Source organism: Neisseria basseii (assembly GCF_962707005.1).
GTDB lineage: Bacteria > Pseudomonadota > Gammaproteobacteria > Burkholderiales > Neisseriaceae > Neisseria > Neisseria bergeri.
The window spans coordinates 1-221,307 of sequence record NZ_CAUIXH010000001.1 but is presented as its reverse complement, the minus strand read 5'-3'; the positions used below and the strand labels follow the sequence as shown (position 1 = coordinate 221,307).

The window sequence follows — 221,307 nt, the reverse complement described above, 5'->3', positions numbered from 1 at the left end:
GATTTTCCCCCCCCCCCCCCGAATATGGCAAGCAAAAAAATGCTAGCATAATGAAAATGCCGTCTGAAACAGGTTCAGACGGCATTAGCTTTCAGACGGCATTTAATGCTTGGAGGTCAGGCAACTTGGGTTTGATGCTCGTTCCCTTGACGCTCTCGGATGCAACCCAAACGGTACACTGTCTCGCCCTGCCCGCTCAGGAATGACTGAACCGCATCGGCATCTTCGGCAGCAACGATGACAACCATACCGATGCCGCAGTTAAAGGTTCGGTACATTTCTTGGGTTTCCACATTGCCCGCCTTTTGAAGCCATTGGAAGAGCTTGGGCAATTCCCACGATTCGGCATCGATTTGTGCAACCGTGTTTTCAGGCAACACGCGCGGCACGTTTTCGGTAATGCCGCCGCCGGTAATGTGCGCCATACCTTTAATGGTAAATTTTTCCAAAGCGGCAAGAATCGGTTTCACATACAGGCGGGTCGGCGCAATAACGGCCTCACGCAAGGTTTTGCCATTATCAAACTCGGCATCCAAATCGGGATTGTCGCGTTCGATGATTTTACGGATAAGGGAATAGCCGTTTGAATGTGCGCCGTTGGAAGCCAAACCCAATACCACATCGCCCGCACCGATGCTGCGGCCGGTAATGACATTCTCTTTTTCCACCACGCCGACGGCAAAACCCGCCAAATCGTATTCACCGACGGGATACATGCCCGGCATTTCGGCAGTTTCCCCGCCAATCAGGGCGCAGCCTGATTCTTCGCAACCTTGGGCAATGCCTTTGATGACATCGGTCGCGCGCGGAACATCCAATTTGCCGCAGGCAAAATAATCCAAGAAAAACAAGGGCTCTGCACCTTGAACCAAAATATCGTTGACACTCATTGCAACAAGGTCGATGCCCACCGTATCGTGTTTGTCCCAATCAAAGGCAAGTTTGAGCTTGGTACCCACGCCGTCCGTACCGCTGACCAATATGGGGTTTTTATATTTCTTGCCGATTTCGACCAATGCGCCAAAACCGCCCAAATCCCCCAATACTTCCGGGCGCATCGTGCGTTTGGCAAAAGGTTTGATGTTTTCGACCAGTTGGTCGCCTGCGTCGATATCGACACCTGCATCGCGGTAACTCAATGAAGTACTCATCATTTTTCCTTGGTAAATGGGGATTGGACGGTAAAATAACGGGGCGTATTCTACCTTATTTCGCGTTTGCAGGTTTGGATTTTTAGACAATATTGTAAACAATATTCTTTGTATGACAGATTTTTTGACAAACCGTGCAAGGATGTTGATGACCCAAGCAAGATCAGGTTCGGTATTTGAAAAATTGTCCGGAAAAACAAGCCCACCGGATTTTGACGGATTGCCCCGTAAAATTAAAAATGCGGCTTTCCCGAAACGGCAACCGTTCCGAGACCGGAAGTACTGGCATCACCCGTCCGCAGATAATCCGGTACAAACTTTTTTATTGTTCATACAATGATTTTATTCAAGAAAATATATGAGCTATCGGACAACCCGTTTCCCGATACCGACCAATAAAATGCCGTCTGAAATTTTTCAGACGGCATCGCGTATCATTTAAACATTAATCCAGTAAACATCAATCCAGCTTTTTAAAGTGGCGGCGGCGTTCCAATTCGCTCAAGTAACGCTTACGCAGACGGATGGATTGCGGTGTGATTTCTACCAGCTCATCATCGTCGATAAACTCGACCGCGCCTTCCAGCGTCAGCTTGATCGGCGTAGTCAGGCGCACGGCTTCGTCAGTGCCGCTGGCGCGGATGTTGGTGAGTTTTTTGCCTTTGAGCGGGTTGACCACCAAATCGTTGTCGCGGCTGTGAATGCCGATAATCATACCTTCGTAGATTTTGTCGTTGGGCGATACGAACATACGGCCGCGGTCTTCCAGATTCCACAAGGCATAAGCAACCGCCTCGCCCTGCTCTTGGGACACCAGCACGCCGTTGTGGCGGCCGGGCATATCGGGTTTGACGGGCGCGTAGTCGTCGAACACGTGGCTCATCAAGCCGACACCGCGCGTCAGGGTCATAAATTCGCCTTGAAAACCGATTAAGCCGCGCGCGGGAATATGGTACTCGAGGCGGGTGCGGCCGTTGCCGTCACTTTCCATATTGGTCAGCTCGCCACGGCGGCGGCCGAGTTCTTCCATTACCGCACCTTGGTTGTCGTCGGGTACGTCTACGGTCAGGTTTTCATAAGGTTCGCATTTTTGACCGTCGATGTCGCGGTACACGACGCGCGGTTTGCCGACGGCGAGTTCGTAGCCTTCGCGGCGCATATTTTCCAACAAAATGGTCAGGTGCAGCTCGCCGCGTCCGGATACGCGGAACACGTCGGCATCGGCGGTATCTTCCACGCGCAGGGCGACGTTGGTCAGCAATTCTTTTTGCAGGCGGTCGCGGATTTGGCGGCTGGTTACGAATTTGCCTTCGGTACCCGCCAACGGGCTGGTGTTGACCATAAAGTCCATCGTCAGCGTCGGTTCGTCCACGCTCAACATCGGCAGGCCTTTGGGGTTGTCTTTGTCGGTGATGGTTACGCCGATACCGATATCTTCGATACCAGAAATAATCACGATGTCGCCGGCTTCGGCTTCTTCAAGCGGCACGCGTTCCAAACCTTTGAAACCTAAAAGCTGGTTGATGCGGCCTTGGGCGATTTGCTGCTCGTGGTTCATCACGGCAACAACTTGACCGGGCTTGATACGTCCGTTCAGGATGCGTCCGATGCCGAGGCGGCCGGTGTAGTTGTCGTAGTCGAGTTGGGAAATTTGCAGTTGCAGAGGCTCGTCCGCGCTGCCGCTCGGTGCAGGCGTGTGTTTTAAGATAGTATCGAACAGCGGACGCATGTCGCTGCTCTCGTCGGTTTCTTCCAATTTGGCGAAACCGCTCAACCCTGAAGCGTAAACAATCGGGAAATCCAACTGCTCGTCGGTCGCGCCCAAGTTGTCGAACAGCTCGAAAGTTTGGTCGATAACCCAGCTCGGACGGGCGGACGGTTTGTCGATTTTATTGATGACTACAATCGGTTTCAGCCCCAAAGCCAAGGCTTTTTTGGTCACGAAACGGGTTTGCGGCATCGGGCCTTCCTGTGCGTCCACCAACAAGACGACGCAGTCCACCATCCCCAAAACGCGCTCCACTTCGCCGCCGAAGTCGGCGTGTCCCGGCGTGTCGACGATATTGATGTGGTAGCCTTCGTAATCGATGGCGGTGTTTTTGGCGAGGATGGTAATGCCGCGTTCTTTTTCAAGGTCGTTGCTGTCCATCACGCGCTCGTCAACCTGCTGGTTGGCGCGGAATGTGCCGGATTGGCGCAGCAGTTGGTCGACCAATGTGGTTTTGCCGTGGTCGACGTGGGCGATAATGGCGATGTTGCGAATTTGTTTCATGGTTAATATTTTTCAAAATCTAGAAAAGATAACTGCACATTGTACCATGATTTATTGAATGCCATTCAGAAAATGGCAGTGCTGTCACCTTTCAGACGGCATTCTCATGCAGACTGGCCGTTATATCGTTTCTCAGCCACCTTGCTGCCGGGGCGATTTCCCCTGCCAACAATCCGGCCTTGATGCCCGCCGATTCCATCATGACATCTGCCGCCACACCGTGCAGCCAAACGCCGGCACACGCTGCTTCAAACAGTTTCAAGCCTTGCGCAAGCAAACTTCCGACCATACCGCCCAACACATCTCCGCTTCCCGCCGTAGCCAGCCCGGCATTACCGCTATGGTTGACATAGATTTCCGTATCCGGTGCGGCAACCAGTGTTTTGTGCCCCTTTAAAACCACGGTTGCGCCAAAAATTTCCCCTATCTTCCTTACTGCCGCCGTCCGATCCGCTTGAACCTGTACAACTGTCGTTCCAAGCAGGCGAGCCGCTTCGGCAGGGTGAGGCGTTAAAATCAGGTTTCTACACGCCCGCGCCATGCTTCGGATTTCAGCATTGACTGATAATATATTCAACGCATCCGCATCCAAAAGCATCTGGCTGTCCACATGTTCCGTCAGAATTCTGGCAAGCGTTCCGACCGCCGCCCTACCTGTACCCAATCCACAACCGACAACCCAGGCGTTTATATCTTGACGTTTGGCCAAACCGTCTGCCGTGTCCAACATAATTTCGGGAAAACCGGCAATGACGGCGAAAGGCAGCGTTTCCTGATTGAAACCCGCCCACACTTTTCCGCAGCCGAGATACATTGCCGCCGATGCCGCCAAAATGGGCGCGCCGCTCATCCCTGCCGCGCCGCCGACTACGGCGAGCGTACCGAAAGTCCCTTTGTGCGAATCTTCCGCACGGGCTTTGAAAACATGGGGAAAACGCAATGCCGTCTGAAGCATCCGGCGGCGGCTTTCGCCTGAAAGATGAAAAACGGGAAACATTGCCCCTCCAATCGGTTAAAATTAAGGCTCGAAAACAAACCGATTCTACTGCCGGAAACCGATTATGAAAAACAAAACCAAAGTCTGGGACTTCCCCACCCGCCTTTTCCACTGGCTGCTTGCCACGTCCCTGCCCTTTATGTGGTATAGCGCGAAAGCCGGCGGCGATATGCTGCAATGGCACACGCGCGTCGGGCTGCTCGTCCTTTTCCTGCTCGTCTTCCGCCTCTGCTGGGGCATTTGGGGCAGCGATACCGCCCGTTTTTCCCGTTTCGTCCAAGGCTGGGCAGGCATACGCGGCTATCTGAAAAACGGTATTCCCGAACACATCCAGCCCGGACACAACCCCTTGGGCGCACTGATGGTCGTCGCGCTTCTGGCCGCCGTGTCGTTCCAAGTCGGCACCGGGCTTTTTGCCGCCGATGAAAACACCTTCAGCACCAACGGCTACCTCAACCATTTGGTTTCCGAACATACGGGCAGCCTTATGCGGAAAATCCACCTCAACTTTTTCAAGCTGCTCGCCGTTTTTTCCGCAGTCCACATCGCTGCTGTCGCCGCATACCGCGTGTTCAAAAAGAAAAACCTCGTCCTCCCGATGATAACCGGCTTCAAATACATCGAAGGCAAAACCTCAATCCGCTTTGCCGGCAAAGCCGCGCTTGCCGCCGCATTATCGGTTGCCGCGCTTGCCGCAGCCGCCATCCTGCTCCTGTCCTGAAACCCGACATCAATGCCGTCTGAAGCCCTTTTCTGCCTTTCAGACGGCATTCCGAACATTGCCGCTTCAAAAATACCATTGCACAGAATATCCCACCATTCCGCAACTTCCACACAATACCGATACTTGGTATAAAATACTTTCTTTTTTCCAGCTCTCTAACACAGTACAAAATGTCATCTGAAACCCTTCGCTTTTCAGACGGCATGAAAACAAGGAAACACACCATGCCAGAATACCGCTCCAAAACCTCCACCCACGGCCGCAATATGGCAGGCGCACGCGCATTGTGGCGTGCGACCGGCGTAATGGAAACCGACTTCGGCAAACCGATCATCGCCGTTGCCAACTCCTTCACCCAATTCGTTCCCGGCCATGTCCACTTGCACAATATGGGTCAACTGGTTGCCCGCGAAATTGAAAAAGCCGGCGCAATCGCCAAAGAATTCAACACCATCGCCATCGACGACGGCATCGCCATGGGACACAGCGGCATGCTGTACTCCCTGCCCAGCCGCGATTTGATTGCCGACTCCATCGAATACATGGTCAACGCCCACTGCGCCGACGCGCTGGTGTGCATTTCCAACTGCGACAAAATCACCCCCGGGATGCTGATTGCCGCCATGCGATTGAACATCCCGACTATCTTCGTTTCCGGCGGCCCGATGGAAGCAGGCAAAGTCATCGGCGTGGCCAACATCCAGCCCGAACGCCGCTTGGACTTGATTGACGCCATGATTGAATCGGCGGACGACAATGTCAGCAACCAGCAAGTCGAAGAAGTCGAGCAAAATGCCTGTCCGACCTGCGGCTCATGTTCGGGTATGTTTACGGCAAACTCGATGAACTGCCTGACCGAAGCACTCGGCCTTTCCCTGCCGGGCAACGGTTCTTATCTGGCTACCCACGCAGGTCGTAAAGAATTGTTTCTCGAAGCAGGACGTATGATTGTCGAAATCACCAAACGCTATTACGAGCAAGACGACGAAACCGTGCTGCCGCGCAGCATTGCCACCAAAAAAGCGTTTGAAAACGCCATGACCATGGACATCGCCATGGGCGGCTCTACCAATACCATTTTGCACCTGTTGGCTGTTGCCAACGAAGCCGGTGTCGATTTCAAAATGGCCGACATCGACCGCCTGAGCCGCGTTGTACCTTGCATCTGCAAAACCGCGCCAAACAATCACGACTACTACATGGAAGACGTACACCGCGCAGGCGGCATTTTCGCCATCCTGAAAGAACTGGACAAAGCAGGCAAACTGCACACCGACGTGTACACCATCCACGCGCCGACGCTGAAAGACGCGATTGAAAAATGGGACGTGACCAACCCTGAAAACACCCATGCCATCGAGCGTTTCAAAGCCGCGCCCGGCGGCGTACGCACTACCCAAGCATTCTCGCAAAACCGTATGTGGAAAACCCTCGACCTCGACCGCGAAAAAGGCTGCATCCGCGACGTGGCACACGCCTACTCGCAAGACGGCGGCTTGGCGGTCTTGTTCGGCAACATCGCCGAACGCGGCTGCGTGGTAAAAACCGCAGGCGTGGACGAGAGCATCCTCAAATTTACCGGCCGCGCCCGCGTGTTTGAAAGCCAAGAAGACGCAGTAGAAGGCATTTTGGGCAACCAAATCGTCGCCGGCGACATCGTCATCATCCGCTACGAAGGCCCTAAAGGCGGTCCGGGCATGCAAGAAATGCTGTACCCGACTTCTTACCTGAAATCCAAAGGTTTGGGCAAAGCCTGCGCCCTTCTGACCGACGGACGCTTCTCCGGCGGCACATCAGGTCTGTCCATCGGCCACGCGTCGCCCGAGGCGGCGGAAGGCGGCGCCATCGGCTTGGTACATGAAGGCGATACGATTGAAATCGACATCCCTAACCGCAGCATCAACCTGAAAGTGTCCGACGAGGAACTCGCAAAACGCCGCGCCGAAATGGAAGCACGCGGCAGCAAAGCGTGGAAGCCGGAAAACCGCGACCGCTACGTCTCCGCCGCATTAAGGGCTTACGGCGCGATGGCGACTTCCGCCGACAAAGGTGCGGTGCGCGACGTATCGCAAATCGAAAGATAAGCCCTTCCGAAATGCGCGGCAAATGCCGTCTGAACAGTAAAGGTCTGATGATGGACAAATTTATCTGGGCAATGGCGGTATTTTCCGCAATTTTGGCCCTCGTTATCGGCAGCGGCTTTACCGCGCTCGAATATGTGAAAGAGCCGCCGCCCGCCCCTTATGCCGCTTCCGCGCCGCAAACCGCCGGGGTCAAGCCCTCGGCGCATCCTGCCGGAACGGAATCCCCCGTACTGCCGGTTGACGGTTCAAACCCCGCGCCCGTTTCAAACACCGGCAATGCGGACGGACAGGATACGCCTGACGGAAAGGCAGCCGATACCGTTTCCATCATCGGGGTCGGCGACATTATGCTCGGCAGCAATTATCCGGTCGATTACCTGCCCAACACCAATATTCTGAAAAACGTCGAATCCGTCTTGCAAGACGCGGACATTACCGTCGGCAACCTTGAAGGCACGCTGTTTGACGAAGGCGGTACGCCGAAGAAATGTACAAATCCGAACATCTGCTACGTTTTCCGCACGCCCTCCGCCTACGGGCAATACCTTGCCGACGCGGGATTCGACTACCTCAGCCTCGCCAACAACCACAGCAACGACTTCGGCACGCAAGGCATCACGGCAACGGCAGGCAACCTTGACGAATTGAACATCAAATATTCGGGCATCGAAAACAGGTTTGAAACCGCCATCCTGAAGAAAAACGGCGTGAGATACGGCTTCGTCTCCTTCGCCCCCAACCTTGCCGCCGTCAAACTGAACGATTATGCCAAAGTCAGAAAACTGATTCGGAAAACCAAGCAAAAAGCCGACATCGTCATTGTGATGTTTCATGGCGGCGTGGAAGGGAAACAGGCGGAACACCTGCCGTTCGATACCGAAATATTCTATGGAGAAAACAGGGGCAACGTCGTTGAGTTTGCAAGGCTGGCCGTTGATTCCGGCGCGGATGTCGTATTCGGGCAGGGTCCGCATGTCACACGTGCCATCGAACTTTACCGCGACCGCTTCATCTCCTACAGCGGCGGCAACTTTGCCACCTACGGCGCAATCAACACCTCCGGCATCAGCGGCATCGCCCCCATTTTCAAAATCATCACCGACAAACAGGGGCGGTTCGTTTCCGGCAACATTATCCCCATCACTCAAGCTGGCGACAAAATTCCCAAAATCGACCCTGAAAAAACCGTTATTGAGCGGATTATTTATCTGAACCACAGCGACTTCCCCAACGGGAACGGACTGGATGTCTCGCCCGACGGCAGCATCACGCGTCGGTAAAAGATATTCAAAATAATGTCTGAAAGAAAATGCCGTCTGAACAAATACCGTCCGAACCTTTCTGGGTTTCAGACGGCATTTAAGTTTCAGACGGCATTTTTGCAACCATCAATAATCCACTTTAATCCGTGGGGCTTTTTCCGCTCCGCCCGCCCCGCTACAAGAATGAAACAACAATTTTAGCAATACAGATATACGGTAAAAACCTCAACCAACGGTCTGTCCGACAGAAAAACCATATAAATGCCAATACGAAGCATACAGCCCATACGCCCCAAGATGTTTCCGACAGCAGCATATGGATAGTTTTACCGTCGGTAATCAGCAGCAGGAGCGTAAACGGCAACGACATCAATAAAGTCCCCCATCGGTTTTTGACAAAGGGGAGGCGTTCGTCAAGAAACATCAGAAAGTCGATAATTTTTTCCGGCATAACCTGTCAAATTCCCATAAGCTCCATCTCTAAAGCCGACCGCCAATCCAATGCGGCGGCAGCGATACAAACACGATAGTGCCTGTCTTTTACTATCGTTTCAATCCATTTTTCGATCTTCCGGCTCGAACTGCAAGGGATACAGGTCGGGCTTTTCCAAATGCCGTCTGAAGCTCGTCAGGATTCTTTGGAAATACCGTGAACAAATGCCGTCTGAAAGCCTTTTTTCAGGTTTCAGACGGCATTCAAGTTTCAGACGGCATTTTTCAATCGTCAATAATCCACTTTAATCCCAGAGGCTTTTTCCACTTCGGCGACCTCGCCTTCCAGCTCAAACTGTAAGGGATACAGGTTAAGCTTTTCCATCAGGATTCTATCGCCGTCCTCATCAGGATTGCCTGTGGTCAACAGCTTGTCGCCGTAAAAAATCGAGTTTGCGCCCGCCATAAAGCACATCGCCTGCATTGCTTCAGGCATATTGCTGCGCCCTGCCGAGAGGCGGACATAACTTTGCGGCATGGTAATCCGCGCTACGGCAATCGTACGGACAAATTCCGTCCAGTCCAAATCTTCGGCATCAGCCAGCGGCGTGCCTTCCACTTTAACCAACTGATTAATCGGCACGCTTTCGGGCTGCGGGTCGAGATTGGCTAGACTAGCAATCAGTCCTGCACGCTCGGCACGAGTTTCGTTCATACCGACGATGCCGCCGCAGCAGATTTTCAAACCGGCGTTGCGGACTTTGCCCAAGGTATCCATACGGTCTTCGTGTTTACGGGTATGGATGATGTCGTTATAGCGTTCCGGATCGGTATCAAGGTTATGGTTGTAATAATCCAAGCCTGCCTCTTTAAAGTCTTCCGCCATGCCGTCTTCGAGCATACCGAAGGTACCGCAGGTTTCCATGCCCAATCCCTTGACGGCTTTGATGATTGCGGAAACCGTTTCCACGTCTTTAGGTTTGGGGCCGCGCCATGCCGCACCCATGCAGAAACGGCTGGCACCGCGCGATTTGGCAATTTTGGCTTTTTCGACGATTTCATCCACATCCATCATCTGCTCTTTGCCCAGATTGGTATTGTGGTGCGCCGATTGCGGACAGTAGGCGCAATCTTCGGGACAGCCGCCGGTTTTGATCGACAACAGCGTGGAAAGCTGGATTTCGCGCGGGTTGAAATTTTGGCGGTGGACTTCTGCCGCCTGATAGACGAGTTCTAAAAACGGCAGTCCGAAAAGTGCCTCGACATCGCATTTTTTCCAATAGCGCGCGGTGGGATGAGGCTTTCGCTCGGTCTTACGGCGCAAGGCGACGGGGGATACGGTCATAATGTGTTCTTTCGTATTTACAGCGGCGCAATGACGCTGACAGGCAAACCGCCGGCGCAATGACGGCGGTTGCGGGTAATCAAATGGCTGAAAACAGCGGCGGCAAGTGTAACGCGTTTGAAAATACGGGGCAAACGGTTTTTCCGCCTTTGTGCCGCCGCAGCCGGGCAATGCCGTCTGAAGGGCTTTCAGACGGCATTGCCCGGGCTATCTCAAAGCGTCCAGCAGTTTGGTGTGTATTCCGCCGAAACCGCCGTTGCTCATCACCAAAATATGGTCGCCGGTTCGGGCGTTTTTCACAATTTCGGCAACGAAGGCATCGAAATCCTTGCCGACGTGCAGCCTGCCGCCCAAAGGCTCGAGGGCTTCGGCAACGTCCCAGTTCACGCCGCCGGAGTAGCAGAACACTTGGTCGGCACCTTTGAGACTTTCGGGTAAGGCGGCTTTCATGGTACCGAGTTTCATGGTGTTGGAACGCGGCTCGAGGACGGCAAGGATGCGGGCGTTCCCGACGCGCTGACGCAGGCCTTCGATGGTGGTTTCGATGGCAGTCGGATGGTGGGCGAAGTCGTCGTAAACAGTGATGCCGTTTACCGTGCCTTTGATTTCCATACGGCGTTTGACGTTTTTAAACGCGCCCAAGGCTTCGCAGGCCGTCTGAACGCCGACTCCGGCATGACGTGCGGCGGCAATGACGGCGAGCGCGTTCATGCGATTGTGTCCGCCCATCAGTTCCCAAGCGACATGTCCGACCGTTTCGCTGTGATGGCATACGTCAAACGAGCCGTCGACATTGACCTCGCCGACCTGCCAGCCGTGTTCGGTGCCGAATTTTTCCACCGGTGTCCAGCAGCCTTTGTCTAAAGTGTCTTGCAGGCTTTGCTGCTGTCCGTTGCAGACGATTAAGCCTTCAGACGGCACGGTGCGCACGAGGTGGTGGAACTGGGTCTGTATCGCGCCCAAGTCGGCAAAAATGTCGGCGTGGTCGAATTCCAAATTGTTCAACACGGCGGTACGCGGACGGTAATGCACGAATTTGGAGCGTTTGTCGAAAAAGGCGGTGTCGTATTCGTCGGCTTCGATAACGAAAAACGGCGATTGGCTGCCCGGGTCTTGGCGCGGCGTTTGCGGCAGGCGGGCGGAAACGCCGAAATTTTCCGGGATGCCGCCGATGAGGAAGCCCGGCGCGAGTCCGGCATATTCCAAAACCCACGCGAGCATAGACGCAGTGGTCGTTTTGCCGTGCGTCCCGGCAACGGCAAGCACCCAGCGGCTGTGCAGCACGTTTTCAGCCAGCCATTGCGGGCCGGAAATATAAGGCAGACCTCGGTTCAAAATGGCTTCGACCACATCCGTCCCGCGCTTGGCAACATTGCCGATAACGTAAATATCGGCTTGAAATTCGTCCAACTGCGCCGCATCGAAGCCTTCGTGTACGCCTATGCCCAAGGCTTCGAGCTGGGTGCTCATCGGCGGATACATCTTCGCGTCGCAACCACTGACTTTGAACCCCGCTTCTTTGGCAATAGCGGCAATCCCGCCCATAAACGTGCCGCCGATACCGATAATGTGGATGTGTTTCATCAGAGTTCCCTAATCGTTCAAATTCTATTGTTCAACACCGTCATGGCTGATTCGGTTTCAATCAATGCGTCTTTGCACCGGTATTCGAAGCATCCTTATGCGTATTCTCTTTCGGATTTTGGACGTGTTCGTCCTTCCTCATATCCAAATTGTCATCAGCCCCTGTGTTTTCCGCCCTGTCTTTTACTGCCGGCCTAACCGAACTGTATACCTGATCACGCCCCAAACCCCTATTGGTACAATGTTTTCCCGGAGTTTGGCTGTAACTGGTTTTACCATTATGGCGACACTCGTAAACATTTGCCGAAAATACGGTCTGAACCGCTGCAACAAGCAAGATACTTCCAATCATTTTAGATACGCGCATATTAAACTCCTTTATTGTTCTTCTTCAAAAAAAGGAATGTATTTCAATAGAACTTCATCTAATTCTTTCATTCCCTGCTCATAATTGAATGGGTATTCCCAATCATCTCCTACTTTGATTTCAGAAATGTCTTTAAACTTCCGCTTAAGAGCGGATACTTTGTCCATATCGTCATCAATTTCCTGTTTGCCAAATGGTATTTTTCGCTTTTCTAATATCTCATCATAATAACAAGATAAATTAAGCAATAGCCCCCAAGCACTATTTGCGATTACGACTAATCTATGTTTTTCTCTGGTTAAGTAATCTGCGCCACTATCATAGATTACTCTTGTCGGATCATAAAAAAATTCGCAATTTTTCATAGTGTCCTCACACTTTAACCAATTCACAAATTTATACCCACCGCTCATAAAACTAGCATTACATATTACAGATACCCAATAACGCCGTAAATCTTCCGTATTTACCAACAAACAATCTATTTGGTTAATAGCTGTTTTGTTTTCTAGTAAACTTTAACCCGTGGATTTCACAAACTTTTTTACCAAATTCTTTATTTGTTAAGATTCCATTAACCCAATTTTGAGCAATATCTATCAAAACCATTTCCACCATATCCAAAACAAAACCGCCGCCGCCACGGCATTAGACAATAAGATGAGTTTCCACTGCCCATCCTTCCGCAATGCCGCCTTCTTGGGCTTCAAAACGCCGCCATAAAAAAACGGCGATAGCAGCATAGAAGCGATACATAAGAAAATCAATACGCCGTAATAAATTTTTTCAGACGGCATTTCTTTTCCTTAATACGCCGCCCGTTGGCGCATCTGTTCAAACAGGCAAACTGTCGCCGCCATCGCGACATTTAAAGACTCGGTTGCATCGTGCATCGGAATCCTGACACACTTGTCCGCCCTGTCTAAAACTGCTTTACCGACCCCCGCGCCTTCGTTGCCAAACACCCAGGCTGTCGGTTCGCACAAATCTTCGCCATACAGAACCGCCTGCTTTTCCTCACGCAACGCGGTGGCAAACACACGGCCTTTATAGCGCGCCAACCATATTTCCAAATCCGCCTGCGAATAAATGTCCAACAAGAAATGCGCGCCCATACCCGCACGTAATACCTTGGGCGACCAAACATCCGCAGAACCCTTGCCCAAAACGACCGCGCCGATTCCTGCCGCCGCCGCGCTCCGCAACACCGTGCCGACATTGCCCGGGTCTTGCACGCCGTCCAAAACCACACAGTCGCCTTTGTCCGGCAAGATTCCGCCCAATGGGATATCAATCAGCGCAAGCACATCATCCGCACAAGTCAAGCTGCTGATTTTTTTCAATATGCCGTCTGAAACGGAAAAAATCCTGTCTTCCGGCAAAACCGCCGTCAATTTACGGACTTCTTCAGACGGCATTTTAGCTTCGGGAATATATACCCCGACCGGCTTTCTGCCGGATTGCAGGAAAACCTGAAGCAGGTGGACGCCCTCCAAAACGGTTTGGGCATACTGCCGCCTGAACTTTCCTTGCGACAACAGGCGGTGCAGGTGTCTGATGTGTTCATTATTGGTCGAACTGATGTGTTTCACTTCACAAGCCTTTTAGAAATATGCAACCGGACAATACCCGACTGAACGCCGCCGAAATCTGTTTGCGATATTATCAAAATAAAATGGGAAAGTCAGGATGGACGGGCAAAATGCCGTCTGAAACCGAGATTTGAAAATCCGCACAACAGTTTGCCAACGCCAATGGACGGTTTCCGCTGTCGGCAACAAGCGGCCAGATTGGGCGCAGGGCAGGCAAAACCCGTTTCCCCTGAAGGATTTTTTTCACATTTTTATGGATGCCGCCCACGGTCAACGTATCCGATGCCGCTACCGTCCTCAAAATCCCGTCCTGTTCCAAAAGATGCCCGGGAAGCCCGAACGGATGGCGTTTTAAAACAAATCCCTGATCCGTCAATATTTCCCTTAAATTTCCGCTTACCTGCCTGTCTTTCAAAAACCGCAATTTATCCGTTTTTTCCAATCGGAACACAAACAGCCTGTCCGCATAATGATGCAGCTCAAAACCGGACAGCGTCCATCGGCCTGTCTTCGCCTCCGTCAAAACGCGGGCAATGTCGGCAAGGGCATTCTGATTCGGCACGGTGATGCCGTTTTCCTTCAGAAAATGCCGCAAAATATGGGTTTTCCGGCGCGGGGAAAATGCCTGCCAACGCACCGTATCGAAACTGCCTTCCTCACAGACCCAACGGCAGTCCTGAACGACGACCTCGTCCAGCAAAGCCAAATCTTCCTGCAAAGCGCGGACATTGTTCAGCACATGCCGCCCGAAATGGGGAATCTGCGCCGAGAGTTCGGGCAAAATACGGTGTCGGAAGCGGTTTCGCAAATAAGCCGTATCGCTATTGCTTTCGTCCTCGATATTCGGCAAACAGTGTTTTTTTGCATAATCCTGCACATCTTGCCGTGAAAAAGGCAGCAAAGGCCGCCAGATGATGCCGTTTTCCCCAAAAGGACGGACGGCGGGCATAGCCGCCAAAGCGCGCAAACCGCCGCCGCGCGCGACCGCCAGCATAAAGGTTTCGATTTGATCGTCCCTGTGGTGCGCCAACGCCAAAACGTCAAAGCCTTTTTCGGCAAACGCGGCATACCGCTTTTGCCGCGCCGCCGCCTCGATGCCCAAACCGTTTTTTTCCACGCAGACTTTAACCGTTTCCAGCCCCACCCCGAGCATATCGCAATAGTTTTGGCAGAAATCCGCCCAATCGTCGGCACGGGGGCTCAAGCCGTGATGGATGTGCAATGCCTCCGGCACAAATCCTGCCCGTTTCCCGGCGCGGACAAGCAGATGCAGCAAAACGACGGAATCCAATCCGCCGCTTAATGCCACTGCTGTTTTTTTTCCATTCAGACCTTGAGGAAAACAATCCCTCAAGCATTGCTCAAACGCATCTAAAGTCAGCACGGCTCCGTCCCGATAAAGAAAAAGCAAGCAGTTTCAGACAAACTGCTTGCTGCTTGTTCTACCCGAATTATTGTTCCGAAAATTTGCCGTAAGCCATAATGCGGTCGAAACGGCGTGAAAGCAGATCGGCGAGCGGCATACTTTGCGCTTCGTGCAGTTGTTTTTCCAAAACGGTTTTCACGTTTTTCATGGTTTGCCCGAAATCCCGATGCGCGCCGCCCAATGGTTCTTTGATGACGGTATCGACCAAGTCCAGCTTTTGCAGGCGGTCGGCAGTAATACCCAAAGCCTGTGCCGCATCAGCCGCCTTTTCGGCGGTTTTCCACAAAATAGACGCGCAGCCTTCGGGGGAAATAACGGAATAGGTCGAATATTGCAGCATATTGACGTAATCGCCTACAGCAACCGCCAATGCGCCGCCCGAACCGCCTTCGCCGATGACGGTACACAAAACGGGAACGCGCAGGCGTGTCAGTTCGTACAGGTTTTTGCCGATGGCTTCCGACTGCCCGCGTTCTTCCGCGCCGATGCCCGGATACGCGCCCGGCGTATCGATAAAGGTCATGACGGGCAAGCCGAATTTTTCTGCCGTCTTCATCAGGCGCAGGGCTTTGCGGTAGCCTTCAGGACGGGGCATACCGAAGTTGCGGCGGATTTTTTCTTTGGTGTCGCGCCCTTTCTGATGCCCGACGACCATCACGCTTTGTCCGTTGAAACGTGCCAATCCGCCGACAATCGCATGATCGTCGGCAAAATGGCGGTCGCCGTGCAGCTCTTCAAAATCGGTAAACAGCGCATCAATGTAATCCAAAGTATAGGGACGCTGCGGATGCCGGGAAACCTGTGAAACCTGGGCGGGCGTAAGTTTGCTGAAAATCGATTTGGTCAGGTCGTTGCTTTTTTTCTGCAAACGGTGTATTTCGTCCGAAATATCGACGGCAGACTCGTCTTGGACGAAACGCAGCTCATCGATTTTGTTGGTCAGTTCGGCTATGGGTTGTTCAAAATCCAAAAAAACAGGTTTCATAAAATGAAGCTCTCATCAACAGATTCTGCCGCTATCATACGCTATTTGTGCATATTCCGCAGTTAATTTATTGTCCAAAACGGCTTTTCCACACCCTCTTTTTGTGTTCGGACAGCATGGGAAACAGGAGGATTAGTGTATATATACTAGTTATAAGGCGGCGTATCTTATGCTAAACTCGAAACAAATTCAATTATTTCAAACAAAATCGTATGAAAGACAAGCACGATTCTTCCGCCATGCGGCTGGACAAATGGCTTTGGGCAGCACGTTTTTTCAAGACCCGTTCCCTTGCGCAAAAGCACATCGAACTGGGTAGGATTCAAGTAAACGGCTCGAAGGTCAAAAACAGTAAAACCATAGACATCGGCGATACTATCGACCTGACGCTTAATTCCCTTCCCTATAAAATCAAGGTTAAAGGTTTGAACCACCAACGCCGCCCGGCATCCGAGGCGCGGCTTCTGTATGAAGAAGACGCGAAAACGGCAGCATTGAGGGAAGAGCGCAAACAGCTCGACCAATTCAGCCGCATCACTTCCGCCCATCCCGACGGCAGACCGACCAAGCGCGACCGCCGCCAACTGGACAAGATGAAAAAAGGAGACTGGTAAAACCGTTCCCGCTGCAAACAGAAGCACGAACCGCGTACCGCCGCATTTCAGACGGCATTCCCGAAACTTATTCTGCCTCGTCTATCCATGCCTGCTGCACGGCCTCGAGGATGCGTTCGCCGCAACGGGCGGGGTCGTCGTCAAATTCGGGCAATGCCATAATCAGGTCGCGCAGTTGGGTAAAGCGCACGGTTTTGGGATCGATGGTTTCGCCGTGCAGGTCGTAGAGTTCTTCGGCGATACGCCGGGTATCGGTCCATTTCATATGAATTTCCTTTTATCGTCCGGCATTGAAGCCGTGTAGAATATGTTTCTGCAAAACTGCCGCCCTTTGAGGATGGCTGAATGTTTCAACTCGCCGGACAACACATCAAGCACCAGCCTATGTGCCGTCCCAATCTGGGAGGAGTTGTCCCTCCCAAACAAATCTGATTCTACCGCCCTGAAGGGCGGGGTTTCAACCGACAAGGAAGATTGATGAACAATATGTTTGCCGCAAAATTGTCCAAACTGGTTTATACCGCTTCCGACCATCCCGACCCCCTGTCGGAGATGGAGGAGTTTGACCGCCTGATTTTGCTGATACGCAAACTGTATCAAATATTGGACGGGCAGCATATCCTCTCCAGAGTAACAGTTTGCCTTCACTACCGGAGCAGGCGCGGCCTGATTGCCTTGGATAAAGCGGCTGCCGGTTGCGATGCGGCAATGTTGCGCGCCCAACGTTGGCGCATCTACACGCAGATTGCGGAACGCCTTGCCGGGTCGGGCGGCGGCTTCACGGTTACGGCAGAAAGCGTGTCCGCCGCCTGCCCTGAGCTTGAAGGACGCTATCTCGAGCTTGTCCGCCGCGCCGCCACCTCTTTCGGTTTCGTGCAAGTACAGGAATATCCGGCAGGCGGGCAGGAAGAAACACAAGCCGTCCCGGATGCCGCATCGGGTCGTTCCGTCAGAAAACCAATCAAAATCAATATAGAAGCGAAAGTGGAACGCTATCCGGCATACCGCCCGACCGCCGCCCTGAAAGTAACCCGCCGGCGGTTTTTCCGGCTGCAAAACCGATAAATACCCGTGCATCGCGTCTGAGTAATCCGTCTCGGAATTCCGTCAGAAAACCGATAAAAATCAATATATAGTGAATTAAATTTAAACCGGTACAGCGTTGGCTCGCCTTACCGTACTATTTGTACTGTCTGCGGCTCGCCGCCTTGTCCTGATTTAAATTTAATTCACTATAGAATCGAAAGTTCCGCCTGTACGAACGCCTGTTTTCGGGCGATTGCGCCTTATCCGCGCAACAATGCCGTCTGAAGCGCGCCGGCTTCAGACGGCCTGTTTTCAGTGTTCTTCTCGCGCGTGGTTGATGGTGTATTTGGGGATTTCCACAATCAAATCCTCGCCGGCGACAACCGCCTGACAACTCAGGCGCGAATCGGCTTCCAAACCCCATGCTTGGTCGAGCAGGTCTTCTTCCAATTCGGTCGGTTCTTCCAAACTGTCGAAACCTTTGCGGATGATGACGTGGCAGGTGGTGCAGGCGCAGGATTTTTCGCAGGCGTGATCGACTTCGATGTCGTGGTCGAGCAGTACGTCGAGGACGGTTTTGCCTTCCGGCGCGTCGTCGATAACCGCGCCTTCGGGGCATAATGTCGTGTGTGGAAGTACGGTGATTTTGGGCATTTTTATTGTCTTTCTGTAAAAAGTGTTTGTGTCCGTTTTTCGGAAAACTGTCTGCCTAATGTCGCGGTTCGAGCAGGTCGGCAACATTTTGCCAGCCCGTCAGGCGGGCAAAATCAAGGGCGGTATAGCCTTCCGATGTCGTTGAGGCAGGATTTGCGCCGTATTCAAGCATGGCTTGAACCATAAGTGCATTTCCTGCGATGGCTTCATGATGAAGCGGCGTATAGCCGTCTTCGTCCTGCTCATGCAGAAAATCCGGATTTTGGGACAACTGTTGCCGAAAATCGTCAATACAGTTCCGGCACATCGGATGCTCTTCCAGATTTTCGGGATGTTCTTTTTCTTCATACACCAGCAATATCTGCCCGGGATCGCCGAAATCGATTCCCCAAGCGGCATCGTGTTCGGCGCGCTCCTCTTCCGTCATCTGTCCGCGCATTGCCTGTACGGTAAAGCCGCCGTAGGGGATGCCGTTGCACACGAACATCCAGTCGCTGATGTCGTCAACCGGAACGCAAACGCTTTCGCCTTGTTCGACATTGGTCAGTTCGCCGGGTTCATTGTTCAGCACACCATAAATGTAAAGACCGTCAAAATAAATATCGTCGATCCACATATGTTCGCAAATTTCGCCGTCTTCGCCGTCTTGGAAAAAAGGGACTTTGACCATGGCAAAATCCAAGGCGGGAATAATGCGGCGGCGTTCCCAAAAAAGCTCGCGCCAGAAATATTTGAATGTTTTACGGGCGCGTTCGCCGGCACGGTTTACCGGTTCGTCTGCTTGTTCTACATAATAAATGACTGGATCGCCCATCATACTGCTCCTCAACGTGTACGGTATCTGTTTGCGCCTTACCGCGGTTTTCTGCCTTCGGCATCCGATTCGGATTTGAAAAGTTCCAAATATTCGAAATAGGCTTTTTCCAAATCCGCCCGCGAAAAACAGGTGTAAATATGGATGCCGTCTGCAATTTCGTCCGTCAGCCTCCTGCCGTTTTTGCGGAAATATGCTTCTTTAAAAAGGCAGATTTTCGATTTTTTCGGCTTGTAGGATGCCGCACCCGCCAAAAGCCGGGGCAGCGCGTAAGGATATGCACGGTGTCCGCGCCGTACCAAATCAAGCAGTTGTTTGCGGCCGGACCCGGCATTCCCTTCCTGCCTGCGTTCGTGGACGCTTTTTTCAAATTCCGATTCCGCCGTTTCGTTTTTCGGAAACACGATTTCGCCGCGAAGCGATAAAAACAAACGTTTCACAAGGTTTTCGTCCACGGCGAACAATTCGGTATCGCCGATCCTGCTTTTGCTGAAAATTTCATGGAGCAGGTTTTCTTTTTCTTTGTAATTGTCGGTTTTGACGGCGAGGATGCGTTCCAATCCGGCAACGTTCGCATAGCCGTTGTTTTCCAAATGGCGCATCCTGCCTTCAAAATTGCTTACGTCCGAAATGCCGATTTTATATAGTGAATTAACAAAAATCAGGACAAGGCGGCGAGCCGCAGACAGTACAAATAGTACGGCAAGGCAAGCCAACGCTGTACCGGTTTAAATTTAATTCACTATACACGCCCTTGATGACGGTTTTCATCGAATAGACAATGCCTGACTTTTCCATATCGATGTTTTTCAAGTGTTTTCGAGCATTCAGACGGCATCAGGTTATATCTATGCCGTCTGAAACCGTTTAAGTATCAAATATTATCGACACTCTGGCCTGTCAGCGCGCGTTGGATGTTGCGGTTCATGCGTTTGGCGGCGAAGTTGTCGGTGCTGCGGCTGAGTTTGGCGACGGCGGTGCGGATGTCTTCGGCTTTACCGTCTTTCAGACGGCCTCGCAAATCGGCGATGTCTTGCCGAATCTGTTGCAATTCTTCGGCTTCCAGCAAATCGCTGTCCAACTCGAGGGCGGCGTTGACGGCATCGGTCAGGCTTTCGGCTTCGACCACGGCTTCGGCTCGGGCACGTGCCGCCATGTCTTCGGCGGCGTTGCTCATGCTGTCTTTGAGCATTTGGGTGATGGTGTCGTCGTCCAAGCCGTAGGAAGGTTTGACTTCGATTTGCGCCTGTACGCCGGTGCTTTGTTCTTGGGCGGAAACGGACAGCAAACCGTCGGCATCGATTTGGAAGGTTACGCGGATACGCGCCGCACCCGCCGCCATAGGCGGAATGCCGCGCAGGGTAAATTTGGCAAGGCTGCGGCAGTCGGAAACGAGCTCGCGCTCGCCTTGTACGACGTGTATCGTCATTGCGGTCTGACCGTCTTTGAAGGTGGTAAAGTCCTGCGCGCGCGCGGTGGGGATGGTGGAATTGCGCGGGATGATTTTTTCCGCCAAGCCGCCGTAGGTTTCCAAACCGAGCGACAAGGGCGTAACATCCAGCAGCAGCCATTCGCCGTCGGCTTTGTTGCCTGCGAGGACGTTTGCCTGTATGGCGGCACCGAGTGCGACGACTTCGTCGGGGTTGAGGTTGTTCAACGGGGTTTGTCCGAAGAAGGTGGCGACCGCTTGTTGGACGTGCAGCATACGGGTCGAACCGCCGACCATAATCACGCCTTTGACATCCGCCTTGGTTACGCCCGCGTCTTTCAACGCCTGTTTGACCGGTTCGAGCGTTTTCATCACCAAATGCTGCGTCAGGTTGTGGAACTCGGCGCGACTGATGCTTGTGTCGATTGCCATGCCGTCTGAAAGCGTCGCCTGAATGCGCGCTTCAGTTTGCGTGGTCAATTGTTCTTTGGCGGCGCGGACGAGCGAGAGCAGGAGTTGGCTGTCTTGTTCGTTGAGTTGGGAGAGTCCGTTTTGTTCGAGCAGATAGCAGAACAAACGATGGTCGAAATCGTCGCCGCCCAACGCGCTGTTGCCGCCGGTGGCTTTGACTTCAAACAGCCCTTTGGTCAGTTGCAATACGGATACGTCGAATGTGCCGCCGCCCAAGTCGTACACGACAAACGTGCCTTCCGAGGCGTTGTCCAGCCCGTAGGCGATTGCGGCGGCGGTAGGTTCGTTGAGCAGGCGCAATACGTTCAAACCCGCCAGACGCGCGGCATCTTTGGTGGCTTGGCGTTGCGCGTCGTCGAAATAGGCGGGGACGGTAATCACCACGCCGACCAAATCGCCGCCCAAGGTTTCTTCGGCGCGCGATTTAAGGGTTTTGAGGATTTCCGCCGACACTTCGACAGGCGTTTTTACCCCCTGCCGCGTATGCAGTTCTATAACGCGTTGATTGTCGCCGAAACGGTAAGGTAGGTAATGCGTGTTTTGATGCAGATCGGCAAGCGTCCGCCCGATAAGGCGTTTGGCGGAGCTGACGGTGTTCAGCGGGTCGGTTTTTTGGGCGGACAGGGCGGTTTTGCCGACTTCAATGCCGCCGTTTTCCAGATAGCGGACGACGGAAGGCAGGGTAACGCGCCCTTCGGCATCGGGCAGGCAGGCGGCACTGCCGCTGCGGACGGTGGCGACCAGGCTGTTGGTCGTACCCAAATCGATGCCTGCCGCCAAACGGTGCCGGTGCGGGGCGGCGGACATACCCGGTTCTGAAATCTGCAAAAGAGCCATAAATTCTGCCTGTCGGTGCGGTGTGTAAAGGAAGGAAAACGGCATTTTAACAGAATTTGCGCCGATAGTTGAGCAAACCGCTAAGGATTGGGCCGTGCCGCCGAAATTGCCCTCTACCGCCAAATGCCGATAAAATCCGCCTTTCCCGCCCATCATTAGGAATATAAATCGTGAAAGGACTCGACTATTGCCGTCAAAAAGCAGAAGAAAGCCGCTCCAGTTTTTTGTCGGGCTTCCGTTTCCTGACTCAGGAAAAACGGGATGCGGTAACGGTTTTATATGCTTTTTGCCGCGAATTGGACGATGTGGTTGACGAATGTTCCAACCCCGATGTTGCACAGGCGACATTGAACTGGTGGCGCGGCGATTTGGACAAGGTATTCGGCGGCGCGATGCCGGAACACCCCGTCAATCAGGCCTTGCGGCAGGTTAAGGAAACCTTCAAGCTGCCGAAATATGAACTGGAAGCCTTAATCGACGGGATGCAGATGGATTTGGTTCGGGCGCGTTACGGCAGTTTTGAAGAATTGAAACTGTACTGCCGCCGTGTTGCAGGTGTAGTCGGCTGCCTGATTGCGCGGATTTTGGGGTTTTCAGACGGCAAAACACTGGAATACGCCGACAAGATGGGACTTGCGCTGCAACTGACCAACATCATCCGCGATGTCGGCGAAGACGCGCGCAGGGGACGGATTTACCTGCCGATGGAGGAAATGCGGCGGTTTGACGTACCCGCAAGCGTGATTTTGCAATGCAGCCCGACGGGCAATTTTGCCGAATTGATGGCGTTCCAAATCAAACGCGCCCGTGAAACCTACTGCGAAGCCGTATCGCTGCTGCCGGCTGCCGATAAAAAAGCCCAAAAAGTCGGACTGGTTATGGCGGCGGTTTATTACGCGCTGTTGAACGAAATCGACCGGGACGGCGCGCAAAACGTCCTCAAATACAAAATCGCCCTCCCTTCGCCGCGCAAAAAACGCATTGCCCTGAAAACCTGGTTATTCGGATTCAAACCGCGCCCCGGCACGCCGGAACGGGCATAAGGCGCATACCGCCCTTCAGGAAAACCCAACCCCCGCCGCCCCGAAAAACGGGGTTTCAACCATTGGAGGAATAAATGATGAACACGCCGCATCCGCGCCCGAAAATCGCCGTCATCGGCGCAGGCTGGGCCGGCTTGTCCGCCGCCGTTACCTTGGCGCGGCACGCCGACATTACCCTGTTTGAAGCCGGCCGGCAGGCGGGCGGCAGGGCGCGCACACTGACCGGAAATACCGACGGTTTCGGTTTTTTGGACAACGGGCAGCACATTTTACTCGGCGCATACCGGGGCGTGTTGCGCCTGATGAAAACCATCGGTTCAGACCCCCGTGCCGCCTTTTTGCGCGTACCGCTGCACTGGCATATGCACGGCGGTTTGCAGTTCCGCGCCCTCCCCCTGCCCGCACCGCTGCATATTTTGGGCGGCGTGCTGCTTGCCCGGCGCGTACCGTCCGCATTCAAAGCCAAACTGCTTGCCGATATGTCCGATTTGCAGAAGTCCGCACACCTCGGACAGCCCGACACGACAGTGGCGCAATGGCTGAAACAGCGGAACGTGCCGCGTGCCGCCGTGATGCAGTTTTGGCAGCCCTTGGTTTGGGGCGCGCTCAACACGCCTTTGGAAACCGCAAGCCTGCGCGTGTTGTGCAACGTTTTGTCCGACGGCGTGCTGACGAAAAAATCCGGCAGCGACTATCTCCTACCCAAACAGGATTTGGGTGCAATCGTCGCCGAACCCGCCTTGGCGGAGCTTCAACGGCTCGGCGCGGACATCCGCCTCGAAACGCGCGTATGCCGTCTGAACACCCTCCCGAACGGGAAAGTGCTCGTCAACGGCGAAGCCTTCGATGCCGCCATACTTGCCACCGCGCCCTACCACGCTGCCGCGCTCCTGCCCGAAGGCACGCCCGAACACGTTCAGACGGCATATCAGAACCTTCGCTATCACGCCATCACCACCGTCTATCTGCGCTATACCGAACCCGTCCGCCTGCCCGCCCCGCTGACCGGACTTGCCGACGGCACGGCACAATGGCTGCTTTGCCGGGGCAGGCTCGGCTTGCCGGAAAACGAAGTCTCCGCCGTCATCAGCGTTTCCGACCGCGTCGGCGCGTTTGCAAACCGGGCGTGGGCGGACAAAGTCCACGCCGACCTCAAACGCATCCTTCCGCATTTGGGCGAACCCGAAGCCGTGCGCGTCATTACCGAAAAACGTGCCACAACCGCAGCCGATGCCCCGCCGCCGGATTTGTCGTGGCTGCACTGGCACCGCATCTTCCCCGCCGGCGACTACCTCCACCCGCACTACCCCGCCACACTCGAAGCCGCCGTACAATCAGGTTTCGCATCGGCGGAAGCCTGCCTGCAAAGCCTGAGCGATGCCGTCTGAAAACACCGGCCGGCATCGGGACGCTTTACAAGGTGCGGCAAAACGCTAAAATACCCCCGACCGACCACCAAAAAGGAAAAAGTATGGCGACACTGACCGACAAAACCATCTTAGTTACCGGCGCATCACAAGGGCTGGGCGAACAGGTCTCCAAAGCCTACGCCGCCGAGGGGGCGACCGTGATTCTGGTGGCACGCCATCAGAAAAAACTGGAAAAAGTGTATGACGCGATTGTCGAAGCCGGATACCCCGAACCATTCGCCATCTGCTTTGACCTTATTAGCGCGGAAGAAAAAGAATTTGAACATTTCGCCGCCACTATTGCCGAAGCCACGCAAGGCAAACTGGACGGCATCGTCCACTGCGCCGGCTATTTTTACGCCCTCTCGCCGCTAGATTTCCAAACCGTCGCCGAATGGGTCAACCAATACCGCATCAACACCGTCGCCCCGATGGGACTGACCCGCGCCCTGTTCCCGCTGCTGAAGCAGTCGCCCGACGCGTCCGTCATCTTCGTCGGCGAAAGCCACGGCGAAACACCCAAAGCCTACTGGGGCGGCTTCGGCGCGTCCAAAGCCGCATTGAACTACCTGTGCAAAGTCGCCGCCGACGAATGGGAACGCTTCGGCAACCTGCGCGCCAACGTCCTCGTCCCCGGCCCCATCAATTCCCCGCAACGCATCAAATCCCATCCGGGCGAAGCCAGAAGCGAACGCAAAAGCTACGGGGACGTACTCCCGCAATTTGTCTGGTGGGCAAGTTCCGAAAGCAAAGGGCGGAGCGGCGAAATCGTTTACCTCTAAATCTCCTTTTTGTTTTGCCATTTGGGTTCTCCAATAAAAAAGCAGCCTGAAAGATTTCAGGCTGCTTATATGCAGGTTACTATTTCTTTTCGGGCGGATCGGGCGGAATGAAAAGAAAAACCGCACCGAGAATAAGGGGAAGCAGAAATCGGGTATAGGGATACAACGGATGATCGACATGCCAATGGCTGTATCTCCCTTCAGGAATAATGTCGTATTCGTAAGTAGCGGGGAAGAAGTTGATCCATACTGTCACAATTACCCAGATAGTGAGCTTTCTATGGTTGGCTACCCACCGCGCCGGCTTGCTGTTGCGGATGCTTTCCGGTACCACTTTTTCCCATATCCAATGCAAAAACAGCAGAGTCCACTTACCCCTCATACCTGCCCCCCCTGCGGTTACAAGCCCAGCAGTTCGATTTCGACTTTTGAACGCCAACGGGCTTGTGCCGTAACAATACACATTCTTAATTTTCGGTCTGCCGCGCTGTATTTAATCCAGCTTTTAATAAAAGCCTTCAATACTTTGAGCGCGTTGTTAAGGCCGACTGCTTTATTAAACCCCAATCGTTTGATTTCCTTAGCGGTTACATCTATGCCTTTGCCGAGCAGGTATTCATCAAACGGCACGTTGCCGAAAAGCAGGGCCAGCTCGTCCGGAAGCTGTTCCATAACGCTGCCGGCAATGCCTTCAGCCAGTACGGCCAGCGGTTTCAAACGCTCATGGCATGCGCCGATTTCGGAGAACATCTGATCGGCCATACCGACTACTTCTTCTGTAATTTGATCCGGCCGGGCGCGGACTGCGCCTTCAAACAGTACATTTAGGATTTTAACATAAGATTCTTGTATGGCTCTATCCATTTTAAATGCTCCAAGTAAAAAAACCCGCAGATGCGGGTAGGTGGGGAGGCCGTCTGAAAACAGACAGCCTTGTTTTTAGCTTCGCAGAAACTTTAAGCAGCCTGCACTTTTTGTTTTGCCATAGGGCTTCCTTTCTAAGGGATAAAGTAAAAGCAGCCTGAAAGCCGGTTTGGACGGTTTCAGGCTGCCTTAAAAGGTTTTGCAAGTAATGACGAACAAGGGACGCATTTACCAATTCTTGTCCCTGTAATGCTCGGACAGGGCAATCAGTATTATCCACAGGCGGCAGACAAATCCGCTGACGCCGGCTGCCATAAACAGGAATTTTTCCCAAGCGTTCATAGGGGGCATAGGCGTTCGGCTGCCCTCAGTGGTCGGCCCGTCAAGCAAAATATAGATGATGACGGTAACAACATACAAAAGCACCGGTTTGCGATACAGCATCCAAATATGTTTCAGCCTGTCCAACATACCCCCTCCCGGACGAATCAAAGATCGAGAAAAGCCAGCTCCAAACGCGAGCGGTAGTTGAGTGCGGCGGTATTCACGCAGGCGGCATACTGCCGCCGGCCGCGCAGCACCCTGATCCAACCGATATAGGTGGCAAGCGGATTGCGCTTATCATCATAGCATAGGTTTGCAATCATATCGGCAGCCATACCCTCAATCACTTCCCAAATCGTACCGGGAGCAGTATAGAGAAAGTTATAGGTAATATCTACTGCCAACAGACGCTTGGAGCAGGTTTTGATTTGGTTTACCGCATCGCTTACTACGGCAGCCACTTCCGGAGTAATGTTCTCGGGGCGGTTTGATGCGACACCGCCACCCCAAATCTCCTTGATGATGCCGCTAATTGTTACCCGAATATCGTGATCGGTAAAGGTTTTATTCTTCATAGAACAAAAAAACCGCCTGCCGGCGGCAGAAACACGCCTTTTCAGGTGCAGGGAAAGCCGCCTGTTTCAGACGGCCTTGTTTTTCAGGCAACCTAGCTAACCGTCATGGAAGCAATGCAGAACGGGCGGTAGATAATCGCGCCCCATGTGCCCTGCAATCAAAGGGCAGGTTCCACACCCGCCCTCCTTTTCAGACGGCATCAAAAAACACGCCATATCCGCCAATATGCCGACACAGGAAAATCTTTCGACACCCCGGCAGACAAAAAACACCTTGACTAAAAATTACATGCAAATAATAATAACAACCTCTTTATTCCTCTAACAATTTTGGAGTAGGTTTCATGAAGAAAATTTCCACCGCCATCGCTTTTGCCGCCGCTGCCGTTTCACTGACCGGCTGTGCGACCGAATCCTCACGCAGTCTCGAAGTAGCAAAAGTCGCCTCCTACAATACGCAATATCACGGTATTCGCACCCCGATTTCCGTTGGAACATTCGACAACCGCTCCAGCTTCCAAAAAGGTATTTTCTCCGACGGTGAAGACCGTTTGGGCAGCCAGGCAAAAACCATCCTGGTAACGCATCTGCAACAAACCAACCGCTTCAACGTACTGAACCGCACCAACCTTAGCGCGCTGAAACAGGAATCCGGCATTTCCGGCAAAGCGCAGAACCTGAAAGGCGCAGATTATGTCGTTACCGGCGATGTAACCGAATTCGGACGCAAAGATGTCGGCGATCATCAGCTCTTCGGCATTTTGGGTCGCGGCAAATCGCAAATCGCCTACGCAAAAGTGGCTCTGAATATCGTCAACGTCAATACTTCCGAAATCGTCTATTCCACACAGGGCGCGGGCGAATACGCACTTTCCAACCGTGAAATCATCGGTTTCGGCGGTACTTCCGGCTACGATGCGACTTTGAACGGCAAAGTTTTGGACTTGGCAATCCGCGAAGCCGTCAACAATCTGGTTCAGGCTGTCGACAACGGCGCATGGCAACCCAACCGTTAAGGACAAATGATGAATCTGAAAACCTTGAGCCGTTTGTCGCTGTGTGCGGCGGTCTTGGCTCTGACCGCCTGCGGCGGCAACGGGCAAAAATCCCTGTATTATTACGGCGGTTATCCCGACACCGTCTATGAAGGTTTGAAAAACGACGACACTTCGTTGGGCAAGCAGACCGAAAAGATGGAAAAATACTTTGTGGAAGCCGGCAACAAAAAAATGAATGCCGCCCCGGGTGCGCACGCCCATCTGGGACTGCTGCTTTCCCGTTCGGGAGACAAAGAGGGCGCGTTCCGCCAGTTTGAAGAAGAGAAAAGGCTGTTTCCCGAATCGGGCGTATTTATGGACTTCCTGATGAAAACCGGTAAAGGAGGCAAGCGATGAAACCTTTGATTTTAGGGCTTGCCGCCGTGTTGGCGCTGTCTGCCTGCCAAGTTCAAAAAGCGCCCGATTTCGACTACACGTCATTCAAGGAAAGCAAACCGGCTTCAATTTTGGTGGTTCCGCCGCTGAACGAATCGCCCGATGTCAACGGAACATGGGGTGTACTGGCTTCAAGCACCGAGCCGCTTTCTGAAGCCGGCTATTACGTCTTCCCCGCCGCAGTCGTGGAGGAAACCTTCAAACAAAACGGCTTGACCAATGCCGCCGATATTCACGCCGTCCGTCCGGAAAAACTGCATCAGATTTTCGGCAATGATGCGGTTTTGTACATTACGGTTACCGAATATGGCACTTCTTACCAAATTTTAGACAGCGTAACCAGCGTATCCGCCAAAGCAAGGCTGGTCGATTCCCGCAACGGAAAAGAGTTGTGGTCGGGTTCGGTCAACATCCGCGAAGGCAGCAACAACAGCAACAGCGGCCTATTGGGGGCTTTGGTCGGCGCTGTGGTCAATCAGATTGCCAACAGTCTGACCGACCGCGGTTATCAGGTTTCCAAAACCGCCGCATACAACCTGCTGTCGCCCTATTCCCACAACGGCATCCTGAAAGGTCCGAGATTCGTCGAAGAGCAGCCCAAATAAGCATATGCCGTCTGAACCTCTCCGAACTTCAGACGGCATCTGCGAATCTTGATACTTGCAAGCCGCACCGCCCAAAATCGGGCGGCCGGTTTCAATATCCGAACAAGGTTCGGGTTCTGTATTTTGCAGAACCCGAACCTTTTATTCAAATTTAAACTTAATTCCGGAGTGGTTGTATGGTAAATTAACACGCAATGTACCCTGACCGGCAAAACTTCCCCAAACTTCATCAAAAAATCGACTGTACCCGTCTTTTTCAGACGGCATTGATACCGTAAGAGATTTCCCATGCAGAAATGGCAGACCGAGCTTTATTCCACACCGCTTTGGCTTTTACAGACTCTCTTGATAGTTTCCGCCGCTTCGGCGGTGATTCTGTTTTTGACACGGAAAACGCGTTTCGGGCGCGAGTTTGCCTATATCCTGCGCCTTTGCCTGACACCGAAAAGCGCGGTCAAAGTCTTACTGCTGATTACGGCGATGATTACGCTGCTGTTAACCGAAGTACGGCTGAATGTATTGAGTACCTTTATGTCCAAAGGGCTTTACGACTCGATGCAGGATTTGAATGCTTCGGCATTTTGGATGTTTGCCGCAATGAACGCGGGCGTGGTGCTGATACGGGCGTTTAACAACGTCGTCAACGACTTTCTCGATCAAGGCTTGGCGATTAAATGGTCGGAGCGGCTCAATGAAGTTTTGACTTCGCGCTGGCTTGCCGACAAAAACTACTACCGCCTGCAAATGCGCCGCCACGCGCCGGACAATATCGACCAGCGTATCCAGCAGGACGCGCAGGAATTTATCGCTTCGACCATCGAATTTGTGCGCGGCATGGTCAATTCGGTCGTTACCTCTTTAGAATTTGCCGTTGTTTTGTGGGGCTTGGCGGGCATCCTGACCGTGTTCGGCTTCGACATTCCGCACGGCATCGTTTGGTTTGTCTATATATTTGTGATTTTGGCGACCTTTATCGCCATGTGGATAGGCAACCCCTTGATTCGTTACAACTATGAAAACGAAAAACTCAACGGTGACTACCGTTATTCCCTTGTCCGCGTGCGCGACCATGCCGAAAGCGTCGCGTTTTACAGCGGCGAAAAACACGAACACAGCCGGCTTTCCGACCGCTTTAAAGCCATCATCCGCAACCGTTGGCGCATCGCGCGGCAAAGCGTCTGCTTAAGCGGCTTTAACGACATGTTTACCAACGGCATCAAGCTTTTTCCCATTATTTTGCAAGCCCCGCGCCTGTTTGCCGGACAAATTAAAATCGGCGACATCCAGCAAACCGTCCAAGCTTTCGCACGACTGCAAAACGCACTGTCTTTCTTCCGGATGTTCTACAACAAATTCACCGCCTACCGCGCCCGACTGGAGCGTCTGTACGGATTCTTGCTGAGTACCGAAGAACAACACAGCGCACAGCAGCCCGAGATTAGCGAAGTTTCAGACGGCATTGCACTGGAAAACGTCGCCCTGTTCCGCCACAACGGCGAAGTTTTATTGGACGGCATCAACATCAAGCTCAAAAGCGGCGATTCCCTGCTGATACGCGGCCCGAGCGGTTGCGGCAAAACCTCGCTGTTGCGCGCGCTGGCGGGGCTTTGGCCGTTCGGCAGCAGCGGCAAAGTCAGCCGTCCGCCGCATCAAGACATCCTCTTCCTGCCGCAACGCCCGTACACGGCGCAAGGCAGCCTGCGCGATGCGGTTTGTTACCCCAACATCGACAAACAGCATCCCGAGTTAGCCGAAGCCATGAACACCTGCCGTTTGGGTTATCTGATTGACAAATTGGATAAAACAGACGACTGGCAGCACAAGCTCTCCCCGGGCGAACTGCAACGCGTCGCCTTCGTCCGCGCCCTGCTTTCCAAGCCCAAAATCGTCCTGCTCGACGAAGCCACCGCCGCCTTGGACGAACCGGCCGAAGCCGCGCTCTACCGCGCCTTAAAGCAAAAACTGCCCGACAGCATCATCATCAGCATCGGACACCGCAGCACGCTCAACGCGTTCCACAATATGCACCTCGATGTCGGCAACGTTGCCTGCGGCTGAACGATGCCGTCTGAAGCCGTTTTCAGACGGCATTTTTCAAATTGATAAAGCACGCGAAAACAACGTACAATAAACCCGTTTACCACCCCTCGGAATGCCGAACCGTGAACCAGCTTATTTTCGACTTTGCCGCACACGACTATCCAAGTTTCGACAAATTCCTCGGCACGGAAAACGCGGAACTGGTCTATGTCCTCCGACACAAACACGGACAGTTTATCTATGTTTGGGGCGAGGAAGGCGCGGGCAAAAGCCATCTGTTGCAGGCGTGGGTCGCACAGGCGCTCGAAGCCGGCAAAAACGCCGCCTATATCGATGCCGCCTCCATGCCGCTGACCGATGCCGCGTTCGAGGCAGAATACCTCGCCGTCGATCAAGTCGAAAAGCTGGGCAACGAAGAACAAGCCCTGCTTTTTTCCATCTTCAACCGCTTCCGCAACAGCGGCAAAGGCTTTTTGCTGCTCGGTTCGGAATACACGCCCCAGCAGCTCGTCATCCGCGAGGATTTGCGGACGCGTATGGCGTACTGCCTCGTTTACGAAGTCAAGCCCCTAACCGACCAAGAAAAAATCGACGCGCTCGCCAGTATGGCGGCGGCACGCCAAGTAACCGTCGATTCCGAAATTTTCGAATACCTGCTCAAACACTGGCGGCGCGATATGGACAGCCTGATGATGATGCTCGACACGCTGGACAACTACGCCGTAACCATGGGCAAACGCATCACCCTGCCGCTGCTTCGCCAGCTTTTGAAACAACAGGAAACCCAATGTTCCAACACACAGGACGACACATAAAGCGTCTCCCTATATGTTGCCCTGATTTCACCCTTCCCAAACAAAGTCTGCTCCCGCCGCCACGAAGGACGGATGTCCGAGTGTCAGGGTTTCAACCATTAAGGAAATACGATGAACAACCTCGCCATCTTCGACCTCGACAACACCCTCATCAACACCGATTCCGACCACGCCTGGCCGCAATACCTCATCAAAAAAGGGTTGGTTGACGCTGCCGAAACCGAAGCGCAAAACGAAAAATTCTACCGCGACTACCAAAACGGCTGTCTCGACATCGACGCATTCCTCAAATTCCACCTCGCCCCGCTTGCCCGTTACAGCAAAGAAGAGCTGGCAGAGTTTCACCGCGAATTTATGGCGGAATACATCATCCCCCACATCTCGCCTATGCAGCGTATGCTGGTACAGAGCCACCAAATGGCAGGTGACGAAACCCTCGTGATTTCCTCGACCAACGAGTTTATCATCACCCCCGTCTGCCGCCTTTTCGGCATCACCAACATCATCGGCACGCAACTCGAAACCGGTGCCGACGGCCGCTACACCGGCAACTACATCGGCACGCCCAGCCTCAAAGAAGGCAAAATTACCCGCCTGAACCAATGGCTTGCCGAACGCGGCGAAACGCTCCAAAGCTACGGCAAAACCTATTTTTACAGCGACTCCAAAAACGACCTGCCGCTGCTGCGCCTCGTCAGCGAACCCGTCGCCGTCAACCCCGATGCCGAGCTGGAAAAAGAAGCCAAAGAAAAAGGCTGGCCGGTTTTGAATTTCAAATGACGCAATGCCGTCTGAAGCCCGATTCGGCGTTCAGACGGCATTGAGGCTGAAATCCTAAAAACTCAAAGCCACAGGAATTTATCCGGAAAAACAAAAAACACAGGAATTCATCGGGAAAAACAACAATCTTTCCACCGTCATTCCCACGAAAGTGGGAATCTAGGACGTAAAATCTAAAGAAACCTTTTTTCCCGATAAGTTTCCGTGCCGACAGGTCTGGATTCCCGCCTGCGCGGGAATGACGAAATTTCAAAGTTATGGCGTTATCGGAAAAACAGAAAATCAAAGCCGGAGAATTTATCCCAAACAACCGGATTTCAAAAAAACAGATTCCCGGCGGGAATGACGGATTTTAGGTTTCTGTTTTGGTTTCTGTTTTCCCGGGAATAACAACTTAGAAATTGCCCGAAACCCAAAAAACAAAAACCGGACAAACGGGTTTTCCGCCAAAGCCGGCATTTTCCGCCTTTGCTTCAGGCATCTTCCCCTCTGCCCAAAATCATCGACCCGATACCGGCATCGGTAAAGATTTCCAGCAAAAGCGCGTTGGGCAACCTGCCGTCGATGATGTGCGTGGCTTTCACACCGTTGACGGCGGCTTCGACCGCAGAAGCGATTTTCGGCAGCATACCGCCATACAGCGTGCCGTCGGCAATCAGTTCGTCAATCCGTTTCGGCGTGAGTTTGGTCAGCAGATTGCCCGTTTTGTCCATCACACCGGCGATATTCGTCATCATCAAGAGTTTTTCGGCGTTCAATTCTTCCGCCAATTTGCCTGCCACCAAATCGGCGTTGATGTTGAACGCTTCGCCTTTTTCACCTACGCCGACGGGGGCGACGACGGGAATGCAGCCGCGTTCTATCAGCCCTTTAACCAAACCGGTATCGATGCTTTCCACCGTACCGACCTGTCCGATGTCCACGCCATTCTGTTCGGGCGTATCAACCAAAAGTTTCTTCGCCTTAATGAAATGGTCGTCGCGCCCGCTCACACCGACCGCGTGCCCGCCATATGTGTTAATCATCGACACGATTTCCTTGTTGACGTGCCCGCCCAACACCATTTCGACAATATCCATCGTCTCTTTGTCGGTAACGCGCATTCCTTGGACAAACTCGCCCTTTTTGCCGACTTTTTCAAGCATCGCATTGATTTGCGGCCCGCCGCCGTGAACGATGACGGGATGAATGCCCACCAGCTTCAGCAGCACGACATCGCGGGCAAACCCTTCTTTCAAAGCAGGTTCGGTCATCGCGTTGCCGCCGTACTTGATGACGACGACCGAACCGGAAAACCGGCGGATGTAAGGCAGCGCTTCGGCAAGGATGCGCGCTTTGTCGGCGGCGGAAATAATGTTTTCAGACTCCATAACGGCTCCATATTGTTAACAATTTCGGCTTATGTTAACGCCAAACGCCGTCTGAAACAATCTTCAGACGGCATCCGGCAGACCTTCGGGCAGGTTGAAGCCTTGCGATACGGGCGGTAAAATCGCGGTTTATCCGGTTCGAGAAACCGGCGACAGCAAGGACTTTCCCATGATTAAAATCAGCACCCGCTTCGATGCCGGCTCGGTCGTCGTCAAAGACCTGACCGACCCTTCCGACATCCGCCTCGCCCTGCGTCCCGACAACGCCTCCGATTTCGCACAATGGTTCTACTTCCGGCTGCAAGGCGCGGCCTATCAAAACTGCATCATGCATTTTGAAAACGCGGCAGAAGCCGCCTACCCGAAAGGCTGGGAAGGCTATCAGGCGTGTGCCTCATACGACCGCCGCAACTGGTTCCGCGTGCCGACGAGCTATGAAAACGGCGTACTGACCATCAACCATACCCCACTGTCCAACAGCGTGTATTACGCCTATTTCGAACCCTATTCCGAAGAGCAGCACCTCAACCTCCTCGGTGACGCGCAAGGCAGCGGCCTGTGCCGCATCGATGACTTGGGCAGCACCGTGCAAGGGCGCGACATCAATCTGCTGACCATCGGCAACCAGGTCGAAAGCGATTTGAAAATCTGGATTACCGCCCGCCAGCATCCGGGCGAAACCATGGCGGAATGGTTTGTCGAAGGGCTGCTCAGCAGGCTGCTCGACCCTCAGGATGCAACCGCGCGCACCCTGCTCGACCGCGCCACGTTCTACATCGTGCCAAACATGAACCCCGACGGTTCGGCACTGGGCAACCTTCGTACCAACGCCGCCGGTGCGAACCTCAACCGCGAATGGGAAAACCCGACTTTGGAAAAAAGCCCCGAAGTGTTCTTCGTGCGCGAAAAAATGCTGGAAACCGGCGTGGATTTGTTTTTGGACATCCACGGCGATGAAGGTTTGCCCTTTGTCTTTGTTGCAGGAACTGAAGGTGTGCCGAACTACAATCCGCGCATTTCCGCGTTGGAAGCGCAGTTCAAAACCGCTCTTTTGAACGCCAGCCCCGATTTCCAAGACGAATACGGTTACGAAAAAGACGCGCCGAGCAAAGCGAATATGACCTTGGCGACCAACTGGATCGGCAACCGTTTCAATTGCCTTGCCTATACGTTGGAAATGCCCTTTAAAGACAACGCCAACCTGCCCGACGACGACTTCGGATGGAACGGCCAACGTTCGTTGCGCCTGGGCGAAGCCGCATTGTCCGCCATTCTCAACGTCATCGGCGATTTGCGCTAAAACCCTTATTGCAGAAATGCCGTCTGAAGCATCATGCCTTTCAGACGGCATTTGAAATTGAAATCAAGGAACATCATGATTACCCATCCCCAATTCGACCCCGTCCTTATCAGTATCGGCCCGCTTGCCGTCCGCTGGTATGCCCTAAGCTACATCCTCGGCTTTATCCTTTTCAGCTTTTTGGGCAAGCGCCGCATCGCGCAGGGGAATTCTGTTTTTACTAAAGAATCGCTTGACGACTTCCTGACATGGGGCATATTGGGCGTTATCCTCGGCGGCCGTTTGGGTTATGTCCTGTTTTACAAATTCTCCGACTACCTCGCCCATCCGCTTGATATTTTCAAGGTATGGGAAGGCGGCATGTCGTTTCACGGCGGATTTTTAGGCGTGGTTGCCGCAATGTGGTTGTTCAGCCGCAAACAAAACATCAGCTTCCTCAAACTGATGGATACGGTCGCACCGCTTGTTCCGTTGGGTCTCGCTTCGGGACGTATCGGTAACTTCATCAACGGCGAACTTTGGGGGCGCATTACCGACATTAACACATTTTGGGCAATGGGCTTCCCGCAGGCGCATTACGAAGACCTCGAAGCCGCCGCGCACAATCCCCTTTGGGCAGATTGGCTGCAACAATACGGTATGCTGCCGCGTCATCCCTCGCAGCTTTATCAGTTTGCCCTTGAAGGCATCTGCCTGTTTATCGCCGTTTGGCTGTTTTCCAAAAAACCGCGTCCGGCCGGTCAGACCGCCGCGCTTTTCCTCGGCGGCTACGGCGTGTTCCGCTTTATCGCCGAATTTGCGCGCCAACCCGACGACTATCTCGGGCTGCTGACCTTGGGGCTGTCGATGGGGCAATGGCTGAGCGTCCCCATGATTGTTTTGGGTATAGCCGGCTTCATCTTCTTCGGCAGCAGGAAAAATTGAACCTTCTTGATAAAATGCCGTCTGAAACTTAAATTTTAAGTTTCAGACGGCATTTTATTCCGCTCGAACCATCAATTTTTACCGCAACACGCCTTGTATTTTCTGCCGCTGCCGCACGGACAGGGATCATTCCTGCCTGTTTTTTCTCCCTCCCTGCGAACGGTTTGCGGTTTATTGATGACCGCCTGCCAGTAGCGGTAGATATCCGCCAATGCATAAGGCAACTCGGATTCCAGCTCCGCCAGCTCGCCTTCTGTGAATTGCAGACGGATAGAGCCGTTGTCCTCTTCATCGTAAATACCGCCCAATGCCATGATGGGATAAAACAACTCTTCAAACTCTTCATCATCGACGGCTTCAAACCAATCGGTCGGCACAATATCCAAACCGTAAAGATAAGCATTGCACCATGTGTAAAAATCGCTGCTGCCGTCTTCGTTTTCATACAGCCACAAATCGGGCAGCTTTTTATCCGCCATCTCGGCGGCCGTGTCCATCGCCATTGCCAAAACCAGCCGTTCGATTTCGGAACGTTCGGCGGCGGTAAACAGCGATTCGTCGCCCAACACTTCCGGCAGCCAGTCGAACGGTGTCAGTTTGTCCGGCCCGCTCAACAGCGCCATCATAAAGCCCTGCACTTCATCGCAGCGCATGGTATTGCCCTGTTCGCTTTTGGCATCCAACAATTCGCTCAACCGCTGTTTGGACGCTTCGGTAAATTTTTGGGAATCCATCATTTGGCCTTTTAAAATGGGTTTAATACCTAATTATAATCGCAATATGCCGTCTGAAGCGTTTTCTACTTCAGACGGCATAACTTTCGCCCAACCGTTAAATCGTACCGCTGCCTTGCGCCTTCGGTTTGGCGGCACTAAATTCCAGTTTGCTCAAGGCGGAAAGGTAAGCTTTGGCGGTGGCGACCAAAACGTCGGTATCCGCGCCCTGACCGTTGACGACGCGGTTGCCGCGCGCCAGACGGACGCTGGTTTCACCCTGGCTTTCCGTGCCTTGCGTGACAGCGTTGACGGAATAAATCTGCAAAGTCGCGCCGCTTTGCGCCACGCTCTCAATCGCTTTGAAAATCGCATCGACGGGGCCGGAACCGCTGGCCGAAGCGCGTTTTTCTTCACCTTTGATGCTGAACACGATGTCGGCACGCGGTTCTTCGCCGGTTTCGGTGCTGATTTTTTGGGAAATGAATTTGTAGCTTTCGGTATTCATATTGCCCATTTCGTCCGACACCAGCGCGTGCAGGTCTTCATCGAAGATTTCGCGTTTTTTGTCGGCGAGTTCTTTGAAGCGGGCAAACGCGGCGTTCAATGCCTCTTCGCTTTCCAACTCGATGCCCAAATCCGCCAGTTTGCTGCGGAACGCGCTGCGGCCGGACAATTTACCCAAGGTCAGGCGGTTGGTTGACCAACCGACCGATTCGGCAGTCATGATTTCATAGGTTTCAGGGTGTTTCAACACACCGTCTTGGTGGATGCCTGATTCGTGTGCAAAGGCGTTTGCTCCGACCACCGCCTTGTTGGGCTGAATCGGATAACCGGTAATGGTGGACACCAATTTGGATACCGGCACGATTTGCGTGGTATCAATGCCGGTTTCCAAGCCGAAAAGGTCATGGCGCACTTTCAACGCCATCACAATTTCTTCAAGGCTGGCATTGCCGGCGCGTTCGCCTAAGCCGTTGATGGTGCACTCCACTTGGCGCACGCCTGCCTGAACAGCGGCCAGCGAGTTGGCAACCGCCATACCCAAGTCGTTGTGGCAGTGGGTCGACCAGACTACTTTGTCGCCGTTGGGCACACTTTTGATGATGTTGCTGATACGTTCGTACCACACGGAAGGGATGGAGTAGCCGACAGTATCGGGAATGTTGATAGTAGTCGCACCTGCTTCGATAACCGCCGTAAAGATTTTGGCGAGGAAGTCCAAATCCGAACGCACGGCGTCTTCGGCGGAAAATTCCACATCGTCGGTGTATTCTTTGGCGATTTTCACTGCTTTGACCGCCGCATCGATGACCTGCTGCGGCTTCATTTTCAGTTTGTGCTCCATGTGGATGGGGCTGGTGGCGATGAAAGTATGGATGCGTTTTTTCGGAGCGGGGGAAACGGCTTCGCCTGCTTTACGCACATCGTTTTCAACGGCACGCGCCAACGAGCAGACCGTGGATTTGGTGATGATTTTGGCAATCGCATTGACCGATTCGAAATCGCCCGGGCTGGCGGCGGCGAAACCCGCCTCAATCACATCCACGCCCATTTTCTCCAACTGGCGGGCAATGCGGATTTTTTCCTCTTTGGTCATGGATGCACCGGGCGACTGCTCGCCGTCGCGCATGGTGGTGTCGAAAATAATTACGCGGTTGGTCTGTGTCATTTCTGTTCTCTCCAGAGATTCGTTTTTTTGTAAAAAAGCATTCAAATCCAGCGGCCTGCCTTGCGCTTCCGCCAGCGCGGTCAGCTTTTGCAGTTGCGCCAAAGGCAGCGACCCGCGCGTGCGCCATTTATAGATGGCAGCAGTTGTTGCGGCATTTTCGGGGTCGTGCTGTTTCAACGCTTCGGCAAGTGCATTCACGCCGCCGAAATAAGCGACCAGACGGTCTATATCTAATTGCATGGTAGTCCTTGTCTAAAATCAATCTGCCCGCAGCAGAAATATGGACAGGATTATACGCATTTTGGACAAAACGGCAATATCAATTTGAAAAAATCTCAATAACCCATCATAGATTTTATTAATTTTATACATTTTGTCTATTTTATTGCAGGCGCAGCGCAATTGTTGACAATTTCGGCAGAACAGGGCAAATTCGACAGCAACAAACCAAACGCTACAAACGCAAAGAACAGAAACAATGAAATACAAAAGAATCGTATTTAAAGTCGGCACATCTTCGATTACCCATTCGGACGGCAGCCTCTCGCGCGGCAAAATCCAAACCATCGCCCGCCAGCTTGCCGCATTGCATCATGCGGGACACGAGCTGGTCTTGGTGTCTTCCGGCGCGGTTGCGGCAGGGTTCGGTGTGCTGGGTTTCAAAAAACGTCCGGTCAAAATCGCCGACAAACAGGCTTCCGCCGCCGTCGGGCAGGGGCTTCTGATGGAAGAATATACGGCAAACCTGTCTTCAGACGGCATCGTGTCCGCGCAAATCCTGCTCAACCGTACCGACTTTGCCGACAAACGCCGCTACCAAAATGCCGGCGGCGCGCTTTCCGTGCTGCTGCAACGCCGCGCGATTCCCATTATCAATGAAAACGACACGGTTTCGGTTGAGGAGTTGAAAATCGGCGACAACGACACATTGAGTGCGCAAGTGGCGGCGATGATACAGGCAGACCTCTTGGTGCTGCTGACCGACATAGACGGGCTTTACACCGGCAACCCGGACAGCAATCCCGATGCCGTACGGCTGGACAGAATCGAACACATCAACCATGAAATCATCGAAATGGCAGGCGGCGCGGGCTCGTCAAACGGCACGGGCGGAATGCTGACCAAAATCAAAGCGGCGACGATTGCGACCGAGTCCGGCGTACCGGTGTATATCTTTCCTCGCTCAAACCCGATGCACTTGCCGAAGCGGCAGATAATCAGGCGGAAGGCTCGTTTTTCGTCCCCCGTACCAAAGGTTTGCGGACGCAGAAGCAATGGCTGGCGTTCTATTCCGAAAGCCTGGGCGACGTTTATGTGGACGAAGGTGCGGAACACGCTTTGTCCGAACAGGGAAAAAGCCTGCTGATGTCGGGCATTGCCGGAATCGAAGGGCATTTCTCCCGTATGGACACCGTAACCGTGTACAGCAGCGCAAGCAAACAGCCTTTGGGCAAAGGGCGCGTCCTGTTCGGCTCTGCCGCCGCCGAAGACCTGCTCAAATCGCGCAAAGTGAAAGGCGTGTTCATCCATCGGGACGATTGGATTTCCATCACGCCCGAAATACGCCTGCTTCTGACCGAATTTTAGAAAAGGAAACCCATGTCAAACACACAAAAACAGCTTGCCCTTGCCAAAGCGGCAAAAAAATCCGCCAACACGGCGGATACGGCAGAAAAAAACCGCGCGCTGCTTGCGATGGCGGACAGCCTGGAAGCGGCGGCGGAAAATATTTTGGCGGCAAACCGCCAAGATTTGGAAGCGGCGGCAGGCAACATTCCCGAAAGCATGACCGACCGCCTTTTGTTGGACGAAAAACGCATTGGCACGATGGCGGACGGCATCAGGGCGGTTGCCGAGCTGCCTGATCCCGTGGGCGAAATACTGGAAACCTCGACTTTGCCCAACGGCTTGGAAATCATCAAAAAGCGCGTGGCGATGGGCGTTATCGGCATTATTTACGAAAGCCGCCCGAACGTTACTTCCGATGCGGCGGCTTTGGCACTGAAAAGCGGCAGCGCGGTCGTACTCCGCAGCGGCAAAGATGCATTCCAATCCGCACGCGCCATCGTTGCCGCCCTGAAAACGGGGTTGGCACAAACCCGCATCGACCCCGACGCGCTCCAGTTGATTGAAGACACCGGGCGCGAAAGCAGTTACGAAATGATGAGGGCGAAAGATTATCTAGACCTGCTGATTCCGCGCGGCGGGGCGGGGCTGATACGGGCGGTGGTTGAGAATGCCGTCGTGCCGGTCATTGAAACGGGGACGGGCATTGTCCACATCTACGTCGATAAAGATGCGGACTTAGAAAAGGCAATCCGCATTGTCCGCAACGCCAAAACCAGCCGCCCGTCCGTGTGCAACTCGATGGAAGTGCTGCTGGTGCATCAAGACATTGCTGCCGACTTCCTGCCCAAGCTCGAACGGCTGTTGGTGCGCGACCGTATAGAAGCCGGACTGCCGCCCGTCCGCTTCCGTTTGGATCCGCAGGCGGCGCGGCATATCGGCGGCGAAGCGGCGGGTGCAGACGATTTCGATACCGAGTTTTTAGACTACATCCTCGCCGTGAAAACCGTCGCTTCGGTCGAAGAGGCGGTCGGACACATCGAAGTCCACAGCACGCACCATTCAGACGGCATCGTTACCGAAAACCGCCACACTGCGGACTATTTCACGACCCATATCGATTCTGCCGCCGTTTATGTCAACGCGTCCACGCGCTTTACCGACGGCGGCGAATTCGGCTTGGGTTGCGAAATGGGCATCTCCACGCAAAAACTCCACGCCCGGGGTCCGATGGGTTTGAAAGAGCTGACGAGTTACAAATACATCGTACAAGGCACGGGACAGGTCAGGGAATAATCCGAATTCAAACATCCGATAAAAATGCCGTCTGAAACAGTCTTCAGACGGCATTTCCATTTGCAAAAAATCAAGCATTGTCCAAGGGGACGAGAATCGTACGGTTGCCGTTGTGTTCCGGTGCGGACACAATGCCTTCCGCCTCCATCTGGTCAATCAGACGCGCGGCGCGGTTGTAGCCGATACGCAAGGAGCGCTGCACGCCCGAAATGCTGGCTTTGCGCGTTTTCAAAACGACAGATACAGCCTCGTCGTACATCGGATCGGTTTCGCCGTCGCCGCTCCGGCCGATTCCCGGCAAATCGTCGGACATACCGCCGCTCAAAATATCGTCAACATAGTCCGGCTCGCCGAACTGCTTCAGATATTCGACCACGCGGTGCACCTCTTCATCCGAAGCAAACGCGCCGTGTACGCGCTGCGGATAGGCCGTACCCGGCGGCAGGAACAGCATATCGCCCTGCCCGAGCAGGTTTTCCGCACCCATTTGGTCAAGAATCGTGCGGCTGTCGATTTTGCTGGACACTTGGAACGCGATACGCGTCGGGATGTTCGCCTTAATCAACCCTGTAATCACATCGACGCTGGGGCGTTGCGTGGCAAGGATAAGATGGATGCCTGCCGCGCGGGCTTTTTGGGCGAGGCGCGCAATCAGTTCTTCGATTTTCTTGCCTGCGGTCATCATCAAATCGGCAAACTCATCGACCACGACCACGATAAACGGCAGTTTTTCCAAAGGTTCGGGATCGTCGGGCGTGAGGCTGAACGGGTTGCCGATTTTTTCTCCCCTTGCTGCGGCTTCGGCGATTTTTTGGTTGAAGCCCGCAAGATTACGTACGCCCATAAAGCTCATCAGGCGGTAGCGTTTTTCCATTTCGTTAACACACCAGTTCAGCGCGTTTGCCGCCAGCTTCATATCGGTAACAACCGGCGCAAGCAGGTGGGGGATGCCCTCGTAAATGCTCAATTCCAGCATTTTCGGATCGATCATAATCATACGCACGTCTTCCGGCGCGGCTTTGAAAAGCATAGACAGAATCATCGCGTTGACACCCACCGATTTGCCCGAACCGGTCGTGCCGGCAACCAACAAATGCGGTGCTTTGCCCAAGTCGGTTACGACGGGCTGTCCGGTGATGTCCTGACCGAGCGCGAGCGTCAGCTTGGATTTGGATTCGGCAAACTCGGGCGAATTGAAGATTTCGCTCAGGCGTATCATTTGGCGTTTCGGGTTCGGAAGTTCCAAACCCATACAGGTTTTGCCGGGGATGGTTTCGACAACGCGGATGGAAGCCACGCCGAGCGAACGCGCCAAATCTTTTTCCAGATTCAGAACGGAATTACCGCGCACGCCGACATCGGGTTCGATTTCATAACGCGTAATCACAGGGCCGGAATAAGAATCGACAACCTTGACCTTGACTTTGAACTCCGCCAATTTTTCTTCGATGGTGATGCTGTTTTCCAACAGTTCTTCTTCGGTTTGCGTCGCCTCGGGATTGAACAGCGGAGGCAGAAGCAGGTCGGTTGTCGGCAGGTGTTCGAATACCGCACCGGTCTCTTCCGATTGGAACGCCCCTTCATCCGCTTCCGTATCCGATGCCCGGCAGGACGGGCGTTCAGACGGCACATTTTCAAACGGACAAACCGCCTGACTGTCATGCCCGAACGCTTCGGTTTCCGACAAATATTGCCCGCTTGACCGCTCTGCCACACCTTCACTGCCGTCATCCGCAATAGCGTCGGTTTCCTCCTGCCAACCTCCATTCAAAACATCATCGGCAAGATGGTCGGTTTCGGCAATGCGGCTGCGTTGCGCCTGCTCGAATCCTGACGGCGGTTCATAGGTACGGTTGTAGATTTCCGATACGGGAGGCGGCGGCAGAATATCGATTTCGGGCGTGAAAACTTTCGGCATTTCGGGTGGTTCGACCACCCACGCATCCGGCGCGGCAGGCTCTTCAATATAGATATCGGCAGCTTCATCATAAACCGGTCCCCCGTATCCCACAGACGAAACAGTTTCCGTGAAAACATTTTCGGTTTCAGACGGCATTTCGACATCCCGTTTCCCGACAACCGTCCGACTTTCTGGAATCAGGCGTGAAATCCGCGCCTCCGCAGAAACCGTTGCCTTGTTCGGTTCTTTCAAATTGACGGAAACGCGGCGGCAGGCATCGCGGACGGATGTGCCGTCTGAAACGGACTGCCCTTGGGAAACATCCGGGGATTTTGCCTCCGCCTGCCCTGCATGACGGCGGAACGGCGCATTCCGTGCATTTTCGGCTTTGACTGCAGAAAAGGCAGACGGATGCTGCTTCTCAAAATACGGCTCAAATCCGTAATCCGCAGACTCGGAAAACGCTTCTTTATCCGCATCGAACATACGGGAATACGTGCGTTGAAGCACAGGGTCGTCCAAACCGATAATCTGCAGCCCTTCCATCGGGGTATCGGACACGCGGACTTTGGGGACCGCTGTTTCGTTTTTCTCAAATGCATCGATATAGCGTTTTTTCGTTTCCCTTAAAGCCGCGCTGTTTAAAGCACGCGTTGCTTCTTCCAAAGTGATTTCCTTAAAAACCGGACGGACGGGCGAAATTTCGCTTTCAGACGGCATCAACCCTTCAGCAATACTCCGGTCGAATGGGATGCGGCGGTTGTCGATTACGGCAGTTGCAATGTCTTCCGTATCGGCAGCCTCTTCCTCCGCAGCTTCTGCTTCTTCCGTTTCCGCTTCTTCCGTCCCGTTTCCACTGTCTGAATATCCGTCGGATGCGGTCGGAACATCCGCACGGTTTGCAGAAGCAGGCGGAACGGGCCTGTCCGGTTCGGATTCGTGCGCCAGATAGTTTCGGCAGAAACGGACGACACCGACAAACAGCCAATACACTGCCGTTTTGACGGCATGGAAAAGCATCAGGGCAAGTTCGGGAAAATCGGGCATACCGTCTTTGATTTCAGGCAGCTCCGCCTGTTTTTCCCCTTTCTTTTCCTGCCACGCAGAAACCTCGCGCATCCACTCGCGTTCGGATTGTGCGCGGACAAAAAACAAGCCGGCAAGCGCAAGCAACAAAATAACGATCAAAACTATCCAAAACATATGCCGTTTCCCGCAAGACAAACGATTAAATGGGTTTATTTTAACGTGTTTCCATCCCAAAAAAAACAACCGGTCGGTAATTCTGCCGAAACCGATTCGGCTTTCGGTTTGCCCCCGCCGACAGTATAATAGCCGTCCCTTCCCTTAATCTTTGCGGCATTGCCATGATTTTCCAAACAGTCTGGTTTTTAGATATGGTACTGTCGGTTTCGTGGATTGTCCTTATCCTGATACTGGCAGCTTCCGCGCCGTCCGCATTCCGCTCGCTTGCCCGCTACCGTTCTGCCCTTCCCCTGTGTACCGTAATTTTTTCCGCAGCATGGTGTCTGAACGCCTCTGCCGGCGGCGGACAGCTTGCACAGATGAACTACCACCTGCTCGCCGTCAATCTGGTTGCACTGATGGTGGGCACTTCCGCCGCCCTTTGGCTTGCCGCACTGCTGATGCTGCCCTACTGCCTGCTGTTTGCCGGTTCTGTCGGCGCATATCCGCCGAACGCTTTGGTGCTGATTCTGCCCGCGCTTGTCGTCAACCGCCTGTCGCGTATGCTGGTCAACCGCCTGCCGCCCAATATTTTCATCTTTATTTTCGTCAACGGCTTTCTCGCTTCCGCCGCCGGCATTCTGCTGACCGGGCTGGTGCTGACCGGTATTTTGGATGCCGCAAACGCTTTTCCGTCCGAAATATTGTGGACGACCGCCCTGCCCGTCTTTATTCTGCTGGCGTGGGCGGAAGCCTTCCTCAGCGGCATTTCAACTGCCATATTTGTTGCACTGAAGCCCCATTGGATCAACACTTTCGACGACAACCGCTATCTGAAGTCCGACCGCGGCATATGGCGGTAGCCTTCAGACGGCATAGGCAGACAAAACCATGCTTTCCAACATCATCCCCCTTTCCATCGGTGCGGCACTCGGTGCAACGGCGCGTTGGCTGCTCAACCTCGCCGTTCCTGCCGCCATGTCTCCCGCCACGGGCAACCTGTTTGCCAACTGGACGGGCGCGCTGCTCATCGGCATCTTTGCCGAAACCATCAATCACCCGCAATGGAAGCTGCTGCTGATCACCGGTTTTCTCGGCAGCCTGACCACGCTTTCCGGATTTTCTCTGGAAACCGTAACCCTGCTCCAATCGAATCGTCCCGCTTCAGCACTTGCCAATATTTTCCTACATACGGTGGGTTCGCTGCTGCTGACTTGGCTCGGGCTGAAGATAGGGACGGCAGTCAAATAATCAAAAAAATTGCTTCCTTTGGTTTTGACACAAACTATACAAGTCCTAACATCTTAATCATGGCGCAGCATATAAGCGTGGATTTGCAGCCCAATCTATACTTTCTGATTCTATTCATTAAGCCATTATGCTTATTCCTCAATCACGGTTTCCACCACTGAATGAATACTTTTAGGCAATTGCAAAAAAGCATTCCAAGCAATTAAAGTAGTTTTAAAAGTATGCAGCGAACAGCTTAAATCAGGCCAGCCGTCTTCTTCATCAAATTCGTTGTTATAGAAAACTACTTTTTCAGCAGAAATATCCCAGCAAAAACCTTGTCCACCTCCTGAATAAACTTCATTGGGATTATTTTCTGCTTGATGGATAAATTCTAAATTTTCATCTATGTCTTTTTGTAGATAAAGGTCTCCTGTTAAAACATAAATTAAGTATTCATATATTCTATCTTTAATTATTTCATTATTTTCTTCATTTTCTTCATCTAAAAATATACATCTTTTTAATAGTTCCCCATTAAATTCATAAACATCGTAATAAGCTTTAAAAATAGATATCATATCATTTCCTTATCTTCCATAAATCGGCTTCGGTTGTTTAAATACCGCCCGTGCCAATTACCGTTCTCAAATTCAAATTGGGCTTTTAGGTCTATAACAAAGAAAAAGCCTTGGCAGGATAAACCTACCAAGGCTTTTTATTAAAAAAAACGCTCTATTACTGTGTCTAAAAATGCAAAAAAAGTAACCATCATAACCCTTTTGCCAAAATCAATATCATCATCCGATGAATGAATTGACGGTATATAAGAAAGAATTAATAAGCTCATAAACCGGTAAGAAAAATCAGTAACAAAGATATTCATTATTAACTATTCTTAAAAATGATCACGTTCGTTTGGGTAATTATCAGCCCATACCATACCATACCCTACTCCTATTACTAAAGCACGAATGACTTTAAAGGGCGCGCCCGACGGCAATCCAAACCCTTGTTTCCCCGAAGCCGGAACCGGAAAGATCGTGCCACATCCGCCAAACAAAATGCCCGCCGACTTACTCCGGCGGGCAGCTCCAACACCCTGTCAATCCTTCATCAGCCAGTATTGCAAACCGATTAATGTCTTGCCGTCTTTAATTTCATCGTTTGCCAATGCCTGACGGACTTCTTCTTTCGACATCAATACGGTTTCCGTAATCTCGTCTTCGTCATTGGCAAGCGTACTGCCCAAGCGTACGCCTTCCGCCTCAAACAAATACATTTTTTCGTTGCAAAAACCGACCGCCGTATAAAAACTGTACAACAGGCGTACACTATCGGCAACATAAGGCGTTTCCTCCGCCAATTCTCGCAGCGCACACGCTGCCATATCCTCGCCCGCCACATCCAGCTTGCCCGCAGGAAGTTCCAATGTCGCCTGATTTGCCGCATACCGCCACTGCCGCACCAAAACGACCTTTTCATCATCCGTTACCGCCAACACGCACGCCGCGCCCGGATGCCGGATGACGATACGCTGCCCTTCGTTGCCGTTGGGCAACCTGACCTTATCCCTGCTGATGCTGACGAAACCGCTCTCGTAAATGGTTTCGCCGCCTAATTTTACTTCCCTCAAATCCACTTCATATCTCCTTTCCGTTTCCTATTCTGCCGTTCAATCTTCACGCTTACCGCGCTCGATTTCCACGCCAACCTCGCGCACGCCTTCCAAAATACCCGGCTTGACGATTTTCACACGCACCCACACCGCGCCGAAATATCCCAAAACCAAATCGGCAATGTATTCCGCCAACGCTTCCAAAAGCAGGAAATCCTGTTCTTTCAGATGTCGGCGCAGCGTTTCGCATACCTCGGCATAATGCACCGTATTGGCAATATCGTCGTCCGAACCCGCTTTCTCGGGAACGCCGATGTCCAAATCGACAATCAGGGTCTGCAACCGTTCGCGCTCCCAGCCGTACACGCCGATAAGCGTATCCGCCTTGATGCCGTGCAAAAAGATTTTATCCATAATCCGCCCCGTTTTTTGCTAAAATAACCGCACCATTCTAAGTAAAGTACCGCAAATGTTCAACATACCGGCCGTCGCCGTTTCCTATCTGATCGGCTCACTTTCTTTCGCCGTCATCGTGTCCAAATATTACGGCATGGACGACCCGCGCACCTACGGATCGGGCAATCCGGGGGCAACCAATGTTTTACGCAGCGGCAAAAAAAAGGCGGCCGCGCTGACGCTCTTGGGCGATGCCGCCAAAGGTTTGGTTGCCGTTTTGCTTGCACGCGTGCTTCAAGAACCGCTCGGTTTATCCGACAGCGCAATCGCGGCCGTCGCACTCGCCGCGCTGGTCGGGCATATGTGGCCGGTGTTTTTCGGATTTAAGGGCGGCAAAGGCGTGGCAACGGCATTGGGCGTGCTTCTGGCACTCTCTCCTGCAACTGCCTTGGTCTGCGCGTTGATTTGGCTTGTGATGGCATTCGGCTTCAAGGTGTCCTCCCTTGCCGCGCTGGTCGCCACAACCGCCGCACCGGTCGCCGCATCCTTCTTTATGCCGCACGTCTCGTGGGTTTGGGCGACCGTCGCCATTGCTTTGCTGGTGCTGTTGCGGCACAAAAGCAATATCGGCAACCTGCTTAAAGGCAAAGAAGGCAAAATCGGCGAAAAACGCTGATTCGGCATTTGTTTTCCATTACGTCATGCCGTCTGAAACCATATTTCCGCGTTCAGACGGCATTTCCGCACAAACGGCTTTCATACCATGCTCAGTTACAGACACGCATTCCACGCCGGCAACCACGCCGATATGCTCAAACACTTCACCTTGTTTTTAGTGTTGCAATATTTCAACCGCAAAGACAAGCCCTACTGGTACATCGACACGCACGGCGGCGCGGGTTTGTACAATCTCGAAGACGGCGAGGCACAAAAAGTCGGCGAATACCGGCAAGGCATCGCCCTGCTCCGACAGGCGCAAAACCTGCCTGCCGAACTCTCTGACTTTGCCGCGCACATACAAAAAATCCTGCCCTCGCCCGAACTTTACTGCGGTTCTCCGTGGCTGGCGCAATCGCTGACCCGCGTCGGCGACAAATTGCGCCTGTTTGAGCTGCACCCTACCGACTTTATCCATCTGCAAAACAATATGGGCGAAGCAGGATTGGGCAAACGCGGACAAGTGTTGCGCGAAGACGGTTACAAAGGGCTGATTTCCCTGCTGCCGCCCCCGCCTCGCCGCGCCGCCGTCCTCATCGACCCGCCCTATGAGGAAAAACAGGACTACCGGCGTGTAACGGAAACGCTGAAAGCCGCTTTAAAACGTTTTGAGTCCGGCTGTTATCTCATCTGGTATCCCTGCCTCAGCCGGGAAGAAAGCCGCAAGCTGCCCGAAGAATTGAAAAAACTCCTGCCCGACAACTACCTTCACGCCGAACTGCACGTCCACGCGCCGAAAACCGACGGCTTCGGTATGCACGGCAGCGGAATGTTCGTCATCAATCCGCCCTATCTGTTGGCGGAACAATTGGCGGCAAACCTCCCCGCCCTCACACGGCTGCTGGCGCAAGACAAAGGCGCGCGCTACCTGTTGGACAGCAAAATCCGCTGACCCCAATGCCGTCTGAAACCCTTCAGACGGCATCTCCCGTCAAATAAACAAAACCGGACGATATACCGGCAGTCGGCACTTTTAAGAATAAATATCCCCTCATCCGCCTGCCGCGTTCCGACTTGCCCCATGCCGTTTTTTTACACTACAATCCCCTAGACTATCCTGCAAAACTCACCAAAGGAATACGCCACAATAACCTGCCGCCTTTCAGACGGCACAAACCTTTCCGAAACGAGCAAACTATGGACACACTGACCCGATTCCTCCCCGAACACCTGCAACAAAACCAGCTGCCCGAAGCACTCGGCGGCGTTTTACTGTCCGTTGTTTCCGCCTGCACCGAAATCAACGCCAAAGTCCGCCTCGGCGCACTGGCCGGCGTATTGGGTATGGCGGGCACAGGCAATATTCAGGGCGAAGACCAGAAAAAACTGGATGTTATCGCCAACAACATTATGATTGACACACTCAAAGCCAACCCTGCCGTTGCCGGTTTGGCAAGCGAGGAAGAAGACACTTTCGTAAGTGCCGGTGAAAACGGACGCTATCTCGTCCTATTCGACCCTTTAGACGGATCGTCCAATATTGATGTCAACATTTCCGTCGGTACGATTTTCTCCATCCTTGAAAAACCCGATGGCGAATTAAAAACCGAGTCCTTCTTGCAAGCCGGCCGGCACCAGCTTGCCGCAGGCTATGTCCTCTACGGGCCTCAAACCCAGCTCGTATTCACATTCGGACACGGCGTATATATGTTCACGCTCAATGCCGAAAACGAATTTGTGCTGACCAAAGAAAAACCGAAAGTACCCGAAAGTACCAAAGAATTTGCCATCAATATGTCCAACCGCCGCCACTGGCTGCCCCCCGTCCAACAATACATCGACGAACTCTTGGCAGGCGAAACCGGCACGCGCGGCAAAAACTACAATATGCGCTGGGTAGCCAGCATGGTTGCCGAAATCCACCGCATCCTGATGCGCGGCGGCGTGTTCATGTATCCGCAAGACAAACGCGACCCCGCCAAGCCCGGCAAACTGCGCCTGATGTACGAAGCCAACCCTATGAGCCTGATACTCGAACAGGCGGGCGCATCGGCAAGCAACGCCCATCAGGACATACTCGGCATCCGTCCCGAAAGCCTGCACCAGCGCGTCGCCGTCATTATGGGCAGCCGCGAAGAAGTGGATTACCTCAACCGCCTACATTCAAAATAAACAGGCTGCCTAACCGATAAAGAAAGGCGGCAGCGCGCATCCGACGCTGCCGCCGATATTTCGTACACAGCCTTAAAAAGATAGAAAACCGCCTTTCCGAACGGCAAAAATGCCGTCTGAAAACTTTTCAGACGGCATTTCAAAAACTCAAACCCGAATTATTTACCCGCCGCTTTTTGCAGAATGGCGTACAACTCGTCTTTCAGTTTCAATTTGGCTTTTTTCAGCTCATCGATGTTTTCCGCGCCGCTGGTAACCGGATTGTTGACCAGACCGGCGATTTTATCGTCCAGCTCGTTGTGTTCGTCGAACAGACGGGCAAAGTGGGAATCTTCCTGTTTCAATTTGGAAATCAAATCACGGTATTCTGGGAACATATCGTTTTCCTCTCTTGGTTTACGGTTAAAAAGTCAAACTGAATCTTTACATTAATTATAACAAATATAATATTTTTATCCAGTGTTTTATTACACACGGCAACACCGCCCGCAGAAAACCGCCCCACCGTCCGACAAAATCGTTGACAATCTTCCGCTTTACGCATAAATTTTCAATACTTAACCCTGACCACACAAAGGAATCAAGAGATGTTTTCAAAAAGCGTAACCATCACCCAATATGATCCCGAACTGGCGGCCGCCATTGCCCAAGAAGACCGCCGGCAGCAAGACCACGTCGAACTGATTGCATCCGAAAACTACGTCAGTTGCGCCGTGATGGAAGCGCAAGGTTCGCAATTGACCAACAAATACGCCGAAGGCTATCCCGGCAAACGCTACTACGGCGGCTGCGAATACGTCGATATTGTCGAACAATTGGCAATCGACCGCGTAAAAGAACTGTTTGGCGCAGCCTATGCCAACGTCCAACCCCACTCCGGTTCCCAAGCCAACCAAGCCGTATATGCTTCCGTTTTAAAACCGGGCGACACCATTTTGGGTATGTCTCTGGCGCACGGCGGACACCTGACCCACGGCGCGAGCGTCAATATTTCCGGCAAACTCTACAATGCCGTTACTTACGGCTTGGATGAAAACGAAGTCCTCGATTATGCCGAAGTCGAACGCCTCGCGCTCGAACACAAACCCAAAATGATTGTGGCGGGCGCGTCTGCCTACGCTTTGCAAATCGACTGGGCGAAATTCCGCGAAATCGCCGACAAAGTCGGCGCATACCTCTTCGTCGATATGGCGCACTACGCCGGACTGGTTGCCGGTGGCGAATATCCCAACCCTGTGCCGTTCTGCGACTTCGTAACCACCACCACCCACAAAACCCTGCGCGGTCCGCGCGGCGGCGTGATTTTGTGTCGTGACAATACCCACGAAAAAGCACTGAACTCTTCCATCTTCCCAAGCCTGCAAGGCGGCCCGCTGATGCACGTTATCGCCGCCAAAGCCGTAGCGTTTAAAGAAGCATTGCAACCCGAGTTCAAACAATACGCGAAACAAGTGAAAACCAACGCAGCCGCGATGGCGGAAGAACTGGTCAAACGCGGTTTGCGCATCGTTTCCGGCCGCACCGAAAGCCACGTTTTCCTCGTCGACCTACAACCGATGAAAATCACCGGTAAAGCCGCCGAAGCCGCTTTGGGCAAAGCGCACATCACCGTCAACAAAAACGCCATTCCGAACGATCCGGAAAAACCATTCGTTACCTCCGGCATCCGCATCGGCTCCGCTGCCATGACCACACGCGGTTTTAACGAAGCCGACGCGCGCGTATTGGCGAACTTGGTTGCCGACGTATTGGCAAATCCCGACGACGAAGCGAATCTGGAAAACGTCCGCAAACAGATTACCGCCCTCTGCGACAAATACCCCGTTTACGGCGCGTAAGCCTTTTTAAAAACCGATGCCGTCTGAAACCTTTTCAGACGGCATTTACTTAAAATCCAAGCTATTAAAAGGAAGTGTCCGACAGTTTGGACGATTTCGTTTTTGTTTTCACCGTGTCCAAATGTCCTGCCTATGGCTTCGGAGGCATAGTGCGCAGCGGCATTGACCGCGCTTTGTAACCCGCTGACTAGGTGTGTTAAACAAGACTATCTGAAACGGGTTTACGGTTTTCAGACGGCCTCTTAGCTCAAACCTTGAGAACCGCATGCGTGCGTTCCTCACACATGCTACTTGTTGAGTTTAGGTTTCATATGGGCGATGGTTTGCTGATTGGACTGAAATAAATTTGAATAACTCAACTATTATATTTCTATAATATTGCAAAGAAATTTCCTTCAACTTAAAAGACCCTTCATGCAGAGAATAAAACAGCCTAAATTTATCCTCTACAATCTCACACATCATTCTTAAACCATAATCCCCCAGCTCCGAAAGATAACAATACATGATATTTTCTTCACTTTCCTCTTCTTTTTCAAAATCAATATAATGCAATGAAAAATTACTTCCAGGAAACTTTTTACGTAACGCCTTATCTAAATTATCTTTTAAAGTCATTATTTCACTGTTTAACGTTAATACGGCCCCTTCCCCTGGATATGCTTTATCATCAATCCAGAATACAAGGGGACCCATGCAATAATCTCCATCTCTAATTAATATGTCTGTTTGTACGAAAAAATCTAGTTTATTTCCAAAAATCATTTTAAAACCTTTTCTTTCCAACCTAAATTTCTTAAATCAAATTTAACCTTATTTTTTAATTTTAATGGATTATTGACATCGCCTGTACTTCCATTCCAGTGTCATTGATTATTATGATCCCCTGAAAATCGATGAATATTTCCATATTCGTCTTTTGAAAATCGAACTGTCGAAGATGATGGTATTGGTTTAGACTTTATAAATAAGTCAAGTGAATTCTTCGGTCCTTTGCCAGCTTTTGGATTCCAACCTGAACCGCCTGGAGTGTGTTTTGAGTTCGATTTATAAGTAACAACTTCATTATCAAACTTAATTTTTACAGTTTCAGGTACAGAAGACCTACCCGCCTGCCCTTTAGATGCTCCCAAATCATTCTTTTGATGACTCTTCGACGCCAACGCCGTATCCGGAATCCTGCCCCCTTCGCAACATTGCCGTTTACAGGGATACGGATATTCCCAGCACCCGCCAATAAGGGATCGCTGCCGGTAACGGTCGGCTTGATGTTTTTCAGGTTGCGGATGCCTGCAAGAATCGGGACTTTTATCCTCGGATTGGGGTTGACAAGGCTCGTCAGTCCTTCGGCAACGTTCAGTGCAAGCTCTTCGTTTTTCCGCTCTTCTGCCTGATTTTGGTGTCTTTTGTCCCGCTGTGCAGCCAGCTCAGGTTGCGGTATTCGGGTTTGTCCTGTCGGCGGTATTCCTCAAACAGTTTCGGATCATTATAGGCTTGCGGATTTCTTGCGCCGTAGTTGCGCTAGTCACAAGTATAACCCGAGGCTTTGTCTTCGCCTTTCATTCCGATAAGGGATATGACGCTTTGGTCGGTATAGCCGTCTTGGGAATCTTTGTCCACCCAACGCAGTATCTGCCTGCGGATTCTCATTGCCGCTTCTTAACTGCTGATTTTTCTGCCTTCGCGTTTTTCAACTTCACGCTTGAGGGCTTCGGCATATTTGCCGAACTACGGTTGATTGGACAGTTTTAATTTATAAGGTGATGTAGGTTGCTTTTGTCTGATTGCTGTGGCTACTTGTTGAAAGAAAGGTCGTCTGAAAACGTATTTTTGTTGTTTCAGACGACCTCTTGGCTCAAACCTTGAGAACCGCATGCGTGCATTCCTCACACATGCTACTTATTGAGTTTAGGTTTCATATGGGCCACGGCTTGCTTTCCAAATATGCTTTTATTTCATACATTAGATTATTTATATTAGGGGAAACTACATTTCCTGTTTTTCCTATTACAAGTAGACAATTATATTTTATTGCCCAATCAATGGTTTTCTGAATAAATTTAGTATAATCAAATCTTAAATCAAGTTCACACTCTATATCATCTGGCCAAACGGTAAGACTATTACCAAAATTATCACAAAACATGATTGCGTCTTTATCCCAAGACTCTTTCAATTTAAGCTGTTTTTTTGCTTCATTTATTATTGATAATAATATAACATCATTATTGATAAAGTAATTTTCAAAACTTTTATTCTCATTAAAATTCTGAAAATTATTAGATCGATACTCATCAAGTATGATATCTTTATTTGCATTAAATTTATTTCTGATAGCGGCTGATGGGATAAGGTAGTACCGATAATTCCAAATTGCCATTTTTATTTACTCCTATATTTATTATCTAATGAACCCAATTCCCAGCTTTCAGACGACCTTTTGTCAAATATTATCGGCAGCGGCTCGATGCCAACTTTAAACCTGCTCCGATTTCTTCAGGGCTGTTATCCAATGATAAAATCACATCGTCTGCATCAATGGCATCCCACGCTTCCAGCTTGACATGGCGGCTCGGGCTGATTTTCAGGCAGCCGTTGTGCAGCCAAATATCCCCGCTCATCATGTTTTTAAATAGGGCGCGTCTGGTTTTATAGCCCAAGTTCCCGCATAGCTTGGCAACCCAATCCTCATAGCGTGGTTTAAAATTTTCCTGTTTTAAAAAATCAATACGTTCAGCTTCGTTGTCTAACGTCCTGCTGTTTGCCAACGCTTGCAAGACCGTCGTGCCTAAAGTTTCATTGTCGGTATCCAATGGCAGGATATGGGGGGGATATAGGTGGTCTGGAGCATATCGCCCAAATCCTGACCATGTTTGAATAATCAAGGCTCTTTCATTTGCCTTATAGCCAGCCCAATAATCTTGTTCTTGATTGAAAGTCATTTATTCGATCTCCGTAATTTTGACTGTAATGTTTCAATTTTTGGCATACTCTACCACACGTTGCAACTGCAATCTTTGCTCCTTTACAGCCCCAAAAGTTTTTATATAAATAAATTGCCCTCTCCATTCTTTTAACCCTGAAACACAAATGCCGTCTGAAGCCTTTCAGACGGCATTTGTTGCTTTATATTCTATTCTGCCTGCTTAGGCAAATTGCCGTGTAAAACCGACAAACTCCTCTTTTTTCGATTTTGCCCTACCTGAATCGATGGCTTCCCGTGCGGCAGATATGCCGTCTGAAAGCGAAGCAGCGATATTTCCGGCATATAGGGCGGCGGCGGTATTAAGCAATACGATATCGCGTGCCGCCCCTTCTCTTCCTTCCAGCACCTCGTTCATTTTCAACAAAGATTCCTGAGTATTGGCAACTTTGATTTCATCTAAATTGCGGCGGGTTTCGATACCGAAATCTTCTGGGCGGATGTCGTATTCGCTGATTTTTCCGTCTTTGAGTTCGGCAACGCGCGTTTTGCCCGTCAGTGTAATTTCATCCAAGCCGCCCTCCCCGCAAACAACCAAAACGTGTTTAGAACCGAGTTGTTGCAAGACCCGCGACAAAATGCCGCACAAATCGGTATGGAACACGCCCAAAAGCTGGTTCGGCGCGCCCGCAGGATTGGTTAACGGACCCAATATGTTGAAAATACTTCGGAAACCGAGCGAACGTCGTACCGGGGCGACATAGCGCATGGCACTGTGGTGATTGGGTGCGAACATAAACCCGATGCCGGTCTGGCTGATACTTTGGGCAATCTGTTCGGGAGTCAGGTTGAGGTTTGCACCCATTTGCTCCACCACATCCGCCGCGCCGCTGGAAGATGAAACGGAACGCCCGCCGTGTTTGGCAACCTTCGCGCCTGCTGCTGCGGCAACAAACATCGAAGTTGTCGAAATATTGAAGGTTTTCGCGCCATCCCCGCCCGTACCGACGATATCGACCAGCCCCTCTACATTCTCCAGCGGCACTTTTGTCGCAAACTCGCACATCACAGCTGCAGCCGCGGTAATTTCGGAAACGGTTTCAACCTTGATACGCAATCCTGTCAAAATGGCCGCTATCTGCTCCGGCGGAACCTGTCCGCTCATAATCTGACGCATCAAGTCGGTCATTTCATCGTAAAACAACTCATTATTGCTGATTAATCGTTCGATAGCCTGTTGCGGTGTAATCATTTTTTGTCCTCCGTTCAATATTCGGACGAAAATGCCGTCTGAAGGGCTTCAGACGGCATCATGTCAGATTTTTTGCGGTTTGAAGTTTTGAAATTCGATTAAAAAATTGTTCAACATATCATGTCCGTGTTCGGTCAAGAGGGCTTCGGGGTGGAACTGCACGCCCTCGACGGCATATTCCTTATGGCGCACGCCCATAATCTCTCCGTCTTCCGTCCAAGCCGTGATTTCCAAGCAATCCGGCAACGTGCCGCGTTCGATAACGAGGCTGTGATAACGCGTACAGGTAACCGGATTGGGCAAACCCTTAAACATCCCCTTGCCCGAATGGTACACGGGCGACACCTTACCGTGCATCAGCGTTTTGGCACGGACTATCCTGCCGCCGAACGCCTCGCCTATCGTCTGATGCCCGAGGCACACGCCCATAATCGGCAGCCTGCCGGCAAAATGGCGCATCGCCGCCACGGAAATCCCCGCTTCTTTGGGAGAACACGGGCCGGGTCCGATAACGAGATATTGCGGATTCAATGCCTCGATTTCCTCCAACGTAATATCATCGTTGCGGCGCACGGCAACTTCCTGCCCCAATTCTGCGAAATACTGGACGATGTTGTAAGTAAAACTGTCGTAATTGTCGATAAACAAAAGCATTTTGTGATTAACCTATTGATTTATAATTTGTTTATTATTAACTGCATTTCCGATACCCCTATCCATACCCCCTTATATCTTAGCGTGCCCGATGCGCCCTCGTGAATCTGGCGCAGAGCCTCGCGTTCTGACGAGTACGCCATTTTGCCACCTTTTCGACCGTTCGGGAACGTACCGTTTTTATGCCCTTATAAATTTTGGTTATCCGATAGCCAAATATAGCGGCGTTCGTGTTCACATCATTCACTTCCCTAAAATTAGGGTTAATACAAATTAACGCCATTAAATATCACAACCGTGTCATTTGAAAAACTTTTGCCTATGCCCTCTGAGTGTTCTCAAAATCTTATGATATAAAAAATGTAATGTTATATAATAACAAACTTTTGAAATGCGAAGAGAAGTCAAAATGACACAAACCACACTCAAACCCATTGTTTTATCTATTCTTTTAATCAGCACCCCTATCCTCTCCCAAGCGCATGAAACCGAGCAGTCGGTTGACTTGGACGAGGTTACCGTCGTCGGTAAAAGCCGTCCGCGCGCCACTTCGGGGCTGCTGCACGCTTCGACCGCCTCCGACAAAATCATCTCCGGCGATACCTTGCGCCAAAAAGCCGTCAACTTGGGCGATGCTTTGGACGGCGTACCGGGCATTCATGCCTCGCAATACGGCGGCGGCGCGTCTGCTCCCGTTATTCGCGGTCAAACAGGCAGACGGATTAAAGTGCTGAACCATCACGGCGAAACGGGCGACATGGCGGACTTCTCGCCCGACCATGCCCTGATGGTGGACAGCGCCTTGTCGCAACAGGTCGAAATCCTGCGCGGCCCGGTTACGCTCTTGTACAGCTCGGGCAATGTAGCCGGTTTGGTCGATGTTGCCGATGGAAAAATCCCCGAAAAAATGCCTGAAAACGGCGTATCGGGCGAAGCCGGATTGCGTTTGAGCAGCGGCAATTTGGAAAAACTGACGTCCGCAGGCATCAATATCGGCTTGGGCAACCACTTCGTGCTGCATACCGAAGGCTTGTACCGCAAATCAGGCGATTACGCCGTACCGCGCTATCAAAAAGAAGAAGGCCGTCTGAAACGCCTGCCCGACAGCCATGCCGATTCAAAAACAGGCAGCATCGGGCTGTCTTGGGTAGGCGAAAAAGGCTTTATCGGCGTGGCGTACAGCGACCGCCGAGACCAATACGGCCTGCCTGCCCACAGCCACGAATACGATGGTTGCAGCGCCGACATCATCTGGCAAAGTAGTTTGATTAACAAAGGCTATTTGCGGCCTTATCCGCACTTGTTGACCGAAGAAGACGTCGATTACGACAATCCGGGCTTGAGCTGCGGTTCTCACGACGGTGACGGTGCACACGCACACACCCACAGCGGCAGACCGTGGATAGACCTGCGCAACAAACGCTACGAACTCCGCGCCGAATGGAAGCAGCCGCTCCCCGGTTTTGAAGCCCTGCGCGTGCACCTGAACCGCAACGACTACCACCATGACGAAAAAGCAGGCGATGCAGTAGAAAACTTCTTCAACAACAAAACACACAACGCCCGTATCGAGTTGCGCCACCAACCCATAGGCCGTCTGAAAGGCAGCTGGGGCGTTCAATATTTACAACAAAAATCCAGTGCTTTATCTGCCACATCCGAAGCAGTCAAACAACCGATGCTGCTTGACAATAAAGTGCAACATTACAGCTTTTTCGGTGTAGAACAGGCAAACTGGGACAACTTCACGCTAGAAGGCGGCGTACGCATGGAAAAACAAAAAGCCTCCATCCAGTACGACAAAGCATTGATTGATCGGGAAAACTACTACAACCACCCCCTGCCCGACCTCGGCGCGCACCGCCAAACCGCCCGCTCATTCGCACTTTCCGGCAATTGGTATTTCACGCCACAACACAAACTCAGCCTGACCGCCTCCCATCAGGAACGCCTGCCGTCAACGCAAGAACTGTACGCGCACGGCAAACACGTCGCCACCAATACCTTTGAAGTCGGCAACAAACACCTCAACAAAGAGCGTTCCAACAACATCGAACTCGCGCTGGGCTACGAAGGCGACCGCTGGCAATACAATCTGGCACTCTACCGCAACCGCTTCGGCAACTACATTTACGCCCAAACCTTAAACGACGGACGCGGCCGCAAATCCATCGAAGACGACAGCGAAATGAAGCTCGTGCGCTACAACCAATCCGGCGCCGACTTCTACGGCGCGGAAGGAGAAATCTACTTCAAACCGACACCGCACTACCGCATCGGCGTTTCCGGCGACTATGTACGAGGCCGTCTGAAAAACCTGCCATCCCTGCCCAGCAGGGGGGATGGCAACGACAAGCGTCCCTTCATCGCACAAGCCGACCAGAACGCGCCCCGCGTTCCGGCTGCGCGTCTCGGCGTTCACCTGAAAGCCGCGCTGACCGACCGCATCGATGCCAATTTGGACTACTACCGCGTGTTCGCCCAAAACAAACTCGCCCGCTACGAAACGCGCACGCCCGGACACCATATGCTCAACCTCGGCGCAAACTACCGCCGCAATACGCGCTATGGCGAGTGGAATTGGTACGTCAAAGCCGACAACCTGCTCAACCAATCCGTTTACGCCCACAGCAGCTTCCTCTCTGATACGCCGCAAATGGGCCGCAGCTTTACCGGCGGTGTAAATGTGAAGTTTTAAAATCGGACAGGCAAACAAAAAAGGTTTTCAGACGGCAGTCTGAAAACCTTTTTTTAATCAATTTTTTAGGAAATATGGCAAAGACAAAGAACAAACCACTATGCCATCATTCCCATTTTTTTTGTTTCATCATTCTTACTTTCACGCCGTCATTCTCGCAAAAGCAGAAAAATCAAAAGCAGAAACCCAAGATCCCGTCATTCCCGCGCAGGCGGGAATCCAATTCGTTCGGTTTCAGCCGTTTCCGATAAATCACTGTAACGTTAAGTTTCCAGATTCCCACTTTCGTGGGAATGACGGCGTAAAGGTTTCTGTTTTTTAAGTTTTAGGTAACTAATGAGTCGTCATTCCCGCGCAGGCGGGAATCCAATTCGTTCGGTTTCAGCCGTTTCCGATAAATCACTGTAACGTTAAGTTTCCAGATTCCCATTTTCGTGAACATAACGGTGTAAACATTAGCAAAAATTCAAAAAACCAAACTTCCTCATTCGTGTGAATGATGGTACTGATATTTTCTATTTCAGTTCGCAAAATTAATCTTTCAACACATCTTGCACAGCCGCTTGAATCTTGGCAGCAGCAGCTTCAATTTGCTGCTGTTCGGCAGATGGGTTTGCCGCTGTTTCAACCGGAGCAGTTTGTAAAGCAGGCTCAGATTCAGTTTGCGGCGCAGTCAGCGGTAAACGCGCCAATACAGTGCTGACGCCGTTTACTTTATCGCCAATCGCCACTTGCGCCTGCGCGTCAACCGGCAGATACATATCCACGCGCGAACCGAAGCGGATAAAGCCGTAGCGTTCGCCACGGGACAGTTTCGCACCTGCCTGGGTGTAGCACAAAATACGGCGCGCCACCAAACCGGCCACTTGAACAAACGTAATTTCACGACCTGAAGCCGTAGTCGCCAAAACCGCGTTGCGTTCGTTTTCCGTGCTGGCTTTGTCCAAATCCGCATTCACGAATTTGCCTTTGTTATAGACCACTTTCGTTACCGTACAATCAGCAGGCGATTTTTGAGAATGCACGTTGAACACGTTCATAAAAATACTGATTTTCAAAGCATCGACATCACGATACGGATCGCGTGCGCGCTCAACCACCACGATACGGCCGTCAACCGGACTCAACACCGCTTCAGGGTTTTGCGGAATCTCACGCGCAGGATCGCGGAAAAACTGCAATGCAAATACGGTAAACACCCAAAACGGCAAAGACCACCAGCCGCAGCACATCAACACCAGCAGGCTCAAAGCCAAACCGCCGCCGATAATCGGCCAGCCCTCACGGGCGATAATCGGGTGGGGGTAAAGACGGTTCATTTGTCATCCTTTTATTCAAGCGGGTTAAAATTGCCGCCATTATAACGGAATCCGCCGCATTCCGCCGACAAATGCCGTCTGAACGCGGCTTCAGACGGCATCCGAGAAAGTGCTACAATATCGGTTTTCCTTTATTTTTCAGGCGGCATCCATTATGTGCAACCATCATCCCCAACATTCGCACGACAACGACACCATCCGCATCCGCGGCGCGCGCACGCATAATTTGAAAAACATCGATTTGGACATTCCGCGCCACAAGCTCGTGGTGGTAACAGGATTGTCGGGCAGTGGCAAGTCGTCGCTGGCGTTTGACACGCTGTATGCCGAAGGGCAGCGGCGTTATGTCGAGAGCCTGTCCGCCTATGCGCGGCAGTTTTTGCAGATGATGGACAAACCTGATGTCGATTTGATCGAAGGCCTGTCGCCCGCGATTTCCATCGAGCAGAAATCCACCAGCCACAATCCGCGTTCCACCGTCGGTACGGTTACGGAAATCCACGATTACTTACGCCTTTTGTACGCCCGCGTCGGCACGCCGTATTGCCCCGAACACAATCTGCCGTTGTCGAGCCAGACCGTATCGCAGATGGTCGATGCCGTCTTAAAACTGCCGGAAGACACGCGCGTGATGATTCTGGCACCGTCGGTGCGCGAGCGTAAGGGCGAGTTTGTCGATTTCTTTGCCGACTTGCAGGCGCAGGGTTTTGCGCGGGTACGCGTGGACGGCGAAGTCTATCAGCTTGACGAAGTTCCGAAGCTGGAAAAAAACATCAAGCACAATATCGACGTGGTCATCGACCGCGTGAAAGTGAAGGCGGACATCAAGCAGCGGCTGGCGGAAAGTTTTGAAACCGCGCTGCGCCACGGCAACGAGCGCGCACTGGCGATGGAAATGGACAGCGGCGAAGAACATTGGTTTTCCGCACGTTTCGCCTGCCCCGTATGTTCGTACAGCCTGCCCGAACTGGAGCCGCGCCTTTTTTCGTTCAACAACCCGATGGGTTCCTGCCCGACTTGCGACGGCTTGGGCAACACCAATTTCTTCGACCCCGAAAAAGTGGTCGCCCACCCCGAATTGTCGCTGGCCTCGGGCGCGATTGACGGCTGGGACAAGCGCAACCAGTTCTATTTCCAAATGATTCAATCATTGGCGCGGTATTACGGTTTCGATGTGCAGGCTGCTTGGGAAACGCTGCCTGAAAAAGTGAAAAAAGTCGTGTTGCACGGATCAGGCAAAGAAGTCATTGATTTCACTTACCTATCCGAACGCGGCACCACCTTCAACCGCAGCCACGCCTTCGAAGGCATCATCCCCAATCTCGAACGCCGCTACCGCGAAACCGACAGCGAAACCGTGCGCGAAAAACTGCGCGAATACCAAAACCACCGCGCCTGCCCAAGCTGCGGCGGCGCACGTTTGCGCAAAGAAGCGCGCTACGTTTACGTCAGCGGCGAACCCTTGCACGAAGTCTCCGCCTGGCCGCTGACCAAAACCCACCAATTCTTCGAAACGCTGGATTTGGACGGCAACAAAAAACAAATCGCCGAAAAAATCCTCAAAGAAATCACCGAGCGGCTCGGCTTCCTGATTAACGTCGGGCTGGATTACCTGAATTTAAGCCGCTCCGCCGAAACCCTTTCCGGCGGCGAAGCCCAGCGCATCCGCCTCGCCAGCCAAATCGGCAGCGGCCTGACCGGCGTGATGTACGTTTTAGACGAACCTTCCATCGGCCTGCACCAGCGCGACAACGACCGCCTGCTCGCCACACTCAAACGCCTGCGCGATTTAGGCAACAGCGTGATTGTGGTCGAACACGACGAAGACGCCATCCGCGAAGCCGATTTCGTCGTCGATATGGGTCCCGGCGCGGGCGAACACGGCGGCAACGTACTGATTGCCGACACGCCCGAAAACGTCGCCAAATGCGAAAAATCCGTTACCGGACAATACCTCAGCGGCAAAAAATCCATTGCCGTGCCGTCTGAACGCACGCCCGTCAATCTCGACCGAATGCTCGTCCTCAAAGGCGCGCGCGGCAACAACCTCAAAAACGTTACCCTCGAATTGCCGCTCGGTTTGATTACCTGCATCACCGGCGTATCCGGCAGCGGCAAATCCACCCTGATTAACGACACCCTCGCCAAAATTACCGCCCGCGAACTCAACCGCGCCCAAGAAGAGCCCGCCCCATACGACGACATCCACGGCCTCGAACACCTCGACAAAGTCATCAACGTTGACCAATCCCCCATCGGCCGCACCCCGCGCTCCAACCCCGCCACCTACACCGGCCTGTTCACCCCCATCCGCGAACTCTTCGCCGGCGTACCCCTCTCGCGCGAACGCGGCTACAACGTCGGCAGATTCTCCTTCAACGTCAAAGGCGGCCGCTGCGAAGCCTGCCAAGGCGACGGTGTGATCAAAGTTGAAATGCACTTCCTGCCCGACGTGTACGTCCCCTGCGAAGTCTGCCACGGCAAACGCTACAATCGCGAAACCCTCGAAATCCAATACAAAGGCAAAAACATCAGCCAAGTCCTTGACATGACCGTTGAAGAAGCCCGCGAATTCTTCGACGCCGTCCCCACCGTATCGCGCAAACTGCAAACCCTGATAGACGTAGGCCTAGGCTACATCCGCCTCGGCCAGTCCGCCACCACCCTCTCCGGCGGCGAAGCCCAACGCGTCAAACTCGCCCTCGAACTCTCCAAACGCGACACCGGCAGAACGCTCTACATCCTCGACGAACCCACCACCGGCCTGCACTTCGCCGACATCGCCCTGCTGCTAGAAGTGATAGGCCGTCTGAAAGGCAAAGGCAACTCGATTGTGATTATCGAGCATAATCTGGACGTGATTAAAACTGCAGATTGGATTGTGGACTTAGGGCCGGAGGGCGGCGATGGGGGGGGCAGGATTATTGCTTCAGGTAGCCCTGAGCAGGTGGCGAAGGTTAAGGGGAGTTATACTGGAAAATACCTGAAACCCATGTTGAAATAGTCAAATTTTGGAGAACGGAAATGACTTTGTATCAGAGTCTGCAAAACGCAAAAAGTGAAGAAGATGTCAAAGATGCCTACATTGCCGCGCTGAAGCTCAAAAAAGTAACCAAAGGTCTGATTGACATTCAAACTGAAGAAATATGGTTTGAAGCCAAACATAAGCCCACCGATGTGTACACAATGTTTACACAACTGTTATATTACGTCTGCCATGCCTACAATAAAGGTAATCATCTAAAATCCCTATTTTTGCCTCCTTTGCTTTGCGTCATCGACAACGAAAAAGCCGCACTGATGTCCACTGAAAGCATCACACCGATTTTCAAAGACAAAAAAATCGCATGGGGTAAATCCGCTAGCCAAGTCAGCCGAGAACTCATCGCCCAAGTCTCGCCGTATATCAACGACCACTTTATCGTTTACCACATTGCTGAGAGTGAAGCCGAATTTATCCAAGCCGTCAAAGACAGCATCAAAAACGGCGGCATTGTCCGAACACAAATCACTCCCGACAATTTGAAAAAAGTTTTCGACAGTTGGGTAGAAATGGTCGGAAGGGAATTGAAAGACCTATCCAACCCAGCCGATTATGCCCTTCTGTTTTACGCCGACATCATGCACGATGGCAAGAAAGCCGTTATTGGCAGGGAATTGGATACCAGACTGGTCATTATCGATGAAAAGCCTGCCTTTTATTTGCGTGGAGAACTGTTGGAGCTTGCCAGCATCAAAGGCTACCGCGAGTTTTGGAATATTTACCACCGTCCGCCCGCTGAAGAACACCGCAACTATCTGATGGAACGGCGCGACCAGCTTATCCCATTGGACGAGCGACAATTCAAAGGCGCGTATTACACACCGCTCAAAGTAGTTGAAAAAGCATATGAATTATTAAGCGATACACTGGGTAAAAACTGGCAGAAAAACTACATCGTATGGGATATGTGCTGCGGCGTAGGCAACCTCGAAACCAAACACGGCAACCGGCGCAACGTGTTCATGTCCACACTCGACCAAGCCGACATTAACGTCATGCAGACAAGTGGACAGTTTCCCGCCGCTACCCGCTTCCAATACGACTATCTCAACGACGATATTGCCGAAGATGGCAGCATTGATTACAGCCTGACAGGCAAAATTCCGTCTGAACTGCGCGAAATCATCCAAACGGCAAAAGCTGACAAGAAGAAAAAGATTCTGGTACTGATTAATCCGCCTTATGGTGAAGCGGCAAGTGCGGATACAGTAAGCGGATCGTCAAAAAATAAAACCGGTATTTCTCACAACAAAATTGCTAAAACCTTACCTGATCTGGGCTACGCCACACGCGAACTGTTCGTACAGTTTTTATTGCGTATCCAATGTGAACTGCCGAATGCCGTCATCGCCATATTCAGCACATTGAAATATATTTCCGCACCGAATTTTGAGCCGTTCCACGAAATTTGGCAGCCGAAATTCCTAAACGGGTTTGTAGTCCACAGCAAAAGTTTTGACGGACTGAAAGGCGATTTCCCCATCGGTTTTTTGATTTGGGACTTGTCCAAAAAAGGTAAGGAAACCGTTTTCAAGCTACCTGCATTTGATAAAAAATGCGAAGCCTTCGGCGAAAAAAAATTTTATATTGAAACAGAACAGCCGTCTTTAAACGAATGGATAGAACGCGCTAAACCTAATGATATGGACGCATTGCCGCTGAAAAATGCTTTGTCCCCGCCCGAAAAAAACACAGGCGATATTCGTGGCAGAAAATGGGCGGATAATGCAATCGGCGGCATGATGTGCAAGGGTAATGATTTTCAAAATGCAGGAAAATCAACTGCCTTGTTTTCATCCGGTTATTGCAGCGCAGGTGGTTTTTTAGTAACAAAGGACAATTTGAAAAAAGCTGCTGTTGTATTTACCGCCCGCCGTATCATCAAACCCACATGGCTCAACGACCGTGACCAATTCTTGCAGCCGTCTGAAAAACTGCCCGAAAGTTTCTACACCGATTGTTTGCTGTATATGCTCTTTTCCAACAGTAACCTCACCGCCGGCACAGCAAAAGACACACTGGAATGGAACGGTAAGAAATGGCAGCTGACCAACCATTTTATCCCCTATACCGAAGAACAGGTAGGTGCAAAAAACAAATTCTACTCCCACTTTATGTCCGACTATTTGGAAAACAAAAAACTTTCCAAAGAAGCTAAAGCCGTTTACAACGAAGGGCTGAAACTGTGGGAAGCATTTTACACCGCAGATATTGAGCGCAAAATCCGCGATGAATATCTACTGGACAATGCCGATGCAGGTTGGTATCAGATCCGAAACGCATTGAAAAAAGCTTCTCCTCAAACAGATTTCTCTAAATTCGAAGAAGCATATACCAAGCTTGCCAACAAACTCGAACCGCTGGTTTACAAATATGGTTTTTTGAAAGAATAGCAAGTCGTGGCCTGCATACCCGACCCACCGCGTGCGTGGCTGTGCCACACGCCCTACCTGTGAATTACACGGAACTTCAAAGCCAACGTGTAGGGTGTGTGCGGTACGCACGCAGTTGCTTGATTGACGGTTTGCCATTTCAACTTTTAACTTCGTTGAAGCTAGCCCTTTCAGACGACCTCCAATGTTGTCTGAAAAACATCAGCTTCAACAAAGTCAAAACCTTAAACAACAAACCCTTCTTTCTCGAACACCCAAACCACAAACAAAATCCTATGGCGCGTTATCGCAGAAACTTCATTACCGGCGGCACATTCTTTTTCACTGTCAAACCCTCCGCCCCGAAATCGCGCCTGCTTGTCGGATATATCGACTTCGCGGGCAGCCTATATGGATGTGCAAAAACAATATCCCTTTGAAACCGTCGCCGTATGCGTACTGCCGAACCACATTCACACCATTTGGACGCTGCCGCCCGACGATGCAGATTATTCCCTATCCCGGCGGCTGATTAAAACCAAATTCTCCGCATATTCCCCTCATACTAAAAACTTATCCGCCGGCAAACAGCGGCGGCACGAACGCGGTATCTGGCAACGGCGTTTTTACGGACACACCGTGCGCGACGAAACGGATTTGCAGCGTTGCGCGGACTACATCCATTCCAATCCTATCAAACAAAAAATATCGCGTGCTAAAATAGAATCCTGCAAAAAATAATATCAGTCTTTTCAAATGCGATACTTATCATTCCCCGACTCCAAACAAGGCGTGTGCAACCTGACTTACAGGTTTGCTCCTGTTTGACCGATAAATATTCTGACTGCCTCAAAGGGGAAAAAATAATGTGGGTATGTTGAGGCTGCCTCTTTTTGAAATAACAAACAAAATGCCGTCTGAAACCCGATTTCCGGTTTCAGACGGCATTTGATGTTCAATCAGTTGTCAAACCTGATTATGCCAAACCTTTTGCTTTCAACACTTCCAGCATCGTCGTGCCCAACTCGGCAGGGCTGCGGGTGTAAGCGATACCGGCTTTTTCAAACGCGGCGAATTTTTCTTCGGCAGTACCTTTACCGCCGGAGATAATCGCACCGGCGTGGCCCATACGTTTGCCTTTAGGAGCGGTAACACCGGCAATGTAACCGACAACAGGTTTGGTTACATTGGATTGGATGTATTCGGCTGCTTCTTCTTCCGCAGTACCGCCGATTTCACCAATCATGATGATGGCGTCGGTATCGGGGTCTTCTTGAAAGAGTTTCAGCGCGTCGATTTGGTTCATACCCGGAATCGGGTCGCCGCCGATACCGATACAGGTTGATTGACCCAAGCCCAGTTTGGTGGTTTGTGCTACGGCTTCGTAAGTCAATGTACCGGAACGGGAAATAATACCGATTCGGCCCGGAGTGTGGATGTGGCCCGGCATAATACCGATTTTGCACTCACCCGGAGTAATCACGCCTGGGCAGTTAGGGCCGACCAAGCGGGTACCGTTGCCGTTGGTTTCCAAATAACGTTTGGCTTTGAGCATGTCCAGAGTCGGCACGCCTTCGGTAATCACAACGACCAAGCCTACGCCAGAATCAACCGCTTCAACGATAGAATCCAAAACAAACGGAGCGGGAACGTAAATTACAGATGCATCCGCGCCGGTTTCTTTAACGGCTTCTTTCATGGTGTTGAATACAGGCAGGTTCAGGTGGGTTTGACCGCCTTTGCCCGGGGTAACGCCGCCGACAACTTTAGTGCCGTAAGCCAGAGCTTGTTCGGAGTGGAAAGTACCGTTTTTACCGGTGAAACCTTGAACCAATACTTTGGTGTCTTTATTAATCAATACGCTCATTCTTTTCTCCTTAGGCGTTTACGGCTGCGACAATTTTTTCGGCTGCGTCATTCAGGCCGTCTGCAGAAGTCAGTTTCAGACCTGATTCGTTCAGGATTTTCGCGCCGAGTTCGGCGTTGTTACCTTCCAAACGAACAACGACAGGAACGTTGACGTTGATTTCTTTAACGGCTGCCACGATGGCTTCCGCAATCATGTCGCAACGTACGATACCGCCGAAGATGTTGATCAATACGCCTTTAACGGATTTGTCTTCCAAAATCAGTTTGAACGCTTCAACTACGCGGTCTTTAGTTGCGCCGCCGCCAACGTCCAAGAAGTTGGCAGGTTGGCCGCCTTTCAGTTTGATGATGTCCATAGTGGCCATCGCCAAACCGGCACCGTTAACCATACAGCCGATGTTGCCTTCCAGGGCAACATAGTTCAGGTCGAATTCGGAAGCTTTCAGCTCACGTTCGTTTTCTTGAGATTTGTCGCGCAAAGCGGCAATTTTCGGCAGGCGGTAGAGCGCGTTGCTGTCGATACCGATTTTGCCGTCCACACAGGCCAAGTCGCCATTTTCGCGAACTGCCAATGGGTTTACTTCAAACAGGGCGAAGTCGTTTTCGATAAACGCTTTGTACGCGCCGGTCATCAGTTTGACGAACTCGTTGATTTGTTTGTCTTTCAAGCCCAGTTGGAAGGCAACTTCGCGAGCTTGGCAAGGTTGCAGGCCGACCAGCGGATCAACGGTTACTTTGAAGATTTTTTCTGGAGTTTCGGCAGCAACTTTTTCGATTTCCACGCCGCCTTCGGTAGAAGCCATGAATGTAACGCGGCGGGTAGAACGGTCAACCACTGCGCCCAAGTACAGCTCGGTTTGAACCGGATACATGTCTTCGCAAACCAAAACGCTGTTGACAGGTTGGCCGTTGGCATCGGTTTGGTAAGTTACCAAGTTGGTGCCAATCAGGCTTTCAGCCACTTCTTTAGCTTCTTCGCGGCTTTTAACGACTTTTACGCCGCCCGCTTTACCGCGGCCGCCGGCGTGTACTTGTGCTTTGACAACAGCGAATTTGCCGCCCAATTTGTCGTAAGCTGCAGCGGCTTCTTCGCCGTTGTGTGCCAAAATACCGCCTTGTACGGGCAAACCGTAGCTAGCCAGCAGTTCTTTAGCCTGATACTCGTGTAAATTCATGGATTTCTCCTTAAGGTGAGTGGGTTTTAGGAATCGCCCTGCGGCCAATCCCATATTTTCAGACGGCCCTACTATTTACTGAAGGGCAACCACATCCGCGCCAGCAGATACATGGTTGCGCCGCCTCCTCCGAGAATAAAAAAGACAATGCCTTTTTTACGCGAATTCGGGCAGAGCAGATAAACGGCAAGGCTGAAACTGATAAACAACAATGCCACGCGCCAAACCAATTCTTTATCTTTGAAACGGTTGAGCGTATAAGTTTCGGTCATCATCACATACATTTGCCACAATGCAGCCATACACATGCTGATGATGCCCGCCGGTATAAAGAAAATACCGACTATTTCTTTGTTCATAATGAATGTAAATGCTGTGTGTTTGTCTGACGGAATTATAAATCAGAAAACGAAGCTATCGAAACATTCAATTTGTCGAAGGCCTTAAGGCCGTCTGAAAAGTTTCAGACGGCCTTAATGTCTATCAACCGTGCAAAGCGCGTTTGTCGGCCGCCAAGGCAGCTTCGTGAACCACTTCGGACAAGGTTGGGTGGGCATGGATAATGCGGGCGATGTCTTCGCTGCTGGCGAAGAATTCGAGCGCAGTCACGCCTTCGGTAACCAATTCGCTGACAACCGGGCCGATCATGTGTACGCCCAAGATGCGGTCGGTTTTGGCATCTGCCAATACTTTAACCGTACCTTTGGCTTTGCCCATGGCCAATGCACGACCGTTTGCACCGAAACCTGAAGTACCTTTTTTGTACTCCACGCCTTCGGCTTTGAGCTGCTCTTCGGTTTTGCCCACCCAAGCGATTTCAGGGTCGGTATAAATCACGAACGGTACGTTGTTGAAGTCGATATGCGGTTTTTGACCGGCAATGCGCTCGGCAACGGCAACGCCTTCATCGCTGGCTTTGTGTGCCAACATCGGGCCGCGGACCACGTCGCCGATTGCCCATACGTTAGGCAGGTTGGTACGGCATTCGCCGTCCACTTTGATAAAGCCGCGCTCGTCTTTTTCCAAGCCTACGGCTTCGACGTTCAGGCCTTTGGTGTTTGGAATACGGCCGATGGCAACGATCAGTTTGTCGAATACTTCGGTTTTGGCTTCGCCGGCAGCAGTTTCGTAAGCAACGGAAACGCCCTTGCCTTCAGATTTGATGTCGCCGATTTTCACGCCCAATTCGATGTTCAAACCTTGCTCTTTGGTAAAGTATTTGAAGGCTTCTTTGGCGATTTGTTGGTCAGCGGCAGCCAGGAAGGTCGGCGCAGCTTCAAGAATGGTAACTTCCGCACCCACGCGGTTCCATACGGAACCCATTTCCAAACCAATCACGCCGGAACCGATCACGCCGAGTTTGGCAGGCACTTCGGTCAGGTTCAATGCGCCTTCGTTGTCCAATACGTTCACGTTGTCGATGGCGACTTGTGGCAGCGGACGCGGTACGGAACCGGTGGCTACGATGACGTGTTTGGCTTCGATAACGGTTTTCTCACCTTTGTTATCGACTTCGATTTGGTAAGCATCGCCATTTTTACCGGCAAAGGAAGCAGTACCGAACAGGCTGGTTACTTTGTTTTTTTGGAACAGGAATTTCACGCCGCCGGTCAGTTTGGTCACGATGGCATCTTTGCGCTCAATCATTTTGGCCGCGTCGAATTTTACGTCGCCGACAGTGATGCCGTGTTCGGCAAACTCGTGTTGCGCTGCGTGGAAATGTTCGCTGGATTGCAACAGGGCTTTAGAAGGGATACAGCCTACGTTCAAGCAAGTACCGCCCAAGGCAGGGGCATCGCCAGCTTTGTTGACGCCTGCATCGACGCAAGCGGTTTTGAAACCTAGTTGCGCGGCACGGATGGCGGCAACGTATCCGCCCGGGCCTGCACCAATCACTACTACATCATATTGAGACATCGTGTCATCCTTTGCTTTTGGCAGTATCTCAAAATAAAAACGATACTTTTTTGTTTCTTTTTTATTTTGAATGACTGCGTTTTGATGGTTTTAAGAAAAGGCCGTCTGAAAGTCCATATCTGTCGATTCATTCGAATCAAATGTTTCAGACGGCCTCAATCGTTCGTTGAGCCTATTGTAGCACGATACTACATTACGCTACATCTAAATAAAATTTCAGACGGCCTTTTCATTAATAAATAAAAGGCCGTCTGAAACGATTACAGATCCAACAGCAGGCGGGCTGGGTCTTCCAACGCGTCTTTAATGGCTACCAAGGTCAATACAGCTTCGCGGCCGTCAATGATACGGTGGTCGTAAGACAGAGCCAGATACATCATTGGACGGACAACAACTTGGCCGTTTTCAACCACAGCGCGCTCTTTAGTAGCGTGCATACCCAAAATCGCAGATTGAGGCGGGTTGATGATCGGAGTGGACATCATAGAACCGAAAGTACCGCCGTTGGTAATACTGAATGTACCGCCGGTCAAATCTTCGATAGCGATTTTACCGTCTTTGGCTTTTTTCGCGTAATCAACAATTGCTTGTTCGATGTCGGCAATGCTCATTTGGTCGGCATCGCGCAGGATGGGCACAACCAAACCGCGTGGGCTGCCAATCGCGATACCGATGTCGAAGTAGCCGTGGTACACGATGTCTTTGCCGTCAACAGAAGCATTCACAACCGGGTATTTTTTCAGGGCGGCGACAGCGGCTTTGACGAAGAAGGACATAAAGCCCAATTTCACGCCGTGTTCTTTCTCGAATTTTTCTTTGTACTTCGCACGCAAGTCCATGATTGGTTTCATGTTGACTTCGTTGAATGTGGTCAGAATGGCGTTTTCCTGTTGAGAAGCCAAGAGGCGTTCTGCAACACGGGCACGCAGGCGACTCATTGGTACACGTTCTTCAGGACGTGCGCCGGCAGGAAGTGCAACAGCAGGAGCAGCGGCTGCGGCAGGTTTAGCAGCGGCATTTTGTACGTCTTCTTTCAATACGCGACCGTCACGGCCGGAACCTTGCAATGCATTTACGTCTACACCGGCCTCGGCAGCCAGTTTGGCAGCGGCAGGCATAGCGGCGTTGTTTTGTGCGGCAGCTGGGGCTGCTTCGGCAGGCGCGGCGGCTGGGGCTTCAGCGGCGGCAGTAGCAGCGGTATCGATGCGTGCCAAAACTTGGTCTGCGACAACGGTTTCACCGTCTTGCGCTACGATTTCAACCAATACGCCGGCTTGTGGAGAAGGTACTTCCAAAACCACTTTGTCAGTTTCGATATCGATCAGGATTTCGTCACGGGCAACTGCTTCGCCAACTTTTTTCTTCCATTCCAAGAGCGTACCTTCAGATACGCTTTCAGACAGCATAGGTACTTTTACATCAATAATCATTTTGTGTCTCCAATGGCCCTTTCAGACGGCCTGTTGTGTGTTTTTAATTCTGCATATGGGCATTCCGCCTGAACAATTTCAAACGGAATACCGCTAGGCTTACAACGCCAAAGCGTCTTCAACCAATTGTTTCAATTGAGCAATGTGTTTGCTTGAGTAGCCCACTGCAGGCGATGCGCTGCTTGGACGACCGGCATAAGACAGTTTTTGCTCTTCGCTGATAACGTCTTCGATGCGGTGGCGGATTTGGTAGAACGCACCTTGGTTTTTCGGCTCTTCTTGTGCCCAAACCACAGATTTTGCGTTCGGATATTTCGCCAGTTCAGCTTTAACCTCTTCGTATGGGAACGGATACAGCTGCTCAACGCGGACGATAGCAACATCATCTTCCAGTTTACGTTCGGCACGACCGGCTTCCAAGTCATAGTAAACCTGACCGGCACACAATACTACGCGTTTCACGCTGTCGTTGCTTGCGCGTTCGGCGGTATCGCCGATAACCGGACGGAAAGTCGAACCTTCTGTAAAGTTTTCCAGCGGGCTCATTGCACCTTTGAAGCGCAACAGGCGTTTGGACATGAAAATCACCAGCGGTTTGCGGTATGAACCCAAGACTTGACGTTGCAAGAGGTGGAACATTTGCGACGCTTCAGACGGCATGATAACTTGCATATTGTTTTCAGAACACAGTTGCAACCAACGTTCTACGCGTGCAGAAGAGTGCTCAGGACCTTGACCGTCGTAACCGTGCGGCAGGATGGTGGTCAGGCCGCACAAGCGACCCCACTTGGTTTCGCCTGAGGACAGGAATTGGTCAATAGTCACTTGCGCACCGTTGGCGAAGTCACCGAATTGAGCTTCCCAAATGGTCAGTTTGTCAGGTGCGGAGCAGGCAAAGCCGTACTCAAACGCCATCACGGCTTCTTCGTTCAAAATGGAGTCGATAACCAGAAACTCGCCCATTCCTTCGCCCATATGGCGCAGAGGAACATAAGTACCGTCGTCCCATTTTTCGCGTTTTTGATCGTGCAGAACGGCATGACGGTGTGAGAATGTACCGCGGCCGGAGTCCTCACCGGAGATACGCACACCATGACCTTTGGTTACAAGGCTGGCGTATGCGAGGGTTTCCGCCATACCCCAGTCGATAGGCTGTTTGCCGGATGCCATGGCTTTACGTGCTTCGATCACACGTTTTGCAGTCGGATGCAGGGCAAAGCCTTCCGGTACAGCGGTGAATTTCTCGGTAAGACGCTCAATATCCGCGGCAGGCAAACCGGTTTCGATTTTTTCGCGCCAATCTTTGCCTTGGTATTTGCTCCAGTCGATTTGTGTGCGTTGGAAGTTGCTCAACGTTGTTTGTTCAACATGTTCGCCTTTATCCAAAGCATCACGGTAGGCTTGGATGTAACCGTCAGCCTCAGCTTGGGTGACCACGCCTTCGGCAATCAGTTGTTCGGTGTACAAAGCACGCGCACCAGGGTGTTGCGATACTTTTTTGTACATCATCGGTTGGGTCAAGGTCGGATCATCGCCCTCGTTGTGGCCCCATTTACGGTAGCAAACAATGTCGATCACGATGTCTTTATGGAATTTTTTGCGGTAATCCAAAGCAGCTTGAATGGCAAAGCAAACGCGTTCGGGATCGTCGCCGTTCACATGGATAACCGGGGCGGAAACCATTTTCGCGATATCGGTACAGTGTACGGTTGAACGGGTATCGCGGATATCGGAAGTGGTAAAGCCGATTTGATTGTTGATGACGATATGAACCGTACCGCCTGTGGTATAACCGCGTGTTTTAGACAGGTTGAATGTTGCTTGGTTGACACCCAAACCGATAAATGCGGAATCGCCGTGAATCAATACCGGCAAGACTTTATCGCGGCCGTTTTCGCCCAAACGTTTTTGTTTGGCGCGTGCAGAACCTTCCACTACCGGGTTAACAATTTCCAAGTGGGACGGGTTAAATGCCAAAGAAACGTGCATCGGACCATGCGGAGTGGCGATGTCGGAGCTGAAGCCCATGTGGTATTTTACGTCGCCGCTAGGCAATTTGATTTCGGCACGACCTTCAAATTCGGCAAACAAATCACCGGGTTTTTTGCCCAAAATGTTCACCAAAACATTCAGACGGCCACGGTGTGCCATACCGATGATGACTTCTTCCACGCCGTCTTTACCGGCGTTTTGAATCAGGTAGTTCAAACCGGCAATCGCGCTTTCGCCGCCTTCGACACCAAAGCGTTTTTGACCGACATATTTGGTATGCAGATAGCGTTCCAGAGTTTCGGCAGCGGTCATCTCTTTCAAGATACGGCGTTTTTGATCGGCATTGTAATGCGGTGTGGACAATACGCTTTCAAAATAGTTGCGTACCCAACGACGCTCTTCGGTATTGGGAATATAGATATATTCCAATGCGATGTGGCCGCAGTAGGTTTGTTTGAGGTTGCTGATGATTTGGGACAAGGGCAGCTTGCCGCGATTGGCAAAATCGCCCTCTCCCATATTGAATTGAAGCGCCATATCGGCATCAGACAGACCGTGGAATTTCGGATCGAGGGCTTCAATGTCGCGCGGAGGGATACGTTTGAGCGGATCGAGCCGTGCCGCACCCACGCCTTGGATACGATAGGCGGAAATCAGCCGTAAAACGCTGACTTGCTTTTTCAGCATTGCCTCATCCGCACCGCCCGCAACGGCAGATGCAATTTTCTTTTTCGCCAAAGTAACAAATGATTCGCGTATCGGTGTGTGTGCGACATCGACAGCAACCGTCCCCGGCTGTTTGCTCAAATCGGTGAAATACTGCTTCCATTTTTCATCAACCGCATCGGGGTTTTCCAAAAAAGCCTCGTACAATTCCTCAATGTAGGGTGCGTTCGAACCGAACAGGTAAGAGAAATTGAGTTTTTCGTCCATCATGGCGTGCGCTCTTTTCTTTAAAATATAAACAAAGGGTAGAAATCCGCGTCCTGACGGCGGAACTGATGCCGTCTGAAAAGACATTTTATTCTACCCTATTTTAAACCGGATTGCTTGCATTGATTTCATCCGACTACAATCAGACGGATTCGGGAAACAATCCGGTTCTCTGATATTGCCTGTTTGACAATATATTAATGTATGTTACCTCTCGCCTGCCGGCACATAATCGCGGCGTTCCGAACCGGTATAAAGCTGGCGGGGACGGCCGATTTTCAGCGAAGGATCGCTAATCATCTCGTGCCAGTGCGAAATCCAGCCCACGCTGCGCGACAGGGCGAAGATGACGGTAAACATTTCGGTCGGGATGCCCAGCGCGGACAGGACGATGCCGGAATAGAAATCGACATTGGGATACAGTTTGCGTTCGATAAAGAACGGGTCTTTCAGCGCAATCTGTTCCAATTCCATCGCCAGTTTGAATTTCGGACTGTCTTCCAGACCCAATTCTTTCAAAACTTCATAGCAGGTTTCGCGCATAATGCTGGCACGCGGATCCATATTGCGGTATACGCGGTGTCCGAAGCCCATCAGGCGGTATTTGCGCTGTTTCACGCCTTCCATATATTCGGCAACATTGGACACATCGCCGATTTCGTCCAGCATTTTCAACACGGCTTCGTTCGCGCCGCCGTGCGAAGCACCCCACAGGCAGGCGATACCGGCAGCAATACAGGCAAACGGGTTCGCACCCGAAGACCCTGCCAGACGGACGGTCGAAGTTGAGGCGTTTTGCTCATGGTCGGCATGCAAAATAAAGATGCGGTCGAGCGCGCGCGCCAAAACAGGATTGGGTTTGTAGTCTTCACACGGCGTGGCGAACATCATATGAAGGAAGTTTTCGGAATAAGAAAGATTATTCTTCGGATAATTGAACGGCAGACCGTTTGAATAGCGGTAGCACATTGCCGCAATGGTCGGGATTTTGGAAATCAGGCGGTAAATCGCGATTTTGCGGTGTTCGGGATTGGTAATGTCCAAGCTGTCTTGGTAGAACGCAGACAGCGCGCCGACCACGCCGACCATCATCGCCATCGGATGCGCGTCGCGGCGGAAACCCCGGAAGAACCAAGTCAGCTGTTCATGCACCATCGTGTGGCGGCTGACGGTATTGTCAAATTCTGCCTTTTGCTCGGGAGTCGGCAGTTCGCCGTAAATCAACAGGTAGCAGACTTCCAAATAATCGGATTTTTCGGCCAGCTGCTCGATGGGGTATCCGCGATAATAAAGTAAGCCTTGATCGCCGTCGATATAAGTAATTTTAGACTCACAGCTTGCGGTTGAAACAAATCCGGGGTCGAAGGAAAACAAACCTGTATTTTTTGTCAGCCCCCGAATGTCAACCACATCATGCCCGATGCTGGCTTCCAATACCGGCAAATCCAAGCCTGCCTGACCCGGTACGTTGAGTTTGATTGATTTGGACATATTATCGCTCCTTTGCAAGTTGTAACCCACGTTGCTGCATCCGCAGCACGTTCTTTGCCTTCAGACGGCCTTTGCATTTTGAAATCTGCCCGCAGGCAGATTTCGGATGCCTCATGCCCGTCTGATTTTTTCAAGCATCGGGATAAGGTGCCCTTTGTCCGTTGCCGAATGCCCGTTAATCAAGGCAAGCAATTCTTGATCTTGAAATTCAAGGATTTCGGAAAACTCGGACAGCTCTTTATCGCTCAAATGCTCGAATTCTTTTTCCATAAACCTGCCGAAGATTAAATCTAATTCCAACAATCCCCGGCGGGTTTGAAAACGGATTTTCCGTTTGGCAATATCGTCAAAAACCATCATTTCTTAAACGGCCCGCTTCAACATAATCTCTTTAATCTTGCCGATGGCACGGGTCGGATTCAAGTGTTTGGGGCATACGTCCACACAGTTCATAATGGTGTGGCAGCGGAACAAACGGTACGGATCGTTCAAATTGTCCAAACGCTCATTAGTGATGGTATCTCGGCTGTCCGCAATGAAGCGGTAGGCGTTCAGCAAGCCGGACGGACCGACGAATTTGTCGGGATTCCACCAGAACGACGGGCAGGCGGTCGAACAGCAGGCGCACAAAATACATTCGTACAAGCCGTCCAACTCTTTGCGCTCTTCCTGAGTTTGCAGACGCTCTTTGTCCGCATCAATAGGATTGTCGTTAACGACATAAGGTTTGATGGAATGGTATTGTTTGAAGAACTGGGTCATATCCACAATCAGGTCGCGGATGACGGGCAGACCGGGCAACGGGCGGATTTTGACAGGCTGTTTCAGGCTGCGTAAATCGGTCAGACACGCCAAGCCGTTTTTGCCGTTGATGTTCATACCGTCAGAACCGCAAATACCTTCGCGGCAGGAACGGCGGAAAGACAGGGTATCGTCTTGCGCTTTCAGACGCACCAAAGCGTCCAAAAGTTTCACGTCGGTCGGCTCCAATTCCAACTCGTAACGTTGCATATAAGGCTTGGCATCAACGTCCGGGTTGTAACGGTAAATTTCAAAACTCATTTTTTCCATGAGAAGTGTTCCTTTCTCATCAACTGCCCAATGATTTTGTATTATGGATTCAAGCAGTTCAATGTGGGTATGGTTAGATTTCAGACGGCCTCTAAGACAGATGCCGTCTGAAAATGCATCAATAAACGCGTTTGGCCGGTTTGATATATTCCACGCTCAAAGGCTTGGTATGTACCGGTTTATAAGACAAGGTATTGGTGTCCGAATGATACAGGGTGTGTTTCATCCAGTTTTCGTCATCGCGCTCAGGATGGTCGTCTGAAGCGTGCGCGCCGCGTGATTCTTTACGTGCTTCGGCAGACACCAAAGTCGCTTTCGCCACTTCAATCAGGTTGTCCAATTCCAAAGCCTCGATACGCGCGGTATTCCACACTTTGCTCTTGTCCTTGATTTCGGTACGTTTCACGCGCTCGGCAATCTCCATCACCTGTTTCACACCTTCCGCCAAAATCGCATCGGTACGGAACACGCCGGCGTGCAATTGGACGGAGCGTTGCAGTTCGCGGCGCAGCGCATCGACGTTTTCGCCACCGGTTTGGTTATCCAAGCGTTCGATACGTTGGCGAGTCAGTTCGCCGGCATTTGCAGGCAGAGGTTTCCAGCAGTTTTGTTCTTTGATGAATTTAATCATACTGTCGCCGGCAGCTTTACCGAATACTACCAAGTCCAGCAGGGAGTTTGTACCCAAACGGTTCGCACCGTGTACGGAAGCACAAGCGCACTCACCTGCGGCATACAGACCTTTTACAGGCACTTCGTACTCGTCGCCTTGAGGAACGACAACTTCGCCATGATAATTGGTCGGAATGCCACCCATCATGTAGTGGGTAGTCGGCACGACAGGAATCGGGTCTTTAATCGGGTCGATACCGGCAAACTGGATGGAAATCTCGCGGATGCCCGGCAGTTTTTCCATAATTTTTTCGGCACCGATATGGTCGATTTTCAGCAATACATGGTCTTTGTTTTTACCGCAGCCGCGACCTTCGTAGATTTCCATCGCCATCGCACGGGAAACCACGTCGCGCGAAGCCAAGTCTTTTACGGTCGGCGCATAGCGTTCCATAAAGCGTTCGCCGTCGGCATTCAACAGAATACCGCCCTCACCGCGTACGCCTTCGGTAATCAATACGCCCGCACCCGCCACGCCGGTCGGGTGGAATTGCCAAAATTCCATATCTTCCAACGGAATGCCCGCACGGGCGCAAATGCCCAAACCGTCGCCGGTATTCATATAGGCATTGGTAGAAGAAGCATAAATACGACCGCCACCGCCGGTAGCAAACATCACGGCTTTAGCGTGGAAAATATAAACTTCGCCGGTTTCCATTTCCATGGCAGTCACACCGACGACGTCGCCGTTTTCATCACGAATCAAATCTTGCGCCGTCCATTCCACAAAGAATTGCGTATTGGCACGGACGTTTTGCTGATACAGGGTATGCAGCATCGCATGACCGGTACGGTCGGCAACTGCGCAAGCACGTTCTACCGCGCGTTTACCGTGTTCGGCAGTATGACCGCCAAAAGGACGTTGATAAATTTTGCCGCTTTCCACGCGGTCAAAAGGCATACCCATGTGTTCCAACTCAATCACCGCTTCGGGCGCTGCGCGACACATAAACTCAATCGCATCTTGGTCGCCTAGCCAGTCGGAACCTTTCACGGTATCGTACATATGCCAGTCCCAACGGTCTTCCTGCACATTACCCAGCGAAGCGGAAATACCACCCTGCGCCGCTACGGTATGCGAACGGGTCGGAAACACTTTAGATAAAACGGCACAATTCAGACCGGATTTGGATAATTGGAGGGCTGCGCGTAAACCTGCACCACCACCGCCGACAATTACGGCATCAAACTTGCGAACAGGAAAACCCATACTTACCCCCAAATTACTTTAACTGAATACACCAAGCAACCGACCAACCAAACGATGGTGGCAACCTGCAAAAACAAACGCACGCCGAAGGGTTTGATATAGTCCATCCACAAATCGCGGATACCCACCCAAGCGTGCAAAAATACGGCGATAAAGCTGACCTGAGTGAACACTTTCACCCAAACTTGATCGAAAAATGCCTGCCATGCCGAATATTCTTTAGGCAGGGTAAACAGAATCACTAAAAGTGCAACGGTATAGATCAACATGATAACCGCAGTCGCACGCTGCATCGCCCAATCGCGCAAACCGTAATGCGCACCGGTCAATTTACGCTCTACCATAACAACGCTCCCAAAACGACAGTCAGCACCAAAGCTGCGGTAAAGACAAATTTAGCGGTGTTCCGTGCAGTATTCAGCTCAAGGCCTTTGTGCGCATCCAAAAATAAAAAGCGGATACCGGCAAGGGAATGGTGCAGATAAGCCCACAATACGCCGATTAAGACCAGCTTGACCAAAGGATGAGAAACAATGGCACGGTAAGTTTCAAATGCAGACTCTTGACTTAGGGTACCGGACAGGAAATACAACAGGAAAGGCAGCATAATAAACAGCCCGACCCCGCTGATGCGGTGAAGGATGGAAACTATCCCGGGTATCGGCAGACGGATGTTCGGCAAATCCAGATAAACAGGACGCGGTTTGACAGACATAGTCAATTCCTCTGTAGTTATATATCGACTCAAAAACCGTAAACCCATTGCTACATTGGGTTACATAAACGTTAATTTACCTGTTTTATCCCATTTTGAACAGTGTATTTTAAAAACAAACTGATAGATTTTGACAAACACGCGTGAAAACAGCAGATTAAAAGAAAGATTTTTAGTTTTGCCCCATTCCCGACACGGTATCAGCATCCGACCTCCAACCCCATCCTCAAAAATAAAATGCCGTCTGAAAAAATTTCAGACGGCATTGTTTTGCCATATCGGTCAGGCTTTCAATTTCGCATCGGCATCGCGCAACGCGGTACGCAGACCTTCCTCGATAACGGGATGGTAGAACGGCATCTCCAGCATTTGAGGAACGGTCATCTTCATTTGATGCGCCCAAGCCAACAGGTGCGCCAAATGTTCGGCGGCAGGACCTACGATTTCCGCACCGATGAAGCGGCCGGTTGCTTTTTCAGCATACAGGCGCATATGGCCTTTGTTTACCAGCATCACGCGGCTGCGGCCTTGGTTTTTGAACGACACTTCGCCAATGACAAATTCGTCTGGCTGGTATTGCGCGGCAACTTGCGCGTATTTCAAACCGACAAAGCCGATTTGCGGATTGGTAAACACCACGCCGATGGTGCTGCGGCGCAAACCGCTGCCGATATTCGGGTAGCGGCCTGCATTGTCGCCGGCAATCTTGCCTTGGTCGGCGGCTTCGTGCAGCAGAGGCAGTTGATTGGACGCGTCGCCCGCGATAAAGATATGCGGAATGCTGGTTTGCATGGTCAGCGGATCGGCAACGGGTACGCCGCGCGCGTCTTTTTCGATATTGATGTTTTCCAAACCGATATTGTCAACGTTCGGACGGCGGCCTACGGCTGCCAGCATATATTCGGCAACAAATACGCCTTTTTCGCCGTCCTGCTCCCAATGGACTTCTACATTGCCGTCCGTATCGAGTTTAACCTCGGTTTTAGCATCCAGATGCAGTTTCAATTCTTCGCCGAACACGGCTTTCGCTTCGTCTGAAACGACAGGGTCGGAAATGCCGCCGATGATGCCGCCCAAGCCGAAAATTTCGACTTTCACGCCCAAACGGTGCAATGCCTGACCCAGTTCCAAACCGATAACGCCCGGCCCGAACACAGCAACGCTCTTAGGCAGCGTATCCCATGAGAAAACGTCGTCGTTGATAATCAAACGGTCGCCCAAAGACTGCCACTGCGGTAGGATGACGGGACGCGAGCCGGTAGCAATCACGAAACTTTTTGCCGTGATTTGGGTATGGTCGTCGATTTGGACGGTATTCTCGTCGATAAATTTAGCCGAACCCATAATGCGCTTGTCGGCAGGCCACTCTTCCACATCGGCAACGACAAAGCCGACAAAACGGTCGCGCTCGGATTTGACACGCTGCATAACCTCTTCGCCGTTGACGACAATGCTGTCTTTATCCAAATGCACGCCGAACGGGTCGGTATGCAATGCGTGATGACGCGCTTCTGCGGCGGCAATCAAGAGTTTGGAAGGCATACAGCCCACGCGCGCGCAGGTCGTGCCGAACACATTGTTTTCAATCAGGTAAACATTATCCGAATGTAAACGGGCATTGCGAAACGCACCCATACCGGCAGTACCGCCGCCGATTACGACGACATCCGCTTGAATTTTTTTCATAATCTTTGTCCTTCCATTTTCGTCTGAAACACTGCCGACACGGAATATATTGGCTTCAGACGGCATTTAAATATTTTCCCAATCAAAAACATTATTCAGATAAATAAAAACAAAATTTCGATTGAGTGCAACAATATCCAAATCCTCTTATAAATATAGAGTTATTCGGAGCGGCAGTATAGAACCGCCCGAATAACTCTATCCGGTACATCAGACAGTTTAATCAAACTGCCTTAAGCAAACAGCTATCAGTTTTTAGCCAAGTAAGCTTCCAAATCTTCGCTGCCGCCGATGTATTTACCGCCGATGAAGACTTGCGGGGCAGTCATCTTGCCGGTAATAGCGCGAACGGAAGTAACGGTTGCATCTTTGCCCAATACGATTTCTTCGTAAGACAAACCTTTGTCTTGCAAAGCTTGTTTGGCTTTAGCACAGAATTGGCAGCCGGGTTTGGTAAAGATGGCAACAGACTCTTGAGCCTTCCAATCGGGAGCAACAAATTTCAGCATAGTATCTGCATCGGATACTTTGAAAGGATCGCCCGGTTCTTCAGGTTCGATGAACATTTTTTCTACCACGCCGTCGTTAACCAGCATGGAGTAACGCCAAGAACGTTTACCGAAGCCCAAGTCTTCTTTGCCGACCAGCATACCCATACCTTCGGTAAATTCGCCGTTGCCGTCAGGAATCATGTAGATGTTGTCTGATTCTTCTTCGGCAGCCCAAGCGTTCATTACGAAAGTATCGTTTACAGATACGCAGTAGATTGCGTCAACGCCGTTTTCTTTGAACGCGCCGAACAATTCGTTGTAACGCGGCAAGTGTGAAGAAGAACAAGTCGGAGTAAATGCGCCGGGCAGAGAGAATACGACTACTTTTTTGCCTTTGAACAAATCGTCAGTAGACACATCTTTCCAAGTGTCGCCGACGCGGGTGCGGAATACTACGGAAGGTACTTTTTGACCGGTACGATCTTGCAAAGCCATTTTGAGCTCCTTAATAGATAGGTTTAAGAAATGATTGTGAATCGCTGGGCATTCTACCCCGAATAAGTCGATTTGTATAATTTATAGTTCAAATAATATTAATTATTCAAAACTATTAATCACCAACCTCGACCAACTTTTTACAGTATATAAAGCCATGCCTAAAAAAAACAAGTCTTATTTGAGAAAAATTCTTAGAAACTCCCCTACGCTCATTTGAAAACAGAAATGCCGTCTGAAAAGTATTCAGACGGCATCTGATCACGTTATCCCTGCTTATTTAGCCAGTTCGGCACGCAGTTTGTGGGTTACGTTCATCATCACTTGGAGTTGTTCCAGAGTTTCTTTCCAGCCACGGGTTTTCAGGCCGCAGTCAGGATTCACCCACAGACGCTCAACCGGTACAACCTCGATGGCTTTGCGCAACAGGTGTTCCACTTCAGCTTCAGTCGGTACGCGCGGGCTGTGGATGTCGTAAACACCCGGACCGATGTCGTTCGGGTATTTGAACTCGCCGAACGCAGTCAAGAGTTCCATGTCGGAACGTGAAGTCTCAATGGTGATCACGTCCGCATCCATTGCAGCAATCGCAGGCAGGATATCGTTGAACTCAGAGTAGCACATATGAGTGTGGATTTGTGTGCTGTCTTCGCAACCGGTAGAGGACAAGCGGAAGGATTCACCCGCCCAGTTCAGATAGGCATCCCAATCGGCGCGTTTCAAAGGCAGACCTTCACGGATGGCAGGTTCGTCGATTTGGATGACTTTGATGCCGGCTTTTTCCAGATCCAATACTTCGTCGTTCAGAGCCAGTGCGATTTGTTTGCACACGGTAGAGCGAGGAATATCGTTGCGGACAAAAGACCATTGCAGAATGGTTACAGGGCCGGTCAACATGCCTTTCATCGGGCGTTTGGTCAGGCTTTGTGCGTAAGTAGACCAAGCTACGGTCATGGCTTCAGGACGGCTTACGTCACCAAAGATGATAGGTGGTTTAACGCAGCGTGAGCCGTAGCTTTGTACCCAGCCGTATTGGGTGAATGCAAAACCGCTCAACAATTCGCCGAAGTATTCAACCATGTCGTTACGCTCGGCTTCGCCGTGTACCAGTACGTCCAAGTCCAGTTTTTCTTGCTCTTCAACCACCAAGGCGATTTCTTTTTTCATCGCGGCTTCGTAATCGGCAGCAGACAGTTCGCCTTTTTTGAAGGCTGCGCGTGCTTGGCGGATTTCGGTAGTTTGCGGGAAAGAACCGATGTTGGTCGTCGGCAGCAGGGGCAGGTTCAACCATGCTTGTTGCGCTTTGATACGGTCGGCAAATGGAGATTTGCGTTGGTCTGCGTTGGCAGGCAAATCAGCCAGGCGTTTGGCAACGTCTGCGCGGTGGATTTCGCTGCTGTTGGCACGGGAGTCTGCGGCAGCTTGGCTGGCGGCCAGTTCTTCGGCAACAGAATCACGGTCTTCGTTCAATGCGGCTTTCAGAACGCGCAATTCTTGGGTTTTTTGCAGGGTGAATGCCAACCAAGAGTACAGGTCGGGTTTGTTGGCTTTCAGTTTTTCTTCAACTGACAAGTCAAACGGAGTGTGCAGCAGCGAGCAAGAGCTGGAAATCCACAAACGGTCGCCCAGTTTGGCTTGCAGAGGCTCGACAGTTTCCAAAACTTTGTTCAGGTTGGCGCGCCAAATGTTGCGGCCATCAATCACGCCAGCAGACAGGACTTTGTCGTAGTCGGCGAACGCGTCCAGTTGCTCGGGAGCGCGTACCAAATCGATGTGCAGGCCGTCAACAGGCAGGGATTTCAGCAATGCGGCATGTTCGGCAACGGAACCGAAGTAAGTGCTCAACAGGATTTTGGCGTTGACTTTGCTCAAAGTGGCGTAAACGTCTTTGTAGGCTTCCACCCATTCTTTAGGCAGATCGACAGCCAAAGCAGGTTCGTCGATTTGAATCCACTCGGCACCGGCTTCAACCAAAGCAGTCAGGATTTCAACGTAAACAGGCAACAGTTTAGGCAACAGGCTCAGGCGGTTGAATTCGACTGCGCCTTTTTCTTTACCAACCCACAGGAAAGTTAATGGGCCGACGATGGTCGGTTTGGCTTTCAGGCCCAAAGCTTGGGCTTCTTGCAGTTGTTGAACGTAGTGTTTGGCGTTGGCTTTGAATTCGGTATCGGCGTGGAATTCAGGCACCAAGTAGTGGTAGTTGGTGTCGAACCATTTGGTCATTTCGATAGCGAATTGGTCTTTGTTACCACGGGCCAGTTGGAAGAATTGTTCCAAAGACAGGTTTTGGCTGTCGAAGCCGAAACGGGCAGGGATGGCACCGGTGGCAACTTGCAGGTCGAGGATGTGGTCGTAGAAAGTGAAATCGCCTACAGCAACGTAATCAGCGTTGGCAGCAGCTTGGTGTTTCCAGTTTTTCTCGCGCAAGTCTTTAGCAACAGCCAGCAATTCTTGCTCGCTGATTTCTTTGCGCCAGTATTTTTCTTGTGCGAATTTCAATTCGCGGAAGGCACCGACGCGTGGGAAGCCTGAAAAATGTAATGTTGTCATGTTGAACTCTCCAGTTGGATTTTGTAAGGACCGGTTCGATCCGAATCGGCCGGTATTGTAAATCAGAATGGCCAGGATGGGGCGGCATTTTGCTTTTCAGACGGCCTCGGATGCCGTCTGAAGCCGTTTTCAGCTTTAAGGGCGCACGCCCAAAATATGGCAGATGGCGTAAGTCAGCTCGCTGCGGTTAAGCGTGTAAAAGTGGAAATCTTTCACGCCTTCGCGGGACAGGACTTTGACCATATCGATGGCGATACTGGCGGCGACGAGGTTGCGCGTGCCTTGGTCGTCGTCCAAACCTTCATACATTTGCGACAGCCAGCTTGGGATTTTGACGTTGGTTACTTGCGCCATTTTACCGAGCTGCTTGAAGTTGGTAACAGGCAAAATACCGGGGACGATTTCCACATCGATACCCAACATCACGCAGCGGTCGCGGAAGCGCAGGTAGCGTTCCACATCAAAGAAAAATTGGGTGATGACGTGGTTTGCGCCCGCATCGATTTTTCGCTTCAGGTTAATCAGGTCGGCTTGTGCGGATTTGGCTTCGGGATGTACTTCGGGATATGCCGCTACGGAGATGTCGAAGTCGGCGACGGAGCGCAGGAGTTTGACCAAGTCTTCGGCATAAAACGGTTTTTTCTCATAACCGGGCGGCTCGTCGCCGCGCAGGGCGACAATGCGGCGGATGCCGCTGTCCCAATAATCTTTGGCGATTTGGCGCAATTCGTCGGGGGATGCATCGATGCCGGTCAGGTGCGGCGCGGCTTCCAAGCCGGTTTCCTGTTTGATGCGTTTGACGATGCCGTGCGTGCGGTCGCGTTCGCCGGAGTTTGCACCGTAGGTTACGGATACGAACTTGGGATGCAGGGTTTGCAGACGGTGGATGGAATCCCACAGCATCGTTTCCATTTGCTCGTTTTTCGGCGGGAAAAATTCAAACGAAACGTTGATGTCGCCTTTCAAATCGGAAAGGCTGTTGTTTAACGCATTGATTTCTTTTGCGTAATTCATGGCTGCGTACCTTTTATTATCTTTTATATGATATTTCAGGCAACATAATAAAGTTGCGCCAAACATGAGTCAATTTCAAAATTTTCAGATTTATCATGAAAATTTCTAATATATTACAAAAATAGTTAAATTTCCTTGTACAGCCCTTCTAAACTATGTTAGAGTTTGTTATGTTATAACACTTCAAGCAAGGCAATATATGAAACCGAATATTCATCCTGACAATTATCGAACCGTTCTTTTTTTCGACAGCAGCGCCAATGAAGGCTGGCTGATTCGTTCTTGCGCTGAAACGCACGGAAAAACGATGGTTTGGACGGACGGCAAAGAATATCCGCTGTTTTCGCTGGATACTTCTTCCGCATCCCATCCCGTCTATACCGGCAAGCAGCGCAACGTCAATACCGAAGGCCGCGCCAGCAAATTCAACCAACGTTTCCAATCCGTCATGTCATCGTTTAGAAAGGACAAATAATGCAGGTTCTGTCTTCACTCAAAACCGCCAAACAACGCCACCGCGACTGTCAGATTGTCAGACGTAAAGGCAAAGTTTACGTCATCTGCAAAAGCAATCCGCGTTTTAAAGCGCGCCAACGCTGACCCCCTGCCCTTCCTGCTTCGGTTGTAAAGCCCCTCCTGCCGCAAGCCCTTTTCAAATGTGCCGTCTGAAACAGAAAAATACGTTTCAGACGGCATTTTTTCCGTCAATACGAATCTGGAATGTGTTTGAAATACAGCATGATCAAATACCAAAACAGCGTCGCCGCGGCTGCACCAAGCAGCACCCATGCGCTGATTTTGGCGACTTCGCGCAGGGCACGTTTTTGCCTGCGACTGAAAAGGCGGTTGATAATCAGCGCGGCAAGTGCGAAAAAGAAAAAAATACGGAAAAGTCTGCCTATCATATAGGGAAGCGGTGGAGGTCGTCTGAAAAAGTATGGATCGGTTGCGGCGGCATGGGGACGGATGTTTCAGCGCGTCGGGCTGCTTGTCCGACCGTGTCAAAAAATCATGCCGTTTGCTATATAATAACGCTTTTCGCCGCATTTGTTGGAACAGGATATGAGTCAAAATGCCTCGGTGGGCATTGTAACGCCCCAAAAAATTCCGTTTGAGATGCCGCTGGTTTTGGAAAACGGTAAAACTTTGCCGCGTTTCGATCTGATGATTGAAACCTACGGCGAGCTGAATGCCGAAAAAAACAATGCGGTTTTAATCTGCCACGCGCTGTCGGGCAACCATCACGTTGCAGGCAGGTATTCGGCGGAGGATAAATATGCCGGCTGGTGGGACAATATGGTCGGACCCGGCAAACCGATTGATACGGAACGTTTTTTCGTGGTCGGTTTGAACAATCTGGGCGGCTGCGACGGCAGCAGCGGACCTTTGTCGATCAATCCTGAAACGGGTAGGGAATATGGCGCGGATTTTCCTGTGGTTACGGTGAAGGACTGGGTAAAATCCCAAGCCGCGCTTGCCGATTATCTCGGCATCGAACAATGGGCGGCGATTGTCGGCGGCAGCTTGGGCGGTATGCAGGCTTTGCAGTGGACGATTTCCTATCCCGAGCGCGTGCGCCATGCCTTAGTGATTGCCTCCGCGCCGAAACTGTCCACACAAAATATCGCGTTTAACGATGTGGCGCGTCAGGCGATTTTGACCGACCCCGATTTCAATGAAGGACATTACCGCAGCCGCAACACCGTTCCTGCGCGCGGTTTGCGGATTGCCCGCATGATGGGACACATTACGTATCTTGCCGAAGACGGTTTGGGCAAAAAATTCGGACGCGATTTGCGTTCCAACGGCTATCAATACGGCTATGGCGTTGAATTTGAAGTAGAATCCTATCTGCGCTATCAGGGCGACAAATTCGTCGGGCGGTTTGATGCCAACACCTATTTGCTGATGACCAAGGCTTTGGACTATTTCGATCCGGCGGCGGATTTCGGCAACAGCCTGACCCGCGCCGTACAGGATGTGCAGGCAAAATTCTTTGTCGCCAGCTTCAGCACCGACTGGCGTTTCGCGCCCGAACGTTCGCACGAACTGGTCAAGGCCCTGATTGCCGCACAAAAGCCGGTGCAGTATATCGAAGTAAAATCCTCACACGGGCACGATGCCTTTTTAATGGAAGACGAAGCCTATATGCGCGCGGTCGCCGCCTATATGGACAACGTTTATAAGGAATGTCAGCAATGAACCTGCGCGATGATTTGCAACTGATTTACGACCGGATACCCGAAGGCAGCCGCGTCTTGGACTTGGGCTGCGGCGACGGCGAACTGCTTGCCGCCTTGGTCGAACACAAAAAATGCAGCGGCTACGGCATCGAAATCGACACAAATAGCGTCATCGCCGCCATGTCGCGCGGCGTGAATGTTATCCAAGCCGATTTGGAAGAAGGTTTAACCGCATTCAACGATCAAAGTTTTGATGTGATTGTGTTGAGCCAGACCATCCAAGCGATGCAGAATACCGAAAAAATCCTGCGCTGCCTGATGCGCGTTGCCAAACAGGCGATTGTCAGCTTCCCGAATTTCGGCTACTGGCGCAACCGCGTCCAAATCGCACTCGGCGGCCATATGCCCGTTTCCGAACGTATGCCCTACCATTGGTACGACACGCCCAATATCCATTGGTGCACGCTCAAAGACTTTGATTTGTTGTGCGCCAAAAACAACATCCGCGTGCTTGAGCGCGCCGTGATGACGGGCAACAGACAGGTCAAACATTTCCCCAACCTTTTGGGCAGCCTTGCATTTTACCGCGTCGGGTAAGACAGGTTGAGAACCTTGTCGGCAATAACGGGTTCTTCGGTTCTATTAACAACAGGCCGTCTGAAAAATGAAACGTCAGGTTTTCAGACGGCCTCTTTAATACTGGAAACAATAGAATGAAAAACAAAACCTCATCACTTCTCTTATGGCTTGCCGCAATCATGCTGACCGCGTGCTCTCCGAACAAAGAAGATAAAACCAAAGAAACCGGCGCATCTGCCGCTTCGTCCTCCGCGTCATCAGCTTCTTCCCAAACCGATTTGCAACAGGCCGCATCCGCCCCTGATAACGTCAAGCAGGCAGAAAGCGTGCTGCCGTCAAATTGCACCGACCTGCACCCCGCCACCGGCATTGACGATCTCATGCAGCAAATCGCCGAACACATCGACTCGGACTGTCTGTTTGCCCTTTCCCATCACGAACTGGAAACCCGTTTCGGCTTACCCGACAGTGGCTATGACAACATACAGCGGCTGCTGTTTCCCGACATCCGCCCTGAAGATCCCGACTACCATCAGAAAATCATACTGGCAATTGAAGACTTGCGTTACGGAAAGCGCACGATCAGCCGGCAGGCACAAGATGCCTTGATGGAACAGGAACGCCGCCTCCGAGAAGCGACGCTGTTGCTGACACAGGGCAGCGAAGAAACCCGCGGGCAAGGCGAGGAGCCGAAACGCACGCGTTATTTTGAAGTTTCGGCAACCCCTGCCTATTCGAGCCGGCACAACAACGGACTTGGCGGCAATTTCCAACACATCAGCCAATTGCCCGGCTATCTGAAAATACACGGAGAAATGCTTGAAAACCAATCACTCTTCCGGCTGTCCAACCGTGAACGCAATCCCGACAAACCGTTTTTAGACATCCATTTTGACGAAAATGGCAAAATCACGCGTATTGTCGTTTACGAAAAAAACATCTACTTCAATCCAAACACGGGGCGAATATAAAAAAATGCCGTCTGAAAGCCTTTCAGACGGCATTTTTCGGCAGGGCATCAGGCGCGTTTGCGGAATTCGCCGGTGCGGGTGTCAATTTCGACTTTGTCGCCGTTTTCGATGTAAGACATCACTTGGATTTCAGTGCCGCCGACCAGACGCGCGGTTTTCATCACTTTGCCGGAAGTATCGCCTTTGACGGCAGGCTCGGTGTACTCGACTTCGCGCACGATGATGGTGGGCAGTTCGACAGAAATGGGGTTGCCTTCATAGAAGGTAACTTCGCATTGGTCTTCCATACCGTCAACGATGAATTTCAACGCGTCGCCGATATTGTCGGCTTCGATTTCGTATTGGTTGAATTCTTCGTCCATAAAGACGTACATCGGGTCGGCAAAGTAGCTGTACGTACAGTTTTTGCGGGACAGGATGACCACGTCGAATTTGTCGTCGGCTTTGTAAATGGTTTCAGAAGCCGCGCCGGTCAGCAGGTTTTTCAGTTTCATGCTGACTTTGGCGGAAGAGCGGCCGCCTTTGATGTATTCGGTTTTTTGAACGACCATAGGATCGTTGCCGACCATAAATACATTGCCGGCGCGCAGTTCTTGTGCTGTTTTCATTGTGATTTTCCAATCAAATCGGTTGTCGTAAAACGCGCTATTCTAGCGTATTTTTTGATGCTTTGAAACAAAGGCGGCGAGTTTTTCGGATGCGGAAGGCTGCCCGAAAAGATAACGGCTCCAATCCTCCGCGCCTTGCCGCCAGCCGTTTTGATGTTGTTGCAGGGTTTGCCAACATTCGAGGCGTTGCGTGGCGGATAAAGCCTCTCCGCCGTTGAGGTCGTCTGAAAGGCGGCGGTGTGCCGATGCGGTTTCGGGAGAGTAGAAACCGTGTGCCTTATCCCAAAAGGCGTGGAGTTTGTCGAGATGGACGTTTTCATCTTGCGGGTAGATGTGCCAAAAGAAGGGTTTGCCCGCAAGCTGGGCGCGGACGAAACTGTCTTCGCCGCGGATGACGGCGCAGTCGGCGATGTGCAGCAGTTGGTCGAAATCCTGTTGTGGCACGAACGGGATTTTGACGAGGCGGACGGATGCCGTCTGAAAAACATCGCCGTCGTTTTGTAGGGCATTTTGCGGAATAACGCCGCTTTGTTTGAGGCTGTCGATAATTTGCGCCCCCGCCAGCAGCAGGGTTAGCGGGCTGTCTGCCTGTTGCCACATGTCCAGCCACTTTGCCCAAATATCGCTCCGATAGCCGAAAAGCAGCCATTCGGGCGCGTTTTTTTCGGGAAGCATCAGCCGCTGACGCAGGGCTTCGGTATTGAAACGGACGGCATCTTGGTAATCACGTTCGCGTATCAACCCGCCGCTTTTTTCGCTGAAACCCATAAACCAAAAATATTTTTGAACGCCCTCCTGCGGCGAAGGCATCAGGTGCAGCCTTTCATTGCTTTCTTCCGCGCTCAAATATTCCCAATTCAGCCAAAGCGGTTTGTGTCGGCGGATGATGTGCAGCACATTTTCGGGCAGGTCGCAGGCAAAAGTTTCGATGACGACATCGGGAACAGGCGCGGTATCAATATCTGCCGCATCGGAATGCCAAGTGCGGACATGAATATCCTGATGAACGCAGGGAACATCGGGCAAATCAGGGCAAAGCGTACGCAAGGCGGACACGTTGTCCGTCCACAAATGCACCTGCCAACCGAGTTCACGGTGCAAAACACGGGCGAGCCGCCACGAAACGCCGATGTCGCCGAAATTGTCGATGACCTTGCAAAAAATCCAACAGACAAAAGGAGGAGTATTCATAGAAATAACGGAAACGGGCTAAAACGCGCCAAAATAGTGGAACAAATACACAACCAGCAAAACAATCGGAACAAACAGAAACATAGTTTGACGTTTCAAATCAAACTCTTGTTTCAAATGATGTTTGATGGTGTCGAAAAGGATGAATTTGAACAAAAACGTCGCTTCGCAGGCAAGAATGATGCCGTTGATTAAGTGTTGCGCCGCATCTTTAGGCGGATTGACGGCGAAAACGGCAAGCGTCGCCAAGGGTATCAGGCAGACGACGAGCCAGCGGACAAGCAGGTTTCGGAACATCGCAAGGCTTTCAAACAAAAAAAGCAAAACGCCATTATCGCCTCAAGAACGTACCTTGTCTAACGGCAGCATCGGGCATAGACTGTCGGCAATGCCGTCTGAAACGCGCATCAAAAGGAGAAATACATGAACAAAACCAAACAGGACATTTTTGAATACAACCGCCGCTGGGCAGAAGAACAGTTGCAGCACAACCCTCATTTTTTCGAGACGCTCTCCGCAAATCAAACGCCTGACTACCTCTACATCGGCTGTTCCGACAGCCGCGTTACTGCCGAAGAAATGATGGGCATGAAGCCGGGCGAGGTATTCGTCCACCGCAACATCGCCAATATGGTCAACCCTCTGGACATCAATGCTGCCAGCGTGGTCGGCTACGCGGTCGATCATTTGAAAGTCAAACACATCGTCGTCTGCGGACACTACAACTGCGGCGGCATCAAAGCCGCCATGCAACCCTGCGACTACGGCGCGTTGAACCCGTGGCTGCGCAACATCCGCGACGTGTACCGGCTGCACCGCGAAGAGCTGGACGCGATTGACGACGAAAACATACGCTACGACCGTTTGGTCGAACTGAACGTTCAGGAACAATGTATCAACATCATCAAAATGGCGGAAGTCCAAAAACGCTATCTGAACGAGCATTATCCTACCGTCCACGGCTGGGTGTTCGATATCCGCTCCGGCAGGCTGAAAGACCTGGGTATAGATTTCGAACGAATTTTGAAAGACATACAAAAAATCTACGACCTCACCGACAGACAATGGGCGGTTCCGCAAACCAAAATATAACGTCGGCGCGCTTTCCGCTATAATCCGTATTTTTCCAAACCCGAAACATTATGCCGACCCCGAAAGCCTTTGCCCTGCTCGGGCCGACCGCCTGCGGCAAAACCGCGCTCGCCCTCAAAATCGCCGAAACCCTGCCGGTCGAAATCATCAGCCTCGATTCCGCGCTGGTTTACCGCGACATGGACATCGGCACGGCGAAACCGTCCGCCTCCGAACGCGCCTTTGTCCCGCACCACCTTATCGACATCATTACGCCCGTTCAGACATACAGTGCCGCCCGTTTTGTCGAAGACTGCACGCGTCTGATCGGCGAAATCACGGCGCGGGGAAAATGTCCGCTGATTGTCGGCGGCACGATGATGTATTTCCGCGCCCTGACCCAAGGTTTAAACGATTTGCCCGAAGCCGATGCCTGCCTGCGTGCCGACTTGGACGAACAAAAACAGATGTACGGCTTGGATTTTCTCTACCGCACCCTGCAAAAAGTCGACCCTGAAACAGCATGCCGTCTGAAACCGAACGACAGCCAGCGCATCGAACGCGCTTTGGAAGTTTATTATTTAACCGGCAAACCGATGAGCGAACACCTCGGCAGCCCAACCTCCCATACGCTCCCCTTCGATTTGCATACCGCCGCCCTGATTCCCGAAAACCGCGCCCGCCTACATGAAAACATCGCCCTGCGTTTCCACCTGATGCTTGAACAGGGCTTTATCGGCGAAGTAGAAAACCTGCGCCGCCGCTATCCCAGCCTGACCGCCGACTCCCCTGCCATACGCTGCGTCGGCTACCGTCAGGCGTGGGAATATCTGGACGGGAAAACCGATTTCCCAACCTTTGTCGAAAAAGGCATTGCCGCCACGCGCCAACTTGCCAAACGCCAACTGACTTGGTTGCGCAAAACACCTTTAGACTGCGTTGCCGACCCGTTTTCAGACGGCACTTCAGGCACGCGCCTGATTGAGGCGGCAAAACGGTTTTTCGGTGCATAAACTATGCTGACCACGCCGCCGCTCGCCCCCAAAACCGTCGCCGCCCTGCACAGGATCGGTATCCGTACGCTCGAAGAACTGCGGCAAAACGGTTCGGTCAAAGCCTTTCTGCTGCTCAAAGCATCAGGTTTGACCCTCACGAAAAGCACGCTGTGGCAACTCGAGTCGCTGCTGAACGGCACACTCCCGCAAGAAATCACGCAACACGACAAAACCCGCCTGCTTGCCGAGTTGAAAAACCATCCGCCCGTCGCCGCCTTTCCGCCGCAGGAAGAAATGGAACACTTCATGCGCGAAGCACTGCGCCAAGCAGAACAATCCGCCGCCGACGGCGAAATACCCGTCGGGGCAGTCATCGTTTCAGACGGCAAAATCATCGCAGCGGCACACAACACCTGCATTGCCGACTGCAATGTCAGCCGCCATGCCGAAATCAACGCCTTGGCACAGGCAGGCAGCGAAATGCAAAACTACCGCCTTGACGGATGCGACATATATATCACCCTCGAGCCCTGCGCCATGTGCGCGTCCGCACTGATACAGGCACGAATCAGGCGCGTGATCTACGGGGCGGTAGAACCCAAAACCGGCGCGGCAGGCAGCATCGTCAACCTGTTTGCCGACAAACGCCTCAATACGCACACCGCCATACGGGGCGGAATCCTGCAAGAAGAATGCCGCTCCGTATTAAGCTGTTTTTTTCAGAACAAAAGAAAAGGTTGAACCTATGACCGCCTTGCTCGTCATCCTCGCCCTCGCCCTGATAGCCGTCGGTACGGCGGGCATCGTTTACCCCGCCCTCCCCGGATTAGCATTGATGTTTGCCGGAACATGGCTGCTTGCCTATGCCGGCGGATACCAAATCTACGGCGCAGGCATCCTGTGGCTGGTCGGACTCATCAGCCTTGCCGGCATACTGACGGACTATGTGGCAGGTATATGGGGAACAAAATATACCGGAGCGGGCAAGCTCGCCGTTCGCGGTGCATTGATCGGCAGCATCATCGGCATGTTTTTCTCCCTTCCCGGCCTTGTACTCGGCCCGCTAATCGGCGCGGCGGCAGGCGAACTGATCGATCGGCGCAATATGCTTCAGGCAGGTAAAGCGGGCTTGGGTACGCTATTGGGACTTGTCGTCGGAACGGCATTCAAAATCGGCTGCGCCGTATCCATCTTGTTTATCCTATTGGTGAAATACATCGCATACCTGTTTTAACCCCTTCAGACGGCATACCGGCAAATTGCTATAATGCCGTCTGAACCCTTTTGACAAACACCATTATGGCAAACCAAAGACCTATCTACGGCTTCCACGCCGTCAATGCCCGTTTGTGGCAAAACCCGAAATCGATTACCGAACTCTACATCCAAGAAGGCAAAAACGATGCCCGTACGCGCGAAGTGTTGGAAAAGGCGGCAAACGAAAACATCCGCGTATATTTTGTTGACACCACCCGTCTTGATGCCATCAGCAAAGGCGCGCGCCATCAGGGTGTGGCCGGATTTATCGATGCCTCCAAAAACCACGTCCATCTCGAAGACGTATTGGAAAACTTGAGCGAACCGCCGCTGCTGCTGATACTTGACGGCATCACCGATCCGCACAACCTCGGCGCGTGTCTGCGTACCGCCGACGCGATGGGCGTACACGCCGTCATCGCACCGAAAGACAAAAGCGCGGGACTGAACGCCACCGTCAGCAAAGTCGCCTGCGGTGCCGCGGAAACCGTCCCCTACATCACCGTAACCAACCTCGCCCGCACCCTGCGCGAGCTGAAAGAATACGGCATCTGGATTATCGGCACCGACATGGGCGGCGACGCCGACCTTTACCATTGCGATCTGCCCGACAGCGCGGCATGGGTGATGGGCAACGAAGGCGACGGTATGCGCCGCCTCACGCGCGAACACTGCGATATGCTGGTGTCGATACCGATGTTCGGCACGGTCGAAAGCATGAACGTCTCCGTGTCCGCCGGAATGGTATTAAGCGAAACCCGCCGACAACGCGTATTGAAAAACGAAAAAGCGTAAGCCTCAAAACAATGCCGTCTGAAACAGGGATTCCGTTTCAGACGGCATTCGTTTTCAAAATCAGTGTTCCAAGTGGTCGGTATCAAACTTGACCGCCGCCTCGGTTTTATCTTCGGGCAAGACCAAATTCAGCAAGACTGCCGTAATGCCGCCGGCGGAAATAGAGTTTTGGAACAAGACGGGCAGGTTCTTAAACACTTCCGGCTCAAACGCCACGCCCAAGCCCAAACCAACCGACGTTGCCGCAATCACCGCCTCGCGCCTGCGGATGCCGTGGCTGACCAAAATCCGCACGCCCGCAATCGCAATCAAGCCGAACATCAAAACCATCGCGCCGCCCAACACCGGACTCGGAATCGTCGTAAACGCGCGACCGACAACGGGGAACAGACCCAACAGCACCAAAATCACGGCAATATATTTGCCCACATGACGCGAAGCTACGCCGGTCATCTGAATCACGCCGTTGTTTTGCGCAAACGTCGTCAGCGGCAGCGAACCCAAAGCCGTCGCAATCACCGACACCAAGCCGTCAGCCAACACGCCGCCGCGTAGGCGTTTGGTGTATTCCTCGCCTTCAATCGGCTGGTCGGACACCATTGCCGTCGCGGTCAAATCGCCTACCGCCTCAAACACGCTCAACAGGAAAATCGCACCCGCCACAATAAATGCGTGCCAGTCAAAAGCAAAACCATATTTAAACGGTACGGGCAGCGTAACCAGCGGCAGGTTTTGCAGTGCGGAAAAATCCACCTTACCCAAAAACAGCGCGACAATGTAGCCGACAATCAGACCGACCGCGATGCCGCTCATCCGCAGCAGCGGATTTTTCATGCAGTTGAATATCAACACAATCAGCAACACCAGCGAAGCCAACCCCAAGTTTTCCATCGAGCCGAACGTGCCGTCCGCCTTCGCGCCGAAGCCGCCACCGAAATCGGTAATGCCGACGTGTACCAAACTCAGACCAATGAGCATCACGACCACGCCGCTAACCGTCGGCGTAATCACTTTTTTCAAATACGGCAGAAGCCACGCCGAGAAACACACCAAAAACGCGCCGACAAACGATACACCCAAGAGCGTCGAAATCATCGCATCCTTAGTCAAACCGCCCTCTTTCATCCCCGCGCCGAGCGCAATCATGACGGTAACGAACGAGAAATTCACCGACTGGATGGACAGCATCCCCGAACCGACCGGTCCGAAGCGGTTGACCTGCAAATAAGTGCCGACACCCGACGCAACCATCGCCATCGACACGAGATACGCCGTCATTTCCACCGGCAGTTCCAGCGCGCCGCCCACAATCAGCGCGGGCGTAATCATCGGCACAAAAATCGCCAAAAGATGGGTAACGGCACTCAAGAGCGCATTACCGAACGGCGGCCTGTCTTCCAAACCGTACACCAAATCAGGCGAATCCGCCTGTTTTTTCATTGTTTCAGCCATTGGAGTCTTTCTATCCGTTGTCAAACGTTAAAAAATTTTAAGAACGAAATTGTAACGAATCAAAGATTCCTTATCAATTCAAATCCTCATGTGCAAAAACACCACCGGTTGTCCGAATTCAAATTTCTTTGAATTTCCGCACCGGACAGTCCTTCATTTTCAGGGAGCCTTCATGCGCTTAACACATTTTAATCCTCAACCGCGCATCCACTGCTTAAACCCAATAATTTCATGATTATAAAAAATATTATTTATTAAGATATGATAGAACTTAAGCCTTAGAACCAACCGTGCGGCCGATATGTTTCACACAAACAACAAAGTAAGCTACAATCCGAAGCATAATCGACCTCACTCAATGAATAAAAGGTTTCCGTATGTTACAAGGTAGCTTGGTTGCCCTGATTACCCCGATGAATCAAGACGGCAGCATCCATTACGACCAACTCCGCCAATTAATCGACTGGCACATCGAAAACGGCACAGACAGCATCGTCGCCGTCGGCACGACAGGCGAATCCGCCACTCTCTCCGTCGAAGAACATTTAAGTGTAATCGAAGAAACGGTCAAACACGTCAACAAGCGCGTCCCCGTCATCGCAGGTACCGGCGCCAACAACACCCTCGAAGCCATCGCCCTTTCCCAAGCCGCCGAAAAAGCCGGTGCAGACTTCACCTTATCCGTCGTCCCCTATTACAACAAGCCCTCCCAAGAAGGCATTTACCAACATTTCAAAACCATCGCCGAAGCCACTTCGATTCCGATGATTATCTACAACGTGCCCGGCCGTACCGTCGTCAGCATGACTAACGACACCATCCTGCGCCTTTCAGAAATCCCCAATATCGTCGGCGTTAAAGAAGCCAGCGGCAACATCGGCAGCAACATCGAACTCATCAACCGCACCCCCGAAGGCTTCGTCGTCCTTTCCGGCGACGACCACACCGCCCTGCCGTTCATGCTCTGCGGCGGACACGGCGTTATTACCGTAGCCGCCAACGCCGCCCCGAAACTCTTTGCCGATATGTGCCGCGCCGCGCTGCAAGGCGACATTGCCCTCGCACGCGAACTCAACGACCGGCTGATTCCGATTTACGACACCATGTTCTGCGAACCCAGCCCCGCCGCGCCGAAATGGGCGGTATCCGCCTTGGGCAGATGCGAACCGCACGTCCGCCTGCCGCTCGTTCCTCTGACGGAAGGCGGACAGGCAAAAGTCCGCGCCGCCCTGAAAGCCTCAGGACAACTTTAAATATAGCCATGCCGTCTGAAGCGTTCAGACGGCATAACGCAACAAACACTTTAATATCCATCACACAGGATGACACGATGACCCATATCAAACCCGTCATTGCCGCGCTCGCACTCATCGGGCTTGCCGCCTGCTCCGGCAGCAAAACCGAACAGCCCAAGCTCGACTACCAAAGCCAGTCGCACCGCCTGATCAAACTCGAAGTTCCACCCGATTTGAACAACCCCGACCAAGGCAACCTCTACCGCCTGCCTGCCGGTTCGGGAGCCGTCCGCGCCAGCGATTTGGAAAAACGCCGCACACCCGCCGTCCAACAGCCTGCCGATGCCGAGGTATTGAAAAGCGTCAAAGGCGTCCGCCTCGAGCGCGACGGCAGCCAACGCTGGCTCGTTGTCGACGGCAAATCACCGGCGGAAATATGGCCGCTCCTGAAAGCCTTTTGGCAGGAAAACGGCTTCGACATCAAATCCGAAGAACCTGCCATCGGACAAATGGAAACCGAGTGGGCGGAAAACCGTGCCAAAATCCCCCAAGACAGCTTGCGCCGCCTCTTCGACACAGTCGGTTTGGGCGGCATCTACTCCACTGGCGAGCGCGACAAATTCATCGTCCGTATCGAACAGGGCAAAAACGGCGTTTCCGACATCTTCTTCGCGCACAAAGCCATGAAAGAAGTGTATGGCGACAAAAACAAAGATACGACCATGTGGCAGCCTTCCGCTTCCGACCCCAACCTTGAGGCCGCATTCCTGACGCGCTTTATGCAATATTTGGGCGTTGACGGACAGCAGGCGGAAAACGCATTGGCAAAAAAACCGACCCTTCCCGCCGTCAACGAAATGGCGCGTATCGAAGGCAAAAGCCTGATTGTCTTTGGCGACTACGGCAGAAACTGGCGGCGCACCGCGCTCGCCCTCGACCGCATCGGGCTGACCGTCGTCGGTCAAAACACCGAACGCCACGCCTTCCTGGTTCAAAAAGCCCCGAACGAAAGCAATGCAGTTACCGAACAAAAACCCGGCCTGTTCAAACGCCTGCTGGGCAAAGGCAAAGCGGAGAAACCTGCCGAACAGCCCGAGCTGATTGTCTATGCAGAACCCGTTGCCGACGGCTCGCGCATCGTCCTGCTCAACAAAGACGGCAGCGCATATGCCGGCAAAGACGCATCCGCACTGTTGGGCAAACTCCATTCCGAACTGCGTTAAACCGTTCAAAACAAAAGCAGCTTCCAAACAGAAGCTGCTTTTTTTATGCGGAACTTTTTACAACAAACGGGGCAAAATATCCTCAACCGCCTGAACCAACGCATCCGCCAAAGGCGGATCGAACGCACAATGCCCTGCCTGAACCACCCTCAACTCCGCTTCGGGAAAGGCTTTCGACAACTCCCACGCACTCTGCATCGGCGTACACAAATCATACCGCCCCTGTACGATAATGGTCGGGATATGCCGTATTTTGCCGATATTGTTCAAAATCGCCCTATCGCCCTGCAACCAGCCGCCGTTGACAAAATAATGGTTTTCCAAACGCGCGATTGCCAGTGAGGCATAAGCATCTTCATCCACTTCCTCCGGCTCGAAACGAATCAGATAGCTTTCCCAATCCGCCCAAGCCTTCGCGGCAGACAGGCACACTTCTTCATCTTGATGAAACAGCAACCCGTGATACGCCTCAATCAGCCGGTTCCGCCGATTTTCAGCAATCGGCGCGACAAATTTTTGCCATTGTTCCGGATAAATCCGGCTCACACCGCCCGCCTCGTTCAGCCACGCCGTTTCAGACGGCCTACACAAAAATATCCCGCGCAACACCAATCCCTTTACCCGTTCCGGATGGGTTTGGGCATAAGCCAGCGACAAAGTGCTGCCCCACGAACCGCCGAACACCAGCCATTTCCCGATACCCAGCATTTCACGGACTTTTTCAATATCCGCCACCAAATCCCAAGTCGTATTGTCTTCCGCACAAGCATACGGGCGCGAACGTCCGCAACCGCGCTGGTCGATGATGACGATGCGGAACACATCGGGATTGAAAAAACCCCGACATTCAGGCGAAGCCCCCGCCCCCGGTCCGCCGTGCAGGAAAATGACCGGCACACCGTCGGGATTACCCGACTCTTCCCAATAAATTTGATGAATTTCAGACACCTGCAAGTATCCGCTATGAAAAGGCTGTTTTATCTCATACATCATCTTCTCCCATATTGCTTCTGACAATCCGAACATTCCCACACGCAACATCACGCACGAAACACAAGCCGCCCCGAAGGGCAAATGCCGAAAAATCGCGATATAGTGGATTAACAAAAATCAGGACAAGGCGACGAAGCCGCAGACAGTACAGAACCGATTCACTTGGTGCTTCAGCACCTTAGAGAATCGTTCTCTTTGAGCTAAGGCGAGGCAACGCCGTACTGATTTTTGTTAATCCGCTATATTCCGCCATCTCTAAGATTTACAGCGATACACGGGTGATTTAAGGAATGCCCGAACCGTCATTCCCGCAACTTTTCGTCATTCCCGCAACTTTTCGTCATTCCCACCACTTTTCGTCATTCCCGCGCAGGCGGGAATCTAGAATCTCGGACTTTCAGATAATATTTGAATATTGCTGTTGTTCTAAGGTCTGGATTCCCGCCTGCGCGGGAATGACGAATCCATCCGCACGGAAACCTGCACCGCGTCATTCCTACGAACCTACATCCCGTCATTCCCACGAAAGCGGGAATCTAGAACCTCAAACTTTCAGATAATCTTTGAATATTGCTGTTGTTCTAAGGTCTGGATTCCCGCCTGCGCGGGAATAACGAATCCATCCGCACGGAAACCTGCACCGCGTCATTCCTACGAACCTACATCCCGTCATTCCCACGAAAGTGGGAATCCAGAACGTAAAATCTGAAGAAACCGTTTATCCGATAAGTTTCCGCACCGACAGACCTAGATTCCCGCCTGCGCGGGAATGACGGCAGTGCTTCCTTGGCTTAGTTTTATTTTAACCAACTACATAGCGGATTAACAAAAATCAGGACAAGGCGACGAAGCCGCAGACAGTACAGATAGTACGGAACCGATTCACTTGGTGCTTGGGCACCTTAGAGAATCGTTCTCTTTGAGCTAAGGCGGGGCAACGCCGTACTGGTTTTTGTTAATCCACTATAAAAACCATCAATCGGAAAATATTGCATAAACAGGCGGAAATATATCATTTAAAAGAAAACCCATACAATGTCTGACAGAAACAAGCCGCTTTGCCATTGTTTCCTAACAGTTAAACCCCGCCCTTCAAGGCGGCGAAGCAGGGCTTGTTTCAAAATGGCGCAAGCCCCTGCACTCAAATCCAACGCGCAGGATTAAACCATAATGGCGGCTTTCTTATTGTTTCTTATTGAAACATCGCCCCAAACCCGATACAATCCGCCCTTGAACCATCAGTGAAAATCGTTCTCTTTTAATCAGTTAAACCGAATACGGAGCCGAAAATGAATCCAGCCCCCAAAAAAACCCTTCTCTTCTCTTCTCTTCTCTTCTCTTCTCTTCTCTTCTCTTCCGCAGCGCAGGCGGCAAGTGAAGACAATGGCCGCGGCCCGTATGTGCAGGCAGATTTGAACTACGCCTACGAACACATTACCCACGATTATCCCGGCGACAACGCCAAAGTCTTCGACGACTACCGCGATGTCAAAACCCAGTCCACACACCCCCGCCTTTCCGTCGGCTACGATTTCGGCAACTGGCGCATCGCCCTCGATTACGCCCGTTACAATACCTGGAGGCATGGCAAGCATATTCACGCAGAAAATACTAAAACAATCACTCCTCCTCGAGGTAAGCCTGTTGACACAAAAACAGAAATAGACCACACCGACAAAGGCACATTCAAAGCCGAATCCAACTACGGCATCTCCGCCATCTACGATTTCGATACCGGCACCCGCTTCAAACCCTATGTTGGTGCACGGGTTGGTTTAGGCAAAATCAAACACAGCATTGCTGTAGAAGACCAATTAACTCTTACCATCGCCAATATCAAAAAAGGACCGACAGATCTCCACCCGCCCTTACACCAAAGCCACAGCATCCGCCGCGTGGGCTTCGGCGCGGTAGCAGGCGTAGGCATCGACATCACGCCCAACCTGACCTTGGACACCGGCTACCGCTACCACTACTGGGGACGCTTGGAAAACACCCGCTTAAAAACCCACGAAGCCTCATTGGGCGTGCGCTACCGCTTCTGATTCCCCGATACCGATGCCGTCTGAACCTTCAGACGGCATTTTTGATGCACCCGCCGTTTACAGGCGCGGGGCGGGCGTAGTGAAATACCCGAACCGTCATTCCCGACAACACCGTAATCTTGAAACCCGTCATTCCCACGAAAGTGGGAATCTAGGACGTAAAATCTAAAGAAACCGTTTTATCCGATAAGTTTCTGTGCGGACAGGTCTGGATTCCCGCCTGCGCGGGAATGACGGTATATCAGTGGGCTGTAGGGTGGGCTTCAGCCCACCAATCCCACCAACTCCGTCAATGTTATCCATCCCGCCCATTCCCACAAGAAACCGAAACCGCCGACCCCGCCGATTCCCTAAAACCCTTGATGCGGTGGGCTGAAGCCCACCCTACAACCCTCTCTATGCACCCTCTTTACGAACCCGACACCTACGCAATACCTTGAGAATCCACCCTATCAGAAATACCCGAATCATCAGGAATACCCGAACCGTCATTCCCGACAACACCGTAATCTTGAAATCCGTCATTCCCGCGCAGGCGGGAATCCAGACCTGTCCGCACAGAAACTTATCGGATAAAAACAGTTGCCCAAACCCCGCGTTCTAGATTCCCACTTTCGTGGGAATGACGGTTCAGTTGCATAGGGTCGGATTGTCGAAAGGGGCGGATTCGATGGATTCAATGAAAACGGTAGAAATGTTGGATTGATAGAAATGGCGGACTGAAGCCCACCCTACAGCCCCGCCCTACAATGCGCCTTGCGAATCTGTCCCGCGCCCGCCCTTGTATGTCTCAAATGGGTTAAACTACGCCCTTCCCGACTTCCCGTTTCGGGCAGGGGTGCAGGTCCGATTTATCTTTCAATAAAACAAGGAAACTTTATGCAGCACGAAGAAGGCAACCGCCAACGCCCTCAAGGCGAACTGCTCCTGCGTACCGTCGCTATGCCGCGCGATACCAATCCCAACCAAGACATTTTCGGCGGCTGGATTATGTCGCAAATGGATTTGGGCGGCGGCATATTGGCGGCGGAAATCGCGCGGGGGCGCATCGTTACCGTCGCCGTTCAGGAAATGAACTTCATCCGCCCGGTCAAGGTCGGCAACGTCGTCTGCTGCTACGGGCATTGCGTCCGCGTGGGCAATACTTCCCTCCAGCTTAAAGTCGAAGTCTGGGTGAAAACTTTGATGAACGATTGCGTTACCGAAGACCGCCACCTCGTAACCGAAGCCGTGTTCACTTATGTCGCCATCGATGCGGAAGGCAATCCGCGCCCGATTCCGAAAGAAGGCAACCCCAAATTGTCGGGCTTATTGCCTACTCCGTAAAAATACCCGTAAAAATGCCGTCTGAAACTGTCTTCAGACGGCATTCCGCATCATTTGAACCAGGACCTGATGCGGGAAAACAGCGACATACTCTGTTTTTCAAAGTCTTCCCGCACTTCGGGCACGGCTGTTTTTATGACCTTCATTCCTGCAAAAGTCTGCGCCACGGGCATAATTTCAATCGTGTTCACATTCATATGCGCCGGCCGACGGTACAGCCACAATGCGGTTTCCGCAATATCTTCGGGGCGGATAAATTCCACACCCTCATACACGCCCGCCGCCCTCTCGTCATCGCCTTTGAAGCGCACGTTGGAAAACTCCGTATCGCCGCACAAACCCGGCTCGATATTGGTAACGCGGATGTTCTTATCCGCCAACTCCGCGCGCAAATTCAGGCTGAACTGGCGTACAAACGCCTTGGTCGCCCCGTAAACGTTGCTGCCGGCATAAGCATAATTGCCTGCAATCGAACCCAAATTCATCACATAGCCGCCGCCCCGAGCCACCATTTGCGGCAAAATTTTGCGCGTCAGGAACGCCAAACCCAAAACATTGGTTTGAATCATCGTTTCCCAATCTTCAAAATCCGCCTTGTCCGCCGTGTCCAGACCCAAAGCCAGCCCGGCATTGTTGATGAGGCAGTCGATATCGGAAAATTCATCGGGGATGCCGTTTAAGGCGTTTTCCACCGACTCGCGGCGCGACACGTCCATTTCCAAAGGGTAAAACAAAGCACCCAATTCATCCGCCAAGGCCTGAAGCCTGTCCGCACGGCGCGCCGCACCGATAACGCGGTATCCCGCCCCGACAAACGCGCGGCACATCGCTTCGCCGAAGCCTGCCGAAGCACCGGTAATTAAAACAGCCATTGTTTTTCCTTTCTTTCTCGTTTCCCAAACCTGTTTCAGGTATCATAACGCCCTTCAGACGGCATCGCGCCGGCTGAAAATGACAACAACCATACCACCACGACAGGACACATTCAATATGTTTCAACACACAGGACGACACATAAAGCGTCGCCCTATGTGCCGTCCTGATTCGGAAGGGATTGCACCCTTCCCAAATAAAATCTGATTCTACCGCCCCGAAGGACGGATGTCCAAGTGGGCGGGGTTTCAACCGAAAAGGAAACACGATGAACATTCAAACCCGCCTTGCCGCAACCGCCCTCGCCCTATTCCTTTCCGCCTGCGGAAACGGCGGCGCGCCCGCACAGCCCAAAGGCGAAATTTCCGAAAACCGCACCGCCGCGTTCAAATCTATGATGCCCGACTTCTCGCGTATGGGCAAAATGGTCAAAGGCGAAGAACCTTACGATGTCGAAAAATTCAAACAGGCGGCAGCGGCGTTTGCCGACAGCAGCAAAAAACCGTTTACGCTTTTTGAGTCCGATCCGCAAGGCAACGGCCGCGCCCTGCCCGCCGTTTGGTCGGATGGTGCAAAATTTGAAGCCGAAAAAACAAAATTCGCCGCCGCCGTCGAAAAACTCAACGCCGCCGCCCAAACCGGCAAACTGGATGAAATCAAAGCCGCCTACGGCGAAACCGGTGCAAGCTGCAAATCCTGCCACGACAGTTTCCGCGCGCCCGAATAACATCCGAAACAGAACAATGCCGTCTGAAGCTTTCAGACGGCATTTTCTTTGTCATTTCAGCACACGCAAAGCAATCGGAAATTATCGTCAATTCAAAAAATACGCCATATCCTGATTTTTGCCTTACTTACTCCGCCATCTTCTATTTTGATTTGCTATGCGATTAATCTTTATCGTCAAATGTCAAAATCGGGATGCCGGATTGGGTAAACAGGGCATACACCGGCTTGAGCCAATAATCTTCCGGAAGGGAAGCCGGTTTCAATGCGTAAACGTGCACATTGGGAAAATCCTTCATCGTCAACGCCGCGCCGCTGAAAAAGGTATAAATTTCATACCTCGTATGCGGGTTTTTCTTAATTTCGCGCAAAATATAGTCTTCGATGACATAGGGCGAATTTAATGTGGTTACGCCGGAAAGCCCGTAGGTTTGGCGGGGGTGCGGTGCGACATATTGTATTTTGAAGTTTTTTGCCGCCTTTTCCGAAATTTCCTTCATCTCTTTGTCGGGCGAACCCAAAAGTATCCGCACCGTGCCGCCCGTTTCGTCCCCCGCCTTCAATTCGGACGCATCGAACAGCGGCAGGTAAGTCATCTTGCGGCGGCCGTCGTCCATAATGTTTTTCAAACCCTTGAATATCGTGTAATGCTCGTCGGAAGCATTGCGGGTTTTGGCGATGCTCCAATCTCCGATCATCATCCGGGCAAAATTCCGCTTGATCGTCCCGTTTACAGAAAACTCATCGCCCAAATAGCTGCTGCTTTGAATTAAATTGCCTGTCCCGTCGTCAAAGGTTTTGATTTCCGCATCCGGGTAAGTGCTCAAAAAGGCGGCAATGCTGACTTTTTCCAAACTTGCCAAATAAATCCGCTTGACCTTCGGCAGCAGCATCGACTTCACCTTCAGCTCCGCCATCGTCGGAATGAAATCAAACGATTTGTTCAAACCGTAGGGCAGGTAGAAAAAATACGCCCGCTCCGCCTTATCCTTTATCTGATTGAAATAATAATCGTATTTTTCATTCCTGTTCTCAGACATCAGCACCACATAAAACCGCTCCCCCGGATGCTGCGCCATAATCCTTTCCGCCACCTTCATCTGCAATATGGTATAGCAGAAAATCAGATTGACCGGTTCCCCCTCTTCATTAAAGAGTTTGTCCTTCAGCAGGGAAACCGCATTCCTTTCCCCCTGATTTACCCGGTCAAATGTATAAAATATCCCGAAGCAAAAAACAATCAGACACAACACGGTCAAACAAGCCTTTTTCAAGCCCATATCCCTAAAACTCCATTCCGACAAATTAAACATACGCCCCGAGTGTCCCGGGGCGGAAAAATGCGGAATTTTAGCAGATATTCCGACAGTTACCGAATATTAAAAATCAATTTCACCGAAAATGTGCCGCCTCATATCAGGCACAGCACCTCCGACACCGCCGCCAAACGCGGGAAAACCATTTCCCCCTTCCTTTCACGCCGCCGCGTTCAAACACGCCAAGATCGAACAAAGCGCGAACAAAGCCGCCAAAATATGCCATAATAGCCGCGCACATTCCCCGCGCAATGTGTTCCAAAAGAAAAAACCAACCTACAAGAGAATAATCCTATGACTCAAAAATCCACCATTGTTTATACCCATACCGACGAAGCCCCCGCGCTGGCGACCCAATCGCTGTTGCCGATTGTGCAGGCGTTTGCCCGCCACGCCGATATTGATGTCAAAACTGCCGACATTTCCCTGTCCGGCCGTATTTTGGCGGCATTTCCCGAATATCTGACCGAAGCGCAGCGCGTACCTGATGCGCTTGCCGAATTGGGCGAACTGGTGAAACAACCCGATGCAAACGTAATCAAACTGCCGAACATCAGCGCGTCCGTACCGCAACTGACCGCCGCGATTAAAGAATTGCAGTCTAAAGGCTTTGCCATCCCTGATTATCCCGCCGACCCACAAACCGATGAAGAAAAAGCCGTACGCGAACGCTACGACCGCATCAAAGGCAGCGCGGTAAACCCTGTCCTGCGTGAAGGCAACTCCGACCGCCGCGCGCCTAAAGCAGTGAAAAACTTTGCCAAAAAAAATCCACACAGCATGGGCGCGTGGGCGAAAGACTCCAAAACCCACGTCGCCACCATGCAAAGCGGCGACTTTTTCCATAACGAACAATCCGTTACCGTACCTGAAGCGACTTCCGTATCCATCGTGTTCACCGACAAACAAGGCAATAAAAAAGAGCTGCGCGCGCCTGTTGCCCTGAAAGCCGGCGAAATCATCGACGCGACCGTGATGAGCAAAAAAGCCCTGCTCGCCTTCCTTGCCGAACAAGTGCAAGACGCAAAAGCTAAAGGCGTATTGTTCTCGCTGCACATGAAAGCCACGATGATGAAAGTGTCCGACCCGATTATCTTCGGACACGCCGTCAAAGTATTCTTTGCTCCTGTCTTTGAAAAATTCGGCGACAAACTGGCTGCCGCAGGCGTCAACGTCAACAACGGCTTCGGCAACCTGCTTGTCAATCTGGACAAACTGGATGCGGACACCCGCGCCGCCGTCGAAGCCGAAATCGCTGCCGTTTACGCCGCCAACCCTGATTTGGCGATGGTCGATTCTGACAAAGGCATTACCAACCTGCACGTTCCCAGCGATGTCATCGTTGATGCCTCTATGCCTGCGATGATTCGTAACTCCGGCCGTATGTGGGACAAAAACGGCAAAGCGCAAGACACCAAAGCCGTCATTCCTGACAGCAGCTATGCCGGTGTTTACCAAGCAACCATCGATTTCTGCCGCGAACACGGCGCATTCGATCCGACAACAATGGGTACTGTGCCCAACGTCGGTCTGATGGCGCAAGCGGCGGAAGAATACGGCTCACACAACAAAACCTTTGAAATCGAAGCCGACGGCAAAGTCCAAGTCATTGATGCGTCAGGAAAAATCCTGATGCAGCACGACGTTGAAGCCGGCGACATCTGGCGTATGTGCCAAACCAAAGACGCTCCGGTTAAAGACTGGGTACAACTTGCCGTCAACCGCGCCCGCCTGAGCAACACGCCTGCCGTGTTCTGGCTCGATGAAAACCGTCCGCACGACAAGAGCCTGCTCGCCAAGGTTAAAGCCTACCTTGCCGAACTGGATATCAATGGCCTCGACATCCGCGTCCTCGCTCCTGAAGAAGCCGCCAAGTTCAGCTTGGGTCGTCTGAAAAACGGCGAAGACACCATCTCCGTAACCAGTAATGTCTTGCGCGACTACCTGACCGACTTGTTCCCAATTTTGGAACTGGGTACCAGCGCGAAAATGCTGTCTATCGTTCCATTGATGAACGGCGGCGGTATGTTTGAAACCGGCGCGGGCGGTTCTGCACCGAAACATGTTCAACAATTCCTCGAAGAAAACCACTTGCGTTGGGACTCTTTGGGTGAATTTCTCGCGCTTGCCGTATCGTTTGAACATCTGGCGCAAAAAACCGGAAACGCCAAAGCCCAAGTCCTCGCCGACACTTTGGATGCAGCCACCGAAAAACTGCTGTTAAACGACAAATCGCCCAAACGCAAAGCTGGCGAACTCGACAACCGGGGCAGCCATTTCTACCTCACCCTCTACTGGGCGCAAGAATTGGCGGCGCAAGACAAAGATGCCGAACTGAAAGCCGTATTTGCTCCATTGGCAGCCGCTTTGACTACCAACGAAACCAAAATCGTTGAAGAACTCTCTGCCGTACAAGGCAAAGCGGCCGACATCGGCGGCTACTACGCCGCCAATCCTGAAAAAGCCGCACAAGCGATGCGTCCGAGCGCAACCTTTAATCAGGCACTAAACGCCTTATAAGCATAAAGGCAAAAATGCCGTCTGAACATTTATCGTTCAGACGGCATTAGTTATTCCTATCTGCCTGATTATGATTAAACGCAACACTCATTGATTATAAATAATATAATCTTTAGTTTTTACCCTAGGAAAAGACAATAATATGAAAGCTATTCCAACCATCCTGATTAGCATCCTTTTGGCAACCGCCCTTCCCGCATCCGCACACGGTATGCATAAGAGCAAGCCCCTGACTATGGACGAGCTGCCGCCGATTTGCCAACAATATTTCAAACGCGCCGAAACCTGTTACAACAAAGCCGGAAACAAAGCAGATTTCGCACGCAACAACACTAAATTCCTATTCCAAGCCCTGCCTGCTGCCGACTTGAATCAGCGCAAGCAACTGTGCCAAATCGCCATGGATTCATTTGCAGAAAAAACCCGAGACCTGAATTGCGAATAAAGCCGTATCAGTAATAGCAATGCCGTCTGAAACCAAGGTTCAGACGGCATTCTCACATCAAAACGCACCGGCTTGATAAAACCCACCTTCCCCGCATCCCTGACCCGAACAGGATTAAACGGAGTAAGGGCTTTAACTATTATGGCAAGTTTCCATTCTCAAAAATTACCATAAAAACCGTAATCAAAGCATCTGCCGATTGCGGTTCGTTGCAGGGCGTTACGGAAAATCATAGTAAACCAATGATTCTTTTATGGTAATTGTGCAGATTCGCGCCAAAAAGAACCGCCCTGAATCAGGACGGTTTTGCTTTGTGGCGGAAACGGTGGGATTCGAACCCACGGAGGATTTACACCCTCAGCGGATTTCGAGTCCGCTGCATTCAGCCTCTCTGCCACGTTTCCGAAAGATAAAGTAAAACCAAATAAAAATGCCGATGCTTTATGCTACTTCATTTTTATTTGGTTTTTGACCTCAAGGATTGGCGGAAGCGGTGAGATTCGAACTCACGGAGGGCTATCAACCCTCGACGGTTTTCAAGACCGTTGCATTAAACCGCTCTGCCACGCTTCCGTCTTCTTGAAGATTAGGAATAATAATGAAGTTTATACATTTTGCCAAGCACTTTTTTCGGAAAATACTTAATTTATTGTTTTCACTTTATTTGTTCCGAACGCATAAACACCCATTCGCTTTCATTTGAAGCCGCGTCATCGAATGCGTAGCCTTCGTAATTAAAATTTTTCAGCATTTCAGGATCGGTAATATTGTGTTCTGCCGCATAGCGCACCATTAATCCGCGCGCGCGCTTGGCGTAAAAACTGATGATTTTATATTTGCCGTTTTTTTCGTCTTTAAATATCGGGGTAATCAGCCTCGCCCGAAGTTTTCTCGTGTTGACGGACTTGAAATATTCCTGTGAGGCAAGATTGACAAGCGTATTGCTGCCTGCTTGGGCAAGCGTGTCATTTAAAAGGTTGATAATGATGTCGCCCCAAAACTCATACAAATTCTTGCCGCGCAAATTGGCAAATGCCGTCCCCATTTCCAAACGGTAAGGCTGTATCAGGTCTAACGGGCGCAAAAGACCGTACAGGCCGGACAGCAGGCGGACATGGTTTTGCAGATATTGTATTTGATTGGTATCCAATGTGTTTGCATCCATACCTTCGTAAACATCGCCGTTGAACATAAAGACCGCCTGTTTGGCGTTTTCCGGCGTAAACGGCGTGTGCCACGCCGCATTTCGTTCGGTGTTTAAGAGTGCGATTTTGTCGGAAACGTGCATCAGTTCGGCGATCTGTTGCGGCGCAAGCTCGCGCAGCTGCTGCATTAGAATTTCGGACTCTGCCAGCAGGTCGGGTTGGGTAAACTCGCTGACAGGGGCAGGGTCTTTTTCGTTAAGGTTTTTCGCAGGAGAAAGGACAAAAAACATAATCTGCTCGGTATTGTGTCAAACACGGGGATTTTAAGTTTAAACGTGTTTGCGGGCAAGCCGATTAAAAGTGAAGTAAATACCGTTACAGCAAATTCAACCGTAAAATATTGAAAATGCCGTCTGAACAAAAGTTCAGACGGCATTTTTTATTCTTTACCGATATAGGGAAACAATGGTTTCCGCAGCTTTGACACAAGTTGCGACATCGGCAACCAAAGCAATACGCACATAACCTTCCCCGGGATTACCCTGTTCGGTATCCCGCGCCAAAAAACGTCCGGGCAATACTTGGATAGCGGCTTTTTGCCATAAATTGCGTGCAAATGCCAAATCGTCGCCATCGGGGACTTTCAACCAGATGTAAAACGAGGCATCCGGTAATTTGACGTCAAATACCTGTTGCAAAATGGGAATAACGCGCTCAAATTTTTCCTGATACAGACGGCGGTTGTCGATAACGTGTTGTTCGTCATCCCAAGCGGCAATGCTTGCGCGCTGCACAGGAATGCTCATTGCACTGCCGTGATAGGTTCTGTAAAGCAGAAAGTTTTTAAGCAGTTCGGCGTCGCCGGCGACAAAACCGGAACGCAGGCCCGGAACATTGGACCGCTTGGACAAACTGGTGAACATAAGCAGTTTTTGTCTGCTTCGACCCAACTGTGCAGCGGCTTGCAGACATCCTAAAGGTTTGTTGCCGTTAAAATAGATTTCTGAATAACATTCGTCTGATGCAATGATGAAGCCGTATTTATCCTGCAGATCGAAAATTTCTTTCCAATCGTCCAAATCCAGCACACTTCCGCTGGGATTGTTGGGCGAACAAACAAATACCATCTTGGTGCGGTGCCAAATTTCTTCGGGAACGCTGCCCCAGTCCGGATTGAAAGACGGTGCGGGACAGTTGGCAAAATGGATTTCACCGCCGCCCAAAACTGCCGCGCCTTCGTAAATTTGATAAAAAGGGTTCGGGCTAACGATTACGGGTTTGATGCTATCTGAAACAGGGTCCAACACGGTTTGAACAAAAGAAAACAACGCCTCCCTACTGCCTAAAACCGGCAGAATTTCATTATCCGGATTGACCGTCAGGCCGTCATAACGGCGTTTTAACCAGTTCGCACACGCCTGACGCAGTTCAGGCAAACCTGCCGTCAGCGGATATTTTTCCAACTCGTGCAATGAGGCGGTCAGCGCATCAGTAATGACTTTCGGTGTCGGGTGTTTCGGTTCGCCGATATGCAGCGGGACGGCTTCCAGACCTTCGGGAGCGGAAATGCCCTGCATCGCTTCACGCAGTCGGGCAAAGGGATAGGGTTTGAGTTGGTTGAGTAAGGTATTCATGATTTTCTCCGGTTGTCGGTATATCGGAAGATATGCCGTCTGAACCTGACGTGCTCTTCAGACGGCATTTTATATTCAATGCAAACCCGTACTGCCGAAGCCGCCCTCACCTCGGCTGCTTCCGACAAACTCCTCGACACGTTTGAAGCCCGCCTGTACGACCGGAACGATAACCATCTGCGCGATACGCTCGAACGGTTTGACAGTAAACGGCTCGCTGCTTCTGTTCCATAACGACACCTTCAATTCCCCCTGATAATCGGAGTCGATCAAGCCGACCAAATTGCCCAAAACAATACCGTGTTTATGCCCCAATCCGGAACGGGGCAGCAAAACGGCGGCGTATGCGGGATTCGCCAAATAAACCGCCAAACCTGTCGGTACAAGCAACGTTTCGCCCGGCTGCAAAACGACTTCCTCATCCAAACAGGCGCGCAAATCCAAACCTGCAGAACCCTCCGTCGCATAGGCAGGGATAAAATCCGCCATCCTCTCGTCCAACACTTTCATTTCTACTTCAATATTCATCGTCTTGCTCCTGCATACGGCCGGTTTCAAAGATGGGAGATTATACACAAGCCGTGTTTACGCTGAAACACAACAAACTGCTTTTGTTTTGAAACCATCCTCGACTGTCAAAAACATTCTGCCTGTGTATAATACCGCCCCGTCTCTTCATATATAAACATTAACATGACGCACACAGCCTCTCCACGTGATGAATTCATACGCGGCATCAAAGAAAGTTCGCCTATGCTGATTGGGCTTTTGCCTTGGGCATTGATACTCGGTATGCAGGGCGGGCAAAAAGGCATGAGCTGGCTGGAAATGTTGTTGATGACGGGGATGAACTTCGCCGGCGGCTCCGAGTTTGCCACGGTAAACCTGTGGGCGGAACCTCTGCCGATACTGCTTATCGCCACCGTAACCTTTATGATTAATTCGCGACATATCCTGATGGGGGCGGCACTTGCCCCGCACATGAAAGAAATACCGCTGAAAAAAGCCGTGCCCGCACTGTTTTTCATGTGTGATGAAAGCTGGGCGATGGCATTCTCCGAAATCCAAAAACGGAAAGCAGCCGGTTTGCCCGCATTCAATATGCCTTTTTATATGGGCGTATGCTTTATCCTCTACATTACTTGGATAGGATTTGCCGCATTCGGCGCGGCAGTAGGACCCATGTTCGGCAATGTGGACGCTTGGGGATTCGGTATGGCATTTCCTGCCGTCTTCCTAGTGCTTTTACGCGGAATGTGGAAAAGTTTTTCCGCATCAAGACCTTGGTTTGTCAGCCTGATTGTTGCAGCAGCAGTTTATCTGACCGTTGAAGGCGCGTGGTATGTTCCTGCCGGCGCACTGTCCGGTCTGTTATCGGCTTATCTCTGGGGAGAACAAAAATGAAAGACTTGCTGTCGCTCCAATCATTCCTGTTGTTTGCCTCTATGCTTGCCGTAACCTACTCCACACGTCTGATCGGATTTTTCGCACTACGCAACCGAACCCTAAGCCGCCGCGCCCAAACCGTTATGGAAGCCGCGCCGGGCTGCGTCCTGATTTCCGTCATTGCCCCCTATTTCGTATCCGACAAGCCGCACGAACTTATTGCCATCGCGTTAACCGCCTTTGCGGCCTGCCGCTTTTCTATGCTCCTTACCGTATTGATAGGAGTCGGCTCGTCAGGCATCTTGGGATGGTTGATGGCATAATTCATTTCAAAATACCCATAAAAATGCCGTCTGAAAATTGATTTTCAGACGGCATCGGCAAAACAGCCCTATTTTTTACGGTTAGAGAAAGCCTCACAACCGACATCCGCAGACAAGGTTTCCAAATGAGCCCGGGCAGAATCGGCATCACGGCATTTGTATCCGTCGCCCACGCTGTTTACCCATACCGACAAGGTATAACCCGTACCTTCCTTCGGAACGCCGACCAACCTGTATGCCCTTGATTTTGCCGCATCGACAAATTCCCCCGAAACACTATATTTTTCGGCAATTTTCGGATTCATCTTATAGGCCGGTGCAAACTTTTTCAGTTCCGCATCAAGTTTCTGATTACTTTCCCCGGGATTTTTTAAAATAATCTGTTTGAAGGCATTGTTGATACTGACCATCTCCGTATAAAGCTGGGACTGATAGCCTTTTTCAATATAACTTTGATAAGAAGGTATGGCAATGACGCTGATGATGCCGAGTATCGCGACAACTATCATTACCTCAACCAATGTAAACCCTTTTTGTTCCATTTTATTGCTCATCATTATTGCTTACATAAGATTGCAGGACGACCACGGTATTGGCATTCTTACCCCAAGCCTTGGCAGTAACCCTGTAAATATTTTGGTTATTCTTCACACCCAAATATTCGATAATATAACGCGGCATTTTGCTGACGCTTCCCGTACCTTTCCCATATACCATCCCTTTATTGTCAATACACAGGTTGGTAGAATTTGCAGGGCAAAAACGCTTCACCGCCTCAACGGTAGGCTTGCCTTGCACCACAATATTGTCAAAAGCCTCTTCATTATCATTATTTGTCCGCACATTCACTGCGGTACACAGACCGTTTTCACAGTTTTCGCTAAATGTAACCTTACTGTCCGTAGTATATTCCAAATCCAAAACCTGAAATTCGCCGTCCCGCAAAGCCGCCTCGGCTAAAGACAAAGCCAATTTCCTGTCTGATTCGTTGGCACTGATCCTCTGCTCGGTATTGTAAGACTGCGCGGCAGTTACAACCAAAAAGGCCACGACGATCATAACCATCAGCACGATAAACAGTGCGAACCCCCTCTGTTCGTCAGAAGTCGGGATTCCCGTCAAAGTGTTCTGTTTGCGCATACATTTCCCCCGCGTATTGTCGCATCGATACGGTAAGCATAAATATTATTGTCTGAAGAAGCGGCAATCTTGGTATCAGTACCGCTATTCAATAAAACTTCCACCCCGGCAGGCGTAACAGCACCTTTGGAACTGTCGAATTTATCCGTATATTTGAATTTTTCCTCTTTGCCGGCATCTTCATCTTCAGGACAGTCGGAAACATAGACATACCGCACATTCATATGGGTAATTTTTTTCACGAGCAACTGAGGATTACCCCATCCGCCATTAGCATTCAATTGGAAGCGGAACAAACCTTCCTCATCGGCAATCTTGCCGACCGCATAGGCATTAACCTCATGCCTTTGACGCGCAATATTGCCATTTTGCCTGTTATCCGTATCCGGAATATTCAATTCTTTTTTTACATTTTCTAAAGTAAGGATTTGCTTGCCCGGTTTCGATATTGCGGCACAGCTGCTGACGACGGTAGTCGCGGCGCTTGCATTAGCATCATCGATACCGTATTGGAAAATCAATGCCTTACCGGACTGGGTAAAACCCGGATATCCGATATTTGAAGATTCCGCTATGGGAATAAGTTTATCTATACCGTTCCTTTTTAAGGAAAAAGGAGAATTTTGTTGCGTCGTATCGGAAATAACATCAGTTGCAGAATGCTCGGACATATTGAAACAACCGAAGCCGCCCGCCATTCTCGCATCGCGGACAATCAATGTTGCCGCATTCCGCAAATCCTGTTGCGCGGCAAGACGCTCGTTTGCCGCATCATTTAATTTCCGGGACGTAAAGTAACTCGATCCGACCGCCATCAGGACAATCATACTGAGCAGGCCTGCAACCAGAAATTCAACAATGGTAAAACCCTTCATACCATCATAACTGCCTTTTGGTACGTTTAGCATTTTACGTTTCATTCCCGACCTCCGACCCTTGCCTGATAGGTATATACGATATTGTCGCCGTTCGCTTCAAGATTCGTACGGGCAATATCCGAATCCCCTGCCGAATCATTTACCCACAATACTTTAATTAAAGTATCTCCGTTTGCCTTATTGTCGCAATTTGAAGAAAAAACACCGCTGTCGGACAATGTCGGCGCATTACCCGACGAATCTTTGCAGACGGCGTAATGAATAGCTGCCGCATCCGGCAAGGCATTTTTCAATTCATAACCGAACCTGTCCAACTGGGCTTTTGCCAAATCCTTCTTGGTTTTCAAATTATTAAGCGTGAAATCGCCGTCGGAGGAAGAAGGGGTGTACGACCCTGTGTAAAGATTATAGTTTTTCTTGTTGCTGTCCGAATCGATGGTCGGATTCATCAACATTCCTTCCATCAGGTTTTGCGTGATTTGGCTGACGATGGTTTGTGTCTCCGCCTCCCTGACGGAAGCAACTGTCCGCAACTGCACAGACAGCAATGCCAAAATACCGATGGTCAGAACGAGCATAGCGACCAAGACTTCTATCAGCGCCATACCGGACTGGGGATCTTTCAGGCGGAAGCAATCATTATTCTTCATTTTTTATTTCCCAAACCGACTAAAACAGTCATTGATGTTGGCATACGGCACGCGTATCGTTTCTAGGACAAACTTCAACCCTGCCGCTGCTGTCAATCAAAACCACCGCCGAACGGAATTTCTTTTCATCGGCAGAAACCGCCTTCGCATCTGTCAGCACGATTTGGATATAACCGTCGGAGTAAACAAATCTGGAAGTACGCGCGAGATTCTGATCGGGAGAATAGCCGAATGCCCCGTTTTGGTTGAAAGTCCAAACAACACGGTCGGCGGTCGGCTGAGACTGACCGAAAGCGATATGGTTGAAGACATAATTAATCCGGCTGTCGTCGGCATCATTCAACACCACGCTGCGGAGGAAAACATCCGCCGCATCGCCGTCATATGCCTTATTGCCGTTTTTGTCGCCGAAAGCCAACACTCCCTGCCCCTTCTTGCCGAAGTCGCACTGGTTGTTGACCGTACCGTCTTTTTTAACTTGAACAGGACAGATATAGACAGGGAGATTGAGCCGGACGGCTTCGCCCCTGGAGAAACGCAAAAGGTTGGCAACCTGCTCCGCATGACTGGCAATGCGGCGGGATGCAATCCACCGGCTCATACTGGGGAGGGCTATCATCGCCATAATGGCTGCGATGACCATCACGATAAGCAGCTCTATTAGCGTGAAACCTTGTTGTTTTCGTGTACACATAAGCAATAGGACGTTAACTGGTAATGTATTTTCAATTATATGCCGTCTGAATGCAAAAATGCCTCAAGACCGCATTTTATTTTTTAGGGCAATCTCTAAGCATGATTTTAAACGATTTTGCCTGATTTCGCCTAATAAATTTTTATATAACCATTTAATCTTCTATCTTTGCCTCCTCGGGAACATAGGCAGCATTGTCGAATTTGGTAAACTGCCCCATCCATGTCAGGAAAACTTTTCCGACCGGACCGTTGCGGTGTTTGCCGATAATACATTCGGCAAGGCCTTTCATGGGTGAGTCTTGGTTGTAGTATTCGTCGCGGTACATGAACATAATCAGGTCGGCATCTTGCTCGATTGCGCCAGACTCGCGAAGGTCGGACATCATCGGGCGTTTGTCGGTACGCGATTCGACCGTCCTGCTCAACTGAGACAAAGCGATGATAGGAACCTGCAATTCTTTCGCCAACGCTTTAAGCGAACGTGAAATCTCTCCCAGCTCCGAAGCACGGTTGTCCGAACGCCCCGAACCCGACATCAGTTGCAGGTAGTCGATGACGATTAATCCCAGCTTATTGTTAAATTGACGGGCGAGACGGCGGGCACGGGCGCGCAGTTCGAGCGCAGTCAGACCCGGGGTCTCGTCGATGTACATGGGCGCGTCGGAGAGTTTGACGACTGCTTCGTTCAGACGACCCCAGTGTTCGTCTTCCAACCTGCCTGTTTTCAGGACGCTTTGATCCAAGCGTCCGACCGAACCGAGCATACGCATAACCAACTGCGCACCGCCCATTTCCATCGAGAAAACGGCAACGGGCAGCTTGCCTTCTACGGCAACGTGTTCGGCGATATTGATAGAAAAGGCGGTTTTACCCATAGACGGGCGGCCGGCGACGATAATCAGGTCTCCGGGCTGAAGGCCCGAGGTTTTTTTGTCGAGGTCAATGAACCCCGTCGGCACGCCGGTTACTTCATCGGGATTGTCGCGCGAGTAGAGCATATCGATGCGCTGTACGACTTCTTTCAGCAAATCGGGCATCTCCAAAAAACCCTGCTTGGATTTGGCCGTGCTTTCGGCGATTTGGAATACTTTGTTTTCCGCCTCGTCCAAAAGCTGACCCGCGTCCCTGCCTTGCGGATTGTATGCGCTGCGTGCGATTTCCGTCCCCACTTCAGCGAGCTGGCGCATGATGGAACGCTCGCGCACGATTTCGGCATAGCGGCGGATGTTGGCGGCAGACGGGGTGTTTTGCGCCAGCGTAATCAGATATTCAAATCCGCCTGCCGCTTCCAATTCTTCGTTCCGCTGCAAATCTTCCTGAACCGTAATCACATCGGCAGGACGGCTCTCATTGATCAGTTTGGCAATGGATCGGAAAATCAGGCGGTGTTCGTGGCGATAGAAATCCTCTCCCGAAACCACATCGGCAATCCTGTCCCATGCCGGATTTTCCAGCATCAACCCGCCCAAAACGGATTGTTCCGCCTCCATCGAATGTGGAGGCAGCGACAATGCGCCGACCTCACGGTCTTCAGACGGCATAGCTGCGTAATCGTTCATGGTACATCCTATCTGTCGTGCCGAAATTGCAATCTTCTATTATAGCGTAAAGCAGGTTTAATTGGTTTCCATCCCTCAAAACAGGTAAAATATGTGCGCTGCCGAGCTATTTGCAGCAACACTGCCAAAATACAACATTTAAAACAATATTAGGAGCACAAAATGGAACATAAGCTGCCGCAACTGCCTTATGAACTGGACGCATTGTCCCCGCATCTGAGCAAAGAGACTTTGGAATTCCACTACGGCAAACACCATCAAACCTACATCACCAACCTGAACAATCAAATCAAAGGCACCGAATTTGAAAACCTGCCTTTGGAAGAGATTGTGAAAAAATCTTCGGGCGGCGTGTTCAACAACGCGGCGCAAACTTGGAACCACACCTTCTACTGGCTGGGTTTCACGCCCAAAGGTCAAGGCAAGCCTGCCGGCGAACTGGCCGCCGCCATCGACGCGAAATGGGGCAGCTTCGAGAAATTCCAAGAAGCGTTCAATGCCTGCGCAGCCGGTACTTTCGGCTCCGGTTGGGCGTGGCTGGTGAAAACCCCTGCCGGCGGATTGGATTTGGTTTCCACTTCCAACGCCGCTACGCCGCTGACCACCGAAAACACGCCGCTCTTGACTTGCGACGTGTGGGAACACGCCTATTACATCGACTACCGCAACAGCCGCCCCAACTACCTGAAAGGTTTTTGGGAAATCGTCAACTGGGACGAGGTTGCCAAACGTTTTGCCGCATAAGCCGCAAACCGGCAAAATGCCGTCTGAACACATTTCAGACGGCATTTTTTACGGGAAGTCCGAATCAATGTCCGCAGGCGCAAGCATCGCCGTGGTGTCCGCAACCTTTAGCCGCTTCGAGCCACGCGTCATCATCGCCTTCAAACTCTTCCACTTCGTCAAACTCGCCGCGTTCCACCATGGCGCACAACTCTTCAAGGCTTTCCGCGCCCTCTACCCAAAAACAGGGAATGCCCGGCGGCGTATCGGGCGCAAGCAGTGCCGCCACGCCTTCATGCCACGCAATCCAATAGCCGTTGTCCGTGCGGACGAATTGTGCGTTTTCGTTGACCGACTCGCCTTCCGTGCCTTCCAGCATACGTTCCGCAATGTCCGCCTGAAAAGATAAAATCTGCATAAGTGTTCCTTTATATGATGGTTTTCCGTCAAAACAAGGCGTTATAGTGGATTAACAAAAACCAGTACGGCGTTGCCTCGCCTTGTCCTGATTTAAATTTAATCCACTATATTTTAAAACATCACGCCCGCTTGAGAAACTGCCAACCGCTTTATAACAAATTCGTCTTTGCACCAAACTTTCCATTCTTTCCGTTTTTCAGACGGCATCGTTAAAGTAATGCCTTTATTTTCCACCCTTACCGACCATGTTACTGCTCAAAACACCCGGCATCCTTCCCGGCTTCAAAATCAGCCTCGGCCTGACCGTATTGTGCCTGTCGCTTCTGGTGGTTTTACCGTTTGCGATGATGGCGGCGAAGGCGGCGGAAATCGGCTGGGGCGGCTTTTGGAACACGATTGCCGAGCCGAACGTGTTGGCGGCGGTGTGGCTGAGTTTGCGGATGTCGTTTTATGCGATGCTGACCAATGTCGTGTTCGGCACGCTGGTGGCGTGGGTGTTGGTGCGCTATGAATTTCCGGGCAAAGGGTTGGTAAACGCTTTGGTCGATTTGCCGTTTGCGCTGCCGACGGCGGTTACGGGTATCGCGTTGGCAACCCTGTATGCGCCCAACGGCTGGATAGGCCGTTTTTTCGAGCCTTTGGGTATCAAAATCGCGTTTACGCCCGTCGGTATTTGGATTGCGCTGATTGTTGTCAGCCTGCCCTTTATCGTCCGCGCCGTGCAGCCGGTATTGGAGGAATTGTCGGGCGAATATGAGGAAGCGGCGGCAACTTTGGGGGCAAACCGCTTCACGACGTTCCGCCGCGTGCTGCTGCCGGAAATCACGCCGGCACTCTTGACCGGCGCGGGCATGATGTTCGCGCGGGCAACGGGGGAATACGGCTCGGTGATTTTTATCGCGGGCAATATTCCGATGGTTTCCGAAATCCTGCCGCTGATTATTACGGGCAAGCTGGAACAGTTCGATGTGCAGGGCGCGTCGGCGGTGGCGTTGTTTATGCTGCTGGTTTCGTTTGTCATCCTGTTTGCGCTGAACGTGATGCAGTGGGCGTTAAGCAGGCGTTCGGGTGCGAAGGGTTGAGGGGTCGTCTGAAATACCTGTTACCGTCATTCCCGCGCAGGCGGGAATCCATTGGTAAATTTCAGCTGCCTTATTTATTTTCTGTTTTCCTGTTGCCCTGTGGTGGATTCCCGCCTGCGCGGGAATGACGGTAGCTAGACGTTTTTATTCCCTTAATCAATAAAAGGTTGTCTGAAAACGAATCCGCTCCACGAAAACGGTTTTTCAGACGGCATCCGAACACCTTAAACAACAAACCGGGGAACACCACCGCCATGAAACCCTATTCCGCCAATACCAACCTGACCGAACCGCGCTGGCTGCGCGTGCTGCTGACCGCCACTGCCTTGGGCTTTCTGCTGCTGATGCTGGTCGTGCCGCTCGTCGCCGTGTTTTACGAAGCCTTAAAAGGCGGTTGGGATTTGTACCTGAAATCCTTAAGCGATCCCGAAGCGTGGTCTGCCATCAAATTGACGCTGATTACCGCGCTGATTGTCGTCCCCGTCAATGCCGTCTTGGGCGTGGCGATGGCGTGGCTGCTGACCCGTTTTGATTTTCGCGGCAAGCAGTTGCTGACCACCCTGCTCGATTTGCCGTTTTCCGTATCACCCGTGGTGGCCGGTTTGATGTTCGTCTTATTGTTCGGCGCGCACACGGCATTGGGCGGCTGGCTGGAAGCGCAAGGCATACAGATTATCTTCGCCATCCCCGGCATTGTTTTGGCGACGCTGTTCGTTACCTTCCCCTTTGTCGCACGCGAAATCATCCCGCTGATGCAGGCGCAGGGCGACAGCGAAGAACAAGCCGCGCTGATTCTCGGCGCAAGCGGCTGGCAGATGTTTTGGCGCGTTACCCTGCCCAACATCAAATGGGCGTTACTCTACGGCATCATCCTTACCAACGCCCGCGCGATGGGTGAGTTCGGCGCGGTCAGCGTGGTATCGGGACACATACGCAGCGAAACCAACACCGTCCCGCTTTTGGTCGAAATCTTCTACAACGAATACAACTTCACCGGCGCATTCGCCCTCTCCGGCGTATTGGCACTTTTAGCACTGGCGACGCTGGCGGTGCAGAACATCATCACCAAATTACAAGATAAAAAACTCGCCGCCGCCGAAAGGAAAGCAGTATGAGCATCACCATTCAAAACTTAAACAAACACTTCGGCAATTTTCACGCGCTGAAAAACATCAACCTCAACGTCCCCACCGGCAAACTCGTTTCCCTGCTCGGCCCGTCCGGCTGCGGCAAAACCACGCTTTTACGCATTATCGCCGGACTGGAAAACGCCGACGGCGGCAAGATTCTGTTTGACGGGCAAGACGTAACCGCCAAACACGTCCGCGACCGCAAAGTCGGCTTCGTGTTCCAACACTACGCCCTCTTCCGCCACATGAACGTGTTTGACAACGTCGCCTTCGGTTTGACCGTATTGCCCAAGTCCGAACGCCCGTCCAAAGAACAAATCCGCACCAAAGTCGAAGAATTGCTCAAACTCGTGCAGCTCTCCCACCTCGCCAAATCCTATCCGCACCAGCTCTCCGGCGGCCAACGCCAACGCATCGCCCTCGCCCGCGCGCTTGCGGTCGAACCGAAACTCCTGCTTTTGGACGAACCCTTCGGCGCGCTGGATGCCAAAGTACGCAAAGAATTACGCACCTGGTTGCGCGACATTCATCACAACTTGGGCGTAACCAGCATTTTGGTTACGCACGACCAAGAAGAAGCCCTCGAAGTTTCCGACGAAATTGTCGTGATGAACCACGGCAAAATCGAACAAACCGGCAGTGCCGAAGCCATTTACCGCAAACCTGAAAACGCCTTCGTTACCGAGTTTTTAGGCGAAACCGACGCATTTGAGGGACGCATCGAAAAAGGCTTATGGCATTACAACGGCTTCGCGTGGAAATTGGACGCGCAATACAAATGGCAGGAGCAAACCGCCACCGGCTATATCCGTCCGCACGAATGGCAGATCGCCGCCGAACACGAAACCCCGATGATTTGTGCCGAAATTGAAAAAATCCACGCCGTCGGCGCATTGACGCACGTTTTAGTGAAACACGGCAAACAGGACGTGCACATCACGCTGGCTGGCAGCGATGCCGCGCGTTACCCAATCGCCGAAGGCAAAGAATTAAACTTAATTCCGAAACAGGTTTATGTCTTCTCTCAAAACGAGCTGATTGAATATTCGATTTAATCCTGAAAACACAATGCCATCTGAAAGGCTTTCAGACGGCATTGTGCTTTCAAGCGTCAGGCAAGAAACAGCTTGTACGCGGCATTTTGCGTTTCCTCGTGATAGCTGTATCCCAGACTTTCCAAGAAACCGTCAAATGCGGCGGCATCGTGCGGCGGCACGTCGATACCGACCAAAATCCGCCCGTAATCCGCACCGTGGTTGCGGTAATGGAAGAGCGTAATGTTCCAACCGCCCTGCATATGGTTCAAAAAGCGCGCCAACGCCCCCGGACGCTCCGGAAACTCAAAACTGACCAAACGCTCGTTTTCTACTTTGTCCGTCCGCCCTCCGACCATATAGCGGATATGGATTTTGGCAATCTCGTCATCGGTCAAATCGACATTGGGCAATCCCGCTTCATCCAACCGGCTGCCGATAACCGCCAAATCCTGCGGGCCTGCCGCTTGAAGTCCGACAAAGATATGCGCTTTTTCATCGTCCCCGTAGCGGTAGTTGAACTCGGTAATATTCCTATTTCCCAATATATTGACAAACTTAAGGAAGCTGCCGCGTTCTTCGGGGATGGTAACGGCAAAAATACCTTCGTTGCCCTCTCCCAATTCGCTGCGTTCCGAAACGTGACGCAAACGGTGAAAATTCATATTCGCGCCGCTGGTAACGGCAATCAGGGTTTGGTTTTCCGCGCCTTCTCGGGCAATATAGGCTTTTAGACCCGCCAACGCCAACGCGCCGGCCGGCTCGGTAATGCTGCGCGTGTCATCAAAAATATCCTTGACCGCACCGCAAACCGCATCGGTATCGACTGTAATGATTTCATCCAAAAGTTCTTTGCAGAGGCGGAAGGTTTCGTCTCCGACGACTTTGACCGCCGTGCCGTCTGAAAACAGCCCGACATCCTTCAAATGGACGATTTCGCCCGCTTCGACCGACTGCTTCATACAGCAGGAATCGTTGGTCTGAACGCCGATAACTTTGATTTCGGGACGGACCTGCTTGATAAATGCCGCCACGCCCGCTGCCAAACCGCCCCCCCCTATCGGTACGAATACGGCGCGGATTGGATCGGGATGCTGGCTGACAATTTCCATCCCCACCGTCCCCTGTCCCGCAATCACATCAGGATCGTCAAACGGTGCGATATAGGTCAGCCCTTCCTGTTCCGCCAGCTCCATCGCATAATCGTAGGCATCGTTGTATGAAACACCCCGCAAAACCACCTCGCCGCCACGGCTTTTAACCGCATCCACTTTAATTTTCGGCGTAGTCTCCGGCATAACGATAACGGCACGGCAGCCCAAACGCTGTGCGGACAACGCCACGCCTTGGGCATGGTTGCCCGCACTTGCCGCAATCACGCCGCAAGCGAGCGCATCTTTCGGCAACTTGGACATTTTGTTGTACGCGCCGCGTATTTTGAACGAAAAAACCGGCTGCAAATCTTCGCGTTTCAAAAGGATGTTGTTTTTCAAACGTACAGAAAGGCTGCGTGCCGTTTCCAAAGGCGTTTCGACCGCAACATCATAGACAGATGCCGTCAGGATGCGGATGAGGTAATCGGAATAAGGAAGGGGCGTGTTCATAATTCAATATGGGATAATCGGTTTATTAAAATCGCAAAACCCAAAACCATACGCCCAAGACGGCGCGAAAGCAAGAAAAATCCGCCCGATCAGACACCCTAAGCGTATAATCGGCAGGCTGAAACACTCACACAATTAGAATATTTCATGACAGCACATAAAATCCTGCCCGTCCTGCTTTCCATCATCTTAGGCGTTTCTCACGCAATAGCTGCATCGCCCGCGCCCAACAGACCGACGGTACACGCCGCCCCCACACTCCAAACACCTGAAACCCTCACAGCGGCACACATCGTTATCGACCTTCAAAGCAGGCAGACTTTATCCGCCAAAAACATCAATACCCCTGTCGAACCGGCGGCACTGGCGCAATTGATGACCGCATATCTGGTTTTCAAAAACATGAAATCGGGAAATATCCAATCTGAAGAAAACTTAAAAATACCCGAATCCGCATGGGCTTCAGAAGGCAGCAGAATGTTTGCCCGTCCCGGCGATACGGTCAGCACCGACAAACTCTTAAAAGGCATGATTGCCCTATCCGCAAACGATGCCGCCCTAACCCTTGCCGGCCGGCTGGGCAACGGCTCGATTGAAAATTTTGTGCAACAAATGAACAAAGAAGCCCGACGCCTGGGCATGAAGAACACTGTATTCAAAAACCCTACAGGCTTGAGTAGAGAAGGACAGGTTTCCACCGCCCGCGATCTCGCCCTGCTGTCTGAAGCATTGATGCGCGACTTTCCGGAATATTACCCGCTGTTTTCCATCAAATCTTTCAAATTCAAAAATATAGAACAAAACAACCGCAATATCCTTTTATATAGGGACAACAATGTAAACGGTCTGAAAACCGGACACACAAAAAGCGGCGGCTACAACCTTGCCGTGTCATACTCCGGCAACGGCAGGCACATCCTTGCCATCACATTGGGTTCGGAATCGGCGGAAACACGCGCATCAGACAACAGCAAGCTGCTGAACTGGGCATTGCAGGCCTTCGATACGCCCAAAATATATCCGAAAGGCAAAACCGTTGCCCAAATCCAAATTTCCGGAGGCAGCAAAAAAACCGTCCGCGCAGGCTTCCTCAAAGAAGCCTACATCACTCTGCCACATAAGGAAGCGAAAACAGCCGAACAAATTTTGGAAACCATACAGCCAATTCCCGCCCCGGTAAAAAAGGGGCAGATTTTAGGAAAAATCAAAATCAGGCAAAACGGATACACCATTGCCGAAAAAGAAATTGTCGCACTGGAAAATGTAAAAAAAAGAAGCCGGTGGCAAAGGCTTTGGGTGCGTCTGACAGGGCAGTAATCCGCCGTTTCAAATATCCCGCTTTTCCAACAAATAAAGAGATGCCGTCTGAAACATGGTTCAGACGGCATAAAACAACAGGGCGGTACGTATTGCATACGCGCCGCCCTGCTGCTGAAATCAATTAGCGTTTTTTACCGGTAACGGTAGCAACAGCCAGATTTTCGTTACGTTTCAGGGAAACGCTTTCTACACCTTCAGGCAGTTTGATGTCGGACAGATGCAGAATGTCGCCGGCAACCACTTCGGCACAATCCAAATCCAAGAAAGCAGGGATATTGGCAGGCAACGCAACCACTTCAACAGTCGTGTTCAGCAGAGATACGCGACCGCCTTGCAATTTAACGGCTTGAGAATTTTCAGCGTTAACAATGTGCAGGGGAACACGGATACGTACAAGTTGATCGGCTTTCACAGCTTGGAAGTCGATGTGTTGAACTTCGCGGCGGAACGGGTGCATTTGGAAATCGCGGACGATAACGTCTTTGGTTTCGCCGTTCAGAGACAATTTAATCAACGCTGTATGGAAAGATTCTTTTTCCAATGCGTAGAATACAGTTTTGTGATCCACAGCAATTGCAACGGGCTCTTGACCTTCACCGTACAGAATGCCGGGGATTTGGCCTTCGCGACGCAGGCGGCGGCTCGCACCAGTGCCTTGTGCTTCACGAACAGAGGCTTGAATTTCATAAGTCATGTTAAATACTCCAATTTAAATAAAACTACCGTCATCGGCCGCGACCAGCTTAAGACGGCATCGGGGTTACGGCAGCAGCATGCTGCCTGTCATCACTTCTTCATTGAAAAGATATGAGACGGATTCTTCATTACTGATGCGGCGGACGGTTTCAGCCAACAGACCGGCAATCGTTACCTGACGGATACGGTCGCAGTTTTTAGCCGCTTCAGACAAAGGAATGGTATCGGTTACGACCACCTGGTCGATTTCGGATGAGGCGATACGGCTGACCGCCTCTCCGGAGAACACGGCGTGGCTGGCATATGCCAAGACACGTTCTGCACCGCGCTCTTTCAGGGCGACGGCGGCTTTGCACAGCGTATTTGCAGTGTCAATCATATCGTCCACAATCAGACAGGTTCTGCCTTGAATGTCGCCGATGATGTTCATGACTTCCGCCACATTAGCTTTCGGGCGGCGTTTGTCGATGATTGCCAAGTCGGCATTCAGGGATTTTGCCACGGCACGGGCGCGGACGACACCGCCGATGTCCGGGCTGACGACGGTCAGATTTTCAATCCGCTGCTGCTTGATGTCGTTCAACAGAATCGGGGTAGCATAAATATTGTCCACCGGAATATCGAAGAAACCTTGAATCTGGTCGGCATGCAAATCGACAGTCAAAACACGGTCGATACCTGCCGAATACAGCATATTTGCCACCAGTTTGGCAGAAATCGGAACGCGGACGGAACGCGGACGGCGGTCTTGGCGCGCATAGCCGAAATACGGAATGGCTGCGGTAATACGGCCTGCCGAAGCGCGCTTGAGCGCATCCGCCATTGTCAGGATTTCCATCAGGTTGTCATTGGTCGGCGCGCAAGTAGGCTGAAGGATGAAAACATCGCGACCGCGTACGTTTTCCAACAGTTCGACGGCAACTTCACCGTCTGAAAACTTGGAAACGGAAGCATTGCCCAAAGAAATGTCCAAATGCTTGACAACACGTTGTGCCAATTCGGGATTGGCATTGCCTGTAAATACCATCAAACTGTCGTACGCAGCCATATTCTCACCTGATTTTATGTTTAACTTCCGCTCAGAAAACACAATGCTTCCCTCCGCTTGTACCAAGCCCGACATTATACCTGCAACATCCGACACAAACAAAGGCATTTCAATATTTTTATTTCTATAAAACAAAAAGCGTGTAAGCAAGCTTACACGCTTTTATCTGGCTGGGGAGGAAGGATTCGAACCTTCGCATGCTGGAATCAAAATCCAGTGTCTTAACCGCTTGACGACTCCCCAAGGAAATATGGCTGGGGAGGAAGGATTCGAACCTTCGCATGCTGGAATCAAAATCCAGTGTCTTAACCGCTTGACGACTCCCCAACTTGTTTGGCTTGGCTGGGGAGGAAGGATTCGAACCTTCGCATGCTGGAATCAAAATCCAGTGTCTTAACCGCTTGACGACTCCCCAACAATGTTTATACGGACAACAAAGGATGTTTTGAAAGACCCTCTGCCAAATATGCCTCGTACAAACCTGAAACTTGTCGGTATATATTGTATGCGCTATTCCTATCTTGACACGCCGTGAATACACACGCACCAGAACCTGTCATTAAGGCAAATCCATATCGGGACAACTCGGAATAGGCTTTCCAAACTTCAGGGTATTCTTTAAATACAACTGCCTGCATATCATTTCTAAACGGTTGCAGGTTTTGGAAAGTCGGCATTATGCTTGAGGCGGAATTTCGTGTCAAGCCTTCGTGTGTGAAAATTTTTGCGGTGGAAACGTGGACGGGCGGTTTGACGATGACATACCACTGTTTCGGAATATCCATTTCGTCCAGCCTGTCGCCTATACCCCGCGCAAACGCATTTTTGCCGAAAATAAAAAATGGTACGTCCGCCCCCAAAGCCGCGCCCGAATCAATGAGCTGCCGCTGCGTCAGACCGCACTGCCACCAACGGTTCAACACCAGCAAAACGGTTGCCGCATCCGAGCTTCCTCCGCCCAAACCGGCCCCGGTCGGAATTTTTTTGTCCAGCCATATCTCCACGCCGGTAGGGGTGCGTGCATATTTTTGCAGCAACGATGCGGCACGGTAGCTTAAATCCGCCTCCTGCGGCATTCCATCAACCGGATTGTGCAGGATGATTTTGCCGTCGTCCCTTGGTTTCAAATATACGGTATCCTGCAAATCTATCAGGCAGAATATGCTTTCGATATTGTGATAACCGTCTTCCCGCCTTCCAGTAATCCTCAAATCGAGATTCAGTTTTGCAGGTGCGGGAAACGCCTGCCGTCCGTCCGCAATATTCATCTGTCCGCCTTATCTCGTGCGCGCCGCACAACGTTCCGGGGTTTCGGTTTCAGACGGCATTCCAATTTCGGTGAAAACCAGCCTGATGTTCAATTTCCCGTTGTCCAATTGCAGGATGCGGGTTTTTCCTCCGCTGCCTGCGGTTCTGCCGATTGTCCAACCGTATTGCTCCAGCATACCGTCCGGCAGGATGCGGTAAGGTGCACCCGCCACACGCCTGCCTTCTGCCCAGATATGCAGATATTGGATTGGTAGTTTGAAACCGGCTAGCTGCCTGCTCAAGTCTTCCGCACTCTCTGCCTGATAAACATTTCCTTTAGCATCCACTACCAACGCACCGTCTTTGTCTTGACACAACTGTCCGAGCGTACTGCCCAAAGGGGTGTTGATATTGATGGTTTCCACGGGCGGTTGGTATGTCCAATCGAAATTTGCATACGAACCTTTCCCTTCCGCTTTAACTGCCAACCGCCCTTCCGCTGCAAAACTGCTGATGTGTTCGGACGGCTGCCACAGGCCTGCACTGTCCTGCGGCAACTGCGCACAGGCCGACAAAAGCAGGATTGCCGCTATTGATACAGTATGTTTCATGAAAATTTCCTTACCGATTGAAATCCTACCTGCGTGGACAACATCCTTTAAAACAGAGGCGTTGGCATTTGCCGGAGCGGAATGCGGCCGCCGTCTTTTTTCCAACCGCGCCTTCCATGTTCAGACGGCATTATTTCCGATGTTTTCGGAAAAGTTCGGGCAATGTGATTCCGTAGCGTTTGAGCGTTTCCCGCCATATTTTTTTGTCTCCCGTAAAGTGTGCCGCCTGAGTCCACACGTCAACCGCCTGATCGCGTTCACCCAATGCCCACAACACCTCGCCCAGATGGGCGGCAACTTCGGGCCCGGGGTCGTTTTCAAACGAATACCGCAGATACGGCAGCGCGCTTTCCGCGTCTCCTTTCAGGTAATACGCCCAGCCTATGCTGTCGTTGACGGCGGTATCGTCCGGGTTGATTTGGTATGCCGTCTGAAGCAGGGCGAAGCCTTCGTCCAAACGCTTGGGATCGGTCAGCAGGCTGTAGCCCAGATTATTCATAATTTGTGCATTGTCGGGCGTAAGTTTGAGCGCGGTTTCAAGGTCGGCAATCATTTTTTTCCGTTTGCCTGACTGCTCGTAAAAAATGGAACGCTGTGCCAATGCTTCTGCCAAAGGTTCCGCGCTTCCCGCCGCCGAAAGTTTGGCGACGATCTTGTTCAGCCCAATCAGGGCTTCCCGTTTGTCGGGCAGCTTCGACAGGGCGAGCATCTGTATTTTGGACAAATTGTCTGCCGTAAAATACCGTCCCTGCTGTTCCGGCAGCTTCCTGACCTTCCCGATCTGCCGCAAGGCCGCCCCGCCGCCGTCCAATTCGGCAGCCGCCGCAGCCGCCAGCACGCCTTTGTCGAACAGGTATTCAGGCGCGGACACCTTTTTCAGCCACTGCCTGACTTTGGCATAATCCCTGCGGTCGGCATACATCATCGCCGCCGTCATCGCCGCCCTGCTCCGCTGTTCCTCCGTCCCCCTGCCGTATGCCTTTTCGACATAGCCGTCGATAACGGAAATATCTTCTTTCCGGTTTGCCGCCAATATTGCCGCCTGAATATACAGATCCGCATTCGGATTGGCATCCAGCAACACTTTCAAGCGTTCATATGCATCATCGGGCCTGCGCAGGGAAACAAGGTTCATAATTTCCATTTCCTGCCAAACGGTTGAAAGGTTTTTGGTGTCTGTTTGCTCGAAAAAACCGCTGAGTATCTCGGGATAACGGCGCGCAACCAGACGCAAGGTTACCAGGGTCGGTGGTAGTATTTCTGTATCAAGTTTTGCCAAGCGTTGCAATGCCGCGATTGCTTTATCTTTTTCCCGCACTTGCACGTTAAAAACCACATCGGCAACCGCCGCTTCGGGCAGATGTTCATATTTCAACGCCGCGCGGTGGACGGCCTCCGATGCTTTTTTCGCCAATCCGTCCTGCTGCACGGCGGCTTGCGCCAGCAGCAAAAATATCCTGCGGTTTTGCCCGTCATCCGCCTGCGCCAATATCTCTTCCAGCCCGTCCAAACGTTGATTTTCTTCTCCTTTCAGCACGCTCCGCAACCATGCCATCCGTTTTTGCGCCTCACCCGGTATAGGCTCAATCTGCCGCCATTTCTGATAAATCATCTCAGCCTGTTCAAACGCATTCAGCGACACGGCCATTTCCAAGGCACGTTCGGCAACTTCGGGGGATTTTGTACGCTCCAACATCAGCATATAGGCGGCAAGTGCCGTTCCCGCCTGCCCCTTTTGCAAGGCGGTTTCCCCTCCCAGCAACGTAAATATCTGATTAACCCGTTCGCCCACTGCCGCAAGCCGTGCGCGTTCGTTTTTGATTTCTTCCTCGCTGTAACGCTGATGTTTCCTTAAAACCTTTCCGACTTCCTTCGGCTGTTTCATATCCCCCGCACCGCCTCCGGCGGCAGACACCTGTCCGGCAATCAAGGCTGCCGTCAACACAGTTAACATTTTGAAACGGTTAGGTAGCATAATCATCCTTTATCCGACATCCGTCCGAACTTTCAGACGGCATATAATCAGGCGTAACTTTATCACAAGCAGAATCGTTTGTAGATTTGCGAAACCCGCCCGAAGGCAGGGCTGCGTTTTGGGATTGCGTCGATTTGCCTGCATACGATGCAGGACAATCCTTGCCTTATCATTTGGTTTGACAGTTTAATTTATTGAACAAAAAGAAATTTATTTCATTCCGTCTATTTTTCGACATGATTCCGAAGCACAGCCGACGGCAAAATGCCGTCTGAAACGCAAATCCGCTTCAGACGGCATTCCTGGTTCCGACGGGCTAAGGCAGGACGACTTCCACATTGTCAATCAGGCGCGTCGTCCCCAGACGGGCGGCGGCCAAGACCACCAGTTTCTTATCTCCCGCCCGCGCCACTTCGAGCGTATCGGCGCGGCGGATTTCCACATAATCGACCACCCAGCCCGCAGCAGTCAAATGGTCGGCAGCCTGCCGCTCCAAACCCGCATAATCCAAACCGCCCTGCTTCAGCGATTCGGCAACCGCCTGCAGCTCGCGGTACAGGCGCGGTGCTTCGGCACGCTCCGCCGCACTCAAATACTGGTTGCGGCTGGACAGTGCCAACCCGTCTTCCGCGCGCCCTGTATCGACAGGCACTATTTCAACATCAAAATTCAAATCCTCGACAAAACCTTTAATCACAGCGAGCTGCTGGTAATCCTTCTTACCAAAACAGGCGATGTCCGGGGAAACGATATGGAACAATTTAGAAACAACCGTTGCCACCCCACGAAAATGTCCCGGACGGAACTTGCCGCACAACTCATTTTGCAGGTTGGGCGGTTCGACGTTATACCGTTGCTCCACGTTCGGATAGAGTTCTTTCTCATCGGGCGCGAAAACAACGGCAACGCCTTCGGCGGCAAGTTTGTCCGCATCCTGCTGCAAAGTACGCGGATATTTGTCGAAATCCTCGCCCTGACCGAATTGCAGGCGGTTGACGAATATGCTGACAACAACGTTGTCGGCGCGTTTTTTGGCTTCGCGAACGAGGGCAAGATGCCCTTCATGCAGATTGCCCATGGTCGGCACAAATGCCACCTTTCCCGCATTTTTACGCCACGCGCGCAGTTCTCGAATGGTATGTATGATTTGCATAACGGTAATCCTTATCCTTCGGGCTTCCTGCCCGACAAAACGCGCAGATTATACGCGCCGCGCACGGCAAAACAAAATGCCGTCTGAAACGGCATTCAGACGGCATCGGCAGCAGACCTTGTTCAGTCTGCAAAAAGCTGCCGACGTTAAAAGACAGCCTGAATATTTTTCAGACTGTCTTTTTGAAGAGATGGAAGTTATTTGTTTCTCAATATCTCAATAAGGGCGGCTTTGGACTGGTAGAAGTCCAAATCAAATAATGAAATGCCTAAATGTTTGCAATATTCTTCGATCATCTCCACAGTCAGCCTGTTTTTTTTGAGTCTTTCGGTATATTTTTCTGTCTGTTCAAACGGCAGCGGCGTGCCATATTCCATAAACTCGACACGACTGGTTTCTTTATGCAGCATAACATTTCTGGTTTCGCAGTCATGACGGGAAACCTGTTTGCTGCCCTCATATAGGGTAAATGAGACCGCACCGAATTCATCTTTGCCAAAATATGGGCGTAAGTACATAGTCAATAATCTGATTTTCCACAGCAAGGCTTCATACGGCACACTTGAAAAGTCTGTGCCGTTCCGATTATTGTCTATTAGCAATGACCAATCAGACTGCGTTTCCAACAATAAATATTTGGATGATCCGGTAATCTCAAGCGGATTCAAGAAATCCAATTTCTGACTGAGGGTATATTCCTCATCCAAATACGATAGTTTCGGTTTTAAATTCTGATAAAAGTCGCTTAAATCCATTAATCTTTTCAAATAGAGATCCAGTGCTTTTTCAAATGGCGCGCCAATAAAATAAAACTGTTTCAGGCTTGGATGGCCGTCTTTTGCAAGAAAAAAATCTTTGTTTACATTCATAATTTAAACCTATGTTCCACAGCAGGGAAGGTTTTGGCTTTGACTTCGGCAACATACGCCCGAACCGCCGCCTGAATGCTGCTTTGCCCGTGCATAAAGTTTTTGACGAATTTCGCCGTCTTGCCCGGAAAAATACCGAGCATATCGTGCATCACCAAAACCTGCCCATCGCAATCCACACCCGCGCCGATACCGATGGTAGGACAAGAAACGGATTCAGTTACCTTTTTTGCCAGTTCCGCAGGAACACACTCCATCAGCACGACCGCCGCCCCCGCATCATCATGCGCCTTGGCATCGTCAAGCAACGCCTGCGCCTTGCCGCCGCGACCCTGAACTTTATATCCGCCGAAGGCAAACACGGATTGCGGTGTCAGACCGATGTGGGCGCAGACCGGAATGCCGCGCATTTGCAGAAATTCAGTCGTTTCCGCCATCCACACGCCGCCTTCGAGCTTGACCATATGCGCTCCTGCCGCCATCAGTTCGGCGGCGGCGGCAAACGCCTGTTCCTTACTTTGCTGATATGCACCAAACGGCAAATCGCTGACAATCATCGCATTTTTTGCACCGCGTGCTACACATTCGGTGTGATAGCACATATCGCGCAGGCTGACCGGCAGCGTCGACTGCCGCCCTTGAACCGCCATACCCAAAGAGTCGCCGACCAGCAGCATTTCCACGCCGACATCGTCCATCAGCGCGGCAAAACTGGATTCGTAAGCGGTCAGCATGGCGATTTTTTCGCCCGCCGCCTTCATTTTTTGCAGTGTGTTCACAGTAATCATCAGATATTGTTACCCCGCCCTTTTCAGACGGCCTTTTCAGTTTGAAACGGGCTATTATAGTGAAATGCCCGCAGCCCTGCCACCGACCGTGCCGCAAATGCAAAACAGCCCGACTGTTTTACACAATCGGGCTGTCAAATCTGGTGCCGGCACCAAGAGTCGAACTCGGGACCCCCTGATTACAAGTCAGGTGCTCTACCAACTGAGCTATACCGGCTTACTGAAATGTTTTGCAACACCATCAGCAGAAATGGTGCCGGCACCAAGAGTCGAACTCGGGACCCCCTGATTACAAGTCAGGTGCTCTACCAACTGAGCTATACCGGCAAAGAAAGTGAATTATGCAGACAACTTCACACTTTGGCAAGAAATTTATCCGAAAGCCCCGGCAAATCCGAATAAGTAATTTATTTGAAAAGAAATTAATTTGAAGCAGGACAAGCACTGCCGTTCTGATAAAATATCCGCCTTTCAAACCGACCGTTCACACCGATGGCAAGACATCCCTACCGCCGCCTGCGTCCTGCAAAATCCGGCTTTCCCGAAGTCGGCATTTCCGAAGAAGGCAATATCCGTTCGCTTCACTTGGGCAGCGACACCGTTCAAAGCTCGATGAACCTCGACCACCCGTCCGAGCTGGTGCTCTCTTACAGCCGCGCGATGATGGGCTGGCTGCTGTTTGCGGAACGCCTGCCGCAACATATCACCCAAATCGGCTTGGGCGGCGGCTCGTTTGCACGCTGGATAGATACCTACCTGCCCGATACGCGTCAAACTGCCGTGGACATCAATCCGCAGGTCATCGCCATTGCCCGCAACCTATTTGAGTTGCCTTTCGAGGGCGAGAAATTTGAAATTATTGAAGCAGACGGTGCAGAGTACATCAAAGTCTTCCGCCACAACACCGATATCATCTTGGTGGACGGATTCGACGGCGAACAAATCATCGATACGCTGGTTGAAGAACCGTTCTTCCGAGACTGCCGAAACGCACTCTCTTCAGACGGCATATTCGTTACCAACTGGTGGAGCGGCGATAAACGCTATCAACGCTTCATTGAACGGTTGTTGAGCGTTTTTGAAGGGCGCGTATTGGAACTTCCTGCCGAAAGTCACGGCAATGTCGCGGTAATGGCTTTCCAAAGCAGCCCCAAAGAGCAAAACATAGACAAACTCAAAAAACGTGCCGACAAACTGAGTAACGCATACGGATTGGACTTCCACCGCATGCTCGCCGACCTGAAAGCATCCAACCCCAACAACGGCAAGCATTTCTACCTTTAAGCAACTATCTTCACGGCCGCATCGGAACATGCGGAAAATCAAGAGGAAATCATTATGCTGAAACCCGAAACCATACACATATCCGGTCCTGCCGGCATTTTGGAAACCATCCATATCCCGTCCGAACAAGTACCGGCACGCGGTGTTGCCGTCATCAATCATCCCAACCCCCTCCAGGGCGGGACAAACACCAACAAAGTCATCCAAACCGCTGCCAAAGCATTGAGCAAACTCGGATTCCACTGCTACCTGCCCAACCTTCGCGGCGTAGGCAACAGCGAAGGTACACACGATTACGGACGCGGAGAAACGCAAGACTGCCTCGCCGTCATCGATTATGCCCGTGCCCAACATCCCGAAGCCCCCGAATTTGCCTTATCCGGCTTCTCCTTCGGCGGTTATGTCGCCACATTTGCCGCACAAGAGCGCATACCCGACCTGTTACTGCTCATGGGCGCAGCAGTCTGCCACTATACCGACCGTCCGGAACCGTCAGCCGTTCCCGATGTTGCCAAAACGCTGATGATACACGGCGCGGAAGATGAAGTCGTCGAAATCGAAAAAGCCCTGAAATGGGCCGAACCGCAAGATTTGCCCGTCATTACCATCGCCGGTTCCACGCATTTCTTTCACGGCAAACTCATCGTCCTGCGCGACACCATCCTCCGCTTCGCTCCCGTATGCCTGAACGGATAAAACCCCTTTCAGACGGCATCAATAATATAAGGGGCTGTACTAGATTAGCCCTAAATTCCACACCAATCCCGTAGGATTTTTAGCTGCCGGGACGGTGTGCCGAATTGGGATGGATACCCAAAATATCGGCGGCAGAACGGGCGGTAACTTCCAGTACAAAAAAACGGAGCAGTTCTTTTTGTACTTTTTTCTTTAATTTGCAGTGTGTTATCTTCATACTTTGAGGGTAACATATCTGCTAATCTAGTACAGCCCCTAATATAAAACCCGTATCGGCGGCATCTGCCGATACGGGTTTGCATTCCCTCTCATTATAGGCAAAACCCGCTGCAAAACACCCTTTCCCGACCCGACAAAGGATCTGCAAACGCAATCTTTTTTGCCAATAGCTTCAAAGGTTTCCGATAATCCTCGCTTCCCGCTTCAGACGGCACGGGATAGAGCGCGTCATTCAACAGCGGCATACCCAAACCCATCATATGCACGCGCAACTGGTGCTTCTTGCCGGTATGCGGCGTAAGGCGGTAAAGGCTGAATTCCCCTCTGTTTTCAATCAGTTCGACCGTCGTATGTGCGTTTGGTTCGCCTTCCGCGTCTTGCGTCGTAAAAAATTTTTCACCCCTCACCAAACGCGAAACCACATCGATCGGATACGGCAAATCCGTCCTTGTCGGCGCAAGTGCCTCATACGTTTTCCATACCGTTTTGTTTTGAAACATCGTCTGATAAGCCCCGCGCGTGGCAGGATTGTGCGACAGCAGCATCACGCCTGCCGTATCCTTGTCCAAGCGGTGCAGCGGCGTAATGTCTTCAACATTCAAATGCTGCAATTCAGGACGCAGGCGCAGACGTGTGAGCAGCGTTTCCCTCAAAAAACGCCCGCTGGGGATGACGGGCAGAAAATGCGGCTTGTCCACCACAATCAAATGCTCATCAATATGCAAAATCTTTTCTTCAAACGGAATACGCGGCTCATCCTCACTGCTGGTTTCCCGATAATAAAACATCACCTTACCCGGCTCGAACAAAGAATGTTCGTCCAACGCCGCACCATCCGAACCGACCACAAAACCGCTGTTCAACCGCCTGCGCCAATCGTCCGCGCCCACAAAAGGAAAGCGGATGCACAGAAAATGCAGCAGCGGCAGCCCGTAAAACTGCTTTTCATGCGGCAGCACCAAATAACTGGGTTTGACACCGTTCAACAGAGGAAGAGGATTATTGCGTTTTTTCATGTGGCGGATTGTAACTGTTTTTCACAAACTTTTCAGACGGCATATCAAAACATAATTGATAAAAACAAATATATCGTTTTTTTTGATTTAAAAATTTATTTAGACAGAATTATTGGATATTCATTACTATTCTTAAATAAGAATTAATATCAATAAGAGGAAATATGAAACGTATCTTTTTGTCCGCCTTGCCCGCCATCCTGCCTTTATCCACTTATGCCGACCTGCCCTTGACGATTGAAGACATAATGACCGACAAGGGAAAATGGAAACTGGAAACTTCCCTTACCTACCTGAATAGCGAAAACAGCCGCGCCGCACTTGCCGCACCGGTTTACATTCAAACCGGCGCAACCTCGTTTATCCCCATTCCGACCGAAATCCAAGAAAACGGCAGCAATACCGATATGCTCGCCGGCACGCTCGGTTTGCGCTACGGACTGACCGGCAATACCGACATTTACGGCAGCGGCAGCTATCTGTGGCACGAAGAACGCAAACTCGACGGCAACGGCAAAACCCGCAACAAACAGATGTCCGACATATCTGCCGGCATCAGCCATACCTTCCTCAAAGACGGCAAAAACCCCGCACTCATCGCTTTTCTCGAAAGCACGGTTTACGAAAAATCGCGCAACAAAGCCTCGTCGGGAAAATCGTGGCTCATCGGCGCCACCACCTACAAAGCCATAGATCCGATTGTCCTTTCCCTCACCGCCGCCTACCGTATCAACGGCAGCAAAACCCTTTCAGACGGCATCCGCTACAAATCGGACAACTACCTGCTGCTCAACCCCAACATCTCATTTGCCGCCAACGACAGAATCAGCCTGACCGGAGGCATCCAATGGCTGGGCAGGCAGCCCGACCGGACGGACGGCAAACGGGAATCCTCCGGAAACACATCCACCTACGCCCATTTCGGCGCAGGTTTCGGTTTCACCAAAACCACGGCTTTAAACGCATCCGTACGTTTCAAGGTTTCAGGGCAAAGCAGTTCCGAACTGAAATTGGGCGTACAGCATACATTTTAAGCAGGTTTTGATTTTCCAACGTTGTAATCCAAAGGAGTTGTTATGAAAAAACAAATCACCGCAGCCGTAATGATGCTGTCTATGATTGCCCCCGCAATGGCAAACGGCTTGGACAATCAGACATTTGAAAACCAAGTGTTCCACACGCAGGCAGATGCGCCGATGCAGTTGGCGGAGCTTTCTCAAAAGGAGATGAAGGAGACTGAGGGGGCGTTTCTTCCTATTGTGGCAGGTGCTTTGATGGGAGGGGCAATTAGTGCCTGGGCTAATCACGGCATTTCTAAAATTAAAACAGGGCAATTTGCTTCAACAAGAAGTACCTTAGCTGCAACCGCTGGCGGTATGATAGGAGGCGGATATAGCAGTGCGATGTTGCGCGGCGCAGGGATTACTACTAGTGCTTTTGCTCGTTCTGCTTGGAAAGGGGGAAATGCTATTCCTAATGCAGTTATTCGTGCAAATGGTGCAGCATTAAATCAGTCTTCCAGTGCCGCAATGGGAAAACATAGAAGATAAACGAAATGGATGATCTAATACTATATTTTTTATCAGGTATATTCGGAAATCAAGTTGCTGAATATATTATAAAAAACAACCGTGAGATAAAAGTTCCCTTTATTGCGCTTTACGCAATATTTTTTACATTGATTTACACTGTGGCTTTGTTGTTTCTCAGTCTGGTCTATTGTGTCAATGGTGCGGAGATTGCATGGAAGGGGATAGGTATTTTCAGTATGTCGGTCAGTTTTTGTATAGTCTTCTGTCTTTATTTGGTTGACAAGGCAGGAAGATGTAAGGATAAGAAACAATAGGGATCAGATGCGGCAGCAAACGTAGATTGGGTCTAGGCCCAACCTGCGTTTGCTGCATCTTTGGAAGAAATAGTGGATTCGAAAAAATAGGAAGAATACTGATTAATGGTATGCGAGGTGCAGTAGTGGGGGCTGTTGCTGGTGGCATAACTGGTTATGCAGGTTCTACGGGTAAGAACACTGACATTCGCCGTTAAATAATAAATAAACCAACTTCCAACCAAACCTGCTATCGGTTTGGTTGGAAGTGAGAGGAGGTAAGGTAGTGTTTGCTGTTATTTTCTTTTCGACATTGGGCTGTATTTTAGCATGGATAAGAGATATTCCTAAAATAAAATCAAAAAAAATTTTGGCAAGATCCTTATATATTATAGGAATAATAAATGTAATAATCAGCTATGTATTAATTAAAAATATATTGGTTTCTGTTTCGGATGGAGGTGGAATAAAATATGTTGCAATATATTTATCAAATCTTTTTTTTGGACAGTATTGATGTATGTTCTTGTGAAAAGATTATCTAAAAAGCCAAGCTGAAACCCAGTACACAACTCATCAATAAAAATCCCTTTTGCACGGAACAATGACAATATTCAAATTGCTGGATTTGCAATCTGATTTACCTATTGAAATTGGGTGTGCAACATACGTTCTAAGCAGGGCTTTGATTTCCCAAAGAGGCTGAAGGGTAAGAAACGCTTATATCATAGATAAATAATGGCAAAACAGGTAATGAATTAAAGACATTACCTGTTTTTACAGAAATTTTTAAAATGGATGATTTGATTGCAGCTTTTTTAGGCTATTTATCAGGTAAATATAGCGAAGGGAAAATAAGCAGATTAGAAATATCTCTAACGGCAGGAAGCATTTTCTTTGCAGTATTCTTTATTCATGAACTGATAATTTTTATTGTTGATGGAAATAAGGAAAATCTTTGGAATTTTATTACTGGGATAATGAAAGATTTATTTTTATTTTCATGTTCTGTTTGTTTATTATTCTATTTCTTATTATTTATTGCGGAAACTATTGGAAAAACAATCAATAAGATTAAATAAGATATTTAAGCCGCTAAAAAACCATTTGAGTATTTTATCTTCTATGCGGCATTTATCTTGGAATTGAAATACTGCAATCGGGAGGCTAAGGCTTCCGTTGTAACGTTTACCATATATTTCATTATTTTAATTTCATCAAAAAAAGAAATTCAAGATTATACATACCGCCAATAGTTTCTTGATTGTTTTGTATAGTGGAGTAAATTTAAATCAGGACAAGGCGACGAAGCCGCAGACAGTACAAATAGTACGGCAAGGCGAGGCAACGCTGTACTGGTTTAAATTTAATCCACTATATATTTATCTGATATATCAACATCTCTCTATCTTATTCCGAATTTTATTGTTGAAACTTGCATTAAAAACCATACAAGATGATGAAAAACAAATATATTTTAATAAAAACAGCAATCGGCATAACCGCCATATCTATATTTTATCTTCTGACTCAAGAAAGCAGCGGCAAAACTGAAGAACCATCATATTTCTTGATGTTCATGTTTCTCAACTTGCTTTGGTTTGAAGAAAATAAAACAGTTACGGCTGCCGTTACGGCAATGATTGCCGCCCACTTTATATTTGTCTCACTATCCGATTAATAAGCAAACAAAAAGGCTGCTTGGAAATTTCAGGCAGCCTTTCAGGAGGATTTTGATGGAACAAAAAAGGCGGTTTGCCGCTTCCCTGCTCCTCGCCGCCGCCCTGCCGCTTTGTGCACATTCTTTTCCCTTTGCGGAAGAAAACCCCATAGCCTACGGCAAAGTCAAAATACAAAGCTGGAAAGCGCGGCGGGATTTCAATATTGTAAAGCAGGATTTGGATTTTTCCTGCGGGGCGGCTTCGGTGGCGACGCTTTTGAACAATTTTTACGGGCAAACGCTGACGGAAGAAGAAGTGTTGGAAAAGCTGGATAAGGAGCAGATGCGCGCGTCGTTTGAGGATATGCGGCGCATTATGCCTGATTTGGGTTTTGAAGCGAAAGGCTATGCCCTGTCTTTCGAGCAGCTTGCGCAGTTGAAAATCCCCGTCATCGTGTATCTGAAATACCGCAAGGATGATCATTTCTCGGTATTGCGCGGTATAGATGGTAATACGGTTTTGCTTGCCGACCCGTCGCTGGGTCATGTTTCGATGAGCAGGGCGCAGTTTTTGGATGCTTGGCAAACCCGTGAGGGTAATTTGGCAGGTAAGATTTTGGCTGTCGTACCGAAAAAAGCCGAGACAATTTCAAATAAATTGTTTTTCACACATCATCCCAAGCGGCAGACGGAGTTTGCAGTCGAACAAATCAGGCAAGGGCGTGCAGAGTAAGTCAAATGCCGTCTGAAAACTGTTTCAGACGGCATTTTTACCCGTCCGCAAACCACCTCCATCCTCACAAACCCTTAAAAATCCGCTATAATCGCCCGCATTTGATTTCAGCACCCCCCTTTTTGAAATGGCACAAAAAATTCAATCTGTAAAAGGTATGAACGACCTTTTACCTGTCGAACAAAAAGATTTCAAACTGACGGCTGCGTTTTGGCAGGCGTTTGAAGATACGGTAAACCGCTGGACACGCGCTTACGGTTATCGGCAAATCCGTACGCCGATTGTTGAGCAAACCGGTTTGTTTGTCCGCTCCATCGGCGAGGAAACCGATGTGGTCGGCAAGGAAATGTACACCTTCTCCGATTCAAACGACTCTTTGAGTTTAAGCCTGCGTCCTGAAGGTACGGCTTCTTGTCTGCGTGCGGTGGTCGAACACAACCTTCTGTACAACAGCCCGCAAAAGCTGTGGTATATGGGGCCAATGTTCCGCCGCGAGCGTCCGCAAAAAGGCCGTTATCGTCAGTTCCATCAAGTCGGTATCGAAGCTTTAGGTTTTGAAGGGCCGGATATCGATGCGGAAATCATCGCGATGTCTGCCGACTTGTGGGAAAAATTGGGTATTCGCGAATACCTGACTTTGGAAATCAACAGCTTGGGCAACCGTGAGGAACGCGCGGCACACCGTGCGGCATTGGTTGAATATCTAACCCGTTATGAAGACAAATTGGACGAAGACAGCAAACGCCGTCTGAAAACCAATCCTTTGCGCGTTTTGGATACGAAAAACCCTGATTTACAGGAAATCTGTAATGCCGCGCCGCGCTTGGTGGATTACTTGGGCGAGGCTTCGCAAAACCACTATGCACGCTTCAAGGCGATGTTGGATGGTTTGGGTATTCAATATATTGAAAATCCGCGCTTGGTTCGCGGTTTGGATTATTACAATCAGACGGTTTTTGAGTGGACGACCGACAAACTCGGTGCGCAGGCGACTGTGTGCGGCGGCGGCCGTTACGACGGTTTGATTGAGGAACTCGGCGGCAAACCTGCGCCGTCCATCGGTTTTGCAATGGGTATCGAGCGGCTGCTGCTTTTGGTGAGCGAATACGGTTCGCTGGAAGTGAACGCCGCGCCTGATGTGTATGCAATGCATCAAGGCGAAGGTGCGGACTTGCAAGTGATGAAATACGCCCAAGCCTTACGCGCGCAAGGTTTCAATGTAATGCAGCATTCCGGCTATCAAAGCCTGAAGGCGCAAATGAAAAAAGCAGACAACAGCGACGCACGCTTTGCCCTGATTGTCGCGCAAGACGAACTGGCGAACGGTACGGTTACGCTCAAAGACATGAACGGCGCACACGGTCAACAAACCGTCGCTGCCGAGGATTTAACCCCTACTTTACAACAATGGAAGAACGCATAAATGGCAGCCCATTTGGAAGAACAACAAGAGTTGGACAACTTTAAATATTTTTGGAAAACCACGGGCAAATGGCTGTTTGCCCTGCTGATTTTGGCGGCACTCGGCTACTTGGGATACACGGTTTACCAAAACCGTGCGGCTTCCCAAAATCAGGAAGCGGCGGCGATGCTGGCAAACATCGTGGAAAAGGCGCAAAACAAAGCCCCGCAAAGCGAAATCAATGCCGAATTGACCAAACTCCAGCAAAGCTACCCGCATTCCATTTCCGCCGCCCAAGCCACGCTGATGGCGGCGGCAACCGAATTTGACGCACAGCGTTACGATGTTGCCGAAGGGCATTTGAAATGGGTGTTGTCCAACCAAAAAGACAGCCTGATTCAAGCGTTGGCGGCGCAGCGTCTGGGCGTTGTGTTGTTGCAACAAAAAAAATACGATGCCGCGCTTGCCGCACTCGACACGCCGGTTGAGGCGGACTTCGCCCCCCTGCTGATGGAAACCAAAGGCGATGTTTATGCCGCACAGGGAAAAAGCCAAGAAGCCTTAAAAAACTACGGTCAGGCTTTGGAAAAAATGCCTCAAGATTCTGTCGGTCGCGAATTGGTTCAAATGAAACTCGATTCGCTGAAATAAATGCCGTCTGAAATGCCGCCCCCTCTTCAGACGGCATTTCAGACAACCCCATCCTACGGCAATTCCCGTAAAACCCATCCGCCGTGTCCCAACGGACACCTGCTCGTGTTCAGTTCTCCCGAACGGCACTTGACACAGAAAGACTCAATCATGAAACCAACCATCGCGCTTGTCGGCCGCCCCAACGTCGGCAAATCTACTTTATTCAACCGTTTGACGCGCACCAAAGACGCGCTCGTGCATGACCTGCCCGGCCTGACGCGTGACCGCCATTACGGACACGGCAAAATCGGCAGCAAACCTTATTTGGTCATCGATACCGGCGGTTTTGAGCCGGTTGTGGACAGCGGCATTTTGAACGAAATGGCAAAACAAACCTTGCAAGCTGTCGATGAAGCCGATGCAGTTGTGTTTTTGGTAGACGGCCGTACCGGTTTGACACCGCAAGACAAGATTATTGCTGACCGTTTGCGCCAAAGTCCGCGTCCCGTTTATTTAGCTGTGAATAAAGGCGAAGGGGGCAATAGGGCCGTACTTGCCGCCGAGTTCTACGAGCTGGCATTGGGCGAGCCGCACGTTATTTCCGGCGCGCACGGCGACGGCGTGTATTACCTGATTGAAGAAATTTTAGAAAACTTCCCCGAGCCTGAAGCCGAAGAAGCCGATGCAAAACATCCTGTTTTTGCCGTTATCGGTCGTCCGAACGTCGGAAAATCTACGCTGGTTAACGCCATTCTCGGCGAAGAGCGCGTGATTGCCTTCGATATGGCAGGCACGACGCGCGACAGTATCCATATCGATTTTGAACGTGAAGGCAAACCGTTTACCATCATCGATACCGCAGGTGTGCGCCGTCGCGGCAAAGTGGATGAAGCAGTGGAAAAATTCTCCGTTATCAAAGCCATGCAGGCGGTTGAAGCCGCAAATATTGCCGTCTTAGTATTGGACGCGCAACAAGATGTCGCTGACCAAGATGCGACGATTGCAGGTTTCGCTTTGGAAGCAGGCCGTGCTTTGGTGGTGGCGGTCAATAAATGGGACGGCATCAGCGAAGAGCGGCGCGAACAAATCAAACGTGACATTTCCCGCAAACTGTATTTCCTTGATTTTGCTAAGTTCCACTTTATTTCCGCGTTGAAAGAACGCGGCATAGACGGATTGTTCGACAGCATTCAGGCTGCCTACAACGCGGCAATGATTAAGATGCCGACACCGAAAATCACGCGCGTATTACAAAGCGCGATCGAGCGTCAGCAACCGCCGCGTGCTGGCTTGGTGCGTCCGAAAATGCGTTATGCCCACCAAGGCGGCATGAATCCGCCGGTGATTGTGGTACACGGCAATTCGCTGCACGCAATTTCCGACAGCTATACGCGCTACCTGACCCAAACATTCCGCAAAGCCTTCAATCTGCAAGGCACGCCGCTCAGAATTCAATACAATGTTTCAGAAAACCCCTATGAAAATGCGGAAGACAAGCTGAAGAAAAAACCGCTGCGCCGCGTCAGCCTGAGCAACCGTATTGAGAAACGCGAAGGCCGCAAAGAAGAGAAAAACCGCTTCAAAAAGAAAACCAAAGTCAGCGTGAAAAAACAATTCAGCAGATAATTCCCGTCATTTCAAACAACAGGAAACATTATGTGGTTCAAACAAATCAGCTTTTACCTGCTCGACAAAGAAAAGCTGCCCGAATTGGAAGTCCTTTCCGACAAATTGGCGCAATCCGGATTTGCCCGCTGCCAGGGTTTGGACTGGTTTAGCGAAGGCTTTGCCGCGCCTGTCCCTTTCTCCCCCGATCCGGTCTTCCCTGCCGACGACACTTGGCGCGTCGCCCTGAAAAAAGAAGAAAAAGTCCTGCCCTCCGGCGTTATCCGCGATATTTTGGATGAAAAAATCGCCGAAATTCAAGACAATGAGGCGCGCAATGTCGGACGCAAGGAAAAACAAGAGCTTAAAGAGCAAATTACAGACGACCTGCTGCCCCGCGCGTTTACCCGCAGCAGCCGTACCGAAGCCGTTTTCGATACCCGGCGCGGCTACCTGCTCGTCAACAACGCGGCTTCCGCCAAAGCGGAAAACATCCTGACCAAGCTGCGCGAAGCCTTGGGCGGTTTGGAAGCCTCGCTGCCGAATACCAAACAATCGCCCTCTTCCCTGATGACCGGCTGGCTGCTGCAAGGGCATTGCGAAGGCGGTTTTGAATTGGACAGCGATTGCGAACTCAAAGGCGCGGGCGATGCCGCACCTGTCGTCAAAATCTCCAAACAGGATTTGACCGACGACGAAGTCGTCCAACACGTCAAAAACGGCAAAACCGTTACCCGGCTGGGCTTGGTTTGGCGCGAACAAATCGCCTTTATCCTCACTCAAGACTTCACGCTCAAGCGCATCCAATACCTCGACGTATTGCAGGAAGAAGCCGAAAACAGCGGCGGCGATGCCGCTGGCCTTGCCTTCGCCTCGCAAATCTTAATGGCGGAAGCAGTCGGTACGATGCTCGAAGAACTGATTGCTTATTTAGGCGGCCGGCAAGATTGATTTTTCAGATGGCTTTTATACCGTCGGCCAAAATCCAATGGAATAACCCTTATGCTTAAACACCCCGCATTCCTACTGTCCGCCATTATGTTCGCCCTCCCTGCACCGGCCGCCGTCCTGACTTCCTATCAGGAAGCCGGCTGCACCTACGAGGGCGGTGTCGGCAAAGACGGCAAACCCTCCGGCAAGGGCATATGGCGCTGCCGGGACGGGCGTGGTTATGCCGGTTCGTTCAAAAACGGCAAGTTCGACGGACAAGGCGTTTATACCGTTGCCGCCGGCCGCGAAGTATTTCTCGAACCGTTCAATTCCGACAGTACCAAATTCCGCAATATGGCATTGTCGGGCACATTCAAAAAAGGCCTGGCGCACGGCAGTTTCAGCGTCTCGCAAAACGGCGAAACCCTCTTCATTATGAAATGCGAAAACGGCATGATTCAAGAAGTGAAACTGCCCAAAAACAAATAAGCCCCGTTTTCAGACGGCATTCCCGAATGCTTTGTCCGAACACCGCAAGAAACAAGGAAAACACTATGAGCATCAAGTCCGACAAATGGATACGCCGTATGAGCGAAGAGTTCGGTATGATCGACCCCTTCGAGCCGAACCAAATCAAAAAGTCCGACGGCAAACGCATCATCTCCTACGGCACGTCCAGCTACGGCTACGACATCCGCTGCGCCAACGAATTTAAAATCTTTACCAACATCAACAGCACCATCGTCGATCCCAAAAACTTCGATCCCAAAAACTTCGTTACCGTCGAAGACGACTGCTGCATCATCCCGCCCAATTCCTTCGCACTGGCGCGCACGGTCGAATATTTCCGCATCCCGCGCAACGTCCTGACCGTATGCTTGGGCAAATCGACCTACGCACGCTGCGGCATCATCGTCAACGTTACCCCGTTCGAGCCGGAATGGGAAGGCTACGTTACCCTCGAGTTTTCCAACACCACCCCCCTGCCCGCCAAAATCTACGCCGGCGAAGGCGTGGCGCAAGTCCTGTTTTTCGAGAGCGACGAAATCTGCGAAACTTCCTACAAAGACCGCAACGGCAAATACATGGGGCAAACCGGCGTAACCCTGCCCAAAGCCTGAAACAAAAAATGCCGTCTGAACCCTTATCGTCGGGTTTCAGACGGCATTGCCCTTCACCTCAAATCAGAACTGAACCGTCCCATTGACGCTGATGCTGATTTCCTCCACACCCGGCGCGGCGGAATCCTCTCCCTCCATATTGACGCTTGCCGCCATCGGCATCGCGCGCAACATTTTCGCCCGCACCGCTCCGCCGCCCGCGATATGGCTGCCGATGTGTCCCAAATTCAATTTGACGATTTTATAACCGGACGCACCCAAAACGCCCGCCAACTTTTCGGCACGCGCCTTGAAACGCAAAACGGCATCCTTGCTGACCTGATCGATGACCTCGTTGCGGCGTTCGCGCGACACATAAAAATCCGTATATTCCAACGCTGCATCTGCCTGAACATCGGCAATAAAACGGTTCAACGCATCAAAATCCCTACCCTCGACCTTAAATTCCGCACGTTCCTCCCAGCCCGTTTGGATACGCTTGCCGTTGGTATATTGATAGCGCGGCATCGCACTTCGGGAAACCAATTCGGTTTTAAAGCTGCCGTCTTTCGATTTTCTGTTAAAACTGTTGAATTTTTTAACAAACTCGGCATTGACGGCATTTTTGTCCCGTCCTTCTACCGCCACCTGGAAACGCGCGTACATTGTATCCTGCGCCACCTCGATACCCGCCGATTCGGAAAATTCGACGATGTTGTAATTCAATGCCTCAGCCGCCGCCGGAAAAGATACCGCCAGCAGGGAAGCCGCCAAAATAGAACGCAACATATCCGTCTCCTTACTTGAAAAACCGCCAATCTAGCATATCGGCGCGCCAAATTGCATTAGCGCGAGGCAATTATTTCAAACCGCGTTTTCTCCTGCCGCCAGCAAGGCAAAATAGATTAAAATCACACAATATCCAACCATTCGGATGAACATATGACCCATACCGCCCACCTGCACTTGGAAGAAACCGACAACCCGACGCTGCAACGCCTATGCGGTTCTTTCGACAGCAACCTCGATTCGCTCGCCAAAGCACTCGGCATCAGCATCAGCCGCCGTTTTGAACATTTCACCCTCAACGGCGCATTTGCACACGCCGGCAAACGCGCACTGCTCAAACTTCTAGAAACGGCGCAAACACGCGATTTGGACGACAACGACATCAGGCTTGCCGCCGTCGAAGCCCAAACCGAAGATGCCGGGCATCAGGAAAAAAACCTTGACCACGCCTATTATTTCCGCACCAAGCGCGGCAGCATCGGCGGCAGGACACCCAGACAAAACGGCTATATCCGCGCCCTGCTCAACCACGACATCGTATTCGGTCTCGGGCCGGCAGGCACGGGCAAAACCTATCTCGCCGTCGCCGCCGCCGTCGATGCGATGGAAAAACACCAAGTCGAACGCATCATTTTAGTTCGCCCCGCCGTCGAGGCCGGCGAGAAACTGGGCTTTCTGCCCGGAGACCTGACCCAAAAAGTCGACCCCTACCTCCGCCCGCTTTATGACGCGCTCTACGACCTGATGGGTTTCGACCGCGTCAGCAAACTGATTGAAAAAGGTCTGATCGAAATCGCCCCGCTCGCCTATATGCGCGGCAGGACGCTCAACGGCGCATACATCATCCTCGACGAAGCGCAAAACACCACGCCCGAACAAATGAAAATGTTCCTGACCCGCATCGGCTTCGGCGCGAAAGCCGTCATTACCGGCGACACCAGCCAAATCGACCTGCCCAAAAACATCAAATCGGGATTAAAAGACGCGCGTGAGAAACTGCACGGCGTGGAAGGGCTGTATTTCCATACCTTTACCGGCGAAGACGTTGTCCGGCACCCTCTGGTGCAAAAAATCGTCGAAGCCTACGAATCGGCAGAACACGAACGGGAATGACGGGGCAGATGCCGTCTGAAAGGAAACGCAGAGGGGGCTTTTACCGGCATGGGACAACAGGGACATGACCGCGCAAAAATCCGACGGGCAAGTTACCCCGTATTTTCGCCGGGACGGCGGTTACAGACTTCAAACGGCAGCAAGCCCTAAACGAACACCCCAAAACGAACAGGACGAAGGCGGCACAGGCGGCAAGCACCCCGCCGTCCTCCCGCATTGCCATTACCTGTGAGTCCGGTAGGAAACCTCGAACCGTCCTGCGGAACGTGCGCCCGATTTATCTTGGCAGACAGTGCTTCGGCAGCTTTCAGATTGACGCACGGCATTCCGCCCGAACAAGAATGACGTATGCCGTCTGAAGCCTGAAGCTTAGGCAAGTTAAAATCGAAAATAATTGAAATCCGACTGAAAAAGACGGCCGGCGCATCGAATGGGAAGCACAGAAAGAAGAGCGGCGCGCAGCTTCCCTGCTGTTGGCGGAGCAGTGCGAAACGCGCGGCGCATAGGCGTTAGCCTGCGCGCGGTCGCGTTGCGCCGCAAACGAAAAGGAGGAAAGTACAGATGACCACAGCCGTTTTAGATTACCGCCTGTCGGAATTTGACACCGTGCAAGAAGCGGAAGATTACGACACTTGGCTGGCGCGTAAAGTCGAAGAAGCAAGAAAAGCCGGGATTGTCAGCCATGAAAGCGCAATGGCGCATTTTGCCGCCAAGAGAAACGAGCGGCTGAAGGGATTGAAAAATACCCTTATTCCTTGAATGGACAAAACCCGCGATTGCCGATACAGACGAAATCATCGATTACATTTTTGCCGACAATCCCGCCGCCTTTGACTTTGAGCAGATTATCCACGAAAGCGCGAACAATCTGACCGTTTTGCCATATCCCGGCAGGTTGGGAAGAGTTCCGAAAACGCGCGAACTGATTTTTCATCCTAACAAAGTTTGCGAAGCAATCTCGCTCACGCGGCTTGACCTTGACAGGTTTGGAAACGACCCACGCTCAAGGTGAGAGGGACAGAGCCCCCGCAGGTTCGCCCCAAAGGACGGACTCATCACACCGCAGGTTCAGGTTCGCCGCCGCCGTCCTTTTTTGTTTTTTGCAGAAAAACGACGATTCCTCATATATAACTTATTAAAAAATAGGCTGTGTTTGAATACTCGGTTGATTCCATCCGTTTGTAAGGGGAAACGCCGGTTGCACTGTCGCCGTCGGTTTATGCGAAGGTTTTGCCATTGAACGGAATGTTGACGCAAAAGGCCGGCAAATCGGAAATGGCAAGGCGTTTGGGGATAACGCCGCAGGAGTTTCAGCGTGTAGCGGAATTGAACGTAACCAAAATCGATATGCCGGCACGGGTGCCGGCCCTGCCGGGCAGGCGGCTTGAGGTGCGCCCTGCTTGAGTCAAACCGATTTTTACAAGGAGAACGTAGGGTTCTTTTTGAAATCTTCAATTATTGATGGTAAAGATATCAGTTAAGCCAAACAACATAAAACATAAGCATATCTTACCAACATGAAACAGATGTAATAATATTATCTTCAATCCAAAATAAAGCATTCAATTTTTCTGATTGATAAAAATCTCCTTTTAAATCTAAAGTTAAGTCATTAATATTTATATTTTTCATTATATTAATAAATTTATTAATGGGTAAGCTAATAATGCTTATGTCGTTTAAATATAGATTTTTATAAATTTCAAACCCACTACAGATTAAATCATTTGTTAAAGTAATTGAAATACCAAATTCGTTAGAAATATATTCAAAATCTAACTCACCATTAGCAAGTCCTTTATCAATATATGCTAAATTGAAATTATATTTAATTAATAGATCTTTAGGGCATTCTTTATTCAAAAAGAATTCATTTACACCTATATTGGGCAACCAAATCCACTTATTTATCATAAAATAGTTTCTGTTAGTGTTTATGTTTCATAGAATGATTTTCACCTGTTTCATTCATTTTATTGCGCCAATGTCGTACTTGTCTTTCAAGAGGTTTAAGTTCTTTTTTTGAAAGTCTTTGCTGTTTCGCTTCTTTTAACGCCTTTTATGTTGAACTATGTACCGGTTTTTGACGGCACATGCCTCACTGATCCGCACGGCTTTCAAATAAGCACACAGTACGGATAGGGAATATAAGCCCGAGGTTTAAAACCTGAAGCCCGATCGGTCGCAAAAACAAAAACGGATGCGGAGGTCTGATTCCGTATCCGTCTTATCCGGCAGCCGGCGGATTTTCAGTCAAACTTCCTGTACTTGACCGCCCCGCCCGTACAGAACATCGCCACAGAACATCGCCACAGAACATCGCCGAAGTTGCCCGCATACACGCCCGCCTTGCCTTATCTCGCTCCGCACGCTTCAAATGTCTTCTGCAACGGCGTGACGCTGCATACATACAGGACCGGGCGGGTATGGGAAAGACCGGCTTCAAGGATGCCGCTTTCCAATACGGCGATGCGGTGTTCCAATTCTTCCGGCAAAGGCAGGAAACGCGGCACGCGCGCCGAAAATATATTTTTTCTTCGTTGCCCTTAATGGTTCAAACCATCCGGGGCGGGGGTTGTTTTTTTGAAGCCGCGTCCAAACGGTGCGGAACGCGGACCGCGCCTTATGCGTCGGAACGCCGTTGCCCTTTCCTGCCGGCGTTATGTCCCGGCTGCCGCCGCCGGCTTGGGTTTGCGCCTGCGACGGCGGCGTTTTTTCGCCTGTCCTTCGTTTTTTTCGTGTCGGGCGGCGGCTTCGTTTTTGGTCATCTCCGACCGCTGTTCCGCCGATGCCGTCTGAAACGCCGTCCACCACTCGGCAAGTGCGCGGTCCGCATTGCCGGTTTCGGCGCGCAAGAGCAGGAAATCATAAGCGGCACGGAAACGCGCCTGTGCAAACAGTTTGTGCGGACGTGCGCCTTTGCGGTTTTCAAACTGCGGCTGGAACATCCAAATTTCGCGCATCGTGGCGGAAAAGCGTTGCGGCACGCCCCAGCCGCGTTCGACGGTTTCGCGCATCGTATTGATTGCATCGGACAGGGCGGGCGCGGGTTTCAAACCCTGTTGCAGATTGCTTTTCCAATGGCGGTCCAACTCGGGCCACATTAACGCTGCCAACACAAAGCCGACCGAAACCGATTTGTCGGCACGCAGCCGCTCATCGGTATTTTTCAGGGCAAGCACCGTCATTTTTCCGGCGATGCCATCTGAAACGCGCAAGGCATTGAGCAGCGGATGGATGTCGTCCGGTATGTCAAATCCGTTCAAACGTTTCAGACACTCGCGCGCGTGCCCTGAAAACAGCAGTTTCATGATTTCGTCGAACAGCCTTGCCACAGGTTCGTGCTTCAGACGGCATATCGATTCGTCAATCGGTGCGGCGGTTTCTTCCGACAGTTCAAATCCCAATTTGCCCGACAGGCGGATGGCGCGCAAAATCCTGACAGGGTCTTCCTGATAGCGTTCGGCGGCATCGCCAATCATAACCAGCCTGCGGGCGGCAACATCGGCAATCCCGTTGTGGAAATCCAAAATCTCTTCTTTTTCAGGATCGTAATACAAGGCATTGCAGGTAAAATCGCGCCGCATCGCATCTTCTTCGATGCTGCCGTAGGTGTTGTCCTTCATGATTCTGCCGCGCGCGTTCTGCTGAACCTTCGCACCGCCGCGAAACGTCGTTACTTCGATAATCTCCGCACCGTTCATCACGTGGACGATTTGAAAACGCCTGCCGATGATGCGGCTGCGGCGGAAGAGTTTGTGCACCTGTTCGGGCGTGGCATCGGTTGCGACATCGAAATCCTTGGGTTCGATGCCGAGCAGCAGGTCCCTGACCGCGCCGCCGACCACATAAGCCTGAAACCCCGCCCCTTTCAGGCGGCGTATGACGTTTTCGGCGGCAAAGCTCAACATTTCGACACGGATGTTGTGTCTTTCGGCGGGAATGACCGTTTTGCTTTCCGCTTTTTTACTGCTCCGACCGGAAGGCAGCATCTTATTCAACCATTTTTTCAGCATAAGTATTCTGACCCGAAGAGCGGCATCTCCACGGGCAACCGTGTTCAGACGGCATCAGGCGGTACGATTCCGCAAGATGCCGAAAACCATAAACAAAAGGCGTAGAAACTACGCCGTCCGAATCACGCCGCCCTCGCGGCGGCAACGCGTCATTATAACAGATTGCCCTTTAAAAAATTCCGCCGACGGCAATCCAGTCGGCAAAGAAACGGCATCGGCGGACTTTGCCCGCCGGACGCGTCCGAATGAATAAGCCCTGACGGCTTCTATTTTTCTCAAAATCGGAAAGGTTTTAACCGATTGGACATTTTCAGCACATTTTTTAGCGCATTTTTATGCGTCGGATTACACGGACAGGCTGTTTTGCACAGGCTTCAACCGGTTTAAAAACTTCTCCCGTCCGCCTTAAACGCGCGTCAAAATGCCGTCTGAAGCCGTTTTACCCGTTACGCGGAATGATGCGGGCAGGCAGAATCCTACCTTTCCCTTAAGCCGCTTCCCAGTAATCGATATACAGCTGCAATTCGAGATTGTTGCGCCATTCGTTGGCCACGGGGCGGTAAACCGTGCGGATGTATTCGGGGATGTCTTCGCTGCAACGCCAGAACATCGCTTCAAATTCGCAGCCGTCTTTTTGCAGCCACGCTTTTTTGTGTTTGCCTTCCGCGCCCAAAGGCTGCTGGCGGACGACATGAAATTCGTCGGTAAAACTCGGCGGCGCGAAGCCTTGTCCCCAAACGTGGCGGGCGAGGTTTTGCGCCTGTTCCAACGTGATGTCGCGTGCAGGCAGGCTTCCGTCGGTGATGAAGGTTTGCGACAAATCGTCTTCGTACACCATCTCGCGCACGGCTTCTTCAAAGGCCGTCTGAAACGCGGGAATATTGTGTTCGAGTATGCTCAAACCCGCCGCCATCGCGTGTCCGCCGAATTTCAAAATCAAATCGGGATGGCGTTTGGACACCAAGTCCAAAGCATCGCGCAGGTGCAGATTGGGAATGGAACGCCCCGAACCGCGCACTTCGCCGTTGTCGGCAGGCGCAAACACGATGGTCGGACGATAAAAACGGTCTTTGAGGCGGCTGGCAACAATGCCGACCACGCCTTGATGGAAGTCGTCGCGATACGCCACCAAAGTCGTCTGCCCCGGAGGGAGTGTTTCGGGAAAGGCGTTCAGTGCGTCTTGCAGCATAGACTGCTCGATTTCGCGGCGTTCGATGTTGAGGTTGTTCAACTGGGCCGCCAGTTCTTGCGCCTCGGCATCATCTCGCGCCAACAGGCAGGCAATGCCGACCGACATATCGTCCAGCCGTCCGGCAGCGTTGATGCGCGGGCCCAACGCAAAGCCCATATCAAACGGCTGAGCCTTGCGCCAATCGCGCCGCGCCACTTCAAACAAGGCACGGATGCCGGGGCGCATTTTGCCGGAACGCATCCTTTTCAAACCTTGCGACACGAGGATGCGGTTGTTGTGGTCAAGGGGGACGACGTCGGCGACGGTACCAAGTGCGACCAAATCCAAAAGGTCGCCCAGATTCGGCTCTTTGATGCCGTCTGAAAAATAATTGCGGCGGCGCAGTTCGGCACGCAACGCCGTCAATACATAAAAAATCACGCCCACGCCCGCCAAGCTTTTGCTTTGAAAACCGCAGCCTTTTTGGTTCGGATTGACGATGATGCAGTCGGGCACGGTCTCGGCAGGCAGATGGTGGTCGGTCACAATCACATCCAAACCCAGAGCCTGCGCGCGCGCCACGCCTGCAATACTGGCGATACCGTTATCCACCGTAATCAGCAAATCCACACCTTGCTCTACCGCGATTTCAGCCAGTTCGGGCGTTAAGCCGTAGCCGTGCTCAAAGCGGTTGGGCACGAGGAAATCCACTTTCGCGCCCATCGCCGCCAAACCGTCCAAACCGACGGCACACGCAGTCGCGCCGTCGGCATCATAGTCGGCGACAATCAGGATTTTTTCCTTGCGCCCAACCGCATCCGCCAAACGGCGGGCGGCGGCTTCGCAGTTCGTCAGCGTTTGATAAGGCAGGAGGGAAGCGAGTTTGTCGTCCAATTCGGCAGGACTTTGCACACCGCGCGAGGCACAAAGCCGGGCGATTAAAGGATCGGCACCGGCGGTGAGCAAATGATTAAAAACGTTGGTATTGACGGATCGGGTTTGGATTTTGACGGACATAGCGCGGGGTTTTACAGTGCGGGTGTGCTTGAAATGCCGTCTGAAGGCTTTTCAGACGGCATTACCGTTCATTTGTCTGAGGAATTCGAGACTGCAATCAACGCTGCGATAGGCAAGGCCAGCACCGCGCCCACCGCATCCAGTATCAACGTGGTGGGCGTATTTGCAATATTTTCAAACAACTTGGATTTGTCGGTATGTTTTTTCGTAACCGTGTAATAAATATCGGCAGGCACACTTTGCTCAAAATGATAATCGGCGTTCAGTTTTTGCGGTGTGGCGTAGTATTTGCCTTTGGCGGAGACGCAGCGCGTGTAAATAGTCTGTTTGTCGAGTTTGACCGCTTCAAACTCAAGCTGCTTCAGCTTGGCGATGTCGGCAGGTCTGTCGGTATCGTAGCGCAGGCAAAGGTCGTCGGTACTGAAATTCTGGCTGGCGGGCGATTCGAGTTTGACCGGCAGGGCTTGGTAGGCAAAGCGCGGGTTGGGCTCAACCATTTGAAACTGCTTGTCCAACCCTGCCTTCAAAATGCCCGTCAGCTTCGCCGAATCTTCAGGATTGACGACGAACCAGTATTTCCCGCCCATCATCACCAGGCTGCCCTTTTCCAATTGGGCATTGTCTTTGGCAACCACACCGAAGGCGCGGATTTGGTCTTTGTCAACATGTTTGCGGGCGGTCGTTTCGCTGAACGGGCTGTTCATACCCCACATCATTACCGTACAGCCGTTAAGCATCAAGGTTGCCGCCAAAACGGCGGCGGTCGTTTTACGGAACAACATTTTATCCTCCAATCTAAATAACGGCGGATGCCGTCTGAAAATATGCCTAAGCTTCCCCTGTTCCGCCTTGGCTTTCCATGACCGTTTTCAATTCTTGAAACAGGGCGCGGAAATTTTTCGGCGGTTTGTTTTGCTCCTGCTCTTTTTTGGTATTGCGGATGAGCGTCCTCAGCTTGCCCGCGTCCGCATGCGGAAAATCCGACATAAACTGCGTCAACGCGCCGTCGTCTGCCAACAGCCGTACGCGCGCCTGTTCCACACGTTGCAAAAAGGCGTTGTGCGCCGCATCGTCGCCGCGCAGCTTGGCAAGAAACGCCTCAATGGGCGCGGGATCAGTATCGCGCATCAGCCTGCCGATAAATTGCGCCTGCCGCTTGAGCGCGCCGTTGGACGTAATTTTTTTATAGGTAACGACGGCTTCGTACAAATCTTCGTCCAAGCCAATTTTTTTCAGCGTATCGTTTGAGAGCTTGGTCAACGCCATACCCAAATCCTGCAAATCGTTCATCTGCTTTTTCATTTGGGTTTTGCTGACCCATTCATCTTCTTGTTCAAACATCTTGGTTCTCAAATTTTATCCGACGGGCGCATTTTAACAGAATGCCGCCGCGTTCAGACGGCATTTTGCACTGCCCGCCCTGCAAACGGCACGCTTTTGCCCCTGCCGCCCGAAACGGTTAAAATGCCGCAACGCTCCACCAAGAAAGATTGTTATGCTGTTCAACCACACCGCCTCCGAACTGCTCGACCTCTGCCGCCGCACGCTCGACTTAGCAAAAGCGACGGGCGCAACCGCCGCCGAAGCCGATTTCAGCGAATCATTGGGACAAAGCGTCAGCGTGCGGCTGGGCGAAATCGAACAAATCGAGTTCCAGCAGGACAAGTCGCTGGACATTACCGTTTACGTCGGCAAACGCAAAGGCCGCGCCAGCACTGCCGACTTCTCCGAAAAAGCCCTGCAAGACACCGTCAAAGCCGCCATCGACATCGCCCGCTACACTGCCGAAGACGATTGCGCAGGTTTGGCAGATGCTTCGCTTATGGCGCAACACGTTGGCGACCTCGACCGTTACCACGAATGGGATTTAAGCACGGAAGCCGCTGTTGAGTTGGCAAAACAATGCGAACAAGCCGCCCTGAACGAGGATGAACGCATCGAAAACTCCGAAGGGGCAGCGGTACAAACCGGACATTACCAATACGTTTACGGCAACACCCACGGTTTTGCCGCACACCAGCAAGGCACACGCCACAGCATTTCATGCAGCGTCGTTGCCGCCGACGAAAACGGCATGCAGCGCGACTACTGGTACGATTCCTCCTGCCGACATCAAGACATGGACAGCCCGACGCAAATCGGTCAAACCGCCGCCGAACGTACCTTGCGTCGTTTGAACAGCCGCAGCATTCCGACTGGAAGCTACCCCGTCCTATTCGATGCGACCGTTTCGGGAGGTCTGATCGGACACCTCGTCGGCGCACTGTCCGGCGGCTCGCTCTACCGCCAAAGCAGCTTCCTGATTAACAGCATAGGCAAACAGGTTCTGCCCGATTTCCTCAGCCTGCGCGAAGAGCCGCATATTCCCCGCGCCTTCGGCAGCACCTATTTTGATTCCGAAGGCGTCGCCACGCGGCCGCGTTTCGTTATCCGCGACGGCATTGTCGAAGGCTATTTCCTCAGCAGTTACAGTGCGAGGAAACTCGGTATGCAGACCACGGGCAACGCCGGCGGCGCGCACAACCTTTATTTGAACCATACGCACGAAACGCAATCAGACCTGCTGAAAGAAATGGGCACGGGATTGTTGGTAACCGAGCTCATGGGGCAAGGCGTAAACGCCATTACCGGCGACTACTCGCGCGGTGCGGCGGGTTTTTGGGTGGAAAACGGCATCATTGCCTACCCCGTCCATGAAATTACCGTTGCCGGCCGCCTTCAAGATATGTACCGCAACATCGTCGGCGTGTCCGATGATGCCTTACGCCGTTCGTCCAACCAAATCGGTTCTATCCTGATAGGAAGCATGACGGTTGCCGGCAACTGAAACCCCAACCGGATGCCGTCTGAAAGCAAAGGGCTGAACCTACAACGGTTCGGCCCTTTGTTGATATAGTGGATTAACAAAAACCAGTACGGCGTTGCCTCGCCTTAGCTCAAAGAGAACGATTCTCTAAGGTGCTGAAGCACCAAGTGAATCGGTTCCGTACTATTTGTACTGTCTGCGGCTTCGTCGCCTTGTCCTGATTTTTGTTAATCCACTATACATCATTTCTTTTAGATTTCCGCAAAAATCCCTGACAAACAATCTGCACATTTTTTAATCATATAGGATTTTCCCTTATTCCTCAGCATACTATCAAACATATCCACAACAGGATTCACACAGGCTAAGGATAAAGCAGATAAAAAGACACCTGTTCTTTTCAGACGGCATTCCCCCTGTTTCTGCAAACGGCAAAACAAAACGGCAGGACATCGTCTGTCCTGCCGTTTCACATATACGGTTTCCCGTACACTCGGGATTAAGCAGCCTGAATGTTAGCAGCTTGTTTGCCTTTAGGGCCGGTGGTTACGTCGAAAGAGACGCGTTGGCCTTCTTTCAGGGTTTTGAAACCTTCCATATTGATCGCTGAGAAGTGAGCGAACAAATCTTCGCCACCTTCGTCAGGAGTGATGAAACCAAAACCTTTAGCGTCGTTAAACCATTTTACGATACCGGTTGCCATTAGAAACTTCCTATACTTAAAAATTAACAAAATCAGCAAAATAAGGCATACAGCAAACTTAAACGTTCAGCGTTTCTCCCCAGCTTTATATACTTGGTCGAGTGCCAGCTTCTGCTTAACCGTCTTTTTACATTTGTTAAGCCGAAACGTCAAGCTATGTTTCCAAAAAAGTGAGAAAATAAGCGGAAAGACCGAAAATACAACAGAAATGCCGTCTGAAAACGGCTTCTTCCCGATAGAAAACAACTTATGACGACACACTGCCAATCCGATACGCTTTTAAGCAACCTTAACACCCTGCCGCCAAAACGTTACGGCGTTTTCCTATTGAACGACGATTACACCACGATGGAATTTGTCGTTGAAATCCTGACCGAAATCTTCATGCTCGGACAAGAACAGGCGGTAGCGGTAATGCTCTTGGTTCATCACGAAGGCAAAGGCCTGTGCGGCACTTACACGCGCGATATTGCCCAAACCAAACAGCAACAAGTCATGCAGCGGGCAAAAGCCGAAGGGCATCCGCTGCAATGTATTGTCGAGGAGATTTAATATGCTTGCCCCTGAATTGGAACAGATTTTGCAGCAGCTTTACCGCGAGGCGCGCAACGCCCATTATGAATTTATCAGCCTCGAGCATCTGCTTTTGGTACTCATCGAAGAAGATGCCGCCGTCCCCAACGTTCTCAAGCTCTGCGGTGCGGATTTGAAAGTGGTGTCCGAACAACTCGCCGCCAGCGTTGCCGAAAACACCCCCCTGATTCCAGACCACCTTTTAGACACGGTCGAAACCCAGCCCACGCTCGGCTTCCAACGCGTCATCCAGCGGGCGATGGTGCATACCCAATCAGCAGGCAAAGGCTTGGTTGAGCCTTTGGACGTTTTGGTCGCGCTGATGAGCGAAACCGACAGCCACGCCGTCTATTTCCTCAAGCTGCAATCGGTTACGCGTTTTGAAGTTTTGCGCTGTATTGCCCACGGCTCTCCCGATGAAGATGAAGACGATGGCAACTATTCTTCAGACGGCATGGACGACGATAATGAGAACCGCACCAAACCGAGCAAAAACCCTTTATCGGAGTACACCGTCAACCTCAACGCCGAAGTCAAAGCCGGCCGTATCGACCCTTTGATTGGTCGCAAACACGAAATGGAACGGCTGGTGCAAATCCTATGCCGCCGCCGCAAAAACAATCCGCTTTTGGTTGGCGAGGCTGGCGTGGGCAAAACTGCACTGGCGGAAGGTTTGGCACATCAAATCGTCAACGGCGACATTCCCGACGCGCTTAAGGAAGCCGAAGTGTACGCGCTGGATATGGGTTCGCTTTTGGCGGGCACAAAATACCGCGGCGACTTTGAAGCGCGGGTCAAATCCGTCTTGAAACAGCTCGAAAAAATCCCGCACGCTATTTTGTTTATCGACGAAATCCACACCATCATCGGCGCAGGCAGCACCAGCGGCGGCACAATGGACGCATCCAACCTGCTCAAACCCGCATTGGCGAAAGGTTCATTGCGCTGTATCGGCGCAACCACTTACGACGAATACCGCATCATTTTCGACAAAGACCACGCCTTAAGCCGCCGTTTCCAAAAAATCGACGTGGTCGAGCCCACCGTCGCCGAAACCGTACAAATCCTGCGCGGCTTGAAACCGATGTTTGAAGATTTCCACCAAGTGCGCTATACGCAAGGCGCACTCGAAGCTGCCGCCGAACTTTCCGCACGCTACATCAACGAGCGTTTCCTGCCCGACAAAGCCATTGACGTAATGGACGAAGCAGGCGCGGCACAACGGATTCTGCCCAAATCCAAACAGAAAAAAGTCATCGGCAAAGCGCAAATCGAAACCGTCATCGCCAAAGTCGCGCGGATTCCCGAAAAAACCGTGTCGCACGACGACAAACAAGTGCTGCAATTCCTCGGCCGCGATTTGAAAAACATGGTTTACGGTCAAGAAAATGCCATCGATGCGTTGGTTGCCGCCGTCAAAATGTCGCGCTCCGGCCTCGCCCTGCCCGACAAACCGATAGGCAGTTTCCTCTTCTCCGGTCCGACCGGCGTCGGCAAAACCGAAGTCGCCAAACAGCTTGCCTACTCGATGGGCGTACCGCTGCAACGCTTTGATATGTCCGAATACATGGAACGCCACGCCGTATCGCGCCTCATCGGCGCACCGCCGGGCTACGTCGGCTTCGACCAAGGCGGTCTTTTGACCGAAGCCGCTAACAAACATCCGCACTGCGTATTACTCTTGGACGAAATCGAAAAAGCCCACCCCGACATTTTCAACGTCCTCCTGCAAGTCATGGACGCAGGCAAACTGACCGACAACAACGGCAAGAGTGCCGATTTCCGCAATGTTATCCTGATCATGACCACCAACGCAGGCGCGGAAAGCCTCAGCCGCCCCAGTCTCGGCTTCACCGCCAAGCGCGAGCGCGGCGATGAAATGCAGGCTATCAACAAGCTCTTCACGCCCGAGTTCCGCAACCGCTTGGATGCGATTATCCCGTTTGCGCCCCTGTCCGAACCCATTATCGTCAAAGTCGTGGACAAATTCCTGCTTCAGCTCGAACACCAGCTCCTCGACAAAAAAGTTGAAGCCGAATTCACGCCGGCATTGCGCAAATATCTGGCGGAAAAAGGTTTCGACCCACAAATGGGCGCACGCCCAATGAACCGCCTGATCCAGGAAAAAATCCGCAAACCGCTCGCCGACGAACTCCTGTTCGGCAAACTATCCGACGGCGGCTTTGTGCGGATAGACTGGGATACGGCAAAAGAAGAAGCCGTGTTGAAATTTAAGAAAAGCAAGGTCAAAATGTAGTGGATTAACAAAAACCAGTACGGCGTTGCCTCGCCTTAGCTCAAAGAGAACGATTCTCTAAGGTGCTCAAGCACCAAGTGAATCGGTTCCGTACTATTTGTACTGTCTGCGGCTTCGTCGCCTTGTCCTGATTTTTGTTAATCCACTATAAAAACCGCCTCCGCATAAAATCAAAAATGCCGTCTGAAAGGTTCAGACGGCATTTTCTTTCAAACAAAATGACCAATCGTGTTTAAGCCAAATTTTCCAGCATCCATTTGACGTAGCGGTCGACGCCTGATTTGACATCGAAAAATTCTTCCTTGTATCCGGCTTCACGCAATTTGGTGATGTCGGCTTGGGTGAAGCTTTGGTATTTGCCTTTGAGCGCGTCGGGAAATGGGATGTAGCGGATAAGTTCTTCTTCTACCAGCTCTTTCAAGCTCATTTCAGGTTTGCCTTCGGCGGCGCGGCAGGCGTTGACGGTGGCAGCGGCGAGTTCGTTGAACTGTTGGCTGCGGCCGGTGCCGAGGTTGTAGATGCCGGAGAGTTCGGGATGGTCGAAGAAGTAGAGGTTGACTTTGGCAACGTCTTCGACGCTGACGAAGTCGCGGGTTTGTTCGCCATCGCCGTAACCGTCGTTGCTGCCGAACAGGTTGACGTAACCGTGTTCGCGGTATTGGTGGAAATGGTGGAAGGCGACGGATGCCATGCGGCCTTTGTGTTGTTCGTGTTGTCCGTAAACGTTGAAGTAGCGGAAGCCGACGACTTGAGCGGTGAGACCTTCTTTCATGCGGCGGCGCAATACTTGGTCAAACAGGAATTTGGAATAGCCGTACACGTTGAGCGGTTTTTCCAGTTCGCGCTCTTCGCGGAAGATTTCGCCTTTGCCGTAAACCGCCGCACTGGAGGCATAAAGGAAGGGAATGCGTTCGTCCTGACACCAGTCCAGCAAATCCAGCGTGTACTGGTAGTTGTTTTCCATCATATACAAACCGTCGTGGTTCATGGTGTCGGAACACGCGCCTTGATGGAAAACGGCTTTGATATTTTGATAAGGTAAAATGTGTTCCCTCACTTGGCGGATAAATTCGTGTTTGTCGAGATAATGGGCGATTTCGCACTCGGCAAGGTTTTTGAATTTTTCGCCTTTTGTCAGATTATCGACGGCGACAATGTCGGTGATGCCGCGTTGGTTGAGGGCTTTGACGATGTTGCTGCCGATAAAGCCGGCCGCGCCTGTTACGATGATGGTCATATTGGGTTTCCTTTGTTTTGAGGGTTTCAGACGGCATTGAATGGTCATGCCGTCTGAAAAGATTTATTGCCCGTCCAGTGCTTCAACCAACTCTGCAAACGAGCAAACCGCCGTACCAAGTTTCGCCACGACAACCCCGGCCGCAGTATTGGCAAGGTGCATGGCTTCAGGCATGGTATAACCAGCAGCCAGCCCCAAGCCCATTCCGGCAATAACGGTGTCGCCTGCGCCGGACACGTCGTAAACTTCTTGGGCGCGGGTGGGCTGGTAAATGGGTTCGCCTTCGCTGAACAAGGTCATGCCTTCTTCGCTCCGGGTCAGTAAAACGGCGGTCAGGTCGAGGTGGCGGCGCAGGTTTTGTGCTTTTTCGGTCAAATCATTTTCGTTTTTCCAACTGCCGACCACTTCTTTCAATTCGGCGCGGTTGGGCGTAATCAGGGTTGCGCCGGCGTATTTTTCGTAATCGTCGCCTTTGGGGTCGATTAATACGGTTTTGCCTTCGTGTTTCGCCCAATCAATCATATCGGAGATGTGCGACAGGCCACCTTTGCCATAGTCTGAAAAAATAATTGCGTCGTATTCGGGCAAGATTTCACGGTATTTCCGCTTGATTTGTTCCAATACTTCTCGGTTGGGATGTTCTTCAAAATCAAGGCGGATAAGCTGCTGGTTGCGGGCGACGACGCGCAGTTTGACGGTGGTGGCGATTTGTTTGTCGCGCATCAGATATGAGGCGACGCCGTCCTGCACCATCAACGCGTCAAGCGCGTCGGCGGCTTCGTCGTCGCCGGTTACGGACAACAGCCCTGCCCTGCCGCCCAACGAAGCAATATTGCGCGCAACGTTCGCCGCGCCGCCCGCGCGTTGGTCGATTCGTCCGATTTTCGCTACGGGAACAGGGGCTTCGGGCGAAATACGGGACACGTCGCCAAACCAATAGCGGTCAAGCATCACGTCGCCGACAACCAGGACTTTGGCTTGCGCGAAACGGGATTTGAGGGTTTCTTGTTGGAATTTGGTGGGCATTTTATGCACTCCAAAATAAGTTGTTTTTTGTGTGTGAAAACTTCACTGTATTCTCAGTAATTATCTGGCAAATTTACTGATTAATAATAAAATCCGACTTTTTATTATTCTTCAAAATCGAAAGGAGACCAATCGGCAACAGGAGAAAAACAATCCTCTCCTTCTTTTTTCTCAAAAACGCTACCTATATCCGCCCAAAATAGTTCTCCAACATCTACTTGATAATGAGTGAGCCGCGTCAAACTATGAAAGGAGAAGTTATCAGGATTATTCGTGTATTCATTATCTTCTGTTCCGGAAAATACCCGCCATCCGCTATCAAATGGTAAATCCCCTTGATGTTCCCGGTACATAAATTTAATAGGAAGCCCCTCTTCGACAATTTTATGCGACACAATCGCATACCACCCAACAGGGGTATCCTTTACAAGCAAATCATCTTCTGGAAATGCATCATAATCAAAAATATTGCTCACATCTGAACCACATTGAGACATCGGATAAATTCCTTTCTAAGCTGAAATTTTCTGGTTATTTATCTACCGTATCAAAGTGAGGCAGTTTCTTTGAACAGCATCAAAATTGTTGATGTTTAAGCATTCACCACGCGATTCACTTCGCGCAATACGGCGACCGGATCGGCGGCTTGGGTAACGGGGCGGCCCATCACGAGATAGGTCGAACCTGCCGCCAAGGCTTCGGCCGGTGTCATAATGCGGCGTTGGTCATCATTATTGCAGGCAACGTCCAAGCGGATGCCGGGCGTTACCAAGACAAAATCCTGTCCCAATTCGCGGCGCAGCGGCGCGGCTTCTTGGGCGGAACATACCACGCCGTCCAAGCCCGAACTTTGCGCCAGTTTCGCCAAGCGGATGACTTGTTCTTCAGGGGCGATGTTCAAACCGATTTCGGCCAAGTCGCTTTGTTCCATGCTGGTCAACACGGTTACACCAATCAAAAGCGGCTTGGTGTGATATCCGGCAACGGCTTCTACGGCGGCTTCCATCATGCGGCGGCCGCCCGATGCGTGCATATCGACCATCCAAACGCCCATATCAGCGGCCACTTTGCATGCCTGCGCAACGGTGTGGGGAATATCGTGGTATTTCAAATCGAGGAAAAGTTTGAAACCTTGATTGATTAAGCTTTCTGCCAAACTGCGGCCGGTTGCGGTAAACAGCTCTTTGCCGATTTTGATTTGACACAGTGTCGGGTCAAGGTTGCGGACAAATCCGAGTGTGTCTTTTTCGTTGGCAAAATCAAGGGCGACGATAACGGGGGTGCGTTGTTGCGGAGTTTGGAAGTCGGTGATTAAGGGATTCATAAAATACCTGCGGATAAACGGTTACAACTTCGATTTTAACAGCTTTCATACACAAAATGCCGTCTGAAAATATTTTTTCAGACGGCATTTCCGACCCGGCAAAACTTATTTGCCCAAGCCTTTCAATACTTCGGCTTTCACGGCTTCTACTGCTTGGGTACCGTCAACTTTGATGTATTTCGGCGCGTGTTCGCCTTCCAGCTTGCTGTAAAAATCAACCAAAACTTCGGTTTGCTCGTGGTAAACGGCAAGGCGTTTTTTCACAGTTTCTTCCTTATCGTCGTCGCGCTGAATCAAATCTTCGCCGGTTACGTCGTCTTTGCCTTCGACTTTAGGCGGATTGTAGGTAACGTGGTAAGTACGACCGGAAGCCAAATGCACGCGGCGGCCGCTCATGCGGTCGACAATCACGCTGTCAGGTACATCGATTTCAACCACGGCATCCAAATCCACACCGGCTTCAACCATCGCTTCGGCCTGTGCCAGCGTGCGTGGGAAGCCGTCGAACAGGAAACCGTTTTTGCAGTCGTCTTGGGCAATGCGCTCTTTAACCATGCCAATAATGATGTCGTCGCGCACCAAGCCGCCTTCATCGATGATTTTTTTCGCTTCCAAACCCAAGGGCGTGCCCGCCTTAATCGCGGCGCGGAGCATATCGCCGGTAGAGATTTGCGGAATGCCGAACGCGGCGGTGATGAATTGTGCCTGAGTGCCTTTGCCCGCGCCCGGTGCGCCTAAAAGTAATGCTTTCATGAAGTGATCCTTTTAAATGTGTTTATTGGAATCAAACAGATGGTTTACGATTCTACACGGCTTGGCACAATAGTTCAAAAACCAACTGCACAAACTGCCATTTGCAAACAAATGTTTTGCATACCTTTGCCGAGTCTGATATTCACAAGCCGGCAACTTTTTGGGACAATCCCCAAAATTTCAAAACATCACACCCTACCAAAAAGGAACATCCGTGAAACGCATTTTTCTGTTTTTGGCTACCAATATCGCTGTTTTGGTCGTAATCAACATTGTTTTGGCGGTTCTGGGCATTAACAGCCGGGGCGGTGCGGGCAGCCTGTTGGCGTATTCCGCCGTCGTCGGCTTCACTGGTTCGATTATTTCACTGCTGATGTCCAAATTCATCGCCAAACAATCGGTCGGCGCGGAAGTTATCGACACACCGCGCACCGAAGAAGAGGCCTGGCTTTTGAACACTATCGAAGCCCAAGCGCGGCAATGGAACCTGAAAACGCCCGAAGTCGCCATCTACCACTCCCCCGAACCCAATGCCTTTGCCACGGGCGCATCGAGAAACAGCTCCCTGATCGCCGTCAGCACCGGTTTGCTCGACCACATGACACGCGATGAGGTGGAAGCGGTTTTGGCGCACGAAATGGCGCACGTCGGCAACGGCGACATGGTTACGCTGACGCTGATTCAAGGCGTGGTCAATACCTTTGTCGTGTTCCTGTCGCGCATTATTGCCAACCTGATTGCCCGAAACAACGACGGCAGCCAGTCTCAGGGAACTTATTTCCTGGTCAGCACCGTATTTCAAATCCTGTTCGGCTTCCTTGCCAGCCTGATTGTCATGTGGTTCAGCCGCCAGCGCGAATACCGCGCCGATGCGGGTGCGGCAAAACTGGTCGGCGCGCCGAAAATGATTTCCGCCCTGCAAAGGCTTAAAGGCAATCCGGTCGATTTGCCCGAAGAAATGAACGCAATGGGCATCGCCGGAGATACGCGCGACTCCCTGCTCAGCACCCACCCTTCGCTGGACAACCGCATTGCCCGCCTCAAATCGCTCTGAGCCGATTTGAAACGACAAAAAAAACCGTACGCACAAGCAGTACGGTTTTTTTGTATAGGCCGTCTGAAAACATCAGGCTTCCATACCGGCACCAACCGTATCAATTTCCGTACCGGATACGCCGCATTGATATATCCCGATAAACCGTGTCCAAACAGAAAATATCAGATAAAACGGCAGCAAAAATGCCGTCTGAAACCAATTAGGGCTTCAGACGGCATTTTTATTACAAAACCTTATGCGAACGGATGATGCAGCACAATAGTTTCTTCACGGTCGGGGCCGGTGGAGACAATGGCTACCGGCGTACCGCACACTTCTTCGATACGTTTCAGATAAGCTTTAGCGTTTTCAGGCAGCTTATCGTACTCTTTCACACCAAAAGTCGATTCGCTCCAGCCGGGCATGGTTTCGTAAATCGGCTTGCAGGCTTCTACCGCATCGGAACCGCAAGGCAGGATGTCGGTTTTACTGCCGTCGGGCAATTCGTAGCCGACACAGATATTGATGTTCTCAATACCGTCCATCACGTCCAGCTTGGTGATGCACATGCCGGAAATACCGTTGACTTGGATGGAGCGTTTCAACGCGGCGGCATCAAACCATCCACAGCGACGTGCGCGACCGGTTACGGAACCGAATTCGTGTCCGCGTTCTGCCAAACCTGCGCCGACTTCGTCGAACAATTCGGTCGGGAATGGGCCTGAACCGACGCGTGTGGTATAAGCTTTGACGATGCCCAAAACATAATCCAGCATTTGAGGGCCTACGCCTGCGCCTGCGGAAGCGGCTCCCGCCAGGCAATTGGAAGAGGTAACGAAGGGGTAAGTGCCGTAGTCGATGTCCAACAGCGTGCCTTGCGCACCCTCAAACAGCAGTTTTTCGCCGTTTTTGTTTTTCTCGTTCAACACGCGGGATACGTCGGTAATCATCGGAGTAATGCGCGGCGCGACTTTTTCGATAACCGCCATCACGTCTTCCGCTTTCACCGGCTCGGCATTGTGCAGATGTTGCAATTGAACGTTGTAATAAGCGAGGATGACATCCAGTTTTTCACGCAGTTTTTCAGGATGCAGCAAATCGACGGCGCGGATGGCGCGGCGTGCCACTTTGTCTTCGTAGGCAGGGCCGATGCCGCGGCCGGTCGTGCCGATTTTGCCTTTGCCGCGGGACGCTTCGCGGGCTTGGTCAAGCGCGATGTGGTAAGGCAGGATCAGCGGACAGGTCGGCGCGATTTTCAGACGGCCTTCGACGTTTTTCACGCCTGCCGCGTTCAACTCGTCGATTTCGCCTAACAATGCTTCGGGGGAAACGACAACGCCGGAACCGATGAAGCAGTCCAGACTTTCATGCAGAATGCCGCTCGGAATCAGGCGCAAAATGGTTTTTTTGCCGCCGACGACCAAAGTATGACCCGCATTGTGGCCGCCTTGGAAACGCACGACGCCGCTGGTTTCTTCCGCCAGCCAGTCAACGATTTTACCTTTGCCTTCATCGCCCCATTGGGCGCCGATTACTACAACATTTTTAGCCATAGCCATATAACCTATCGATATTAAAAATTATTGCGGAAAATCCCCAAACCGGTGCGGCTTTGCGACCCGTCACGGTTTGCCTTTCATCCGCTATGAACGGGTATTTAGCGTTTCACGACCTGCCAAACGCCGTCCGTCTTTTTCAGACGGCCTGCAAGCTCTTCCGAAACATTGTGTCCGATACCGTAGTCAATCACGACACACTGCCCTTGTTCACGCAAGGCTTCGACTGCTTCGCGCGCCGCTTCGGCATCTTCCGCATCGACCAACACGGCGGGCTGCCGTTCGATGGCGGGCAAACGCCCGATAAAGCTGCGCAAGTCGAAACTGAATCCCGTTGCCGGGCGCGCCCTGCCGAAATATCCGCCCAATCCGTCATAACGCCCGCCGCGCGCGACCGCGTCGTGGAAATCGGCGGCATAGGCGGCATACAGCAAGCCCGTGTGGTAATTGTCGACACGCAGCTCGGACAAGTCGATATGGATTTCATTATCGGGAAATGCGTCGCACACCGCCTGCAATTCGTCCAACGCGCCGCCGACCGCCGACAAATCCGGCAACCGTCCGCGCGCGTCGGACAACACTTCCCGCCCGCCGTACAGGCGCGGCAGCAGCGAGAATGCTTTTGCCCACATACCGTCCAGCTTCCAAGCCTTGACCTGCGCTTCGACCGCCCCGGTATCTTTATCCTGCATCAGCGACAAAAGTTCTGCCGATTGCTCGGCATTGAGATGCGCCGCATCGGATAGGGCGCGGAATACGCCGATATGCCCCAGCGACAGCAAAACTTCGCCCATATCGGCAATCTTCATACTTTTGAGCATCAGGTCAATCAGTTCGATATCCGCCCGGATGTCGGCGAAACCGTACATTTCTGCCCCTGCCTGCAAGGGTTCGCGCATATTCAGCAGACCGTCGGGCTGCGCGTGCAACACGGAGCCTGCGTAACACAACCGGTTAATCCCTTGGTTGGCGGACAAAAGATGGGCATCGATACGCGCCACTTGCGGCGTAATATCGGCACGGATGCCCAACTGCCTACCGCTCAACTGATCGACCACTAAAATGGTTTTCAACGACAAGCCCGCGTCAATATGCGTCAGCAGGGAGTGGCTGTATTCCATCAACGGGGGTTGGACCAACTCGTAACCGTGTACGCGGAACAGTGCCAACAACCGCTCCCTCGCGCTTTCAAGCTGCCGCGCGTTCGTGGGCAGTACGTCGGCGATATGTTCCGGAAGCTGCCATGTCTGCATGAGAATCTGCCTTCTATTTTATTTTGCAAACACAAAAGGCTGCCCGATCCGCAATCAGACGGCATCTTTACCGCAACGCATCACGCCGCTGTCAAAACGGCGATGCTTCCTTCTGATTCAGAATCCGAACAGCCCCTGTCCGACGGCTCAATGCCGTCAAGTTGTTAAAACCAAACTTTACCATAAAATACACACAATCTGAATATACTTTTATACCCTGTATCCGCCTTCTGACGGCACGGCATTTTTTTACTATATAATGTGCACCACTATTTCTCATCACTCCCTGCTGCCGTTTTTTTGTTTCAGACGGCATTTTTGTTGATTGAACACTTATGCTGCTCGACCTCGACCGCTTTTCCTTTCCCGTCTTCCTGAAAGAAATCCGCCTGCTGACCGCCCTTGCCCTGCCCATGTTGTTGGCACAGGTTGCGCAGGTGGGCATCGGTTTTGTCGATACCGTGATGGCGGGCGGTGCGGGTAAGGAAGATTTGGCGGCGGTGGCTTTGGGCAGCAGCGCGTTTGCCACGGTTTATATTACCTTTATGGGCATTATGGCGGCACTGAACCCGATGATTGCCCAGCTTTACGGCGCGGGTAAAACCGGTGAAGTGGGCGAAACGGGGCGGCAGGGGATTTGGTTCGGGCTGTTTTTGGGCGTGTTCGGCATGGTCTTGATGTGGGCGACGATTACGCCGTTCCGCAACTGGTTGACCTTGAGCGATTATGTGGAAGGCACGATGGCGCAATACATGTTGTTCACCAGCTTGGCGATGCCGGCGGCAATGGTACACCGCGCCCTGCATGCCTACGCTTCCAGCCTGAACCGCCCGCGCCTGATTATGTTGGTCAGCTTCGCGGCGTTTGTGTTGAACGTGCCGCTGAACTATATTTTCGTTTACGGCAAATTCGGTATGCCCGCTTTGGGCGGCGCAGGCTGCGGACTGGCGACGATGGCGGTGTTTTGGTTCAGCGCGCTGGCATTGTGGATTTATATCGCCAAGGAAAAATTCTTCCGCCCGTTCGGACTGACGGCGAAATTCGGCAAACCGGATTTGGCGGTGTTCAAACAGATTTGGAAAATTGGCGCGCCCATCGGGCTGTCTTATTTTTTGGAAGCCAGCGCGTTTTCGTTTATCGTGTTCTTGATCGCGCCCTTCGGCGAAGATTATGTGGCGGCGCAGCAGGTCGGCATCAGTTTGTCGGGGATTCTCTATATGATTCCGCAAAGCGTCGGCTCGGCAGGGACGGTGCGCATCGGTTTTTCATTAGGACGGCGCGAATTTTCGCGGGCGCGTTATATTTCGGGCGTATCGCTGGTGTTGGGTTGGATGCTCGCCGTGATTACCGTGCTTTCTTTGGTATTATTCCGTTCGCCACTGGTAAGTATGTACAACAATGATCCGGCGGTTTTAAGCATCGCCGCCACCGTCTTACTGTTTGCTGGCTTGTTCCAACCGGCAGACTTTACCCAATGCATCGCGTCCTACGCCTTGCGCGGCTATAAAGTCACAAAAGTTCCGATGTTCATCCACGCCGCCGCCTTCTGGGGCTGCGGCCTACTGCCGGGCTACCTACTCGCCTACCGTTTCGATATGGGTATTTACGGCTTCTGGACGGCATTGATTGCCTCGCTCACCATCGCAGCCGTCGCCTTGGTGTGGTGCTTGGAATTGTGCAGCAGGGAGATGGTCAGATCGCATAAGGCCGTCTGAAATTTCTTTCAGACGGCCTCCATTGATGTTTTATTTATGACTTATTCACTTTTAAGGAAAAAAATGTTTTCAACTTCCATTATAGAAAAACTTGCTTACTATATTTATTGCTTGATTGCCCCTAGAGACGGCAATATTTTCTATGTAGGTAAAGGCGTGGGCAATCGCGTTTTCCATCATGCCCTAGGTTCATTACAAGAAACAGAAACGCCAAGTGATAAAATTGCTTTGATTAGGGAAATACATAAAAGCGGAAACCAACCTGTGTATTACATTCTGCGACACAACATTCAAACAGACAAACAGGCTTTTGAATATGAAGCGATGGCAATAGACCTACTCTCCCTAGTCAAGCCGAGCCAGCAGCCGCTGACTAATATTCAAGGCGGCACGCATTCTTCAGAAGTAGGATTAATGAGTTTGCCCGAATTAAAACGAAAATATGATGAGCAAGAATTAAAAACTGATAAACCTATTGTTTTAATTACGATTAATAACGAATACGAGAAACTGAAGAAAGACATTAGATCCGGGAATATTCCTGAAGCCAATAGGGATAAGGAAATTTACGAACGCACACGGAAATATTGGAAAATCGGAAGCTGACGTGAAAAAGCAAAATATGCAGTTGCAGTCTATCGCGGCTGGACATTGGCAGTATATGAAATCGAAAGATGGATTTCTGCCGACGATATTATTCAAGGCCGTTGGATGTTTGAAGGCAAGCCGTTGCCAAAAGAGTCCGACATTTATCAAGAAATCATAGACAAGCTGACCTATTCTTCCCAAGAAAACTATAAAGCCCCCCAAAACCCCATTACCTATCGTAATTGTTAAATAGTAAGTTTTCAGACGACCTGAATCCACAAAATCACAAATCATCATGCAACCCATCCAATACCAAACCGACCTCACTCCCTACAACACTTTCGGTCTTCGTGCCCAAGCCCAAGCCTTTATCGCGCTCGAACATGCCGACGAGTTGCGCGACATCGTCCGACTGCCCGAGTTCGACCGCGATACCGTTTTATGGCTTGGCGGCGGCAGCAATATCCTTTTGATGCAGGATTACGACGGCTTGGTCGTCCATATGGAAAACAAGGGCATACGCGAGATTGTGCGTTCAGACGGCATGGTTCTAATTGAAGCGCAGGCGGGCGAAATTTGGCACGATTTTGTCCTGCACACCGTCGCGCTGGGTTTGAGCGGTCTGGAAAACCTGAGCCTGATTCCGGGTACGGTCGGCGCGTCGCCCGTGCAGAACATCGGCGCATACGGCGTAGAGGTGAAAGATGTGATTCACAGCGTGCGCTGCTTCGATTTGGATACGGAAACCTTTGTAACCCTTTCCAATGCCGACTGCCGCTTCTCCTACCGCGAAAGCCTGTTCAAGCAGGAAGGTAAAGGGCGTTATGTGATTGTTTCGGTCGTATTTGCATTAAAAACGCATTTTGTGCCGAACTTGGGCTACGGCGATTTGGCGGCGAAGGTTGCCGAATTGAGTGCAGGTAGGGAGGCGACGGTAAAAGACGTTTCCGATGCGGTATCCGCCATCCGCAACAGCAAATTACCCGACCCGAAAGTTTTGGGCAATGTCGGCAGTTTCTTTAAGAACCCCGTCGTCAGCGCAGAAAAAGCCGCCACCCTGTTGCAGCAGCATCCCGATATGCCGCGCTATCCGCAGCCCGACGGTTCTGTCAAACTCGCCGCCGGCTGGCTGATCGACCAATGCCGTCTGAAAGGCTTCCAAATTGGCGGCGCGGCGGTACATGACCGGCAGGCTTTGGTTTTGGTGAACAAAAACAATGCTTCTTCAGACGACGTTTGGCAGCTGGCGCAACACGTCTGCAATACAGTATTTACTCGATTTCAGGTAGAATTACACGCCGAACCCAATTGGCTGCCTGCTTCGTTCAGCCTATAAATCCAAGGAGTATGCCCGTGACCCGCATTGCAAAAACCAATACTTACACCCGCATCATCGACGCCAGCCTTGCGCTTTTCAACGAGGAAGGCGAGCGCAACATCAGCACCAACCATATCGCGGCGCATTTGGGCATCAGTCCGGGCAATCTCTATTACCACTTCCGCAACAAAGACGAAATCATCGTCCAGCTCTTCAAACGTTACAGCGAAGCCCTGCTGGCATACCTGAATGAAGCCGTGTTACCGTCTGATGTGGAAGACTCCATCAATTATATGGCGGGCATTTACGACGTGATGTGGGAATACCGCTTCCTCTTTAGCGATGTAAACACCCTGCTTGCCCGCAGTGCCGAATTATTGGGTGAACACAACACCTTCACCCAAGCCAAAGTCTCCCCGCTCTTGGTCAACCTGCTCACCCAGCTCAACGGTCTGAACATCATCCAAGCCGACCAAACCGCCATGAACGACCTCGCCGTCAATATGTGGATGGTCACGAAATACTGGTTCGACTTCGACAGCTCACTGCGCGGGCGTACCAAGCTGACCGAAGACTCCAAAGCACGCGGCATCCGCCGCACCTTAAGCCTCCTGCGCCCCTACCTCTTACCGAAACATCGCGAGGAATACGACCGGAAAATCGGCGGTGCGCAGTCATAATTTCCATGCCGTCTGAGCCTATATATGTAGTCGGATTTGAGATAGATGATGAGATCTTATCTGGGGCATATAAGGTCAAAAACCTAGATGCAATTGGAGATGCTCTAGCAATAGATATAGATCAGCTCAACAACTCTAGCACCATTGTAACTTCTGTTAATAGTCAACGAGTAAAAATAGATTCTCACTAATGAAAAAAGTAGTTCTCATAGAATGGCTGAAAGAATATTTCATTAGAGAGTCAAAAGAATTGCCAGATACAACTCGACTACACACTCAGCTGTATGTGAATGGTGAGGTTTGGACTCTTGTTGTTGATTTTGAGACTTCTCCCAAGGAGCAAGGATTCTTATCTATTGGAGTTTGTTATTTGCTAATTACAGATGCTCCAGTTGAGTTGAAAGAGGGAAATACTTTTCCTTTTTGGGATGGTGCTACCCAAATTGGGACGTGCCTACTGATTGACTAATTTCTTAATAGAGTAACTTCGTTTTTATAGTGGATTAACTTTAAATCAGGACAAGGCGACGAAGCCGTAGACAGTACAGATAGTACGGAACCGATTCACTTGGTGCTTCAGCACCTTAGAGAATCGTTCTCTTTGAGCTAAGGCGAAGCAACGCCGTACTGGTTTAAAGTTAATCCACCATATTTTCAGACGGCATTCATCTATAAACATGATACATAACCCTCCTTCCGCCTCCCCCGACGCATCCATCTTAGGCTTAGGCTACCTCGGCCGTCCTTTGGCGCAGAAACTTTACCAACACGGCAGCCGCGTTGCCGCCGTCAAACGCAGCCTGACTTCGGACGATATCAATCTACCCATACACCTCGATACCATCGACCTCAATCAAGACAACGTGTTTCAAAGCGCGAACCTTGCCCGTGATACAAGCTTTTGGCGGCACCATGCCGACAAACCCATTTGGTTCTGCCTCTTACCGCCATCCTCGCTGACACATTACGCCGACACCGTCAAACAATGGGCAGAACTTGCCCGGTCGTGCAACGTGCAGCATCTGATTTTCACGAGCAGCACCAGCGTTTACGGCGATACAGCGCGCGAATGCGACGAAACTACCCTACCCAACCCGCAAACCGAGTCCGCCCGCCAAATCGTCGCCGCCGAACAATACCTGCTCGACAGCGGCGTGCCGAACATCGACATCCTGCGGCTGGGCGGGCTTTATTGCGCCGAACGCCATCCCGTCAACCGCCTCGTGCAAAAGCAAAACATCCAAGGCGGCAACCGCCCCGTCAACATCGCCCACCGCGACATCGCCGTCGAAAACCTGTTTCAGACTGCATTCAAACCCGGCGGCAGGCGGCTGAAAAACATTATCGAACCGCGCCACCCGACACGCCGCGAATTTTATACGGAAGAAGCCGCCAAACTCGGTCTGCCCGCGCCGGATTTCGCACCCGACGACAGCGTGGGCAAAATCATCCGTACCGTTTGCGATAACGGCTTAAGCCTGTAAAATAAGAGGCAACAGCAACAAACAGGCATTCTCCGCCCCAATCAGAAAATATGTCCGCCCTCCTCCCCATCATCAACCGCCTGATTCAGCAAAACCCCGACAGCCGCTCGGAGCTTGCCGCATTTGCCGACAAAACACTGACCCTGAACATTGCCGGGCTGAAACTGGCGGGACGCATTACAGAAGACGGTTTGCTCGTGGCGGGAAACGGCTTTGCAGACACCGAAATCATCTTCCGCAACAGCGCGATACAAAAAATCCTCCAAGGCGGCGAACCCGGGGCGGGCGACATCGGGCTCGAAGGCGACCTCATCCTCGGTATCGCGGTACTGTCCCTGCTCGGCAGCCTGCGTTCCCGCGCATCGGACGAATTGGCACGGATTTTCGGCACGCAGGCAGACATCGGCAGCCGTGCCGCCGACATCGGACACGGCATCAAACAAATCGGCAGGAACATCGCCGAACAAATCGGCGGATTTTCCCGCGAACCCGAGTCCGCAAACATCGGCAACGAAGCCCTTGCCGGCTGCCTCGACGAAATAAGCAGACTGCGCGACGGCGTGGAACGCCTCAACGAACGCCTCGACCGGCTCGAACGCGACATTTGGATAGACTAACCTTCAGACGGCATCCGACATGAACAGCCCTTTTCACAACATCGGCATCGTAACCCGCCCCAACACGCCCGACATCCAAGACACCGCACACACGCTGATTACCTTTTTGAAGCAGCACGGCTTTACCGTCTATCTCGACGAAGTCGGCATAAGGGAAGGCTGCATCTATACCCAAGACACCGACGGCTGCCACATCGTCAACAAAACCGAACTGGGACAATACTGCGACCTGGTCGCCGTTTTGGGCGGAGACGGCACTTTTCTCTCCGCCGCCCGCGAAATCGCCCCGCGCGCCGTTCCGATTATCGGCATCAACCAAGGTCATTTGGGCTTTCTTACCCAAATTCCCCGCGAATATATGACGGACAAGCTATTGCCCGTTTTAGAAGGGAAATACCTTGCCGAAGAGCGCATCCTGATTGAAGCCGCACTCATCCGCGAAGGCAAAACCGCCGAACGCGCCATCGCCCTCAACGATGCCGTCCTCTCCCGGGGCGGTGCCGGACAGATGATCGAATTTGAAGTCTTCGTCAATCGGGAATTCGTCTATACACAACGTTCGGACGGGCTGATTGTCTCCACCCCGACCGGTTCGACCGCCTATTCGCTTGCCGCCGGCGGCCCCATTATGCAGGCAGGTTTGCACGCCTTCACGCTCGTCCCCATCTGCCCGCAATCTATGACCAACCGCCCCATCGCCATTCCGGACACGTCCGAAATAGAAATCCTCGTTACCCAAGGCGGCGACGCGCGCGTCCATTTCGACGGTCAAACCCATATCGACGTGCAAAACCTCGACCGCATCACCATCCGCCGCTACCGCAACCCCTTACGCATTTTGCACCCGACCGACTACCAATATTTCAAAACCCTGCGCCAAAAACTGCACTGGGGCGAACAATTGGTCTGAACCGACCCTTACCGGAAAACACCTATGAATCCAAAAACTCCCCCCGGCCATACAGAAGATGCCGTGCGCCTGTCCAAACGTATGGCGCAACTCGGGCTTTGTTCGCGCCGCGAAGCCGACGGCTACATCGGACAGGGCTGGGTAACGGTCAACGGCAAAACCGCCGTACTCGGTCAGAAAGTTTCACCGGCAGACCGTATCGAACTGAACAAGAAAGCCCACGAACAGCAGGCGGCACGCATTACCATCCTGCTGAACAAACCCGTCGGCTATGTCAGCGCACAAGCGGAAAAAGGCTATAAATCCGCCGCCGAACTGATTACCTCTGGAAATCGCTGGGAAGGTGACACCAGCCGCATCCGTTTCGATCCGAAACACAAAATCGGTCTTGCCCCCGCCGGCAGGCTGGACATCGACTCGGTCGGATTGCTGGTATTGACGCAAGACGGCCGTATCGCCAAGCAGCTTATCGGCGAAAACAGCGGCAGTGAAAAAGAATATTTGGTGCGCGTGCGCGGCAAATTGGACGAAAAAGGACTTGCGCTGCTGAACCACGGGTTGAGCTTGGACGGCGAGAAACTGCGTCCCGCCAAAGTAGAATGGCAAAACGAAGACCAACTGCGTTTCGTATTGAAACAGGGTAAAAAGCGGCAAATCCGCCGTATGTGCGAACTGGTCGGACTGCGCGTCGTCGAGCTGAAACGCATCAGGATGGGCAAGGTCAAACTCGGCAGGCTGCCGCCCGGCAAATGGCGTTATCTTGCTCCCGGCGAATCGTTTTAAATAAGCATTAAAAAATGCCGTCTGAAAATCCTTGCGTTTTCAGACGGCATTGCCTTATGCCCAAATAACGGTTTCTTCCAAGGGCCTGCGCGCTTTCGTGGCGATTTCCTGAACCCGGTAGCCGAATGTCGCGGCGACGGACACGCCCCATTCTGCCGCATCGAACAAACCGAACTGCCCGGACAATACGCGTTCCATCTCGGCATAGTTGAAACCTTCCACCGGGCAGGAATCGATACCCGCCATCGCCGCACCCGTCATCATGTTGGCTAACGCGATATAGGTCTGGCGGCAACACCAGTCAAACAAGGCGCGCGGATCGTCCAAAATCTTGATGTCGTCGGCTTGAAACGCCCGATACCTCGCCAAAGATTTTGCCACGGCATCCGGTTCGGTAACGCCGCGCCGTTTGAGGCTTTCCAACATAAACGGGCTGTCGAAGCGGGCATTTTTCTTCGCCAAAAACACCACCAAATGACTGGCGGTATCCAAAGCATCCGCCATACCCCAAGAAAACGGCTTGATTGCCTGTCGGATTTCGGGGTTTTGAACCACAACAAACTGCCAAGGCTCCGAACCGACCGAACTGGGCGACAAACGCCCGAGTTCTAAAATAAACTGAAAATCCCCGGCACTGATTTTGCGTGCCGCATCGTAATGCCGGCATGATTTGCGGTTTTTAAATGCGGATAGAACCTGCTCTCTGTCTAATACCGTCATAGTGCATCCTTTTATTACTTGTATTGCAAATTGATTTCAAACCGATACGGCGGCAGATTAGCGAATACCTCCCCAATGCCTTTCAGACGGCATTTGGGCATCGCAAACGCGCCTACGGATACGCGATATAGGCATAAGCCGAATGGTTGTGGATAGATTCGAAATTCTCACTCTCGACAACAAAGCTCTTGATACGCTTGTCGACAATCAGTGCAGTAGCAACATCACGCACCATATCTTCCACGAATTTCGGATTTTCGTAGGCCTTTTCGGTAACGTATTTTTCATCGGGGCGTTTGAGCAGGCCGTAGAGTTGGCAGCTTGCCTGCGCCTCCACATAATCGATGACTTCCTCGATACCGACTTCGGCATCGGCAGTCAGGCTGACGGTAACGTGCGAACGCTGGTTGTGCGCGCCGTATTGGGAAATTTCTTTGGAACACGGGCAAAGCGAGGTTACGGGAATCATGACCTTCATACTGTGGCCGTATGCACCGTCTTTGATTTCGCCCGTGAGACAGACATCATAATCCAGTAAGGACCGGATACCGGATACCGGCGCGGTTTTCTTGCGGAAAAACGGGAAAGAAACGCTGATTTTGCCGGCGCGGGAATCCAAAAGCGCGACCATTTCGGCAGTCAGCCTGTGCAATTGTGCGAAATCCAAGGCTTCGGTTTGCTGCTCCATCAATGCGACAAAGCGCGACATATGCGTACCCTTCTGCTCGGCGGGCAGGTAAACCGTCATCGTCAGGCGGGCAACCGTGGATTGCGTTCCTTCGGCGGTTTTCAGGGTAATCGGGAAGCGCAGGTCTTTAATGCCGACCTGATTGATCGGCAGGTTGCGTAAATCTCTGCTGGATTGCACGTCTGCAATGGCGTTCATGCGTTGTTTGTCCTTAATATTCAGATAATTATTGAGATGTGTGTATTGTATGGCAGGAAGATGCCGTCTGAAAAAACGCTGTCGGCCGCCTGCCCGCAAATGCGAGATTATATCACTTGCTTTTGGCGGCTGCATTGATTGTTTCTATTTTCGGGATAGTGATAAAATCCCGACTTATTCATATCTTACAAGGCAGAAACAGATGAAATTCCCGACCCGCGCCATCCATTCCGGCTACGATTGCGACGAACACAACCGCGCGCTGATGCCGCCAATTTATCAAAACAGTATGTTTGCGTTGCACGAGATTGGCGAAAATGTGCCTTACCGCTATTCGCGCCTGAGCAACCCGACCCGTCAGGTCTTGGAAGATACCGTTGCCGATTTGGAACACGGTGCGGCCGGCTTTGCGTTTTCCAGCGGTATGGCGGGGATTGATGCCGTGTGGCGTACTTTCCTGCGCCCGGGCGATACCATTGTCGCCGTCGCCGATATTTACGGCGGCGCTTATGATTTATTGGTCGATGTTTATCAAAAATGGGGGGTGAACGTTGTTTTTGCCGATTTGGGCAATCCGGATAATTTGGACGAACTGCTCAAAGCGCACAATGTCAAACTGGTTTGGCTGGAAACGCCGTCCAATCCGCTTTTGCGCTTGGTAGACATCAAAGCCCTTTCAGCGAAAGCCAAAGCAGCCGGTGCGCTGGTCGGCATCGACAACACCTTTGCCACGCCGTATCTGCAACAGCCGTTGGATATGGGTTGCGATTTTGTATTCCATTCCGCTACCAAATATTTGTGCGGCCATTCCGACGTGTTGATGGGCATCGTCGTTGCCAAAACCAAAGAACTGGCGCAGCCTTTGCACGATATGATGGTGCATACCGGTGCGATTGCAGGCCCGATGGACTGCTGGCTGGTGTTGCGCGGTATCAAAACACTGGCTCTGCGCATGAACGCCCATTGCCAAAACGCACTCGAAATCGCACGCCGTTTGGAAGTCCATCCTGCCATTGAAAAAGTGTTCTATCCCGGCCTGCCGTCTCACGAACATTATGAACTTGCCCAAGCACAAATGCCTAAAGGCATCGGCGGCGTGGTTACGGTTTATCTCAAAAACGACACACGTGAAGCGGCCAATAATGTGATTAAAAACATGAAACTGGTCAAAATGGCTTCCAGCCTCGGCGGCGTGGAAAGTTTGGTCAACCATTGCTATTCCCAGTCCCACAGCGGCGTGCCGCATAATGTGAAAATGGAAATGGGCATCAGGGTCGGACTCCTGCGCTTCTCCATCGGCATTGAAGACGTAGATGATATTTGGAACGATATTTCCGCCGCACTGGATACGACTGTATAATCTACGCAAAATGCCGTCTGAAACCATGGTTTCAGACGGCATTTCAATTAACCCGGCCGAAAATCAACGCTTCAGCATCTTTGCCGCCTCAATAGCGTAATAGGTCAAAATCCCATCCGCACCCGCACGTTTAAATGCCAGCAAGCTTTCCAAAACCACTTTGCCGCCGTCCAGCCAGCCGTTGGCAATCGCTGCCTGCAACATCGCGTATTCTCCCGAAACCTGATAGGCATAAGTCGGTACGCCGAACTCGTCCTTCACACGACGGACAACGTCCAAATACGGCAAACCGGGCTTCACCATCACCATATCCGCACCTTCCTGAATATCGAGCGCCACTTCATGCAGCGCCTCATCGGTGTTTGCGGGATCCATCTGATAGGTCTTTTTATCTGCCTTGCCTAAATTGCCCGAACTACCTACCGCATCACGGAAAGGGCCGTAGAATGCAGAAGCATATTTGGCAGAATATGCCATAATCCTCGTATGGATATGCTCGGCATCCTCCAAAGCCTCGCGGATGGCACCGATACGCCCATCCATCATATCGGAAGGAGCAACGACCTGCGCGCCCGCTTCAGCGTGGCACAAAGCCTGCTTGACCAAAACCTCTACGGTTTCATCGTTCATCACGTAACCGTTTTCGTCCGTCAGCCCGTCCTGACCGTGAACCGTATAAGGATCGAGTGCGACATCCGTCATAATGCCCAGTTCGGGAAACCTCTCGCGCAGGGCGCGGACGGCTGCCGGCACGAGTCCTTCGGGATTGTACGCCTCCTGCGCACATTCTGTCTTATTTGCCGTAACGACAGGGAACAGTGCCAGCATGGGTATTCCCAAATTTGACGCTTCCTCCGCCGTAAACAGCAACCTGTCCAAACTTTGACGCTTCACACCCGGCATAGAAGGCACATCCCCCTCACGAGCCGCCCCCTCCAATACGAACACCGGATAAATCAAATCATCGGCAGTCAGCGTATGCTCGCGCATCAGGCGGCGTGAAAAATCGTCCCTGCGCATACGGCGCATACGCGAAGCCGGAACATTGCGGTAAGGAAACTGCATAATTCCTCCAATCATCCTGTCAACAATTCAAATCATACAGAAGCCGCCGCAACTTGCAGACGGCATCGGGCGGTAATCAAAATCCGTTTTCACCGGAAAGGGTTTCGGCACACCGAAATGCCACGCCGAAGGACAGCGTCCCGCCCGTTAAAGAACAAACCCCTTCCAAAATCAGGCTTCAATATTCTTACGCCACAATACCAAAAGTTTCCCGATATGCTGAACCGGTTGCGCGTCAACCGCCTCACACAAGGCATTGCAGATTTCGATACGTTCGGCACGGTCGTCGCCGAATACGCGCACTTTAATCAGCTCATGCGCCGTCAGTGCCGCATCGGTTTCCTTGATGACCGCGTCCGTCAAACCCTGCTGACCGACCATCACAACAGGATGGAGATGGTGCGCGCGCGCTTTCAGTTCCAAAATTTCTTTGGTGTTCAATTTGCTATCCGTCATTTTCCTACTGCTTGAATAAAAAGAATAATGCGGCATTGTACGCGATTTGGCACGGCAACGGCAAAATTAACGTACAATACGCGGTTTCATTCCGACCCGCGAACCACTATGGCTGTACGTTCCAAATCCTCAAAAGCGTGGCTGCACGAACACGTCAACGATCATTACGTCCATATGGCGCAAAAAGACGGCTACCGCGCCCGTGCCGCATACAAACTTTTGGAAATCAACGAAAAAGACAAGCTGATCAAACCCGGCACGGTACTTGCCGACTTGGGCAGCGCACCGGGAAGCTGGTCGCAGGTTGCCGCCAAGCTGACGGGTACTTCCGGAGCAGTTTTCGCCTTGGACATCCTGCCTATGGAAGCCATAGGGGGCGTGTCCTTCATTCAGGGCGACTTCCGCGAGAACGACGTACTGGCACAATTCGAAACCTTGTTGGACAACCGCCCGCTCGACCTTGTAATCTGCGATATGGCGCCCAATATGTCGGGCAATGCCGTAACCGACCAGGCACGCAGCTTTTATCTGTGCGAACTGGCTTTGGACTTCGCCTCGCAACACCTGAAAACCGGAGGCAGCTTTCTGGTCAAAGTCTTTCAGGGAGCAGGCTATCAGGAATACATGGCAGCCATGCGCGAAATTTTCGGCACAGTGCAGACGCGCAAACCCGAAGCCTCGCGCAATCGCTCCAGTGAGATTTATTTATTGGGCAAAAATAAACGCTGACAATACAGACGGCGTGTTTTACAATCATTTCCGTTTTTTACCTTACATCATGGAGCCTTGCTAAGTGGGGAACACCTTTAAATCAATCCTTGTCTGGGTCGCCTTAGGTATCGGTCTGATGGCGGCATTCAACGCATTAGACGGCAAAAAAGAAGACAACGGACAAATCGAATATTCTCAGTTCATCCAACAGGTCAACAACGGCGAAGTATCCGGCGTCAATATCGAAGGTTCTGTCGTCAGCGGCTACCTGATTAAGGGCGAGCGCACCGACAAAAGCACCTTCTTTACCAACGCGCCTTTGGACGACAACCTAATTAAAACACTGCTCGACAAAAACGTCCGCGTAAAAGTAACGCCGGAAGAAAAACCGAGCGCGCTGGCTGCCCTGTTTTACAGCCTGCTGCCCGTCCTTCTGCTGATTGGCGCATGGTTCTACTTTATGCGTATGCAGACGGGCGGCGGCGGCAAAGGCGGCGCATTCTCATTCGGTAAAAGCCGCGCCCGCCTGCTGGACAAAGATGCCAACAAAGTGACCTTTGCCGATGTCGCCGGCTGCGACGAAGCCAAAGAAGAAGTGCAGGAAATCGTCGATTACCTGAAAGCACCGAACCGCTATCAAAGCCTCGGCGGTCGCGTCCCCCGCGGCATCTTGTTGGCAGGCAGCCCGGGTACGGGTAAAACCCTGCTGGCAAAAGCGATTGCAGGTGAAGCCGGCGTGCCGTTCTTCAGCATTTCAGGTTCTGACTTTGTCGAAATGTTCGTCGGTGTCGGTGCGAGCCGCGTCCGCGACATGTTCGAACAGGCAAAGAAAAATGCGCCCTGCATCATCTTTATCGACGAAATTGACGCGGTAGGCCGCCAACGCGGTGCAGGTTTGGGCGGAGGCAACGACGAGCGCGAACAAACCCTGAACCAACTGCTTGTAGAGATGGACGGCTTCGAAAGCAACCAAACCGTCATCGTCATTGCGGCAACCAACCGTCCCGACGTACTCGATCCGGCATTGCAGCGGCCCGGCCGCTTCGACCGCCAAGTGGTCGTCCCCCTGCCGGACATCCGGGGGCGCGAACAAATTTTGAAAGTCCATGCCCAAAAAGTGCCTCTGGACGAATCCGTAGATTTGATGTCCCTGGCACGCGGCACACCCGGTTTTTCCGGTGCGGATTTGGCAAACCTGGTTAACGAAGCCGCCCTGTTTGCCGGCCGCCGCAACAAAGTCAAAGTCGATCAGAGCGATTTTGAAGACGCAAAAGACAAAATCTATATGGGTCCGGAACGCCGCAGTATGGTGATGCACGAAGACGAAAAACGTGCGACGGCGTATCATGAGTCCGGACACGCGATTGTTGCCGAAAGCCTGCCCTTTACCGACCCCGTCCACAAAGTAACCATTATGCCGCGCGGACGTGCGCTGGGTCTGACTTGGCAGCTTCCGGAGCGCGACCGCATCAGTATGTATAAAGATCAGTTGTTGAGCCAGCTCTCCATCCTGTTCGGCGGACGCATTGCCGAAGACATCTTTGTCGGACGCATCTCCACCGGCGCATCCAACGATTTCGAACGCGCCACCCAAATGGCCCGCGAAATGGTAACGCGCTACGGCATGAGCGACAAAATGGGCGTGATGGTCTATGCGGAAAACGAAGGCGAAGTCTTCTTGGGACGCAGCGTAACCCGTTCTCAAAACATTTCCGAGAAAACCCAGCAGGACATCGATGCGGAAATCCGCCGGATTTTGGACGAGCAGTATCAGGTTGCCTACAAAATCCTGGATGAAAACCGCGACAAGATGGAAACCATGTGCAAAGCCCTGATGGAATGGGAAACCATCGACCGCGATCAGGTATTGGAAATTATGGCGGGCAAACAACCCAGCCCGCCCAAGGATTACAGCCACAACCTGCGCGAGAATGCGGACGCGACGGAAGATAACGCGCCGCACGCTCCGGCTCGGGAAGAAACCGGAGCACCTGCTCCGGCAGATACCGCTTCGACAGAGTCCGAGCAGCAGCCCGAAAACAAGGCTTAACTCCCCGAACAAACGGCAGCCCGCAAGCTGCCGTTTTCCCATTCCGTTTCAGACGGCATTTTCCGCTCAATGCCGTCTGAAACGCCAAAGCCGTATCGGTTTTTGCGAATCTACGATATGGCGGTTTAAATTGAAATCAGACGAGGCAAGGCTGTACCGGTTTAAAATTAAACCGCTATAATACCGCCCTTCAAATACAGCCCGCATTGGTGATGCCTGTGAAAAAAGTTGAAAAAAACATCTTGGTGCTGCACGGCGCGGACAAAATGTTCGAGCTGGTCGACAAGGTTGAGGATTACCCGAACTTTCTACCGTGGTATAGCAAAACCGAGGTCATCGGGCGTAGCGGCAACGAACTGAAGGCGCGGCTGTTTATGGACTATATGCACGTTCGCCAATCGTTTGCCACGCACAACCGCAACATCCCCGGCAGGGAAATCCGTATGGAACTGCTCGAAGGCCCGTTCAAAACCTTACGCGGAACGTGGAAATTTATCGATTTGGGCGACGATATGTGCAAAATCGAATTCAACCTTGAATACGATTTTTCCAATGCCGTCTTATCCGCCTTAATTTCCCCCGTCTTCAGCCACCTTTCCTCCACATTAGTCGAAGCGTTCGTCAAAGAGGCAGACCGCCGTTATGCTTGAAATTGAGATTGTGTACGGTCTGCCCGACCGACAGGTTTTGAAAACCATGCAGCTTGCCGAGGGAACAACCGTCCGCGCCGCCGCACTGCAAAGCGGTTTGGACGGCATATTTGAAGATTTAAACCTGCATTCCGCGCCTTTGGGCATTTTCGGCAAAGCCGTCAAAGACGATACGCCGCTGCGCGACGGCGACCGCATCGAAGTGTACCGCCCGCTGTTGATCGACCCCAAAGAAGCGCGCCGCAAACGCGTTCAAAATCAGGAAGAATAACCATGCCGTCTGAAGCCTTCAGACGGCATTCGGCAGAAACACGGAAAATATCATGTCAAACACAATCAAAATGGTTGTCGGATTGGGCAACCCCGGCAAAGAATACGAGCAAACCCGGCACAATGCGGGCTTTTGGTTCCTCGACGAACTGGCTTGGAAGTGGAAGGCTTCGTTTAAAGAAGAAAAAAAATTCTTCGGCGAAGTTGCCCGCGCCGCCCTGCCCGACGGCGATATCTGGCTGCTCAAGCCGACCACGTTCATGAACCGTTCCGGACAGGCAGTTGCCGCCCTTGCGCAGTTTTATAAAATCAAACCCGAAGAAATCCTCGTCGTCCACGACGAACTCGACATTCCTTGCGGCAGGATTAAGTTCAAACTCGGCGGCGGAAACGGCGGACACAATGGGTTGAAAGACATTCAGGCACGGCTCGGCACGGCCGACTATTACCGCCTGCGCCTCGGTATCGACCACCCGGGCGACCGCAACCTCGTCGTCGGCTATGTCCTGAACAAACCCAGTGCGGAACACCGCCAACAGATTGACGATGCCATCGCCAAATCCCTGCAGGCTATGCCCGACATCATTTCCGGCAAATGGGAAGAAGCAACACGTTTCCTGCACAGCAAATGACCCGATGCCGTCTGAAGCCCTTTCAGACGGCATTTTCCCGATTTCCATATCCGAACAGTCATGACAGAACTCAAGCAGCTTATCCAAACCGAATCCGTCCCCGTCATCGAAGAAACCCTCGATTTCCTGCTGTACGAATGCAGCATCGACGACGCACCGTCCGCCGAAGAAGTGGCACAATGGCGCGACATACTTGCCGCACGCGGCGGCAAATTCCTGCGCCTGTCCGAAATCTGCCAAATGTGGCTGGACGAGGAGGCAGCATGAAGCTGCCGCGCAACCGCTTTACCCTGCTTTCCGCATTGTGGTTTGCCGGCGGCATCTATGCGCTGCTCAGACCCGCCGAAACCGCGCCGCCGCCGTTTCCGCATTTCGACAAAGCCGCACACCTCGCCCTGTTTTTCGCACAAATCTGGCTTCTGACCAAAGCATTCAGAACCGAAAGCCGCCCCATCCCCTACCGCAGCCTGATTGCGTTCGCCTTCTGTTTTGCCGTCGGCAGCGAATGCGCGCAGGCATGGTTTACCGCAACGAGAACCGGCAGTTTGGGCGATGTCCTTGCCGATATGGCGGGTACGGTTCTCGCACTCTTTGCCGCCCGCGCCGCCTGCCGCCTGGACTGAATCGGTTTATTTCTCCCAAACAGGATGAATCCCCCCTGATGCATCCTGTTTTTCTCCTTACATATCAATCCCATCTCATAAACAAAACCGACAAATCGTTTACAATATATTTACACTACATCTGATTACAAATATACTCGAACCAGTTGCAGAACCGGCGGTTCCGCAAACCGTTTCGAATTGCACGACACAAAAGAAAAACCGATTTTGTTGCCTTAAAGGAAGGAGCATTCATGAACCTGCATGCAAAGGACAAAACCCAGCATCCCGAAAACGTCGAGCTGCTCAGTGCGCAGAAGCCGATTACCGACTTTAAGGGCCTGCTGACCACCATTATTTCCGCCGTCGCCTGTTTCGGCATTTACCACATCCTGCCCTATACCCCCGATGCCAACAAAGGCATCGCGCTGCTGATTTTCGTTGCCGCACTTTGGTTCACCGAAGCCGTCCACATTACCGTAACCGCACTGATGGTGCCGATTCTCGCCGTCGTACTCGGTTTCCCCGACATGGACATCAAAAAGGCAATGGCAGGTTTCGCCGACCCGACGATTTACATCTTCTTCGGCGGTTTCGCACTCGCCACCGCCCTGCATATGCAGCGTCTCGACCGCAAAATCGCCGTCAGCCTGCTGCGCCTGTCGCGCGGCAATATGAAAGCGGCGGTTTTGATGTTGTTCCTCGTTACCGCCTTTCTGTCCATGTGGATCAGCAACACCGCCACCGCCGCGATGATGCTGCCTTTGGCAATGGGTATGATGAGCCACCTCGACCAGGAAAAAGAACGCAAAACCTATGTCTTCGTTTTGCTCGGCATTGCCTATTGCGCCAGTATCGGCGGCTTGGGAACAGTCGTCGGTTCGCCGCCGAACATGATTGCCGCCAAAGCCCTGAATCTCGATTTCGTCAGCTGGATGAAACTCGGTCTGCCCATGATGCTGCTGATTCTGCCGCTGATGCTGTTCTCCCTGTACGTCATCCTCAAACCTAATTTGAACGAGCGCGTGGAAGTTAAAGCCGAATCGATTCCGTGGACGCTGCACCGCGTCATCGCACTGTTGATTTTCCTTGCCGCCGCCGTCTCTTGGGTATTCAGTGCCAAAATCAAAGCCGCATTCGGTATTTCCAACCCCGATACCGTTATCGCCCTGATTGCCGCCGTTGCTGTCGTTGTCTTCGGCGTGGCGCAATGGAAGGAAGTCGCCCGCAACACCGACTGGGGCGTATTGATGCTCTTCGGCGGCGGTATCAGCCTGAGTGCGCTGCTGCAATCTTCCGGCGCATCTGAAGCACTGGGTCAGCAAGTTGCTTCCACGTTCTCCCATTCTCCTGCATTGCTGGTGATTTTCGTGGTTGCCGCCTTTATCATCTTCCTGACCGAGTTTACCAGTAACACGGCTTCTGCCGCCTTGCTTGTACCCATTTTCGCCAGTATCGCCGCGCAAATGGGGCTGCCCGAACAAGTCTTGGTATTCGTCATCGGTGTCGGCGCATCTTGCGCGTTTATGCTGCCGGTTGCCACACCGCCTAACGCGATTGTGTTCGGCACTGGCTTAATCAGGCAACGCGAAATGATGAATGTCGGCATACTGCTGAACATCCTCTGTATCGCGCTGGTTTCGCTGTGGGCATACTTCTTCCTGATGTAAATCCGGTTCCCTAAAACGATGCCGTCTGACATAATCCGTTCAGACGGCATTGGATTTTCCGCAAGTCTCCCAATTTTGCCTGTGATTTTCAACGAAAGGAAATATATGATTATCCTGCACACCAACAAAGGCGACATCAAAATCGAACTCGATTTCGACAAAGCCCCCGTTACTTCCGCAAACTTCGAGCAATACGTCAAAGACGGCTTCTACGACGGCGTAATCTTCCACCGCGTCATCAAAGGCTTCATGATTCAAGGCGGCGGCATGGATGAAAACATGAACGAAAAAGAAACGCGCGATCCGATTCAAAACGAAGCGTCCAACGGCCTGCCCAACGATAAATACACCATCGCCATGGCACGCACTTCCGACCCCCATTCCGCCAGTGCGCAATTCTTCATCAACACTGCCGACAATGCCTTCCTCAACCACCGCTCCAAAGAAATGTACGGCAAAACCGTTGTCCAAGACTGGGGTTATGCCGTATTCGGCAAAGTCGTTGACGGTTTTGACGTTGTCGATACCATCGAAGGCGTATCCACCAAACGCCACGGCTACCATGATGATGTTCCGACCGAACCTGTCATTATTATCAAAGCCGAAGCCGTATAAACCGATAATCCGGAAGCAGCCTGCATAAAAGGCTGCTTTTTTTGTTTCAGACGGCACGGATAAGGTACGGCGGGCAACACCGCCCGACAGCCTTCAGACGGCATCGCGCTATGCTAAAATAGCCCGTCTTTCCTGAAACCGAAACGAGGGAACCCCTATGGCAAATATTGCCCGCGACATCTTCAAAGCCTACGACATCCGAGGCATTGTCGGCAAAACCCTGACCAACGAAGCCGCCTACCTTATCGGCAAAGCCATCGCCACCAGAGCCGCCGAAAAAGACATCACCCGCATCGCACTCGGACGCGACGGCCGTTTGAGCGGCCCCGAACTGATGACACACATCCAACGCGGTCTGACCGACAGCGGCATCGATGTCCTCAATGTCGGTATGGTTGCCACTCCTATGCTCTACTTCGCAGCCATCAACGTATGCGGCGGCAGCGGCGTGATGATTACCGGCAGCCACAATCCGCCTGATTACAACGGTTTCAAAATGATGCTCGGCGGCGACACGCTTGCCGGCGAAGCCATCCAAGAACTTTTGTCCATCATTGAAAAAGACGGTTTTGTTGCCGCCGACAAACAAGGCAACGTAACCGAAAAAGACATCTCCGACGAATACCACAACCACATCGTCGGCCACATCAAACTCAAACGCCCCATGAAAATCGCCATCGACGCAGGCAACGGTGTCGGCGGCGCATTTGCAGGCAAACTCTATAAAGGTTTGGGCAATGAAGTTACCGAACTTTTCTGCGAAGTGGACGGCAATTTCCCCAACCACCATCCCGACCCATCCAAACCCAAAAACCTGCAAGATTTGATTGCCGCGCTGAAAAACGGCGATGCCGAAATCGGCTTGGCGTTTGACGGCGATGCCGACCGCTTGGGCGTGGTCACCAAAGACGGCAACATCATCTATCCGGACCGCCAATTAATGCTTTTCGCGCAAGACGTGTTGAACCGCAATCCTAAAGCCAAAGTGATTTTCGACGTCAAATCCACCCGTCTGCTTGCCCCTTGGATTAAAGAACACGGCGGCGAACCTGTGATGGAAAAAACCGGCCACAGCTTTATCAAATCCGCCATGAAAAAAACCGGCGCGCTGGTTGCCGGTGAAATGAGCGGACACGTCTTCTTCAAAGAACGCTGGTTCGGCTTCGACGACGGCATGTATGCCGGTGCACGCCTCTTGGAAATTCTGTCTGCCTTCGACAATCCGTCCGAAGTGTTGAACAGCCTGCCGCAAAGCATTTCCACTCCGGAACTTAACATCGACCTGCCGGAAGGCAGCAACGGCCACAAAGTGATTGAAGAGCTGGCTGCCAATGCCAAGTTTGAAGGTGCGACCGAAATCATCACCATCGACGGCTTGCGCGTTGAATTCCCTGACGGCTTCGGCCTGATGCGTGCTTCCAATACCACGCCGATTCTGGTGTTGCGTTTTGAAGCGGATACGCAAGAAGCGATTGAGCGTATTCAAAACCAATTCAAAGCAGTCATTGAAAGCAATCCGAATCTAATCTGGCCTCTGTAAAAATAGAAAAAATGCCGTCTGAAAGTTTCAGACGGCATTTTTCACAAATGGTTAATCAAATCTTGGCAGATTGGATTTGGCTTAAAAATCTCCGCGTCCGTTCGTGTTTGGGGTGGTCGAACAACTCTTTCGGGCTGCCCTGCTCTACGATAACGCCGCCGTCCATGACGACGACGGTCGTGGCAACTTCCAGCGCGAACTTGATTTCGTGGGTCACGACGACCATCGTCCAACCTTCCCGAGCCAATTCCTTCATGGCGTTCAACACGTCTTGCACCAATTCCGGATCCAGCGCGGAAGTCGGTTCGTCAAACAGCATCAGCTCGGGCTGAATCGCCAATGCGCGGGCAATACCGACGCGCTGTTGCTGACCGCCGGAAAGCTGATAGGGATAAAGGTCAACCTTGTCGCCTAATCCAACTTTTTCCAGCAATTTCAAAGCTTCTTCGCGCGCTTGGGCGGCAGGCTTGCCTTGTACGGCAACCGGCCCTTCCATCACGTTTTCCAACGCAGTTTTGTGCGGAAAGAGGTTGTATTGTTGGAACACCATGCCGGACTTGCGGCGCAGTGCCAAAATATCGTGTTTGCTTGGTTTTTTGGCAAAATCGATGCTTAACGGCTGCTCATTGTCAAACTCGATTTGTCCGTCTTCAGGCATTTCCAAAGCGTTTAAACAGCGCAGAAACGTCGTTTTGCCCGAGCCTGAAGGCCCGAGGATGACGACCACCTGCCCTTTACCCACATCCAAATCGATGCCGCGCAAAATGGTGTTTTCGCCGAAGGTCTTATGGATATTGCGGATTTTAATCATGACAACTCCTTATTTGGCGACATAGCGGTCGAAACGTTTTTCCAAACGCGCCTGAATCAGGAATAGCACTTTGCAGAAACACCAGTAAACCAACGCGGCTTCGATATAAACGGGCAAAAAGTCATAAGTACGGTTTGCTGTCTCCTGGGCGACACGGAAAAGCTCCGTTACCGTTACCACTGCGGCAAGCGAGGTATTTTTGAACAAGCCGATAAACTCGTTGCTCAAAGGCGGCACGGCAACGCGGAATGCCTGTGGCGCGACAATGCGGCGGAAAGTCTGCATATAGGTCATGCCGATGGAGAAACCTGCTTCCCATTGGCCTTTAGGTACGGACAAAATTGCCGCGCGTATGGTTTCGGAAGCATATGCGCCAACATTGAGCGAGAAGCCGATGATGGCGGCGGGAATCGGATCAATGAAAATACCGACGGACGGCAGCCCGTAAAACACAATCACAAGCTGCACCAACAGCGGCGTTCCCCTGATGATGGAAATATAAGTTTCCACCAGCTTCAGCAGGATTTTCCGCACGATACCGCCCGAAGGCATAATCCGCACCAAAGCCACGGCGATGGCAATCACCATCCCGATCAGGAACGACGCCACCGCCAGCGGCAGCGAGACTATAAAACCGGCCTTGACCATAGGCAAAAACGCGCTGACAATCATATCGGCGCGTGTTTCCGTCATAAACGGCAGTGAAGCAAGGAAATTATTGAACACTGATGTCTTTTCCGAAGAATTGTTCGCCCAGTTTTTTCAACGTGCCGTCGGCTTTCAGCTCGTTGATTGCCGTGCTGAATTTCGCTACGGCTTCGTCATTGCCCTTGTTGACAATCAGGCCGGAACCGACTTTTTCATCGGCAGGCGCGGACCAAACGATTTTCACGCCCGCATTCGGGTTTTTCTTCAGGTAATCCAATACTGCCAATTCGTCGTTCAGGGTTGCATCGGCACGTTTTTGTTCAATCAGGGTCAGCGATTGCGCCAAACCATCAACAGCCACCAAATCTGCGCCTGCAGCTTTGGCTTTTTCGCCGTAGTTGCTGGTCAGGGATTGTGCGGTTTTCACGCCTTTGATGTCGGCTATGGATTTGATGTTGCTGTCTTTACGGGCAACCAAAACCGCACCGCTCCAGCTGTAAGGCTCGGATTTGTCGAATGTCGCTTGACGCTCAGGGCTGGTCAGGCCGACTTGGTTTGCCACCACGTCGAAACGCCCCGCCTTCAAACCCGCCATCATCGAATCCCATTGCGTTTCTTTAAACTCGACTTTTACGCCCAGTTTTTCCGCCACGGCGCGAGTTACTTCAACATCGTAGCCGGTCAGTTTGCCGTCTTTGTCGTGGTAGGTAAACGGTGCGTAAGTGCCTTCCGTACCGACGGTAACCGTACCTTTATTGTTGATGCGTTCGATTAAAGAACCGGAAACTGCCGATTGTGCAGGCGCGGAAGATGCCCCGCTGCCGCCTTCCGAACCGCCGCAGGCCGCCAAAACCAATGCGGCAATGCCGCCGAGTACGAATTTTTCCAACATCATCCTCTCCTGTAAAAAGTGTGCAAGTGCGGCATTCTAAGTGAAATTGCGGCAAACACAAAGAATACTTTTTTATATGGCTATTCCAAACCGGAATGGGAAAGATATGCCGAAGCCGCCGGAAGCGGAAATAAAGGCGGCGGGCGGCACGAAACCGAAAAGCGGCATCAGGTACGCAAACAGCGGATTCACGCACGTTGTTCCGGCAAAAATCCGCCTGCCGATTCGGTGCTATAATCCACCCAAAACAGATGACACCAAAAAGGAACATCATGAACACGCCCCAATCCGCCATCATTCCCGACCACGCCCAAGCCGGCATCTTTATCGAAGCCGACTTCGCCGCCAACCGCCTCAACGATATTAAAGCCGCCTGCCGCGCTTCGCTCGACGCGCTATCCGCCTTGAAAACCCGTTTTCCGGACGATATTTTGGGTCTGACCATCGCCTTCGGCAGCAAAGCCTGGGCAACATTCGGACATACGGAAGAAGGTCGGGAAATCAAACCGTTTCCCGAAATGGGCAATGGGCTTGCACCATCCACGCAGCACGATATGTACATCCACATCCAATCCTTCCGGCAAAGCGCAGCCTACGCGCTTGCCCAATCCGTTTTGGGCGCATTCGGCGACAGCATATGCGTCGCGTCCGAAGAACACGGTTTGCGTCTGTATCAGGATCGCGGGCTGGACGGTTTCGTTGACGGCACGGAAAACCCGCAGGGCGATGAAAAAATCCGCGAAGTCGCCATCATCCCCGAAGGAAAACCCGATGCAGGCGGCAGCTATGTCCTGCTGCAAAAATACCTGCACGATTTGAAAAAATGGGATGCCGTCCCCGTCGCCAAACAGGAAGCCGCCGTCGGACGCAGCAAGGAAACCAACGACGAATTCAGCCGCGATGTCCGCCTGCCCGATTCGCACCTCGGCCGCGTCAACCTGAAAGAAAACGGCATCGGTCTGAAAATCGTCCGCCGCAGCCTGCCCTTCGGCAAAATCAGCGGCGAACACGGTTTGATGTTTACCGCCTACTGCCGCACGCTGCACAATATCGAAGCGCAATTATTGAGTATGTTCGGCGATACGGACGGCAAAACCGACCTGCTGCTCCAGCATCTCTCCGCCGCCGTCTCGGGCGGATACTACTACGCGCCGTCTGTCGAACGCCTGCAAAACCTCTAAGCCGGACGATGCCGTCTGAAACCCTTTTTCAGACGGCATTTCCCGTTTTACCGTCCAACCGTTTCCCGAGCGCGCACTATGTCCGCACCCATCCGAGCATTCGACCCGCTGACCGTCCCCATTTCCGGCACCAACCTGATTGAGGCCTCTGCCGGCACCGGCAAAACCTACGGCATTGCCGCCCTGTTTACGCGCCTGATCGTATTGGAACAAAAAAGCGTCGAGCGCGTATTGGTCGTAACCTTCACCAAAGCCGCCACCGCCGAGTTGAAAACACGCCTGCGCGCGCGTTTGGACGATGTGTTGCAGGTTTTGGAAAGCAAAGAAATTGCCGAAATTGGAGATGGCGCGCTTTCAGACGGCATTGCCGCCTACTGCGCCGAACACCACGAAGGCGACACCTTCCTGCCCGCACTCTTAAAACAGGCTTTGCAAAAAGAGGGCCGGACGCGTCTGATTGTCCGCCTCAAAGCCGCCATCGGGCAATTCGACAACGCCGCCATCTACACCATACACGGCTTCTGCCAACGTATCCTGCGCGACTACGCCTTCCTGTGCCAAGCCCCGTTCGATGTCGAACTGACCGAAGAAGACGGCGACCGCCTGCTTGTCCCGGCGCAAGATTTTTGGCGCGAACGCGTCAGCGGCGACCCGGTGCTTGCCGCATTGGCGTTTAAACGCAAGGCTGTGCCGCAAACCGTCCTTGCCCAAATCCGCTCCTACCTGTCCCGCCCGTACCTGAATTTCCGCCGTCCGCAAACCGATTTGCCGCAAGCCCGGGATGCCGCTTTGGCAAGCTGGCAAAACATTTGCGGAAATCTGGCTGAATTAAAAGAAACGTTTTGGCGCATCCACCCCCTTTTAAACGGCAATTCGTATCGGAAAAACAGTTTTGCCGAACTGTTTGACGCGTTGGAACAAAAAGCCCTGTCGCCGGATTTGCCCTTTTTGGAGGCGAAGCTGCACGAACGGCTCTTGAAACTTTCGTCCGACAAACTCGAAGCCGGACTGAAAAAAGGCAAAACGCCCGATGCGGCAGTATTTGCCGAATTGCAGAAACTGGCAGACTTCGGGCGCGATTTGGACGCACTCGAAGAAGCGGAAGAAGCAACAATAATCCGGCTGCAACTGGATTTAATCGGATACCTCAACCGCAGCCTTGCCGAGATGAAAAAATCGCGCCGCGAACGCGGTTTCGACGACCTGCTGCTCGATGTCCATACCGCGCTGACCGACAATCCGCACGCCGAAACCCTCGCCCGCGCCGTTGCCGAAAACTGGGAAACCGCGCTGATCGACGAGTTCCAAGACACCGACCCGCTGCAATACGAAATCTTCCAAAAAATCTTCATCACCCAAAACCGCCCGCTGTTTTTGGTCGGCGACCCCAAACAGGCGATTTACAGCTTTCGCGGTGCGGACATTTACGCCTACCTGCAAGCCGCCGGAGACGCGCAGCACCGCTACACGCTCGCCACCAACTACCGCAGCCACGCCGCGCTTATCGGCAGCATCGGCGCGCTGTTCCGCCTCAAAGAACGCCCGTTCGTTTTGGAAAACATCGGCTATTCGGAAGTCGGTGCGGCGCGTGCCGAAAGCAGGTTGTCGCCCAAACGTCCTGCCGTACAGGTTCGTTGGCTGCACGAAAACGACAATGAAAAAGCCAACAAAGACGTTTTGCGCCGCCGTGCCGCCGACTATTGCGCCGACGAAATCGCCCGCGCGCTCAACGAAGCCGCCGGATGCCGTCTGAATTTCAAAGGCCGCCCGTTGCAGTCGGGCGATATTGCCGTGCTGGTACGCACGCACAACGAGGCGGTGATGGTTTCCGCCGCCCTGAAAAAACGGCAGGTGCAAAGCGTCCTGCTTTCGCGCGAATCCGTGTTCGCCTCGCCCGAAGCCGCCGCCCTGTCCGCACTCATCGGCTTCTGGCTCGAACCGCGCCGCGCCGGAACGCTGCGCTTTGTCCTGACAAGCAGCATATTCGGTTATGACGCGCAGCAATTGCACGACTTCAACCAAAACGAAAGCGAGATTTTGCATTGGGCGGAATCTGCCCGAACCGCGCTCGACAACTGGAATAAATACGGCATTTTCGCCGCTATGCAGCAGTTTTCCCAAACACACGGCATCGAAACGCGCCTTTTAAGCCGGAACAACGGGCGCAGCCTGACCAATTATTTCCAACTGCTCGAACTGCTTGCCGCCGAAGACGCGCAAAACCGCAACCCCGCCGCACTGCACAAATGGCTGCGCGATCAAATCAGCCTGGCCGGCAACAACGGCGGCGACAACCGCGCCATCCGTTTGGAAAGCGACGAAGATTTGGTCAAAATCGTTACCATGCACGCCTCGAAAGGTTTGCAGTATCCGCTGGTGTACTGTCCGTTTGCGTGGGACGCGCAAGATACCGGGCCGTCCGACTGGCAAATCCTCCACCAAAGCGCAAACCGAACCGAACTCTTGGCAAAGGCGCAACTGTCGGAAGACGAACAGAAGCAATACGCCGACGAAGAAATGGCGGAACGCCTGCGCCTGCTTTATGTCGCGCTGACGCGTGCCGAGGAACAGCTCAACATCTACGCCGCCTATTCTTCCGATACCGCCGACAACCCCCTCGCCTACCTGATCGAAGGCTTGCCGCAAGACAGCCGCGAAACCGTCCGCCGTGCCTATGCGTGTGAAAAAGACGGCATCGCGATGCTCAAACGCAACTGGCGGCGCGTGGCGGACAACGCCCCTTCCGGCACAAATTTCGCCTTCACAGAAAATGCGCCGCCTCCTGCCGTATATTTCGGCAATGCCGGTCAAACCGCCGAATTTGCCGCAAACAATCTTCCCAAGCGCGGCTTCCGCTTCATCCGCCACACCAGCTTCACCGCCTTAAGCCGCCAAACCCAAACGCCCGACGGAGGCGAGGAAGATGCCTGCCCGTCCTTGGATGCCGCCGAAATCTCGGTATCGGCGATGCCGTCTGAAACGCCGACGGCTTCAGACGGCATATCGGTACACGACTTTCCGAAAGGCACTCAGGCGGGGCTGTGCCTGCACGAAATTCTTGAAGATTTCAAATTCAGACAAGCAGCCGCCGAACAGGAAACCCTCATTGCCGACAAGCTGAAAAAATACGGTTTTGAAGAAATATGGCTGCCCGCCGTTGCCGAAATGGCGGAAGCCTGCCGCAAAACGCCGCTGACGGGGGCATACGGCCTGTCCGACATTCCGCCCGAGTGCCGCTGTCCCGAAATGGGCTTTACCCTCCACACCGAAGACTTCGGCCTCAAACGGCTGCGCGACTGGTTTGCCCGCGACGATATCCGGCTGCCCGAAGTCTGCCGTGCCGCTGCCGAAACGCTCGACTTCCACACCGTCAACGGCTTTTTAAACGGCTTTATCGATATGGTCTGCCAAGACCCCGACGGCAATATCTGCATCATCGACTACAAATCAAACCACCTCGGCGCGGACGCATCCGCCTACACGCGGCAGGCGATGGACGAAGCCGTCGCACACCACCACTATTACCTTCAGGCACTGATTTACGCTGTTGCCGCCGCGCGCTACTTCAAACTGCGCGGACAACCGCCCGCCGCCGTTTCCGTCCGCTACCTGTTTTTGCGCGGATTGGATGGCAAAGGCGGCGGCGTTTGGCGTTGGGACATAGATGCCGCCGCTTTGGAACAGATAAAATAACTTCCCGTCCCTTAAGACGACAACCGCAGGAGAACCCTATGAATATCAAACACCTGATTACCGCCGCGCTCATTGCCTCAGCCGCCTTTGCCGCGCAGGCAGCCCCGCAAAAACCCGTATCCGCCGCCCAAACCGCGCAACATTCAGCCGTTTGGATCGATGTCCGCAGCGAACAGGAATTTAGCGAAGGGCATTTGCACAACGCGGTCAACATCCCCGTCGACCAAATCGTCCGCCGCATACACGAAGCCGCGCCCGACAAAGACACGCCGCTCAACCTCTACTGCCGCAGCGGACGGCGTGCCGAAGCCGCCCTTCAAGAGCTGAAAAAAGCAGGTTATACAAATGTTGCCAATCACGGCGGTTATGAAGACCTGCTCAAAAAAGGGATGAAATGACGCAATGCCGTCTGAAAGGACAGGCTTTCAGAAGGCATACGGCGTTCCGGCACGCGGCGCGGCATCGGGCGCGGCGCGTGCCGCCCCGTCCGAAGCCTGACAAACAAACCGATAAGGAAATACGATGAAACACATACTCCCCCTGATTGCCGCATCCGCACTCTGCATTTCAACCGCTTCGGCACACCCTGCCGGCAAACCGCCCACCCAAAACGAAACCGCTATGACCACGCATACCCTCACCTCGAAATACAGTTTTGACGAAACCGTCAGCCGCCTTGAAACCGCCATAAAAAGCAAAGGGATGGACATTTTTGCCGTCATCGACCATCAGGAAGCCGCCCGCCGAAACGGCCTGACCATGCAGCCGGCAAAAGTCATCGTGTTCGGCACGCCCAAAGCCGGTACGCCGCTGATGGTCAAAGACCCCGCCTTCGCACTGCAACTGCCCCTGCGCGTCCTCGTTACCGAAACGGACGGCAAAGTACGCGCCGCCTATACCGATACGCGCGCCCTGATTGCCGGCAGCCGCATCGGTTTCGACGAAGTGGCAAACACTTTGGCAAACGCCGAAAAACTGATACAAAAAACCGTAGGCGAATAAGCCCGTCGCCGACATATGGCGGATGGAAATCAAATGCACACGCCCCTCATTCCCGCGAAGTCGGGAATCCAAGCGGTTGGGTTGCCGTGATTTCCAATCATTGCCGAAACGGACGATTCCGGATTCCCGCCTTCGCAGGGATGACGGGCGTGTGCGTTTTTGCCACATCACAGGCAACTTTGCCGCAAATCTTATCTGTCGCCGGTATGCTTTCTTGTTTCAATCCGCCACAAACCAAATGCCGTCTGAAACCTGATTTCAGACGGCATTTCCGTTTATTCCCTGCTGTCGCGGCAAATATCGATGGCTTCCTGCAAACTCGAAACGCCGTAAATTTTCAGGTTTGGAAACTCTTTGGCATTGCGCGGCATATTGGCTTTGGGGACGATGGCGCGTTTGAAGCCGAGTTTTTCCGCTTCTTTGAGCCGCTCTTGTCCGCGCGCGACCGGACGGACTTCGCCGCTGAGGCCGATTTCGCCGAAAACCACGGTTTTTTCGGGCATAGGGCGGTTGCGGAAGCTGGAGAGCATGGCGAGGATGACCGCCAAATCCGCCGCCGGTTCGCCGATTTTCACGCCGCCGACGGCGTTTAAAAAAACATCCTGGTCGAAACAGGCGATGCCGCCGTGGCGGTTGAGGACGGCGAGCAGCATCGCAAGGCGGTTTTGTTCGAGACCGACGGTGAGGCGTTTGGGTGTAAAGCCGTGCGCGTCATCGACCAACGCCTGAATTTCGACCAAAAGCGGGCGGCTGCCTTCCTGTGTAACCAAAACGCACGAGCCGGGCGTGTCGTCGCGGTAGCTGGCAAGGAAGATGGCGGACGGGTTGGACACGCCTTTCAAACCGTTTTCGGTCATGGCGAATACGCCTAGTTCGTTTGCCGCACCGAAGCGGTTTTTGATGGCGCGTATCATGCGGTAGTTGGAATGCTGGTCGCCCTCGAAATACAGCACGGTATCGACCATGTGTTCCAGCACGCGCGGGCCGGCAATCGCGCCGTCTTTGGTAACGTGTCCGACCAGTATCATAGCGGTGCCCATCTGTTTCGCCATGCGCGTCAGTTGGGCGGCACACTCGCGCACCTGCGATACGGAACCGGGGGCGGAAGTGATTTGGTCGGAATACATGGTTTGGATGGAGTCGATGACGACGACTTCGGGCTGATGCTGTTTCAAGGCCGTCTGAATCGCCTCCATGCGGATTTCGGCAAGCAGGTTTACGCCTTCGGTGGGCAGTTCCAAACGTTGCGCGCGCAGGGCGACCTGTTGGGCGGATTCCTCGCCGGAAACGTACAGCACTTTGCGGCTTTGCGCCATTTTGGCGATGGTTTGCAACAGCAGCGTGGATTTGCCGATGCCGGGGTCGCCGCCGAGCAGGATGACCGCACCATCGACCAAACCGCCGCCCAATACGCGGTCGAGTTCGCTCATGCCGGTCGGATTGCGCGGCACTTCGGTGGCGGTCACGGCGGAGAGGGATTGGACGGTCGAAGTGTCCGCCGCCCAAGATTGGAAGCGGGCGTTTTTCGGTTCGGGCGCGGCAAGGCTTTCTTGAAGCGTGTTCCACTCGCCGCAATGAGGGCATTTGCCTTGCCATTTCGGGGAAGTGCCGCCGCATTCGGTGCATTGGTAAAGGGTTTTAAGCGTTTTTGCCATCGGTTTTCCCTGCATCTGAAAACAAAAATGCCGTCTGAAAATAGGGACGGTTGGGATTACGCCAATGCGGCAACGCCGCCGTCATGTACTATCCGTACACGGCGGATATTGCCGCATTGCCTTATTTTTACCCTAACCGGCCATCTCTCGGCTTCAGACGGCATATCGGGCAGTTTCCTGCCAGCTTACCCGCCGTGATACTGCCGCGACAGCTCGTGTACGGTGTCGACTAAGATTTTGGCGTGTTCGGGGTCGGCATGTTGGTTGATGCCGTGTCCGAGGTTGAAGACATGGCCGCTGCCGTGTCCGTAGTCGGCCAGGATACGTGCGGCTTCGGTACGGATGGATTCGGGCGTACCGAAGAGGGCGAACGGGTCGAAGTTGCCTTGCAGGGCGACTTGCTTGCCGACGCGGCGGCGTGCTTCGCCGATGTTGCATGTCCAGTCCAAGCCCAATGCGTCTGCGCCGATTTCTGCCATGCTTTCCAGCCACAGCCCGCCGCCTTTGACAAATACGATGACGGGAACGCGCCTGCCTTGGTTTTCGCGTTTCAGTCCGGCAACAATTTGGCGGATGTATTTGAGGCTGAATTCTTTAAACGCCGCGTCGCTCAACACGCCGCCCCAAGTGTCGAAAATCTGCACCGCCTGCGCGCCCGCGTCGATTTGGGCATTGAGGTAGGCGGTAACGGCTTGGGCGTTGGTATCGAGGATTTTGTGCAGCAAATCGGGGCGCGAGTACATCATGGTTTTGATGGTGCGGAATTCTTTGCTGCTGCCGCCTTCGACCATGTAGCAGGCAAGTGTGAACGGGCTGCCGGAGAAGCCGATAAGCGGTACGCGGCCGTCCAATGCTTTACGGATGGAAGTTACCGCGTCGAAAACGTATTGCAGTTTTTCCATGTCGGGGACGTGCAATTTGGCGATGTCGGCTTCGTGTTGCAAGGCGCGTTTGAATTTCGGGCCTTCGCCTTCGGCAAAGTACAGTCCCAAGCCCATTGCGTCAGGGACAGTCAGGATGTCGGAGAACAAAATTGCCGCGTCCAAATCGAAGCGTTCCAAAGGTTGGATGGTAACTTCGGTCGCCAATTCGGTGTTTTTGCACAAATCGAGGAAGCTGCCCGCTTTCGTGCGTGTGGCTTTGTATTCGGGCAGATAACGCCCCGCCTGGCGCATCATCCAAATCGGCGTGTATTCGACGGGCTGTTTAAGCAGGGCGCGGAGGAAGGTATCGTTTTTTAAAAGAGTCATACGGGTTTTCTGTCAGTCTGTTTGTCAAGTGAAATGGTTTTCAGACGGCATTTCAACGATGCCGTCTGAAGGTTTCAATGGGTTTCGGCGGAAGGTCGGTTTTCCTCGGCAACGCTTGCCAAAACCAAGTTGCGCTGCGCCTCCGCCTTCTGCGGTTCTCCGGTTTCGTCAAAAACCTTTGCTAGAACCAAACGCGCAGAAATACTCGGCTTTAATGCAATGCTCGCTTCAAGGTAGCCTTTTGCCTTACCCCAAAGTTTGCGGCTGTAGGCGAGCCGACCGAGATACATCAGCAGAAGCGCGTTGTCGGGCTGTTCTTTCAGCCAAGAATCAGCAAAATCGATGGCTTTCTGCTGTTCGCGCTCGCCCAAAAAGCGCACGCTTTCGACAAAGGCTTCCAAAAGCTCGGGGCGGCAGTTGTGCGGATAATGCTGTTTGACCCATTTGACCGCATCGGCATACAGTCCCAAACGTTGGTACTTTTCCGCGACCGATACGCTCAATTCCCCGTTTTTGAGGCTGTCGGGAATCCGCTTCAGGCAGGTTTTCAAAGCGGCGGCATCGGCAGCATCCGCCAGCTGGCGGCGGTATGCCCAATTTTGATACCGTTCCATTTCCGATTTGCCCAACGCGCCCGCCTTGGAAAGTTTTTCGGTTTTTGCCAGAACCTGCAACGCGTCGCCCCGATCGAAGGCGTAACGAAGTTGCAGACGCACGAGGCGCGTAAGGTTGGCATTCATCTTCGTCGCCGCATGAAGATTGGCTTCCGCCGCTTCGTAATCGCGCCGGTTCAACGCCGATTCCGCCAGCAGCAGGTAGCGGGAAAGCTGCTGTTTTTCCGGCAGTTTGGCGATTTCCACAAGATAACGGTCGCGCAGCTCGATGTTTTCCATCTGTCCGGCGGCGTGCGCGCCCAGCATCAATGCCAAAGTCCGGTTGTCTCCGGCCTCTTTGTTGCCCAACACGCGCGAGGCTTCGAGTTCCGCCTTTTCAAAACGCCCTTCAAAATACGCCAAACCCGCCTTGTTCAAGGCAAGCGCGGCCTTGCGGCCTTTACGCGCCGAACCGAAACGCTGCATCTTTTCGGGAATATTGAGTACGCCGATGATGAATTTAAGCAGGAAATACCACACCACGACGGCAATCAGCGAACCTAACACAAAGGCGTGTAGGTTGATTCTGAGCATGGTCTGTCCGAGTACGATATACACGTCGCCGGTGTAAATGCCCGAAGCCAGCGCCAGTCCGACGGCAGCGGCAAACAGGACAACAATCCAGACTACCGTTTTCATGCGCGTTCTCCTTTAGCGGACGGCAAACGCCCTGCCTTTTCCGGTACGGGCTGTTTTTTTGCAGGCTGTTCCGGTTTGCGTTCCGAAGGCAGGGACGGTGCTTCTATGGCCTTCACATCCGATGCGGCAGCCGATTCGGAAGCTGTTTTTTCGTTTGCCGGTTCGGAAGCCGCCTGTTCCGCTTCTTGATTTTCCGCCGTCGTCATGCGCGTACCGTCGCGATAGGCGCGGACGGCATTTAAACTAGCCTTCAAACCGTCATCCGCCGTCATGCGCACATCCAACGCCTTCAATTCCGCCAATTCTTTCAGCCACGACTGCGTTGCGGGGGATTTGGCATCAAAATACTGTCTGATGACGGTTTCGGCATTGTTCAAATCGCTTTGATAGACTTCGCTGTTGCGCTGCATTAATGCAGTCCGCGCATCCAAAAGGCGGAGGCGCAGGTTTTCACGCACAAAATATGCCTGTTCGGGAGAAATCAGCATGGCATCGTTGTTTTCCAAACGGCGGATTTCGACCAGCCCTTTCAATGTGCCGAGGGATTTTTCCCATACGTTCTGCCACCATGATGCGGAAACGGCTTCGTTGCGGGCCTGTACGCCCGGTTTCAATACGCCGTCCAAAATCAACGGCAGTCCGGATACGGCGGTTTCCAACCGGTCGATGCGCAGTGCCGTGCCGGAAATATCGACATAAGGACGGTTTTTCAGTTCCGCCAAGTCGCTGCTAACCGCCTGCTTGATCGGCAGAAGCTCTGCCTGATTGAAACGGGACAGGCGGCTGTCGATATGTTCCAGCACGCCGACTGCCGTTTGGATATTGCCGGTCAGCACCAGCTGTTGCGCCGCCAGATTGAGTATGGTCTCGGTTTCGTCCACCAGCCAATCGGCACGCCCTTTGGTCAGCTCGCGATAGGCTTTTTGCGTCATCAGAATTTGTTCGCCGTTGGCTTTGACACCGCTGTCCAAACGGTCGAGTTCGGACTGTATGGCACTTTGGCGGTTGAGGTTGTCTTTGAGCAGGGCGGCATTTTCCGACTCGCCCAAAGCGGCTTTGTCGATTTTTTGGTTGAATGCCAACTCTTGGTTTTTCAAGACATTCTGTCCTTGGACAAACAAAAAACCACTTGCACCCAGACCCAAGGCCGCCAATACCAGGGCGCAGGTCGCCAAAGCGTTGCTGCCGGACTGTTTGACGATAAAAGGAGCGGCAGGAATGTGTACTTCTGTTTCGTTTTCTTTGCGTGGGGAAGAGGTTTCAGACGGCATTTCTTTTGATGCCTGTATTTCGCGTACGGGTTCGGATGATTTGTTTTCAGGTTCGCTCACCGTTTTGCTCCTTATTGGTTTGAGGTTCCGGGAAAGACCATGCCGTCTGAAACGGAAATGGAAGAATGGGAAAGCGCGGCTTCCAGCGTAGGGACGGTTTCGACCGAACACGCGCCTTCGCGCTTCAATGCCTCCGCAATGCGCGGATGATGGGTAAAGTATAGCAAGGATTTGAAGAATCGGGAAAATTGCGGCGGAAGCTGTCCGAACAACGCGTGCACCAGCTCGGTCGACGTGATATAGGCGGCGGCAATATTTTCGGCTTGGAAATTTTGAAAGTTCAAAGGTTTATGCCGTCTGAAATAGACTTCCGCCACCTCCGTCCGAAAACCTTTCTCCTGCAAGGCATTCATCAGAAAATCCCGCCCGCCGTGTCCGCGCACAAACAATACGCGCGCACCTTCGGGCAGACTGTTCCAAACAGGCAGGCGCAAAACCGCCTCGCTGTCGTTGCCGTCTTCAGGTGCAAACACGCCCGCGCCCGCATAACGCGCCAAGGCACGGCGGCTGCCCTGCCCTACGGAAATCTGGGCTTTTATGCCGTCTGAAAAGTCCAAGTACTGCGCGGCGGTTTCAACGGCGGTCGGACTGACCCAAAACACGGCATCCGCACGGGCATACATTTCCGGCAGCCGTTTCAGGCTTGCTTCGTCGGTTTCGATTTCAATCGGACTCAACACTTCCGCCTGCCATCCGGCACGACGGCAGGTTTCCACATCGTCCTTCGCCCTGCCCGACGGACGGACAATCAGCATGACGGGTTTCGCTGTTTCCATCGCCTTATCCGCCCCGATTACCAGGAAAAATCGTCATCGTTGAAATTCGCCTGCGCAGTTTTCGGCGTACAGCCGACCCGTGCGACTTCCTTGCCCCTACGCTCCACAACGACACCGCTGCTTTCCGTATGAGTCACGGAATCGAAGCCTGTCCATACGGTGTACATAAATTCGCCGTTTTGGAATTTCATCGTTGCCCAACGACCGCTGCCCATACCTTGCCACCTGTCGGAACGCCCCAACAGGTCAGCTTTGCTGTTGCGTATGGCAATTTCTTTTTTTGCCGCACTGCCGAACGAATATTCGTAAAGATTGCGGTCGATTTTTTGGACTTCTATATATTTGTTGTTGTCCGTTTTACAGGAAAACACCGTATCCGCCCACACGGTTTGAGCGGCAGCCGACAGAAGCAATACGGCAGAAAGGAACATTTTTTTCATCGTATTTCCTTAATGGTTGAAACCCCGCCATTTGGACATCCGTCCTTCGTGGCAGCAGCATCAGATTTTATTTGAGAGGGGTGTAACCCCTTCCAAATTAGGGCAACACATAGGGTGGCACTTTATGTGTCGTCCTGCGTGTTGAAACATCATTGCCCGTATCCTGAAATAGAAAAGAAAATGCCCGTTTTACAGTCTTCTTTCCGACAAAATGCCGTCTGAAACGGATTTCAGACGGCATGGTCGAGAATTATTGCGCGGCAAGCGGCTTGAGCAGGAAGGTTTCGCCGCTTTGCACGACATTTTCCAGCAGGTCGATGTTCGGATGCTTGCCGGGATGGGCGCGCGCGTCGGCAACGTGTTCGGCAAACCATATCAAACCCTGCTCTGCCGCTTTTTTGTCCAATTTTCCGTCAAAACGTTCCGCCAAGGCATTGTACAGCTTGAGCGAACCGAGCTTGCCCTGAACGGCAGGAATGTGGTGAACCGTTTTGCCGTCGGCATCCCGAACGTCCAAACCGCCCAGATGGTCGATTGAAGGAAATGTGGCGAGATAGTCTTGAAAATTCATATCAACTCCGAAAATCAGTCAGTTAGCGCGTGCCGAAAATCTTGTCGCCCGCATCGCCCAGACCGGGAATAATATAGCCGTTTTCGTTCAAATGGCTGTCGAGCGCGGCGGTGTAAATCGTAACGTCAGGGTGCGCGTCATTAACAGCCTTCACGCCCTCAGGGGCGGCAACCAAAACTAAGGCTTTGATGTTGCGGCAGCCTTTTTCTTTCAACAGGTCAATGGTTGCCACCATCGAACCGCCTGTCGCCAGCATAGGATCGATAATCAAAGCCGGACGTTCGTCCATGCTGTCCACGAATTTCTCGAAGTAGGAAACGGGTTTCAGCGTTTCCTCGTCGCGCTGCAGTCCGACTACGCTGATTTTGGCAGTCGGAATCAGGTCGAGCACGCCGTCAAGCATACCCAAACCTGCACGCAGGATGGGAACGACGGTCAGGGTTTTGCCTTTGATGCGATCGCCTTCAATCTGACCGCACCATCCGTCGATAAGGTATTTTTCGATTTCAAAATCACGGCTTGCCTCGTATGCCATCAGGCGTGCCAGCTCTGTGGTCAGCGTACGGAATTTGTAGGTGCTGCAATCTGCCTCCCTCATCAGGGTCAGTTTGTGGCGGACGAGCGGATGGTTGATAACGTTAACGTTCATCGCGGTGTTCCAGTGTGATTTTGAGACGCGCCATTATACTTTTTTTTGATTTGCCGGAAAAGAAAATGCCGTCTGAAACACGTTCAGACGGCATTGCCGAATCCATCAGGCTTTCAGCAGCTCTTGCAGCTCGCCTGCCTCATACATTTCCATCAGGATGTCCGAACCGCCGACAAACTCGCCGTTCACATAAAGCTGGGGGATGGTCGGCCAGTCGCTGTATTCCTTAATGCCTTGGCGTACTTCGGGATTTTCCAATACGTTGACGGTAACGTAATCGGTACAGCCTGCCGCATTAAGGATTTGTACGGCGCGGGAAGAGAAACCGCATTGCGGAAACTGCTTCGTACCTTTCATAAACAATACGACGCGGTGTGTCGTTACTACTTCTTTAATTTGGTCGTGGATGGAAGCCATCGCTTATTCCTTTTGATAAAGTTGACAAAATTTGTCAGGTAGGGCGCATTATACGCAAAAGCGGAAACTTCCCACAATATTTGCTGTATATCGTGCAGTATCAATGTTGTGAACGGAAATATTCCCACTCCTCGACAATCCTGCTGTCCGGCAAATGGCACAGGGCATATCCGCCGCCGCTTTCGTCTTTTTTTGCTTCCCGTCCGCCGCCTTTGGCAATGCAGAATTTGGAAGCGGAATTTGCCATACCGACTGCCTCATGCCTGTCCGAAACGTGTTGGCAGGCAGTCAGCAGCAGCGCGGACATACATACGGATGAATTGCCTTCATGGTTTTCCTTATCGTCGGCACAGGGTCAGACGGCCCGCATATCGGGTACTTTTTTAAACAGCCGGTAAAAGTTTTCCGTCGTATATGCCGCAACCTGTTCCAATGTTTGATTCCGCAATTTGGCAATATGTTCGGCGGTATGACGCACAAAAGCCGGTTCGTTCTGCCTGCCTCGTTTGGGAACGGGGGCGAGGAACGGCGCATCGGTTTCCACCAAAATGCGGTCGTCTGGAACGTATTTTGCCGCCTCCTGAACCAAAGGGGCGTTTTTAAACGTAACGATTCCCGAAAAAGAAATATAAAGCCCCAAATCCATGGCAGCCCGAGCAAAGGCTGTGTCTTCGGAAAAACAGTGGATCACACCCGAATTGGTTTTACATTCTTTCAGAATAGACAAGGTATCCGCCGCCGCATCGCGCGTATGGACGATAACGGGCAGCCCGGTTTGATTGGCTGCTTCGATGTGGTCTGCAAAGCGTTTGTGCTGCCAAGACAAATCGCCTTTGCACCAGTAATAATCCAAACCCGTCTCACCTATGCCGACCACTTTCGACGAAGCAGCTGCGGCAACCATTTCCGCAATGGAAAATTCTTCCGCTTCCCTGCTGTCGGGATGTACGCCTATGGTGCAATAGATGTGTTCGTGCGCTTCGGCGACGGCAAAGACTTCGGAGAAGCTTTCCCTACTGACGCTGATAGCGAGTGCCTGCCCCACGCCGTTTGCTTCCATGTTGGACAAAACTTCGGGCAGGCGTTCTTTCAAACCTTCAAAATTGAGGTGGCAGTGCGAATCGATGATATGCATGGCGTTACATGGTAAACGTAGGTCTGCTGCCGCTGATTGTGCTGCCCAGTTCGGCTTCGATTTGGTCTTTGACTTTCAAACAGTTTTCATGTGTCGTAAACGCCAACCCCACCCCTTTGGGCTTTGACGAGGTGCGCGCAGGATTGATCCAGGCGACTTTGGTCGGCAGGAACAGTTTGGGGAAGTTGAGGATTTCTACGGCAAGCAGAATATCGTCCCCGATGGAAAATACGTCGTCGGTCTGCACAAACAGACCGCCGTGTTCCAAAAACGGCATATAGGAGCTGTAAAGCAGATTCACGTCTTTCAACTGCAACGACATCATTTTTGCCGGAATATTTTGTCCGTCTGACATAATTCACCCGTTCTCTTTCTTCAATTCCAAATAGTTGATGAGCAGATGCTCGATCTGCATTTTGACATTTAAAGTATGAAACCCGTAGGGGGCAAGCTGTTTGAGCATATCCTCCGCCGCAAATACATTGCGCGGACGGAAACCGGATGCCGTCTGAAGCAGCCTGTCTTCATAAGCAGGATAATAGACAGGTTTCATGTGTTGCAGGCACAATCCCAAATCGACCAGCCACTTCTGCATCCACCCGACAAATACGGCGAGCGGAAGTTTCTCCTTATCGAAAAGCGCGGCGTAGTCCAAAATCTTCAACAACCTCGGTTCTGCCAAAATATCCAGCAGCTTTGCCCGCAATTCACGAAGCCCATCTTCCTCCTGAAACAGCGGCGCGTCCGAATGGAAAGCCAAAAATTCTTCCGGCTCCGCCACACCCCTTTCACGCAGATACGCCGATGCTTCCTCATGCGAAGGCGCAGGCAAAACCATTTTCCGGCAGCGGCTTTTAATGGTCGGTAAAACCTTGTCCGCCGCGTGGCTTACCAGCAAAAAGACCACTTGTGGCGGCGGCTCTTCCAACACTTTCAACAAACTGTTGGCGGCTTGGACATTCATACTTTCCGCAGGATGAATCAGGATCACGCGCAAACCGCCCCGTACCGAAGTCAGGTACACATTATCGATGATTTCCCTGATGGCATCGATTCTGATTTGCAACAGTTTGCGTCCGTTTTCCCGTTCGTCCGTCAGGGGGGTGATTTCATAAAAATCGGGATGACTTCCCTGCTCGAACAAATGGCAGGACGCGCATTCCCCGCAAGGCACATTGCCCGTCACGGGTTTTTCGCACAACAGCGCCTTCGCCGCAAAACGGGCAAACGCGGTTTTCCCCGTCCCCTTTTTGCCGACAAACAGCCAAGCATTGGGACGGCTCGTCCAATGCTCCGCAATCTGCCGCCATTGTTCATTATGCCACGGATAGATCATGTCAAACTGCCCGTCCGGAAATCCATACCGTTCATCAGAGCAATTCCAAATCCGGTCCGGAACTTTGCGCGCGGCGGCTGCGCAACTGTACCGCCAAACGCAAATCGTGTGCGGAGTCGGCATTTTTCAAGGCATCCTGCAGGGAAATCTCGCCTTTTTCATACAATTGGTAAAGGTGTTGGTCGAAGGTCTGCATACCCAAGGTAGTGGATTTTTTCATCACTTCTTTGATTTCATGGATGTTGCCGTTGTGAATCAACTCCGAAATCAGGGGCGAATTGAGCAGCACCTCGACTGCCGCCACCCTGCCCTTGCCGCCGTCTCGCGGAACGAGGCGTTGCGAAATAAACGCCTGAAGGTTGAGCGACAAATCCGTCAGCAATTGTTCGCGCCGCTCCTCGGGGAAAAAGTTGATGATGCGGTCGAGTGCCTGATTGGTGCTGTTGGCGTGCAGCGTCGCCATACACAAATGCCCCGTTTCGGCAAAGGCGATGGCGTAATCCATGGTTTCGCGGTCGCGGATTTCGCCGATCAGAATCACATCCGGTGCCTGCCGCAGCGTGTTTTTCAACGCCGCCATCCAGTTTTCCGTATCCACGCCGACCTCGCGCTGGGTGATGATGCAGTTTTTGTGTTCGTGGACAAACTCGATCGGGTCTTCGATGGTGATGATGTGTCCGAACGAATTTTCATTGCGGTAGTCGATAAGCGAGGCAAGCGAAGTCGATTTGCCCGAGCCGGTGCCGCCGACAAAAATAACCAGCCCGCGTTTTTTCAGCGCGACATCCTTCAAGACAGGCGGCAGGTTCAGGCTTTCAAACTTGGGAATCTTGCTGGTAATCGCGCGGAATACCAACGCCGTCGCGCCGCGCTGTATCATCGCATTGACGCGGAAGCGGCTGGTGTCCGGCAGGCTGATGGCGAAGTTGCACTCGTTGGTCGATGAAAATTCTTCCGCCTGCTTCGCACTCATAATCGAAAAGGCGATTTCCATACATTTTTCCGCCGTCAGCGGCTCGTCCGTGATGCGGGTGATTTTGCCGTCCAGCTTCATTGCAGGCGGGAAATTGGTTGTAACAAACAAATCCGAACCCTTGTGCTTGTTCATATGGCGCAGCCATGCGAACAGTTCTTCCTTTGCAGTCATATTTTCATCGGTAAACATCCTCGTCCCCCAATTTTCAAACAATCTATACCTTCCCATTCTACCAAAAACCCGCCATGCCGTCTGAAACCGTTTCAGACGGCATGGACAAACCGCCCCCACTCAATCCTGCCGTGTTAGCGTGTATAATTCGGCATTCTATCCGAAATTCACAGCAGGTCAGCAATATGTCTTTGAAAGCAGTGGCCGTTATCGGCGCAATGGAACAGGAAATCGCGCTTTTGCGCGAGATGATGGAAAATGTCAAAGCCGTCTCTTTCGGCAGATTTTCCGCCTATGAAGGCGAATTGGCGGGAAAACGCATGGTGCTTGCATTGAGCGGCATCGGCAAGGTCAACGCAGCGGTTGCAACGGCCTGGCTTATCCATCAATTCGCAGCGGACTGCGTCATCAACACCGGCAGCGCGGGCGGTTTGGGCAAGGGTTTGAAAGTCGGCGACGTGGTGATTGGCACGGAAACCGCACACCACGATGTCGATGTAACCGCATTCGGCTATGCCCGGGGACAAGTGCCGCAACTGCCGACAAGGTTCGCTTCAGACGGCATATTGATTGAAACGGCAAAACGGGCGGCGCGGGCGTTTGAAGGCGCGGCGGTAGAACAAGGCCTGATTGTCAGCGGCGACCGCTTCGTCCACAGCAGCGAAGGCGTGGCGGAAATCCGCAAGCACTTCCCCGAAGTCAAAGCAGTGGAAATGGAAGCGGCGGCGATTGCCCAAACCTGTCATCAGTTGGAAACGCCTTTCGTCATCATCCGCGCGGTTTCCGATTCGGCGGACGAAAAGGCAGACATCAGCTTTGACGAATTTTTGAAAACGGCGGCGGCAAGTTCTGCAAAAATGGTGGCAGAAATCGTCAAATCTTTATAAAACCTTTATCAAATCATGCCAAAACAGCGGTTTTCCGTTAGAATATCGGGCTATTTCCACGTTGCGCCCGATATTCGGACGTACCGCTGTTTGTTCAGACGGCATTTCTAAAACCTACCGTTCAGCATTAAAAACAACTCAATGAAAAATATCCGAAATTTCTCTATCATTGCCCACATCGACCACGGCAAATCGACGCTTGCCGACCGCTTCATCCAATATTGCGGCGGTTTGGATTTGCGCGAAATGAGTACGCAGGTGCTCGATTCCATGGACATCGAAAAAGAGCGCGGCATTACCATCAAAGCGCAAACCGCCGCGCTCAACTACAAAGCACGCGACGGACAGGTGTATCAGCTTAATTTGATTGACACGCCGGGACACGTCGACTTCTCTTACGAAGTCTCCCGTTCGCTGTCCGCCTGCGAAGGCGCGCTTTTGGTCGTTGACGCGTCGCAGGGCGTGGAAGCGCAAACCGTGGCGAACTGTTACACCGCGATTGATTTGGGCGTGGAGGTTGTGCCTGTTTTGAACAAAATCGACCTACCCGCCGCCGACCCCGAACGCGTGGAGCAGGAAATTGAAGACATCATCGGCATCGATGCCGTCGGCGCGGTGCAGTGTTCAGCCAAAAGCGGCATCGGCGTGGAAGACGTTTTGGAAGAAATCGTTGCCAAAATCCCCGCACCGACCGGCGATGAAAACGCGCCGCTGCAAGCCGTTATCGTCGATTCGTGGTTTGACAATTACGTCGGCGTGGTCATGCTGATTCGAGTGAAAAACGGCACCATCAAACTGAAAGACAAAGTGCGCTTTATGAGCACCAAGGCGGAAACGCAGGTCGAGCAACTGGGCGTATTCACGCCGAAATCGGTTCAAAAACAAGAACTCAAAGCCGGCGAAGTGGGCTTTTTGATTACCGGCGTAAAAGAATTGGGTCAGGCGAAAGTCGGCGACACGGTTACACTGGTTGCCAACCCCGCCTCAGAGCCACTGCCCGGCTTCCAAGAAGTACAAAGTCAAGTATTCGCGGGCCTTTATCCCGTGGAAAGCCACGACTACGAAGCTTTGCGTGATGCTTTGGAAAAATTGCAGCTGAACGATGCTTCGTTGAAATTCGAGCCTGAAGTTTCTCAAGCATTAGGCTTCGGCTTCCGCTGCGGCTTCTTGGGTCTGTTGCACTTGGAAATCGTACAGGAACGTTTGGAACGCGAGTTCGACATGGACTTGATTACCACCGCGCCGACGGTGGTTTACGAAGTCGTGTTGAAGAGCGGCGAAAAAATCGAAGTCGAAAATCCGTCCAAACTGCCCGACATCGGCAGCATCGAAACCATACTCGAGCCGATTATCACTGCGACTATCCTCGTGCCGCAGGAATACGTCGGCAACGTCATGACTTTGTGTAACCAAAAGCGCGGCGTTCAGGTCAATATGCAGTACATGGGCCGCCAAGTCATGCTGACTTATGATTTGCCCATGAACGAAGTCGTGATGGACTTTTTCGACAAACTCAAATCCACTTCGCGCGGTTATGCTTCGTTGGACTACCATTTCAAAGAGTTCCAACCGTCTGATTTGATTAAGCTGGATATTATGGTCAACGGCGAAAAAGTCGATGCGCTGAGCCTGATTGTGCACCGTCAAAGTGCCGTTCACCGAGGCCGCGAGCTGGCATCGAAAATGCGCGAACTGATTCCGCGCCAAATGTTCGACATCGCCGTCCAAGCCGCCATCGGCAGCCAGATCATCGCCAGAGAAAACGTCAAAGCCCTGCGTAAAAACGTTTTGGCAAAATGTTACGGCGGCGATATTACGCGTAAGAAAAAACTGCTTGAAAAACAAAAGGCAGGCAAACGCCGTATGAAACAAGTGGGCAATGTGGAAATCCCGCAAAGCGCGTTCTTGGCGATTTTGCAGGTGAGCGACAAATAACTCCGGCACACGGGGCAGTGCAATGCCCCTAAAACCGCCCTTTGCGTGGGCACGCGCCCGCAAACAAATTTTGCGATTTGCCGCCTTAAAACGGTTGCACGGACGGGCGGTTTTTTAAGCATTAAGGAACAACAATGAACACTATGTTAATATCGGGTGCGGCTGCCGCGCTGCTTGCCGGCATCATCCTTTATTTCAAAAGCGACAAGAAACGGCAGGAAAACGGAGAATGGAGTTCCGGCCTCGAATACGCCTATATCCTGACGGCGGTCGGCGTGTTTGCCGCTTTGTCCCTGTTTATAAGCTTTACCGCCGTTTTCCTGATTTTCGTTGTATTGTGCGGTACGGCTTGGGGGGTATATAAATACCGCCTGAAGACTCATCCCGAAATCTCGGAAAGCAGCCACTTCGGCGATTATTTCGGCAGTTTCTTCCCTACCGTTTTGGTATTGTTCCTCATCCGGTCGTTTATTGCCGAACCGTTCCAAATCCCGTCCAGCTCGATGCGCCCGGGCCTGATCAAGGGCGATTTCATTTTGGTCGGCAAATTTTCCTACGGTCTGCGCGTACCCGTTTTAAACAATGTATTTATTCCTACAGGCAAAATCGAACGGGGCGATGTCGTTGTTTTTAATTATCCTCTGCAGCCGGACATGACCTACATCAAGCGTATTGTCGGCATTCCGGGCGATGTGGTCGAATATCGGGATAAAGTTCTGACGGTAAATGGAAAACCGGCTTCCGATATTCCTGACGGCACATACCGTTATCCCGACGACACCGACTCTTCCGAAATCCACAACACGGATATGTTCCGCAGCGGTTTGGACGACAGATCATTCAATATTCTGAAAAAAGAAGGACAGCCTGCCGTTTCCCTGCCCATATTGGGCAAATATACCTCCGATATTATGTCTGAAAACGGCTACTCCATAGAGCAGAGCGGTCTGAACCATTGCCAATATGCCGACGACGGTAGCGGTTTTGTGTGTCAGGTTCCCGAAGGACGCTATTTCGCTATGGGTGACAACCGCGACAACAGTGCCGATTCGCGCTACTGGGGATTTGTGGATGACAAGCTGGTTGTCGGCAAGGCAATGTTCATTTTGATGAACTTCGGCGATTTCGGCAGGGCCGGCACGGCAATCCGTTAGGCCAGGAAGCCAAGAATGCCGTCTGAAAATAGTTTCAGACGGCATTTGCTATTCCTCACTTTTGCAGGCGGATCTAACGTTGTCGGATTTTCCTACCTATAGTGAATTAAATTTAAATCAGGACAAGGCGGCGAGCCGCAGACAGTACAGATAGTACGGAACCGATTCACTTGGTGCTTCAGCACCTTAGAGAATCGTTCTCTTTGAGCTAAGGCAAGCCAACGCTGTACCGGTTTAAATTTAATTCACTATATCAGTCCGATAACGCAGGTTTTGCACGGTGAACTGCCAATATTGCCCTGATGAAATCAATGTGAAGACTGCTGTTTCAACGAACCGAGGTAAATTGCCGAGAGCGTCAGTGCCACCCCTGCCCACTGCACGCCTTCAATCGGTTTGCCCAATCCAAAATAATCGATGAACAGGGCGGCAACCGGTTCGGACAAAAGCAGCAGCCCCGTCAGCGACAGCGAAAGCAGCGGAATCGCATAGGCAACCATCGCCCACGCAAAGCACTGCATCACCACGCCGTACACAAGCACCAAACCGGCATCTTTCCAAGTCGTCGGATAAAGCGCGCCACCGTCCATCAGTAATGCCGGAACAACCAACGATGCCGCGCCGCCCAAACTCAAAATCATCATTGAAGGGAAAAGCGCCACCTGTTCGACTTCATGAGTCTTGCGGACAAACACCATCGACAGGGCAAGCATCAGTCCCGATACCAAACCGCTGACGAATCCCCAAACCGCATTGCTGTTGTAGCCGAATTCCGCACCGGCAATCATCACCACACCCACAACCGCCGACATCAAGCTTGCCGCTTGCAGCCTGCCCAAACTCTCGCCGAAAAAGAAAACACCGATTGCCGACAAGAAAAAGATTTGCAGGCTGTTGAGCAGGGTGGAAATACCCGGCCCGACCGCGTATATGCTTTCGTGCCAAAGTGCCAAATCGAAAGCGAGAAACACGCCCGCCGTCAGGGCATATCGGACGGTTTTCCTGTTTTTTGGGAATTTTTGTCCGAAAAACCGTGCCAAAAACCAAAATACGAACACCGAAATCAGCAACCGCCAAAATGCGATTGCATACGGGCCGACGGGGACGGATCTGACAATCAGGCTGCCCAGACCGAACACCACGCAACCCAGCACCAGCAATGGTGCAGCATATTTTTTGCCGTTACCGACCACAATATCCCCTCTCTTCCCCATACGGCTGCCGCGCCGACGGCAAAAATGCCGCCATTCCGAAAATATGCCGTCTGAAGCCCAAAGCCCCGGCTGCACCCGGACAAACGGCTGACTTTACGGGCAGGCCGGCTATTTTCCGTTGGGGCAAAAATCCGTCCTGCCGGATAAAACCCGAATATAGTGGATTAACAAAAACCAGTACGGCGTTGCCTCGCCTTAGCTCAAAGAGAACGATTCTCTAAGGTGCTCAAGCACCAAGTGAATCGGTTCCGTACTATTTGTACTGTCTGCGGCTTCGTCGCCTTGTCCTGATTTTTGTTAATCCACTATAAAAAATATTTCCCTCAAGCAATGCGGCGGCACCAATGCCTGATTAAAACACAACCGGCGTTTTCGGCATATATGCAAAAACGCATTTTCCGGCACGGCGTTACACCGATACCGAAAAATGCGTCTGAATGTTTCGACAATCCGATTAAAGCATTATGCCAAATCTGCAAAAAGTGGCGTAGAAAGATAGCGTTCGCCATAAGAAGGCAGCAGCACGACTATCAGCTTGCCTTCGTTTTCAGGCTGTTTGGCAAGCTGCAACGCGCTCCAAACCGCCGCACCGGAAGAAATACCCACCAAAATGCCTTCTTTTTCCGCCATTGCGCGGGCGGTTTCAAAAGCCGCTTCGTTCGGCACTTTGGCAATACTGTCGTAGATTTTGGTATTCAAAACGGTCGGAATAAAGCCTGCGCCGATACCTTGAATCGGGTGCGGGCCTTTTTCGCCGCCGCTCAATACAGGGGAAGCCTCAGGCTCGACGGCAACCACTTTAACTTCGGGTTTGTATTTTTTCAATACTTCGCCCACGCCGGTAATCGTACCGCCCGTGCCGACACCGGCAACGAAGACATCGACTTTGCCGTCCGTATCCCGCCAAATTTCCTCGGCGGTTGTTTTGCGGTGGACTTCGGGATTTGCCTCATTGTCGAACTGGCGCGGCATAAAATAAGTGTCGGGATGTGCATCCACCAAGGATTGCGCCTTCGCAATCGCGCCCGCCATACCTTCGGCGGCGGGGGTCAAAATCAGCTCTGCACCAAACGCACGCAACAGCATTTTACGCTCTTTGCTCATGCTTTCCGGCATGGTAATCGCCAGTTTGTAGCCGCGTGCCGCACATACCATCGCCAAACCGATACCCGTATTGCCGCTGGTTGCCTCGACAATCACGGTGTTTTTGTTGATTTTGCCCGCTTTCTCGGCGGCCTCAATCATTGCTTCGGCAATACGGTCTTTGACGCTGCTGCCCGGATTGAAAAATTCCAGTTTCACGGCAACCTCTGCCTTCAAACCTTCGGTCAGACGGTTCAACTTAACCAAAGGCGTGTTGCCGATCAGTTCGGTGATGCTGTTTGCAATTTTCATCTTCTGCTCCTGAATAATAAGGTTTCGACAGTAAGGCGCAATTCCCGCCGGCATCCTGCCCGATTGCAGGGGATTTGCGCCGAACCATAAACAAATTTCGGATATGGCTTCATCCTAAACCTATGCCGCCTAAAAAACCAATACCCAAAATTTCTTTCTTTATAACTTTTTGTTCCGATACAGACGGCATCACAATCATCTGCCGATTTCGGCAAGCAGCATCGCCGTTACCGCAATCTGCATCAACATCGCCGCCAACACGCCGAGTCGCAGCTGCGAACCGCCGAACGTTGACGGCGGCTGCCGGTCTATACCGCAGCGGTGGACATAGGCAACCGCCATCAGCACAAACTGCAACACGAACCAATAAACCGGCTTCAGCGCATAAAGTTTGAGCAATGCCGTAAACACAAACACTTGAATCGTTCCCGAAAAGCAATAATGCACCAACGCACATATTCCGACAAAAGCAAGCGTCATCAATGCATTACTGACGGCAAACAGCCCAAGCAGAGGATGTTCGGGGGCTGCCTGCCATCCGTTTCCACCCTTTTTCCGGTTCCAATGCCCGATGAAAAAAAATATACTGCCCAAAGTCAGGTAAAAATGGGGGATGAACAAAGGCGCGGCGCGGGTCATTCCCCATATGCCGGGCATCAGCTTTGCCCCTAAAACCGATATGCCGAGCCACAACGCAATACTCGCCCAAAACCATTGCAACATTCCTGCGCGGAATATCAGAAACAGAAAAACCGCCGCATACAGTAAGGCAGACAAAAAATCCAAATGCAGCAAAATCATGAATACGCCAACTCACCTTCAAACACGGTTTCCGCAGAGCCGGTCATCATCACATCGCCGCCGCAGGCCCATTCGATATATAAAGTCCCGCCCGGCAAAACCACCTCTACCGTTTTCCCTTCATCCAACAGCCCCAGACGGATACCCGCCACCACAGCCGCACACGCGCCCGTACC

225 protein-coding genes, 7 tRNA genes and 6 pseudogenes are annotated in these 221,307 nt (G+C 51.9%); 107 read left to right on the top strand and 131 right to left on the bottom strand.

Annotated elements, in window-relative coordinates:
* Positions 1-116 precede the first annotated feature (116 nt).
* Positions 117-1,151 (bottom strand): phosphoribosylformylglycinamidine cyclo-ligase, encoded by a 1,035-nt coding sequence (gene purM, locus Q9I99_RS01185; RefSeq protein WP_301667951.1) that lies wholly within the window; start codon positions 1,149-1,151, stop codon positions 117-119.
* 148 nt (positions 1,152-1,299) lie between these two features.
* Here purM and Q9I99_RS01180 point away from each other — a divergent pair, with 148 nt between their 5' ends.
* On the top strand, positions 1,300-1,491 hold the full coding sequence (locus tag Q9I99_RS01180) for a hypothetical protein (protein ID WP_301667707.1): 192 nt from the start codon (positions 1,300-1,302) through the stop codon (positions 1,489-1,491).
* A gap of 120 nt (positions 1,492-1,611) precedes the next feature.
* Here Q9I99_RS01180 and typA read toward each other — a convergent pair whose 3' ends face one another.
* Both typA and Q9I99_RS01170 read right to left on the bottom strand, forming a co-directional pair.
* Positions 1,612-3,423 carry a translational GTPase TypA gene (gene typA / locus Q9I99_RS01175; protein WP_002251812.1) on the bottom strand — a complete coding sequence of 604 codons (1,812 nt, stop codon included), beginning with the start codon at positions 3,421-3,423 and terminating at the stop codon, positions 1,612-1,614.
* A gap of 91 nt (positions 3,424-3,514) precedes the next feature.
* Entirely contained in the window at positions 3,515-4,420 is a 906-nt protein-coding gene (locus Q9I99_RS01170) for an NAD(P)H-hydrate dehydratase (RefSeq protein WP_301667708.1), read from the bottom strand.
* Positions 4,421-4,484: 64 nt separating this feature from the next.
* On the opposite strand from Q9I99_RS01170, the gene Q9I99_RS01165 reads away from it, so the two are divergent.
* The 4 genes from Q9I99_RS01165 (at position 4,485) to Q9I99_RS01150 (ending at position 8,508) form a co-directional block, all read left to right on the top strand.
* Positions 4,485-5,141, top strand: a complete 657-nt coding sequence (locus Q9I99_RS01165; RefSeq protein ID WP_118814364.1) for a cytochrome b/b6 domain-containing protein — start codon at positions 4,485-4,487, stop codon at positions 5,139-5,141.
* Between the two features lie 12 nt (positions 5,142-5,153).
* Complete coding sequence (locus Q9I99_RS01160) at positions 5,154-5,276, top strand: hypothetical protein (protein ID WP_283255173.1); 123 nt, start codon at positions 5,154-5,156, stop codon at positions 5,274-5,276.
* Positions 5,277-5,368: 92 nt separating this feature from the next.
* Positions 5,369-7,228: a dihydroxy-acid dehydratase gene (ilvD, locus tag Q9I99_RS01155; RefSeq protein ID WP_301667710.1), complete on the top strand. Its 1,860-nt coding sequence runs from the start codon at positions 5,369-5,371 to the stop codon at positions 7,226-7,228.
* 50 nt (positions 7,229-7,278) lie between these two features.
* On the top strand, positions 7,279-8,508 hold the full coding sequence (locus tag Q9I99_RS01150) for a CapA family protein (protein ID WP_439652317.1): 1,230 nt from the start codon (positions 7,279-7,281) through the stop codon (positions 8,506-8,508).
* Positions 8,509-8,665: 157 nt separating this feature from the next.
* On the opposite strand, the gene Q9I99_RS01145 is transcribed toward Q9I99_RS01150, so the two are convergent.
* The 10 genes from Q9I99_RS01145 to Q9I99_RS01100 all read right to left on the bottom strand — a co-directional run bounded on the left by Q9I99_RS01145 (position 8,666) and on the right by Q9I99_RS01100 (position 16,221).
* Positions 8,666-8,941 carry a paraquat-inducible protein A gene (locus Q9I99_RS01145; protein WP_301667712.1) on the bottom strand — a complete coding sequence of 92 codons (276 nt, stop codon included), beginning with the start codon at positions 8,939-8,941 and terminating at the stop codon, positions 8,666-8,668.
* 100 nt (positions 8,942-9,041) lie between these two features.
* Entirely contained in the window at positions 9,042-9,218 is a 177-nt protein-coding gene (locus tag Q9I99_RS01140; protein WP_301667713.1) for a hypothetical protein, read from the bottom strand.
* Positions 9,215-10,267 carry a biotin synthase BioB gene (bioB, locus tag Q9I99_RS01135; protein WP_301667714.1) on the bottom strand — a complete coding sequence of 351 codons (1,053 nt, stop codon included), beginning with the start codon at positions 10,265-10,267 and terminating at the stop codon, positions 9,215-9,217. Before bioB ends, Q9I99_RS01140 begins: the two co-directional genes overlap by 4 nt.
* Positions 10,268-10,474: 207 nt before the next feature.
* Entirely contained in the window at positions 10,475-11,851 is a 1,377-nt protein-coding gene (gene mpl / locus Q9I99_RS01130) for a UDP-N-acetylmuramate:L-alanyl-gamma-D-glutamyl-meso-diaminopimelate ligase (protein WP_301667716.1), read from the bottom strand.
* Between the two features lie 61 nt (positions 11,852-11,912).
* Positions 11,913-12,218: a DUF4124 domain-containing protein gene (locus Q9I99_RS01125; RefSeq protein ID WP_107819250.1), complete on the bottom strand. Its 306-nt coding sequence runs from the start codon at positions 12,216-12,218 to the stop codon at positions 11,913-11,915.
* A gap of 11 nt (positions 12,219-12,229) precedes the next feature.
* A complete protein-coding gene (locus Q9I99_RS01120) occupies positions 12,230-12,583 on the bottom strand; it encodes a hypothetical protein (protein ID WP_301667717.1) in 354 nt (117 codons plus the stop codon).
* A gap of 234 nt (positions 12,584-12,817) precedes the next feature.
* On the bottom strand, positions 12,818-13,015 hold the full coding sequence (locus tag Q9I99_RS01115; protein ID WP_301667718.1) for a hypothetical protein: 198 nt from the start codon (positions 13,013-13,015) through the stop codon (positions 12,818-12,820).
* A gap of 9 nt (positions 13,016-13,024) precedes the next feature.
* A complete protein-coding gene (locus Q9I99_RS01110; protein WP_301667719.1) occupies positions 13,025-13,810 on the bottom strand; it encodes a TrmH family RNA methyltransferase in 786 nt (261 codons plus the stop codon).
* 73 nt (positions 13,811-13,883) lie between these two features.
* Positions 13,884-15,194 (bottom strand): tRNA lysidine(34) synthetase TilS, encoded by a 1,311-nt coding sequence (gene tilS / locus Q9I99_RS01105; protein ID WP_301667721.1) that lies wholly within the window; start codon positions 15,192-15,194, stop codon positions 13,884-13,886.
* A 67-nt stretch (positions 15,195-15,261) separates the two neighbouring features.
* Entirely contained in the window at positions 15,262-16,221 is a 960-nt protein-coding gene (locus Q9I99_RS01100) for an acetyl-CoA carboxylase carboxyltransferase subunit alpha (RefSeq protein WP_301667722.1), read from the bottom strand.
* A gap of 212 nt (positions 16,222-16,433) precedes the next feature.
* On the opposite strand from Q9I99_RS01100, the gene Q9I99_RS01095 reads away from it, so the two are divergent.
* On the top strand, positions 16,434-16,835 hold the full coding sequence (locus Q9I99_RS01095; RefSeq protein ID WP_301667723.1) for an RNA-binding S4 domain-containing protein: 402 nt from the start codon (positions 16,434-16,436) through the stop codon (positions 16,833-16,835).
* A gap of 67 nt (positions 16,836-16,902) precedes the next feature.
* Here Q9I99_RS01095 and iscX read toward each other — a convergent pair whose 3' ends face one another.
* Positions 16,903-17,100, bottom strand: coding sequence for a Fe-S cluster assembly protein IscX (gene iscX / locus Q9I99_RS01090; protein WP_002248850.1), 198 nt, complete (start codon positions 17,098-17,100; stop codon positions 16,903-16,905).
* Positions 17,101-17,312: 212 nt separating this feature from the next.
* Here iscX and Q9I99_RS01085 point away from each other — a divergent pair, with 212 nt between their 5' ends.
* Entirely contained in the window at positions 17,313-17,900 is a 588-nt protein-coding gene (locus tag Q9I99_RS01085; protein WP_301667724.1) for an amino acid permease, read from the top strand.
* A gap of 273 nt (positions 17,901-18,173) precedes the next feature.
* Here the strand turns inward: Q9I99_RS01085 and fdx are convergent, their stop codons facing one another.
* The 4 genes from fdx to hscA all read right to left on the bottom strand — a co-directional run bounded on the left by fdx (position 18,174) and on the right by hscA (position 22,066).
* Positions 18,174-18,515, bottom strand: coding sequence for an ISC system 2Fe-2S type ferredoxin (gene fdx / locus Q9I99_RS01080; protein ID WP_002222474.1), 342 nt, complete (start codon positions 18,513-18,515; stop codon positions 18,174-18,176).
* Positions 18,516-18,570: 55 nt separating this feature from the next.
* Positions 18,571-19,332 (bottom strand): DUF2314 domain-containing protein, encoded by a 762-nt coding sequence (locus Q9I99_RS01075; RefSeq protein ID WP_301667725.1) that lies wholly within the window; start codon positions 19,330-19,332, stop codon positions 18,571-18,573.
* A gap of 35 nt (positions 19,333-19,367) precedes the next feature.
* Entirely contained in the window at positions 19,368-20,018 is a 651-nt protein-coding gene (locus Q9I99_RS01070) for a GIY-YIG nuclease family protein (protein ID WP_301667952.1), read from the bottom strand.
* Positions 20,019-20,203: 185 nt separating this feature from the next.
* Entirely contained in the window at positions 20,204-22,066 is a 1,863-nt protein-coding gene (gene hscA / locus Q9I99_RS01065) for a Fe-S protein assembly chaperone HscA (RefSeq protein WP_301667953.1), read from the bottom strand.
* Between the two features lie 170 nt (positions 22,067-22,236).
* Here hscA and hpnD point away from each other — a divergent pair, with 170 nt between their 5' ends.
* The 3 genes from hpnD to Q9I99_RS01050 all read left to right on the top strand — a co-directional run bounded on the left by hpnD (position 22,237) and on the right by Q9I99_RS01050 (position 25,300).
* A complete protein-coding gene (gene hpnD / locus Q9I99_RS01060) occupies positions 22,237-23,109 on the top strand; it encodes a presqualene diphosphate synthase HpnD (protein ID WP_219213547.1) in 873 nt (290 codons plus the stop codon).
* Between the two features lie 74 nt (positions 23,110-23,183).
* Complete coding sequence (hpnE, locus tag Q9I99_RS01055) at positions 23,184-24,497, top strand: hydroxysqualene dehydroxylase HpnE (protein WP_301667726.1); 1,314 nt, start codon at positions 23,184-23,186, stop codon at positions 24,495-24,497.
* 83 nt (positions 24,498-24,580) lie between these two features.
* The gene (locus Q9I99_RS01050) at positions 24,581-25,300 is read left to right on the top strand and encodes an SDR family oxidoreductase (RefSeq protein ID WP_301667727.1); all 720 of its coding nucleotides are present in this window, start codon (positions 24,581-24,583) and stop codon (positions 25,298-25,300) included.
* A gap of 79 nt (positions 25,301-25,379) precedes the next feature.
* Here Q9I99_RS01050 and Q9I99_RS01045 read toward each other — a convergent pair whose 3' ends face one another.
* The 4 genes from Q9I99_RS01045 to Q9I99_RS01030 all read right to left on the bottom strand — a co-directional run bounded on the left by Q9I99_RS01045 (position 25,380) and on the right by Q9I99_RS01030 (position 27,063).
* Entirely contained in the window at positions 25,380-25,682 is a 303-nt protein-coding gene (locus tag Q9I99_RS01045; RefSeq protein ID WP_301667728.1) for a hypothetical protein, read from the bottom strand.
* A gap of 17 nt (positions 25,683-25,699) precedes the next feature.
* Positions 25,700-26,164: a hypothetical protein gene (locus tag Q9I99_RS01040; protein WP_301667729.1), complete on the bottom strand. Its 465-nt coding sequence runs from the start codon at positions 26,162-26,164 to the stop codon at positions 25,700-25,702.
* A gap of 228 nt (positions 26,165-26,392) precedes the next feature.
* A complete protein-coding gene (locus tag Q9I99_RS01035; protein ID WP_003711078.1) occupies positions 26,393-26,635 on the bottom strand; it encodes a hypothetical protein in 243 nt (80 codons plus the stop codon).
* A gap of 17 nt (positions 26,636-26,652) precedes the next feature.
* Positions 26,653-27,063, bottom strand: a complete 411-nt coding sequence (locus Q9I99_RS01030; RefSeq protein WP_301667731.1) for a hypothetical protein — start codon at positions 27,061-27,063, stop codon at positions 26,653-26,655.
* Positions 27,064-27,407: 344 nt separating this feature from the next.
* On the opposite strand from Q9I99_RS01030, the gene Q9I99_RS01025 reads away from it, so the two are divergent.
* Genes Q9I99_RS01025 through Q9I99_RS01015 form a run of 3 tightly spaced genes read left to right on the top strand, consistent with a single transcriptional unit; the run spans position 27,408 to position 29,101 of the window.
* Complete coding sequence (locus tag Q9I99_RS01025; RefSeq protein ID WP_301667732.1) at positions 27,408-28,079, top strand: CsgG/HfaB family protein; 672 nt, start codon at positions 27,408-27,410, stop codon at positions 28,077-28,079.
* A gap of 9 nt (positions 28,080-28,088) precedes the next feature.
* Positions 28,089-28,457: a DUF4810 domain-containing protein gene (locus tag Q9I99_RS01020; protein ID WP_164731519.1), complete on the top strand. Its 369-nt coding sequence runs from the start codon at positions 28,089-28,091 to the stop codon at positions 28,455-28,457.
* Positions 28,454-29,101 (top strand): DUF799 domain-containing protein, encoded by a 648-nt coding sequence (locus tag Q9I99_RS01015; RefSeq protein ID WP_301667733.1) that lies wholly within the window; start codon positions 28,454-28,456, stop codon positions 29,099-29,101. The genes Q9I99_RS01020 and Q9I99_RS01015 overlap by 4 nt, the downstream gene beginning before the upstream one ends.
* Positions 29,102-29,242: 141 nt before the next feature.
* Here Q9I99_RS01015 and Q9I99_RS01010 read toward each other — a convergent pair whose 3' ends face one another.
* Positions 29,243-29,368, bottom strand: coding sequence for a hypothetical protein (locus tag Q9I99_RS01010; protein WP_301667734.1), 126 nt, complete (start codon positions 29,366-29,368; stop codon positions 29,243-29,245).
* Positions 29,369-29,389: 21 nt separating this feature from the next.
* Between Q9I99_RS01010 and Q9I99_RS01005 the strand changes: the two genes are divergently transcribed.
* The 3 genes from Q9I99_RS01005 to Q9I99_RS00995 all read left to right on the top strand — a co-directional run bounded on the left by Q9I99_RS01005 (position 29,390) and on the right by Q9I99_RS00995 (position 32,736).
* The gene (locus tag Q9I99_RS01005) at positions 29,390-31,159 is read left to right on the top strand and encodes an ABC transporter ATP-binding protein/permease (RefSeq protein ID WP_301667735.1); all 1,770 of its coding nucleotides are present in this window, start codon (positions 29,390-29,392) and stop codon (positions 31,157-31,159) included.
* A gap of 104 nt (positions 31,160-31,263) precedes the next feature.
* Positions 31,264-31,956 (top strand): DnaA regulatory inactivator Hda, encoded by a 693-nt coding sequence (hda, locus tag Q9I99_RS01000; RefSeq protein ID WP_107819344.1) that lies wholly within the window; start codon positions 31,264-31,266, stop codon positions 31,954-31,956.
* Between the two features lie 111 nt (positions 31,957-32,067).
* Positions 32,068-32,736 (top strand): histidinol-phosphatase, encoded by a 669-nt coding sequence (locus Q9I99_RS00995; RefSeq protein ID WP_301667736.1) that lies wholly within the window; start codon positions 32,068-32,070, stop codon positions 32,734-32,736.
* Positions 32,737-33,209: 473 nt separating this feature from the next.
* Here the strand turns inward: Q9I99_RS00995 and argB are convergent, their stop codons facing one another.
* Positions 33,210-34,106, bottom strand: coding sequence for an acetylglutamate kinase (argB, locus tag Q9I99_RS00990; protein ID WP_301667737.1), 897 nt, complete (start codon positions 34,104-34,106; stop codon positions 33,210-33,212).
* A 169-nt stretch (positions 34,107-34,275) separates the two neighbouring features.
* Between argB and Q9I99_RS00985 the strand changes: the two genes are divergently transcribed.
* Together Q9I99_RS00985 and lgt are read left to right on the top strand one after the other, a co-directional pair.
* On the top strand, positions 34,276-35,406 hold the full coding sequence (locus Q9I99_RS00985; RefSeq protein WP_301667738.1) for a M14 family metallopeptidase: 1,131 nt from the start codon (positions 34,276-34,278) through the stop codon (positions 35,404-35,406).
* A 75-nt stretch (positions 35,407-35,481) separates the two neighbouring features.
* Positions 35,482-36,330 (top strand): prolipoprotein diacylglyceryl transferase, encoded by an 849-nt coding sequence (gene lgt / locus Q9I99_RS00980; protein ID WP_301667740.1) that lies wholly within the window; start codon positions 35,482-35,484, stop codon positions 36,328-36,330.
* Positions 36,331-36,401: 71 nt separating this feature from the next.
* Here lgt and Q9I99_RS00975 read toward each other — a convergent pair whose 3' ends face one another.
* Together Q9I99_RS00975 and Q9I99_RS00970 are read right to left on the bottom strand one after the other, a co-directional pair.
* On the bottom strand, positions 36,402-37,064 hold the full coding sequence (locus Q9I99_RS00975; RefSeq protein ID WP_301667954.1) for a YecA/YgfB family protein: 663 nt from the start codon (positions 37,062-37,064) through the stop codon (positions 36,402-36,404).
* A 97-nt stretch (positions 37,065-37,161) separates the two neighbouring features.
* Positions 37,162-38,955, bottom strand: coding sequence for a 2-isopropylmalate synthase (locus Q9I99_RS00970; RefSeq protein WP_301667741.1), 1,794 nt, complete (start codon positions 38,953-38,955; stop codon positions 37,162-37,164).
* A 238-nt stretch (positions 38,956-39,193) separates the two neighbouring features.
* On the opposite strand from Q9I99_RS00970, the pseudogene proB reads away from it, so the two are divergent.
* Positions 39,194-40,302 (top strand): annotated as a pseudogene (proB, locus tag Q9I99_RS00965) (glutamate 5-kinase).
* A gap of 12 nt (positions 40,303-40,314) precedes the next feature.
* The gene (locus tag Q9I99_RS00960) at positions 40,315-41,577 is read left to right on the top strand and encodes a glutamate-5-semialdehyde dehydrogenase (protein WP_301667742.1); all 1,263 of its coding nucleotides are present in this window, start codon (positions 40,315-40,317) and stop codon (positions 41,575-41,577) included.
* A gap of 70 nt (positions 41,578-41,647) precedes the next feature.
* Here Q9I99_RS00960 and Q9I99_RS00955 read toward each other — a convergent pair whose 3' ends face one another.
* Positions 41,648-44,680 (bottom strand): DNA translocase FtsK, encoded by a 3,033-nt coding sequence (locus tag Q9I99_RS00955; protein WP_301667743.1) that lies wholly within the window; start codon positions 44,678-44,680, stop codon positions 41,648-41,650.
* Positions 44,681-44,844: 164 nt separating this feature from the next.
* Between Q9I99_RS00955 and Q9I99_RS00950 the strand changes: the two genes are divergently transcribed.
* Positions 44,845-45,525 carry an energy-coupling factor ABC transporter permease gene (locus tag Q9I99_RS00950; RefSeq protein WP_301667744.1) on the top strand — a complete coding sequence of 227 codons (681 nt, stop codon included), beginning with the start codon at positions 44,845-44,847 and terminating at the stop codon, positions 45,523-45,525.
* Between the two features lie 28 nt (positions 45,526-45,553).
* Positions 45,554-45,913, top strand: a complete 360-nt coding sequence (locus Q9I99_RS00945; RefSeq protein ID WP_301667745.1) for a fluoride efflux transporter CrcB — start codon at positions 45,554-45,556, stop codon at positions 45,911-45,913.
* Positions 45,914-46,044: 131 nt separating this feature from the next.
* On the opposite strand, the gene Q9I99_RS00940 is transcribed toward Q9I99_RS00945, so the two are convergent.
* The 3 genes from Q9I99_RS00940 to folB all read right to left on the bottom strand — a co-directional run bounded on the left by Q9I99_RS00940 (position 46,045) and on the right by folB (position 47,924).
* Positions 46,045-46,473: a hypothetical protein gene (locus Q9I99_RS00940; protein ID WP_012221599.1), complete on the bottom strand. Its 429-nt coding sequence runs from the start codon at positions 46,471-46,473 to the stop codon at positions 46,045-46,047.
* Positions 46,474-46,997: 524 nt separating this feature from the next.
* Positions 46,998-47,534: an NUDIX hydrolase gene (locus Q9I99_RS00935; protein WP_118787673.1), complete on the bottom strand. Its 537-nt coding sequence runs from the start codon at positions 47,532-47,534 to the stop codon at positions 46,998-47,000.
* A gap of 33 nt (positions 47,535-47,567) precedes the next feature.
* Positions 47,568-47,924, bottom strand: coding sequence for a dihydroneopterin aldolase (gene folB, locus Q9I99_RS00930; protein WP_002213654.1), 357 nt, complete (start codon positions 47,922-47,924; stop codon positions 47,568-47,570).
* Between the two features lie 55 nt (positions 47,925-47,979).
* Here folB and plsY point away from each other — a divergent pair, with 55 nt between their 5' ends.
* Complete coding sequence (gene plsY, locus Q9I99_RS00925) at positions 47,980-48,582, top strand: glycerol-3-phosphate 1-O-acyltransferase PlsY (RefSeq protein ID WP_301667749.1); 603 nt, start codon at positions 47,980-47,982, stop codon at positions 48,580-48,582.
* 18 nt (positions 48,583-48,600) lie between these two features.
* Here plsY and Q9I99_RS00920 read toward each other — a convergent pair whose 3' ends face one another.
* Entirely contained in the window at positions 48,601-48,726 is a 126-nt protein-coding gene (locus Q9I99_RS00920) for a hypothetical protein (RefSeq protein WP_256864611.1), read from the bottom strand.
* Between Q9I99_RS00920 and Q9I99_RS00915 the strand changes: the two genes are divergently transcribed.
* Together Q9I99_RS00915 and Q9I99_RS00910 are read left to right on the top strand one after the other, a co-directional pair.
* Positions 48,670-49,515, top strand: coding sequence for a 23S rRNA (adenine(2030)-N(6))-methyltransferase RlmJ (locus tag Q9I99_RS00915; protein ID WP_301667750.1), 846 nt, complete (start codon positions 48,670-48,672; stop codon positions 49,513-49,515). The genes Q9I99_RS00920 and Q9I99_RS00915 overlap by 57 nt on opposite strands.
* 245 nt (positions 49,516-49,760) lie before the next feature.
* Positions 49,761-50,735 carry a class 1 fructose-bisphosphatase gene (locus Q9I99_RS00910; RefSeq protein ID WP_301667751.1) on the top strand — a complete coding sequence of 325 codons (975 nt, stop codon included), beginning with the start codon at positions 49,761-49,763 and terminating at the stop codon, positions 50,733-50,735.
* A gap of 158 nt (positions 50,736-50,893) precedes the next feature.
* Here the strand turns inward: Q9I99_RS00910 and Q9I99_RS00905 are convergent, their stop codons facing one another.
* On the bottom strand, positions 50,894-51,112 hold the full coding sequence (locus tag Q9I99_RS00905) for an HP1242/YdcH family protein (protein ID WP_301667752.1): 219 nt from the start codon (positions 51,110-51,112) through the stop codon (positions 50,894-50,896).
* Positions 51,113-51,322: 210 nt separating this feature from the next.
* Between Q9I99_RS00905 and glyA the strand changes: the two genes are divergently transcribed.
* A complete protein-coding gene (glyA, locus tag Q9I99_RS00900) occupies positions 51,323-52,573 on the top strand; it encodes a serine hydroxymethyltransferase (RefSeq protein WP_301667753.1) in 1,251 nt (416 codons plus the stop codon).
* Positions 52,574-52,873: 300 nt separating this feature from the next.
* Here the strand turns inward: glyA and Q9I99_RS00895 are convergent, their stop codons facing one another.
* From Q9I99_RS00895 to Q9I99_RS00865, 7 genes and pseudogenes are all read right to left on the bottom strand, one after another.
* Positions 52,874-53,359, bottom strand: coding sequence for an immunity 42 family protein (locus tag Q9I99_RS00895; protein ID WP_301667754.1), 486 nt, complete (start codon positions 53,357-53,359; stop codon positions 52,874-52,876).
* A gap of 80 nt (positions 53,360-53,439) precedes the next feature.
* Positions 53,440-53,706, bottom strand: a complete 267-nt coding sequence (locus Q9I99_RS11520) for a hypothetical protein (RefSeq protein ID WP_301667755.1) — start codon at positions 53,704-53,706, stop codon at positions 53,440-53,442.
* A gap of 18 nt (positions 53,707-53,724) precedes the next feature.
* A pseudogene (locus tag Q9I99_RS11515) lies at positions 53,725-54,295 on the bottom strand (hypothetical protein); the annotation flags it as partial.
* 193 nt (positions 54,296-54,488) lie between these two features.
* Entirely contained in the window at positions 54,489-54,953 is a 465-nt protein-coding gene (locus Q9I99_RS00880) for a hypothetical protein (RefSeq protein WP_301667757.1), read from the bottom strand.
* A gap of 70 nt (positions 54,954-55,023) precedes the next feature.
* Complete coding sequence (locus Q9I99_RS00875) at positions 55,024-55,515, bottom strand: contact-dependent growth inhibition system immunity protein (protein ID WP_301667758.1); 492 nt, start codon at positions 55,513-55,515, stop codon at positions 55,024-55,026.
* A gap of 204 nt (positions 55,516-55,719) precedes the next feature.
* A complete protein-coding gene (gene trpD, locus Q9I99_RS00870; RefSeq protein ID WP_301667759.1) occupies positions 55,720-56,748 on the bottom strand; it encodes an anthranilate phosphoribosyltransferase in 1,029 nt (342 codons plus the stop codon).
* 63 nt (positions 56,749-56,811) lie between these two features.
* A complete protein-coding gene (locus Q9I99_RS00865) occupies positions 56,812-57,402 on the bottom strand; it encodes an aminodeoxychorismate/anthranilate synthase component II (RefSeq protein WP_118996911.1) in 591 nt (196 codons plus the stop codon).
* Between the two features lie 409 nt (positions 57,403-57,811).
* On the opposite strand from Q9I99_RS00865, the gene znuD reads away from it, so the two are divergent.
* Positions 57,812-60,100, top strand: a complete 2,289-nt coding sequence (gene znuD, locus Q9I99_RS00860; RefSeq protein ID WP_301667760.1) for a TonB-dependent zinc receptor ZnuD — start codon at positions 57,812-57,814, stop codon at positions 60,098-60,100.
* Between the two features lie 533 nt (positions 60,101-60,633).
* Here znuD and Q9I99_RS00855 read toward each other — a convergent pair.
* Positions 60,634-61,419: a phosphatidylserine decarboxylase gene (locus tag Q9I99_RS00855; RefSeq protein WP_301667761.1), complete on the bottom strand. Its 786-nt coding sequence runs from the start codon at positions 61,417-61,419 to the stop codon at positions 60,634-60,636.
* Between the two features lie 154 nt (positions 61,420-61,573).
* On the opposite strand from Q9I99_RS00855, the gene uvrA reads away from it, so the two are divergent.
* The 4 genes from uvrA (at position 61,574) to Q9I99_RS00835 (ending at position 67,575) form a co-directional block, all read left to right on the top strand.
* Entirely contained in the window at positions 61,574-64,423 is a 2,850-nt protein-coding gene (uvrA, locus tag Q9I99_RS00850) for an excinuclease ABC subunit UvrA (RefSeq protein ID WP_301667762.1), read from the top strand.
* 20 nt (positions 64,424-64,443) lie between these two features.
* The gene (locus Q9I99_RS00845) at positions 64,444-66,855 is read left to right on the top strand and encodes a hypothetical protein (protein WP_301667763.1); all 2,412 of its coding nucleotides are present in this window, start codon (positions 64,444-64,446) and stop codon (positions 66,853-66,855) included.
* 119 nt (positions 66,856-66,974) lie between these two features.
* A complete protein-coding gene (locus Q9I99_RS00840; RefSeq protein ID WP_301667764.1) occupies positions 66,975-67,274 on the top strand; it encodes a hypothetical protein in 300 nt (99 codons plus the stop codon).
* Positions 67,246-67,575 (top strand): REP-associated tyrosine transposase, encoded by a 330-nt coding sequence (locus tag Q9I99_RS00835; protein WP_301667766.1) that lies wholly within the window; start codon positions 67,246-67,248, stop codon positions 67,573-67,575. The genes Q9I99_RS00840 and Q9I99_RS00835 overlap by 29 nt, the downstream gene beginning before the upstream one ends.
* Positions 67,576-67,810: 235 nt before the next feature.
* On the opposite strand, the gene sucD is transcribed toward Q9I99_RS00835, so the two are convergent.
* The 16 genes from sucD to metF all read right to left on the bottom strand — a co-directional run bounded on the left by sucD (position 67,811) and on the right by metF (position 87,548).
* Entirely contained in the window at positions 67,811-68,701 is an 891-nt protein-coding gene (sucD, locus tag Q9I99_RS00830; protein ID WP_002221113.1) for a succinate--CoA ligase subunit alpha, read from the bottom strand.
* Between the two features lie 10 nt (positions 68,702-68,711).
* On the bottom strand, positions 68,712-69,878 hold the full coding sequence (gene sucC / locus Q9I99_RS00825) for an ADP-forming succinate--CoA ligase subunit beta (RefSeq protein ID WP_049330956.1): 1,167 nt from the start codon (positions 69,876-69,878) through the stop codon (positions 68,712-68,714).
* 71 nt (positions 69,879-69,949) lie between these two features.
* Positions 69,950-70,237, bottom strand: coding sequence for a hypothetical protein (locus Q9I99_RS00820; RefSeq protein WP_002242554.1), 288 nt, complete (start codon positions 70,235-70,237; stop codon positions 69,950-69,952).
* Between the two features lie 124 nt (positions 70,238-70,361).
* Positions 70,362-71,795, bottom strand: coding sequence for a dihydrolipoyl dehydrogenase (gene lpdA, locus Q9I99_RS00815; RefSeq protein ID WP_301667773.1), 1,434 nt, complete (start codon positions 71,793-71,795; stop codon positions 70,362-70,364).
* 260 nt (positions 71,796-72,055) lie between these two features.
* Entirely contained in the window at positions 72,056-73,225 is a 1,170-nt protein-coding gene (odhB, locus tag Q9I99_RS00810) for a 2-oxoglutarate dehydrogenase complex dihydrolipoyllysine-residue succinyltransferase (protein WP_301667774.1), read from the bottom strand.
* A 99-nt stretch (positions 73,226-73,324) separates the two neighbouring features.
* The gene (locus Q9I99_RS00805; protein ID WP_301667775.1) at positions 73,325-76,153 is read right to left on the bottom strand and encodes a 2-oxoglutarate dehydrogenase E1 component; all 2,829 of its coding nucleotides are present in this window, start codon (positions 76,151-76,153) and stop codon (positions 73,325-73,327) included.
* A gap of 204 nt (positions 76,154-76,357) precedes the next feature.
* Positions 76,358-77,641, bottom strand: a complete 1,284-nt coding sequence (gene gltA / locus Q9I99_RS00800; protein WP_301667776.1) for a citrate synthase — start codon at positions 77,639-77,641, stop codon at positions 76,358-76,360.
* Positions 77,642-77,752: 111 nt separating this feature from the next.
* Positions 77,753-78,001: an FAD assembly factor SdhE gene (locus Q9I99_RS00795; RefSeq protein ID WP_107819319.1), complete on the bottom strand. Its 249-nt coding sequence runs from the start codon at positions 77,999-78,001 to the stop codon at positions 77,753-77,755.
* A 3-nt stretch (positions 78,002-78,004) separates the two neighbouring features.
* Entirely contained in the window at positions 78,005-78,712 is a 708-nt protein-coding gene (locus tag Q9I99_RS00790) for a succinate dehydrogenase iron-sulfur subunit (protein ID WP_003678833.1), read from the bottom strand.
* Positions 78,713-78,830: 118 nt separating this feature from the next.
* Complete coding sequence (gene sdhA, locus Q9I99_RS00785) at positions 78,831-80,594, bottom strand: succinate dehydrogenase flavoprotein subunit (RefSeq protein WP_301667778.1); 1,764 nt, start codon at positions 80,592-80,594, stop codon at positions 78,831-78,833.
* Positions 80,595-80,596: 2 nt separating this feature from the next.
* Positions 80,597-80,938: a succinate dehydrogenase, hydrophobic membrane anchor protein gene (sdhD, locus tag Q9I99_RS00780; protein ID WP_003741798.1), complete on the bottom strand. Its 342-nt coding sequence runs from the start codon at positions 80,936-80,938 to the stop codon at positions 80,597-80,599.
* Complete coding sequence (gene sdhC / locus Q9I99_RS00775) at positions 80,932-81,309, bottom strand: succinate dehydrogenase, cytochrome b556 subunit (protein WP_118792680.1); 378 nt, start codon at positions 81,307-81,309, stop codon at positions 80,932-80,934. The genes sdhD and sdhC overlap by 7 nt, the downstream gene beginning before the upstream one ends.
* A 282-nt stretch (positions 81,310-81,591) precedes the next feature.
* Positions 81,592-82,995, bottom strand: a complete 1,404-nt coding sequence (locus tag Q9I99_RS00770; RefSeq protein WP_301667955.1) for a dihydrolipoyl dehydrogenase — start codon at positions 82,993-82,995, stop codon at positions 81,592-81,594.
* A gap of 248 nt (positions 82,996-83,243) precedes the next feature.
* On the bottom strand, positions 83,244-83,981 hold the full coding sequence (locus Q9I99_RS00765) for a redoxin family protein (protein ID WP_002221128.1): 738 nt from the start codon (positions 83,979-83,981) through the stop codon (positions 83,244-83,246).
* 276 nt (positions 83,982-84,257) lie between these two features.
* Positions 84,258-86,534, bottom strand: coding sequence for a 5-methyltetrahydropteroyltriglutamate--homocysteine S-methyltransferase (gene metE, locus Q9I99_RS00760; protein ID WP_301667781.1), 2,277 nt, complete (start codon positions 86,532-86,534; stop codon positions 84,258-84,260).
* A 135-nt stretch (positions 86,535-86,669) separates the two neighbouring features.
* A complete protein-coding gene (gene metF, locus Q9I99_RS00755; RefSeq protein ID WP_002217399.1) occupies positions 86,670-87,548 on the bottom strand; it encodes a methylenetetrahydrofolate reductase in 879 nt (292 codons plus the stop codon).
* A 199-nt stretch (positions 87,549-87,747) separates the two neighbouring features.
* Here metF and Q9I99_RS00750 point away from each other — a divergent pair, with 199 nt between their 5' ends.
* The gene (locus tag Q9I99_RS00750; protein ID WP_002217400.1) at positions 87,748-88,023 is read left to right on the top strand and encodes a type B 50S ribosomal protein L31; all 276 of its coding nucleotides are present in this window, start codon (positions 87,748-87,750) and stop codon (positions 88,021-88,023) included.
* On the top strand, positions 88,023-88,148 hold the full coding sequence (gene ykgO / locus Q9I99_RS00745) for a type B 50S ribosomal protein L36 (protein WP_002222621.1): 126 nt from the start codon (positions 88,023-88,025) through the stop codon (positions 88,146-88,148). The genes Q9I99_RS00750 and ykgO overlap by 1 nt, the downstream gene beginning before the upstream one ends.
* A 104-nt stretch (positions 88,149-88,252) precedes the next feature.
* Here the strand turns inward: ykgO and Q9I99_RS00740 are convergent, their stop codons facing one another.
* Entirely contained in the window at positions 88,253-88,453 is a 201-nt protein-coding gene (locus Q9I99_RS00740) for a protein MIGRI (RefSeq protein WP_301667792.1), read from the bottom strand.
* A 157-nt stretch (positions 88,454-88,610) separates the two neighbouring features.
* Here Q9I99_RS00740 and metX point away from each other — a divergent pair, with 157 nt between their 5' ends.
* The 3 genes from metX to Q9I99_RS00725 all read left to right on the top strand — a co-directional run bounded on the left by metX (position 88,611) and on the right by Q9I99_RS00725 (position 91,281).
* Positions 88,611-89,750: a homoserine O-succinyltransferase MetX gene (metX, locus tag Q9I99_RS00735; protein WP_301667793.1), complete on the top strand. Its 1,140-nt coding sequence runs from the start codon at positions 88,611-88,613 to the stop codon at positions 89,748-89,750.
* Positions 89,747-90,328 (top strand): methionine biosynthesis protein MetW, encoded by a 582-nt coding sequence (gene metW, locus Q9I99_RS00730; RefSeq protein WP_002213791.1) that lies wholly within the window; start codon positions 89,747-89,749, stop codon positions 90,326-90,328. The genes metX and metW overlap by 4 nt, the downstream gene beginning before the upstream one ends.
* A gap of 116 nt (positions 90,329-90,444) precedes the next feature.
* A complete protein-coding gene (locus Q9I99_RS00725; protein ID WP_301667795.1) occupies positions 90,445-91,281 on the top strand; it encodes an NMB0938 family lipoprotein in 837 nt (278 codons plus the stop codon).
* A gap of 47 nt (positions 91,282-91,328) precedes the next feature.
* On the opposite strand, the gene efp is transcribed toward Q9I99_RS00725, so the two are convergent.
* The 3 genes from efp to Q9I99_RS00710 are packed head-to-tail and all read right to left on the bottom strand — an operon-like array spanning position 91,329 to position 93,377.
* Positions 91,329-91,889, bottom strand: coding sequence for an elongation factor P (efp, locus tag Q9I99_RS00720; protein ID WP_002219406.1), 561 nt, complete (start codon positions 91,887-91,889; stop codon positions 91,329-91,331).
* Between the two features lie 42 nt (positions 91,890-91,931).
* Positions 91,932-93,080 (bottom strand): elongation factor P maturation arginine rhamnosyltransferase EarP, encoded by a 1,149-nt coding sequence (earP, locus tag Q9I99_RS00715; RefSeq protein WP_301667805.1) that lies wholly within the window; start codon positions 93,078-93,080, stop codon positions 91,932-91,934.
* Positions 93,081-93,098: 18 nt separating this feature from the next.
* A complete protein-coding gene (locus Q9I99_RS00710) occupies positions 93,099-93,377 on the bottom strand; it encodes a hypothetical protein (protein WP_301667806.1) in 279 nt (92 codons plus the stop codon).
* Between the two features lie 126 nt (positions 93,378-93,503).
* Between Q9I99_RS00710 and Q9I99_RS00705 the strand changes: the two genes are divergently transcribed.
* From Q9I99_RS00705 to rlmB, 5 genes are all read left to right on the top strand, one after another.
* Positions 93,504-94,172, top strand: a complete 669-nt coding sequence (locus Q9I99_RS00705; RefSeq protein WP_107863273.1) for a carbonic anhydrase — start codon at positions 93,504-93,506, stop codon at positions 94,170-94,172.
* Between the two features lie 50 nt (positions 94,173-94,222).
* Positions 94,223-95,164 carry a tRNA (adenosine(37)-N6)-dimethylallyltransferase MiaA gene (gene miaA / locus Q9I99_RS00700; RefSeq protein ID WP_301667807.1) on the top strand — a complete coding sequence of 314 codons (942 nt, stop codon included), beginning with the start codon at positions 94,223-94,225 and terminating at the stop codon, positions 95,162-95,164.
* Positions 95,165-95,167: 3 nt separating this feature from the next.
* Positions 95,168-95,887, top strand: coding sequence for a tRNA adenosine(34) deaminase TadA (gene tadA, locus Q9I99_RS00695; RefSeq protein ID WP_301667808.1), 720 nt, complete (start codon positions 95,168-95,170; stop codon positions 95,885-95,887).
* A gap of 4 nt (positions 95,888-95,891) precedes the next feature.
* A complete protein-coding gene (locus tag Q9I99_RS00690; protein ID WP_301667809.1) occupies positions 95,892-96,380 on the top strand; it encodes a DUF456 domain-containing protein in 489 nt (162 codons plus the stop codon).
* Between the two features lie 65 nt (positions 96,381-96,445).
* Positions 96,446-97,198, top strand: a complete 753-nt coding sequence (rlmB, locus tag Q9I99_RS00685) for a 23S rRNA (guanosine(2251)-2'-O)-methyltransferase RlmB (protein ID WP_301667811.1) — start codon at positions 96,446-96,448, stop codon at positions 97,196-97,198.
* Positions 97,199-97,258: 60 nt separating this feature from the next.
* On the opposite strand, the gene Q9I99_RS00680 is transcribed toward rlmB, so the two are convergent.
* Entirely contained in the window at positions 97,259-98,650 is a 1,392-nt protein-coding gene (locus Q9I99_RS00680) for a nucleobase:cation symporter-2 family protein (protein WP_118792691.1), read from the bottom strand.
* Between the two features lie 377 nt (positions 98,651-99,027).
* On the opposite strand from Q9I99_RS00680, the gene dapA reads away from it, so the two are divergent.
* Both dapA and Q9I99_RS00670 read left to right on the top strand, forming a co-directional pair.
* Positions 99,028-99,903, top strand: coding sequence for a 4-hydroxy-tetrahydrodipicolinate synthase (dapA, locus tag Q9I99_RS00675; RefSeq protein WP_301667812.1), 876 nt, complete (start codon positions 99,028-99,030; stop codon positions 99,901-99,903).
* An 8-nt stretch (positions 99,904-99,911) separates the two neighbouring features.
* Positions 99,912-101,108 carry an NlpB/DapX family lipoprotein gene (locus Q9I99_RS00670; protein WP_301667813.1) on the top strand — a complete coding sequence of 399 codons (1,197 nt, stop codon included), beginning with the start codon at positions 99,912-99,914 and terminating at the stop codon, positions 101,106-101,108.
* A gap of 57 nt (positions 101,109-101,165) precedes the next feature.
* Here the strand turns inward: Q9I99_RS00670 and pip are convergent, their stop codons facing one another.
* Positions 101,166-102,098, bottom strand: coding sequence for a prolyl aminopeptidase (gene pip / locus Q9I99_RS00665; RefSeq protein WP_118996938.1), 933 nt, complete (start codon positions 102,096-102,098; stop codon positions 101,166-101,168).
* Positions 102,099-103,390: 1,292 nt separating this feature from the next.
* Between pip and Q9I99_RS00660 the strand changes: the two genes are divergently transcribed.
* The 3 genes from Q9I99_RS00660 to yciA all read left to right on the top strand — a co-directional run bounded on the left by Q9I99_RS00660 (position 103,391) and on the right by yciA (position 105,472).
* The gene (locus Q9I99_RS00660; protein ID WP_301667815.1) at positions 103,391-104,146 is read left to right on the top strand and encodes an opacity family porin; all 756 of its coding nucleotides are present in this window, start codon (positions 103,391-103,393) and stop codon (positions 104,144-104,146) included.
* 13 nt (positions 104,147-104,159) lie between these two features.
* A complete protein-coding gene (locus Q9I99_RS00655) occupies positions 104,160-104,315 on the top strand; it encodes a hypothetical protein (RefSeq protein ID WP_301667816.1) in 156 nt (51 codons plus the stop codon).
* Positions 104,316-105,025: 710 nt separating this feature from the next.
* Positions 105,026-105,472, top strand: a complete 447-nt coding sequence (gene yciA / locus Q9I99_RS00650; RefSeq protein WP_002230436.1) for an acyl-CoA thioester hydrolase YciA — start codon at positions 105,026-105,028, stop codon at positions 105,470-105,472.
* Positions 105,473-105,522: 50 nt separating this feature from the next.
* On the opposite strand, the gene Q9I99_RS00645 is transcribed toward yciA, so the two are convergent.
* Positions 105,523-106,344: an SDR family oxidoreductase gene (locus Q9I99_RS00645; RefSeq protein WP_301667821.1), complete on the bottom strand. Its 822-nt coding sequence runs from the start codon at positions 106,342-106,344 to the stop codon at positions 105,523-105,525.
* Between the two features lie 269 nt (positions 106,345-106,613).
* On the opposite strand from Q9I99_RS00645, the gene Q9I99_RS00640 reads away from it, so the two are divergent.
* A complete protein-coding gene (locus Q9I99_RS00640) occupies positions 106,614-107,072 on the top strand; it encodes a c-type cytochrome (protein WP_101072647.1) in 459 nt (152 codons plus the stop codon).
* Positions 107,073-107,235: 163 nt separating this feature from the next.
* Here Q9I99_RS00640 and lst read toward each other — a convergent pair whose 3' ends face one another.
* Entirely contained in the window at positions 107,236-108,351 is a 1,116-nt protein-coding gene (lst, locus tag Q9I99_RS00635) for an N-acetyllactosaminide alpha-2,3-sialyltransferase (protein ID WP_118792697.1), read from the bottom strand.
* 330 nt (positions 108,352-108,681) lie between these two features.
* Here lst and Q9I99_RS00630 point away from each other — a divergent pair, with 330 nt between their 5' ends.
* Positions 108,682-110,907 carry an NADP-dependent isocitrate dehydrogenase gene (locus Q9I99_RS00630; RefSeq protein WP_301667822.1) on the top strand — a complete coding sequence of 742 codons (2,226 nt, stop codon included), beginning with the start codon at positions 108,682-108,684 and terminating at the stop codon, positions 110,905-110,907.
* A 142-nt stretch (positions 110,908-111,049) separates the two neighbouring features.
* Positions 111,050-111,352, top strand: a complete 303-nt coding sequence (locus Q9I99_RS00625) for a hypothetical protein (protein WP_301667823.1) — start codon at positions 111,050-111,052, stop codon at positions 111,350-111,352.
* Between the two features lie 314 nt (positions 111,353-111,666).
* Here Q9I99_RS00625 and Q9I99_RS00620 read toward each other — a convergent pair.
* The 5 genes from Q9I99_RS00620 to dut all read right to left on the bottom strand — a co-directional run bounded on the left by Q9I99_RS00620 (position 111,667) and on the right by dut (position 114,659).
* Positions 111,667-111,756: transfer RNA gene (locus Q9I99_RS00620), tRNA-Ser, on the bottom strand.
* Between the two features lie 78 nt (positions 111,757-111,834).
* A tRNA-Ser gene (locus Q9I99_RS00615) sits at positions 111,835-111,925 on the bottom strand.
* An 82-nt stretch (positions 111,926-112,007) separates the two neighbouring features.
* The gene (gene yaaA, locus Q9I99_RS00610; protein WP_301667824.1) at positions 112,008-112,787 is read right to left on the bottom strand and encodes a peroxide stress protein YaaA; all 780 of its coding nucleotides are present in this window, start codon (positions 112,785-112,787) and stop codon (positions 112,008-112,010) included.
* A 156-nt stretch (positions 112,788-112,943) separates the two neighbouring features.
* Positions 112,944-114,131, bottom strand: a complete 1,188-nt coding sequence (gene dapC / locus Q9I99_RS00605; RefSeq protein ID WP_301667825.1) for a succinyldiaminopimelate transaminase — start codon at positions 114,129-114,131, stop codon at positions 112,944-112,946.
* 75 nt (positions 114,132-114,206) lie between these two features.
* The gene (gene dut / locus Q9I99_RS00600; RefSeq protein ID WP_301667827.1) at positions 114,207-114,659 is read right to left on the bottom strand and encodes a dUTP diphosphatase; all 453 of its coding nucleotides are present in this window, start codon (positions 114,657-114,659) and stop codon (positions 114,207-114,209) included.
* A 165-nt stretch (positions 114,660-114,824) separates the two neighbouring features.
* On the opposite strand from dut, the gene Q9I99_RS00595 reads away from it, so the two are divergent.
* Together Q9I99_RS00595 and Q9I99_RS00590 are read left to right on the top strand one after the other, a co-directional pair.
* Positions 114,825-115,535: an AzlC family ABC transporter permease gene (locus Q9I99_RS00595; protein ID WP_301667828.1), complete on the top strand. Its 711-nt coding sequence runs from the start codon at positions 114,825-114,827 to the stop codon at positions 115,533-115,535.
* Positions 115,532-115,840 carry an AzlD family protein gene (locus tag Q9I99_RS00590; protein WP_118792703.1) on the top strand — a complete coding sequence of 103 codons (309 nt, stop codon included), beginning with the start codon at positions 115,532-115,534 and terminating at the stop codon, positions 115,838-115,840. The genes Q9I99_RS00595 and Q9I99_RS00590 overlap by 4 nt, the downstream gene beginning before the upstream one ends.
* Before the next feature lie 68 nt (positions 115,841-115,908).
* Here Q9I99_RS00590 and Q9I99_RS00585 read toward each other — a convergent pair whose 3' ends face one another.
* The 6 genes from Q9I99_RS00585 to dnaB all read right to left on the bottom strand — a co-directional run bounded on the left by Q9I99_RS00585 (position 115,909) and on the right by dnaB (position 120,763).
* Positions 115,909-116,382 carry a PilX family type IV pilin gene (locus Q9I99_RS00585; RefSeq protein ID WP_301667956.1) on the bottom strand — a complete coding sequence of 158 codons (474 nt, stop codon included), beginning with the start codon at positions 116,380-116,382 and terminating at the stop codon, positions 115,909-115,911.
* A 1-nt stretch (position 116,383) separates the two neighbouring features.
* Complete coding sequence (locus tag Q9I99_RS00580; protein WP_118792705.1) at positions 116,384-116,980, bottom strand: pilus assembly PilX family protein; 597 nt, start codon at positions 116,978-116,980, stop codon at positions 116,384-116,386.
* Positions 116,959-117,900: a PilW family protein gene (locus Q9I99_RS00575; protein WP_118792706.1), complete on the bottom strand. Its 942-nt coding sequence runs from the start codon at positions 117,898-117,900 to the stop codon at positions 116,959-116,961. The genes Q9I99_RS00580 and Q9I99_RS00575 overlap by 22 nt, the downstream gene beginning before the upstream one ends.
* Positions 117,897-118,508: a type IV pilus modification protein PilV gene (gene pilV / locus Q9I99_RS00570; protein ID WP_118792707.1), complete on the bottom strand. Its 612-nt coding sequence runs from the start codon at positions 118,506-118,508 to the stop codon at positions 117,897-117,899. Before pilV ends, Q9I99_RS00575 begins: the two co-directional genes overlap by 4 nt.
* A 28-nt stretch (positions 118,509-118,536) precedes the next feature.
* Positions 118,537-119,202, bottom strand: coding sequence for a GspH/FimT family pseudopilin (locus tag Q9I99_RS00565; RefSeq protein ID WP_301667830.1), 666 nt, complete (start codon positions 119,200-119,202; stop codon positions 118,537-118,539).
* 154 nt (positions 119,203-119,356) lie between these two features.
* Positions 119,357-120,763, bottom strand: a complete 1,407-nt coding sequence (dnaB, locus tag Q9I99_RS00560) for a replicative DNA helicase (RefSeq protein WP_301667831.1) — start codon at positions 120,761-120,763, stop codon at positions 119,357-119,359.
* A gap of 162 nt (positions 120,764-120,925) precedes the next feature.
* Between dnaB and Q9I99_RS00555 the strand changes: the two genes are divergently transcribed.
* Entirely contained in the window at positions 120,926-121,507 is a 582-nt protein-coding gene (locus Q9I99_RS00555) for a superoxide dismutase (RefSeq protein WP_301667832.1), read from the top strand.
* Positions 121,508-121,571: 64 nt separating this feature from the next.
* Here the strand turns inward: Q9I99_RS00555 and Q9I99_RS00550 are convergent, their stop codons facing one another.
* A complete protein-coding gene (locus Q9I99_RS00550; protein WP_301667833.1) occupies positions 121,572-121,904 on the bottom strand; it encodes a general secretion pathway protein GspG in 333 nt (110 codons plus the stop codon).
* Positions 121,905-122,151: 247 nt separating this feature from the next.
* Here Q9I99_RS00550 and cysT point away from each other — a divergent pair, with 247 nt between their 5' ends.
* From cysT to Q9I99_RS00535, 3 genes are all read left to right on the top strand, one after another.
* Complete coding sequence (gene cysT, locus Q9I99_RS00545; protein WP_301667834.1) at positions 122,152-122,988, top strand: sulfate ABC transporter permease subunit CysT; 837 nt, start codon at positions 122,152-122,154, stop codon at positions 122,986-122,988.
* Positions 122,989-123,242: 254 nt separating this feature from the next.
* Entirely contained in the window at positions 123,243-124,103 is an 861-nt protein-coding gene (cysW, locus tag Q9I99_RS00540; protein WP_301667835.1) for a sulfate ABC transporter permease subunit CysW, read from the top strand.
* On the top strand, positions 124,100-125,173 hold the full coding sequence (locus Q9I99_RS00535) for a sulfate/molybdate ABC transporter ATP-binding protein (RefSeq protein ID WP_301667836.1): 1,074 nt from the start codon (positions 124,100-124,102) through the stop codon (positions 125,171-125,173). The genes cysW and Q9I99_RS00535 overlap by 4 nt, the downstream gene beginning before the upstream one ends.
* Before the next feature lie 56 nt (positions 125,174-125,229).
* On the opposite strand, the gene ilvA is transcribed toward Q9I99_RS00535, so the two are convergent.
* Positions 125,230-126,756 carry a threonine ammonia-lyase, biosynthetic gene (gene ilvA / locus Q9I99_RS00530; protein ID WP_301667837.1) on the bottom strand — a complete coding sequence of 509 codons (1,527 nt, stop codon included), beginning with the start codon at positions 126,754-126,756 and terminating at the stop codon, positions 125,230-125,232.
* A gap of 147 nt (positions 126,757-126,903) precedes the next feature.
* Here ilvA and Q9I99_RS00525 point away from each other — a divergent pair, with 147 nt between their 5' ends.
* Positions 126,904-128,073: a D-alanyl-D-alanine carboxypeptidase family protein gene (locus Q9I99_RS00525; RefSeq protein ID WP_301667838.1), complete on the top strand. Its 1,170-nt coding sequence runs from the start codon at positions 126,904-126,906 to the stop codon at positions 128,071-128,073.
* Between the two features lie 124 nt (positions 128,074-128,197).
* On the opposite strand, the gene Q9I99_RS00520 is transcribed toward Q9I99_RS00525, so the two are convergent.
* The 13 genes from Q9I99_RS00520 to Q9I99_RS00460 form a co-directional block, all read right to left on the bottom strand.
* Positions 128,198-128,770 carry a 50S ribosomal protein L25/general stress protein Ctc gene (locus Q9I99_RS00520; protein WP_003678083.1) on the bottom strand — a complete coding sequence of 191 codons (573 nt, stop codon included), beginning with the start codon at positions 128,768-128,770 and terminating at the stop codon, positions 128,198-128,200.
* Positions 128,771-128,836: 66 nt separating this feature from the next.
* Positions 128,837-129,820, bottom strand: coding sequence for a ribose-phosphate pyrophosphokinase (locus Q9I99_RS00515; RefSeq protein ID WP_107818814.1), 984 nt, complete (start codon positions 129,818-129,820; stop codon positions 128,837-128,839).
* 167 nt (positions 129,821-129,987) lie between these two features.
* A tRNA-Gln gene (locus Q9I99_RS00510) sits at positions 129,988-130,063 on the bottom strand.
* A gap of 8 nt (positions 130,064-130,071) precedes the next feature.
* Positions 130,072-130,147: transfer RNA gene (locus Q9I99_RS00505), tRNA-Gln, on the bottom strand.
* 12 nt (positions 130,148-130,159) lie between these two features.
* Positions 130,160-130,235: transfer RNA gene (locus Q9I99_RS00500), tRNA-Gln, on the bottom strand.
* A 7-nt stretch (positions 130,236-130,242) separates the two neighbouring features.
* Positions 130,243-131,088 (bottom strand): 4-(cytidine 5'-diphospho)-2-C-methyl-D-erythritol kinase, encoded by an 846-nt coding sequence (gene ispE / locus Q9I99_RS00495; protein WP_118996969.1) that lies wholly within the window; start codon positions 131,086-131,088, stop codon positions 130,243-130,245.
* Positions 131,089-131,097: 9 nt separating this feature from the next.
* Complete coding sequence (locus Q9I99_RS00490; RefSeq protein ID WP_301667839.1) at positions 131,098-131,679, bottom strand: outer membrane lipoprotein LolB; 582 nt, start codon at positions 131,677-131,679, stop codon at positions 131,098-131,100.
* A gap of 130 nt (positions 131,680-131,809) precedes the next feature.
* On the bottom strand, positions 131,810-133,654 hold the full coding sequence (locus Q9I99_RS00485) for a tetratricopeptide repeat protein (RefSeq protein ID WP_301667957.1): 1,845 nt from the start codon (positions 133,652-133,654) through the stop codon (positions 131,810-131,812).
* A gap of 316 nt (positions 133,655-133,970) precedes the next feature.
* Positions 133,971-134,807 carry a pantoate--beta-alanine ligase gene (gene panC, locus Q9I99_RS00480; RefSeq protein WP_301667840.1) on the bottom strand — a complete coding sequence of 279 codons (837 nt, stop codon included), beginning with the start codon at positions 134,805-134,807 and terminating at the stop codon, positions 133,971-133,973.
* Positions 134,808-135,004: 197 nt separating this feature from the next.
* On the bottom strand, positions 135,005-135,676 hold the full coding sequence (locus Q9I99_RS00475; RefSeq protein ID WP_107862794.1) for a hypothetical protein: 672 nt from the start codon (positions 135,674-135,676) through the stop codon (positions 135,005-135,007).
* Positions 135,673-136,464 (bottom strand): 3-methyl-2-oxobutanoate hydroxymethyltransferase, encoded by a 792-nt coding sequence (panB, locus tag Q9I99_RS00470; RefSeq protein ID WP_301667841.1) that lies wholly within the window; start codon positions 136,462-136,464, stop codon positions 135,673-135,675. Before panB ends, Q9I99_RS00475 begins: the two co-directional genes overlap by 4 nt.
* A gap of 141 nt (positions 136,465-136,605) precedes the next feature.
* Positions 136,606-136,681 (bottom strand) — tRNA-Thr (locus Q9I99_RS00465).
* 34 nt (positions 136,682-136,715) lie between these two features.
* Positions 136,716-136,791 (bottom strand) — tRNA-Thr (locus tag Q9I99_RS00460).
* A gap of 165 nt (positions 136,792-136,956) precedes the next feature.
* Between Q9I99_RS00460 and Q9I99_RS00455 the strand changes: the two genes are divergently transcribed.
* Together Q9I99_RS00455 and Q9I99_RS00450 are read left to right on the top strand one after the other, a co-directional pair.
* Complete coding sequence (locus Q9I99_RS00455; protein WP_301667842.1) at positions 136,957-137,748, top strand: polyamine aminopropyltransferase; 792 nt, start codon at positions 136,957-136,959, stop codon at positions 137,746-137,748.
* Positions 137,749-137,802: 54 nt separating this feature from the next.
* Entirely contained in the window at positions 137,803-138,444 is a 642-nt protein-coding gene (locus tag Q9I99_RS00450; RefSeq protein WP_301667843.1) for an alpha/beta hydrolase, read from the top strand.
* 97 nt (positions 138,445-138,541) lie between these two features.
* Here Q9I99_RS00450 and Q9I99_RS00445 read toward each other — a convergent pair.
* Both Q9I99_RS00445 and Q9I99_RS00440 read right to left on the bottom strand, forming a co-directional pair.
* Positions 138,542-138,661, bottom strand: a pseudogene (locus Q9I99_RS00445) (IS1595 family transposase); the annotation flags it as partial.
* Between the two features lie 94 nt (positions 138,662-138,755).
* Positions 138,756-139,679 carry an RluA family pseudouridine synthase gene (locus Q9I99_RS00440; protein WP_301667844.1) on the bottom strand — a complete coding sequence of 308 codons (924 nt, stop codon included), beginning with the start codon at positions 139,677-139,679 and terminating at the stop codon, positions 138,756-138,758.
* A 164-nt stretch (positions 139,680-139,843) separates the two neighbouring features.
* Here Q9I99_RS00440 and Q9I99_RS00435 point away from each other — a divergent pair, with 164 nt between their 5' ends.
* The 13 genes and pseudogenes from Q9I99_RS00435 (at position 139,844) to dcd (ending at position 149,588) form a co-directional block, all read left to right on the top strand.
* A complete protein-coding gene (locus tag Q9I99_RS00435; protein WP_301667845.1) occupies positions 139,844-140,713 on the top strand; it encodes a meta-pathway of phenol degradation family protein in 870 nt (289 codons plus the stop codon).
* A 42-nt stretch (positions 140,714-140,755) separates the two neighbouring features.
* The gene (locus Q9I99_RS00430) at positions 140,756-141,229 is read left to right on the top strand and encodes a hypothetical protein (RefSeq protein ID WP_086430039.1); all 474 of its coding nucleotides are present in this window, start codon (positions 140,756-140,758) and stop codon (positions 141,227-141,229) included.
* A gap of 561 nt (positions 141,230-141,790) precedes the next feature.
* Positions 141,791-142,062, top strand: a pseudogene (locus tag Q9I99_RS00425) (hypothetical protein).
* A gap of 236 nt (positions 142,063-142,298) precedes the next feature.
* A complete protein-coding gene (locus Q9I99_RS00420; protein ID WP_080542269.1) occupies positions 142,299-142,586 on the top strand; it encodes a hypothetical protein in 288 nt (95 codons plus the stop codon).
* A 190-nt stretch (positions 142,587-142,776) separates the two neighbouring features.
* Positions 142,777-142,887, top strand: a pseudogene (locus Q9I99_RS00415) (IS5/IS1182 family transposase); the annotation flags it as partial.
* A gap of 73 nt (positions 142,888-142,960) precedes the next feature.
* Entirely contained in the window at positions 142,961-143,185 is a 225-nt protein-coding gene (locus Q9I99_RS00410; RefSeq protein ID WP_086430036.1) for a hypothetical protein, read from the top strand.
* A gap of 55 nt (positions 143,186-143,240) precedes the next feature.
* Positions 143,241-143,897, top strand: a complete 657-nt coding sequence (locus Q9I99_RS00405) for a C39 family peptidase (RefSeq protein ID WP_101132026.1) — start codon at positions 143,241-143,243, stop codon at positions 143,895-143,897.
* A 127-nt stretch (positions 143,898-144,024) separates the two neighbouring features.
* A complete protein-coding gene (hisS, locus tag Q9I99_RS00400) occupies positions 144,025-145,320 on the top strand; it encodes a histidine--tRNA ligase (RefSeq protein WP_301667847.1) in 1,296 nt (431 codons plus the stop codon).
* Entirely contained in the window at positions 145,321-145,950 is a 630-nt protein-coding gene (locus Q9I99_RS00395) for a YfgM family protein (RefSeq protein WP_301667848.1), read from the top strand.
* A gap of 150 nt (positions 145,951-146,100) precedes the next feature.
* A complete protein-coding gene (der, locus tag Q9I99_RS00390; RefSeq protein ID WP_301667958.1) occupies positions 146,101-147,558 on the top strand; it encodes a ribosome biogenesis GTPase Der in 1,458 nt (485 codons plus the stop codon).
* A gap of 30 nt (positions 147,559-147,588) precedes the next feature.
* Positions 147,589-148,488 carry a recombination-associated protein RdgC gene (locus Q9I99_RS00385; RefSeq protein WP_301667849.1) on the top strand — a complete coding sequence of 300 codons (900 nt, stop codon included), beginning with the start codon at positions 147,589-147,591 and terminating at the stop codon, positions 148,486-148,488.
* Positions 148,489-148,539: 51 nt separating this feature from the next.
* Complete coding sequence (locus Q9I99_RS00380) at positions 148,540-148,956, top strand: MORN repeat-containing protein (protein WP_301667850.1); 417 nt, start codon at positions 148,540-148,542, stop codon at positions 148,954-148,956.
* Positions 148,957-149,021: 65 nt separating this feature from the next.
* Entirely contained in the window at positions 149,022-149,588 is a 567-nt protein-coding gene (gene dcd / locus Q9I99_RS00375; protein WP_301667851.1) for a dCTP deaminase, read from the top strand.
* 63 nt (positions 149,589-149,651) lie between these two features.
* Here the strand turns inward: dcd and Q9I99_RS00370 are convergent, their stop codons facing one another.
* On the bottom strand, positions 149,652-150,356 hold the full coding sequence (locus Q9I99_RS00370) for an SIMPL domain-containing protein (protein WP_301667853.1): 705 nt from the start codon (positions 150,354-150,356) through the stop codon (positions 149,652-149,654).
* A gap of 153 nt (positions 150,357-150,509) precedes the next feature.
* On the opposite strand from Q9I99_RS00370, the gene Q9I99_RS00365 reads away from it, so the two are divergent.
* The 4 genes from Q9I99_RS00365 to Q9I99_RS00355 all read left to right on the top strand — a co-directional run bounded on the left by Q9I99_RS00365 (position 150,510) and on the right by Q9I99_RS00355 (position 152,873).
* The gene (locus tag Q9I99_RS00365) at positions 150,510-151,469 is read left to right on the top strand and encodes a PhoH family protein (protein WP_301667854.1); all 960 of its coding nucleotides are present in this window, start codon (positions 150,510-150,512) and stop codon (positions 151,467-151,469) included.
* Between the two features lie 561 nt (positions 151,470-152,030).
* Positions 152,031-152,228, top strand: coding sequence for a type II toxin-antitoxin system RelB family antitoxin (gene relB, locus Q9I99_RS00360; protein ID WP_301667855.1), 198 nt, complete (start codon positions 152,031-152,033; stop codon positions 152,226-152,228).
* Complete coding sequence (locus Q9I99_RS11410; protein WP_369415172.1) at positions 152,212-152,481, top strand: type II toxin-antitoxin system RelE/ParE family toxin; 270 nt, start codon at positions 152,212-152,214, stop codon at positions 152,479-152,481. The genes relB and Q9I99_RS11410 overlap by 17 nt, the downstream gene beginning before the upstream one ends.
* Positions 152,482-152,714: 233 nt before the next feature.
* Complete coding sequence (locus Q9I99_RS00355) at positions 152,715-152,873, top strand: hypothetical protein (RefSeq protein WP_301667857.1); 159 nt, start codon at positions 152,715-152,717, stop codon at positions 152,871-152,873.
* A 105-nt stretch (positions 152,874-152,978) separates the two neighbouring features.
* On the opposite strand, the gene Q9I99_RS00350 is transcribed toward Q9I99_RS00355, so the two are convergent.
* From Q9I99_RS00350 to yjgA, 5 genes are all read right to left on the bottom strand, one after another.
* Positions 152,979-153,383 (bottom strand): hypothetical protein, encoded by a 405-nt coding sequence (locus tag Q9I99_RS00350; protein WP_301667858.1) that lies wholly within the window; start codon positions 153,381-153,383, stop codon positions 152,979-152,981.
* Between the two features lie 746 nt (positions 153,384-154,129).
* Positions 154,130-155,485, bottom strand: coding sequence for a polynucleotide adenylyltransferase PcnB (locus Q9I99_RS00345; RefSeq protein ID WP_301667859.1), 1,356 nt, complete (start codon positions 155,483-155,485; stop codon positions 154,130-154,132).
* 487 nt (positions 155,486-155,972) lie between these two features.
* Complete coding sequence (recJ, locus tag Q9I99_RS00340; protein WP_301667860.1) at positions 155,973-157,673, bottom strand: single-stranded-DNA-specific exonuclease RecJ; 1,701 nt, start codon at positions 157,671-157,673, stop codon at positions 155,973-155,975.
* A 68-nt stretch (positions 157,674-157,741) separates the two neighbouring features.
* Positions 157,742-158,455 carry a YidX family protein gene (locus tag Q9I99_RS00335; RefSeq protein ID WP_301667861.1) on the bottom strand — a complete coding sequence of 238 codons (714 nt, stop codon included), beginning with the start codon at positions 158,453-158,455 and terminating at the stop codon, positions 157,742-157,744.
* Positions 158,456-158,501: 46 nt separating this feature from the next.
* Positions 158,502-159,014, bottom strand: a complete 513-nt coding sequence (gene yjgA, locus Q9I99_RS00330; protein ID WP_301667862.1) for a ribosome biogenesis factor YjgA — start codon at positions 159,012-159,014, stop codon at positions 158,502-158,504.
* Between the two features lie 154 nt (positions 159,015-159,168).
* Here yjgA and pmbA point away from each other — a divergent pair, with 154 nt between their 5' ends.
* Complete coding sequence (gene pmbA / locus Q9I99_RS00325) at positions 159,169-160,500, top strand: metalloprotease PmbA (RefSeq protein ID WP_301667864.1); 1,332 nt, start codon at positions 159,169-159,171, stop codon at positions 160,498-160,500.
* A gap of 478 nt (positions 160,501-160,978) precedes the next feature.
* Here the strand turns inward: pmbA and Q9I99_RS00320 are convergent, their stop codons facing one another.
* Positions 160,979-161,182, bottom strand: coding sequence for a cold-shock protein (locus tag Q9I99_RS00320; RefSeq protein ID WP_002217533.1), 204 nt, complete (start codon positions 161,180-161,182; stop codon positions 160,979-160,981).
* A gap of 249 nt (positions 161,183-161,431) precedes the next feature.
* On the opposite strand from Q9I99_RS00320, the gene clpS reads away from it, so the two are divergent.
* A complete protein-coding gene (clpS, locus tag Q9I99_RS00315; protein WP_025457204.1) occupies positions 161,432-161,734 on the top strand; it encodes an ATP-dependent Clp protease adapter ClpS in 303 nt (100 codons plus the stop codon).
* A gap of 1 nt (position 161,735) precedes the next feature.
* Positions 161,736-164,012 (top strand): ATP-dependent Clp protease ATP-binding subunit ClpA, encoded by a 2,277-nt coding sequence (gene clpA, locus Q9I99_RS00310; protein ID WP_301667868.1) that lies wholly within the window; start codon positions 161,736-161,738, stop codon positions 164,010-164,012.
* Between the two features lie 232 nt (positions 164,013-164,244).
* Here clpA and rfaD read toward each other — a convergent pair whose 3' ends face one another.
* From rfaD to adk, 5 genes are all read right to left on the bottom strand, one after another.
* Positions 164,245-165,249, bottom strand: coding sequence for an ADP-glyceromanno-heptose 6-epimerase (gene rfaD / locus Q9I99_RS00305; RefSeq protein WP_301667869.1), 1,005 nt, complete (start codon positions 165,247-165,249; stop codon positions 164,245-164,247).
* Between the two features lie 63 nt (positions 165,250-165,312).
* Entirely contained in the window at positions 165,313-166,275 is a 963-nt protein-coding gene (gene hldA, locus Q9I99_RS00300) for an ADP-heptose synthase (protein WP_301667870.1), read from the bottom strand.
* Between the two features lie 104 nt (positions 166,276-166,379).
* On the bottom strand, positions 166,380-166,772 hold the full coding sequence (locus tag Q9I99_RS00295; protein ID WP_301667871.1) for a DUF2185 domain-containing protein: 393 nt from the start codon (positions 166,770-166,772) through the stop codon (positions 166,380-166,382).
* Between the two features lie 95 nt (positions 166,773-166,867).
* On the bottom strand, positions 166,868-167,599 hold the full coding sequence (pyrF, locus tag Q9I99_RS00290; RefSeq protein WP_301667872.1) for an orotidine-5'-phosphate decarboxylase: 732 nt from the start codon (positions 167,597-167,599) through the stop codon (positions 166,868-166,870).
* Between the two features lie 105 nt (positions 167,600-167,704).
* Complete coding sequence (adk, locus tag Q9I99_RS00285) at positions 167,705-168,352, bottom strand: adenylate kinase (protein ID WP_019272635.1); 648 nt, start codon at positions 168,350-168,352, stop codon at positions 167,705-167,707.
* A 214-nt stretch (positions 168,353-168,566) separates the two neighbouring features.
* On the opposite strand from adk, the gene htpX reads away from it, so the two are divergent.
* The gene (gene htpX, locus Q9I99_RS00280) at positions 168,567-169,406 is read left to right on the top strand and encodes a protease HtpX (RefSeq protein ID WP_301667873.1); all 840 of its coding nucleotides are present in this window, start codon (positions 168,567-168,569) and stop codon (positions 169,404-169,406) included.
* Between the two features lie 236 nt (positions 169,407-169,642).
* On the opposite strand, the gene Q9I99_RS00275 is transcribed toward htpX, so the two are convergent.
* Together Q9I99_RS00275 and Q9I99_RS00270 are read right to left on the bottom strand one after the other, a co-directional pair.
* Positions 169,643-170,941, bottom strand: a complete 1,299-nt coding sequence (locus Q9I99_RS00275) for an adenylosuccinate synthase (RefSeq protein WP_301667874.1) — start codon at positions 170,939-170,941, stop codon at positions 169,643-169,645.
* Positions 170,942-171,045: 104 nt separating this feature from the next.
* Positions 171,046-172,197: an ATP phosphoribosyltransferase regulatory subunit gene (locus tag Q9I99_RS00270; RefSeq protein WP_301667875.1), complete on the bottom strand. Its 1,152-nt coding sequence runs from the start codon at positions 172,195-172,197 to the stop codon at positions 171,046-171,048.
* Between the two features lie 335 nt (positions 172,198-172,532).
* Between Q9I99_RS00270 and norM the strand changes: the two genes are divergently transcribed.
* From norM to Q9I99_RS00220, 10 genes are all read left to right on the top strand, one after another.
* Entirely contained in the window at positions 172,533-173,912 is a 1,380-nt protein-coding gene (gene norM, locus Q9I99_RS00265) for a multidrug efflux MATE transporter NorM (protein ID WP_301667876.1), read from the top strand.
* A 63-nt stretch (positions 173,913-173,975) separates the two neighbouring features.
* Positions 173,976-174,518 (top strand): GIY-YIG nuclease family protein, encoded by a 543-nt coding sequence (locus Q9I99_RS00260; RefSeq protein WP_301667877.1) that lies wholly within the window; start codon positions 173,976-173,978, stop codon positions 174,516-174,518.
* A 45-nt stretch (positions 174,519-174,563) separates the two neighbouring features.
* A complete protein-coding gene (locus Q9I99_RS00255; RefSeq protein WP_301667878.1) occupies positions 174,564-174,749 on the top strand; it encodes a hypothetical protein in 186 nt (61 codons plus the stop codon).
* Between the two features lie 46 nt (positions 174,750-174,795).
* Positions 174,796-175,836 (top strand): UDP-N-acetylmuramate dehydrogenase, encoded by a 1,041-nt coding sequence (gene murB / locus Q9I99_RS00250; RefSeq protein ID WP_301667879.1) that lies wholly within the window; start codon positions 174,796-174,798, stop codon positions 175,834-175,836.
* 11 nt (positions 175,837-175,847) lie between these two features.
* A complete protein-coding gene (locus tag Q9I99_RS00245; protein WP_003778640.1) occupies positions 175,848-176,498 on the top strand; it encodes a TetR/AcrR family transcriptional regulator in 651 nt (216 codons plus the stop codon).
* A gap of 190 nt (positions 176,499-176,688) precedes the next feature.
* On the top strand, positions 176,689-176,967 hold the full coding sequence (locus tag Q9I99_RS00240) for a hypothetical protein (protein ID WP_301667880.1): 279 nt from the start codon (positions 176,689-176,691) through the stop codon (positions 176,965-176,967).
* A 208-nt stretch (positions 176,968-177,175) separates the two neighbouring features.
* Positions 177,176-177,982, top strand: coding sequence for an SDR family oxidoreductase (locus Q9I99_RS00235; RefSeq protein WP_301667881.1), 807 nt, complete (start codon positions 177,176-177,178; stop codon positions 177,980-177,982).
* A 50-nt stretch (positions 177,983-178,032) separates the two neighbouring features.
* Entirely contained in the window at positions 178,033-178,599 is a 567-nt protein-coding gene (locus Q9I99_RS00230) for a ubiquinone biosynthesis accessory factor UbiJ (RefSeq protein WP_301667882.1), read from the top strand.
* A 19-nt stretch (positions 178,600-178,618) separates the two neighbouring features.
* Positions 178,619-179,509: an NAD(+) kinase gene (locus Q9I99_RS00225; RefSeq protein ID WP_301667883.1), complete on the top strand. Its 891-nt coding sequence runs from the start codon at positions 178,619-178,621 to the stop codon at positions 179,507-179,509.
* A gap of 24 nt (positions 179,510-179,533) precedes the next feature.
* Positions 179,534-180,292, top strand: a complete 759-nt coding sequence (locus tag Q9I99_RS00220) for a pseudouridine synthase (RefSeq protein WP_301667884.1) — start codon at positions 179,534-179,536, stop codon at positions 180,290-180,292.
* Between the two features lie 54 nt (positions 180,293-180,346).
* On the opposite strand, the gene Q9I99_RS00215 is transcribed toward Q9I99_RS00220, so the two are convergent.
* Both Q9I99_RS00215 and folE2 read right to left on the bottom strand, forming a co-directional pair.
* Positions 180,347-181,012, bottom strand: coding sequence for an NAD(P)H-dependent oxidoreductase (locus Q9I99_RS00215; RefSeq protein WP_301667885.1), 666 nt, complete (start codon positions 181,010-181,012; stop codon positions 180,347-180,349).
* A 112-nt stretch (positions 181,013-181,124) separates the two neighbouring features.
* Positions 181,125-181,898, bottom strand: coding sequence for a GTP cyclohydrolase FolE2 (folE2, locus tag Q9I99_RS00210; protein WP_369415536.1), 774 nt, complete (start codon positions 181,896-181,898; stop codon positions 181,125-181,127).
* A 202-nt stretch (positions 181,899-182,100) separates the two neighbouring features.
* On the opposite strand from folE2, the gene Q9I99_RS00205 reads away from it, so the two are divergent.
* Positions 182,101-183,258: a trans-sulfuration enzyme family protein gene (locus Q9I99_RS00205; protein ID WP_301667888.1), complete on the top strand. Its 1,158-nt coding sequence runs from the start codon at positions 182,101-182,103 to the stop codon at positions 183,256-183,258.
* 63 nt (positions 183,259-183,321) lie between these two features.
* Here Q9I99_RS00205 and hemB read toward each other — a convergent pair whose 3' ends face one another.
* Positions 183,322-184,323, bottom strand: coding sequence for a porphobilinogen synthase (gene hemB / locus Q9I99_RS00200; RefSeq protein WP_301667890.1), 1,002 nt, complete (start codon positions 184,321-184,323; stop codon positions 183,322-183,324).
* A 171-nt stretch (positions 184,324-184,494) separates the two neighbouring features.
* Positions 184,495-184,779: a ribosome assembly RNA-binding protein YhbY gene (gene yhbY, locus Q9I99_RS00195; protein ID WP_118791821.1), complete on the bottom strand. Its 285-nt coding sequence runs from the start codon at positions 184,777-184,779 to the stop codon at positions 184,495-184,497.
* Positions 184,780-184,887: 108 nt separating this feature from the next.
* On the opposite strand from yhbY, the gene Q9I99_RS00190 reads away from it, so the two are divergent.
* The 10 genes from Q9I99_RS00190 to Q9I99_RS00145 all read left to right on the top strand — a co-directional run bounded on the left by Q9I99_RS00190 (position 184,888) and on the right by Q9I99_RS00145 (position 193,519).
* Entirely contained in the window at positions 184,888-185,508 is a 621-nt protein-coding gene (locus Q9I99_RS00190; protein ID WP_301667891.1) for an RlmE family RNA methyltransferase, read from the top strand.
* A 64-nt stretch (positions 185,509-185,572) separates the two neighbouring features.
* Complete coding sequence (gene ftsH, locus Q9I99_RS00185; protein WP_301667892.1) at positions 185,573-187,540, top strand: ATP-dependent zinc metalloprotease FtsH; 1,968 nt, start codon at positions 185,573-185,575, stop codon at positions 187,538-187,540.
* 218 nt (positions 187,541-187,758) lie between these two features.
* Complete coding sequence (locus Q9I99_RS00180) at positions 187,759-188,190, top strand: type II toxin-antitoxin system RatA family toxin (RefSeq protein ID WP_301667959.1); 432 nt, start codon at positions 187,759-187,761, stop codon at positions 188,188-188,190.
* The gene (locus tag Q9I99_RS00175) at positions 188,183-188,461 is read left to right on the top strand and encodes an RnfH family protein (RefSeq protein WP_002217575.1); all 279 of its coding nucleotides are present in this window, start codon (positions 188,183-188,185) and stop codon (positions 188,459-188,461) included. The genes Q9I99_RS00180 and Q9I99_RS00175 overlap by 8 nt, the downstream gene beginning before the upstream one ends.
* Before the next feature lie 52 nt (positions 188,462-188,513).
* Positions 188,514-189,092, top strand: a complete 579-nt coding sequence (gene pth / locus Q9I99_RS00170) for an aminoacyl-tRNA hydrolase (protein ID WP_301667895.1) — start codon at positions 188,514-188,516, stop codon at positions 189,090-189,092.
* Between the two features lie 60 nt (positions 189,093-189,152).
* Positions 189,153-189,359, top strand: coding sequence for a dioxygenase (locus Q9I99_RS00165; protein ID WP_301667896.1), 207 nt, complete (start codon positions 189,153-189,155; stop codon positions 189,357-189,359).
* The gene (locus Q9I99_RS00160; RefSeq protein ID WP_301667897.1) at positions 189,356-189,715 is read left to right on the top strand and encodes a VanZ family protein; all 360 of its coding nucleotides are present in this window, start codon (positions 189,356-189,358) and stop codon (positions 189,713-189,715) included. The genes Q9I99_RS00165 and Q9I99_RS00160 overlap by 4 nt, the downstream gene beginning before the upstream one ends.
* A 233-nt stretch (positions 189,716-189,948) precedes the next feature.
* Positions 189,949-191,364, top strand: a complete 1,416-nt coding sequence (locus Q9I99_RS00155) for an SLC13 family permease (protein ID WP_301667898.1) — start codon at positions 189,949-189,951, stop codon at positions 191,362-191,364.
* Positions 191,365-191,469: 105 nt separating this feature from the next.
* Positions 191,470-191,979 carry a peptidylprolyl isomerase gene (locus Q9I99_RS00150; protein WP_301667899.1) on the top strand — a complete coding sequence of 170 codons (510 nt, stop codon included), beginning with the start codon at positions 191,470-191,472 and terminating at the stop codon, positions 191,977-191,979.
* A 157-nt stretch (positions 191,980-192,136) separates the two neighbouring features.
* Complete coding sequence (locus Q9I99_RS00145; RefSeq protein ID WP_301667900.1) at positions 192,137-193,519, top strand: phosphomannomutase/phosphoglucomutase; 1,383 nt, start codon at positions 192,137-192,139, stop codon at positions 193,517-193,519.
* A gap of 55 nt (positions 193,520-193,574) precedes the next feature.
* Here the strand turns inward: Q9I99_RS00145 and Q9I99_RS00140 are convergent, their stop codons facing one another.
* From Q9I99_RS00140 to Q9I99_RS00130, 3 genes are read right to left on the bottom strand one after another with little or no spacing between them, the layout of a single operon-like run.
* Positions 193,575-194,330 carry an amino acid ABC transporter ATP-binding protein gene (locus Q9I99_RS00140; protein WP_301667901.1) on the bottom strand — a complete coding sequence of 252 codons (756 nt, stop codon included), beginning with the start codon at positions 194,328-194,330 and terminating at the stop codon, positions 193,575-193,577.
* A 9-nt stretch (positions 194,331-194,339) separates the two neighbouring features.
* Complete coding sequence (locus Q9I99_RS00135) at positions 194,340-195,056, bottom strand: amino acid ABC transporter permease (protein ID WP_301667902.1); 717 nt, start codon at positions 195,054-195,056, stop codon at positions 194,340-194,342.
* Positions 195,046-195,873 (bottom strand): amino acid ABC transporter substrate-binding protein, encoded by an 828-nt coding sequence (locus Q9I99_RS00130; RefSeq protein WP_301667903.1) that lies wholly within the window; start codon positions 195,871-195,873, stop codon positions 195,046-195,048. The genes Q9I99_RS00135 and Q9I99_RS00130 overlap by 11 nt, the downstream gene beginning before the upstream one ends.
* A 269-nt stretch (positions 195,874-196,142) precedes the next feature.
* On the opposite strand from Q9I99_RS00130, the gene Q9I99_RS00125 reads away from it, so the two are divergent.
* The 4 genes from Q9I99_RS00125 (at position 196,143) to Q9I99_RS00110 (ending at position 201,746) form a co-directional block, all read left to right on the top strand.
* Positions 196,143-197,051 carry a Dyp-type peroxidase gene (locus Q9I99_RS00125; protein ID WP_301667904.1) on the top strand — a complete coding sequence of 303 codons (909 nt, stop codon included), beginning with the start codon at positions 196,143-196,145 and terminating at the stop codon, positions 197,049-197,051.
* Between the two features lie 78 nt (positions 197,052-197,129).
* Positions 197,130-200,744: an exodeoxyribonuclease V subunit beta gene (recB, locus tag Q9I99_RS00120; RefSeq protein WP_301667905.1), complete on the top strand. Its 3,615-nt coding sequence runs from the start codon at positions 197,130-197,132 to the stop codon at positions 200,742-200,744.
* 38 nt (positions 200,745-200,782) lie between these two features.
* Positions 200,783-201,142 (top strand): rhodanese-like domain-containing protein, encoded by a 360-nt coding sequence (locus Q9I99_RS00115; RefSeq protein ID WP_301667906.1) that lies wholly within the window; start codon positions 200,783-200,785, stop codon positions 201,140-201,142.
* Between the two features lie 124 nt (positions 201,143-201,266).
* Complete coding sequence (locus Q9I99_RS00110) at positions 201,267-201,746, top strand: DUF302 domain-containing protein (protein ID WP_107818859.1); 480 nt, start codon at positions 201,267-201,269, stop codon at positions 201,744-201,746.
* A gap of 275 nt (positions 201,747-202,021) precedes the next feature.
* On the opposite strand, the gene radA is transcribed toward Q9I99_RS00110, so the two are convergent.
* From radA to Q9I99_RS00040, 14 genes are all read right to left on the bottom strand, one after another.
* On the bottom strand, positions 202,022-203,401 hold the full coding sequence (gene radA / locus Q9I99_RS00105; protein ID WP_301667907.1) for a DNA repair protein RadA: 1,380 nt from the start codon (positions 203,399-203,401) through the stop codon (positions 202,022-202,024).
* A 185-nt stretch (positions 203,402-203,586) separates the two neighbouring features.
* Entirely contained in the window at positions 203,587-204,651 is a 1,065-nt protein-coding gene (gene hemE, locus Q9I99_RS00100; RefSeq protein WP_301667908.1) for a uroporphyrinogen decarboxylase, read from the bottom strand.
* Positions 204,652-204,725: 74 nt separating this feature from the next.
* Positions 204,726-205,943 (bottom strand): heme biosynthesis protein HemY, encoded by a 1,218-nt coding sequence (locus Q9I99_RS00095; RefSeq protein ID WP_301667909.1) that lies wholly within the window; start codon positions 205,941-205,943, stop codon positions 204,726-204,728.
* Positions 205,940-207,274, bottom strand: coding sequence for a uroporphyrinogen-III C-methyltransferase (locus Q9I99_RS00090; protein WP_301667910.1), 1,335 nt, complete (start codon positions 207,272-207,274; stop codon positions 205,940-205,942). The genes Q9I99_RS00095 and Q9I99_RS00090 overlap by 4 nt, the downstream gene beginning before the upstream one ends.
* Before the next feature lie 11 nt (positions 207,275-207,285).
* The gene (locus Q9I99_RS00085) at positions 207,286-208,050 is read right to left on the bottom strand and encodes a uroporphyrinogen-III synthase (RefSeq protein ID WP_301667911.1); all 765 of its coding nucleotides are present in this window, start codon (positions 208,048-208,050) and stop codon (positions 207,286-207,288) included.
* Positions 208,051-208,067: 17 nt separating this feature from the next.
* Positions 208,068-208,490, bottom strand: a complete 423-nt coding sequence (locus Q9I99_RS00080) for a protein Gly1ORF1 (protein ID WP_301667912.1) — start codon at positions 208,488-208,490, stop codon at positions 208,068-208,070.
* 250 nt (positions 208,491-208,740) lie between these two features.
* Positions 208,741-209,061 (bottom strand): DUF2322 family protein, encoded by a 321-nt coding sequence (locus Q9I99_RS00075; RefSeq protein ID WP_301667913.1) that lies wholly within the window; start codon positions 209,059-209,061, stop codon positions 208,741-208,743.
* Positions 209,062-209,083: 22 nt separating this feature from the next.
* Positions 209,084-209,710, bottom strand: coding sequence for a uracil phosphoribosyltransferase (gene upp, locus Q9I99_RS00070; RefSeq protein ID WP_118791840.1), 627 nt, complete (start codon positions 209,708-209,710; stop codon positions 209,084-209,086).
* 105 nt (positions 209,711-209,815) lie between these two features.
* Complete coding sequence (gene grxD / locus Q9I99_RS00065) at positions 209,816-210,127, bottom strand: Grx4 family monothiol glutaredoxin (RefSeq protein WP_002214004.1); 312 nt, start codon at positions 210,125-210,127, stop codon at positions 209,816-209,818.
* A gap of 100 nt (positions 210,128-210,227) precedes the next feature.
* Entirely contained in the window at positions 210,228-210,434 is a 207-nt protein-coding gene (locus Q9I99_RS00060) for a putative hemolysin (RefSeq protein ID WP_002217599.1), read from the bottom strand.
* Positions 210,435-210,482: 48 nt separating this feature from the next.
* Positions 210,483-211,262, bottom strand: a complete 780-nt coding sequence (locus Q9I99_RS00055; RefSeq protein WP_301667919.1) for a TatD family hydrolase — start codon at positions 211,260-211,262, stop codon at positions 210,483-210,485.
* Positions 211,263-211,266: 4 nt separating this feature from the next.
* Positions 211,267-211,617: a PilZ domain-containing protein gene (locus Q9I99_RS00050; protein ID WP_301667920.1), complete on the bottom strand. Its 351-nt coding sequence runs from the start codon at positions 211,615-211,617 to the stop codon at positions 211,267-211,269.
* A gap of 3 nt (positions 211,618-211,620) precedes the next feature.
* Positions 211,621-212,598 (bottom strand): DNA polymerase III subunit delta', encoded by a 978-nt coding sequence (locus Q9I99_RS00045; RefSeq protein ID WP_301667921.1) that lies wholly within the window; start codon positions 212,596-212,598, stop codon positions 211,621-211,623.
* 34 nt (positions 212,599-212,632) lie between these two features.
* A complete protein-coding gene (locus Q9I99_RS00040) occupies positions 212,633-213,763 on the bottom strand; it encodes a PilT/PilU family type 4a pilus ATPase (RefSeq protein ID WP_301667960.1) in 1,131 nt (376 codons plus the stop codon).
* 167 nt (positions 213,764-213,930) lie between these two features.
* On the opposite strand from Q9I99_RS00040, the gene Q9I99_RS00035 reads away from it, so the two are divergent.
* The 3 genes from Q9I99_RS00035 (at position 213,931) to lepB (ending at position 217,721) form a co-directional block, all read left to right on the top strand.
* Positions 213,931-214,632, top strand: a complete 702-nt coding sequence (locus Q9I99_RS00035) for a 5'-methylthioadenosine/adenosylhomocysteine nucleosidase (protein ID WP_301667961.1) — start codon at positions 213,931-213,933, stop codon at positions 214,630-214,632.
* Between the two features lie 141 nt (positions 214,633-214,773).
* Positions 214,774-216,567: a translation elongation factor 4 gene (gene lepA / locus Q9I99_RS00030; RefSeq protein ID WP_002226499.1), complete on the top strand. Its 1,794-nt coding sequence runs from the start codon at positions 214,774-214,776 to the stop codon at positions 216,565-216,567.
* Positions 216,568-216,701: 134 nt separating this feature from the next.
* Positions 216,702-217,721 carry a signal peptidase I gene (gene lepB, locus Q9I99_RS00025; RefSeq protein WP_301667922.1) on the top strand — a complete coding sequence of 340 codons (1,020 nt, stop codon included), beginning with the start codon at positions 216,702-216,704 and terminating at the stop codon, positions 217,719-217,721.
* Positions 217,722-218,029: 308 nt separating this feature from the next.
* Here lepB and Q9I99_RS00020 read toward each other — a convergent pair whose 3' ends face one another.
* The 4 genes and pseudogenes from Q9I99_RS00020 to Q9I99_RS00005 form a co-directional block, all read right to left on the bottom strand.
* Positions 218,030-218,935 carry a DMT family transporter gene (locus Q9I99_RS00020; protein ID WP_301667923.1) on the bottom strand — a complete coding sequence of 302 codons (906 nt, stop codon included), beginning with the start codon at positions 218,933-218,935 and terminating at the stop codon, positions 218,030-218,032.
* Positions 218,936-219,397: 462 nt separating this feature from the next.
* Complete coding sequence (cysK, locus tag Q9I99_RS00015) at positions 219,398-220,330, bottom strand: cysteine synthase A (protein ID WP_042508240.1); 933 nt, start codon at positions 220,328-220,330, stop codon at positions 219,398-219,400.
* Between the two features lie 195 nt (positions 220,331-220,525).
* Positions 220,526-221,131 (bottom strand): hypothetical protein, encoded by a 606-nt coding sequence (locus Q9I99_RS00010; protein WP_301667924.1) that lies wholly within the window; start codon positions 221,129-221,131, stop codon positions 220,526-220,528.
* Positions 221,128-221,307, bottom strand: a pseudogene (locus Q9I99_RS00005) (diaminopimelate epimerase); the annotation flags it as partial. The gene Q9I99_RS00010 and the pseudogene Q9I99_RS00005, both read right to left, overlap by 4 nt.

What these genes read in the sequence shown, in the direction of transcription:
- purM (WP_301667951.1), bottom strand. Translation starts at nt 1,151, where the DNA reads ATGAGTACTTCATTGAGTTACCGCGATGCAGGTGTCGATATCGACGCA.
- Q9I99_RS01180 (WP_301667707.1), top strand. Translation starts at nt 1,300, where the DNA reads ATGACCCAAGCAAGATCAGGTTCGGTATTTGAAAAATTGTCCGGAAAA.
- typA (WP_002251812.1), bottom strand. Translation starts at nt 3,423, where the DNA reads ATGAAACAAATTCGCAACATCGCCATTATCGCCCACGTCGACCACGGC.
- Q9I99_RS01170 (WP_301667708.1), bottom strand. Translation starts at nt 4,420, where the DNA reads ATGTTTCCCGTTTTTCATCTTTCAGGCGAAAGCCGCCGCCGGATGCTT.
- Q9I99_RS01165 (WP_118814364.1), top strand. Translation starts at nt 4,485, where the DNA reads ATGAAAAACAAAACCAAAGTCTGGGACTTCCCCACCCGCCTTTTCCAC.
- Q9I99_RS01160 (WP_283255173.1), top strand. Translation starts at nt 5,154, where the DNA reads ATGCCGTCTGAAGCCCTTTTCTGCCTTTCAGACGGCATTCCGAACATT.
- ilvD (WP_301667710.1), top strand. Translation starts at nt 5,369, where the DNA reads ATGCCAGAATACCGCTCCAAAACCTCCACCCACGGCCGCAATATGGCA.
- Q9I99_RS01150 (WP_439652317.1), top strand. Translation starts at nt 7,279, where the DNA reads ATGGACAAATTTATCTGGGCAATGGCGGTATTTTCCGCAATTTTGGCC.
- Q9I99_RS01145 (WP_301667712.1), bottom strand. Translation starts at nt 8,941, where the DNA reads ATGCCGGAAAAAATTATCGACTTTCTGATGTTTCTTGACGAACGCCTC.
- bioB (WP_301667714.1), bottom strand. Translation starts at nt 10,267, where the DNA reads ATGACCGTATCCCCCGTCGCCTTGCGCCGTAAGACCGAGCGAAAGCCT.
- mpl (WP_301667716.1), bottom strand. Translation starts at nt 11,851, where the DNA reads ATGAAACACATCCACATTATCGGTATCGGCGGCACGTTTATGGGCGGG.
- Q9I99_RS01125 (WP_107819250.1), bottom strand. Translation starts at nt 12,218, where the DNA reads ATGCGCGTATCTAAAATGATTGGAAGTATCTTGCTTGTTGCAGCGGTT.
- Q9I99_RS01120 (WP_301667717.1), bottom strand. Translation starts at nt 12,583, where the DNA reads ATGAAAAATTGCGAATTTTTTTATGATCCGACAAGAGTAATCTATGAT.
- Q9I99_RS01115 (WP_301667718.1), bottom strand. Translation starts at nt 13,015, where the DNA reads ATGCCGTCTGAAAAAATTTATTACGGCGTATTGATTTTCTTATGTATC.
- Q9I99_RS01100 (WP_301667722.1), bottom strand. Translation starts at nt 16,221, where the DNA reads ATGAAACCTGTTTTTTTGGATTTTGAACAACCCATAGCCGAACTGACC.
- Q9I99_RS01095 (WP_301667723.1), top strand. Translation starts at nt 16,434, where the DNA reads ATGAAAGACAAGCACGATTCTTCCGCCATGCGGCTGGACAAATGGCTT.
- iscX (WP_002248850.1), bottom strand. Translation starts at nt 17,100, where the DNA reads ATGAAATGGACCGATACCCGGCGTATCGCCGAAGAACTCTACGACCTG.
- Q9I99_RS01085 (WP_301667724.1), top strand. Translation starts at nt 17,313, where the DNA reads ATGAACAATATGTTTGCCGCAAAATTGTCCAAACTGGTTTATACCGCT.
- fdx (WP_002222474.1), bottom strand. Translation starts at nt 18,515, where the DNA reads ATGCCCAAAATCACCGTACTTCCACACACGACATTATGCCCCGAAGGC.
- Q9I99_RS01075 (WP_301667725.1), bottom strand. Translation starts at nt 19,332, where the DNA reads ATGATGGGCGATCCAGTCATTTATTATGTAGAACAAGCAGACGAACCG.
- hscA (WP_301667953.1), bottom strand. Translation starts at nt 22,066, where the DNA reads ATGGCTCTTTTGCAGATTTCAGAACCGGGTATGTCCGCCGCCCCGCAC.
- hpnE (WP_301667726.1), top strand. Translation starts at nt 23,184, where the DNA reads ATGATGAACACGCCGCATCCGCGCCCGAAAATCGCCGTCATCGGCGCA.
- Q9I99_RS01050 (WP_301667727.1), top strand. Translation starts at nt 24,581, where the DNA reads ATGGCGACACTGACCGACAAAACCATCTTAGTTACCGGCGCATCACAA.
- Q9I99_RS01045 (WP_301667728.1), bottom strand. Translation starts at nt 25,682, where the DNA reads ATGAGGGGTAAGTGGACTCTGCTGTTTTTGCATTGGATATGGGAAAAA.
- Q9I99_RS01040 (WP_301667729.1), bottom strand. Translation starts at nt 26,164, where the DNA reads ATGGATAGAGCCATACAAGAATCTTATGTTAAAATCCTAAATGTACTG.
- Q9I99_RS01035 (WP_003711078.1), bottom strand. Translation starts at nt 26,635, where the DNA reads ATGTTGGACAGGCTGAAACATATTTGGATGCTGTATCGCAAACCGGTG.
- Q9I99_RS01030 (WP_301667731.1), bottom strand. Translation starts at nt 27,063, where the DNA reads ATGAAGAATAAAACCTTTACCGATCACGATATTCGGGTAACAATTAGC.
- Q9I99_RS01025 (WP_301667732.1), top strand. Translation starts at nt 27,408, where the DNA reads ATGAAGAAAATTTCCACCGCCATCGCTTTTGCCGCCGCTGCCGTTTCA.
- Q9I99_RS01020 (WP_164731519.1), top strand. Translation starts at nt 28,089, where the DNA reads ATGAATCTGAAAACCTTGAGCCGTTTGTCGCTGTGTGCGGCGGTCTTG.
- Q9I99_RS01015 (WP_301667733.1), top strand. Translation starts at nt 28,454, where the DNA reads ATGAAACCTTTGATTTTAGGGCTTGCCGCCGTGTTGGCGCTGTCTGCC.
- Q9I99_RS01010 (WP_301667734.1), bottom strand. Translation starts at nt 29,368, where the DNA reads ATGCCGTCTGAAAAAGACGGGTACAGTCGATTTTTTGATGAAGTTTGG.
- Q9I99_RS01005 (WP_301667735.1), top strand. Translation starts at nt 29,390, where the DNA reads ATGCAGAAATGGCAGACCGAGCTTTATTCCACACCGCTTTGGCTTTTA.
- Q9I99_RS00995 (WP_301667736.1), top strand. Translation starts at nt 32,068, where the DNA reads ATGAACAACCTCGCCATCTTCGACCTCGACAACACCCTCATCAACACC.
- argB (WP_301667737.1), bottom strand. Translation starts at nt 34,106, where the DNA reads ATGGAGTCTGAAAACATTATTTCCGCCGCCGACAAAGCGCGCATCCTT.
- Q9I99_RS00985 (WP_301667738.1), top strand. Translation starts at nt 34,276, where the DNA reads ATGATTAAAATCAGCACCCGCTTCGATGCCGGCTCGGTCGTCGTCAAA.
- lgt (WP_301667740.1), top strand. Translation starts at nt 35,482, where the DNA reads ATGATTACCCATCCCCAATTCGACCCCGTCCTTATCAGTATCGGCCCG.
- Q9I99_RS00975 (WP_301667954.1), bottom strand. Translation starts at nt 37,064, where the DNA reads ATGGATTCCCAAAAATTTACCGAAGCGTCCAAACAGCGGTTGAGCGAA.
- Q9I99_RS00970 (WP_301667741.1), bottom strand. Translation starts at nt 38,955, where the DNA reads ATGCAATTAGATATAGACCGTCTGGTCGCTTATTTCGGCGGCGTGAAT.
- Q9I99_RS00960 (WP_301667742.1), top strand. Translation starts at nt 40,315, where the DNA reads ATGTCAAACACACAAAAACAGCTTGCCCTTGCCAAAGCGGCAAAAAAA.
- Q9I99_RS00955 (WP_301667743.1), bottom strand. Translation starts at nt 44,680, where the DNA reads ATGTTTTGGATAGTTTTGATCGTTATTTTGTTGCTTGCGCTTGCCGGC.
- Q9I99_RS00950 (WP_301667744.1), top strand. Translation starts at nt 44,845, where the DNA reads ATGATTTTCCAAACAGTCTGGTTTTTAGATATGGTACTGTCGGTTTCG.
- Q9I99_RS00945 (WP_301667745.1), top strand. Translation starts at nt 45,554, where the DNA reads ATGCTTTCCAACATCATCCCCCTTTCCATCGGTGCGGCACTCGGTGCA.
- Q9I99_RS00940 (WP_012221599.1), bottom strand. Translation starts at nt 46,473, where the DNA reads ATGATATCTATTTTTAAAGCTTATTACGATGTTTATGAATTTAATGGG.
- folB (WP_002213654.1), bottom strand. Translation starts at nt 47,924, where the DNA reads ATGGATAAAATCTTTTTGCACGGCATCAAGGCGGATACGCTTATCGGC.
- plsY (WP_301667749.1), top strand. Translation starts at nt 47,980, where the DNA reads ATGTTCAACATACCGGCCGTCGCCGTTTCCTATCTGATCGGCTCACTT.
- Q9I99_RS00915 (WP_301667750.1), top strand. Translation starts at nt 48,670, where the DNA reads ATGCTCAGTTACAGACACGCATTCCACGCCGGCAACCACGCCGATATG.
- Q9I99_RS00910 (WP_301667751.1), top strand. Translation starts at nt 49,761, where the DNA reads ATGGACACACTGACCCGATTCCTCCCCGAACACCTGCAACAAAACCAG.
- Q9I99_RS00905 (WP_301667752.1), bottom strand. Translation starts at nt 51,112, where the DNA reads ATGTTCCCAGAATACCGTGATTTGATTTCCAAATTGAAACAGGAAGAT.
- glyA (WP_301667753.1), top strand. Translation starts at nt 51,323, where the DNA reads ATGTTTTCAAAAAGCGTAACCATCACCCAATATGATCCCGAACTGGCG.
- Q9I99_RS00880 (WP_301667757.1), bottom strand. Translation starts at nt 54,953, where the DNA reads ATGGCAATTTGGAATTATCGGTACTACCTTATCCCATCAGCCGCTATC.
- Q9I99_RS00875 (WP_301667758.1), bottom strand. Translation starts at nt 55,515, where the DNA reads ATGACTTTCAATCAAGAACAAGATTATTGGGCTGGCTATAAGGCAAAT.
- trpD (WP_301667759.1), bottom strand. Translation starts at nt 56,748, where the DNA reads ATGATTACACCGCAACAGGCTATCGAACGATTAATCAGCAATAATGAG.
- Q9I99_RS00865 (WP_118996911.1), bottom strand. Translation starts at nt 57,402, where the DNA reads ATGCTTTTGTTTATCGACAATTACGACAGTTTTACTTACAACATCGTC.
- znuD (WP_301667760.1), top strand. Translation starts at nt 57,812, where the DNA reads ATGACACAAACCACACTCAAACCCATTGTTTTATCTATTCTTTTAATC.
- Q9I99_RS00855 (WP_301667761.1), bottom strand. Translation starts at nt 61,419, where the DNA reads ATGAACCGTCTTTACCCCCACCCGATTATCGCCCGTGAGGGCTGGCCG.
- uvrA (WP_301667762.1), top strand. Translation starts at nt 61,574, where the DNA reads ATGTGCAACCATCATCCCCAACATTCGCACGACAACGACACCATCCGC.
- Q9I99_RS00845 (WP_301667763.1), top strand. Translation starts at nt 64,444, where the DNA reads ATGACTTTGTATCAGAGTCTGCAAAACGCAAAAAGTGAAGAAGATGTC.
- Q9I99_RS00835 (WP_301667766.1), top strand. Translation starts at nt 67,246, where the DNA reads ATGGATGTGCAAAAACAATATCCCTTTGAAACCGTCGCCGTATGCGTA.
- sucD (WP_002221113.1), bottom strand. Translation starts at nt 68,701, where the DNA reads ATGAGCGTATTGATTAATAAAGACACCAAAGTATTGGTTCAAGGTTTC.
- sucC (WP_049330956.1), bottom strand. Translation starts at nt 69,878, where the DNA reads ATGAATTTACACGAGTATCAGGCTAAAGAACTGCTGGCTAGCTACGGT.
- Q9I99_RS00820 (WP_002242554.1), bottom strand. Translation starts at nt 70,237, where the DNA reads ATGAACAAAGAAATAGTCGGTATTTTCTTTATACCGGCGGGCATCATC.
- lpdA (WP_301667773.1), bottom strand. Translation starts at nt 71,795, where the DNA reads ATGTCTCAATATGATGTAGTAGTGATTGGTGCAGGCCCGGGCGGATAC.
- odhB (WP_301667774.1), bottom strand. Translation starts at nt 73,225, where the DNA reads ATGATTATTGATGTAAAAGTACCTATGCTGTCTGAAAGCGTATCTGAA.
- Q9I99_RS00805 (WP_301667775.1), bottom strand. Translation starts at nt 76,153, where the DNA reads ATGATGGACGAAAAACTCAATTTCTCTTACCTGTTCGGTTCGAACGCA.
- gltA (WP_301667776.1), bottom strand. Translation starts at nt 77,641, where the DNA reads ATGTCCAAATCAATCAAACTCAACGTACCGGGTCAGGCAGGCTTGGAT.
- Q9I99_RS00795 (WP_107819319.1), bottom strand. Translation starts at nt 78,001, where the DNA reads ATGATGGTTTTTGACGATATTGCCAAACGGAAAATCCGTTTTCAAACC.
- Q9I99_RS00790 (WP_003678833.1), bottom strand. Translation starts at nt 78,712, where the DNA reads ATGGAAAAAATGAGTTTTGAAATTTACCGTTACAACCCGGACGTTGAT.
- sdhA (WP_301667778.1), bottom strand. Translation starts at nt 80,594, where the DNA reads ATGGGTTTTCCTGTTCGCAAGTTTGATGCCGTAATTGTCGGCGGTGGT.
- sdhD (WP_003741798.1), bottom strand. Translation starts at nt 80,938, where the DNA reads ATGGTAGAGCGTAAATTGACCGGTGCGCATTACGGTTTGCGCGATTGG.
- sdhC (WP_118792680.1), bottom strand. Translation starts at nt 81,309, where the DNA reads ATGTCTGTCAAACCGCGTCCTGTTTATCTGGATTTGCCGAACATCCGT.
- Q9I99_RS00770 (WP_301667955.1), bottom strand. Translation starts at nt 82,995, where the DNA reads ATGAAAAAAATTCAAGCGGATGTCGTCGTAATCGGCGGCGGTACTGCC.
- Q9I99_RS00765 (WP_002221128.1), bottom strand. Translation starts at nt 83,981, where the DNA reads ATGGCTTTGCAAGATCGTACCGGTCAAAAAGTACCTTCCGTAGTATTC.
- metE (WP_301667781.1), bottom strand. Translation starts at nt 86,534, where the DNA reads ATGACAACATTACATTTTTCAGGCTTCCCACGCGTCGGTGCCTTCCGC.
- metF (WP_002217399.1), bottom strand. Translation starts at nt 87,548, where the DNA reads ATGAATTACGCAAAAGAAATCAATGCGTTAAACAACAGCCTTTCCGAT.
- Q9I99_RS00750 (WP_002217400.1), top strand. Translation starts at nt 87,748, where the DNA reads ATGAAACCGAATATTCATCCTGACAATTATCGAACCGTTCTTTTTTTC.
- ykgO (WP_002222621.1), top strand. Translation starts at nt 88,023, where the DNA reads ATGCAGGTTCTGTCTTCACTCAAAACCGCCAAACAACGCCACCGCGAC.
- Q9I99_RS00740 (WP_301667792.1), bottom strand. Translation starts at nt 88,453, where the DNA reads ATGATAGGCAGACTTTTCCGTATTTTTTTCTTTTTCGCACTTGCCGCG.
- metX (WP_301667793.1), top strand. Translation starts at nt 88,611, where the DNA reads ATGAGTCAAAATGCCTCGGTGGGCATTGTAACGCCCCAAAAAATTCCG.
- metW (WP_002213791.1), top strand. Translation starts at nt 89,747, where the DNA reads ATGAACCTGCGCGATGATTTGCAACTGATTTACGACCGGATACCCGAA.
- Q9I99_RS00725 (WP_301667795.1), top strand. Translation starts at nt 90,445, where the DNA reads ATGAAAAACAAAACCTCATCACTTCTCTTATGGCTTGCCGCAATCATG.
- efp (WP_002219406.1), bottom strand. Translation starts at nt 91,889, where the DNA reads ATGAAAACAGCACAAGAACTGCGCGCCGGCAATGTATTTATGGTCGGC.
- earP (WP_301667805.1), bottom strand. Translation starts at nt 93,080, where the DNA reads ATGAATACTCCTCCTTTTGTCTGTTGGATTTTTTGCAAGGTCATCGAC.
- Q9I99_RS00710 (WP_301667806.1), bottom strand. Translation starts at nt 93,377, where the DNA reads ATGTTCCGAAACCTGCTTGTCCGCTGGCTCGTCGTCTGCCTGATACCC.
- Q9I99_RS00705 (WP_107863273.1), top strand. Translation starts at nt 93,504, where the DNA reads ATGAACAAAACCAAACAGGACATTTTTGAATACAACCGCCGCTGGGCA.
- miaA (WP_301667807.1), top strand. Translation starts at nt 94,223, where the DNA reads ATGCCGACCCCGAAAGCCTTTGCCCTGCTCGGGCCGACCGCCTGCGGC.
- tadA (WP_301667808.1), top strand. Translation starts at nt 95,168, where the DNA reads ATGCTGACCACGCCGCCGCTCGCCCCCAAAACCGTCGCCGCCCTGCAC.
- Q9I99_RS00690 (WP_301667809.1), top strand. Translation starts at nt 95,892, where the DNA reads ATGACCGCCTTGCTCGTCATCCTCGCCCTCGCCCTGATAGCCGTCGGT.
- rlmB (WP_301667811.1), top strand. Translation starts at nt 96,446, where the DNA reads ATGGCAAACCAAAGACCTATCTACGGCTTCCACGCCGTCAATGCCCGT.
- Q9I99_RS00680 (WP_118792691.1), bottom strand. Translation starts at nt 98,650, where the DNA reads ATGGCTGAAACAATGAAAAAACAGGCGGATTCGCCTGATTTGGTGTAC.
- dapA (WP_301667812.1), top strand. Translation starts at nt 99,028, where the DNA reads ATGTTACAAGGTAGCTTGGTTGCCCTGATTACCCCGATGAATCAAGAC.
- Q9I99_RS00670 (WP_301667813.1), top strand. Translation starts at nt 99,912, where the DNA reads ATGCCGTCTGAAGCGTTCAGACGGCATAACGCAACAAACACTTTAATA.
- pip (WP_118996938.1), bottom strand. Translation starts at nt 102,098, where the DNA reads ATGTATGAGATAAAACAGCCTTTTCATAGCGGATACTTGCAGGTGTCT.
- Q9I99_RS00660 (WP_301667815.1), top strand. Translation starts at nt 103,391, where the DNA reads ATGAATCCAGCCCCCAAAAAAACCCTTCTCTTCTCTTCTCTTCTCTTC.
- Q9I99_RS00655 (WP_301667816.1), top strand. Translation starts at nt 104,160, where the DNA reads ATGCCGTCTGAACCTTCAGACGGCATTTTTGATGCACCCGCCGTTTAC.
- yciA (WP_002230436.1), top strand. Translation starts at nt 105,026, where the DNA reads ATGCAGCACGAAGAAGGCAACCGCCAACGCCCTCAAGGCGAACTGCTC.
- Q9I99_RS00645 (WP_301667821.1), bottom strand. Translation starts at nt 106,344, where the DNA reads ATGGCTGTTTTAATTACCGGTGCTTCGGCAGGCTTCGGCGAAGCGATG.
- Q9I99_RS00640 (WP_101072647.1), top strand. Translation starts at nt 106,614, where the DNA reads ATGAACATTCAAACCCGCCTTGCCGCAACCGCCCTCGCCCTATTCCTT.
- lst (WP_118792697.1), bottom strand. Translation starts at nt 108,351, where the DNA reads ATGGGCTTGAAAAAGGCTTGTTTGACCGTGTTGTGTCTGATTGTTTTT.
- Q9I99_RS00630 (WP_301667822.1), top strand. Translation starts at nt 108,682, where the DNA reads ATGACTCAAAAATCCACCATTGTTTATACCCATACCGACGAAGCCCCC.
- Q9I99_RS00625 (WP_301667823.1), top strand. Translation starts at nt 111,050, where the DNA reads ATGAAAGCTATTCCAACCATCCTGATTAGCATCCTTTTGGCAACCGCC.
- yaaA (WP_301667824.1), bottom strand. Translation starts at nt 112,787, where the DNA reads ATGTTTTTTGTCCTTTCTCCTGCGAAAAACCTTAACGAAAAAGACCCT.
- dapC (WP_301667825.1), bottom strand. Translation starts at nt 114,131, where the DNA reads ATGAATACCTTACTCAACCAACTCAAACCCTATCCCTTTGCCCGACTG.
- dut (WP_301667827.1), bottom strand. Translation starts at nt 114,659, where the DNA reads ATGAATATTGAAGTAGAAATGAAAGTGTTGGACGAGAGGATGGCGGAT.
- Q9I99_RS00595 (WP_301667828.1), top strand. Translation starts at nt 114,825, where the DNA reads ATGACGCACACAGCCTCTCCACGTGATGAATTCATACGCGGCATCAAA.
- Q9I99_RS00590 (WP_118792703.1), top strand. Translation starts at nt 115,532, where the DNA reads ATGAAAGACTTGCTGTCGCTCCAATCATTCCTGTTGTTTGCCTCTATG.
- Q9I99_RS00585 (WP_301667956.1), bottom strand. Translation starts at nt 116,382, where the DNA reads ATGGAACAAAAAGGGTTTACATTGGTTGAGGTAATGATAGTTGTCGCG.
- Q9I99_RS00580 (WP_118792705.1), bottom strand. Translation starts at nt 116,980, where the DNA reads ATGCGCAAACAGAACACTTTGACGGGAATCCCGACTTCTGACGAACAG.
- Q9I99_RS00575 (WP_118792706.1), bottom strand. Translation starts at nt 117,900, where the DNA reads ATGAAACGTAAAATGCTAAACGTACCAAAAGGCAGTTATGATGGTATG.
- pilV (WP_118792707.1), bottom strand. Translation starts at nt 118,508, where the DNA reads ATGAAGAATAATGATTGCTTCCGCCTGAAAGATCCCCAGTCCGGTATG.
- Q9I99_RS00565 (WP_301667830.1), bottom strand. Translation starts at nt 119,202, where the DNA reads ATGTGTACACGAAAACAACAAGGTTTCACGCTAATAGAGCTGCTTATC.
- dnaB (WP_301667831.1), bottom strand. Translation starts at nt 120,763, where the DNA reads ATGAACGATTACGCAGCTATGCCGTCTGAAGACCGTGAGGTCGGCGCA.
- Q9I99_RS00555 (WP_301667832.1), top strand. Translation starts at nt 120,926, where the DNA reads ATGGAACATAAGCTGCCGCAACTGCCTTATGAACTGGACGCATTGTCC.
- Q9I99_RS00550 (WP_301667833.1), bottom strand. Translation starts at nt 121,904, where the DNA reads ATGCAGATTTTATCTTTTCAGGCGGACATTGCGGAACGTATGCTGGAA.
- cysT (WP_301667834.1), top strand. Translation starts at nt 122,152, where the DNA reads ATGTTACTGCTCAAAACACCCGGCATCCTTCCCGGCTTCAAAATCAGC.
- cysW (WP_301667835.1), top strand. Translation starts at nt 123,243, where the DNA reads ATGAAACCCTATTCCGCCAATACCAACCTGACCGAACCGCGCTGGCTG.
- Q9I99_RS00535 (WP_301667836.1), top strand. Translation starts at nt 124,100, where the DNA reads ATGAGCATCACCATTCAAAACTTAAACAAACACTTCGGCAATTTTCAC.
- ilvA (WP_301667837.1), bottom strand. Translation starts at nt 126,756, where the DNA reads ATGAACACGCCCCTTCCTTATTCCGATTACCTCATCCGCATCCTGACG.
- Q9I99_RS00525 (WP_301667838.1), top strand. Translation starts at nt 126,904, where the DNA reads ATGACAGCACATAAAATCCTGCCCGTCCTGCTTTCCATCATCTTAGGC.
- Q9I99_RS00520 (WP_003678083.1), bottom strand. Translation starts at nt 128,770, where the DNA reads ATGACTTATGAAATTCAAGCCTCTGTTCGTGAAGCACAAGGCACTGGT.
- Q9I99_RS00515 (WP_107818814.1), bottom strand. Translation starts at nt 129,820, where the DNA reads ATGGCTGCGTACGACAGTTTGATGGTATTTACAGGCAATGCCAATCCC.
- ispE (WP_118996969.1), bottom strand. Translation starts at nt 131,088, where the DNA reads ATGAATATTGCGGACGGACGGCAGGCGTTTCCCGCACCTGCAAAACTG.
- Q9I99_RS00490 (WP_301667839.1), bottom strand. Translation starts at nt 131,679, where the DNA reads ATGAAACATACTGTATCAATAGCGGCAATCCTGCTTTTGTCGGCCTGT.
- Q9I99_RS00485 (WP_301667957.1), bottom strand. Translation starts at nt 133,654, where the DNA reads ATGCTACCTAACCGTTTCAAAATGTTAACTGTGTTGACGGCAGCCTTG.
- panC (WP_301667840.1), bottom strand. Translation starts at nt 134,807, where the DNA reads ATGCAAATCATACATACCATTCGAGAACTGCGCGCGTGGCGTAAAAAT.
- Q9I99_RS00475 (WP_107862794.1), bottom strand. Translation starts at nt 135,676, where the DNA reads ATGAATGTAAACAAAGATTTTTTTCTTGCAAAAGACGGCCATCCAAGC.
- panB (WP_301667841.1), bottom strand. Translation starts at nt 136,464, where the DNA reads ATGATTACTGTGAACACACTGCAAAAAATGAAGGCGGCGGGCGAAAAA.
- Q9I99_RS00455 (WP_301667842.1), top strand. Translation starts at nt 136,957, where the DNA reads ATGGCAAGACATCCCTACCGCCGCCTGCGTCCTGCAAAATCCGGCTTT.
- Q9I99_RS00450 (WP_301667843.1), top strand. Translation starts at nt 137,803, where the DNA reads ATGCTGAAACCCGAAACCATACACATATCCGGTCCTGCCGGCATTTTG.
- Q9I99_RS00440 (WP_301667844.1), bottom strand. Translation starts at nt 139,679, where the DNA reads ATGAAAAAACGCAATAATCCTCTTCCTCTGTTGAACGGTGTCAAACCC.
- Q9I99_RS00435 (WP_301667845.1), top strand. Translation starts at nt 139,844, where the DNA reads ATGAAACGTATCTTTTTGTCCGCCTTGCCCGCCATCCTGCCTTTATCC.
- Q9I99_RS00430 (WP_086430039.1), top strand. Translation starts at nt 140,756, where the DNA reads ATGAAAAAACAAATCACCGCAGCCGTAATGATGCTGTCTATGATTGCC.
- Q9I99_RS00420 (WP_080542269.1), top strand. Translation starts at nt 142,299, where the DNA reads ATGGATGATTTGATTGCAGCTTTTTTAGGCTATTTATCAGGTAAATAT.
- Q9I99_RS00410 (WP_086430036.1), top strand. Translation starts at nt 142,961, where the DNA reads ATGATGAAAAACAAATATATTTTAATAAAAACAGCAATCGGCATAACC.
- Q9I99_RS00405 (WP_101132026.1), top strand. Translation starts at nt 143,241, where the DNA reads ATGGAACAAAAAAGGCGGTTTGCCGCTTCCCTGCTCCTCGCCGCCGCC.
- hisS (WP_301667847.1), top strand. Translation starts at nt 144,025, where the DNA reads ATGGCACAAAAAATTCAATCTGTAAAAGGTATGAACGACCTTTTACCT.
- Q9I99_RS00395 (WP_301667848.1), top strand. Translation starts at nt 145,321, where the DNA reads ATGGCAGCCCATTTGGAAGAACAACAAGAGTTGGACAACTTTAAATAT.
- der (WP_301667958.1), top strand. Translation starts at nt 146,101, where the DNA reads ATGAAACCAACCATCGCGCTTGTCGGCCGCCCCAACGTCGGCAAATCT.
- Q9I99_RS00385 (WP_301667849.1), top strand. Translation starts at nt 147,589, where the DNA reads ATGTGGTTCAAACAAATCAGCTTTTACCTGCTCGACAAAGAAAAGCTG.
- Q9I99_RS00380 (WP_301667850.1), top strand. Translation starts at nt 148,540, where the DNA reads ATGCTTAAACACCCCGCATTCCTACTGTCCGCCATTATGTTCGCCCTC.
- dcd (WP_301667851.1), top strand. Translation starts at nt 149,022, where the DNA reads ATGAGCATCAAGTCCGACAAATGGATACGCCGTATGAGCGAAGAGTTC.
- Q9I99_RS00370 (WP_301667853.1), bottom strand. Translation starts at nt 150,356, where the DNA reads ATGTTGCGTTCTATTTTGGCGGCTTCCCTGCTGGCGGTATCTTTTCCG.
- Q9I99_RS00365 (WP_301667854.1), top strand. Translation starts at nt 150,510, where the DNA reads ATGACCCATACCGCCCACCTGCACTTGGAAGAAACCGACAACCCGACG.
- relB (WP_301667855.1), top strand. Translation starts at nt 152,031, where the DNA reads ATGACCACAGCCGTTTTAGATTACCGCCTGTCGGAATTTGACACCGTG.
- Q9I99_RS00355 (WP_301667857.1), top strand. Translation starts at nt 152,715, where the DNA reads ATGTTGACGCAAAAGGCCGGCAAATCGGAAATGGCAAGGCGTTTGGGG.
- Q9I99_RS00350 (WP_301667858.1), bottom strand. Translation starts at nt 153,383, where the DNA reads ATGATAAATAAGTGGATTTGGTTGCCCAATATAGGTGTAAATGAATTC.
- Q9I99_RS00345 (WP_301667859.1), bottom strand. Translation starts at nt 155,485, where the DNA reads ATGCTGAAAAAATGGTTGAATAAGATGCTGCCTTCCGGTCGGAGCAGT.
- recJ (WP_301667860.1), bottom strand. Translation starts at nt 157,673, where the DNA reads ATGTCCGTCAAAATCCAAACCCGATCCGTCAATACCAACGTTTTTAAT.
- Q9I99_RS00335 (WP_301667861.1), bottom strand. Translation starts at nt 158,455, where the DNA reads ATGTTGTTCCGTAAAACGACCGCCGCCGTTTTGGCGGCAACCTTGATG.
- yjgA (WP_301667862.1), bottom strand. Translation starts at nt 159,014, where the DNA reads ATGTTTGAACAAGAAGATGAATGGGTCAGCAAAACCCAAATGAAAAAG.
- pmbA (WP_301667864.1), top strand. Translation starts at nt 159,169, where the DNA reads ATGCTGTTCAACCACACCGCCTCCGAACTGCTCGACCTCTGCCGCCGC.
- Q9I99_RS00320 (WP_002217533.1), bottom strand. Translation starts at nt 161,182, where the DNA reads ATGGCAACCGGTATCGTAAAATGGTTTAACGACGCTAAAGGTTTTGGT.
- clpS (WP_025457204.1), top strand. Translation starts at nt 161,432, where the DNA reads ATGACGACACACTGCCAATCCGATACGCTTTTAAGCAACCTTAACACC.
- clpA (WP_301667868.1), top strand. Translation starts at nt 161,736, where the DNA reads ATGCTTGCCCCTGAATTGGAACAGATTTTGCAGCAGCTTTACCGCGAG.
- rfaD (WP_301667869.1), bottom strand. Translation starts at nt 165,249, where the DNA reads ATGACCATCATCGTAACAGGCGCGGCCGGCTTTATCGGCAGCAACATC.
- hldA (WP_301667870.1), bottom strand. Translation starts at nt 166,275, where the DNA reads ATGCCCACCAAATTCCAACAAGAAACCCTCAAATCCCGTTTCGCGCAA.
- Q9I99_RS00295 (WP_301667871.1), bottom strand. Translation starts at nt 166,772, where the DNA reads ATGTCTCAATGTGGTTCAGATGTGAGCAATATTTTTGATTATGATGCA.
- pyrF (WP_301667872.1), bottom strand. Translation starts at nt 167,599, where the DNA reads ATGAATCCCTTAATCACCGACTTCCAAACTCCGCAACAACGCACCCCC.
- adk (WP_019272635.1), bottom strand. Translation starts at nt 168,352, where the DNA reads ATGAAAGCATTACTTTTAGGCGCACCGGGCGCGGGCAAAGGCACTCAG.
- Q9I99_RS00275 (WP_301667874.1), bottom strand. Translation starts at nt 170,941, where the DNA reads ATGGCTAAAAATGTTGTAGTAATCGGCGCCCAATGGGGCGATGAAGGC.
- Q9I99_RS00270 (WP_301667875.1), bottom strand. Translation starts at nt 172,197, where the DNA reads ATGCAGACATGGCAGCTTCCGGAACATATCGCCGACGTACTGCCCACG.
- norM (WP_301667876.1), top strand. Translation starts at nt 172,533, where the DNA reads ATGCTGCTCGACCTCGACCGCTTTTCCTTTCCCGTCTTCCTGAAAGAA.
- Q9I99_RS00260 (WP_301667877.1), top strand. Translation starts at nt 173,976, where the DNA reads ATGTTTTCAACTTCCATTATAGAAAAACTTGCTTACTATATTTATTGC.
- murB (WP_301667879.1), top strand. Translation starts at nt 174,796, where the DNA reads ATGCAACCCATCCAATACCAAACCGACCTCACTCCCTACAACACTTTC.
- Q9I99_RS00245 (WP_003778640.1), top strand. Translation starts at nt 175,848, where the DNA reads ATGCCCGTGACCCGCATTGCAAAAACCAATACTTACACCCGCATCATC.
- Q9I99_RS00240 (WP_301667880.1), top strand. Translation starts at nt 176,689, where the DNA reads ATGAAAAAAGTAGTTCTCATAGAATGGCTGAAAGAATATTTCATTAGA.
- Q9I99_RS00235 (WP_301667881.1), top strand. Translation starts at nt 177,176, where the DNA reads ATGATACATAACCCTCCTTCCGCCTCCCCCGACGCATCCATCTTAGGC.
- Q9I99_RS00230 (WP_301667882.1), top strand. Translation starts at nt 178,033, where the DNA reads ATGTCCGCCCTCCTCCCCATCATCAACCGCCTGATTCAGCAAAACCCC.
- Q9I99_RS00225 (WP_301667883.1), top strand. Translation starts at nt 178,619, where the DNA reads ATGAACAGCCCTTTTCACAACATCGGCATCGTAACCCGCCCCAACACG.
- Q9I99_RS00220 (WP_301667884.1), top strand. Translation starts at nt 179,534, where the DNA reads ATGAATCCAAAAACTCCCCCCGGCCATACAGAAGATGCCGTGCGCCTG.
- Q9I99_RS00215 (WP_301667885.1), bottom strand. Translation starts at nt 181,012, where the DNA reads ATGACGGTATTAGACAGAGAGCAGGTTCTATCCGCATTTAAAAACCGC.
- folE2 (WP_369415536.1), bottom strand. Translation starts at nt 181,898, where the DNA reads ATGAACGCCATTGCAGACGTGCAATCCAGCAGAGATTTACGCAACCTG.
- Q9I99_RS00205 (WP_301667888.1), top strand. Translation starts at nt 182,101, where the DNA reads ATGAAATTCCCGACCCGCGCCATCCATTCCGGCTACGATTGCGACGAA.
- hemB (WP_301667890.1), bottom strand. Translation starts at nt 184,323, where the DNA reads ATGCAGTTTCCTTACCGCAATGTTCCGGCTTCGCGTATGCGCCGTATG.
- yhbY (WP_118791821.1), bottom strand. Translation starts at nt 184,779, where the DNA reads ATGACGGATAGCAAATTGAACACCAAAGAAATTTTGGAACTGAAAGCG.
- Q9I99_RS00190 (WP_301667891.1), top strand. Translation starts at nt 184,888, where the DNA reads ATGGCTGTACGTTCCAAATCCTCAAAAGCGTGGCTGCACGAACACGTC.
- Q9I99_RS00175 (WP_002217575.1), top strand. Translation starts at nt 188,183, where the DNA reads ATGCTTGAAATTGAGATTGTGTACGGTCTGCCCGACCGACAGGTTTTG.
- pth (WP_301667895.1), top strand. Translation starts at nt 188,514, where the DNA reads ATGTCAAACACAATCAAAATGGTTGTCGGATTGGGCAACCCCGGCAAA.
- Q9I99_RS00165 (WP_301667896.1), top strand. Translation starts at nt 189,153, where the DNA reads ATGACAGAACTCAAGCAGCTTATCCAAACCGAATCCGTCCCCGTCATC.
- Q9I99_RS00160 (WP_301667897.1), top strand. Translation starts at nt 189,356, where the DNA reads ATGAAGCTGCCGCGCAACCGCTTTACCCTGCTTTCCGCATTGTGGTTT.
- Q9I99_RS00155 (WP_301667898.1), top strand. Translation starts at nt 189,949, where the DNA reads ATGAACCTGCATGCAAAGGACAAAACCCAGCATCCCGAAAACGTCGAG.
- Q9I99_RS00150 (WP_301667899.1), top strand. Translation starts at nt 191,470, where the DNA reads ATGATTATCCTGCACACCAACAAAGGCGACATCAAAATCGAACTCGAT.
- Q9I99_RS00145 (WP_301667900.1), top strand. Translation starts at nt 192,137, where the DNA reads ATGGCAAATATTGCCCGCGACATCTTCAAAGCCTACGACATCCGAGGC.
- Q9I99_RS00140 (WP_301667901.1), bottom strand. Translation starts at nt 194,330, where the DNA reads ATGATTAAAATCCGCAATATCCATAAGACCTTCGGCGAAAACACCATT.
- Q9I99_RS00130 (WP_301667903.1), bottom strand. Translation starts at nt 195,873, where the DNA reads ATGATGTTGGAAAAATTCGTACTCGGCGGCATTGCCGCATTGGTTTTG.
- Q9I99_RS00125 (WP_301667904.1), top strand. Translation starts at nt 196,143, where the DNA reads ATGAACACGCCCCAATCCGCCATCATTCCCGACCACGCCCAAGCCGGC.
- recB (WP_301667905.1), top strand. Translation starts at nt 197,130, where the DNA reads ATGTCCGCACCCATCCGAGCATTCGACCCGCTGACCGTCCCCATTTCC.
- Q9I99_RS00115 (WP_301667906.1), top strand. Translation starts at nt 200,783, where the DNA reads ATGAATATCAAACACCTGATTACCGCCGCGCTCATTGCCTCAGCCGCC.
- Q9I99_RS00110 (WP_107818859.1), top strand. Translation starts at nt 201,267, where the DNA reads ATGAAACACATACTCCCCCTGATTGCCGCATCCGCACTCTGCATTTCA.
- radA (WP_301667907.1), bottom strand. Translation starts at nt 203,401, where the DNA reads ATGGCAAAAACGCTTAAAACCCTTTACCAATGCACCGAATGCGGCGGC.
- hemE (WP_301667908.1), bottom strand. Translation starts at nt 204,651, where the DNA reads ATGACTCTTTTAAAAAACGATACCTTCCTCCGCGCCCTGCTTAAACAG.
- Q9I99_RS00095 (WP_301667909.1), bottom strand. Translation starts at nt 205,943, where the DNA reads ATGAAAACGGTAGTCTGGATTGTTGTCCTGTTTGCCGCTGCCGTCGGA.
- Q9I99_RS00085 (WP_301667911.1), bottom strand. Translation starts at nt 208,050, where the DNA reads ATGGAAACAGCGAAACCCGTCATGCTGATTGTCCGTCCGTCGGGCAGG.
- Q9I99_RS00080 (WP_301667912.1), bottom strand. Translation starts at nt 208,490, where the DNA reads ATGAAAAAAATGTTCCTTTCTGCCGTATTGCTTCTGTCGGCTGCCGCT.
- Q9I99_RS00075 (WP_301667913.1), bottom strand. Translation starts at nt 209,061, where the DNA reads ATGAATTTTCAAGACTATCTCGCCACATTTCCTTCAATCGACCATCTG.
- upp (WP_118791840.1), bottom strand. Translation starts at nt 209,710, where the DNA reads ATGAACGTTAACGTTATCAACCATCCGCTCGTCCGCCACAAACTGACC.
- grxD (WP_002214004.1), bottom strand. Translation starts at nt 210,127, where the DNA reads ATGGCTTCCATCCACGACCAAATTAAAGAAGTAGTAACGACACACCGC.
- Q9I99_RS00060 (WP_002217599.1), bottom strand. Translation starts at nt 210,434, where the DNA reads ATGTCCGCGCTGCTGCTGACTGCCTGCCAACACGTTTCGGACAGGCAT.
- Q9I99_RS00055 (WP_301667919.1), bottom strand. Translation starts at nt 211,262, where the DNA reads ATGCATATCATCGATTCGCACTGCCACCTCAATTTTGAAGGTTTGAAA.
- Q9I99_RS00050 (WP_301667920.1), bottom strand. Translation starts at nt 211,617, where the DNA reads ATGTCAGACGGACAAAATATTCCGGCAAAAATGATGTCGTTGCAGTTG.
- Q9I99_RS00045 (WP_301667921.1), bottom strand. Translation starts at nt 212,598, where the DNA reads ATGATCTATCCGTGGCATAATGAACAATGGCGGCAGATTGCGGAGCAT.
- Q9I99_RS00040 (WP_301667960.1), bottom strand. Translation starts at nt 213,763, where the DNA reads ATGTTTACCGATGAAAATATGACTGCAAAGGAAGAACTGTTCGCATGG.
- Q9I99_RS00035 (WP_301667961.1), top strand. Translation starts at nt 213,931, where the DNA reads ATGTCTTTGAAAGCAGTGGCCGTTATCGGCGCAATGGAACAGGAAATC.
- lepA (WP_002226499.1), top strand. Translation starts at nt 214,774, where the DNA reads ATGAAAAATATCCGAAATTTCTCTATCATTGCCCACATCGACCACGGC.
- lepB (WP_301667922.1), top strand. Translation starts at nt 216,702, where the DNA reads ATGAACACTATGTTAATATCGGGTGCGGCTGCCGCGCTGCTTGCCGGC.
- Q9I99_RS00020 (WP_301667923.1), bottom strand. Translation starts at nt 218,935, where the DNA reads ATGGGGAAGAGAGGGGATATTGTGGTCGGTAACGGCAAAAAATATGCT.
- cysK (WP_042508240.1), bottom strand. Translation starts at nt 220,330, where the DNA reads ATGAAAATTGCAAACAGCATCACCGAACTGATCGGCAACACGCCTTTG.
- Q9I99_RS00010 (WP_301667924.1), bottom strand. Translation starts at nt 221,131, where the DNA reads ATGATTTTGCTGCATTTGGATTTTTTGTCTGCCTTACTGTATGCGGCG.